This window comes from Pseudomonas farris (genome assembly GCF_019145235.1).
Taxonomy (GTDB): domain Bacteria; phylum Pseudomonadota; class Gammaproteobacteria; order Pseudomonadales; family Pseudomonadaceae; genus Aquipseudomonas; species Aquipseudomonas farris.
In genome coordinates, this window is the sequence record NZ_JAHSTV010000002.1 from 281,064 (window position 1) to 510,950 (window position 229,887).

Consider the following 229,887-nt stretch of genomic DNA (forward strand, 5'->3'; position numbering starts at 1 on the left):
CCTTCGCCAACACCGCTCTGAAGGAACGACTGTGCTCGTGACGCTTTGAAAACAGCTTCTAACGGACATTGGCGCCTTAAAAGGCTGGCTGATTCTACGGCAAAAAAAAAATTTAGGTAAGTTAGGCCCTGAACTTTGAGGGGTGATGAATGTTAGACAAAGGGCTAACATGCCGACCTGTTCTGCTTTCCCGTGTTTTGCCTACCTATGCCCAATCAGACCATCAAGACCCCCTGCATCGGCCTCTGCTCCACTGTTTACGGTGATCTGGTGTGCCGTGGCTGCAAGCGTTTCCACCATGAAGTGATTCACTGGAACGGTTACAACGAGGAAGAAAAGCGCGCGGTATGGCTGCGTCTTGAGCAACTGCTGTCGCAGGTGATGGCCAGCAAGATAGAGATTTTCGATCCTGCGTTGCTGCGACTGCAGCTGGAACAGCGCAAGATCCGCTTTGTGCCGCATCAGTCGGAGTATTGCTGGGCATACCAGTTGATCGCCCGGGGGGCGCGGGTCATCAACAATCTGGAAGCCTACGGGATGGTGCTGCTGCCGGAATTCCGCGACTGGAACCTGCCGGAACTGCGCGATGCCATTGATCGGGAATTTTTCCTGCTGTCTGAGGCGCATTACCAGCGCTACATTGCGCCGGGGTTTCTCAAGGATGCCTTTGGCGGTTAAATCTTAAAAACTTCGCGAGCAAGCCCGCTCCCACATTGGATCTGTGTCGTTCACAAATTTCATGACCAATGGAGATCCCATGTGGGAGCGGGCTTGCTCGCGAAGGCTATTTATCTGACGCCGAAAATCTCAATGCTGGGTCACGATCTCCTCCAGATGATCCATGACCGTATCCGGCTTGAGCACCAGCACATCGCTTTCCAGCGTATCCAGCACCGCTTCCGCCGTATTACCGATCAATGCCCCGGACAACCCGGTCCGCGCCACGGTGCCGATCACCGTCACCGATGCTCCCAATTTATGAGCCATATACGGAATCAACACATCCGCCGGACCTTCCTCGATGTGCAGATGGTCATCATCAATGTCGAACTCGGCCTGGAACGCCTTGCACTGCTCGCGGTAACTGGCCTCGATGGTTTCTTTTAGCTGAAATGTAGGGTCGGCCGCCGACAGCATCGGCGATGGGTGAGCGCTGATCACGTGTAAATGAGCTTTGGCCAGGCTGGAGATGTCGTAGCCATGATCAATGATGCTGGCGTGCAAGGTGCGGTGTTCGCCGTCGATGTTGCCGACATCGATGGCCGCCAGGATCACGCCGCCGGTCCAGGGTTTGGCGGTTTTCACCAGCAGCACCGGAGTAGGGCAGTAGCGCAGCAGTTTCCAGTCCGCGGGGGTCAGCAGGGCTTTTTTCAGCGGGCTGTCAGCGAAATGCTGCTTGATCACCAGCCCGCAGCCTTCGGCTTGCTGCACATCGACAATGGTTTCGTGCAGGCTGTCGTTCCACGCCTGTTCAGTGGTGACGCTATAACCGTCCTCCAGAAGGGCCGCCTTGAGCACACCCAGCATGCCAGCGTGGTCATGCTTTTTATCGCAGACCAACAGGTGCAAATGGGCCTGGGTCACGCCAGCGATCAGTTTGGCCCGTTTGAGCGCCAGGCTCTCCGAGTGCTCGGGTTCGATGACCACCAGAATGCTGCGAATGGCTTGCATGATCGGAATCTCCCTGGAAGGTAAAAAACACTGCGTTGGACAACTATAGTTGCTGGTCGGCATTCGGCGACTTGATGCATATCAACGGTTGGCGGCTGGTGGTCTGTCGGCAGGCCGGTATAATCGGCGCCCTTCGTTCTGTACCTTTTATCCGTGAGCCCCATGATCCTTCCCGAAATTCACGAATTCCTTGGCTGCCGCACGCCCGATGGCTGGGTCCAGGCCGCGCTGGCCGATCAGGAAACCCTACTGATCGACCACAAAAACTGCGAATTCAAGGCGGCCAGCACGGCGTTGAGCCTGATTGCCAAATACCACTCCCACGTTGATCTGATCAACCTGATGTCGCGTCTGGCCCGGGAAGAACTGGTGCACCACGAGCAGGTCATGCGCCTGATGAAAAAGCGCAAGATCGGGCTGCGTCAGCTGTCCGCGGGGCGTTACGCCTCGGGCCTGCGCAAAGTGGTGCGCAGCCACGAACCGGTGAAGCTGGTAGACACGCTGGTGGTCGGCGCCTTCATCGAAGCCCGCAGCTGCGAGCGTTTCGAGGCGTTGGTGCCGCATCTGGATGAAGAACTGGGCAAGTTCTACTTCGGTCTGCTGAAAAGTGAGGCGCGGCATTTCCAGGGTTACCTGAAACTGGCCTATCAGTACGGTGACGCCAAGGACATCGCCCAGGTGATCGACAAGGTTCGTGACGCCGAGCAGGCGTTGATCGAGTCGCCAGATGTGGAGTTTCGCTTTCACAGTGGTGTGCCGGTAGCGGCCTAACGGCTCAAACCCAGGCGCTCATGCCACTGGGCGATGGACTCTTCGGGCCACACATCGCACTGTCGATCAGCGGGCTGCGTCTGGACTTCCACCCATGGTGCTTTCGAACCGAGCATCACGTGCGTGTACTCGGGTGGCACCGGCAGCGCCGTGTCGATGGCCGAGGCAAACGGATGAATCAACTCCGGCCATTCAGGACTGAACACCCATAATCCCGAGCCGCAAAGGGAACAGAAATGCCGCTCGGCAGTGCTGCGGTGGGCGCGTTTGTCACCTTCCTCCTTGAGCCGCGCATGGTAAATCGAGATGTGCTTGCGACCGCGCACCTTGAGGCTGGCGGCATCGCCAGCGATGTTGATCGCATAACCGCCACCGCCCTGGGTCTTGAGACAGATCGAGCAATAGCAGCGTTGATAAGGGTAGGGGTGGGCGCTGGTCAGGCTGAACGACACTGCGCCGCAATGGCAGGAGCCTTCGAGCTGCATGGGAACCTCCGACGGGTCTTGGGATGGCTCAAGACAGCCTAGACCGTCAGGGTTTCCGGGCAGTTGAATTTGTGCTGGATGTGCGGGCCTCTTCGCGAGCAAGCCCGCTCCCACACTTGATCGTTGTCGTACACAAAATCTGTGTTCACTGAAGATCTAATGTGGGAGCGGGCTTGCTCGCGAAGAACGATAACGCGGTCTACCGGTTGGGCACCCGCCACAAGTACCACGCCGCCACCGTTCGATACGGGCTCCACGTTAGCCCGATTTCAATCATCTGCTTACGAGTCGGCTGTACCTCCAACCCCTTCAGCCGCCGATAGCCCTCGCGCACCCCAAAGTCATCGGCCGGCAAAATGTCCGGCCGCTCCAGGCTGTAGATCAGCAGCATTTCCACCGTCCAGCGACCCACTCCACGCAAGGTAATCAAGCGCTCAATCAACGCTTCATCGTCCATGGCCAGGGCCGTGGCGTAATCAGGGACGACGCCGTCCAGAGCCGCTTGAGCGATGCCCTGAATAGTCGTGATCTTGCTGGCGGAAAAACCGCACCCGCGCATCTGCTCGAAGTCTGTCGCCAGAATCTGCTCAGGTCTTGGGAAGGTGTTTGAAGGAAATAGCGCCAGCAGCCGGCCGACAATCGCATCGCCGGCCTTGGCATGCAGTTGTTGATAGGCAATCGCCCGCACCAACGACTCATAAGGATCGCGAGCCGCATGGGGCTGATGCAGGCAGGGGCCGATGGCGCTGATGTGGCGTTGCCAGTCGGCATCGAGGGCTGAGAGAAATTCGCTGGCCAGTTGATAGGTGTCGGGCATGGAGCATCCTGAAGTGCGGGGGACTGCGGGAAGATTAGTCGTCGCCCCGTAGCGCCGCACTCCATTGCTTGCGGTCAAACTTTGCCGGTGGGGGCCAGCAGGGCGTTCACTTGGCCATACGTGAAGGCCTTGAGGTCGCTGCTATCGAGTTTTCCGGTTTCCAGAAAGCTTTTGGCTACCGACGCCATGGCGCCGTAGAGGAACTCGGCGATGCTCGAGCCGGCGCTCAAACGGCGCACGCCGAGGGCTTGCAGTTCTTCAGGCGAAGGCAGGCCCGCGAAACCTAGCACGTTTACCGGCAGCGTCGTGCCACGGCACAGCGCTTCGATCTCATACGCCGCCGTGACGCCCGCCGCGAACAGTCCGTCGGCACCGGCGGCCTGATACAACGCGGCACGCTTGAGTGTCTCTGCGACGCGATCTTCGGCCGGCACCAGGCCCCTGAGGTACACGTCGGTCCGGGCGTTGATAAATAGCTTTACGTCCCGGCGATTGGCGACCTGGCGAGCGATTTCGATCTTGCGGGCCAGCAGTTCGGGTGGCGAAGCACCGTCCTCGATATTGATCCCCACGGCACCGGCAGCGATGACGGCGTCGATCACTTCTGCGACCCGACCCAGGTCATCGGAATAACCGGCCTCAATGTCCACGGTCAACGGCACCGTGATGACTCGGGCAATGGATTCGACGGTGGAAACGAGACGTTCAAGCGGCAAGGTGTTGCCATCCGGGTAGCCGTGAACCCAAGCCACCGCCGCGCTACTGGTGGCGACGGCCTTGCTGCCCAGCTGTTCCACCAATCGCGCCCCTGTGGCATCGGCGACGTTGGTCAGAATCAGCAGGCCGCTTTGGTGCAGTTGGTGGAATTGGTTGTCGAGTGTGTCCATCGAGTGTCCTTCCTTATGACTTTCTGAAAAGAAACGGTGGAGTGATCAGAATGCGAGTTGTTGGGTGATTTGCACCGCGGCGCTTTCCAGCCTGAGCAGAAACGCCTTGCGCGGCTGTCCTCCACCATAGCCGGTCAACGAGCCGTCTGCACCGATCACCCGGTGACAGGGCAGGATAATCGCCAAGCGGTTTTGTCCGTTGGCCAGACCCACGGCGCGACTGGCGCCGGGCTTGCCCAGTAGCGCGGCGATCGCGCCATAAGTAGTGGTCTGGCCGTAGGGGATTTTCATCAGTTCAGCCCACACCTGCCGGGTGAAAGCGCTGCCGGGCAGGTGCAGTGGCACGTTGAATTCGGTTCGTTTACCAGCGAAGTATTGCGCCAGTTCTTCTTCGATCTGCTGCAAATGCCCGTTGTGCCCGGGGGCCACGGCGTAGCCATAACGGTTCTGCAGTTCTTCGATTTCCTTGGTCAGTGCCGGTCGGTCGAGAAACTCCAGCAGCACTAGCCCACGCTGTTCGGCCATGGCGATCATCGGCCCCAGCGGCGTGGTCAGTCGCGTGAACAGCAGTGGCTCGCTGTGGGCGGCGCGGCCGGGAGTGATGTGGAACGACTTTTGAAACGCATCGCGAAAACCGCTCAGGGATTCGTAGCCGGAGTCGAACGCGGCGTTGTCGATGGATTCGCCCTGTTTGATGCCACCGAGGGCGATGCCCAGGCGCCGGCTGCGCAGCCAGGCGTGAAAGGTCATGCCGAAATGCTGCTTGAACCAGCGACGCAGTTTCAACGGCTCGATGCCCTCGGCGAGCAACTGGGCATCGGTCCAGCGCAGGTCGGGGTCGGCGTCCACGGATTTGAGCAGTCCCTGCACCCAGTCCGGCGCGATGGCCGCGGCATCCAGCGGCTTGCAACGCAGGCAGGCCCGATAACCCGCCGACATCGCCTCATCGGCATGGGCGAAGAACTCGACGTTTTCCGGCTTCGGTTTGCGCGCCGTACAGCCGGGGCGGCAGAAAATGCCAGTGGTTTTCACCGCAGTAAAGAACACCCCCTCGTAGGCGGTGTCGCGTTCGAGCATGGCGCGAACCATCTCGGCGTGGGGCGGAAGCACAGCGTTTTGTAGGTTCATGGGCTGAGCATATGCCGCTTCGCCCGGCGCCTCCACCGGAAAATCGACAGTGAATTTTTGTCGCCCTGAGCTACAGTCATCGGGTCACCGATAATCCTGTAAACAATATTTTCAGGAATCTTCCTAATGCAACCGTTCACGATCAAACACATCGATCACATCGTCCTGCGCGTCAAGGATCTCGAACGAAGCATCACGTTTTACGGCGAAGTATTCGGCGCCGAACTGGTCAAGCGCCGTGACGATCTGGGCCTGGTGCATTTGCGTGCGGGCTCCTCGATGATCGACCTCGTCGACATCCAGGGCGAACTCGGTCGAAAGGGCGGTGCTGCCGCTGGCCAGGAACGGCGCAATGTCGATCACTTCTGCCTGCGCATTGAACCGTTCGACGAGGACGCACTGGTCAGTCACTTGCAGTCCTTCGGCCTGACACCCGAGAAAGCCGCCGTTCGTTTCGGCGCTGAAGGCCACGGGCTGTCGATCTATTGCTTCGATCCGGACGGCAATCAGGTCGAACTGAAAGGGCCGTCCCAAGGGTAAAGATCAGGCCCGTTTCGCCATCAACAACACCGAAGCCGCTGCCGACAACAATCCCGCGCAGCAACGGTTGAATATCCGCTTGCCCCGTGGTTCGGCGAACCAGCGGCGCATGTGCAGGCCCATGTAGGCGTAGGCGCTGATGGCGATCCATTCCAGCATCAGGAACAACGCGCCGAGCACGACGAATTGCGCGGCAATCGGTCGAGTCGGGTCGACGAACTGCGGCAGGAATGCGGTGAACAGCAAGATAGCCTTGGGATTACCCGCTGCCACCAGAAACTCCTGCCGCGCCAGAGCGACAATGCCAATTGGCGCGCCGGTCACAACCTGCTCGGCCTCTGGATTGGCGCGCCACAGTTGCCAGGCCAGGCACAACAAGTAAGCGGCGCCGACGATCTTGATCGCATAGAACAGCCATTCCGAGGTTTGCAGCACCACCGACAACCCGGCGGCGGCCAGGGTGATCATTCCGGCAAACGCCAGCAAGCGTCCGACGCCGGCCACGCAGGCGCGACGAAAGCCATAGCGAGTGGCGTTGCTGACCGACAGTAGATTGTTCGGGCCGGGGGCCATGTTCAGGGCGAAGCAGGCCGGGAGAAACAGGGTGAGGGTGGCGAGGTCCATGACGACGGCTCCAGTATCGAGAGCCGTATTTTTATCATGAGCGACGAGTGGGCCGGCCCATACAGCGGTGAGCGCAAATCGCCGTACACTTGCGTTGGCTTGATTAGCGCTAATGCCAGTCAGGCAGCGCAGTCCATGTGGGAGCGGGCTTGCTCGCGAAAGCGGTGTGTCAGGCAACATTAATGTTGGTAGATACTCCCTCTTCGCGAGCAAGCCCACTCCCACAGGGATCTCCTTCGTGATTCAGGTTGAGAGAAAAACAGGGGACAGACCACGATTGCCCGGCATTCGCCTTAAATCGCGGTCTGTCCCTTCTAACGTAAGATCAACTGGAAAGGCACGCTATTTGATCTGCACAATCACCGGACCTTCCGTCACGATCGGCGGGTTCGCGTGGATATTCGAGGCATTTTTCTGAATCCAGTCGCGCGCGACTTTCAAGCTCGCATCGCTGCCGGCCTTGTCCGTGCAAACAGTCACCGCCGTACCGCCATCACCCGTATTCAGCAGTGTGTAACTTACGAGGCCCGGCACTGTCCGCAGGGTAGCTTCGACGTCGGCCTTGCGCTGTTCTAAAAGATCGAACAGCTGCTTTGCTCCAGCACCCAAGTAGGTTCTTATAACCGCATACATGGTCGTCTCCTTTAGGAGTTACCGTCTTGACGCCAATACTGATCCGCTAATGGCCGCTATCACTCAGGTTTCAGTTCGTCCCGATTTAATCAGCTTAGCCAAACGCCCGGCGGCGAGCGAAATGTAACGACCACCGGCCACTTTTGGCCGAGAGCGAATCTGGAAACAAGGGACAGATCACGATTGCTCGGCATATGCCTGAAATCGTGTCTGTCCCTTTTTATGTTCCCGCAGGAGGATCTCCTTATCAAGCGGGACGTGGTGCTTCAACAGGCGGGGTGCCGTCGTGAAACATTGTCTTCAGTTGAGCACGCAGTTCCGGTGAGTCGGTGTGCTTGTGAACGCTGACCGCATGCTGTGCGGCGGCCTCGAGCAGTTCGTTTTCAGAGTCCGCGGACAGCGCGACCGAGCATTTGGAATCGCTTGGAAACTCGCGGCAATCGATGTATTTACGCGCCATGATCTTTTCCTCCCTACGATGAAGGCAGGCCGCGGCCTGCGTGAACGATCACTCGACGCGCCACCCCATATATCAAACACGATTGCATGTCGCTTCGAGTGTGCCCTTAGAGTATAGGCCCGCCTCAGGGCGCATCGTGGCAGGCTTGCGACGACTAAATGCGGCTGGCGGTGTTTTGCGTCTCGATTACGACGAGGGCTTCCAATGACTGGATGTGATCTGTCGATTCTTTACCGTACCTTGTATCGACGTAAGACATGCGGCTGTTGCTCATGTAGGTTCGCAACAGCTCACTCAGCCCCTCTTTACCGATCAAGACGTTCAGATCCTTGGCCCCGTCAAGTTCGATGGTGGTTTCAATTACCGCAGTGCTGTAGAGCTCTTCCAGTATTTTGTCAGGCACGTTGGGTAATTTGGTTGTCGTGTCGATGAACAGGTTCACAACTTGCCTGGCCGTACTGATCGTGGCGTCGTTGAACAGTGCGCGGCCCTGATTCACTGCGGATACGGTCTTGGCGATTTCGATTGCGGAGCCGCTGTTTTGTACGGCCTTGACCAGGTCGTAAGCCCCGGCGGCACCGGTCAATCGGCGCAACTGGAAGACCCCCAGACGTGTGGCGGACTGGCCAAAGTGGCCGAGTCTCAGCGCTCCTTTGCCGATCAGTTTGGCGCCGCCGTAGGCCAGTTGCGGGATGCCATCCAGAGGATTGAACAGCGACAGGACAAAACTCCCGCCGACTTTGCCCAGATTCAGCAATTTGGAACTACTCGCGGCTGCTTTAAAGAAGACGCCGGCCGCTCCCACGAAGGAGAACAGCAATGTGGTTGCATCCATCACACAGCTGAACAATGCGCCGCTGCGCCGATCCGGATTGCCCGAGGCGAGTCCTTCAATACATTCTTTGAACGGGATGATGATGTTGAGAATAGTGTCGAAAATCTTCTCAAAATTTTCCCCGCTTTGTTCGATGTCGGTTTTGTCGTAGCCCATCGCGTAAAAATGATCATAAGTCATCGGAGGATTGTGTTGTGCAATCAGTTCACTGATGTCACGGAACCGCCCGGAGTTGAAACTTTGCATCGGGCTTCGCAGGGAAGTTGCTGAGTCGCGCATGTCGTTGAATTGGCCAAAGCGTTCCAGAAGGACGCCCTCAGTGTTCAGTACCGAGTCGTTGGTGAGTTCCGAGCCTTTGTAATAAGTCCGATAGTCAATGTGCGCACCGTACACATAGGTCCGCGTCTTGAAACCTTCATCAGCATCATCTGGGGATTTCCCGAGCCAGATCCAGTTGTCATTAAGCTGCTGGGTCAGCGCTTCATTTTTCCGACACTGACCTTGCAGTGGGAACAGTTCATAGGCACGGACTTCGCTGTTGAACCTGGAAACAATCAAAATGCCAAACGGCGCTCTGATGTTGTGCTCGGCCCAGTAGATCTGTCCGTGATTATCGGGAGGGGTGGATTGGGTCACATGATAAAGCGCCAGTTGGCCATATTCGATGGCAACCCGGTCCTCTACCTTTAATCGCGACATGGCCAGACGCAGGATTGTCGCGATCCCCGTTTTATAGGGGGCGTACTGCTTTTCGAGTTGGCGGGTATACAGATCGTTGGCAGGCCCCAGATCCAGAACCGCCGTCGCGACCGAATGGTTATAGGCGGTCAATTGGCGTGCCAAATACAGGTCAAGCAGGGAGTTTTCTATGCCAGAGTACGCGGTGGCAAGCTTGGTTGCGGGATTGATGCCCAACTCCAATATTGCGGATTTCGCCAGTGCCCTGCGGCTCACAGGTGGGGTGGTAATGCTGTTAAGGGCTTCACTCATAGTGTCAATGAATGCGTTGTATTGGGTCGTGGCGTGTTTGACGATTTGTTCCGTTGGCAGGTCGTCAGCGCCTTCCAGTTCAAGCTCGTTGATCATCGCCCAGTCCAGCACGCACTTCACCAGGATCACGCCTTGCAGCGTGCGTTGTTCGGTGCTGGTTGGCGAAATAGCCCCCAGTTCCATCAACATCTCGTATGACAAGGCGCGGGATAACCCGGGAGCGATGCTTTCAGCGAGAAGAACCGATTTGCGCAACATCACCCAGCCAGGGGAACCAATTTGCAAGGCCTGCGGTGTTTGCACCAGAAACTCCGGTGCCAGCCCGGCGAGTATCAGTTGCAGCGCCAAGGGCACGGCCGCCGGGTTAACGCGCTGAAATCCGCTGAAATGCGCAGTCAAATGCTGTCGTACATCGTAGGTATTCGCCTGTACGTTGTGGGAGGCATAGAGATTGGAGGAGCAGAAACTGTGGTTTCTGTCGGCTGTACCCAAAGCAAAGTCCAGCATGATGGCTGCCACCAGCAAACCGCTGCGTTGTTCAGGGGGCAAGGGGGCGGTAGAAACACTTTGCGGGTGTAATGCATCGAAGCAGGATTGGGCGAAGGTTTTTGCGACGGGCGTCTCGATCAGCAGTTCCCAACTCAGACTCGGCTCTTCCTGCAAGAATGCAGCGGATCTACCGCCGAGAATGGCATCGGTCAGGTAATTGATCAGCGGTTCAACGGGTTTTCCTGCATCGTGAAATAGTTTGGATGTTTCATGAAGAATAATGTGGCGCTGGTCTTCAGTGATGACCAGGGTGGTTTCATTGGTTTCGCTGGAAATGCCGCCCCAATAGTTGCCATGCTTTGGTGGTTCAGGCAGCGATAGTTTCAGTAAGGTGATCAGGTTTTCAACATGCTCGGCGGTCTTCGGCACATCCAGTTGATGGAAGCGAAGCCAGTTAACGAGAGGGACATGTTTTATCGAAGAAACAATGCCGCCGGTAAGTTTTGCCGCTTTAACCAGAAGCTCAATGTTGGATTTGAGTGTGGAAATGGCAGTGACTACATCAGTGACATCGACGTGTGAAATATAAACGTCAGAGACGGGTGAGGTGTCTGGCACCTGAAGAATAACGCCGCTGTCCGTGACCAGAATCCACTCTTCATCGCTCGGGCCAAAAGGGCCGGAGAGCCCTGCAAAAGCGGGCTGCATGATCAGCCGCTGGAGTAGCGTGCTTGCCGCTCGGTGGTTTTTTTCGAAGTGACTGTCTTCGACAATTTCGACGATCACTTGCGAGATGTCGACAAAATTGTCTGTGGAGTTCTGGGAGAAAAATGCTGGCTGCCCGATCTGCGAGTCAAGTATTGACTTCAATGTTTCAGCAATGGTCTGACGCTCTTTCATATTGCCGGAAGCGGGTAGGGAGGCGAATAAGTTCAGCGGGTTGTTCATGAGGTTTTCATCCATCCTTGGTGTTGACTTGTTAAGGCTCTGTTAAATAAGTCACTGGGCAGTCAGCCTGTTTGCTGAGGCGGCGAAACTATATATCGAGTTTTTATTTTAGTGGAATGTGTTTGTTATCAAGTTATGTAAGAGGTGTTTTTTATGGATGCTAAAGTTGCTATGAAAGTTGGCGGGTTGTGTTCTTTCGCTGGGCAGTGACTGTTCATGGAAGGGGCGAGGGCAGTTTTCTTCAATACCGGGGGCCGGGCGCTGGTTACCGTGAGCGCTGTATTCCTTGATTTGAAGCAGGTGTGCGATGAGTCTGATTCTTTCCATGGCCGCGTTTGCGCTGGTCGCCTCTATAACGCCGGGGCCGGTGAATATTGTGGCGTTGAGCTCGGGGGCACAGTTCGGTTTCCTCGCGAGTCAGCGGCATGTGGCTGGGGCGACCTTGGGGTTTGTTCTGCTGTTGGTACTGATGGGGTTGGGTTTGCATGAGGTGTTGCAGCGTTGGCCGGCGTTGACGCGGGTGGTGCAATGGGCGGGGGTGGCGTTTCTGTTGTTCATGGCTTTCAAATTGGCCACTGACAACGGTCAACTCGATGCCAAGGAGTCGGGGCGGGTGCCGTCGATGCTGTATGGCGCGGTGATGCAATGGCTCAACCCGAAAGCCTGGCTGGCCTGCGTGGCGGGGATGGGCGCGTTTGTCGCCGACGGTGAGGCGCGGCTGGTTTGGCAGTTTGCGGCGGTGTATCTGGTGATCTGCTACTTGTCGGTGGGTTGCTGGGCGTATGCCGGGACGTTTTTGCGCGGCTATCTGAGCAATCCGGCGGGGATGCGCCTGTTCAATCGGGTCATGGCGTTGCTGCTGGCGGTGAGTGCGGGGTATTTGCTGTTGCCGTAGGTCTGGAGAGTGTTCCTCTAATGTGGGGCAGTTCCACCTATCAAGGCTTGTGGCGAGGGAGGATGAGTTAGCCGCGGTACTGCCCCGGTGTCGCCGCCAGATGCTGTTTGAACGCGCGCTGAAAATGCGCCTGATCAGCAAACCCGGCTTCCAGCGCCACATCGGCGATCAACTTGCCGCTGCGCAACCGATCCCGGGCGAACTGGATGCGCCGGTTAACCAGAAACGCATGGGGCGTCATGCCGTAATGCTGTTTGAAGGCACGGATCAGGTACGACGGCGACAGTTGCGCCGCCTCGCAAATGTCCTCGAGCTTGAGCATCTGCGTGCAGTTGTCGCGGATATAGTCGGCGGCCCGTTCCAGCTTGAAATTGGGTTCGCGCAGCGGTTGATCGATGGGGTTGAGCCGCTGTTGCACCTCGGTGAAAAACTCCACCGCCGCGCTGTGCTTGCGCAGCACGTCTTGCTGCTGATCGACCAATACCTCGTACAAATTCTTCAGGCCGGCAAACAGCTCGACGTCACGATTGTGGGTGATGGAAAACCGGCGAAACGCCAAGTCCTGGCTGAAGCCGAGCTGATGCTGCAAATCGGTCAGCCAAGGCGTCTCGACGTACAGCATCAGGTACGACCAAGGCTGGTCGTCGATCGGGTTGCAGGCATGCACATCGCCCGGATTCATCAGCACCACCGTGCCGGCACTGACCTGAAACTCCGATTGCTCGTGGATATAGGTGCTGCGCCCGGCGGTGATTGCGCCAATGGAAAAATGCGCGTGGGAATGCCGGCTGTAGCAGACCTCGCGACCGTCGGCGATGGAGCGGGCTTCAATGAAGGGCAGGGCGTCGTCGCGCCAGAAGCGCGGGGCTTTGTCTGCATCTTTGGCGACGGTGTGCTTCATCCTGGCATCCTCGGCGGTTCAGCTTTGGAGTGTATTAGCTCTCGCCGTCAAAGGCTCGTTGCAGCGTGGCGATGTCGAGTTTTTTCATCTGCAGCATCGCCGCCATGGCGCGCTGGGATTTGGCTGCGTCGGGGTCTTTCATCATGTCCATCAGAACGACCGGCACGACCTGCCACGACACGCCGAATTTATCCTTGAGCCAGCCGCATTGCTGGGCTTCAACGGGACCGCCTGCAGACAGGCGCCCCCAGAAGTGGTCGACTTCTTCCTGAGTGTGACAATTGACCTGGAATGAGATCGCCTCATTGAACTTGAAAACCGGGCCACCGTTAAGGCCTGTGAAACTCTGCCCATCGAGCTCGAAACTGACGGTCATCACCGAGCCTTCCGGCCGGCCATGGATTTCCTGACCCGCCTTGCCGTAATGGGTGATGCCGGCGATTTTGGAATGATCGAAGATCGCGCAGTAAAACTTCGCGGCGTCCTCGGCCTGATCGTCGAACCACAGGCAGGGCGTGAGTTTTTGAACGCGGTGCATGGCGGTGCTCCTCTGCGGGTTGATCACTCTGGATTATCAGCGTAGTCAGCCTGTGATGGTCCGGTTGTGCCATAGATCGACAAGTCGTGAGAATTCCCCTCAACCCGTTTAGAGCGAATGGGCAGCGACCGGTGGTCGATGAACATGGCTTGTGGGTCAAATTGCGCTTAGCTGTATGGATAACCCATGGCGCGCGTAACCGCCGACCTTGAGCGAAGAGAGGCGCCCCTTCAGAACACCGTGAGTCTGAGGAAATCCGCAATGCTGACCCTTAATATCAATGGCAAGGACCAGGAACTGGATGTCCCCGCGGACATGCCGTTGCTCTGGGTGCTGCGCGATGTCGCGCACCTGACGGGCACCAAATTCGGTTGCGGCATGGCCCAGTGTGGCGCTTGCACCGTACACGTCGACGGCGCGCCGCTGCGCTCCTGCATCACGCCCGCCACGGCGGTGGCCCACGGGCAGAAAATTCTCACCATCGAAGGTTTATCCGCCGATGGCTCGCACCCGGTCCAGCAAGCCTGGGCCGAACTCGACGTGGTCCAGTGCGGTTATTGCCAATCGGGGCAAATCATGTCGGCGGCCGCGTTGCTGGCGAAGATCCCCAAACCCACCGACAGCGACATCGACCAGGCGCTGTCCGGCAACATCTGCCGCTGCGGCACCTACCCAAGAATCCGCGCCGCGGTCAAACGCGCCGCCGAGATCGGTTGATACCACGTTGAAGGGAGCTGACCCATGAACAGAATCAACCCTGTCTCGCGTCGCAGTTTTCTCAAGGGCAGTGCGGTGTTGGGCGGCGGTCTGGTGGTGGCGTTTGTCATCCCGGGTGCCAATCGCTTTGCCCTCGGCGCCGAGAATCAAGGAAACGTCTTCGCCCCCAACGCTTTTTTACGCATTGGCAACGACAACAGCATCACCGTGCTGCTCGGTCATTCGGAAATGGGCCAGGGCATCTGGACCGGCCTGACCATGTTGATCGCCGAAGAGCTGGACGCCGACTGGTCGAAAATCCGTGTTGAACACGCGCCAGCCTCGGCGGCCGATTATGGCCTGCCAGGGTTTGGCGGGATGCAGATCACCGGCGGTTCGACGTCGACCTGGATGGAGTTCGACCGCTATCGCCAGGCCGGAGCGGCGGCCCGCTTGATGCTGATCGAGGCGGCGGCCAAGCGATTCGACGTGGCGCCTTCGCAGATTCGCACCGAATCGGGCGTGGTCATTGCCGGCGACAAACGCGCCACTTACGGCGAACTGGCGGATGACGCCGCCAAGTTGCCAGTGCCGGATCCGGCCTCGATCAAATTCAAAGACGCCAAGGACTGGAAGGTCATTGGCAAACCCACCAAGCGCCTCGACACTCCGGAGAAAATCACCGGGCAGGCGAAGTTCGGCATGGACGTGCAATTCGATGGACTCATGACGGCGATGGTCGCTCGCCCACCGGTGTTCGGCGGCAGCGTCAAATCCTTCGAAGGCGCCGAGGCACTGGCGGTGCCGGGCGTGCACAAAGTGGTGCAGGTGCCCACGGGTGTCGCGGTGATTGCCGATCATTATTGGGCGGCGAAGCTGGGGCGTGATGCGCTGAAGGTCGAATGGGACCTGGGGCCGAACGCCGGGCTGGATAGCCAACAGCTGCTGGAGAGCTTTCGTAAACTCGCCGCCACGCCCGGCACTTCCGCCAGTAAGGCCGGGGATGCGACGGCGACGCTAGGCAAATCGGTGAAGACGATTGAGGCTGAGTACAGCGTGCCGTACCTGGCTCATGCGCCGATGGAGCCGCTCAATTGCACGGTAAAAATCTCCAAGGACAAATGCGAAATCTGGACCGGCACGCAGTTTCAGACGCTGGATCAGATGATCGCGGGGAAGATCACCGGACTCAAACCTGAACAGGTCGAGATCCACACCCAATTCCTCGGTGGCGGCTTCGGGCGTCGGGCCAACCCGACCTCGGATTTTGTCAGCGAAGCCGTGTACGTCGCCAAGGCAGCGGGCGGGCCGGTGAAAACCGTCTGGGCCCGAGAGGATGACATTCGCGGCGGTTACTATCGCTCGGCGTTCCTGCATCAGGCGCGCATCGGGTTGGGTGCCGACGGCATGCCGATGGCCTGGAAGCATGTGCTGGTCGGGCAGTCGATTCTGACGGGCACGTCGTTCGCGGCGACGATGGTCAAGGACGGCGTCGACAAAACCTCCGTCGAAGGCGTGGCCGACAGTCCTTATCTTGTGGGGCTGGCCAATCATCAGGTCGAACTGCATTCACCGCAAACCGGCATCAGCGTGCTGTGGCTGAGGTCGGTGGGGCACACCCACACGGCATTCGTCATGGAGTCGTTGATCGATGAGCTGGCAGACGCCGCCGGCAAGGATCCGGTGGAATACCGACGCGCCTTGCTCAAGGCGCATCCACGGCATTTGGGCGTGCTGAATCTGGCGGTGGAGAAAGCCAACTGGAAAGCACCCTTGCCAGACGGTCACGCATTGGGCGTGGCGGTGCATGAGTCCTTCGGCAGTTACGTCGCCCAGGTGGCCGAGGTGTCCCAGGACAATCTGGCGATTCGCGTGCATCGGGTGGTGTGTGCGGTGGATTGCGGCATTGCGGTCAACCCGCAGGGCATCGCCGCGCAGATGGAATCGGGCATCACCTTCGGTCTCGGATTTACCTTGCACAGCAAGCTGACGTTCAAGAACGGTCAGGTGGAGCAATCCAATTATCACGACTATCAGGTCCTGCGCCTGAACGAGATGCCGGTGGTCGAGGTGCACATCGTTCCCAGCAGCGACAAGCCCGGTGGTATTGGCGAGGTCGGTGTGCCTCCGGTAGCGCCGGCAGTGGCGAACGCGGTGTTTGCCCTGACCGGGCAGCGTCTGCGGGAACTGCCGTTGCAACTGTCGGGGGTGTGAGATGAGACGACATGCGTTTCTTGGCGCGGTGATGCTGATCGGTCTGGGTGGCTATGCCTCGGACCTGTTCGCTGATGATAAAGAGGCGGTGAAGGCGTTCGACACGGTGCAGAAAGTGTTCCAGAGCCCGCGTTGTCAGAACTGTCATATCCCTGGCGATTCGCCGCTGCAGTTCGACGCCGGTGTTCCTCACGCAATGAATGTGGTTCGCGGCCTGGACGGCAAGGGCGCCGCCGGTTTGCCGTGTGCCAGTTGCCATGCCGAACGCAATCCGCCGGCCAGTTATGGCCCCAATTCGCCACCCGGAGCACCGCATTGGAGCCTGCCGCCGGCTGCGCACAAAATGGCCTGGATCGGCCTGCCGGCCGACAAGTTGTGCGCGATGATCAAGGACCGTTCCAGCAATGGCGATCGTGATTTTGCGGCGCTGATCAAGCACGTCAGCGAGGATAAGCTGGTGCTTTGGGGCTGGAATCCGGGCGAGGGGCGGGCGCCGGTGCCGGTACCCCACGACATCTTCGTCACCCAGTTCAAGCTCTGGGCCGATGCTGGAGGGCCGTGTCCGGTGGCGGGTAGCTGACCAGCGGCGCGTTTATAGGGAGTCATATCGGGTGTGAACGACTCTAACGTTCATATCCATCAAGGAGTGAGTGATGTTAACCCCAGGCAAACCGCTCAAACCCGGCGCTGGCGCAGACATGCGTGCGCCGAATGCACTCGACAGCGCAATTCAGGATCGCGATGTATTGCGCGACCTGGCGCGTAAGGCTGAGCAAGCGCTGATGGGCGTGCAGATGGCGAGCATGGATGAATTGACCCTGCTCTCCAATCGTCATGGCTTCGAGGCTTTGGCTCAGTTAGGACTGGAGGCCTGTCAGCAGTTGGGCAAACCCGCGACCCTGCTGTTTTTCGACCTTGATGACTTCAAGCGCATCAACCAGCTGTACGGTCGCGCCGAGGGTGACGATGCCCTGAAAACCTTCGCCGATGTGCTACGCATCGCCTTTCGTGAAAGCGATGTGATCGGCCGGCTCGGCAGCGATGAGTTTGCTGCCTTGTTGACCGGCGCCGACGCCGTGGAAATCGCCGCGATCAGAGCGCGCCTCGAAGAAATACTCGAAGAACGCAATGCCACAGCGCATCGTGGCTATGACATTCGCTTCAGTATTGGGCAGATCGAGTTTGATTCTCGGCTGCACCAGACGGCGGAAGACTTGCTGGCTTTGGCCGATAAGGCGCTGCGCGCCCGGCAGTTCGATGCTCGTCATTGTTGAATGGCATCTTGCAAGTCCGCTGCAATGTGCTCGGCTGTTCGCAACTGCCGGTCGGGCAGATCATTTGGCGAACAACTGATCGATATCCTTGAACGCCTTGAATTCCAGAGCGTTGCCGCAGGGATCGAAGAGAAACATTGTCGCTTGTTCGCCCACCAATCCCTGAAAGCGGATACCCGGTTCGATCACGAAGCGGGTGCCAAGGGCTTTCAAGCGCTCGGCCAGGGTTTCCCATTCCTCCATCCCCAATACCACACCGAAATGCGGCACCGGTACGTCGTGGCCATCGACGGCGTTGGTATGGGCGGCTTCCTGAGAAGCATTTTTCGGTGCCAGATGAATCACCAGTTGATGGCCGAAAAAGTTGAAATCGACCCAATGGTCGCTGGAGCGACCTTCTTCCAGGCCGAACACTTCACCATAGAAGCGCCGGGCAGCGGCCAAGTCGTAAACCGGGATAGCCAAGTGAAAAGGGGACAGTTGCATCGGACGTGCCTCGACGGGTTGAGAGTTAAGAGCCGAGTTTAGTCCTGTGCTTTTTGATTGAAAGACGATAATTTTTGCGACGAGCTCAAATTATTTCGATCAATCGGAGAGCCGCATGCTGCGGGAACTGAAAACCTTCATTGCCGTGACACGTCATGGCACGTTCGCTGCGGCAGGCATGCACATTGGCCTGACCCAGTCGGCAGTCAGCGCACAGATCCGAAACCTCGAACAGGCGTTGGGCATTCGCCTGTTCGATCGCACCGGACGTCAGGCTATTCTCAACGCCGCGGGGCAGCGGGCGTTACCGATGGCTCGGGAAATCCTTGAGACCTTCAACCGCATGGCCGTCAGTGATAGCGTCGGCGAGTTTCGTGGCGAATTGAAGATCGGCGCGGTGGCCACCGTCCAGACCGGGTTGTTGCCGCGCGCGCTGTTACGCCTCAGGCAACAGGCACCATTGCTGGAGGCGAAACTGGTGCCGGGGGTATCCCTGAGCCTGTTGAGCCAGGTGGACACCGGCGAAGTGGACCTGGCGATTCTGATCAAGCCGCCGTTTGAATTACCCAAGGAATTGTCGGTGCACGTCATTCGCCGGGAGCCGTTTGTGCTGATCGTGCCGGCAGATCTTGAGGGCGACGACCCGCTGCAGTTGCTCGCCAACCATCCCCACGTACGCTACGACCGCAATTCTTTCGGTGGGCGCCTGGTGACTCGCTTTTTACGCGAGCAGCAGATCGATGTGCAGGTGGCTCTGGAGCTGGATGAGCTGGAGGCTATCGTCAAAATGGTCGAATGCGGGCTGGGTGTTTCGCTATTGCCGGAGGCGGGGCTGTGGCTTGAGCATGGGGCGAAGGTGCGGATCATCCCGTTGGGTGAGCTGACGTTCTACCGGGAGATCGTGCTGTTGCAGCGTTATAGCCAGCGCACACAACCGATCCAGCAGTTGTTTGCCCGGTGTTTGACGAAAATCGACGACTAAACGCTAACCCCTGTGGGAGCGGGCTTGCTCGCGAAGGCGGTGTTCGGCATACAGAAAGTGTCGACTGGCACACCGCTTTCGCGAGCAAGCCCGCTCCCACATTTGACCGCATCAAGCCTGGAATTTAGGGCATAAAAAAACCCGCCAATCGGCGGGTTTCTTCATGGCTAATCGAAGATCACTCTTCGATGTTGCCCATGGCGGTGGTGTTGAAGCCGCCGTCTACGTACATGATTTCGCCGCTGATGCCGGACGCCAGGTCCGAGCACAGGAAGGCGCCGGCGTTGCCGACTTCGTCGATGGTGACGTTACGACGCAGCGGGGTTTGCGCTTCGTTGGCGGCCAGCATTTTGCGGAAGTTCTTGATGCCGGAAGCGGCGAGAGTGCGGATCGGGCCAGCCGATACGCAGTTCACGCGGGTGCCATCCGGGCCCAGGGAGCCGGCCAGGTAACGCACGCCAGCTTCCAAAGAAGCCTTGGCCATGCCCATTACGTTGTAGTTCGGCATGGTGCGCTCGGCGCCCAGGTACGACAGGGTCAGCAGGCTGCCATTGCGGCCTTTCATCATTTCGCGACCAGCTTTGGCCAAGGCCACGAAGCTGTAGGCGCTGATGTCGTGAGCAATGCGGAAACCTTCACGGGTGGTGGCTTCGGTGAAGTCGCCGTCCAGTTGGTCGCCCGGGGCGAAGCCGACGGAGTGCACGATGCAGTCCAGGCCGTCCCACTTCTTGCTCAGTGCTTCGAAGACCTTGGCGATTTCTTCATCGCTGGCCACGTCGCACGGGAAGCACAGCTCAGGGCTCGAGCCCCAGCCTTGTGCGAATTCTTCGACACGACCCTTGAGTTTGTCGTTCTGATAAGTGAAGGCAAGCTCAGCGCCCTCGCGATGCATGGCGGCAGCGATGCCGGATGCGATGGACAGCTTGCTGGCGACACCGACGATCAGTACGCGCTTACCGGCGAGAAAACCCATGTGTTGCTCCTCTTTTCAGGTTTATTGCGCAGTGGCTGGTGCCAGAAAAGCGGCTTCCAGCAACTGCTGTGTATACGGATGTTTGGGGGCGGCAAAGATACTTTGCGCGTCTCCCTGTTCGACCACTTGGCCATGCTTGACCACCATCAGCTGGTGGCTCAGCGCTTTGACGACAGCCAGGTCATGGCTGATAAACAAATACGTCAGGTTGTACTTGGTTTGCAGTGAACGTAGCAGCTCCACCACTTGGCGTTGCACGGTGCGGTCGAGGGCCGAAGTCGGCTCGTCCAGCAAAATCAACGCCGGTTTTAGCACTAATGCCCGGGCAATGGCGATTCTTTGCCGTTGCCCACCGGAAAATTCGTGGGGGTAGCGGTGCCGGGTTTCCGGGTCCAGACCTACCTCCTTGAGTGCTGCAATAATCGCTTGTTCCTGTTCTGCCTCGGTGCCCATCTTGTGGATCCGCAGGCCTTCGCCGACGATCTGGCTCACGCACATCCGTGGGCTCAGGCTGCCGAACGGGTCTTGGAACACCACCTGCATCTCCCGCCGCAGCGGTCGAATCTGATGCTGCGTCAGGCAGTCTAGCTGCTTGCCTTCAAAACGGATGGCGCCTTTGCTACCGATCAGCCGCAATATTGCCAGGCCGAGCGTCGACTTGCCGGAACCGCTTTCTCCCACAATCCCCAGAGTCTGGCCCTGGGGCAGGCTGAAATTGATCCCGTCTACCGCTTTGATATGGTCCACGGTCTTTTTCAGAAAGCCTTTCTTGATCGGGAACCAGACTTTCAGGTCCTCGACCTGCAGCAATGGCGGGCCAATCACGTTGGTCGCCGGTTTGCCGCTGGGCTCCGCTGCCAGCAGTTCCCGCGTGTACGGATGCTGCGGTGCGCGGAACAATTCTTCGCACGATGCCTGTTCGACGATGCAACCGCGCTGCATGACACATACGCGATGCGCAATTCTTCGCACAAGGTTCAAATCGTGACTGATCAGTAACAACGCCATGCCTAGGCGGGCCTGTAATTCCTTGAGCAGTTCGAGAATTTTCAGTTGAACGGTCACGTCCAGCGCCGTGGTCGGTTCGTCGGCTATCAGCAATTCCGGCTCATTGGCCAGGGCCATCGCGATCATTACTCGCTGACGCTGGCCTCCGGACAATTCGTGGGGCAGGGCCTTGAGACGCTTCTCCGGTTCGGGGATGCCGACCATTTCCAGCAGTTCCAGCGTGCGCTTGGTCGCGACTTTGCCGGTCAGGCCTTTGTGGATGCCCAAGATTTCGTTGATTTGTTTTTCGATCGAATGCAGCGGATTGAGCGAGGTCATCGGCTCCTGGAAGATCATCGCAATCCGGTTGCCACGGATGTGGCGGATGGTTTTCTCTTTCAGATCCAGCAGATTCCGATCGGAATAAGTGATGGTGCCGGACGGATGCCGAGCCAGCGGGTAGGGCAGCAGCCGCAGGATCGAGTGGGCGGTCACCGATTTGCCGGAGCCGCTTTCACCCACCAGCGCCAGGGTTTCGCCGCGCTTGATGTCGAAGCTCACGCCTTCGACCACCCGCTGAACGCGTTCGCCGACGACAAATTCGACGGCCAAGTCGCGCACTTCGATCAGATTGTCCTGATTCATTTCACTTCCTCGGGTCGAAGGCATCGCGAGCGGACTCGCCGATGAACACCAGCAGACTCAACATCAGCGCCAGCACCGCAAACGCACTCATACCGAGCCACGGCGCTTGCAGGTTGGATTTGCCCTGAGCCACCAGTTCACCCAGGGACGGCGCGCCCGGCGGCAGGCCGAAGCCGAGGAAATCCAGGGCGGTCAGGGTGCCGATGGCGCCGGTCAGGATGAACGGCATAAAGGTCATGGTCGAGACCATGGCGTTGGGCAGAATATGGCGGAACATGATCGCACCATTCTGCATGCCCAGCGCCCGGGCCGCGCGCACGTATTCCAGATTCCGACCGCGCAGGAACTCGGCGCGCACCACATCAACCAGGCTCATCCACGAGAACAGCAGCATGATCCCCAGCAGCCACCAGAAGTTTGGCTGCACGAAACTGGCCAGAATGATCAACAGGTACAGCACCGGCAACCCGGACCAGATCTCCAGAAAACGCTGCCCCGCCAGATCGACCCAACCGCCATAAAAACCCTGCAAGGCCCCGGCGATAACGCCGATGATCGAGCTGAGAATGGTCAGCGTCAAAGCAAACAGCACCGAAATCCGGAAGCCATAAATCACCCGGGCCAGCACATCGCGGCCCTGATCGTCGGTGCCCAGCAGGTTGTCGGCCGAGGGCGGCGCGGGGGCCGGGACTTTCAGGTCGTAGTTGATGCTCTGGTAGCTGTAGGGGATCGGTGCCCACAAGACCCAAGCGTCCTTGGCCTTGAGCAGTTCGCGGATGTACGGGCTCTTGTAGTTGGCTTCCAGCGGGAATTCGCCGCCGAACGCGGTTTCCGGGTAACGCTTGAGTGCCGGGAAATACCAGGCGTTGTCGTAATGCACCACCAGCGGTTTGTCGTTGGCGATCAGCTCGGCACCGAGGCTTGCGCCGAACAGAATCAGAAACAGCCACAGCGACCACCAGCCACGCTTGTTGGCCTTGAACAGTTCGAAACGTCGGCGATTGAGAGGGGACAGGTTCATCTCAATGCTCCCGGCTTTCGAAGTCGATGCGCGGATCGACAAAGGTGTAAGTGAGGTCGCCGATCAGCTTCACCACCAACCCCAGCAGGGTGAAGATGAACAGCGTGCCGAAAACCACCGGGTAATCGCGGTTGATCGCTGCTTCAAAACTCATCAGACCGAGGCCGTCGAGGGAGAAAATCACTTCCACCAGCAACGAGCCGGTGAAAAAGATCCCGATGAATGCCGATGGGAAGCCAGCAATCACCAACAGCATGGCGTTGCGAAACACATGGCCGTAGAGCACGCGGTGGCGGGTCAGGCCCTTGGCCTTGGCAGTGACCACGTACTGCTTGTTGATTTCATCGAGGAAGCTGTTCTTGGTCAGCAAGGTCATGGTTGCGAAGTTGCCGATTACCAGTGCGGTCACCGGCAGTGCCAGGTGCCAGAAATAATCGAGGATCTTGCCGCCAGTGCTCAGCTCGTCGAAATTGTTCGAGGTCAGGCCCCGTAGCGGGAACCAGTCGAAATAGCTGCCGCCGGCGAACACCACAATCAGCAGGATGGCGAACAGGAACGCCGGAATCGCGTAACCGACGATGATGGCCGAACTGGTCCAGACGTCGAAGTGGCTGCCGTGTCGCGTCGCCTTGGCGATCCCCAGCGGGATCGACACCAGGTACATGATCAGCGTGCTCCATAGCCCCAGGGAGATCGATACCGGCATCTTTTCCTTGATCAGGTCGATGACCTTGGCGTCGCGGAAGAAGCTGTCGCCGAAATCCAGGGTGGCGTAGTTCTTGATCATGATCCACAAACGTTCCGGCGCCGATTTGTCGAAGCCGTACATGTGCTCGATTTCCTTGACCAGCGCCGGGTCCAGGCCTTGGGCGCCGCGATAGGCAGAACCGGCCACCGACACCTCGGCACCGCCGCCGGCGATGCGGCTGGTGGCGCCTTCGAAGCCTTCGAGCTTGGCGATCATCTGTTCTACCGGCCCACCGGGGGCGGCCTGGATGATCACGAAGTTGATCAGCAAAATGCCAAGCAGGGTCGGGATGATCAGCAGCAGTCGCCGAAAAATATACGCCAGCATCTGATTACTCCGTGCCCGCAGGGTCGGCTTGCAGTTTGGTTTCGACTTCTATCGGCAGTGACGCGTCGGGCTTGACCCACCAGGTACTGATGCCGATGTCATATTTGGGCGAAACCTTTGGGTGGCCGATGTGGTTCCAGTACGCTACGCGCCAGGTCTTGATGTGCCAGTTGGGGATCACGTAATAGCCCCATTGCAGCACCCGGTCCAGCGCCCGGGCGTGGGCCACCAGGCTTTGCCGCGAATCGGCATTGATCAGTTGCTCGACCAGTTGGTCCACCACCGGGTCTTTCAGGCCCATGGAGTTGCGGCTGCCGGGTTTGTCGGCTGCGTCGGTCATCCAGAACTCACGCTGTTCGTTACCGGGCGAGTTGGACTGCGGGAAGCTGCCGACAATCATGTCGAAGTCCCGGGAGCGCACGCGGTTGATGTATTGCGAGACGTCGACCCGACGGATCACCAGATCGATGCCCAGGTCGCTGAGGTTGCGCTTGAACGGCAACAGTACCCGCTCGAACTCGGTCTGGGCCAGCAGGAACTCGATGGTCACCGGTTTGCCGGTGGCGTCGACCATCTTGTCGTCGACGATCCGCCAGCCGGCCTCTTGCAGCAGTTGATAGGCCTTGCGCTGCTGAGTGCGGATCATGCCGCTGGCGTCGGTCACCGGGTTCTGGAACGCTTCGCTGAACACTTGCTCGGGAATCTTGCCGCGGAACGGATCGAGGATCGCCAGTTGATCGGCGTCCGGCAGGCCAGTGGCAGCCATTTCCGAGTTTTCGAAGTAACTGCGGGTGCGCGCGTAGGCGCCGTTGAACAGTTGCTTGTTGGTCCATTCGAAGTCCAGCAACAGGGTCAGTGCCTGACGCACGCGCACGTCCTGAAACACCGGGCGGCGCAGGTTGAATACGAAGCCTTGCATGCCAGTGGGGTTGCCGTTCGGGATTTCTTCCTTGATCAGCCGACCTTCGGTCACCGCCGGAATGTTGTAGGCCTTGGCCCAGTTTTTCGCGGCCGATTCCAGCCAGTAGTCGAACTGACCGGCCTTGAGCGCTTCCAGCGCGACAGTGTTGTCGCGGTAGTAGTCGGTGGTCAGTACGTCGAAGTTGTAGAAGCCGCGATTGACCGGCAGGTCCTTGCCCCAGTAATCCTTGACCCGCTCATAGCGCACCGAACGTCCGGCCTTCACTTCGCTGACTTTGTACGGGCCGCTGCCCAGCGGCAGTTCCAGATTGCCCTTGTTGAAGTCGCGGGTCGCCCACCAATGCTTGGGCAGCACCGGCAACTGGCCGAGGATCAGCGGCAACTCACGGTTGTTTTTATGCTTGAACTTGAACAGCACTTTGAGCGGGTCTTCGGCGACCACTTCTTCCACGTCGCTGTAATAGCCGCGGAAGAGCGGGGCGCCGTCCTTGATCAGGGTCTGGAAGCTGAACACCACATCTTCGGCACGTATCGGGTGACCGTCGTGGAAGCGTGCTTCGGGACGCAGGTAGAAACGCACCCAGCTGTTGTCCGGGGCTTTTTCGATTTTGCCGGCGATCAGGCCGTATTCGGTAAACGGCTCATCCAGACCCTGTTTGGCCAGGGTGTCGTAGATCATGCTGATGTCGTCGGCCGGCACGCCTTTGTTGATGAACGGGTTGAGGCTGTCGAAGCCACCGAACCCGGCCTGGCGAAAGATCCCGCCCTTGGGCGCGTCAGGGTTTACGTAATCGAAATGTTTGAAATCGGCCGGGTATTTCGGCGGCTCGTTGTACAGGGTCAGGGCATGTTGCGGGGCGGCACAGGCCAGCCCGGCGAACAACAGACCGCTGGCCTGCAAGAGCAGGGCGCGTACGGGTTTCATCGATCTTTCTCCGAAGATTTCAACCACCACGCGCTCAGGCCCAGGGTGTAGGGCGGCGTGGTGACGAAGGCGAACCGGTTGCGGTAGGCCAGGCGGTGATAATTGAGGTACCAGTTGGGAATGATGTAGTGCTGCCACAGCAGCACCCGGTCGAGCGCCTTGCCGGCGGCGACTTGTGCATCGCGGGTCTGGGCGGCGAGCAGTTGTTCGAGCAAATGGTCGACTATGGGGTTGGCGATACCGGCGTAGTTCTTGCTGCCCTTGACCCCGACCTGGCTGGAGTGGAAGTACTGCCATTGTTCCAGACCCGGGCTGAGGGTCTGGTTGAGGGTCATCAGGATCATGTCGAAATCGAACTGATCGAGGCGCTGTTTGTACTGAGCGCGATCGACCGTGCGCAGCCGTGCGTCGATACCGATGCTGGCGAGGTTCTCGACGTAAGGCTGAAGGATGCGTTCCAGGTTCGGGTTGACCAGCAGGATCTCGAAGCGCAACGGTTGGCCGATGGTGTTCTGTAGCCGCTGACCGCTGAGCTTCCAGCCGGCCTCGGCGAGTAGCTCCAGGGCCTTGCGCATGGTTTCCCGCGGAATGCCGCGGCCTTCGGTCTGCGGCAGGCTGAACGGCTCGGTGAGCAGCTTGGCGGGCAACTGATCGCGATAGGGCTTGAGCAATAGCCACTCGTGACCCACCGGTAGCCCGGTGGCGGAGAACTCGCTGTTGGGGTAATAGCTCATGGCGCGCTTGTAGGCGCCGCTGAACAGCGTGCGGTTGGTCCACTCGAAGTCGAACATCAGCCCCAGCGCTTCGCGGACCTTGGCCTCGGCGAAAGCTGGTCGCCGGGTATTCATGAACAGGCCCTGGCTCTGGGTCGGGATCTGATGCGCGATTTGCGCCTTGATCACATCGCCGCGGCGCACAGCCGGGAAGTTGTAACCGTTGGCCCAATTCTTCGCCTGGTGTTCGATGTAGATGTCGAACTCACCGGCCTTGAACGCTTCGAAAGCCACGTCGCTGTCACGGTAGAACTCGACTTCCATGCGATTGACGTTGTACTTGCCGCGATTGACCGGCAGGTCTTTGCCCCAATAATCCTTAACCCGTTCGAAGACGATCTGCCGCCCGGGCGTTACCGAGGTGATGCGATACGGCCCGCTGCCCAATGGCGGCTCGAAGGTGGTGGCCTTGAAGTCGCGACCTTCCCAGTAATGCTGAGACAACACCGGCAACTCGCCCAGGCGCAGGATCAGCAGCGGATTGCCGGCGCGCTTGAAGACGAAGCGGATACGCCGTGGGTTGAGGATATCCACCCGCGACACTTCCTGAAGGTTGGTGCGGTATTGCGGATGACCTTCCTTGAGCAGCAGACGGTAAGAGAACGCCACGTCGTAAGCGGTAATCGGCGTGCCATCGTGGAAACGCGCTTCGGGGCGCAGGTTGAACACCACCCAGCTGCGGTCTTCGCTGTATTCCACCGATTGGGCTATCAGGCCGTAACTGGAGGTCGGCTCATCGCCGGACGGCGCGTATTGGCCGGTGCCGACCATCAACGGTTCATTGAGTTCGTTGATGCCGTATTGCAGGAAGTTGCCGGTGGAAACCGGGCTTGAGCCTTTGAATGTGTAAGGGTTGAGCGTATCGAAGGTGCCAAACGCCATCACCCGCAACGTACCGCCCTTGGGCGCTTGCGGGTTGACCCAGTCGAAGTGGGTAAATCTGGCCGGGTACTTGAGCGTGCCGAACTGCGCATAACCATGGCTTTCGCTGATCGTCGCGCTTGCGGGGGAGCTCAAGGCCAGGCTGATCAGGAGCAGAAGGAGGGGACGCTTCAAGTCAGAGATCCGATCCAGGCGGCTTGGGCTTTGTGGGCCGTACAGTAACAGCTTGTATCGACAGGAAAAAGACGGGGGGGTAATGCGTTGTTAATTGTCGAGAGGATTGGCCTGCAAGCGCAAAACCTGTGGCGAGGGGGCTTGCCCCCGTTCGGCTGCGAAGCAGGCGCGATGGCGGCTGACGCGGTGTGTCTGTTGAAATGCAATTACAGGTTTTGGGACCGCTTCGCGGTCCAACGGGGCAAGCCCCCTCGCCACAAAAAGCCCCCATTGCCTGAACCAGCTTAATTCGGCGAAGCAACCGTCAGCATTTGCCCCGGCTTCAGCGCCTGGCCAACCCGAGGGTTCCAGCGCTTGAGGTGCTGCATTTCAACGTTGAAGCGTTTGGCGACCATGTACAGCGAGTCGCCTTGCTTGACCTTGTATTGGGTCTTTTGCGTCTTGTTGGTTACCTTGCCGTTCGCCTTGCCGTTCGCCTTGCTGTTCGCCGCGACCACGGTGTTGACGCGCCCGGATTTGCGCTTGGTGGTGTCCTGCATCACCAGGGTCTGGCCGACCTTGAGGTTCTTGCCGGTCAGTTTGTTCCAGCGTTGCAGGTCCTTGATGTCGACCTTGTTGGCCTTGGCGATGGTGCCCAGATTGTCGCCGCGTTTGACCCGGTAGGCGCGCTTGAGGCTGGCGACTTCGCGGTCGTCTGCGCCTTCGAACACTGGTTTGAGCGATCGCTGACTGATCAGCTCGTCAGGGCGCATGGTCGACAGGCTGGCGGTCAGCAGTTGCGCCTTGGACGTTGGCACCAGCAGATGCTGGGGGCCGTCGATGGTGGTGCGCTGCTTGAAGGCCGGGTTGAGCTGGAACAGTTCGTCTTCGTCGATGTTGGCCACCGCGGCAACCTTGGACAGGTCCATACGCTGGTTGATTTCGACGACCTGGAAGTACGGTTCGTTGGCGATCGGGTTGAGGTTCACGCCATAGGCTTCGGGCGCCAATACCACTTGCGACAGGGCCAGCAACTTAGGCACATAGGCCTGGGTTTCCGCTGGCAGCGGCAGGTTCCAGTAGTCGGTCGGCAGGCCGAGTCGTTCGTTGCGCTCGATGGCCCGGCTGACCGTACCTTCGCCAGCGTTGTAGGCTGCCAGGGCCAGCAGCCAGTCACCGTTGAACATGTCGTGCAGGCGGGTCAGGTAATCCATGGCCGCGGTGGTCGAGGCGGTGATGTCGCGACGGCCATCATAGAAGCGGGTTTGACGCAGGTTGAAGTAACGCCCGGTGGAAGGAATGAATTGCCAAAGACCCACCGCGTCGGCCCGGGAATAGGCCATCGGGTTGTAGGCGCTTTCAATCACCGGCAACAGCGCCAGTTCCAGCGGCATGTTGCGTTCTTCAAGGCGTTCGACGATGTAATGAATGTAGAGGCTGCCGCGTTCGCCGGCATTTTCGAGGAAGGACGGGTTACTGGCGAACCACAGGCGCTGTTGCTCGATGCGCGGGTTGACGCCCAGATTGTCCTGCAACTGGAAGCCCTGGCGCATGCGCTCCCAGACGTCCTGCGGTATTTGCGGTGTTGGTTTTTCGCTGAGCCAGATGGGTTTTTGCTTGGCTCGAGCGGCAATATTCGGAGTGTGTGTCGCTTCGGTCTGCGGCACATGGCTGGAACAGCCCGCCAAAGTGGCGGACACAGCCACCGCGATGGCTTGAGCCAAGCGGGTCAATGCGTCTGAATTGATGGCTTTACGAATAGGTGACGACATTGGCTGGAAGTAAGTTCCGGGCAAAAATGTCGGGCGATTCTAGAAAGCGCACCCCCTGCGGTCAACCATTCAGAATTTTCGTATCATCAAGCAGCCTCCCTAGAACGTATCTTTCCAAGCTCGAAGAGCCGCAAAAACCGCACTCGGAGCCCGGTTGTCGGGTCCGTTCCGTTCGTCCACTTTTTCTTGAACGGATGTTTCGCCGGTACGCAAAAACGGATTGGTGAGCTTTTCCAGTGCCAGCGTCGAAGGCAGCGTCATGATTCCGGCTTCGCGTTGACGGGCGACTTTGGCCAGTCGTTCGAGGGTATCGGGGTTGTTCGGTTCGACTGCTGCGGCGAACTTCAGATTGCTCAGGGTGTACTCGTGAGTGCAGTAGACCAGCGTGTCTTCGGGCAGCGCTGCGAGGCGGCTCAGCGAGTGATGCATTTGCTCGGGCGTGCCTTCGAATAACCGTCCGCAACCGGCAGCGAACAGGGTGTCGCCGCAAAACAAATGGCCCTGGTGATAAAAGGCGATGTGCCCGAGGGTATGGCCCGGCACCTGGATGACGTCGAAGTCCCAGCCCAGCACGTTGATGCGGTCATTGTCCTTGAGCGCCACGTCCCGCGCCGGGATGCTTTCGCTGGCCGGGCCGTAGACTGTCGCGTCTGTCGCTTTTTTCAGCCGCTCGACGCCGCCGACATGGTCATGATGGTGATGAGTGATCAAAATATCGCTTAACACCCAACCCGGGTGCGCCGCGAGCCAGGCTTGTACTGGCGCGGCATCGCCCGGATCGACCACGGCGCAGCGCTGGGTGTTGTGGTCTTGTAACAACCAGATGTAGTTGTCGGTGAAGGCGGGCAGGGCACTGATCTGTATCATCGTCGGATTCGCCAAGCAGAAAACATTGGCGCATCTTAGAACTTCCTGGCGCGTTGGAGAATGCAATGACCGATAAAGCGTTCGCTCAGGCCGATCCTGAGTGGCTGACATTGATCAGCGCGGCCCGTGAATGGCTGTCCGGGCCCATCGGGCAATTTCTGCTGGACGAAGAACGACGCATGCTCGAAGACGAGTTGGGGCGCTTCTTCGGCGGCTATCTGGTGCATTACGGCCCCTCGGCGCAGACACCGCCATCGGCGCCGCAGGTCCAGCGCAATGTGCGGCTCGGTGCGCCGTTACCGGGGGTCGAGATCGTCTGCGAAGAGCAAGCCTGGCCTTTGAGCGAGCACGCCGCCGATGTGGTGGTGTTGCAGCACGGGCTGGATTTCTGCCTGTCGCCCCACGGTTTGCTGCGCGAAGCGGCAAGCAGCGTGCGCCCCGGCGGGCATCTGCTGATTGTCGGGATCAATCCCTGGAGCAGCTGGGGGCTGCGTCATGTGTTCGCCCATGACGCCTTGCGCAAGGCCCGTTGCATTTCGCCGTCGCGGGTTGGCGATTGGCTGAACCTGCTGGGCTTCGCGCTGGAGAAACGCCGCTTCGGGTGCTATCGTCCGCCGCTTGCGTCGCCTGCCTGGCAAGCCCGTCTGGCCGGTTGGGAGCGCAAGGCCGGTGACTGGCAGTTGTCGGGTGGTGGCTTCTATTTATTGGTCGCGCGCAAGATCGTGGTGGGCCTGCGGCCGGTGCGTCAGGAACGACGCGAACCGATGGGCAAGCTGATTCCGTTGCCGATGGCCAAGGTCAACCGTCGTCACCTCGAACCGTAATACATATTTTATTTTCCCGGCCGGGTTCGCCCCGGCCTCGGGCATCGTCGGTCACCGATCGGCGAGCCACCGCATTTTCTGGATAGATTGGCATGAGCGATAGCGTAGAACTCTTCACCGATGGCGCCTGTAAGGGCAACCCAGGTCCGGGCGGCTGGGGCGCGTTGCTGGTGTGCAAGGGCGTTGAAAAAGAACTCTGGGGCGGCGAAGCCAACACCACCAACAACCGCATGGAGTTGATGGGCGCGATTCGCGGCCTGGAAGAACTCAAGCGCTCCTGCGATGTGCTGCTGGTGACCGACTCCCAATACGTGATGAAAGGCATCAACGAGTGGATGGCCAACTGGAAGAAGCGCGGTTGGAAAACTGCGGCCAAGGAACCGGTGAAAAACGCCGATCTGTGGAAGCTGCTCGACGAGCAGGTTAACCGCCACAACGTCACCTGGAAATGGGTGCGCGGGCACATCGGCCATCACGGCAACGAACGGGCCGACCAACTGGCCAACCGTGGCGTGGATGAAGTGCGTGGGTACAAGCAGGCTTGATTCCGGTTCTACCGATGCACCGCGTCATCGTTCTTCGCGAGCAAGCCCGCTCCCACATTCGACCGAGTTCTCTCACGGGAATGCGATCAAATGTGGGAGCGGGCTTGCTCGCGAAGGCCACGACTCGGTGTTCCTGGCAGGGCGCATCGCGGGCAAACCCGGCCCCTCAAGGAATCACAGCATCAAATCACGGCGGTCAGTTGCTGGTCTGAATACCGGTCGTTGACGATCCTGCGAGCGTGTTAACATCGCCGCTTTTGCACGATTGACCCGTTGAGAGCTGAGCACTGATGGCCACCAGATCCGTTGTACTCGATACCGAAACCACCGGCATGCCGGTGACCGACGGCCACCGGATTATCGAAATCGGTTGTGTCGAGTTGATCGGTCGGCGCCTGACCGGCCGGCATTTCCACGTTTACCTGCAACCGGATCGCGAAAGTGATGAGGGCGCCATCGGCGTCCACGGCATCACTAACGAATTCCTGGTGGGCAAGCCGCGTTTCACTGAAGTCGCCGATGAGTTCTTCGAGTTCATCAAGGGCGCGCAGCTGATCATCCATAACGCGGCGTTCGACGTTGGCTTCATCAACAACGAATTCGCCCTGATGGGCCACCACGATCGCGCGGACATCACGCAACACTGCTCGATCCTCGACACCCTGATGATGGCCCGGGAGCGTCACCCGGGGCAGCGCAACAGCCTCGACGCCTTGTGCAAACGCTATGGCGTCGACAACTCCGGCCGTGAGCTGCACGGCGCCTTGCTCGACTCCGAGATTCTCGCCGACGTTTACCTGACCATGACGGGTGGCCAGACCAGCCTGTCGCTGGCTGGCAATGCGTCCGATGGCAATGGTTCAGGCGAAGGCGCGGACAACTCCGCCACCGAAATCCGTCGTCTGCCGGCCGATCGTCAGCCGATCCGGATCATCCGTGCCAGTGAAGAAGATCTGGCCCAGCACATTGCGCGCCTGGAAGCCATCGCCAAATCCGCCGGCGCTCCGTCGCTGTGGCAGCAATTGGCTGAGGCCAAGGCTCAGGCCTAAAGGCCTTAAAAGATCGCAGCCTGCGGCAGCTCCTACGCCAACCGTGTCGAGCATCAAATCAACGGTGGCCCCGATCCTGTAGGAGCTGCCGCAGGCTGCGATCTTTTGATCTTCGCAAACGCAACCAATGCCCCACTTCAGGGCATCCCGCTCGCCACATGCGCTTCAACCCTCTACCCTGAGGTTATTGGCAGGCCACGGTCTGCCGCCTCAGGACACCGAGCCCCATGTATAAAGATTTGAAATTCCCGGTCCTGATCGTCCACCGCGACATCAAAGCCGACACCGTTGCCGGTGATCGCGTGCGTGGCATCGCCCGGGAGCTTGAGCAGGAAGGCTTCAGCATCGTCTCGGCGGTCGATTACAACGAAGGGCGTCTGGTCGCCTCGACTCATCACGGCCTCTCTTGCATGTTGATTGCCGCCGAAGATGCCAGCACCAATGCTCATCTTCTACATAACATGGCCGAGCTGATCCGCCTGGCACGGGTTCGGGCACCGGACCTGCCGATCTTTGCCCTCGGTGAGCAGGTGACCCTGGAAAATGCCCCGGCCGACGCCATGGCCGAGCTCAATCAGCTGCGCGGCATTCTTTATTTGTTTGAAGACACCGTGCCCTTCCTCGCCCGTCAGGTCGCCCGTGCGGCGCGCAAATATCTGGACGGTCTGTTGCCGCCGTTCTTCAAGGCGCTGGTGCAGCACACCGCCGACTCCAATTATTCCTGGCACACCCCCGGCCATGGCGGTGGCGTGGCGTATCACAAGAGCCCGGTAGGGCAGGCGTTTCACCAGTTTTTCGGGGAAAACACCCTGCGTTCGGATTTATCGGTGTCGGTACCGGAACTCGGTTCGCTACTCGATCACACCGGCCCGCTGGCCGAGGCGGAAGCGAGAGCAGCGCGCAATTTCGGCGCTGATCACACCTTTTTCGTGATCAATGGCACCTCGACCGCCAACAAGATCGTCTGGCATTCCATGGTGGCCCGCGATGATCTGGTGCTGGTAGATCGCAACTGCCACAAGTCGGTGCTGCACTCGATCATCATGACTGGCGCGATCCCGCTGTACCTGTGCCCGGAGCGCAATGAGCTGGGGATTATCGGGCCGATTCCGTTGAGCGAATTCAGCCGCGAATCGATCCAGGCCAAGATCGACGCCAGCCCGCTGACCCAGGGCCGCGAGCCCAAGGTCAAGTTGGCGGTGGTGACCAACTCGACTTACGACGGCCTCTGTTACAACGCCGAGCTGATCAAGCAAAGTTTGGGCAACAGCGTCGAGGTGCTGCATTTCGACGAGGCCTGGTACGCCTACGCGGCGTTCCACGAGTTCTTCGCCGGCCGTTACGGCATGGGCACCTCTCGTAGCGAAGACAGCCCGCTGGTGTTCACAACGCACTCAACGCACAAACTACTGGCGGCGTTCAGCCAGGCGTCGATGATTCATGTTCAGGACGGCGGCGCGCGGCAGCTGGATCGCGACCGTTTCAACGAAGCGTTCATGATGTACATCTCGACCTCGCCGCAATACAGCATCATCGCCTCGCTGGACGTGGCCTCGGCGATGATGGAAGGACCAGCCGGGCGTTCGCTGTTGCAGGAAATGTTCGACGAGGCCCTGAGTTTTCGCCGGGCCCTGGCCAATCTGCGTCAGCATATCGCCGCCGATGACTGGTGGTTTTCCATCTGGCAACCACCTTCGGCCGAAGGTATCGAGCAGGTGGTCACCGAAGACTGGTTGCTGCAACCCGACGCCGATTGGCACGGCTTTGGCGGCGTGACCGACGACTACGTGTTGCTCGATCCGATCAAGGTCACGCTGGTGATGCCGGGTTTGACGGCAGGTGGTGCCCTGAGCGCGCGCGGGATTCCGGCGGCGGTGGTCAGCAAATTCCTCTGGGAACGCGGGCTGGTCGTGGAAAAGACCGGGCTATATTCCTTCCTGGTGCTGTTCTCCATGGGCATTACCAAGGGCAAATGGAGCACGTTGCTAACCGAGTTGCTGGAGTTCAAGCGCAGTTACGACGCCAACGTCAGCCTGGCCAACTGCCTGCCGTGCGTGGCGCAACACAATATTGCCCGTTATCAAGGCATGGGTTTGCGTGATCTGTGTGATCAATTGCACGCCTGTTATCGCAGCAACGCCACGGCCAAACACCTCAAACGCATGTACACCGTACTGCCGGAAGTCGCGATGAAGCCGGCGGACGCCTATGATCAATTGGTACGCGGGGAGGTTGAGGCTGTTTCGATCGATGCTCTGGACGGGCGGATCGCAGCGGTAATGCTGGTGCCATACCCGCCGGGGATCCCGTTGATCATGCCCGGCGAGCGTTTCACCGAGTCGACCCGTTCGATCATCGATTACCTGAAGTTTGCCCGTACGTTCGACAGTAGTTTCCCCGGATTTGTCGCCGATGTGCATGGCTTGCAACACGAAGACGAGGGCAATGGACGGCACTACACCGTCGATTGCATCAAGGAATGAGGACCTTTCCGAGTATGCAACCAGTCATGAATCCCAAATACCCAGGCCTCTCGGTGCGTGTCGCCGATGAGGGGTTTGCGGCTTATATCTGGGGCAGTGATTTCAGTTTTGAAGTCGCCGCCTATGGTGCCGCGCAAATAGGTAAGCCGGTGGCGCAGTGGCCGGTGACGCCAATCACCCCGTATCGCAAGTGTTATGGCATCGATCCCGAGGAATTCAGCAGTTTTCACGATGCCACTGACAGCGCGATTTTCATGGCCTATCTGGATGACGAGCCGGTGGGTCATTTGGTGGTCAGCACCAACTGGAACGGCTTCGCCCATATCGACGAATTGGCGGTGCATGCTCCGGCGCGCCGTCATGGCGTGGCCAAGTCGCTGCTGGATGTGGCGCAGTTCTGGAGTCGCAAGAAAAAACTGCCGGGCATCATGCTGGAAACCCAGAACAACAACCTGGGCGCCTGTCGGCTTTATGAGCGCTGTGGCTATGTGGTCGGCGGGATCGATCATCTGCGCTACCGCGGGATCGATCCGAACACCGCTGAGGTGGCGCTGTTCTGGTATCGGTTGTTCGATAATCCGCTGGAAAACCCGCTCAGCTCGCCAGCATCGCCACGGCTTGTTCCGTGATGATGTCCAGCAGCGCCTGAGCGGCCGGTGAGGGCTCGGCGCTCTTGAGGCTCAAGGCATAGACGTTGATCGGTACGGCAGGCGCCAGTGGGCAGGCATCGAGCCCGGCCGATTTGGCGCCGAGGGCGGTAAACGGGTCGACGATCGCCAGGCCTTCACCGGCCTCGACCATGCTGCGCATCATTTGATGAGTCTGTACCCGGGTCTGGATGACCGGGGCAGGGCGCAGCGCATGCAGCTTGTTGTCCAGCGCCGGGCTTAACGGATCGTGACCTTCCAGGCCTACCATCGACTGGCCGGCCAGGTCCTGCAGCGAGATGTACTTCTGTTTCGGTTGCAGCCAGCCATGGGGCGCCAGCAGCTGGAGCTTGCCTTGAGCGATGACCTGGCAATGGATATCGGCGTGCTCCGGGTCATGCAGGCTCAGGCCCAGATCGCTTTCACGCAGCAGCAGGCTTCTGACAATTTCGCGGGTCGGCTGGCTCAGGAGGGTGCAAGGTGCGTCGGGGAGGCGTCGGCGCAGGGCCGCAATGCTGTGTGGCAACAGTTGTTGTGCCAACGGCGGGGTGCAGATGATTCGCAGGGGCGGGGCCAAATATTGCTTGAGGCTGCTGGCCAGTCGCTGGACCGGCTCGAGGGCTTCGTAGACGTGGGCGATCTCGACCTGCAACTCCCGCGCCTCGCGCGTGGCTTGCAGGCGACCACGCACGCTGGCGAACAGCATGAAGCCCAACTGATCCTCGGCATCACGCAGGGTGCGTTCAACCTCGGCCACCGGCAGCTGCAGCCATTCGGCGGCGGTGCCCAGGTGACCGGTCTGCAGGAGCGCCTGGATCACTTCGATATGACGTAAACGCATGCGTGAAGTCCATGTTCAGCAGGTGAGGGAGTCAGTCACTGAATCCTAACTCAAGTGCGCGCATATGACTTCTGCTCATAACAGCGGGTTATGAGGCCACGTTCGTTTCAGGTTCGCGAGTGAGGGTGACGCCTGATTGCACCAGCACAAATTCGTTGTCGTCGAGTTTGTTGAGCCGGTCGCCAATGGCCAGCTTATAGGTGGTGACAGGCACCGAGCCGGCGAGGCCGTCGTGCGACGGGGTGGATTCCTGGAACTCATGCACGGAATAAACGCGGCCTTCCGCGTCTCTTGCATGGAACTGACCGACGAGTACTGCTGCCATCTGCTTAGAACCTCTGGAGATAAATCACTCAATTTGCGGTTCTGTAGACCGTGGTTGGGCGAGGTAAGTTTTCCTACAGGAAAAAAATAGTCAGGGGCGGTGTTTTTCCGTCGCCCACTGGTTGAATCGTCATTTGATCATCTATAACTAGAAGCTCTTCCCATCGGACAGTCGAGAATCCTCCATGAGCAACGTCTACGAGATCGCCGTTCTGGTCGGCAGCCTGAGAAAAGCGTCGATCAACCGCAAGGTCGCGCTGGCGCTGGCCGAGCTGGCGCCTGCCAATCTGAAGCTGAATATCGTCGAAATCGGCGATTTGCCGCTCTACAACGAAGACATCGATGGCGAATCACCGCCGGCAGCCTACAGCACTTTCCGACAACAAGTGAGTTCATCCGACGCGGTGCTGTTCGTGACCCCGGAATATAACCGTTCGGTGCCGGCGCCGTTGAAGAATGCGATCGACGTGGGTTCGCGCCCCTATGGCAAGAGCGCCTGGAACGGCAAGCCGGGTGCGGTGATCAGCGCTTCACCGGGCGCCGTTGGCGGATTTGGCGCCAACCACAACGTGCGCCAGTCCATGGTGTTTCTCAATGTGCCGTGTATGCAACAGCCTGAAGCCTATCTGGGCGGTGCCGGTTCAGCGTTCGACGAGGCGGGCAATTTGTCGGAGTCGGTCAGGCCGTTCTTGCAGAAATTCATCGATGCGTATGCGCAGTGGGTTGAGCAGCATAAAAAGCAATGACCCGTTATGTGGCGCTGATTAGTTGTTGTGTCAGCCACAATCCCTGTGGGAGCGGGCTTGCTCGCGAATGCAGTTTAACATTCAACGTTTATGTCGATTGACACACCGTCTTCGCGAGCAAGCCCGCTCCCACATTGGATCTCCTTATGGCGAAGGTCCTTGTAGGAGCGAGGCTTGCCCGCGAAAACGCCCGCCCAGACGCTACAAAACTCAACCATTACCCGGCACATTCGGCCAAAGATCGGATACCAGAAACAGCCGCTCGGCTTCTTCCCAATCCCCTTTGCCATTCTCTGTCAGCCGCACCATCAATTGCGCCGGTGCCAGCGGGTCCAGATCGCTCAGCCATGCACTCAGTTGTTCAGCGTTCCAGGTCTGCTCTTCGGGATAGTGCGCCGGCGCCAGCCAGGCATGGCGGGGCAGGGGTTGCCAGCGACCGAATGGGCGCTGCAGGACAAAGTCCGCCCAATCCTTCTGATGCAGCCAGCTACCACGCAAATGCTGAGGGTGCGCGCCGCTGGGTGATTCGGCCTGCCCCGGCCACGGATAGAGCAGATAGCCGCCCAGCCACAGATGCGCGCTGAACTGCTGGATATCCAGCGACGCCAGCACTGCACGGCTCTCCGCCCGCGCGGAAATCGGTAATTGATGCTGGCTCAGGTGCTTCAGTTTACGGTCGAGCCGATCATGACAACCCGGTCCGAGCCACTGCGCGGTGTCGTGGCCGTCACCGTTCTGTGGCCCAAGGTAGAGCTTGATCGCCAGTTCCAGGTGATGCACGCCATCGCGATCACGCAGCAGCATGTCCAGTTCACCCAAGGTGTGGCCTTCACGGCGGATCGGCATGTTGGCGGCAATCAGTTCGATACCCGGCGCGTGTCGCACGGCGTATTGCCACAGCCGCTCGTAGTACAGACCCAGGCGCCGGGTTCTGGCCTGGGCCAGCCAGTGCAGCAAGTCGTAGCTGTCGCGATCCAGTTGCCTGAGCCAGTGTTCCAGGCGCTCCGGTGCCTGCACCCAGTCGCTGCCCGCCAGCGGATGACGCTGTGGCCACGGGGTGACGCTGAGCATCGGCGGCGCGAGGATGACCCAAGCCAGGTCGCGCACTTCAGGGTGGCGCAACTGGTGAGGTAACTGGAGCAAATCTGGAAATAGGATCATCTTGCGAGCATAGCCCGAAACGCGAGCGCACCGTCGTGGCTGAAAGGGTTTTGTCTACGCCGCGCTTTCGCCCATAATCGTGTTTTTCGCCGTCGCAGGCCCTCCACGTCCCAATAGGAGCCCCATGGAGCAATTTCGTAATATCGGCATCATCGGTCGCCTGGGCAGTTCTCAGGTGCTGGATACCGTCCGCCGACTGAAACGGTTTCTGCTCGATCGTCACCTGCACGTGATCCTCGAAGACACCATCGCCGAAGTCCTGCCGGGTCATGGCCTGCAAACTTCGTCGCGCAAGATGCTTGGCGAAGTCTGTGACATGGTGATTGTGGTCGGTGGTGACGGCAGCCTGCTGGGCGCCGCCCGGGCGTTGGCCCGACACAATATTCCGGTGCTCGGCATCAACCGGGGCAGCCTGGGATTCCTGACCGATATTCGTCCCGATGAGCTGGAAGTCAAAGTCGCCGAAGTGCTCGACGGCCACTATCTGGTGGAAAACCGCTTCCTGCTGCAAGCCGAAGTCCGTCGCCACGCCGAGGCCATCGGCCAGGGCGATGCGCTGAACGACGTGGTGCTGCACCCCGGCAAATCGACGCGGATGATCGAGTTCGAGTTGTACATCGACGGCCAATTCGTCTGCAGTCAGAAGGCCGACGGCCTGATCGTTGCCACGCCGACCGGTTCGACCGCTTACGCGCTGTCGGCGGGCGGCCCGATCATGCATCCCAAGCTCGACGCTATTGTGATTGTGCCGATGTACCCCCATACCTTGTCAGGTAGACCGATCGTGGTCGATGGCAATAGTGAGCTGAAAATCGTCGTGTCCAAAGATATGCAGATTTACCCGCAAGTCTCCTGTGACGGGCAGAATCACTTCACCTGCGCGCCCGGTGACACCATCACTATCAGCAAGAAAGCGCAGAAACTGCGGCTGATTCATCCGCTCGATCACAACTACTATGAAGTCTGCCGGACCAAGCTCGGCTGGGGCAGCAAGTTGGGTGGTGGAGGCGACTGATGCTCGATCCCGCGCGTAGCTACGACCTGATCGGTGACGTGCACGGTTGCGCTCTGACCCTTGAGCACTTGCTCGACCGGCTCGGTTACCACAAGCAGGCTGGCGTCTGGCGGCATCCGTCGCGCATGGCGGTGTTTCTCGGCGACATCATTGACCGCGGCCCGCGAATTCGCGAGGCGCTACATATCGTCCACGACATGGTCGAGGCCGGCCAGGCGCTGTGCATCATGGGCAACCATGAATTCAACGCCCTCGGCTGGAGCACTCCGGCGTTACCGGGCAGCGGCCAGCAGTTCGTGCGTGAACATACGCCGCGCCACGGTCGCCTGCTCAAGGAAACCCTGACCCAGTTTGAAGATCACCCCGAAGATTGGCATGACTTCCTGCAATGGTTCTATGAATTGCCATTGTTCGTCGATGCCGGGCGCTTTCGCGTAGTGCATGCCTGCTGGGACGCCAGCCTGATCGAGCCTTTACGCGGGTTGTTCCCCGACGGTTGCATCGATGAGCACTTCCTCCAGGCCTCCGCGGTGCCGGGCAGTTTTGCCTGCACCGTGTTCGATCGCCTGTTGCGCGGCACCGACATGCGTTTGCCCCATGGGTTGACCATGACCAGTGGCGACGGCCTGACGCGCTCGTTTTTCCGCACCAAGTTCTGGGAAGACGACCCGCAAACCTACGGAGATATCGTGTTCCAGCCCGACGCCTTGCCTGAGCCGGTGGCCCGGACGCCACTGTCCTCCACCGAAAAAGACAACTTGCTGCGCTACGGCGTCGATGAGCCGTTGTTGTTCGTCGGCCACTACTGGCGCAGCGGCAAACCGGCGCCGATCCGTCCGAACCTGGCGTGCCTGGATTACAGCGCGGTGCTCTACGGCAAACTGGTCGCTTATCGTCTGGATCAGGAAACCCGTCTCGACCCGCATAAATTTGTCTGGGTCGATGTCGAGCGCCCGGAGGTGTTGCGATGACGGCGGTGGCGGTATTGCGTCTGCCTCTGGCGGTGGATTTGAGCGGGTTCGTCAAACTGCTGCAGCGCATGCAAGTGCCCCATCGGGTCAGCGAAGAGGCGGGCGAACAGGTGCTGTGGGTGCCGGCCAACATCAGCGAAGACGTGCGCTCATTGTACGAACGCTTTCCGGCAGGCGACCCCGATCAGCAACTGGATATCCCGATCACGCAGACGCGGCAGCGTCCAGGCTTCGTCGAGCAATTGCGCCACAGCAAGGCTACGGCGTTGGTGCTGTTGCTGAGCCTGATCGTCGCCATGGTGACGCTGCTTGGCGAGAATCTCGAAACGATACGCTGGCTGACCTTCCTCGATTTCCGCGTGGTCGGCGAGTACATCCATTTCACGCCATTGGCCGACAGCTTGGCGGCGGGGCAGTGGTGGCGTCTGGTGACGCCGATGCTGATCCACTTCGGCATCCTGCACCTGGCCATGAATGGCATGTGGTACTGGGAATTGGGGCGGCGCATCGAGTCGCGTCAGGGCAGCATCAATTTGATCGGCCTGACGTTGTTGTTCAGCCTGGTGTCCAACTATACCCAATACCTTTTCAGCGGCCCGAGCCTGTTTGGCGGGTTGTCCGGGGTGCTGTACGGCCTGCTCGGGCATTGCTGGATCTTCCAGGTCCTGTCGCCGAATCCGGCGTATCGCCTACCTCGAGGGGTGTTGGTGATGATGCTGGTGTGGTTGCTGGTGTGTCTGTCGGGGCTGGTCTCGATGATCGGCTTCGGCCAGATTGCCAACGCGGCCCACGTCAGCGGGTTACTCATCGGATGCTTCACCGGTTTGTTGGGCGGTTTGTACAACCGCCGTAAACTGACCTCCAAATAAGCTATGTGATTAAAGAGCGCGGAGCCCTTGATGTCCTCTTTTAACGAAATGATCAAAAACATCACCCCGGATATCTACCAGAGCCTGAAACTGGCGGTGGAAATCGGCAAATGGTCCGACGGTGGCAAACTCACCGCCGAGCAGCGTGAACTGTCCCTGCAAGCGATGATCGCCTGGGAAATCCAGAACCTGCCCGAGGAAGAGCGCACCGGCTACATGGGCCCGCAGGAATGCGAGTCGAAGTCGATTGAAGTGCCAAACATTCTGTTCAAATCGGATGCCATCCATTGATCGAGATTGGCCGCGGTGCAATCAGCAAAATGTCGGCGCGCCTTGAGGGGCCGAACGTTCAGTACGCCTTTCGTCTGGGCGACGCCGAGGTACCGGTCAATCCGTTGATCGGCAGCACGGTACGCCTGGAATACCTGGGGGCGATCCACTGCACCCATTGCGGACGCAAGACCAAAACCAGTTTCAGCCAGGGTTACTGCTACCCGTGCATGACCAAACTGGCGCAGTGCGACATTTGCATCATGAGTCCGGAACGTTGCCACTACGATGCCGGCACGTGCCGTGAGCCTGCGTGGGGCGAAAAATTCTGCATGACCGATCATGTGGTGTATCTGGCCAATTCGTCGGGGATCAAAGTCGGCATAACCCGTGCTACGCAGCTGCCCACTCGTTGGCTCGATCAGGGCGCCAGCCAGGCATTGCCGATCATGCGCGTCGCGACCCGTCAGCAGTCGGGCTTCGTCGAAGACCTGTTCCGCAGCCAGGTAGCCGACAAGACCAACTGGCGTGCTTTACTCAAGGGCGATGCCGTATCTGTGGACTTGGCGCAGGTTCGCGATCAGCTGTTTGAAAGTTGTGCGCAAGGTTTGCAAGGTTTGCAGGAACGATTTGGCCTACAAGCAATCCAGACCATTACCGATGTCGAACCGCTCGAGATCCGCTATCCGGTCGAGCAATACCCGGCCAAGATTGTCAGCTTCAACCTGGACAAGAACCCGATTGCCGAAGGCACGCTGCTGGGGATCAAGGGCCAGTACCTGATTTTCGACACCGGCGTGATCAATATTCGTAAATACACGGCCTACCAGCTCGCCGTGCATCAGTAAGGATTCCAGTATGCGCACCGAACAACCGAAGATGATCTACCTGAAGGACTATCAGGCGCCTGAGTACCTGATCGACGAGACGCACCTGACCTTCGAGTTGTTCGAGGACCACAGCCTGGTCCATGCGCAACTGGTGATGCGCCGCAATCCTGAACGTGGCCCGGGCCTGCCGCCGCTGGTGCTGGACGGTCAGCAACTCGAGCTGCTGTCGGTGACATTGGCCGACCGTGAGCTGAGCGCCGCCGACTACCAGTTGACCGAGAATCACCTGACCCTGCAACCGACCGATACAAGCTTCACGGTCGACACCAGCGTCAAGATCCACCCGGAAACCAACACGGCCCTGGAAGGCCTGTACAAATCCGGCACCATGTTCTGCACCCAGTGTGAAGCCGAAGGTTTCCGCAAGATCACCTATTACCTCGACCGCCCGGACGTGATGAGCACGTTCACCACCACGGTGGTTGCTGAGCAGCACAGCTATCCGGTGCTGCTGTCCAACGGCAACCCGATTGCCTCAGGTCCTGGCGAAGACGGCCGGCACTGGGCAACCTGGGAAGACCCGTTCAAGAAACCGGCTTACCTGTTTGCGCTGGTGGCCGGTGACCTGTGGTGCGTCGAAGACACCTTCACCACCATGACCGAGCGCTCCGTGGCGCTGCGCATCTATGTCGAGCCGGAAAACATCGACAAGTGCCAGCACGCCATGAACAGCCTGAAGAAGTCGATGCGCTGGGACGAAGAGGTTTACGGTCGCGAGTACGACCTGGACATCTTCATGATCGTCGCGGTCAACGACTTCAACATGGGCGCCATGGAGAACAAGGGCCTCAACATCTTCAACTCCAGCGCCGTACTGGCCCGCGCCGAAACCGCTACCGACGCCGCGCACCAACGGGTGGAAGCGATCGTTGCCCACGAATACTTCCACAACTGGTCGGGCAACCGCGTGACCTGCCGCGACTGGTTCCAGTTGTCGCTGAAGGAAGGCTTCACCGTGTTCCGCGATTCCGGCTTCTCCGCCGACATGAACTCGGCCACGGTCAAGCGCATCCAGGACGTGGCTTACCTGCGTACCCACCAGTTTGCCGAAGACGCCGGCCCGATGGCTCATGCCGTGCGTCCGGACAGCTTCATCGAGATTTCCAACTTCTACACCCTGACCGTGTACGAAAAGGGCTCGGAAGTGGTCGGCATGATCCACACCTTGCTTGGCGCTGACGGTTTCCGCAAAGGCAGCGACCTGTACTTCGAACGCCATGACGGCCAGGCCGTGACCTGCGACGACTTCATCAAGGCCATGGAAGACGCCAACGGCGTTGACCTGACCCAATTCAAACGCTGGTACAGCCAGGCCGGCACACCACGCTTGGCGGTGAGCGAGTCCTACGACGCCGCAGCGAAAACCTACAGCCTGACCTTCCGCCAGAGCTGCCCGGAAACCCCGGACAAGGTGGAAAAACTGCCGTTCGTGATTCCGGTGGAATTGGGTCTGCTGGACAGCAAGGGCGGCGAAATTGCCCTGCGTCTTGCCGGTGAAACCAGTGCTCAAGGCACCTCGCGGGTTATTTCGGTGACTGAGGCCGAGCAGACCTTCACCTTCATCGACATTGCTGAAAAGCCGCTGCCTTCGTTGCTGCGTGGCTTCTCGGCGCCAGTGAAACTGAGCTTCCCGTACGACCGCGATCAGCTGATGTTCCTGATGCAGCACGACAGCGACGGTTTCAACCGCTGGGATGCCGGTCAGCAATTGTCGGTGCAGGTGCTGCAAGAGTTGATCGAACAGCAACAGAAGGGTGAAACGCTGGTGCTGGATCAGCGTTTGGTTTCTGCGCTGCGTACTGTGCTGTCCGACGATACGCTTGATCAGGCGATGGTCGCCGAGATGCTTTCGCTGCCGGGCGAGGCGTATCTGACCGAGATCAGTGAAGTGGCTGACGTAGACGCCATTCACACGGCCCGCGAGTTTGCCCGTAAGCAATTGGCTGAAGGCTTGTTCGAGGCATTGTGGCTGCGTTATCAGGCCAATCGCGATCTTTCGAAGAAAACGCCGTATGTGGCCGAGGCCGAGCATTTCGCCCGCCGCGCGCTGCAAAACATTGCGCTGTCGTACCTGATGCTCAGCGGCAAGCCGGAAGTCTTGGCGGCGACCCTTGAGCAGTTCGACACCAGCGACAACATGACCGAGCGTCTAACGGCGCTGGCGGTGTTGGTCAACTCGCCGTTCGAAGAACAGAAAGCCACGGCGTTGGCGACCTTCGCCGAACACTTCAAGGACAATCCGCTGGTCATGGATCAGTGGTTCAGCGTTCAGGCCGGCAGCACATTGCCAGGCGGTCTGGAGCGGGTCAAAGCCTTGATGCAACACCCGGCGTTCACGATCAAGAATCCGAACAAGGTGCGGGCACTGATCGGCGCGTTTGCCGGGCAGAACCTGATCAACTTCCACGCGGCCGACGGTTCCGGGTATCGGTTCCTGGCGGATCTGGTGATCGAGTTGAACGGGTTTAACCCGCAGATCGCCTCTCGCCAACTGGCGCCGCTGACTCGCTGGCGCAAATACGACAGCGCTCGTCAGGCGTTGATGAAAGGTGAGCTGGAGCGGATTCGCGCTTCGGGGCAGCTGTCCAGCGATGTGTTTGAAGTGGTCAGCAAAAGCCTGGCCTGAGTTTGGGTTTGCTCCCGCAGGGTTCACTCTGCCCCCTGTCGGAGCGGGCTTGCTCGCGAAGGCGGCCTGATAGCCGACCGGGATTTTTGATGGTGTACATATCCGTTTCTGCGGTCACGGCGGCTGGCGGTTTCGCTCTTACAGCGAGTCCCTTTTCCAAACGCCGAAAAGGAACCAAAAGGCTTTGCCCCTCCATTCGGTGCCTCGCTTAGGCTCGGCATGCCCTCACTCCGGCATTGCTTCGGCGGCGGGCCCACGGAGCAGGACCGGAGCGAGGGCATGCCGAGCCTGGGCGAGGCACCGAACGAAAGGGGCAAAAGCGCTTTGGTTACTTTGGCGCTTTTCCAAAGTGACCCGCTGTAAGAGCGGAACCAATAGCCGCCGTAACCGCAGAAACGGATATGTACACAAAAAAACCAATCACCCCACCTGATACCCAATCATTCACCCCCCACCCCATACCCCTCAGGTTAACAAAACATAACGTGCTGTCGATTGTCAGACCTTTCCAAACCCCGATAGGATAAGCCAGCTTCCGAAGGGGCTCTGGATTGCGGGTTTCAGGACTATGCTCCTGAATAGGTCAATCCCGATGCGCATCCCTTACGGCGCCCTGAAGGGTTGAACGACCTAACAATAATAATGTGGGGGAAGGTCTATGAGTGAGCCTGTCATGGGTGTGAGTATTGGCCGCCCGCCGGCGTTACGCAGGTTCGCGTTGCTGGCTACAGCGCTCTCGCTGTTGGGCTGTACCGTGCTGTCGGCGCCTGCGCTGGCCGCTGCCGCGTCGGCCTCCGACGTGGTTTATTCCGTTGAGTCCGCCAAGGCCAGCAAAGGCCTGATGCTTGATGTCGTACACGCTGGCAAACGCCTGGTGGCGGTCGGCGATCGCGGGCACATTCTGTATTCCGATGACCAGGGCGCGACCTGGACCCAGGCCAAAGTACCGACCCGGCAACTGCTGACGGCGGTGTTTTTTGTCGATGACAAACACGGCTGGGCCGTTGGCCATGACGCGCAGATCCTCGCCAGCGAAGACGGTGGCATCACCTGGACCAAACAATTCGAAGACCTGACACGCGAATCGCCGCTGCTCGACGTCTGGTTCAAGGACGTTAACAGCGGCTTTGCCGTGGGCGCTTACGGTGCCTTGCTGGAAACCACCGATGGCGGTAAAAACTGGGAAAACGTCAGCGATCGCCTCGACAACGAAGACCAGTACCACCTCAATGCCATTGCTGCGGTCAAGGATTTCGGCATTTTCATCGTCGGCGAGCAGGGCAGCATGTTCCGCTCCACCGATGAAGGGCAGACCTGGGAAAGGCTTGAAGGCCCCTATGAAGGCTCGCTGTTCGGTGTGATCGGCACCGCGCAACCGGCCACACTGCTGGCCTATGGGTTGCGCGGCAATCTCTACCGTTCCACGGATTTCGGCAGTACTTGGGAGCAGGTCGAGCTCAAGGCTGCACGCGGCGCACTGGAGTTCGGTCTGTCCGGCGCGACATTGCTCGATGACGGTTCCATCGTGATCGTCGGCAACGGCGGCAGCATTATTCGCAGCACAGACGACGGCGAAACCTTCAGCGTGTTCAACCGTCCGGATCGCATCTCCGTCTCGGCGGTGACTGCGGCAGGCAACGGCAATCTGATTCTGGCTGGGCAGGGTGGCGTTCGCGTCACTTCGCCCACCGGTGCAGAGAATGGAAAAAACGGGTCGTCCAAATGAGCCGGGCAAATAATAAGAAGGCGGGTCTATGACATCCTTAAGCACTCCTCATCAGGACAAGGCGACGTTTCTTGAGCGCCTGATTTTCAACAACCGCCCGGCAGTTATCGTCATCTGCCTGCTGGTCAGTGTTTTCCTGTTCTGGCAGGCGACGTTGATCCGGCCGTCCACCAGTTTCGAAAAAATGATCCCGCTCGAGCATCCGTTCATTGAAAAAATGATGGAGCACCGCAACGATCTGGCGAACCTGGGCAACACGGTGCGGATTTCCGTGGAAGCCACCGACGGCGACATCTTCTCCAAGGAATACATGGAGACCCTGCGTCAGATCAACGACGAGGTGTTTTACATTTCCGGTGTCGACCGTTCCGGCCTCAAATCGTTGTGGAGCCCGAGCGTGCGCTGGACCGAGGTGACGGAGGAGGGCTTCGCCGGTGGTGAAGTGATTCCCCAGAGCTATAACGGCTCCCAGCAAAGCCTCGACCTGCTGCGTAACAACGTGCTCAAGTCCGGGCAAGTCGGGCGTCTGGTGGCCAACGACTTCAAGTCGAGCATCGTCGACATCCCGCTGCTGGAGTCCTACCCGGACCCGCAGGACCAGGGCAAGTTGCTGGCGCTGGATTACCGCAAGTTCTCTCACGAACTTGAAGACAAGATCCGCAACAAGTTCGAAGCCCAGAACCCCAACGTGAAGATCCACATTGTCGGGTTCGCCAAGAAAGTCGGCGACCTGATCGATGGGCTGGTCATGGTGGTAATGTTCTTCGGCGTCGCCTTCGTCATTACCCTGATCCTGCTGTACTGGTTCACTAACTGCATGCGCAGTACCGTGGCGGTTTTGAGCACCACGCTGGTGGCAGTGGTCTGGCAGTTGGGCCTGATGCACTTCTTCGGTTTCGGGCTTGATCCGTATTCGATGCTGGTGCCGTTTCTGATCTTCGCCATCGGGATTTCCCACGGCGTGCAGAAAATCAACGGTATCGCCCTGCAGTCCAGCGAGGCGGAGAACGCGCTGACTGCGGCACGCCGCACATTCCGTCAGCTGTTTCTGCCGGGGATGATCGCAATCCTCGCGGATGCGGTGGGCTTCATCACGCTGTTGATCATCGACATTGGCGTGATTCGTGAGCTGGCCATCGGCGCGTCCATCGGCGTGGCGGTGATCGTGTTCACCAACCTGATCCTGCTGCCGGTGGCGATTTCCTACGTCGGTATCAGCAAACGCGCGGTCGAACGCAGCAAGAAAGATGCGCACCGCGAACATCCGTTCTGGCGTCTGCTGTCGAACTTTGCCAGCCCGAAAGTCGCACCGATTTCCATTGCCCTGGCGCTGATCGCTTTCGGTGGTGGCCTCTGGTACAGCCAGAACCTGAAAATCGGCGACCTCGACCAAGGCGCGCCGGAGCTGCGTCCGGACTCGCGATACAACAAGGACAACAGCTTCATCATCAACAACTACTCCACCAGCTCTGATGTATTGGTGGTGATGGTCAAGACCAAGTCCGAAGGTTGCTCGCGTTATGAGGCTATGGCGCCGATCGACGAGCTGATGTGGAAAATGCAGAACACCGAGGGCGTGCAGTCGGCGATCTCGCTGGTGACCGTGTCCAAGCAGATGATCAAGGGCATGAACGAGGGCAACCTGAAATGGGAAACCCTGTCGCGCAACCCGGACGTGCTGAACAACTCCATCGCCCGCGCCGATGGCCTGTACAACAACAATTGCTCCCTGGCGCCGGTGCTGGTGTTCCTCAACGACCACAAGGCCGAAACCCTGGATCGCGCCGTGCATGCGGTGCAGGACTTCGCCAAGGAGAACAACAAGGAAGGCCTGGAATTCATCCTCGCCGCCGGTAATGCCGGGATCGAGGCGGCCACCAACGAGGTGATCAAACGCTCCGAACTGACCATTCTGATTCTGGTGTACATCTGCGTCGCGACCATGTGCATGATCACCTTCCGTTCCTGGGCGGCGACCTTGTGCATCGTGCTGCCGCTGGTACTGACCTCGGTCCTCGGCAACGCGTTGATGGCCTTCATGGGCATCGGCGTGAAAGTGGCGACCTTGCCGGTGGTGGCGCTTGGGGTGGGGATTGGCGTGGACTACGGGATCTACATCTACAGCCGTCTGGAAAGCTTCCTGCGTGCAGGTCTGCCGCTGCAAGAGGCGTACTACCAGACGCTGAAATCCACCGGTAAGGCCGTGCTGTTCACCGGTCTGTGCCTGGCGATCGGCGTGTGCACCTGGATCTTCTCGGCGATCAAGTTCCAGGCTGACATGGGCCTGATGCTGACCTTCATGCTGCTCTGGAACATGTTCGGCGCGTTGTGGCTGCTGCCAGCGCTGGCACGGTTCCTGATCAAGCCGGAAAAGCTGGCAGGGCAGAAGGGCAACTCGCTGTTTGCTCACTGACCGGTTGCTGAAACAACAAAGCCGCAACCAAGGTTGCGGCTTTTTTATACCTCAAGTTCGACACAGACCCCCTGTGGGAGCGTGCTTGCTCGCGAATGCGGTTGTACATTCAGCATTGATGTCGACTGATACTCCGCCTTCGCGAGCAAGCCCGCTCCCACATTGGATTTGTGGCGGTTATGAGGGATCGGTTCCCAGCACCACATTCAGCGCACTACGCGCATCATCCAGCTGCACCAGCGTCGCATGCCGCGCGCCCAGCGCATCACGATTCTCGATAGCGGTCAGGATCGCCTTGTGCCGTGGCATCGCCAATTCATGCAGATTCGGCCGTTGATTTGAATGCTTCAAGGCTTCGGCAATCGCCACCGACAGCATGTTGCACAGGTTCGCCAGCAAGTCGTTATGAGTCGCGTCGGCGATGCGGCTGTGGAAATCCAGGTCCGGTTGCAATAAGGCTTCAGGCGTCGGTGCCGCTTCCATGCGCTGGTAGGCTTCACCGATGGAGGCGATGTCTTCATCTGTGGCGAACTGCGCGGCCAACGCGGCGGCGGCCGGCTCGATGATGCTGCGCACGCTGGTCAGCAGATCAAAGAATTCATTTTGCGGGCTGCTTTGCATCAGCCAGTGCAGCACGTCCGGGTCGAGCATGTGCCATTCCTTGCGCTGCTTGACCACCGTGCCGACCCGCGGACGGGAATACACCAGGCCCTTGGCGACCAATACGCGAGTGGCTTCGCGCAGCACCGGCCGGCTGACCGCGTATTCCTCGCACAGCAGGGCTTCGGCGGGCAGTTTGTCGTCCGGTTTGAAACGTCCCGAGACGATCTGCATGCCCAGTTCCTGGACGATGCGCGAGTGCATGCTTTTGCGGTCGGAGGGTTTGCGGTAATCCATGGGGAACGGCGCGATCCTGTGCAATGGGGTGCCGCGCATGATAGCAGGCGCGGCGAGGACGGTCGCCAGAGCAAGCGCAGTCCTGAAGCATACGGGGATTAAATGTGGGAGCGGGCTTGCTCGCGAAGGCGGACTATCAGTCAACATCAATGTTGAATGTGATGGCCTCTTCGCGAGCAAGTCGAATCGTCGCACCGCCGCTCCCACATTAGATTGATGGTGTCAGTGAGAATGGCGCGGCACTTCGGACCCTCGGCAACCAACCAGGAAGTCGAAGTCGCAACCCTGATCCGCCTGCAGCACATGGTCGATGTACAGCTGACGATAACCGCCCACGATTAACTGTTGCGGTGGTTGCAGATCCGCCATGCGCGCTGCCAGCTCTGCATCCGGAATGTCCAGGTGCAAACGCCCGTTGGCGCAATCCAGCTCGATCCAGTCGCCTTCCTTCACTGTCGCCAAAGGCCCACCAGCCGCCGCTTCCGGTGCCACATGCAGAACAACAGTGCCGTAAGCGGTGCCGCTCATGCGTGCATCGGAAATCCGCACCATGTCGGTCACGCCCTGGGCCAGCAGCTTGGCCGGTAATCCCATGTTGCCGACTTCGGCCATGCCCGGATAACCCTTCGGCCCGCAGTTTTTCATCACCAGAATCGAATTGGCATCCACGTCCAATTCCGGGTCGTTGATCCGCGCCTTGTACATGTCAAAGTTCTCGAACACCACCGCACGGCCACGATGTTGCATCAATTCGGCACTCGCGGCGGAAGGTTTGAGCACCGCACCGAGTGGCGCCAGATTGCCGCGCAACACACAAATACCGCCGTCGGCGCGGATTGGGTTGTCGAGGGTGCGGATCACTTCGTCCTCGCCGTAGATCGGCGCGTCCTTGGTGTTTTCGCCGATGGTTTTGCCGTTGACGGTGAGGGCATTCGGATTCGGAATCAGGTTGGCTTCGCCGAGGCGACGCAGCACCGCGGGCAAGCCGCCGGCGTAGTAGAACTCTTCCATCAGGAAGCGCCCGGAGGGTTGCAGGTCGACGATGGTTGGCATGCCGCGACCGATGCGGGTCCAGTCATCCAGGTCCAGCTCGACGCCGATGCGCCCGGCGATAGCCTTCAAGTGGATCACCGCGTTGGTTGAACCGCCGATGGCGGCGTTCACCCGAATGGCGTTTTCGAAGGCTTCCTTGGTGAGGATTTTCGACAGTTTCAAATCTTCGCGAACCATCTCCACCGCGCGCATGCCGGACATGTGTGCCAACACATAGCGGCGCGCATCGACCGCCGGAATCGCCGCGTTGTGGGGCAGGGAAGTGCCGAGGGCTTCGGCCATGCAGGCCATGGTCGAGGCCGTGCCCATGGTGTTGCAGGTGCCGGCCGAGCGTGACATGCCGCCCTCGGCCGCGAGGAAATCGTCAATGGTGATGGTGCCCGCCTTGACCTGTTCGCTGAGCTGCCAGACCACCGTGCCCGAGCCGATATCCTTGCCCTTGTGCTTGCCGTTGAGCATCGGCCCACCGGTGACGACGATTGCTGGCACGTCGCAACTGGCCGCGCCCATCAGCAGCGCCGGGGTGGTTTTGTCGCAGCCGGTGAGCAGCACCACGCCATCGATCGGGTTACCGCGAATAGCTTCCTCGACGTCCATGCTCGCCAGGTTGCGGGTGAGCATCGCGGTGGGGCGCAGGTTCGATTCGCCGTTGGAGAACACCGGGAATTCCACTGGGAAGCCGCCGGCTTCGATCACCCCACGCTTGACGTGCTCGGCGATTTGCCGGAAATGCGCGTTGCACGGGGTCAGTTCCGACCAGGTGTTGCAAATGCCGATGATCGGCTTGCCGTGGAACTGATGGTCGGCGATGCCCTGATTCTTCATCCAGCTGCGGTACATGAAGCCGTTCTTGTCGGCGGTGCCAAACCATTGGGCGGAGCGCAGGGTGGGTTTCTTATCAGACATGATCGGTTCTCTTATTGTATGACTATATTGTTCGAGCTACGGCGTAACATAAGCTCAATTTCGGCTGTTTGGAAGTGTTGTTGGTTAAATAGTATTACTATATAGTCGTTTTCAACGGAGGGATGGCCCTGGCGGTTTTCTGCGAGAGGCGTCCCCCGAGGTTCAATAACAACAACAATCGGAGACCGAACTCATGAGCCAGGAACTGCGGCTTATTCGTCGCATCACGCTGAAACTGATTCCCTTCCTGATCCTGCTGTACCTGATCGCCTATGTGGATCGCTCCGCGGTAGGTTTCGCCAAGCTGCACATGGGCGCCGACATCGGCCTGGGTGACGCGGCTTATGGCCTGGGTGCCGGGCTGTTCTTCATTGGTTATTTCCTGCTGGAAATCCCCAGCAACCTGATGCTCGACCGCTTCGGCGCCCGGCGCTGGTTCGCGCGGATCATGGTCACCTGGGGCGCTATCACCATCGGCATGGCGTTCGTCCAGGGACCGAACAGCTTCTATGTGATGCGCTTTCTGCTCGGCGCGGCCGAAGCCGGGTTCTTCCCGGGCGTTCTGTACTACATCACCCAATGGTTCCCGATCCGCCATCGCGGCAAGATCCTCGGGTTGTTCATCCTTTCCCAACCCATCGCGATGATGATCACCGGCCCGGTGTCCGGCGGCTTGCTTGGCATGGATGGCATTCTTGGGCTGCACGGCTGGCAGTGGCTGTTCATCGTCATCGGTACTCCCGCGATCCTGCTGACCTGGCCAGTGCTGCGTTACCTGCCGGACGGCCCGCAACAGGTGAAATGGATGGATCAGTCTGAGAAAGACTGGCTGACCGGCGAGCTGAAAAAGGACCTGGAGGTGTACGGCCAGACCCGCCACGGCAATCCACTGCACGCGCTGAAGGACAAACGCGTGTTGCTGCTGGCGCTGTTCTATCTGCCGGTGACCCTGAGCATCTACGGTCTCGGTTTGTGGTTGCCGACGTTGATCAAGCAGTTCGGTGGCACTGATCTGGTGACCGGTTTCGTGTCATCGGTGCCGTACATCTTCGGGATCATCGGTTTGCTGATTATTCCGCGCAGTTCTGATCGCTTGAATGATCGCTACGGTCATTTGGCGGTGCTGTATGTGTTGGGCGCCATCGGTCTGTTCCTCAGCGCCTGGCTGACGGTGCCGGTGCTGCAATTGGCGGCACTGTGCCTGGTGGCGTTCGCGCTGTTTTCCTGCACCGCGGTGTTCTGGACCTTGCCGGGTCGCTTCTTCGCCGGCGCCAGTGCGGCGGCGGGGATCGCGTTGATCAACTCGGTGGGCAACCTCGGCGGCTACATCGGTCCGTTCGTGATCGGTGCGTTGAAGGAATACACCGGCAATCTGGCGTCGGGGTTGTACTTCCTGTCCTGCGTGATGGTGTTCGGCCTGGTGCTGACGGGTGTGGTTTATCGGTTGCTGGAGCGTAAGCATGTGCTGCCGGCCGATGAGTTTGCGGCCAGTGCGCGTGGGGCTACCCGTATCTGAGGTCAACACAATTCAAATGTGGGAGCGGGCTTGCTCGCGAAGGCGTCGTGTCAGTCACCAGTGATGTTGAATGTGATGGCCTCTTCGCGAGCAAGCCCGCTCCCACATGGGTCCTGCGTTGTTTTGAAGTTTTGCGTCAACAGGAGAAAATCATGCGTTTAGTTCAGTTCGAATTGAGTAACGGCGAACGCCGTGTCGGCGTGGTCGAGGACGGCCTGGTGCGCGAGGTGCAGGATGCGCGCTCGGTGCGGGATCTGGCGCTGGCGGCGATCGAGGCGGGGGGCAATCTTGAGCAACAGGTTCAAACCCTGGGGTTGGGCATCAGCCACGACTATTCAACGCTGCTGGCCAATCTGCAAATCCTCCCGCCGCTGGATCACCCGGACCCGGCGCACATGCTGGTCAGCGGCACCGGCCTGACCCATTTGGGCAGCGCTTCGGCCCGGGACAAAATGCATCAGCAGGTCGGTGACGAAACCGCGATGACCGACACCATGCGCATCTTCAAGTGGGGCGTGGAGGGCGGTAAACCCGCGACTGGCCAGGCCGGCGTGCAACCGGAGTGGTTCTACAAGGGCGATGGCAGTATCGTCGTGCGACCGGGCAAGCCGTTCCCGCTGCCGCCGTTTGCCGAAGATGCCGGGGAGGAACCCGAGCTCAGCGGTCTCTATGTAATCGGCCACGACGGCAAACCGTATCGCCTCGGTTTCGCGGTAGGTAACGAGTTCTCCGACCATGTGATGGAGCGCAAGAATTACCTCTACCTGGCCCATTCGAAATTGCGCAGTTGCAGCTATGGCCCGGAGCTTCGGGTCGGCGAATTGCCCCAGCATCTGGCCGGTACCAGCCGCATCCTGCGCGATGGTGAAGTGCTGTGGCAGAACGAGTTCCTCAGCGGCGAAGCGAACATGTGCCACAGCCTGGAAAACCTCGAGTACCACCATTTCAAATACAGCCAGTTCCTGCGCCCCGGTGACGTGCACATTCACTTCTTCGGCACCGCGACCCTGTCTTTCGCTGACGGCATCCGCACCCAACCGGGTGATGTGTTCGAGATCAGTCAGGCCGAGTTCGGCGCGCCCTTGATCAACGGCATTGAACCCGTTGAAGCGGCATTCGAACCCGGCACCGTCGGCACACTTTAAGGAGACACCCATGACCCGGATTCTTGGTCACAACTACATTGGCGGTCAGCGCAGCGCTACCGGTACCGTCAAACTCCAGAGCGTCGACGCCAGCACTGGCGAGGCTTTGCCTCACGATTTCTATCAGGCCACCCTTGAAGAAGTCGACGCCGCCGCGAAGGCTGCCGCCGCTGCTTACCCGGCCTATCGCAGCCTGAGCGCTGAGCGACGTGCGCAATTCCTCGATGCGATAGCCGATGAGCTGGACGCGCTGGGCGATGACTTTGTCGCCGTGGTCTGCCGCGAAACCGCGTTGCCGGCGGGCCGTATTCAAGGTGAGCGTGGTCGCACCAGCGGCCAGATGCGTCTGTTTGCCAAGGTCCTTCGTCGCGGTGATTTCTATGGGGCGCGGATTGATCGCGCGCTGCCTGAACGTACGCCATTGCCGCGTCCGGATCTGCGTCAGTACCGCATCGGCCTCGGGCCGGTCGCTGTGTTTGGCGCGAGTAACTTTCCGTTGGCGTTTTCCACGGCGGGCGGCGACACCGCTTCGGCATTGGCCGCCGGTTGCCCGGTAGTGTTCAAAGCCCACAGTGGCCACATGGCAACCGCCGAGTGGGTGGCCGACGCGGTGATCCGCGCCGCCGAGACAACGTCGATGCCGGCCGGTGTGTTCAACATGATTTACGGCGGCGGGGTGGGTGAAGCGCTGGTCAAGCACCCGGCGATTCAGGCGGTCGGTTTTACCGGCTCACTGAAGGGTGGTCGTGCGCTGTGCGACATGGCCGCGGCACGTGCGCAGCCGATTCCGGTGTTTGCCGAGATGTCGAGCATCAACCCGGTGATCGTGTTGCCTCAAGCGTTGGAAACTCGCGCTGAAAGCGTTGCCCGTGACCTTACGGCTTCGGTGGTGCAGGGTTGTGGTCAGTTCTGTACCAATCCGGGGTTAGTGATCGGCATTCGTTCGCCGCAGTTCAGTGCGTTCGTGCAGCAGGTGGCGGGGCTGATTGGCGATCAACCGGCGCAAACCATGCTCAATGCCGGTACGTTGAGCAGCTATGGCAAAGGCCTGCAGAAGCTCCTTGCGCATCCGAAAATTGAGCATTTGGCCGGCAACCCGCAACAAGGCAATCAGGCGCAGCCGCAATTGTTCAAGGCAGAGGTGAGCCTGTTGCTCGATGGCGATGAAGTGCTGCAAGAGGAAGTGTTCGGCCCGACCACGGTGTTCGTCGAAGTGGCGGATCAGGCGCAACTCAGTGCCGCGTTGAACGGCCTGCATGGGCAGCTGACGGCAACGATCATCGGTGAGCCAACGGACTTCGAACAGTTCGGCGAGCTGACGGCGTTGCTGGAGCAGAAGGTCGGGCGGATTCTGCTCAATGGCTATCCGACTGGCGTGGAAGTCTGCGACTCAATGGTCCATGGCGGGCCGTACCCGGCGACATCCGATGCGCGCGGCACCTCGGTGGGCACCCTGGCCATCGACCGTTTCCTGCGCCCGGTGTGCTTCCAGAACTACCCCGACAGCCTGCTGCCGGAAGTGCTGAAAAATGGCAATCCGCTGCGCATCCAGCGCCTGGTCGATGGCAAGTCATCGCGCGACGCGCTCTAACGGCTGATCACCATCCCTGTGGGAGCGAGCCTGCTCGCGATAGCAATCTGACAGTCACTGCGATGTTAGATGTGCCACCGTCTTCGCGAGCAGGCTCGCTCCCACATGTGTTCGGTGTCGTGTGCGAGTGTTGTGACCGACACGAGTCCGCTTCCACATTGAGCTATCATTGCCTCTTTCCCATTCAAAGATTGACTGCCATGACTGCCGTAAACGACACCTTGATCAACGCCCTCGAACACTGCGACATGCTGGAGATCGACGGCCTGCACGCGTTCGACTTCTCCCTCGATGAAGACGATAACCTGCACATCGAATGCATGGACGGTCGGGCGCTCAAGCGCTGGGAGTTCAGCGTGGCGCAGATCGCGGCGGCAACGTTTGATCCCGACTTGAAGAGCTGGATCATTACCGGCGATTCCGGCGAGCACCGGTTGGTGCCCATGGAAGCATTCGGCGGTGGTGACGACGAGGACGAAACGAATGAGGATGCGTAACTTCTGGCCACTGTTGATGGCCGGCAGCGTCGGCGCGATGGGCGTGCAGGCGGCACCGGCCGACAGTTACGAGTTGCTGGTGGGCTCCTACACCGCCGGCCAGAGCCAGGGGATTTATCGCCTGAGCTTCGACAGCCGTACCGGGCAGATCGACGCCAAACCCCTGCAAGTGGTGAAGAGCGCCAACCCGTCCTGGCTCGCCGTGTCCAAGGACCAACAGCGCCTGTTCGCGGTCAACGAAAACGGCCCGGGGCAGGCCGATCCGGTAGGGCGTGTCAGCAGTTATGCGATTGATCCAAAGACCCATGAATTGAGCCTGATCAGTCAGGCGCAAACCCTGGGCAACGAGCCGACGCACTCGAGCGTCAGCGGCGACGCCAGTCACGTGTTTGTCAGCAACTACTCGGTGGCTGAAGACCCGGGCGGCACCTTGGCGGTGTTGCCGGTGGGCACCGATGGCACACTCAAACCGGTGGTGCAGATGAGCAGTCATCAGGCCAGCCGGGTCAACCCCGAGCGACAGAAGTCGGCGCATGTGCATTCGGTGATTTCATCCCCGGATGGCCAATACGTGTTTTCCAACGACCTGGGGGCGGACAAGATCTTTGTCTATCGCTTCGATCCCAAGGCCAACCCGGAGCTGCCATTGACCGCCGCCAAACCTGCGTCCGTCCAGTTGCCACCCGGTAGCGGGCCGCGACACTTGCTGTTCAGCGCCGATGGCAAGCACGCCTGGCTGACCATGGAAATGAGCGCGCAGGTCGCGGTGTTCGAATACCGCGATGGCAAGCTTGAGCAAACGCAGTTGGTCGATCTGGCGGCGGGCCTGCCGACATCGGGCAAGGCTGCGGCTGCGCTTCACGCCTCGGCCGATGGCAAGTTCCTTTATGTCAGCAACCGTGGCACCGCCAATCAGTTGCTGGTGTTCGCCATCGACCCGGCGACCGGGCACCTCAAGGAGCTTCAGCGTCGCTCCGTGGACGGTGATCACCCGCGCGAGTTCAGCCTCGATCCGAGTGGCAAGTTCGTGCTGATTGCCAACCAGAAGAGCAACCAGATTGTCGTCGTCGAGCGCGATGCCAAGACCGGTCTGTTGGGTAAAACCGTGCAGAAACTGCCGATGGATGCCCCGAGCGATCTCAAGTTCCTGGTGCGTCAATAGACCGCAGGCCCCGGTTGATGGGGCCTGCAACCTTCTATTAATGAGACTGATATCGGCTAATGCTACAAAGCATTTCAAGGCGCCGACCCTTGGGAGTTAAGTTTGCTTCACGGCCCCACCGGGCAAGCAAGCCAACTTAATCGAGGAATACCGCCATGAACTTCAATCTCTTCTCTGTCATCGCCGCTTCCGCTATCTCCGCCACTGTTGCACTGCCTGCCAGCGCCAACGTTGAAATCAGCGACAAAAAATCCCACGCCCAAAGCTATACCCAGAAATACCTGCAACAGAGCGCCAACTTCTACGCCGCGCTGGATCACAAAACCCAACACTGAAATATAAAGCCCTGCACCTTTTATGCAGGAGCGAAGTCACTTGCCGATCGAGTTGTAAGTATCGAAAAGCGCCGAAGTGATGTCGCTCCTGCATAACGCGTTTACGACAGTATCATATTGCTATCAATGTATTGATTGATATCACATAGCCATTAGTTTAGATTTGACGCTGATTTTTTGACTCCTTCCCTAAAAGGATCGACAGCATGGCGATGCGTCTGGCAGTGGTTCTCCTGTTTCTCTATTCCACCCCGATTCTGTCGGCCGCCGAGCCCGTTCCCAACGAGCCGGATGCGGCCCGTGAGCGCTTGATGAGCTTTATCGAGGACTGAAACACGCTGGGTTCATGATCAATAAAACTGATAGCTACTATGTATAAAGGTCGCTAGTTATCTTCTGTTTTTTGATCGATTCTGTGGGCACTGAAACATGCCCACGGAGAACACCATGGCCAGCGCAATCATCACTTCTGCCAAATACGGCGCCTACCTGGCCATCGGTCTTTACGTGGCCATGGTGTTGGTCGTCAGCCTTTCGACTCAATCGCAACAAAGCCATCAAGCACCGATCCAGGTCGCTTATCCCGCCATTCAATTTGAACACCGCGCGCAAAACGTAACGGTCGATCACGTTGACGTCGCGGGAGTGGTGGGGGCATGAAAGGACGCAAACTCTGGGTCATCGCCTTCCTGGCGTTCATGACCAATGGAGCTTCTTTGTTGGGGATCGGGCAGGGCTCGGCGGGGTCGGTGGCGCGGGCCATCGAATGCAACCACAACATCGCCCACAACATTCAGATGGCCAAGGCCTTGGGGTTGCTGGTGGGCAATCCGCCGATCAAACCCAATGGCGGATTCTTCGGGCCGTTCCAGGTGGATTGCTCGGCGTTGGGGATGTGCTCGGTATTGGCATGAATCGCCGTAGGGGGCTCGGTTATTTCTTCATTATTGATGTGAACAGATCTGACTCGATGAAGCGCTGCAACCATGCCTGTAACCGCACATAAGGCGTCTGCCCGAACCACTCGCGATCCACGTGGGCGAATTGCCGCACGAACGGCATCAGGGCGATATCCGCCAGGCTCGGGTGCTCGGCCAACAGATAGTCGCGCCCCTCCAGTAATGTATCCAGCTTGCGCAAGAACACCTCGCCCTCTGACCGGTAAAACTCCATCGGCTGCTCGGGATAACGCTCGGCGTACTTGTAGCGATTCAGATGCACCTTGAACACTTGATCGTTCTCTTCAATCAACGCGGCGCTGTGTTCCTGTCCTTGGTGATCATCCTTGAGCAACCAGCCCTGCGGATCGTTCTGCGCCAATGCCCAGTGCATGATTTCCAGGCTTTCATCGATCACCCGCCCATCCACACTCAGCACAGGCACCGTGCCTTTGCTCGACAGCGCGAGCATTTCGGCAGGTTTGGCCTTGAGGCTGACCTCGACGATCTGCACCGCAACCCCCGAATAGCGCAGCGCCATGCGTGCGCGCATGGCGTAGGGGCAGCGGCGGAACGAATACAGCGTATTCATTTCACCTCCAGCGTACTCAGGCCGTTGCCTTGGCGGTGGACCTGAATCTGTACCGGAATCCGTTCATGCATTTCCTGCACGTGGGAAATTACCGCGACCTTGCGTCCCTGCGCTTGCAGACCGTCGAGGGCGTCCATGGCCAGTTGCAGGGATTCTGGATCGAGACTGCCGAAGCCTTCGTCGATGAACAACGATTCGATTTTCAGCGTGCTCGAAGCCATTGACGCCAAACCGAGCGCCAGGGCCAGCGACACTAGGAACGTCTCGCCGCCGGACAGCGAATGCACCGAGCGCAGTTCATCGCCCATCTCGGTGTCCATCACCAATAACCCGAGCATGCTGCCGCCACGTTTCAAACGATAGCGCCGCACCAGTTGCCGCAACTGGACGTTGGCGTGATGCACCAGCAAATCGAGATTGTAGGCCTGGGCGATTTTGCGGAAGGTGTCGCCGGTGGCCGAACCGATCAATGCATTAAGCCGCGCCCAGCGCTGATACTCGGTGTAGGCGTCGGCGATCTGCTGCGCCAGGGCCTGATTGGCATTCTGTCGACGCTGATCCTCGGCCTGTTCGGCGCGCAATTCGGCGCAGCGATGTTCGCTGGCGGCGAACAGGTTTTGCAGCTCGGCGAGCGTCGAGGCCAGTTGTTCGGCATCGAGATTGCCGTTGTGCTGCGCCTGATGATCGAGCAAGCGTTGATCGCGCTCCTGCAAAAGCACCTTGGCTTGCTCGATGGCTTTTTCGCTCTGCTGCAAGCGTTGACGTAGTTCGCTGACGTGTTGGTCGTCGACGCTCAACAGATCTTCCAGTCCACCGTCGTCCAGCTCCGGGTGCTGTGCGCGCCAGTCGGCGATCCTGCCGCTCAGCTCGCGATCTTCAGTTTCCAGGGCCTGCGAACGTTCCTGCTGCGCTTTGAGTTCAGCGGCCAGTTGCACCAACCGCGTGCGCACGGTTTGCAATTGCTGATTGGCCGTCGCTTCGGCAGTGCGCGCTTGCTCGACGGCCTGATCCAGTTGCTGCTGCCACTGTTCGGCGCTGGCATGTTCGCCCAGCAGTTGCGTCAGTTTTTCCTGGCAAGCCTGTTGCTGCCCGGCCAACGCCGTGAACTGTTGTTGCGCGGCGTCCAACTGCTGGGTGCGGGTCTGCTGTTGGTACTGTTCTTTCTCCAGCGTCTGCTGGCGTTGTTGCTGTTCGCCGAGTTCTTCGCGCTGCTGGTCAAGTTGTTGCAGGCGCTGGGCGATCTGCCGGTCGAGCTGTATGAAGGTCGCGGCGGGTTCGTTGCGCAAGGACTCGAGCGTGTCGGCCGGGAGCAGGGTGCTGAACGCCGCCAGTTCATCGTCCAGGCGTTTACTATCGCTGCTCAACTCGCGTTGCTGGTTGAGCAGGTGTTGTGTTGCCTGTTGGTTCGCCGCTTCGGCGCTGCGCAGTTGCTGTGCAAGACGTGCGGCATCCTGTTGCAGGGTGAGCAGGGCGGTTTGCCGTTGTTCGTCCTGCGTGATGCTCTGGTTCAACTGGCTGCTTTGTTGCGTTAGCCAGGTATCGCGTTTGCTTTCGTCCTGGGCCAACAGTTGCGCGGACAGCGGGTGCGCTTCCAGGCTTGGCGTCAGGCCTTGTTGCTGAGCCGCGAGCTGTTCTTGCTGTTGCAGCAATTCCTTTTGCTGAGCAATCAAACCGCCCACTTCGGCGCGCAGATCGGTGAGTTTTTCCTTGAGCAGGTCGACGGCTTTCTGGGCGTTGGCCTGTTCGCTTTCATCATGGCGACCGAGGCTTTGCAGCAGAGCTTCGGGCTGATGATAAGGATGGTCCGGGCTGCCACAAACCGGGCACGGCTGATCGTCCTGCAACTGCGCGCGCAGTTCTTCGACGCTGGCACTGCGCGCCAGGCGCTGACGCTCAAGCAGTTCGCGGGTGACGGTCAGGGTCTGTTCGGCGACGCTCAGTTCGGCCTTGGTCTTCACGCCGTCCTGGGTCAGACGATCGCGGTCTTGCTGAGCGGCGAGTTGCCGCTGCTGAAGCTCGGCACCGCGTTTGTCCAGTTCCTGCTGGCTGGCCCACAGTCGTGTCAGCTCTTCAAAGGCCCGCAGTTGCTTGCGGTTGTCCTGCAGCAGGCTGCCGAGAATCTGAATCTGCTCAGCCACCGCTTCAGGTTCGGCGCCGGCCTCTTTGTACAGCACCTCAAGACTCTGGCGCTGGGTGGCCAGTTCCTCGGCAGCGCGGGCGGCGCTTTGCTCCAGAGCGGCCAGTTCGGCCTGGCCCTTGTTCAGGCGATTACCGATCAGCATCAGTTGTTGCAGACGATCGCGGTAGGCGTTCCAGGCATCGCTCAACGGCGCCAGATGAGTGCTTTGCTCAAGCTCACCGGCAATCCGCTGCAACCGTTCGGCGACCTGTTTCTGTTGGTCGAGCAAACCCTGAATCGTGCCCTGACCCTGAGTGCAGGCTTGTTCCGCCTGCTGCTTGAGGTCGGCACTGAGGCTGGCATCCTTGACCAGGCGGGCGAGGGTGCTTTGCTCTTCGAAGGCCTGGCGCAGCAGTGGCGCGCTGGAGGTGTGTTGGCTTTGCGCGTGGGTCAGCGCCGTTTGGGCAGTGCTCAGGCTCTGTTCAAGTTGAGTCTGTCGCTCGGTCAGCTCGCTTTGCTGTTGCGTGTGTTGCTGAATCTGCGCCGCCAGCGGGGTGAGCTGGGCGGTGAGTTCGGTCTTGCGTGCAAACTGATGCCGTTGCGGCGCCAATTGTTCCAGACGGGTCAGCTTCAAGCGCTCGCCGGCCAGGCTGTTCCAGTGTTGCTGGGCGGAGTGCAGTTGCTCGGCGGCGCTCTGTTGCGCGTCCTGCAACTGGCGCAGGTCCTTGAGCCAGGTGTGTTGCAACTCCAACTGTTTGAGCTGCGCCTGTTGGGTCTTGAGTTGCTGCTGAGCGTCGTTGAAACGCTCATCGAGTTCGGCCCGGGCTTCCGGCGACAGCGGCGTAACTCCGGTAGCCTGATCCTGCAGCAACTTATGGGCTTCGCGAGCTTCTTTGGTCTTGTCGAAAGCCCGACGACCGAGGCGGGTGTAGAGCGCCGTATCGGTGAGCTTTTCCAGCAGTTCGCTGCGGTCGTTGTCGTCCGCCTTGAGGAAGGCGCTGAACTCGCTCTGAGCCAGCATGACGGCGCGGGTGAACTGTTCGAAGTTCAGGCCCAGCGCGGCTTCAAGCTGAGCTTTGTATTCGCCTTTCTGACTGGCCAGCAGTTGATCCTGATCGATGTCGCGCAGGCTCTGGCGACTGGCTTGCAGCTTGCCGCCGGCCTTCTCCCGGGCGCGATTGGCCTCCCAGCGCGCGCGATAGCGACGACCGTCGATGCCGACGAAATCCACTTCCGCATAACCTTCACCGGTGCCACGACGCAGCAGGGTGCGTGGGTCGCCGGTGCCGATTTCGCCATCGGCATCCGGGACCTTGGCGTCGCGGCCGGTGTTGTTCAGGCGCGGTACGGCGCCAAACAGCGCCAGGCACAGGGCGTCGAGCAGCGTGCTTTTGCCGGCACCGGTCGGCCCGGTGATCGCGAACAGACCGGCACTGGCCAAGGGCTCCGTGGTGAAGTCGATTTCAAACGGCCCGGCCAGGGAGGCGAGGTTTTTCAGGCGGATCGCGAGAATCTTCATGGCTGTTCGCTCTCCATCTGCACGTCTTGCAACAGCTCGGCGAAGTCCTTGAGCGTTTGCTCGTCGACCTCGCTGCCGTAGTTGTCCTGCCACGCGCGGCTGAACAGTTCCTGGGGCGAAAGCTGATCCAGTTCGATCAAGGTTGTGCCGTCATCGATGCCGTCGCGGCTGCCATTGCCGGCGTATTCGGCGGCAATCCGCACCAGCCGCACGGCTTTGCCTTGCAACTCCGTTTCCACTTGATGGCGCAGGTCCGGTTGCGGTTCGTCGAGACGGACCCGCACTTCCAGCCACGGCTGACGCTGGATATCGGCGAGCAGGTCGATGTTGGGCAGATCGGCCAGTTGCAGCAGGATCTCCGCCAACGGCGCGGAGCCGAGTCGTTGCAAGTGGACGGAACGCGGAATCAGACGCGGTTCGACGCTGACCAATGTTTCGCCATCGAGCTGAATGTCGAGGATCTGATGCTGGTAATTGATCTCGGAGAACGACAACGGAATCGGCGAGCCGCAATAGCGAATCCGCTCTTCACCATTGACCTTCTGCGGCTTGTGCAAATGCCCGAGAGCGACGTAGCTGATGCTCGGCCCGAACAGGCTGGCGGGCAGGGCTTCGGCGTTGCCAATGATCAGGCTGCGCTCGGAATCTTCCGAAACCGAACCGCCAGCCATGTGCGCATGGCTGATGGCGATCAGCGCCTGGCCCGGCTTGCGCTTGGCGTTGGCCGCTTCGATCAGCCATTCATGAACCTGGCCGATGCCGCGCAAATAGTTATCGCCTAAATGCGCGCCGGTCACTTCGGCGGGGCGCAGGAACGGCAGCGCCAGGCACCAGGCGGCAACTTCGCCGCTGGCATCAGGCAACGGCAACAACAGGCGCTCGGCATCCAGTTGACCGTCATCGAGCCACAGCACGCGACCGAGGGCGTGAGTGCGCAAGCGCCGCATCAACGGCGCGGGCAGTTCGATTCGCGAGCCGGAGTCATGGTTGCCGGCGATCATCACGATGGTCAGCAACGGCTGCTGCTCATGGGCGCTGACGATGAAATCGTAGAGGCGTTCCTGGGCTTTGACCGGCGGGTTGACCGTGTCAAAGATATCGCCGGCGATCAGCAGCACATCGGGCTGATCCAGCTTCAGCTGACGCAGCAGCCAGTCAAGAAAGCAGGCGTGCTCGAAATCGCGCTCCTGGCCGTGCAGGTTCTGCCCAAGGTGCCAGTCGGAGGTGTGAAACAGACGCAAGGCGTACTCCGTAGGAAATAAGGTGATGGCCGCGAGGAAAATGGTGGCGGCTAAAGGGAGGAGAGTTTACTGGCAAAACACTGGGGATGCTGAATACCCTGAAAGATTGCCTATCGATTGGATGGGGCCTCAGTATGGTAGATGGCGGGCCGAAGTGACGAGGCGGACGCTGTTGCGCAGTACCAGGGAGTTTTGAATATTTAAGGAGATGTCATGACCCAACGGTTACTTCAACTTGATCATGTGTCATTCAACCTGCCCGACGGGCGCGTTCTGTTAGATGACTTGAACCACACCTTCAGCGCCAGGGGCACCGGTATCGTGGGTGCCAATGGTTGTGGCAAGTCCTTGCTTGGCCGGCTTCTGACGGGGGAACAGCTGCCCACTACCGGAATCGTCCGTCGCGAAGGTCGGGTTTACGCCGTGGCGCAGTTACTGGAACCCGAGCGCTATCCCAGCGTTGCCGCGCTGGCCGGGGTCGACCATATTCTGGCGGCGCTGGATCGCATTGCCCAAGGCAGCGTCGAAGATCACGACCATTCGCTGGCGGTTGATCAGTGGGATTGCGCTACACGCCTTGAGGCGGAGCTGGAGCAGATCGGTCTGGGTCATTTGAATGCCGACGCGCGCACCGACGCCCTCAGTGGTGGCGAACGGCAACGGGTGGCGCTGCTGGGGGCGTGGTTATCCAGGGCAGACTGGCTCATTCTGGATGAGCCCAGCAACCACCTGGATATTGATCAGCAACACAAACTTGCGCAGCAGATCGCTCGCTGGCCCAACGGCCTGGTGTTGATCAGCCACGACCGGGGCCTTCTGGAGCACGTGAACGAAATTGTCGAGCTTTCACCCTTGGGGCTGGCGGTTTATGGCGGCAACTACAGTCAGTATGCGGCGGCACGCGAGCAAGAACAGCAGTCGTTCCAGTCGGCGTTGCAAGGGGAGCGGGCGCAGGCCAAGCGCGAGCAACGTGAGATGGCCGTGCAGATGGAGCGTCAGCAACGGCGTAATGCCCGCGGCGACCGTCAGGCCCGTGACGGCAATCAGACCAAGCTGATTACCAACGCCCAGAAAGAGCGTAGTGAAAACAGTCAGGGAAAATTGCGCCTCAATCAACAGGTGGCCCGGGAGCAGCAACAACAACGTATCGCCGAGGCCCGTGCGCGGTGCGCTCCGGACATTCAACGCATGATGTTGTCTCCGGAAAGCGTAGTGCCCAATGGCAAGCTGATTGTGCAGCTCAACGACGTCATTCTCCCGTTCGGTTACGCGGCGCCGGTCAATCTGACGCTGACCGGGCCTATGCGCATGGCAATCCTGGGAGCGAACGGCAGCGGCAAGTCGACCCTGCTGCGAGTGATCGCCGGCCAACTGCCGGTGCGCGAAGGCGAACTCATCCGCAGTTGCCATGTTGGCTGGCTGGATCAACACGCCGGATTACAGTACCCCGAACGCACCGCGGTGCAATGGCTCTACGAGAGTAATCCAGAGTTGCCCGAAGCCGAGGCGCGAACCCGGTTGGCGCAGATGGGCATTGATGCGGATCGTGCGACGCTCGAGACCTGCCAGTTGAGCGGCGGCGAACGCCTGAAAATAGCGCTGGCTGCGCAGTTATATGCACAGCGACCACCGCAATTGCTATTGCTGGACGAGCCGGACAACCATTTGGACTTGCCCAGTCGAATTGCGCTGGAGCAGATGCTGAATCAATACCAAGGGGCATTGATCGTAGTCTCCCACGACAGCGCTTTTTTACAGGCCATTCATCTGGACGCCGAGTTCCATCTCAAAAGCCAGGGTTGACCGTGTCAGGGCAGAAAGGATCGCAGCCTTCGGCAGCTCCACATTGGAATGGCGTACACCCGTAGGAGCTGCCGAAGGCTGCGATCTTTTGATCTATTTCGGATAAAGCGGCGGCAACCCGGTATCGCCAACCAGATCCTGAACCCCCTCGGCCGTCGGAATCGCGCGAATCGCGCGCCAGAGATCTTCACCCTGCCAGTACTGGCCGGTTTCGCTGTACAGCGCGCCGTTCAGGCCATCGAGTGCATCGGACAGCGGCACAAAACGCGCCGCCATGTCGGCCAGGGTTTCCGGTTGTTGCCGGGCCCAGGCGTCGAGGGCCTGGCGGGTGGCATGAGTGTCGTTGGCCTGACAGGAGCGTTTGAGGTCGTCGAGCAAGGTGCGTGGGCTCGGGCCGGTTTGCGCGGCACGCAGGATCGCCGGTTGCCAGCGAGCGCGCCACCAGAGGCCAAAGCCCAGCAGGGTGGTGCAGGCCAGAATCACAGTGCTGAGTTTCCACCACCAGAGGGCTTCGTTGCTGGCGCCGGACATCGCCTGCGGGCTGCCCGCCGGTGTATCGACGATCAGGCTTGGATTGCTCGCCACTTGTAGCGTGCGGGCCGGCAGGCTGCTGTGTTCCAGGTGGTCCTCGAAGGTGTTCCACCAGACCACTTCAACGCTCGGCAAGTCAATGTTGCCGGTGCGGGTCGGCACCAGGGCTTCACGGTCCTCGCGACTGCCGATCAAGCCGCGCTCGCTGCTCTGGTTGCCCAGCACCGGTTGATCCGGATAGCGCCGCAGGCCGTTGATTTCGGTGGCGGGCAACGGTGGCAATTGCGAACTGGCGAGGCCTTCGGCGTTCAGGGTCAGGCTGCGGGTCAGCGAGTCGCCGACCTGCGCATGATCCGGTTCCGGGCTCCAGCTTTCGCTCAGGCTCAGGCTGCGGGCTGGCAGCCAGGGCACATCAGCCGGATACGTGCCGGGTTTGGCCTTGACCGTCAGCGGGATCTCGGCGGATTTGACGCGCATCAGCTTGCCCGGTTTCGGCCCTTGAGGTGTTGCGTCCTGGGACGGCCGGGTATCGACCGGCGTGGCACTGAACATCTGCGCCGGAATGGTCAATTCACCGCTGTGTTGCGGGTAGATCGCGTAGCGCATTTCGATCACGCCATGGCGCAATCCGTTGATGACTTTTTCGTAGGTGCGCGACTCGCCCAGCTGTTCGATGCGCGCATCGGGAATCTGCAGCGGGGTCAGGCTGCTGTCGTCGTACAGCGACACCGAATGGTAGATGCGCAAGGTCAGGATTGCCTGCGCCTGCACATAGACGCTGCTCTGGTCGAGGCTGGCCTCTATGAACACCGGCGCCAGTGTGTTGCTGCTGTCCTGGGTTTCGCTCTCGATCACTTGCACGGTAATTGGCTGGCTCTGGACGTCACCCAGTTGCAGCGACGGAATCACCACGCTGCCGTTTTGCCGGGGCAGCAGGGTGATGATCCAGCGGGTGGTCGCTTGGGTGTCGCCGTTGAGGGTGTTCAGTTGGTTGACCTGACGGGTGCCGCGCACTTCGAACAGCGGCTCCAGCGGGGTCAGGTCGGGTTTGCCGAACTGGGTCACGTCGCTGGTTTCCAGGGTCAGTTCGACCGTCTCGCCGGAATTCAGGCGGCTGCGATCGACGCTGGCGACCAGCTCCGCAGCCTGGGCCTGAACGGTGCAGAGCAACAGGGCGGGCAACAGTGCGAGCAAGAAGGCGGTGAAGCGGGTCATCGAGTTTTTTCCTGATCCTGATGTTGTTGCTGTTCGTACCAGAATTTGCGTCTGAGCAGTTCGCCGGGGTCATCCGGGATCTTGCGCAGCCATTGCTCCAGCGCCTGGCGCTGTTCGCCTTCAATCATGTCGCTGGCCGGGCGTCGCGGTGGCGTGGTGCTTTGTTCATCCCCCAACTCGCTGCCCGGGACTTCATTGGCGCCCGGTTGCGGTGGCGTCGTGGGCGGCTGCTCGGCGTCCGGGGTGGTTTGCTCGGCGTCGGCTTTCGGCTCGCCATTGCTGGGTTGGGTGGCGCTGCCCGGCGGCGGTTCCTGGGCGATGGTTTCGGTTTTTCCATCGGCGGTTTTGTCCGGCTCGACAGGCGGCGCTGAGGTTTTCTGTTTGAGCAGGCTTTCCACCAGCGCCTTGTTGGTCAGGGCCGGACGCAGATCCGGTTGACGTTCAAGCGCTTGATCGTAAGCATCCAGCGCTGCTTCCAGCTCACCGCTTTTGGCCAGGGCGTTACCCCGATTGTAGTGGGCGTGGGCGTCGGTGCCTTGGGCAAACCGCTGGGCGGCGCCACTGTAGTCGCCGGCTTCATAGAGCGCCACGCCTTGCCACTGCGGATTTTCGAAATGCTGCGCGGCCTCGGCCGGGCGCTTTTGTTTGAGCAAATGCAGACCCTGCTGATCGGGACGCAGCCACAAGTCTTCGAAATCGAAGGCGTAACTCGGTTGCGGCAGCAGAAACAACAGCGGCAGGCAGAACAGCCAACCCCGGCGCCCGGCACAGGCTGCCAGCAATAACAGTGGCAGCAGCAGCCAGTAGCCCTGATCGGCCCAGGTGTCGAGGCGCAATGTCTGGCCGTCGTTGCGCAGATCCCGTGGCCCATCGAACAGGCCAAGGCCGCGCAGGTCGGCATCGTCCAGTCGCGCCTGGCGATAACGTCCGCCCAGGCTGTTGGCAAAGGCTTTCAGGCTGGGGCCGTCCAGACGGGGCACCAGAATTGCGCCCACGTCATCCTTGAGGAAACTGCCGTCGTCCTGGGCCACCGGCGCACCTTCGGCGGTGCCGATACCGAGCATCAGAAATTGCGTGGACGTGTCGTCCAGCGCCTGACGAATCCCTTGGCGTTCCTGTTCCGTCAGTGACGAACCGATCAGCAGGATCCGACCCTGGCCGAGGGCGCCCTGATCCAGCAGTGCAAGGGCCTTGGCCACCGCCAGATCGGCACGATGACCGGCCAGGGGCATCAGCGACGGCTTGAGTGCATCCACCAGGTTGCGGCTGGTCGACAGGTCATCCGACAGCGGCACCAAGGTGTGGGCACTGCCGGCGTAGACGATGATTGCCGTCTGCGCATCGCTGCGGTTTTGCAGCAGGTCGAACAACTTGCGCCGGGCGTGTTCCAGCCTGTTCGGCGCCATATCGGTGGCGAGCATTTCCGGGGTCAGCTCAAGCAACACCACCAGCGGGTCGGCGGGTTTCTGGCTGGTTTGTTCGACACGCTGCCAGCTCGGGCCCAGCAAGGCCAACACGGTCAATACCCAAGCCAGACCAAGGGCGATCCATGGCAGTTTGCTTTCGCGACCGCTGCCACCACTGAGCAACGCAGCATGGAAGGCCGGCGGTAGAATCATTTGCCAGCGGCCGGCGCGTTTCTGCCGGTGCCAGAGTTGCCAGAGCAGCCAGCCCAGCAACGGCAACAACAGCAGCCACCAGGGACGGAACCAGTGCGGCCAGAGCGCAATCATCGACGCCTCCGCAGACGCAGGCGTTTGAGTCGCTGACGCCAGTCGGGCAGTTGCGTTTGTAGGAACCGCTCCTTGCTAAACAGCCGTTGCAACGGGTTATCCGGCCAGCGCTCGCGGATCACCAGCAGCATGCTCAACAGCAGCGCCATCGCCAAAGGCCAGTGATACAACGCTTGGGCCGGGCGGGCTTGGGTGGGTTGTTGAGTCACGGGTTCCAGTTGGTCGAGGGTGCGTTTGATCGCCTGCAGTTCCTCGCCGTTGTGGGCGCGAAAGTACTGGCCGTCGGTGGCTTGGGCGATGGCTTTCAAGGCCGGTTCGTCGAGGTCCAGGCTCGGGTTGATGCCCAGGAATCCCAGGGTGCCGCTTTGTTCCGGGTCGGCGCCGATACCGATCGGGTAGATTTTCACGCCTTCGTTGGCCGCCAGTCGTGCGGCGGTCAGCGGGTCGATCTCGCCGCCATTGTTGGCGCCATCGGTGACCAGAATCAGCACACGGCTTTGTGCCGGGCGTTGGCGCAGGCGTTTGAGGGCCAGGCCGATGGCATCGCCGATGGCGGTGTTCTTGCCGGCGATGCCGATCCGCGCTTCGTCGAGCCACACGCGAACGGTGTGCCGGTCGAAGGTCAGTGGCGCTTGCAGATAGGCCTGACTGCCGAACAGGATCAACCCGACCCGGTCGCCGTCGCGACTTTCAAGAAAATCACCGAGCAAATGCTGCACCAACGACAGTCGGCTGACGTCTTCGTCCTGCCACTGCATGTCGGGGAAATCCATGGAGCCGGATACATCCACCGCCACCAGCAGATCGCGGCCACTGGCGGCAACCGGCAGGGGTTCGCCGAGCCATTGCGGGCGCGCGGCGGCGATCAGCAATAACAGCCACAGCAAAATGAACGGTGCTTGCTGACGCCACGCCGGCAGATTCGCCCGGGCACGGCGGCGAGCGAGGCCTTCGAGGTCGCTGAGGAAGCTGACGTTGAGCGCCGGTTCGCCACTGTCGGCGACTGGCAGCAGCACCCGCATCAGCCAGGGCAGTGGCAGCAGGGCGAAGATCCACGGCCAGGCGAACTCAAACATGTTTGCGAATCCAGGTGTCGACTGCTTGAGTCAGGCCGGCGATGGCCTTGTCGTCGAGTTTGCATTCGGGTTTGTAGGCGCCTTCCACCAGCACCATCCAGCGCGTAAGGCCTGCAGCCGGGCAGCGGTTATCGAGGAATGCCAGCCATTTGCGCCCATTAAGGGTGTGGCTCTGGCTATAGGGGTAATGGTTGCGGCACAGGCGTTTGAGCAAGCCATTGAGTTGCTGCAGCCAGGCACCGGCCGGGGCGCCGTCGTAGGGCTTGGGCATCCGGGCGAGTTCGGCCAGCGCCGCGAGACGCACCGGGTCCAGCGGTTGTTCGGCGCGGACGACAGGGCGCTTGTTCGGAATGAAACGACGCAACTGCCACAGGCCGAAACCGATCAATGGCAGCAATAACAGCAGCAGCCACCAGCCCGGCGCCGGCGGCCAGAAGCCGATCGGTGGCGGGGAAATCAGCGGTTGCAGTTGATCGAGGCTGCTCATCGACCTTTCCCCGGACGCTGCGGGTTCAGGTATTCGCGCAGTTGCTCGACCATTTCACTTTGGGTGCTCAAAGGCATCAGCAATACCCGCAACTTTTGCGCCAGCAGCTCCCAACGGGCGATACGCGCTTCCGCTTGTGCGCGATAGGCTTGGCGCAAGTCGAAATTCAACGTGTCGAGTTCCAGCTGCGCGCCCCGTTCCGCAAAGCGTAGAAGGCCGGCAGCGGGCAGGGCATGATCCAGCGGATCGGACACGGGCAGCAGCAACAGGTCGCAATGACGTGACAACAGGCTCAACTGCTGCTCGGCACCGTCGGACAAGGCGCGTTCGTCGCAGATCACGATCACCAGGCTGCCGGGGCGCAATACTTCCCGGGCGCGACGCAGGGCAATGCCGAAGGCGTCGCGGTCCGGCTCGCGTTCGGTGTGCAGCGACTGATTGACCCGCACCAGTCGGTTGAGCAATTGCAGCAGGCTCTGTTTGCTGCGTCGCGGTTTGATTTCGTAGTGCTCGTCGTCGCCGAACACCAGCCCACCGACCCGGTCGTTATGGCCCAAAGCGGCCCAGCCAATCAGGCTCGCTGCCTGGGCGGCAAGCACTGATTTGAACATCAGCCCCGAGCCGAAAAACAGCCGGCGGCTTTGTTCGACCATGATGAAAATCGGTCGCTCGCGTTCTTCGTGAAACAGCTTGGTATGAGGCTCCTGAGTCCGGGCGGTGACGCGCCAGTCGATGCTGCGCACGTCATCACCGGCCTGATAGACCCGCACCTGATCGAAGTCCACCCCGCGCCCGCGCAGTTTTGAGTGGTGCAGGCCGATCAACGGGCTGCGCTGGCTCGGTGTGGAAAACAGCTGCACTTCACGCACGCGATGGCGCATCTCGATCAGCTCGGCGAGGCTGACACGGATGCCCGGCTCGGGCGGCAGGTGGGCGTTCATCGGGGTCAAGCGACGGCTACGACGTCGAGAATCCGCTGGACCACCCGGTCCTGGTCGATGCCAGCGGCTTCGGCTTCAAAGGAAAGAATGATGCGGTGGCGCAACACATCGAACAGCACCGCCTGAATGTCTTCCGGACTGACGAAGTCGCGACCGGCGAGCCAGGCGTGGGCCCGGGCGCAACGGTCCAGGGCAATGGAGCCGCGCGGGCTGGCGCCGTAGGCGATCCATTCGGCCATTTCCGGGTCGAACTTGGCCGGCGTGCGCGTGGCCATGACCAGTTGCACCAGGTATTCCTCCACGGCGTCGGCCATGTACAACCCAAGGATTTCCTTGCGCGCGGCGAAGATCGCCTGCTGGCTGACTCGGCGTTCAGGTTTGGTTTCGCCGTGCAGCGCTTCGCCGCGAGCCTGTTGCAGAATCCGGCGCTCGACGGCGGCGTCAGGGAAGCCGATTTTTACGTGCATCAGGAAACGGTCGAGCTGGGCTTCGGGCAGCGGGTAGGTGCCTTCCTGCTCGATGGGGTTTTGCGTGGCCATGACCAAAAACAGCGGCGACAGGTCGTAGGTGCTGCGCCCGACACTGACCTGGCGTTCGCCCATGGCTTCAAGCAGGGCCGACTGAACCTTGGCCGGGGCACGATTGATTTCGTCCGCCAGCACCAGATTGTGGAAAATCGGACCTTGCTGGAACACGAAGCTGCCGGTTTCCGGGCGATAGATTTCCGTGCCGGTGATGTCGGCCGGTAGCAGGTCGGGGGTGAACTGGATGCGATGGAACTGTGCTTCGATGCCTTCGGCGAGCTCTTTGATGGCCTTGGTCTTGGCCAGCCCCGGGGCGCCCTCGACCAGCATGTGGCCGTCGGCGAGCAAGGCGATGAGCAAGCGCTCGATGAGTTTTTCCTGGCCGAGAATCTGCGTTGAAAGAAAGGTTCGCAGCGCGAGCAGCGCTTCACGATGTTCCATCGATGACTGTTCCTGGAAAGGGTGACCGAAGACGTTCGAATAACGCCAGGGCTGGGGGCGTTACTTTAATCCATCGCGGGGTGCGGCGACTAACGGCATTTTGTGCAAAGTGCGGGAATTGACGGGTGAAATTGTTGGAAATTTGTAGGCGAGGGACAGGGTGGTGATCTGGCTGGCCTCTTCGCGAGCAAGCCCGCTCCCACAGTTAACCGCGTTCTTCCAGGAAAAATGCAATCGAATGTGGGAGCGGGCTTGCTCGCGAAGGCGTCCGTTCAGAGACCCTAAAACTCAGAGCTGGCTTATATAAGTACCAGTCCCCTTGAGGATGTTCTGCAAAGTCTCTTCCACTTCAGCCAAATCCTGCGCATCGGTGCTATGCAGGATCTCCAGCGAATCTTCGCCATCGAGCACATCGGCGTCCGCGGCGGCGATTTCGATCAGCAGGCGGTCAGGGCTTAAGGTGACTTTCACACCGTTGAGGGCCGAAGGCTTGTCGTGGAAGATGATCTCCAGCTCATCCTCGTCCGGAAAGCGGCTCATCAGGAACATTTCGCCCTCGGCGCTGGTGCAGCAGAGCATGGCCAAGTTGTCTTCTTCTTCGTCGCACGGATTGACGATCAAGAGGTCAGTTGTCATTTGCATGGGAAAATCCTGGCTCGGCGAGCGTGGTGAACGTAACAAAAGGCAATTCTGCCAGCCTCGGGGAATTTCTGCTCGGCTGAGTGTCAGAAGATGTGTCGTGAACATTCGGGGTGTTACTGGTCATTTTTGGCACGCATGTACCGCAAAACCGGGCATAAAGCGCCCGTTTTGCTGCGCGGCTGCTAGTGTTGTTCAAGGCACATGCCGCGAGTTGCGTGCCGATGACCGAATATGTCGCAGCGCTGCAAGCACGGCCCTTGCCGCACTCGTTAAGCTGCGCAACGGATGAGCACCCGTAAAGGCATTGCCTGTTGCCCTGGCAGTCGTTTTTGCAGATGCCCATTCTTGGAAGGTGAATGTGACCTGAGTGTCTCGTCCAGCTTCACCCACCTGTCATCCTGTTTCCTCTGCCCGAGAATCAGGAACAGGGTGACGGGATTGCCCCGAAAGGGGTTTGCACGCGACGCTTCCATCAATAACAAGCCCAAGCGGAGTACCACAGATGGCGTTCTTCACCGCAGCCAGCAAAGCCGACTTCCAGCACCAACTGCAAGCGGCACTGGCGCAGCACATCAGTGAACAGGCACTGCCACAAGTGGCGCTGTTCGCTGAACAATTCTTCGGCATTATTTCCCTGGACGAGCTGACCCAGCGTCGGTTGTCCGACCTCGCCGGCTGCACCCTTTCTGCGTGGCGCCTGCTTGAGCGCTTCGATCACGCGCATCCGCAAGTGCGCGTCTACAACCCTGATTACGAACGCCACGGCTGGCAGTCGACCCACACCGCGGTCGAAGTGCTGCACCACGATCTGCCGTTTCTGGTGGACTCGGTGCGTACCGAGCTGAACCGTCGCGGCTACAGCATTCATACCCTGCAAACCACTGTGCTGAGCGTGCGTCGCGGCAGCAAGGGCGAGCTGCTGGAAATCTTGCCGAAAGGCACCCAGGGCGAAGGCATTCTGCAAGAATCGCTGATGTACCTGGAAATCGACCGTTGCGCCAACACGGCCGAACTGAACGTCCTGAGCAAAGAGCTGGAGCAGGTTCTCGGTGAAGTCCGCGTCGCGGTCGCTGATTTCGAACCGATGAAAGCCAAGGTCCAGGAGCTGATCGAAGGCATCGACAACAGCCAGTTCATCATCAACGCCGACGAAAAGTCCGAGATCAAGAGCTTCCTGGAATGGCTGGTGGGCAACCACTTCACCTTCCTGGGCTACGAAGAATTCGTAGTAGGCGAAGATCAGAACGGCGGTCACATTGAATATGACCAGAACTCGTTCCTCGGCCTGACCAAACTGCTGCGCGCCGGCCTGACCGTCGATGATCTGCGCATCGAAGACTACGCCGTGAACTACCTGCGCGAACCAACGCCACTGTCGTTCGCCAAGGCCGCACACCCAAGCCGTGTCCACCGTCCGGCGTACCCGGATTACGTGTCGATCCGCCAGATCGATGCCAATGGCAAAGTCGTCAAGGAATGCCGCTTCATGGGCCTGTACACCTCCTCGGTGTATGGCGAAAGCGTGCGGGTCATTCCTTACATCCGTCGCAAGGTCGAGATCATCGAACAGCGTTCGGGCTTCCAGGCCAAGGCTCACTTGGGCAAGGAACTGGCCCAGGTGCTTGAAGTGTTGCCGCGTGACGACTTGTTCCAGACCCCGGTGGACGAGCTGTTCACCACCGTGATGTCGATCGTGCAGATCCAGGAACGCAACAAGATCCGCGTGTTCCTGCGCAAAGACCCGTACGGCCGTTTCTGCTACTGCCTGGCCTACGTGCCGCGCGACATCTACTCCACCGAAGTGCGCCAGAAGATCCAGCAAGTGCTGATGGATCGCCTGAAAGCCTCGGACTGCGAGTTCTGGACCTTCTTCTCCGAGTCCGTGCTGGCCCGTGTGCAACTGATTCTGCGCGTCGATCCGAAGAACCGTCTGGACATCGACCCGGTTCTGCTGGAAAAAGAAGTGGTACAGGCCTGCCGCAGCTGGCAGGACGACTACGCGAGCCTGGTGGTCGAGAGCTTCGGCGAAGCCCAAGGCACCAACGTGCTGGCCGACTTCCCGAAAGGCTTCCCCGCCGGCTACCGCGAGCGTTTCGCCGCCCACTCGGCTGTGGTCGACATGCAGCACCTGCTGAGCCTGAGCGAAAAAAATCCGCTGGTCATGAGCTTCTATCAGCCGCTGGCCCAGGTCTCCGGTCAGCGCATGCTGCACTGCAAGCTGTATCACGCCGATACGCCGCTGGCGTTGTCCGACGTGTTGCCGATCCTGGAAAACCTCGGCCTGCGCGTGCTGGGTGAGTTCCCGTATCGCCTGCGTCACAACAATGGCCGCGAATTCTGGATTCACGATTTCGCGTTCACCGCCGCCGAAGGCCTGGAACTCGACATCCAGCAACTCAACGACACCTTGCAGGACGCTTTCGTCCACATCGTGCGTGGCGATGCCGAGAACGATGCATTCAACCGCCTGGTGCTGACCGCTGGCCTGCCATGGCGCGATGTGGCGCTGCTGCGTGCCTACGCCCGTTACATGAAGCAGATCCGCCTGGGCTTCGACCTGGGTTACATCGCCAGCACCCTGAACAACCACACCGACATCGCTCGCGAGTTGACCCGGTTGTTCAAGACCCGTTTCTACCTGGCGCGCAAGCTGACCAGCGATGATCTGGAAGACAAGCAGCAACGCCTGGAACACGCGATTCTGACAGCTCTGGACGATGTTCAGGTGCTGAACGAAGACCGCATCCTGCGTCGCTACCTGGACCTGATCAAAGCGACCCTGCGGACCAACTTCTACCAGACCGACGCGCATGGTCAGAACAAGTCCTACTTCAGCTTCAAGTTCAACCCGCACCAGATTCCAGAGCTGCCGAAGCCGGTACCGAAGTTCGAAATCTTCGTTTATTCGCCTCGCGTTGAAGGCGTGCACCTGCGCTTCGGCAACGTAGCTCGCGGTGGTCTGCGCTGGTCCGACCGTGAAGAAGACTTCCGTACCGAAGTCCTGGGCCTGGTAAAAGCCCAGCAAGTGAAGAACTCGGTCATCGTGCCGGTGGGTGCGAAGGGCGGCTTCCTGCCGCGTCGCCTGCCACTGGGCGGCAGCCGTGACGAGATCGCGGCCGAGGGCATCGCCTGCTACCGCATCTTCATCTCGGGCCTGTTGGACATCACCGACAACCTGAAAGACGGCGCGCTGGTACCGCCGGCCAACGTCGTGCGTCATGACGACGATGACCCGTACCTGGTGGTAGCGGCGGACAAGGGCACTGCGACCTTCTCCGACATCGCCAACGGCATCGCCATCGACTACGGCTTCTGGCTCGGCGACGCCTTTGCGTCCGGCGGCTCGGCCGGTTACGACCACAAGAAAATGGGCATTACCGCCAAGGGCGCGTGGGTCGGCGTACAACGCCACTTCCGCGAGCGTGGCATCAATGTTCAGGAAGACAGCATCACTGTGGTGGGCGTCGGCGACATGGCCGGTGACGTGTTCGGTAACGGCTTGCTGATGTCCGAGAAGCTGCAACTGGTCGCTGCATTCAACCACCTGCACATCTTCATCGACCCGAACCCGGAGCCTGCCAACAGCTTCGCCGAGCGTCAGCGTCTGTTCGATCTGCCGCGTTCGGCCTGGTCGGACTACGACACCAGCATCATGTCCGAAGGCGGCGGGATCTTCTCGCGCAGCGCAAAAAGCATCGCGATTTCCCCGCAGATGAAAGAGCGCTTCGACATTCAGGCTGACAAACTGACCCCGACCGAACTGCTGAACGCCTTGCTCAAGGCACCGGTGGATCTGTTGTGGAACGGCGGTATCGGTACCTACGTGAAAGCCAGCACCGAAAGCCACGCCGATGTCGGCGACAAGGCCAACGATGCACTGCGCGTGAACGGCAACGAACTGCGCTGCAAAGTCGTGGGCGAGGGCGGTAACCTCGGTATGACTCAGCTGGGTCGTGTCGAATTCGGCCTCAATGGCGGCGGTTCCAACACCGACTTCATCGACAACGCCGGTGGTGTGGACTGCTCCGACCACGAAGTGAACATCAAGATCCTGCTGAACGAAGTGGTACACGCCGGTGACATGACCGACAAGCAACGTAACCAGTTGCTGGCGAGCATGACCGACGAAGTGGGCAACCTGGTGCTTGGCAACAACTACAAGCAGACTCAGGCCCTGTCCCTGGCGGCACGCCGTGCCTTGCCGCGGATTGCCGAATACAAGCGTCTGATGAATGATCTGGAAGGCCGCGGCAAGCTGGATCGCGCCATCGAGTTCCTGCCGGCTGAAGAGGCAATCAACGAGCGCGTCGCGGCGGGCCATGGCCTGACCCGTGCCGAGCTGTCGGTGCTGATCTCCTACAGCAAGATCGACCTCAAGGAAGCGCTGCTCAACTCCTTGGTGCCGGACGACGACTACCTGACCCGCGACATGGAAACCGCTTTCCCGCCGACGCTGGTGAGCAAGTTCTCCGCTGCCATGCGCCGTCACCGTCTGAAGCGCGAAATCGTCAGCACCCAGATCGCCAACGATCTGGTAAACCACATGGGTATCACCTTCGTTCAACGACTCAAAGAGTCGACCGGCATGAGCCCGGCGAATGTTGCGGGGGCATATGTAATAGTTCGGGATATCTTCCACCTCCCGCACTGGTTCCGGCAGATAGAAGCCCTGGATTATCAGGTATCGGCCGACGTACAACTGGAGCTGATGGATGAGCTGATGCGTCTGGGCCGTCGCGCTACGCGCTGGTTCCTGCGCAGCCGTCGCAACGAGCAGAACGCTGCCCGTGACGTCGCACACTTCGGTCCGCACCTGGCGGCGTTGGGCCTCAAGCTCGACGAACTGCTGGAAGGCCCGACCCGCGAAGGTTGGCAGACCCGCTACCAGGCTTACGTCGCTGCTGGCGTGCCTGAGTTGCTGGCGCGCATGGTTGCAGGCACCACTCACCTGTACACCTTGCTGCCGATCATCGAAGCTTCGGATGTGACCGGCCAGAACGCAGCGGACGTGGCCAAGGCCTACTTCGCCGTGGGCAGCGCGCTGGACATCACCTGGTACCTGCAACAGATCAGCGCTCTGCCGGTTGAAAACAACTGGCAGGCCCTGGCCCGTGAAGCGTTCCGTGATGACGTCGACTGGCAACAACGTGCGATCACCATCTCCGTCCTGCAACAGGGCGACGGCACCCAGGACGTGGAAACACGCTTGGCGCTGTGGATGGAAGAGCACGAAGGCATGATCGAACGCTGGCGCGCCATGCTGGTGGAAATCCGTGCCGCCAGCGGCACCGACTACGCCATGTACGCGGTGGCCAACCGCGAACTGCTGGACCTGGCGTTGAGCGGTCAAGCGGTGGTGCCTACCACTGCCAATATGACTGCCAGCGCCGAGCTGGAACCGGCTGCCTGATAGGCGTTGAATGAAAAAGCCCCGTCTCGAAAGAGATGGGGCTTTTTTTTGTCTGAAGGTTTTGTGGTGTCTGGTCTGGCGCTTTCGCGAGCAAGCCCGCTCCCACAGTGGATTTCTGTTGTGCATATATTCCACATACACCCACGTTCAAATGTGGGAGCGGGCTTGCTCGCGAAGAGGCCATCAGCATCACCTCCGCGATCAGTTCTCCAAAGGAATCAACACTTGCTCATCCGGGGCCAACACCATGAACACCAACAGCTTGGCGGGTTGGGTGGCACTGGCGTTTTTCGAGACCAGATGTTCCGACCCGGCCGGTTCGTACCAGAACTCGCCGGCCTTGTAGGTAATCGCTTTTTCACCTTTGACTTGCGAAATGATCTCGCCCGAAAGCACATAGGCCATCGCCGTGCCTTGGTGTTTATGGGCGATGGACGATTGGCCCGGCTCGTAATCGACTTCAATCATCAAGGCTTTTTTACCGGGTGCATTCTTCAGCATTTGGTCCTGCAGGATGGTGACTTTTTCTGAAGGGGCAGTCTCATGGGCGAAGGCCGAGGCTGAGACGCTAAGCGTCAGGGCGGCGAAAGGGGCAGCAAAAAAACGGAGCGCATTCATGGTTGATTACCTGAGGTGGTGAGTCGTCAGGGACCACAGTAAGCCGCGCTATCGGGCAATCAAACGGCCAATTTTCGGGAAGGTGAGGGGACCAATCAAGCAAGTCAAAATCAAAAGATCGCAGCGTTCGGCAGCTCCTACAGAATTTGCGTCCGCCCGATGTTTCAAGGGTGTACGCGATTCCAATGTAGGAGCTGCGGAACGCTGCGATCTTTTGATCTTGTTTTAGACGATTGGAAAGCTGTTGAAGTCGACGGCATTGGCCAGTCGGCTGTCGATCAGGCCGATAAAGCCTTGCACTTCGGGGCAGTTGAAATGCGATTGCATGGCCGCTTCCGATTGCCAGCGGGCGCTGACTGTCCAGCGGGTGTCGTCCTCGGGGCAGCGGTCGACCATATAGGAGTCACAGCCCGGAAGTTCACGCAGGGTGTCGACAATCTTTTGCAGTTGCTTACCCAGTTCGTCCGAGCGGCCGGCGGCGGCCTGCACCTTTACGGTGTTGATCACTTCGTTGGACATTACTCACACTCCTGAATCAGGCCGGACGAATCCTGCTCATTGAGGGATAACGCCCAATCAGGATAGGCCTGCCCCCCCAGACCGCCAATAGCCAATCGCCAGATAAAGCCGCAGACCAATCCTTCAGCCGAGTTGCTGCAAAATGTCCCGCAAACGGTCCAGGGCGATGTCGATGTCCAGGGTTTCGATCGCGCCGAACCCCAGGAAAAGCCCGGTCCGCGGCGCTTGCTGGTAAAAAAAGCTGTCCAGTGCATAGAGCCCCACTTCGACTTTTTTTGCCAACTCGATCACCAATGGAATATCCACCGGCACCTTACACAGCACCGCCATGTGGAACCCGGCCGTGGTCGGCACCGCTTCAAACCACGGCGAAAGGTCACCCGCCATGCGCGCCAGGATCCGTTCACGGCGCCCGGCGTAAATCGTATGGCAGCGTCGGATGTGCTTGAGCAGACAGCCTTCGGCGATGAACTTGGCGAGCGCCCATTGGGGCAGGGTAGAGGTGTGCAAGTCGGTGAGCTGCTTGGCGCGGATCACCGCTTCGAGAATCGCCGGCGGCAAAATCGCGTAACCCAGCCGCAGCTCCGGCAACAGGGTCTTCGAGAAAGTGCCGACATAGGCGACGATGCCGCGCTCATCCAGGCTTTGCAGCGAGTCGGTGGGCCGGCCTTCGTAGCGGAATTCGCTGTCGTAATCGTCTTCGATAATGATCGCCCCCAGCTCATAGGCCCTTGCGAGCAGTGCTTCCCGGCGGGGCTGGCTCATGGGCATGCCCAAAGGGAACTGGTGGGACGGGGTGACGTAAATCAGCCGGGTGCCATCGGGAATGTGCTCGACCTGAATGCCTTGCGCATCCACCGGCACGCCAACCACCGTCGCGCCATGGCTCCCGAACAACAGACGCGCTGGCGGGTAGCCGGGGTCTTCCATGGCGACGAGACTGCCCGGTTGGGTCAACACCCGGGAAATCAGGTCCAGCGCCTGCTGCGCACCGTTGCACACCACCACGTCTTCGTCCTGACAATTGACCCCGCGCGAAAACGCGATGTGCCGTGCGATCGCATTGCGCAGCGCCGGCAGGCCTTCAGGCAGGCTGTAGAAACCTTTGGAACCGGCAATCTGGCGCAAGGCATGGGAGGTGCAGCGGCGCCAATCGTCCTGCGGAAACTGGCCTTTGCTGGTGGCACCACCGATGAACTCGTAACGCAGCGAGCCTTCCAGCGTCGGGTGGCGCAAGAACGTCGGCAGGCTGCGCCAGCGTTCGATGACATCAAAACTCGCCAGCTCCGAATGGCTCTGCTTGCGGACGATTTTTGCCGGCCGGGCATTGACGTAGGTGCCTTTGCCGATCACCCCGGTGAGGAAGTTTTCGTAGGTCAGTTGCGCATACGTGTCGGAAATGGTCTTGCGCGAAATCCCCAGTTGTTCGGCCAGCAAGCGGCTGGGCGGCAGCTGCGTCCCGGCTGTCAGGCGACCGGATTCAATGGCGTCGCGCAGTTGCCGGTACAACTGGCCTGCCAGGTCCTTGCGGCCGTTGATGACAACATGAAGTTCCATACCGGCGGGGCTCCTGGGGCGGTTGAGGCGACTGTGCGTCGCGCCAGATTACCCGCATGAACGGCTGCGCAGAAGTTGCGTGGTCGAAAAACCTGCGATTGGCCTGTTGCCGGGCGGTCAATGGTTTTTTCGCTGAATTGGGTCTGTAACACGGGTGCATCGGTGGCTAGTGTGGAGGCACTGATTCGATCCATGAGGTCGCCCATGAACGCCCGTCTTGATTACTACAGCGCATCGCCCAAAGCGATGAAAGCCATGATCGCCCTGGAGGCCTTGACCCGCGACCTGAGCATCGAACCGGCCTTGTTGCACCTGATCAAAATCCGCGCCTCGCAGCTCAATGGCTGCGCGTTCTGCACCGATATGCACTCGGTGGACGCGCGCCGCTTTGGCGAGAGCGATCGCCGGCTGTATGCAATTGTGGTCTGGCGCGACAGTAACTTCTTCAACCCTCGGGAGCGGGCGGCCCTGGCCTGGACCGAAGCGGTGACCCTGCTTTCGGAAAGCCACGTACCGGACGACGTTTACGCACTGGCCCGGGAGCAGTTCAGCGAAGGTGAACTGGTCGACCTGACGATGGCCGTCAGCACCATCAACAGCTGGAATCGGCTGGCGGTGAGCTTTCGGCAAACGCCCAGTGATTGATCAATGAGGAGTGTGGCGAGGAGGCTTGCCGCAATCCATGTGGGAGCGGGCTTGCTCGCGAAGAGGCCGGCCCATCCATCACAAGACCCACAGTGAGACCACTAAACAAGCACTGTTTAAACGACACTTCCAGATGCTCCATCTCTTCGAGCGACTCAAGTGCAATTCCCGCCAACAGTATCCCACCCTCAAAATCGCGCACGAAAACGAAACCCTGAGCCGCTCCCGATCGGCACAGCGATACTAAAATCGTCTATGCCTTGACGTCACAGATAGTTGATATTTGGCCGGTTTGTTTCTGAACAGAAAAGAATGCCCCTCATGCTGTAAATCTGTCTACTGTCAAGTTTGACAGTAGACAGATTTATTGCGGTGGGCGTATCACTCGCATCGACAACGTCATTCTTGAGGTTGCTAATTGAAAACTTTCAGATGGTGTCATGGATGCCTTTTATATTTTCAAATAAAAGGTGCGCGACTCTTCGATAGGATGAACGAAAGATGAATATTGAAACTAAGGTGAGTGTCAATACTGTCGGTACCTTCGAGGTGAAAACTGATGGTCGAGGAAATATAAGAGCAGATGTAGTTTCATTTGAAGAGACCCGTGTTGGCTTTCAGGTTTGGGTTGGGGAGGGGGTCGGCGGGGCAATGGAACCTAAAAAGCTCTTTAAGATTGTTTTTCCGCGAAAGACAACCGGGCATTATAGTGTTGATAAACTGAAGGCGGAGCTTCTTGACTATTCGGATGGACACCACTTTGAGTATATCCCTTTGACGGGCCAAGTGATGGTGTGGTTAACAAAATCACCTCGACGGGTCCGCGGGATATTTTACATGGACATGAAAAATATCGGGGAATCATTCGGGCCTCCAACGCTAAAAGTTACTGGGTCTTTCGATTTGAGTAACAGCTAGTGTCTATGAGGATGTGAGTTTTTTATTGTTAGCGTTATGCCGACAAGTTATTAAGTGTTTCGGTATAGCGCTAATTAAAAAATTAATTCCCCAGTCAATTGGCGTTTGCCCCGACGTCACCACATGTTCCAACCTTCTACACGAAGCTTTCATGACAAAAGTTCGGTAGCACATCGCCATTCCGGTCATGCCCATGTGATGCGCTTGAGGGGCCTTTTTTTCGCTTTTCACAAGCCGAGGGCGGGAAACCGGGAATGAGGGAATGCCTTGCTGCAAATGCCCGAGTGAACTTCGCGTTGCTGCACACCTGGCTGGGCAAACACGCAGCGACGTAGACAACAAGCAATTGAGTGGGCCGAACGCTGGTCGAGAAGCCGAACGTGCCCGGCTCGAGACGCAATTGGCTGAGCGTGACACACAAATGCAGCAATGTTCGGTCAAGAATCAACAGATATACGGCGCGGCCAAGGATGTCGGTGCAGGGCGAATTTCTGGTGATGAGAGCAAGCCCCTCGCCAGATGAGCCCGCATACAGGTTTCTCACTGGTTTAAAGAATTTCCATCGCGCTGGAAGCAATCAAAAACAAAGATCGACAAGGAGTCATCGATGTCATTCATAGAACCCACAGGACGTCGGGATGTTGTCGAATACCGATTCCCGCAGGGGCCATCCGAGTTCTGGCTGGCACAGGCCGCGGGGATTGATGCGGAGGTGGCGCAATACTTTCTGGTCAGCGCACGTTGCGGCTGTTTCATGCAAGCCGCGCGCAGCCTCAATGTGCGGGCGACCCAGTTGCGTAAGCACCTGGCGCAGCTGGAAGATCAGCTGCAACGTTCGCTGTTCAAGTCCCAGGGCAGCGCGTTGACCTTGAGTCGTGACGGACAGCAGTTGCAGGCGCAGTTGATTGCATTGGTGCACGAGCGCAAGTTGCCGGTGATTGAACAGCCCTTGATTCGCCTGGCCGTCGCCGAATCGATCCTGCACGACATCCTAGGCCGTGATCTGGTCTCGCTGCTGCGGCGTAACGCCAGTGTGCGTCTGGACATCATTTCCCTGGACAGCGAGCTGTCGCTGCGAGCGATCAGTGCCGATGTGGTGGTGTGGCTGGCGGGCACCGATTCGCCATTGCCGGGCCCCAGTTTCGCCATCAGCGAACCCCAGCGTCTGGCACGGCTGGATTATCTGCCGCATATCGCCAAACGGTATTCACGGGTCGCGGCGCGGCCGGACAGCCTGGGTGACCTGGCCGATTTCATGCTGGTGCAATGGCAGCACGATCGCCAAGTCACCGCTTTTTGCCCATGGAACAGTCTGGTGGAGCAGCGACTGGCGGGGGTGGTGCAACTGCATTCCTATGAGCTGATGCTGGAGATGATCCGTTGCAGCGCCTGCATCGGTTTGTTGCCGCACTACATGAGCCAATTCGACCGGGGACTGGTGGCATTGCCCGGGCTCTTCAAGCAACCGATGCAGCGTCAGGTGTGGATGGCGGTCAATGCCGACTCCCGGAATGAGGCCGAGGTGCAGGGGATCGTCGAGTTGATCTACAACACGTTCAGCGAGCGGCGGGAGTGGTTCGAAGGCTAGCCACTGTTCAAATGTGGGAAGGAGCCTGCTCGCGATAGCGATCTAGCGATCTAGCAGTCAACATCAACGTTGAATGTGATGGTCCCTTGGCGAGCCAGTGCCTTCCGAAATCAGCTTTTTTTCAGCGGAAGAAAGTAGGCGGCCCATCTGATTGCCATCAACGCCAGGTTGGCGCCATCGCGAAACACCAAGCTGCCCGCGGCACGCCGTACTTGCTTCGAGCTGACGCGGCCGCGGGCGATGTCGAGGCGGGCAAAACTGTGCATGTGGCGAATGACATCGAATGCCATGAGCCCCGATGCTGCCAGGAAAAAGAAAATCCGCTGCCAATAGGGTATGCCCAGCGACCGCACCAGGTCCGTGGTGACGTGCTGGTGCGCCACTTCTTCAGCGCAATGCCATCGCCACAGGCGGGTCTGTGGTGACTCCTTGACCGAGAGCAAACCGTTCTTACGCAAGGCGGCAGCGGACATGACGGCCGTCACGTGCTCGAACGCGGCAGCCAATGCCAGTTGCGCATTGAGTGACAATTTCGACTGAAGAGCCTCGAGATCTTTTTCGATCATGTGCTCGAACTTCTTGACTTCAAACCCCTGGGTTTCCAGTTGCTGGTTGTACCGCCGGTGCGCTCGTTGGTGGGCACGTTCCTCGGCCACGAAGCTGCGCGAATGTTCGGCAAGCGCCGACGTTTGCTGTAATCGCAACGCGGATGACTCCACCACCGAAATCACGAATTGCTCACCCGCAGGAAGCAGTACCGAACAAGCATCGAACAGATAGGTCTTGATCGATGTGTCGTTCCAGAATGGATTGAAGATAGTGGCCTCTTCACTATTGTCGGATACAGGCTGCTCGAGGTAATCCATGGGTCAATGGCTCACACATGAGCGCGGGGTGTCGGCGGCAGCGATCTCGCGAATCAATCCCGAGAAATAACCTCGCGTGATTTGCGCCTGCCGGGCATGTGCCTCGTCTTTCGCGAGCGCTTCATGCACCTGCCTGAGGCGAAAGCACGGCACGGCAGGATACAGGTGGTGTTCGGCATGAAAGCCGACGCCGTGGGGGGCGATCAACAAGCGTTCCCACCAGGTTGCAATCACCGTTCGGGATGCTCCGGGACCGGGGTTGGGCATGGCGAAGTGTTCTGCCACATCGCGCCAATACAGCAGGGCCATCAACACGGTAAACAGAGGCAGGAGCCAATACACCAAGGCCGCCAGCCAGAGGTGGAACCAGGTGAGAACTCCCGCGAGCAAAACGGCAAAAATCCATTGGCGATACCGCGTGGAAGGTGGGCATTGCGACGCCATTTTTGACGTCACCAAGGCCGTTTTCAACTCGTGGAAGCCGTAAAGCCCTGCGCAGTGTTTCAGCAACAGGATGGCAATGTTGAACGCGGATTTTGGAAACGTGAATCGGTCCTGTCCCTTGCATGAAACCCAGTTGGGATCGTGGTCGGTTGCGGTATGCCGATGGTGGGCGGTGTGGTCGCGACGAAACCCGAAAATGGTGATGGTGAATGGGATTGCCGTCAAGAAATCGCCAAGCGTGTCGTTGAGTACAGGGCGAGTCCGGCTGAACTGCCGATGTGAAAACTCGTGCATCAGAATGAGTAATGCATGCTGCCTTGTGCCGATGAACACCACGGCCAACACCGAGGCCCAAATCGTGCCTGCGTACATTGCCAGACCTGCTGTACACAGGATAAGCACCCACTCGAGAACCGTGGCGGCGAGTAAACGCAATGGGGCGGGTTTGCCCCACTCCAATAGCTGGGCGCGCTCTACAGTGCGGATGGGGTGTTGGGTCTCGGCAGTCTTTGTGTGCCGTGGTTCGATAGCTGCGTCTGTCATGGCTTACTTCCAGAGTCGGGGACCGAGTCGCATCCAGGTCGCAAAGAAGGTGGGGAGGTCCGTCACGCCGCCTGGCTTGCATTCGGCCAGAGCCCTCGATCGAGCGTGAGCATGGAACCAGCGCGTCGCCGGCGCCTCATGGTGAATGCGGTGCAACGAGCGATGCAGGACGAGCCAGGACAGTGGCGTTGGCAGATATAAATCGGTCGTGATGTCAGAGGGCGCGCGGCGCAGATCCTGAGCCGAGATAGGTACTCCATAGTGCTCGGCCTGGGTCAGCCAGAAATCCAGCCAGGCAAAAATGCAATACGGAAGCAGGTAGGCGCATACGATTTGTCGAGGCACCTCATGGATGCCCAAAGCCAGCGCTGCGACGAAAACGGCGAGAAAGGCATTGTTCCAGCGCCAGCGCCGGAGCGCATGAGGAGGTGTGTAGCGTCGGGAAAAAATATTGATGGAAACGGCAACCCACAGTTGCTCAACGGCGCCAAACAGGCTGATCAGGCGTGTTCGCCATGTCTGTTGGTACAGCAAACCTTCGGGATCATCGGTCTGGCACGTTTTGCGATGGTGTTCGAGGTGAAAGCAGCGGTAGCCCACGAAGTTGACGCCGAAAATGGCAGCCGTGAACACACCCACTGCATCGTTCAGACGCGTGCCAACGAGGAACTGGCGATGCACACATTGATGTTTGGCCTCCTGAACCCCGATCATCAGAATCGCCTGAAATACTATCAGCGGAGCAATGGCCAGCCAGCCGAGCGCCTCGTGCGCAGCCAGCCAGACAATCGCGGCCGTATTCAAGACGCACAGGGCCATGAACAGATAGCTGGGCATGTTGGAGCGCAATGAATGAAAGGCCGCCAAGCTGGTATCTACATGACGGGCAGACCTCGTGGCACTGTTCAAAGGCTCTATTCGCTTAAACATCCGACAGCCTCCCAAGGCCCGAGCCAACGTAAAAAAACGCCACAGTCGTCAATAGCAGCACACCGGAGGCTACGAACACGGCTTCGATGGAGATGAATTGCAAAACCCAGCCTGAAATCGCTGCCGAGACCGGCGCGAGTCCGGCAAACACGAGCATGAACAGGCTCATGCCGCGACCGAGCAATGCAGGCGGTAATGCTCGCTGCAGCCAGGTGTATGCCATGACCTGTACAAAGCCGCCGAAGATACCGATGGCGAACAGCAGTGCCACGCCTTGCCAGAGGGCATATACCCATCCCAGCGGCATCATCAGCAAGGCGATGGCGGCATCCACTGCGAGCAGGGTGGTGCCTAAATTGATAATCCGCAGTTTCGAGTGGGTCGTGAACATCAGCATGCCGACCAAGGTACCCGCGCCTTGGGCACCGAATAACCAGCCCAGAGCTTGCGCCTCGGGGGTGAAGCGCATGTGAACCAGTAGCGGCACGGCGATCTGTACCGGTCCGCTCATCAACATCGTCATCGCCGCCATATAGGCCAGATACGTGCGCAACGGTCGATTCTGAAAGAAATAACGCAGGCCTTCTGCCGAGGCCGTGGGGCCGGAATCAGGGGAAGTCGCTCTGCGGATACGCAGAGTGCTCAGGCCGAACGCGGACAGGGCAAAGGTCAGCGCATCGAGTGCAAACGCGATGGCATAGCCGTCCAGCGCGCCGTTTGCGTCTGGGCGCACACCAGGGAGCCAAAACGCGCTGGCGATGAGCGCACCGGCCGCGACCGGGCCCAAGGCCATGGTGACCTGTCTGAGCGCAAGAAAGATGCCGTTGGCCTGCTCCAGATCGCGCGGGTTCACAATGCCGGGCACCAGGGCACTGCCAGCCGGTAAAGTGAGCGCGCTGAACAGTCCCAATAATGCGGCGCATCCATAGATCACGGGCAACGTGGCGTGGCCTTGAAAAACCGCCCAGGACAAGCCGCATAGCGCCATTGCACTCGAACAGCAGCCGAACATCCATACCGAGCGGGCGCCAAAACGGTCGACCAGCGAGCCGCCCGCCAACAGGAACAAGGCGCGCGGTAATGCGAGCGCGGCAAAAGCCCAGCCGAGCACCATCGGGTCTGGCGTTATCGCCATGACCAGCAGAGGAAAGGCGACCAAGCTGAACTGGTCTCCCATCATGGACGCCGCAGCGCAGGCCAGCAGCCGCCAAAAACGTCTGTCGCGCGCGAGTGGACGTGCTGCGCTTTCTGCTGCCAGGGAAGCGTTCACAAGCATACGAAGAACAGTTTTTTCATACGCTGCAGCCAAGGCAGCGGAACTCGCTTCCATATAAAGGAAAGGCTGGAGAGTGGCACTTTTCCTAAGATCAGCACGCCGAAATCCAGAGAGCGTTCATGGGGGAAATAGTTGTCTTTGATGGCGACGATCTTGCGAAAGCCTTTTTTGAAGTAATACCGCAGTTGCGGATCCAGCGGCAGGCCCTTGTGCTCGCTTCGCACATACTGTGCCACCGGAATGTCAGGGTTTTTCGAGATCCAGTTACGAAGGCCCGGGACTGGCGAGCCAAGATAGACCTCTGACCATCCCGCCTTCAGCGCATGGGGCCAAAAGAATTCGAAAATGGCTTGCGCCGCTTTCGGATCAACGCTGCTCAGGCTGATGCCAAACAGCACGCCGGTTTTTGCGGACTCGTCGCCGTGCTGTTTTCTTGCACAGTCTGCCCACGTTGGGCACTTGCGTATGATGTCGTGCCGGGCAGGCTTCATAAACACTGACGCCAGTGCAGTCCCCGTGCGAGTGCAAAAAGCCCCGATACTCAATGCAGGGAAGGAGGCGATCCGTGACGCCAGCATCGAGGCATCGGCGCGCTGATCGTCTTCCCATTTCCTTTGCTCAAGTTCAAGCACCGAAGGAATGTCGGCTGGCGACAGAAATCGAACCTCGATCTCAAGATCATCAGAGGGGCTGTAAGCCCCCACTTCATGTCTACCAGCGCAACGATCAGGGACCTTTGCAATCCCGTTTTTTAAGGCAGCTTCCATCTCGGCAACAGGCAACATTACGTATACGGCTCACAGATTGAAGGGGCGAGAAATCAATCCGCGCTAATGTATTGCGCCTTTGTGAACGTCTGATGATGGGGTCGCAAAAGATCGCAGCCTTCGGCAGCTCCTACAAAGGTTGCGTACACCCGCGCAATGACGGGTTCACATGGTCCCTGTAGGCGCTGCCGAAGGCTGCGATCTTTTGACTTTGCTTTTCGTCAGATCCGAGTCCGAATCTGCCGCCCCAGTACATCCATCACATCACAGCCATCGCGCAGCAACACCGCCGCCGCATGTGCCAGTTGCTGCACATCGGTGCCTTTGGCCCCAGTGATATCAAGGCTGGCCAGACTTTCCATCATCTGCGTCACCGCCAGAAAACGGCTGGCTGCACTGCTATGCAGTACATCCAATGGCGCTTGGGTGGCCACCAGCAACACTGGAATGTTGTCTTCGTTATGCGTCATCGGCATGTGCGGATTCATGCATCACCTCCCGCCTGAGCGGCGTGTAAACCGTCGACCGAAGCTTGCACCAGCGAGCGTGCGGTGCCGAGCATCTGCTGGCTGGCCCAACGCAACGAAGCGCTGTGTTCCGGGCGGGTGGCGGTGGGGGCTTGATGGGCGAGGGCTTCGGCGCAGCTGAGGTAGACCGAGGCGTGCTCCAGGGCGTCGAGTAACGGGATGCCGGGTTGTACAGCGAAGAGGTGGTGGTCGACGTGGTCGCAGCGGACGAAGGGGGTGGATTTTGTGGTTGGTTCCGTCATGGTTGTAGCTCCGTGAGATTCAAAAGAGCCGCCACAAAAAAACGCCGTCAAACGAAATTGGGTGGCAACTGTGCGTGGGTTGACGGACCGGCTCTCACGAACACCGGCGCACCCGAAGGTGCCCCGCGCACAGTCGCCATAAAGGAAATGCAGCGGGCACAAAAGTGCTCGAGCAGAGAAAGGCTATGCGCGTCGTAAGAAAAATACAGGCCGTCAAACCCGATCACGAATGAGTCGTGACAGGCGCGAGGATAGGGAGTGAGGGCAGGGCCGTCAACCGGCGAAGCGCTTCTTCGCGTGTAGGTCTGTGCCGGTATGAATTCCACGCGCCCTGCCTTCAACAAGCGGCAGACGCGGTCCCAGAATTGACACAGATCCATGTGGGAGCGGGCTTGCTCGCGAAAGCGGTTATTCAGTTGACATGGATGTTGAATGACACACCGCATTCGCGAGCAAGCCCGCTCCCACATTTTGATCTCGCCACTCATGGGGATCGCGGTTTAGAGTGGTCGGCCACACACCGATCAAGGACGAACACCGCCATGCCTGACCACGACCCCGCCATTCACCTCGAACGCTTCAGCGAGCAGCACATCGAGGGCGTCACCGCGCTCTACAACGATCCGGCCGTGGCCCGGCAGGTGCTGCAAATGCCGTTTCAGTCCACCGAAGTCTGGCGCCAACGCCTGATGGCGGACAACGAGCGGGCGGTGAAACTGGTGGCGCTGCACCAGGGATCGGTCATCGGCAACATTGGACTTGAGCAGTTTTCGCGGATCCGCCGCAGCCACGCCGGCAGCCTCGGCATGTGTGTGGCCGTGGCTTGGCAGGGCAAGGGCGTCGGCTCGAAACTGCTGGCAGCAGCGCTGGACGTCGCCGACAACTGGATGAACCTGCAACGGGTCGAACTAACGGTGTACGCCGACAACGAAGCGGCCATCGGTCTGTACCAGAAATTCGGTTTCGAGACCGAAGGCCTGTTTCGCGATTACGCCGTGCGTGACGGCCGGCTGGTCGATACCCTGAGCATGGCGCGCCTGCGTCGCGCTAGTAAGTGAAGAAATTTGAGCGACGAAAGTCCTGTAGGAGCGAGCGGTGCGGCGATCCGACTTGCCCGCGAAGAACGATGACGCGTAATACCTGAAAAACCGCGGTGCATTCTTCGCGGGCAAGGCTCGCTCCTACAGGTTCTGCGCGAGTCAGTCGCCCAACGCGAACGCCACCGCCGCCTGCGCATGCAGTTCGGTGGTGTCGAGCAAGGGCAGGGCGCTGTGCTCGGGTTTGATCAGCAGGCCGATTTCGGTACAGCCGAGAATAATCGCCTGGGCGCCGCGTTCGGTCAGCGATTCGATCACCCGTTGATAGACCTGGCGTGAGGCTTCGCTGATCACCCCGACGCACAACTCGTCATAGATGATCCGGTGCACGGCCTGGCGCTCCTCGGCCTCCGGCACTAGCACCGTCAGGCCTTTGGCCGTCAGACGCTCCTTGAGAAAGTCTTGCTCCATGGTGAACGCGGTGCCCAGCAAACCCACTCGCAGCGCGCTGGCGTCCAGTGCCGCTTGGCCGGCCGGATCGGCAATGTGCAGGAACGGAATATCGATGGAGGCCTGAATCTGCCCGGCCACCTTGTGCATTGTGTTGGTACACAGCACCACGCACTCGGCGCCGCCCGCTTCCAGACGCTGGGCCGCATCCACCAGAATCACCGCTGCATCGTCCCAGCGCCCGGCATGCTGGGCCTGTTCGACAGGGCCGAAGTCGACGCTGTACATCAACAGTTTTGCCGAGCGCAACGGCCCGAGGCGATCACGTACCTGCTGGTTGATGAGTCGGTAATACTCGGCGCTGGACTCCCAGCTCATGCCGCCGATAAGGCCGATGGTGCGCATTGGATTTCCTCAGGCTATGGCCTGTGTTGAGAGGCCAGGCCTGAAGGGAGTTTCCATTTGTTCATTGGCGAGCACCAGCGATAAATCAACTGTAATGCTCATGTTTTGGTGAAGTGTCATGGTGCCTTTTCAGGCAAGGGGACGACATGATTGCAGCCAGCCTCCAAGGTTTTTGCATACCCCACATCAGGTCGCCACGGTTCCAGGTTCCACTGTGGTTTATCTCGTGCAATCGCCAAATGACAGATCAGTTGATGGCGCATCCCATGAGTATTTTTCCAGTAGCGGCTATTGGAATAGTCACGGGTGAGCTCATCCCACAGCCTGGGTCCCTTCCGGTAGTGTCCGTCGCGCACAAGTCGTGGGCGTAATAGAGAACGACCACCGATAGTCCCGATAAACCCATTGCGCACTTTCGACGTATTTCACACAGCGCTCCACAGTGAGGATGTAGCTGTCAGGAGCATCTTTTGCTGTTTGCGCATAAAGGGGCGAGTTGATACTCAACATCAAACCCACGCCCATTAGCGAATGAAAGAGAATGCGCGGAGCGTTGCCGAGCGTGCGCGACAGTAGGGTGTTCATTGAGTCACCACCTGATCCGCCTGAGCGTAGGCAAAACTGGAGTTTCCATCGGCACTAGCGGCCGGCGTTAGCCGCACAATCGGTACAACGATTCTCGGGTTGGTCGAGTTATAGAAGTCCTGTTGGTTGTATCGAGCTTCGGCAAGGCCGGCGTTGGTACCACCGTAAATATAGAAAAACGCCATGATCGGGAACTTGTTGGGGTCGCGAAAGCTCCAGGTCTTGATCTGAATTTCGTTATGCTCGTTGTACCCCGTCACACCAGCAAGGCCTCTGGCGCGTATGGATTGATAGAAGGCCGGGCCTGCTAATGTGTTGCGGTCGTCCGATACATCGAACCCGCATTGGCGCTGGTTGGGGTTTCCTCCAGGAGTCTTCCAGACGGTGAGCCATTGTTCTGCACTGGTTACCCCAGCGTTATGGCAGATCTGACTTTGAGCCGGATAAGTGGGGTGGGCGACGCAGACGGCATTGGCATTACGGGTCCAGGTCCATGCGTCATAGGGATAGGAACATAGGTAGTCCAAGTCATACTTGTCTGTCGGCGCTTCGAAGATCGGATACAGGATATAGCCGTTACCATGACCCCAGGCGAGTCGGCCAAAATTGGAATCCGCCCGCAGATAAGAGAATGAAACCCCGCCACTTTTCACTGAGGTAGGGCTGGGGTCCCATACTTTATAGGCGGGGTTTTGTACCGTGACCCTAAGGGTCACGCCAGAACACAGGAACGCGGGTTGCGAGTCTGACTTGTTGCAGTTGGGAAATTTGCGGTTGTACAGCGTGTTCAGTTGGGTGGCGATGGCAGGACCATTCAGGGTCTGGACATTATTAAGCGTCCCTACTTCACTCGGTGGTTTTATATCGACCTGAGTGCAACCCACCATTAACGCGACTAACAGAACACCTATTATTTTTTGCATGACAAATCCCTCGTCTACATTCAAGTCAAGCCGCTAAATCAGAAACTTCACAAAGTGCGTTGCAACGTGCTTTTGTCAAAGGCGCAGGCGCAATACCCACGAAAATCTCAACTTCTCACCACTCCCGGTACGAAGAATCGTGTAGTTGATTTGCACAGGTAACCCTGCACTTTCGGTGATCCATGAGGGTTCGATAGGCAAGCGCATTTCTGAGGTGTTGGTGATGTTGAATTCGGCACCGTAACGCTTGTATCTACCGTGCCAGGCAATACGCACGCTGTAACCGGTGCTCATGCCGACGTAGCTGACCATTGCCGTTCGTTTGTCTGACGACAACCTGGGCTCGGTGAGTACCAGGTTTCCCACTTGCGTGACGCTGAGGTGGAGCGGGCGAGATTCCAGCGGCATCGGGTCGATGGAGCGTTGAACCGTGTAATACACCTTGGCGACTTTCCCGATGCAATCGATGACATCGATCCGCTTCACTTTGAATGTCAGGGTTTGACCTGAATACTCGATGGTTTGTATTTCACTGCCATAGGTGCTGTTGCGACCGACCCAATAGACTTTTACGGTTTGTCTCGGCGCCGAGCCGGTGAAAGCGACTTGTACAGTGGCGAACTCGGCGTCATAAAAGTCTTCTTGAATGTTCAGCAGGGTACCGTTGGCCTCCAATACGCTGGGCGGCCTCAGATCCAGAGCCGGTTGTTGGAGATGCACATCGATCTCAAGGATCGCGGATTGGCCGGAAGAATTGCCGAGCTGATCAGTGACCGAAAACCGGAAAGGGGTACGTGGGTTATCGCCAATTCTTTCGAAAACCGGAGTAAAGAGTGTTTCGGTTACCACCGGGCTGCCTGGAGCCGCCTCTGCAGGGGTTACTTTGTGATCGACATAGGTCGTGCCAATGCTCAGGCGAATGTCGTCATAGGCGCGTCTATTGGAGTAGTCCATTCCGGTCACGACACCGCGATCCGCCTGTGCCCTGTCCACCCCCTTGGTCTGCACATCGGCGGAAACCTGTACCTTGCGGGCCGAATGGCCAGGCTCTCCGGGTGCCAGGGTATGGAAGAGCACTTTTAATGTGAGGGACTCTTCGGGTGTTGTCTGACCTACCCTCCTTACCTTGTAGTAGATCTCGTTGATACCCTCTTGGAGAATGCCTTTGGGGATGAACAGCCTGACACGATCATTCTCCTCGCCGGGATTGATGGTTTTGCCAGCCACGGGGGGGGCTCTGCCGACGACGAACAGATCAACGCGGTCGTCTACAGCCATGACAACAGACCTGGACGCCGCATTGATCCAAGGGTCAATCAAGCATAAGAGTCCTTCAGGATATTCGTCGAAGAGGGATAAGGGGATGCCTCCTTCCGGATTGGCATCGTGAATGACCGGCTTTTTCAACCCCTGAATGATCACGGGGTAGAGGACTAGAACATTGTTGTTGATTTGATTACCCATTACCCGTCTCCTTGAGACTGATTCGCACCATCCGTTATTTGGGTCGCGGGTCTATCAAACACCCGCTCAAGTGAGCTGGCTACTGTCAGATCTGACAGGTAAAGCCGTGTAAATTGGGTTTTTCGATACCGTCTGTCGTAAATTTCTCCATTGATCATTCATCAGTCGCTGTTTTAAATGAACAGTTCTGTACTCAATCTGCCATGCTCAAAAACCGCAGCACCGCTTCAACCAAAGGAACACCGCAATGGACGACGTACAGCAACTGGGCGAGATGCTTCGCCACTATGCAGATAGCGAAGCGCACAAGAAGCAACTGTTTGAGTCGCAATCGGCCGTGTGGGCGACGCGCATTGGTGAGTTGTTCGATCAGATCCAGCAGTGGCTGGCGCCGGTCCTGACGCCGAATCTGTTGGAAGTGAGCCGCGAGGCGTATGTCGCGTCCGGGCCGAGCGTTCCAGCGGAGACGTCGACGTTCAAGACCGAGAAGCTGAGCATCGTCATCGCCGGAAAACCGGTGGAGTTTGTGCCCGACGTGATGGGCGTAGGTGGGCAGATTTCCCTCGCAGTAATGGGCTTGACCGCCGCGCGTTATGGCAGCATTTCGCTGGTGTGCCTGCCGCCCTCCAGCAGTTGGCAGTGGCGCAAGACCAATGGCTTGAAAGACCCGGACACTTTTGCCTTCGATGCGAACTTTTTGGCGCAGCAGCTGCAGAGCCTGATTCCCCGCGAGCGCGGCTGAAGCGTGTTATTTGTGACGAACACATAACCACTGTGGGAGCGGGCTTGCTCGCGAAGGCGGACTAACATTCAACATTGATGCTGAATGTTATGGCCTCTTCGCGAGCAAGCCCGCTCCCACATTGATTTGCGGCGTTCGCAACAGATGGATTCGCTGCAGCTCCCTCAGTAGGTTGGGTGTATCAGATTTCGAGGTTGCCCCAACCCGGCTTCACTTCTTCCGGCGCTACTGCTTTCACGGTCTTGCCCGTCGCCAACTCCACCCGCCGCGCCACTTCGGGGTCATCGGCAAACGGAATCAGGCTGGCATCGTCCAGGCTCTCGGCCGTCTGGTGTTTCAGGCAGTACTCAACCGCCAACCAAAGCCCCAAAACACCCAATAGATTCAACCCCATCTCGATCATGTCCGGCTCCTTGCCTCAGGCAATTTGCGCTTCAAGTTCGGCCATTTTCACGTCCGCCACACGCACCGTGCGCCAGGTGTTGTAGGCCATCAGCAACATGCCGCTGAGGAAGAACACCCCGCCGACAAAGCGCACCACGAACCCCGGATGACTGGCTTGCAAGGCTTCGACGAAGGAGTAGGTCAGCGTGCCGTCGTCGTTGATCGCGCGCCACATTAACCCCTGGGTGATGCCGTTGACCCACATCGAGGCGATGTAGAGTACGGTGCCGATGGTCGCTAGCCAGAAGTGTGTGTTGATCAGGCCGATGCTGTGCATCTGCGGGCGACCGAAGACTTTCGGGACCATGTGGTAGATGGCACCAAACGTGATCATCGCCACCCAACCGAGGGCCCCGGCGTGAACGTGGCCGATGGTCCAGTCGGTATAGTGGGAGAGGGCGTTGACCGTCTTGATCGCCATCATCGGCCCTTCAAACGTCGACATGCCGTAGAAGGCCAATGACAGCACCAGAAAGCGCAGGATCGGGTCGGTGCGCAACTTATGCCAGGCCCCCGACAACGTCATCATCCCATTGATCATCCCGCCCCAGCTCGGCGCCAGCAGAATCAGCGACATCGCCATGCCCAGCGACTGCGCCCAGTCTGGCAGTGCGGTGTAGTGCAGGTGGTGCGGGCCGGCCCAGATGTACAGGGTGATCAGCGCCCAGAAATGCACGATGGACAAGCGATAGGAATACACCGGCCGATTGACCTGTTTCGGCACGAAGTAATACATCATCCCGAGGAAGCCGGTGGTCAGGAAAAACCCCACGGCGTTGTGCCCGTACCACCACTGGACCATGGCGTCGGTGGCTCCGGAATACACCGGATACGACTTGAACCAGTCCACCGGAATCGACAGGTGATTGACCACGTGCAGCATGGCGATCACCACGATGAACGCGCCGAAAAACCAGTTGCCGACGTAGATGTGCTTGGTCTTGCGTTGCACCACGGTGGTGAAGAACACGATGGCGTAAGCGACCCAGACCACCGTCATCCACACCGCACCGGAGAATTCGATCTCGGCATATTCCTTGGTGGTGGTGTAGCCCAGCGGCAGGGTAATCAGCATCACCACGATTACCGATTGCCAGCCCCAGAAGGTGAAGGCGGCGAGCTTGTCGGAGTACAGCCGAATCTGGCAGGTGCGTTGCACCGCGTAGTAACTGGCGGCGAATTGCGCGCTGCCGGCAAAGCCGAAAATCACCAGGCTGGTGTGCAGCGGGCGCAAGCGGCCGAAGGTGGTCCACGGCAGGTCGAGGTTCATCTCGGGCCATACCAGTTGCGAGGCGATCCATACCCCCATCGCCATCCCGACGACACCCCAGACGATGGTTGCCACGACGAATTGGCGAACGACCTTGTAGTTATAGGCCTGTCCGATTGTTGCTGTGCTCATGGTCAGTTCTTCCACGGTTGCAAAGACTTGCCAGGCCACCCGGTCTGGCATGCCATGAACTGTAGAAACCCTGCCGCCAACAAAACAGACTCAGAAAAACCGAGTTTGTGCGGATCAGATGGGATGCGGGCCTGAGGCCATAGGCTGCGCTCTGATACGGTTTTTTAGTGTGTAGCTGAATCTGTAACGTGCTGCGCTGCCGGTGCATAGTCGCCACCTCAAGAACGAGCCGCAGAGCCTGATGCAGACCAGTTAAGGAATTGAACACCGCAATCCTTGTGGGAGCGGGCTTGCTCGCGAAGACGGAGTGTCAGTCACCCGGTAATGTTGAATGTGACGGCCTCTTCGCGAGCAAGCCCGCTCCCACAGGTTCTGCACCTGACTGACTGGCATTAGCCACAGAGCCCGATAATCCTGATGAGGTGGCAGCCACATGTATCAGTACGACGACTATGACCGTGCCCTGGTGTTCGAGCGTGTTGCGCAGTTTCGCGATCAGGTCGAACGTTTCATGGCAGGCGATTTGAGCGAAGAAGAGTTCCTGCCCCTGCGTTTGCAGAATGGCCTGTACATGCAAAAGCATGCCTACATGCTGCGCGTGGCGATTCCTTACGGCACGCTGAGCGCGAAGCAAATGCGCATGCTGGCGAGCATTGCGCGGGACTACGATCGTGGTTACGGCCACTTCACCACCCGGCAGAACATGCAGTTCAACTGGATCGAGCTGGCTCAGGTGCCGGACATCCTCGAACGCCTGGCCCAAGTAGAAATGCATGCGATCCAGACCTCCGGTAACTGCGTGCGCAACATCACCACCGAAGCCTTCGCCGGCGTCGCGGCGGACGAGTTGATGGACCCGCGCCCACTGGCAGAGATCCTGCGGCAATGGTCGACCATCAACCCGGAATTCCTGTTCCTGCCGCGCAAGTTCAAGATCGCCATCTGCTCGGCGAAGCAGGACCGCGCGGCGATCATGATGCATGACATCGGCCTTTATCTTTATCGCGATGACAGCGGACAAATGCTCTTGCGGGTGATTGTTGGCGGCGGGTTAGGTCGCACGCCGATCCTCGGTTTGCAGATTCGCGAAGGCTTGCCGTGGCAGCACCTGCTGTCCTATGTCGAGGCGGTGTTGCGGGTCTATAACCGTCACGGGCGGCGCGATAACAAGTACAAGGCGCGGATCAAGATTCTGGTCAAGGCCTTGGGTATCGAAGCCTTTGCCAAAGAAGTGGAGGAGGAGTGGCAGCACATCAAGGACGGTCCGGCGCAGTTGACCGACGTCGAGTATGAGCGTGTCGCCAGTGCCTTCGTGCCGCCCGATTACCGTTCACTGGCCGGCACCGACCTGGATTTCGGCACACGCTTGGCCGAGAACCCGGCGTTCGCCCGTTGGGTGACGCGCAACGTTCAGCCGCACAAGGTGGCGGGTTACGCCAGCGTAGTGTTGTCGACCAAGCCGGGCGCCGCCGCGCCGCCGGGGGATGTCACCGCCGAGCAAATGGACGCGGTGGCCCAGTGGTCCGAGCAGTTTGGTTTTGGCGAAATCCGCATCGCCCATGAACAGAACATCGTCCTGCCGGATGTGCCTAAGGCTGACCTTTACCCGCTGTGGTGCGTGGCCTGCGAGCAAGGCCTGGGATGCGCCAACATCGGCTTGCTGACTGACATCATCGCTTGCCCCGGCGGCGACTTTTGCGCGCTGGCCAACGCCAAATCAATCCCCATCGCGCAAGCGATTCAGGCGCGCTTCGAGGACCTGGATTACCTGCATGACCTGGGCGACATCAGCTTGAACATTTCTGGCTGCATGAACGCCTGCGGTCACCACCATATCGGCAACATCGGCATTCTTGGCGTCGATAAGAACGGCAGTGAGTGGTACCAAATCACTCTCGGCGGCGCCCAGGGCAAGAACAGCGCGTTGGGCAAAGTCATCGGCCCGTCCTTCAGCGCCGCCGAAGTGCCTGCGGTGATCGAGCGGATCATCGGTACATTCGTTCGCTACCGGGAGAGCGAGGAGTTGTTCGTCGATACCTTTGCGCGCATCGGTCTGGAGCCGTTCAAGGAGCGGGTGTACCCGAAAATGCTGGAGGTGTCGGCATGAACAATCTCATTCGTTTGCAAGACAGCGGCGCCGAGTGGGTGCGCGATGATCCGTGGCAGTTGATTCGTGACGTAACGGATGAATTGCCGGCTGGACCGCTGATACTGCCGTTACCCCAGTGGCTGGCCCTGAATGCCGATAGGACATCAGCGCTCGAAGGTGTCTGGCTGGGGCCCAACGACGAAGTGATAAACCTGGCCCCATGGTTTCCCGACCTGCCGCTGATTGCCCTGGACTTCCCGAGTTTTCGCGACGGACGCGCCTACAGCCAAGCCTATTTGTTGCGTACGCGTTTCGGTTGGCAAGGCGAATTGCGCGCGATTGGCGATGTGCTACGCGATCAACTCAGCCACATGCGCCAATGCGGTTTCGACAGCTTTGCCGTGCGCGAAGACAAATCCGCCGAAGATGCGCTGAAGGGATTGGCGGGGATGAGCGTGCTTTATGGGCGCTCGGTGATTGAGCCGCGGCCGTTGTTCAGACGGCGCTGAAGCCTGTGGCGAGGAGGCCTGTCCCAATGCTGGTAAGTCAAGAGTTTTGAGCGACGAAAATCCTGTGGGAGCGAGGCTTGCCCGCGAAGAGGTCTTTGATATCAACGATGTGCTGCAGCAATAGATGAATATTGTGTGTTTTGATAACAAAACGCCGAGTATTGGCTATACCTGTAATTCCCATATGCAATATTGTTGCCCGGCCTTCTGACAGGAGTTACAGCATGAAGCTTGCGTTAATGATGAGCACACTGTGCATCGCCTCTATCGGGGTGGTGGGGTGCTCCAGCAAAGTGGTCGAGCCAGACCAGTACTCCGGTTTTCTCAAGGACTACAGTCAGCTGAAGGAAGCCAAGTCGCCATCGGGCGCCGTGGTGATGCGCTGGATGGACCCCAAGCTCGATATCAACAAATTCACCAGTGTCTACGTCGAACCGACTCAGCTCTATCCGAAGCCGGAACCGACGGTGAAAATCCCTCAGACCACACTGAACGGCATCACCAGCTACTACGATCAAGCACTTAAACGCGAAATAGGCAGATCCCTGCCACTGGCCTCCGGCCCCGGCCCTGGCGTTATGGTGGTGCGTGCGGCGATCACCGCCGTCAGCAGCAAGACCCAAGGTCTCAAGCCTTATGAAGTCATCCCGATCGCCCTGGTGGCGGCGGCCGTCAGCACGGCCACCGGCATTCGCGACCAGGAAACCGATCTGGCCACCGAAGCAGTGTTTCTCGATGGCGGCAACAACAAAGTCCTCGCCCAGGTCGTGCGCAAGGGCACCGGCAAACCGCTGGAAAACTCAGATCAGGTGATGAAGCCCAATGACGTGAAAAACGTGATCGATGGCTGGGCGTCGGACCTGCATCAGTCGTATCTGAAGCTCAAGTCCAAATAGTGCGGCGGGGCTGAGGGCCTATATCGCGAGCAGGCTCGCTCCCACACTGGATCTGCTGTGAGCACACTATTTGCGAACACCAGAGATCAAATGTGGGTGCGAGCCTGCTCGCGAAAAGCGGTCCTTCAGGCGTATCAAGTGAGTTTCAGTGCTTCTTCGCCTGCGCACGCACTCGCTCTTCCTGCTCGCGCAATTGCGGTGTGAACTCGGCACCGAAGTCTTCGGCCTCGTACACCTGGCGAATCTCGATCTCGGCCTCCGTCCCCGGCATCGGATTGGGGCAGCGCTTGACCCACTCGATCGCTTCCTCTTTCGACTTCACCTGCCATATCCAATAGCCGGCGATCAGCTCCTTGGTTGCGGCGAACGGGCCGTCGATCACCGTGCGCTGGTCACCCGAAAAACGTACGCGGGCGCCTTTGCTGCTGGGCTGCAGGCCGTCGCAATCGATAAGAATGCCGGCCTTGGCCAGTTCCTCGTTAAAATTGCCCATCGCGGTCATCAGTTCTTCGCTGGGCATCACACCGGCCTCGGAATCCGGGCTGGCTTTCACAATGATCATGAATCGCATGGTCTTGTCTCCGCTGGATTTGAGTGACTCGCTGTCTAGTCGAATAGCGACGGGCCAAATCGACAACGCGGCCAATGGAAAATCGCCTCGCTCCCACAAGCTTATGCAGTGTTAGTAAGTTTTGTTGAAACGCGTGTATCCAGTTTTGTGCGACGACATATCACAATTTGTATCTGGGCATAGGTCGCCAGACCATTTCGTGGTTAACTTCGGCCTCGTCAAAATTCTCTACATCAACGTTCAGAAGGACTCCGTTCATGGCTCAAGTCACTCTTAAAGGCAACCCGGTTCAAGTCAACGGCCAGTTGCCACAAGCCGGTTCCCAGGCGCCAGCCTTTTCCCTGGTTGCCGGCAATCTGTCCGACGTGACCCTGGCGAGCTTCGCCGGCAAGCGCAAAGTGTTGAACATCTTCCCAAGCATCGACACCCCGACCTGCGCTACCTCCGTGCGCAAGTTCAACGCCCAGGCCAATGACATCGCCAACACCGTAGTGCTGTGCATCTCCGCTGACCTGCCGTTCGCCCAAGCTCGTTTCTGCGGCGCCGAAGGCCTGGAAAACGTCCAGAACCTGTCGACCCTGCGCGGTGCCGAGTTCATCGAGAACTACGGCGTGGCGATTGCCGATGGCCCGCTCAAAGGCCTGACCGCCCGTGCCGTCGTGGTGCTGGACGAAAACGACAAGGTCCTGCACAGCGAACTGGTCAAGGAAATCGCTGAAGAGCCGAACTACGACGCAGCACTTGCCGTTCTGAAGTAAGCGAAGTTTACAATTGTTAACGGCCTGGCCCTGTCCAGGCCGTTTTCATTTGTGCTTCAGTGTCTTAGATAAATCTTCTGTTACGTAAGCCAAAGGTAAATTGCCGGTAAAGGCGCTTTGCTTAATACCCGCCAGTGCTTATCGTTCAGCCTCCTGTAGAAAGAAGCTTCACGCGCCCAATGGTTGATCATTCCATGCAATCCTCCGCTTCCCGCAATCCTCGTCGCTGGCTGTTCGGCCTGCTTGTCCTGTTGGTCATCGCTGGCCTGTGCTGGAAATTCTGGCCCGCAGGTAGCAGCCCGAAGGAGGGCGCAGGGCAGAAAGCCGTTGCCGGGCATACAGGCCGGTCGGGGGGGATGCGTCCGGGGTTCGGCGGGGCGAGCGGGCCGGTGCCGGTGCGCGTGGCGCCGGCGGTCAAAGGCGATTTCCCGCTGTATTACAAGGCGCTGGGCACCGTGACCGCGCTGAACACCATTAACGTGCGCAGTCGTGTTGGCGGTGAATTGATCAAGATTTCGTTCGAAGAAGGGCAAATGGTCAAGGCGGGCGACCTGCTGGCCGAGATCGATCCGCGTCCTTACCAGAACGCCTTGCTCCAGGCCGAAGGCACCTTGCTGCAGAATCAGGCACAACTGAAGAATGCTCAGGTCGATGTCGAGCGCTATCGCGGCTTGTACCGCGAAGACAGTATCGCCAAGCAAACCCTCGATACTGCCGAAGCATTGGTCGGCCAGTACCTGGGCACGGTAAAGACCAATCAGGCGGCGGTCAACGATGCCAAGCTCAACCTTGAATTCACCAAAATCCGCGCACCGATCGCCGGGCGTGTGGGCCTGCGTCAGCTGGACGTCGGCAACCTTGTGGCGGCGAACGACACCACGGCGCTGGTGATCATCACCCAGACTCAACCGATCAGCGTGGCGTTCACCTTGCCGGAAAACAGCCTGGACACCGTGCTGGCGCGCTATCGCACCGGCGCCAAACTGCCCGCTGAAGCCTGGGATCGTGGTGACACCAAACTGCAGGCCACTGGCGTGTTGCAGAGCCTGGACAACCAGATCGACGTCACCACCGGCACCCTGAAATTCAAGGCTCGCTACGAGAACCGCGATCAAGCGCTGTTCCCTAATCAATTCGTCAATGTCCACTTGCTGGCCGACACCCTCAAAGGCGTGGTGCTTGCGCCCTCGGCGGCGATCCAGTTCGGCACCAACGGCACGTTCGTCTATGCCATGGACGGTGACAAGAAGGTCACCATCCGCCAGTTGAAAGTCGGCGCCAGTGACGGTGACAACACGGTGATCACCGAAGGCCTGGCCGCTGGTGATCGGGTGGTGCTGGAAGGCACCGACCGCCTGAAAGAAGGCAGCGAAGTGGAGGTCGTCAACGACAGCAAGGATGTACCGACCACCCCGACCGAACACCTGCAAGGCAAGTCGGCCGCCACTGCGCCTGAGGCGACAGTCACTGACAAGGCGAAAAAGGGCGGCGCATGAACATCTCGCGGCTGTTTATCCTTCGCCCAGTCGCCACGACCCTGAGCATGCTGGCGATTATTCTGGCTGGCGTGATCGCTTATCGGCTGCTGCCGGTGTCGGCATTGCCGCAGGTCGACTACCCGACCATTCGCGTTATGACGCTCTATCCCGGCGCCAGCCCGGATGTCATGACCAGCGCCGTGACTGCGCCGCTGGAGCGTCAGTTCGGGCAGATGCCCGGCCTGACCCAGATGGCGTCCACCAGTTCTGGCGGCGCTTCGGTGCTGACCCTGCGTTTCAGCCTCGACATCAACATGGACGTCGCCGAGCAGCAGGTGCAGGCCGCGATCAACGCCGCGACCAATTTGCTGCCCAAAGACCTGCCGGCACCGCCGGTATACAACAAGGTCAACCCGGCGGACACCCCGGTGCTGACCCTGGCTATCACCTCCAAGACTATGCTGTTGCCCAAACTCAATGATTTGGTCGACACGCGCATGGCGCAGAAAATCGCCCAAATCAGCGGCGTCGGCATGGTCAGCATTGCCGGCGGCCAGCGTCAGGCAGTGCGGATCAAGGTCAACCCGGAGGCCCTGGCGGCCAATGGCCTGAACCTGTCGGACGTGCGCACCCTGATTGGCGCCTCCAACGTCAATCAACCCAAGGGCAACTTTGACGGCCCGACCCGGGTGTCGATGCTCGACGCCAACGACCAACTGACGTCACCCAAGGACTACGCCAACCTGATCCTCGCCTACGCTAACGGCGCGCCGTTGCGACTCAAGGACGTGGCGGAGATCGTCGATGGTGCCGAGAACGAACGTCTGGCAGCGTGGGCCAATGAAAATCAGGCGGTGCTGCTGAACATCCAGCGCCAGCCCGGCGCCAACGTCATTGAAGTGGTCGACCGGATCAAGGCCTTGCTGCCAAGCATCACCGACAACCTGCCGGCCGGTCTCGACGTCACGGTACTCACCGACCGCACCCAGACCATCCGCGCCTCGGTCACCGACGTGCAACACGAACTGCTGATCGCCATCGCGCTGGTGGTGATGGTCACATTCCTGTTCCTGCGGCGGGCCAGCGCCACGATCATTCCCTCGGTGGCCGTGCCGCTGTCGTTGATCGGCACCTTCGGCGTGATGTACCTCGCAGGCTTTTCGGTCAACAACCTGACCCTGATGGCGCTGACCATCGCCACCGGTTTCGTGGTGGACGATGCGATCGTCATGCTGGAGAACATTTCCCGATTTATTGAAGAGGGCGACAGCCCGCTGCAAGCGGCGCTCAAGGGCGCGAAGCAGATTGGCTTCACCCTGATTTCCCTGACGCTGTCGCTGATCGCGGTGTTGATTCCGCTGTTGTTCATGGCCGACGTAGTGGGGCGCTTGTTCCGCGAGTTTGCGATCACCCTGGCGGTGGCGATCCTGATTTCCCTTGTCGTCTCCCTGACCCTGACGCCAATGATGTGCGCGCGGCTGCTCAAGCGTGAGCCCAAGGAAGCAGAACAGGGCCGGTTTTACCGCTCCAGTGGCGCCGCAATTGATTGGATGATCGCGGCTTACGGACGTAAGTTAACGTGGGTTCTCAAGCACCAGCCGCTAACCCTGATGGTGGCCATCGGCACGCTGGCGTTGACCGTGTTCCTGTACATGGTGGTGCCCAAGGGCTTCTTCCCGGTGCAGGACACCGGGGTGATCCAGGGGATTTCCGAGGCACCGCAGTCGATTTCCTTCGCGGCGATGAGCGAGCGGCAGCAGGAACTGGCCAAGGTAATCCTCGCCGATCCGGCGGTTGAGAGCCTGTCGTCTTACATCGGGGTCGATGGCGACAATTCGACGTTGAACAGCGGCCGGCTGCTGATCAACCTCAAGTCCCACGGCAAGCGCGACCTGAGCGCCACCGAAGTGATCGCGCGGCTGCAACCGGAGCTGGACAAGCTGATCGGCATTCGCCTGTTCATGCAGCCGGTGCAGGACCTGACCATCGAAGATCGGGTCAGCCGTACGCAGTACCAGTTCAGCATGTCGTCGCCGGATTCCGAGTTGCTCAGCCTGTGGAGCGGGCGTCTGGTGGAAGCGCTGGCGCAACGGCCGGAGCTGACCGACGTCGCCAGCGATTTGCAGGACAAGGGCTTGCAGGTTTATCTGGTGATCGACCGCGATGCGGCGTCGCGGGTCGGCGTATCGGTGTCGAACATCACCGATGCGCTGTACGACGCCTTTGGTCAGCGGCAGATTTCCACTATTTACACCCAGGCCAGCCAATACCGCGTGGTGCTGCAATCGCAGTCCGGCGAGAAGATCGGCCCGGATGCGCTGAACCAGATTCACGTCAAGACCACCGATGGCGGTCAGGTGCGCCTGTCCAGCCTGGCGCATGTCGAGGAACGCCAGGCGCAACTGGCGATCACCCACATCGGCCAGTTCCCGGCGGTGATGATGTCCTTCAACCTGGCGCCCGGCGTGGCACTGGGGCATGCGGTGGAGATCATCGATCAGGTGCAGAAAGACATCGGCATGCCGATTGGCGTGCAGACCCAGTTCCAGGGCGCGGCCGAAGCGTTCCAGGCGTCGCTGTCGAGCACCTTGCTGCTGATTCTGGCGGCGGTGGTGACCATGTACATCGTGCTCGGCGTGCTCTACGAGAGTTACATTCACCCGATCACCATTCTCTCGACCTTGCCCTCGGCGGCGGTCGGCGCCTTGCTGGCGTTGCTGTTGAGCGGCAATGACCTGGGGATGATCGCGATCATCGGCATCATCCTGCTGATCGGTATCGTGAAAAAGAACGCGATCATGATGATCGACTTCGCCCTCGAGGCGGAACGTAACCAAGGCATGGACCCGCAAACCGCGATCTATCAGGCCGCGCTGCTGCGCTTTCGGCCGATTCTGATGACCACCCTGGCGGCGTTGTTCGGCGCGGTGCCGCTGATGCTGGCCACCGGTTCCGGCGCGGAACTGCGCCAGCCTTTGGGTCTGGTGATGGTCGGTGGCTTGCTGGTGAGTCAGGTGCTGACGCTGTTTACCACGCCCGTCATCTACTTGTACTTCGACCGCCTCGGGCGGCGCTGGGGCCGTAAGTCCGAGTCTGTGGAACCGGTAGAACAGCCATGAACCTGTCCGGACCTTTCATCAAGCGCCCGGTCGCAACGATGTTGTTGAGCCTGGCAATCATATTGCTGGGCGGCGTGAGCTTCGGCCTGTTGCCGGTATCGCCGTTGCCGCAGATGGATTTCCCGGTGATCGTGGTTCAGGCCAGCTTGCCCGGCGCGAGCCCTGAGGTCATGGCCTCGACCGTGGCCACGCCGCTTGAGCGTTCCTTCGGCGCCATCGCCGGGGTCAACACCATGAGCAGCCGTTCCAGCCAGGGCTCGACGCGGGTGATTCTGCAGTTCGACCTGGACCGCGACATCAACGGCGCGGCACGGGAAGTGCAGGCGGCGATCAACGCCTCGCGCAATTTGCTGCCGAGCGGCATGCGCAGCATGCCCACCTACAAGAAGGTCAACCCGTCCCAGGCGCCGATCATGGTGCTGTCGCTGACCTCGGATGTGCTGGAGAAAGGCCAGCTCTATGATTTGGCCTCGACCATTTTGTCCCAGAGCCTGTCGCAGGTGCAGGGCGTCGGTGAAGTGCAGATCGGCGGCAGTTCGTTGCCGGCGGTACGCATCGAACTCGAACCCCAGGCGCTGAACCAGTACGGCGTGGCGCTGGACGACGTGCGCAACACCATCGCCAACGCCAACGTGCGCCGGCCCAAGGGCTCGGTCGAAGACGGCCAGCGGCTGTGGCAGGTTCAGGCCAACGATCAACTGGAAAAAGCCAAGGATTACGAGTCGCTGATCATTCACTACGCGGACGGCGCGGCCCTGCGCCTGAAGGATGTGGCCAAGGTCAGTGACGGCGTCGAGGACCGCTACAACAGCGGATTCTTCAACGACGACGCGGCGGTGTTGCTGGTGATCAACCGCCAGGCCGGTGCCAACATCATCGAGACGGTCAACGAGATCAAGGCGCAGTTGCCTGCGTTGCAGGCCGTGTTGCCGGCCAGCGTCAAACTGAACCTGGCGATGGACCGTTCGCCGGTGATCAAGGCCACTCTGCACGAAGCGGAAATGACCCTGCTGATTGCCGTGGCGCTGGTGATTCTGGTGGTGTTCCTGTTCCTCGGTAACTTCCGTGCCTCGCTGATTCCGACCCTGGCGGTACCGGTATCGCTGGTGGGCACGTTTGCGGTGATGTACCTCTACGGGTTCTCCCTGAACAACCTGTCGCTGATGGCGCTGATCCTGGCCACCGGGCTGGTGGTGGACGATGCCATCGTGGTGCTGGAGAACATTTCCCGGCACATCGACAAGGGCGTGCCACCGATGAAGGCCGCGTACCTCGGGGCCGAGGAAGTCGGCTTCACGCTGCTGTCGATGAACGTCTCGCTGGTGGCGGTGTTCCTGTCGATCCTGTTCATGGGCGGGATCATCGAAAGCCTGTTCCGCGAGTTTTCCATCACCTTGGCGGCGGCCATTGTGGTGTCGTTGCTGGTGTCGCTGACATTGACGCCGATGCTCTGCGCGCGCTGGCTCAAGCCGCATACACCGGGGCAGGAAAACCGCCTGCAACGCTGGAGCCAGCGGACCAACGAGTGGATGGTCGGCAAATACGCCAGCAGCCTCGACTGGGTGCTGCGTCACCGTCGACTGACCTTGCTCAGCCTGATCGTGACGATTGGCGTGAATATCGCGTTGTATGTCGTTGTTCCTAAAACATTTTTACCTCAGCAGGATACCGGCCAGTTGATCGGTTTTGTGCGCGGTGACGACGGTCTGTCGTTCAGTGTGATGCAGCCGAAGATGGAGATCTTCCGCCGCGCCGTGCTCAAGGACGAGGCGGTGCAAAGCGTCGCCGGGTTCATCGGTGGCAATAACGGCACCAACAACGCCTTCATGCTGGTGCGGCTGAAGCCGATCAAGGAACGCAACCTGTCCGCCCAGAAAGTCATCGAACGCCTGCGCAAGGAAATGCCCAAGGTGCCCGGTGCGCAATTGATGCTGATGGCGGATCAGGACCTGCAATTTGGCGGCGGCCGCGAGCAGACCACCTCGCAATATTCCTACATCCTGCAAAGCGGCGATCTCGGCGCGTTGCGCGAGTGGTATCCGAAAGTCGTCACCGCCCTCAAGGCGCTGCCGGAGTTGACGGCGATTGACGCACGCGAAGGCCGTGGTGCCCAGCAAGTGACCCTTATCGTCGATCGCGATCAGGCCAAGCGTCTGGGCGTGGACATGGACATGGTCACCGCGGTGCTGAACAACGCCTACAGCCAGCGGCAGATTTCGACGATCTACGACAGCCTCAACCAGTATCAGGTGGTGATGGAGGTCAACCCGAAATACGCCCAGGACCCGATCACGCTCAAGCAAGTCCAGGTGATCACTGCCGACGGTGCGCGGATTCCGCTGTCGACCATCGCTCACTACGAAAACAGCCTGGAAGACGACCGGGTCAGCCACGAAGGCCAGTTCGCTTCGGAAAGCATCGCTTTCGACATGGCCGAAGGCGTGACGGTGGAGCAGGGCTCGGCGGCCATTGAGCGGGCGATTGCCAAGGTCGGTCTGCCGGAAGACGTGATCGCGAAAATGGCCGGTACCACCGATGCGTTCGCCGCCACCCAGAAGAGCCAGCCGTGGATGATTCTCGGCGCGCTGGTGGCGGTGTATCTGGTGCTGGGTGTGTTGTATGAAAGCTACATCCACCCGCTGACGATTCTTTCGACCTTGCCGTCCGCCGGGGTCGGGGCGTTGCTGTCGATTTATGTGCTGGGCGGCGAGTTCAGCCTGATCTCCTTGCTCGGGCTGTTCTTGCTGATCGGCGTTGTGAAGAAGAATGCGATTCTGATGATCGACCTGGCGCTGCAACTGGAACGGCACCAGGGCCTGGAGCCGCTGGAATCGATCCGCAGTGCTTGTCTGCAACGGCTTCGACCGATTCTGATGACCACCCTGGCGGCAATCCTCGGTGCCTTGCCGTTGCTGCTGAGCCGGGCCGAAGGGGCGGAAATGCGCCAGCCACTGGGCCTGACCATCATCGGCGGGCTGGTCTTCAGCCAAGTGCTGACCCTTTACACCACCCCGGTGGTTTACCTCTATCTCGACAATCTGCGCCATCGTTTCAACCGTTGGCGTGGGGTGCGTACCGATGCTGCTCTGGAAACTCCGCTATGACTGACCGTTCGCTTATCAATCTGGTTGCACCGCTGATCACGGCCCGAGGCTCGCGTTTGCTGAGCCTGTCGCTGTGCATGGCGATGCTCAGTGCCTGCGCCATCGGCCCGGATTACCAGCGCCCGCAAGCCGCCGCGCCGGCACAGTACAAGGAAGCGGCTGGCTGGCGTCAGGCCAATCCCAGCGACTCTCTGGCGCGTGGTGCCTGGTGGGAGCTGTATGGCGATCGGCAGCTTAATGGGCTGATCGAAAAACTCAACAGCGCCAACCAGACCGTCGCCCAGTCCGAAGCCCAGTACCGCCAGGCCCAGGCCTTGGTGCGCAGTGCCCGGGGGGCGTTTTTCCCGACGGTGGACCTGACGGTCGGGAAAACCCGTTCCAGCCAGGGCACCGGTAGCAGCAGTTCGAGCCTGAGCAGTTCCTCCAGCGGTATTCGCGACACGTACACCGCGCAGGCCGGGGTCAGTTGGGAAGCGGACGTCTGGGGCAAATTGCGCCGAGGCCTGGAAGCCGACACGGCCAACGCCGAGGCGAGTTTTGCCGATCTGGCGGCGATGCGCCTGAGCCAGCAATCGGAGCTGCTGCAGAACTACCTGCAACTGCGGGTGATCGACGAACAGAAACGCCTGCTGGAAGCGACGGTCGAGGCCTATCAACGTTCGCTGACCATGACCGAAAACCAATACCGCGCCGGTGTCTCCGGCAAGGACGCAGTGGCCCAGGCCACCACTCAGCTTAAAAGCACCCAGGCGGAGATGGTCGACCTGATCTGGCAGCGCGCGCAGTTCGAGAACGCCATCGCTGTGCTGATTGGTCTGCCGCCGGCCGAATTCAGCCTGGCTGAAACCAAAGACATCCCGGCATTGCCGCAGGTACCGCTGAGCCTGCCTTCGCAATTGCTGGAACGCCGCCCGGACATCGCCTCCGCCGAGCGCTCGGTGATGGCCGCCAACGCCAACATCGGCGTGGCCAAAGCCGCTTACTACCCAGACCTGACCCTGAGCCTGAACGGCGGCTATAGCAGCAGCACCTCTAACAACTGGATCAGTGTGCCGAACCGCTTCTGGTCGGTCGGGCCGCAACTGGCCATGACCCTGTTCGACGGTGGGCAGCGCTCGGCGGAAGTCGATCGCAGCGAAGCGGCCTATGACGAAACCGTCGCCAAGTACCGCCAGACCGTGCTCGACGGCTTCCGTGAAGTGGAAAACTATCTGGTGCAACTCAAGGTGCTGGAAGACGAAGCCAAGGTGCGCCAGGAAGCCCTGGATGCGGCGCGAGAATCCTTGCGATTGACCCAGAATCAGTACAAGGCCGGGGTGATTGCTTATCTGGATGTGGTGGTGGTTCAAGCCACGGCGTTGAGCAACGAACGCAACGTGCTGAGTTTGCTGCAGAGCCGCTTGATCGCCAGCGTGCAATTGATTGCCGCACTGGGCGGCGGGTGGGACGGGCAGCTTCAGGTGAGCGACAAAAAGTAGCGCATGATCGTTCCCACGCAGAGCGGGGGAACGATCAGTTGAGCGGCGATCACACGTTTCATCGCCTTGATGGCCTTTTGATGACTTTGTGAGTGCGTTCGTCCGCGGAATCAGTACAATCGCCGGCTTTGCTCCCCATGCACGAACGCAGCACGGCGGGAGCGGTCGCGAGAAGTCCCATGCTCATCGGTAGTTATTCCCTTACGCTGGTTTTCATATCGCTCTGTGTGGCGATACTTGCCTCTTATACCGCGCTCGACCTCACCGGTCGCATCGCCACGGCCAAGGGTCGGGCGGTGCATCTATGGACGGCGGGCGGCGCTTTCGCGATGGGTATCGGCGTGTGGTCGATGCATTTCATCGGCATGCTCGCGTTCACATTGCCGATCGATCTGGGCTACGACGTTACTCTCACGGCGCTCTCCCTGTTGATTGCGGTCCTGTCCTGCGGTTTTGCTCTGTGGCTGGTCAGCCAGCCACAACTGCCAGCCTGGCAACTGGCGTTCGGCGCGCTGGTGATGGGCGCTGGCATCAGTGCCATGCATTACACCGGCATGGCCGCCATGCGCATGCAGCCGGGCATCGATTACGACCCTGCACTGTTTAGCGCGTCGTTGCTCATCGCCGTTGGCGCGTCGGGTGCAGCGTTATGGATCGCTTTTCGTCTGCGCCGGCACGCACCTTATGTCCGCCTGATCCGCGGCGGTGCAGCAGTGATCATGGGCATTGCCATCGTCGGCATGCACTACACCGGCATGGCCGCGGCCCGTTTTGCCGATGGCAGTTTCTGTGGCGCGGCGGCCGATGGCCTGAACGGTGAGGGCCTGGACAATCTTGTGCTGATCACCACCCTCGCGGTGTTGAGTATCGCCTTGCTGACCTCGATCCTCGATGCACGCCTGGAGGCTCGCACCGCGGACCTCGCTCAATCGCTGACCGAAGCCAATCGCGAACTCACCCAACTGGCGCTGCACGACACCCTCACCGGGCTGCCGAACCGAGTATTGCTGTCCGACCGTATCGATCAGGCGATGTCGAGGGTGAAGGAGCAGGGCGGCTGTTTTGCGTTGATGTTCATTGATCTGGACGGCTTCAAACCGGTCAACGATGCCTTTGGACACCACATGGGCGACCAGTTGCTGCGTGAGGTCGGCCTGCGCCTGCGTGAAGATTTGCGCAGCCAGGACACCCTGGCGCGAATCGGTGGCGATGAATTTGTGCTGCTGGTGCAGCTCGCCGAGCCGAATGACGCGCTGAATCTGGCGGCGCGACAGGTGGGGCTGATCGCGCGCTCGTTCCGGGTCGCGGAGCATGACTTGCAGATTTCCGCCAGCGTCGGCATCGCGCTCTATCCCGGTAACGGTGAGACTGCCGAGGAATTGCTGATGAACGCCGACGCCGCGATGTACCACGCCAAGGGTGCCGGCAAAAACGGTCATCGCTTCTTTGATGCCTCGATGAACAGCAACGCGCGCAAACAGCTGCAATTGCTGCAAGACCTGCGCAACGCTGTCGATCAGCAGCAGTTCAGTCTCTATTACCAACCCAAGTTCGACGCTGGCAATGGTCGACCGGTGGGCGCCGAGGCATTGCTGCGCTGGGAGCACCCGACCCAGGGCATGCTGCAGCCGGACAGCTTCATCGATCTTGCGGAGAAGACCGGGCTGATCATTCCGATCGGCGAATGGGTGCTCAACGAAGCCTGCCGTCAGATGCGCGAGTGGTATGTGCTCGGTTACACCGACTGGCGCATCGCGGTGAACCTCTCGGCCTTGCAGTTCTGCCACGCCGGGTTGGTCCAGAGCGTCGCCAAGGCCTTGGCCACTCATCATTTGCCGGCCAACAGCCTGACCCTGGAAATCACCGAAACCACTGCCATGAGCGACGCCGATGCGAGCATGACGGTGCTGCAGGAACTCTCGGAAATGGGCGTCGACCTGTCCATCGATGATTTTGGCACCGGTTATTCGAGTTTGATGTACCTCAAGCGCCTGCCGGCCAATGAATTGAAGATTGATCGGGGATTCGTCCGCGATCTGGAACACGACAGCGACGACGCAGCCATCGTCTCGGCCATCGTCGTCCTCGGCCAGGCGCTTGGCTTGCGGATCGTCGCCGAAGGTGTGGAAACCGATGTCCAGCAAGACTTCCTGACCCAACTGGGCTGCGACTCGTTGCAGGGTTACCTGCTGGGGCATCCGCTGCCTGCTGATCGATTCATGGCCGATATTCATCGTGGGGAGCAATTGGCTACTGGCTGATGGACCCCTGTGGCAAGCCCCCTCGCCACAGGTTTGTGTCATTGGAATTGACGCAGGTTCATGCAAAACCGCGCAATGGCGGTTATTCTTGGCCCCGACTGCATACGCTTGTAACGGGGGAAATGCCAGCATGGACAAAGTCATCGTCATCACCGGCGGCAGCCGTGGAATTGGCGCCGCTACGGCCCTGTTGGCCGCTGAGCTTGGCTATCGGATCTGTATCAACTATCAGTCCGACGAACAGGCGGCGCACAGTGTGCTGGAACAAGTCCGCGCACTCGGCGCCCAGGCCATTGCCGTGCGTGCCGATGTCAGCATCGAAGACGAAGTGATCGGTCTGTTCCACCGCGTAGACACCGAACTGGGTCGGGTCACGGCGCTGGTGAACAACGCCGGCACTGTCGGGCAAAAGTCGCGGATCGACGAAATGTCCGAATTCCGTATTCTGAAAATCCTCAAGACCAACGTCCTGGCACCGATCCTTTGCGCCAAACACGCGATCCTGCGCATGTCGCCCAAACATGGCGGGCAGGGTGGCAGCATCGTCAACGTGTCGTCGGTCGCAGCCCGCTTGGGCGCCCCCAGCGAATATGTCGACTACGCAGCGTCCAAAGGCGCGCTGGACACCTTCACCATCGGCCTGTCGAAGGAAGTGGCGGGCGAGGGTATTCGCGTCAACGCCGTGCGACCGGGTTACATCTACACCGATTTCCATGCATTGAGCGGTGATCCGGACCGGGTCAGCAAGCTGGAGTCGGCGATCCCGATGGCTCGGGGTGGGCGGCCGGATGAAGTGGCGGAGGCGATTGTTTGGTTGTTGTCGGATAAGGCTTCTTATGCGACGGGGACTTTCGTCGACCTGGGGGGCGGGCGTTAATCCCGGGATTTGCTTTGTCTGTTCTGGCCTCTTCGCGAGCAAGCCCGCTCCCACAGGGGGACGGTAATGTTCACAAATGTTGTGTTCACATCCGTCCACTGTGGGAGCGGGCTTGCTCGCGAAGGCGATAGCCCAGACAACATCAAACCTTCAGAACGACCGCACAATCCGCCCCAACGTCTCCATCGCCTTCTCCGAATCTTCAGTCCAAGGGCTGCCATAATTCAGCCGAATACAATTCCTGAACCGCTGGGTCGGTGAAAAGATCGGCCCCGGCGCAATGCTGATCCCTTGCGCCAATGCCATCTGAAACAACTTTAATGAATCCATCTGCGGCGGCAGTTCCAGCCACAAAAAGTAGCCCCCTGCCGGCTGACTGACGCGCGTCTGCGCCGGGAAGTAACGGGCGATGGCGGCGAGCATGGCGCTTTGCTGTTCTTCCAGGGCATAACGCAGTTTGCGCAGATGCCGGTCGTAGCCGCCGTGTTGCAGGTAATCGGCGATGGCGGCCTGGGCGGGCATCGAGGCGCAGAGCGAGGTCATCAGCTTCAGGCGTTCGATTTTCTGCGCATACCGCCCAGCGGCGACCCAGCCGATGCGGTAACCGGGGGCCAGGCTCTTGGCGAACGAACCGCAATGCATCACCAACCCTTCGGTATCGAAAGCCTTGGCCGGTTTTGGCGCCTGTTGGCCGTAATAGAGCTCGGCGTAGACGTCGTCTTCGATCAGCGGCACCTGATGGTTGCGCAACAGCTCCACCAGCTCCTGCTTCTTCGCTTCGGGCATGGTCGAGCCCATGGGGTTCTGGAAACTGGTCATGCACCAGCAGGCTTTGATCGGGTGCCGTTCCAGGGTCTGGGCGAGAACGCCGAGGTCGATGCCGTCTCGCGGGTGGACGGGAATTTCCACTGCTTTGAGCTTCAGCCGCTCCAGCACTTGCAGGCTGGCGTAGAACGCCGGGGCTTCGATGGCCACCAGATCGCCGGGTTCGGTGACCGCTTGCAGGCACAGGTTCAGGGCTTCGAGGGCGCCGTTGGTGATCAGCAACTCTTCCATGGGCAACATCAGCCCGCCGACCATGTAGCGCAGGGCTATTTGTCGACGCAGTTGCGGGTTACCCGGCGACATGTCGGTGACCACCATGCGCGGGTCCATCTCGCGGGCGGCACTGGCCAGCGAGCGGGACAGGCGTTGCAGCGGGAACAGCGTGGGGCTGGGGAACGCCGAACCGAAGGGCACGGTGTTCGGATCCTTGATCGAGTCCAGCACCGAGAACACCAGTTCGCTGACGTCGACTTCGGTGGACTCGTTGACCTGGCTGCTGATCACCGGCTCCGAGAACGGGCTCGGTGCATGCGCATTGACGAAGTAGCCGGAACGCGGCCGGGCGCGGATCAGGCCCCGGCGTTCGAGCAGGTAATAGGCCTGGAACACGGTGGACGGGCTGACGCCGTAGGTCTGACTGGCGTAGCGCACCGATGGCACCCGCTGGCCGGGACCGAGGACGCCGGAGCGGATCAGTTCAGCGATGTCGTCGGCGAATTTTTCGTAGCGTTTCATTTAAGTCCCGGTTTGGAGCGCTATTGGGCAAATGGAGCTTATGTGGCGAGGGGGCTGCATCTTAAAGGCTCAACGGTTCATCGGCGCAACAAACCGGCTCTTGGCCACGCTGTAGATGTCCGGCTCATCGCTGTCGACAATCTTGAAACTGATGGTCTGCGAGCTGCTGCTCGGGCGATCCGTGGTCATGGCCACCGACACCGGTACGTCGACGATCTCACCGGGGGCCAGGCTCAGTTCGGTCTTGCCTTGCAACTGGAAGCCGTCGCCATCGACCAGTGTCAATTGATAATCCTGACGTTGCTGGGTCTTGTTGATGACCTTCAGGCTGTAGATGTTTTCGATCTGGCCTTCACTGTTCTCGCGGAACAGGCCACGGTCCTTGCTCACGTCCAGCGACACCATCGGCCGTTCCACCAGCGCCAGGGCAAGGGCGCCGATCATCACCAGCAGCACCGCGCTGTAGCCGATCAGTCGCGGGCGCAGTAGGTGGGTCTTGCCACCCTGCAACTCATGCTCCGAGGTGTAGCTGATCAACCCACGGGCATAACCCATTTTGTCCATGATCGAATCACAGGCGTCGATGCACGCGGCGCAACCGATGCATTCCATCTGCAAACCGTCGCGAATATCGATGCCGGTTGGGCAGACCTGCACGCACAATTGGCAATCAATGCAATCCCCCAGCCCGACATCGGTGGGTTTGACGTCACGTTTGCGCGGGCCACGGTTTTCGCCGCGGGCCACGTCATAGGAAATGGTCAGGGTGTCCTTGTCGAACATCACGCTCTGGAACCGCGCATACGGGCACATGTGCATGCACACCGCTTCGCGCAGCCAACCGGCATTGATGTAAGTGGCCCCGGTGAAGAACAGCACCCAGAACAGGCTGACACCGCCGATTTGCAAAGTCAGCAGTTCTTCAGCCAGGGGGCGGATCGGCGTGAAGTAGCCGACAAACGTCAGGCCGGTGAGCAGGCTGATCGCCAGCCACAGGGTGTGTTTGGCCGAGCGGCGGATCAGTTTGTTCAGGCCCCAGGGTGCAGCTTGCAGCTTGATCCGTTGGTTGCGCTCGCCTTCGGTGAGCTTCTCGCACCACATGAAGATCCACGTCCAGGAACTCTGCGGGCAGGTGTAACCGCACCAGACCCGGCCTGCGAACACGGTGATCGCAAACAGGCCGAACGCGGCAATGATCAGCAGCGCCGAAAGCAGAATGAAGTCCTGTGGCCAGAAGGTGGCGCCGAAGATGTGGAATTTGCTTTCGCAAAGGTCCCAGAGCACTGCCTGGCGGCCACCCCAGTTCAGCCACACCGTGCCGAAGAACAGCAGAAACAGAAACCCCGCGCCGCTCATGCGCAGGGTGCGGAACAAACCCGTGAAGCTGCGGGTATGGATCAGGTTGTCGCTGGACTTTGCCTTTATCTTTGGACGCAAAGGCTCGAACGTTTCAACGGTTCGGACGGGGATTCTATCGCTCATGGTCTTTCGCTCATCAGCCTCCATCAGGCCTGAGCACTATGACCAGCGATCTGTTTGCATAACAGACTCAGCTATAGCAATAAAAAGCGGATCAGATGAGTTTCTGGCACTCGCCTGCGACAACTTGATGCACCCGCAACGGCAGGCCGCAAACGCCTATGCCAGGTGTTTGCGGCGTGTGTTGATGCGGGTCAGTCAAATCACCGAATCACTGTCCGTGGCCTTCAAATGCCGGCGTTCATCCACTGCGCCTGCTACGGTCAATGCATCGGCTTCTGCTTCGGTGATGTAGATACGCTGGTCGTCGAGGTCGACCGCCGACATGGATTTTTCCCCGTCGGTGATGATGGTCACGTCGGAGCAAAGACGGATTTCTTCGCCGTTTTGGGTGATGAAGAAACAGGTCTGGTTTTCGATGCGCACGGTCATGGAGGCGTCCTTTTTTCGGCGGATTCTGAAGTGTTAGGGCGTATCCGCCGGTCATCGTTCTGTGCAACCGATTAATGGTGGGTGCGGTCCATCCTCTATCGAGTCATTAAATCATCATAAGGACTGCGCCATGGACGCTTGGTGGCATGAGGTTTGGGTGACGCTGCAAGCGGAGTTCGCCGACATTGGCGATGCTTCACAACTGACACGCATTACGGTGCGCTTGCTGATGGCCGCCTTGCTGGGCGGCATTTTGGGTTTCGAGCGTGAGCAAAAGGGCAAGGCCGCCGGGGTTCGCACCCATATGCTGGTGGCGCTGGGCGCGGCGCTGTTTGTGCTGGTGCCGCAGATGTCAGGATCCCAGGCCGATGCCATGAGCCGAGTGGTGCAGGGCGTGATCGCCGGCATCGGGTTTCTTGGCGCCGGGACTATCCTGAAAAACACTGATGGTGATGAGGGCCATGTCAAAGGCCTGACCACCGCCGCCGGTTTGTGGATGACGGCGGCCATTGGTGTTTCGGCCGGAATGGGCCGCGAGGCGACAGCCGTGCTCAGTACGTTGCTGGCATTGGTGATTCTCGGTGTAATGCCTATCGTCGTGCGCCAGTTTGAAAAGGATCGACACCCATAATTTGAGTCTTCATGCAGTTTACGGACTCACGATCTCCGGCGGCTGGGTGCTCGGCGGCTCTTCCCGCGGTGGCGGGCTGGTGCCTGGCGGTTCCTGCTCCGGGATGGGGCCGGGTTCGGTCGGCGGGGTTGGCGGTGTGGGCGGAATCGTCGGCTCATCAATGTTCGGATCGGGTGTCTCGGCGGGGATATGAATACTCATCGAAACAGTCTCCAGTGGCAGATGGCGTGAGTCGTGCTTAAGTTGATTGACCCGTACTCAGGGAATTTGATTCCCCGAAAGACTTGGCAAATCCCTCTGAACTTTTACCGGCGCCTGCTGTTCGGAACTTAAGTGAGTTCATGCCGGGGCAGATCGCTTCGTGTGAACGACGACCAGGCACAAGAGCGTCCTTGGGGCGTTAAGGAGAGATGCTCGATGACCGCTGAGAAACCCACAGAGTTGAGCTACAACCCGCATATACCGCTGTCGCAGGCGTTACTGCTACCGCGGATCGTGATCGAAAACACCATGCCGACCCTCGATGGCGGGCAATTCGCCGTTAAAGCCGTGATTGATCAGGACGTGGTGGTGACCAGCAAAGTGTTTGCCGACGGTCACGACAAAATGGCCGTGCGCATCCGCTGGCGTGCCGACGGCGACGAAGCCTGGCAGAGCGAGGTGATGGCTGAGCTGGGCAATAACGGCTGGCAGGGCCAGTTTCGTGTCAAGAAGCAGGGGCGTTATGTGTTCTGCCTCGAAGCCTGGATCGATCAGTACGCCAGTTTTTGTTATGAACTTGAGAAAAAACACGCCGTCGGCGTTTCGGTCAGCCTGGAATTGCAGGAAGGGCGCTCCCACGTCCAGCAGGCAGCCGAACGTTCCGAGGGCCCGCTCAGTGAACAACTGGCGGCGTTGCACCATGAGTTGTCCGGTCTGCTCGAAACCGAGCAAGTCGCCTTGTTTCTGCACCAACGCAGCGCGGACTTGATGGCCCAGGCCGACCATCGTCCCTTCCTGAGCCTGAGCCCGGAATACCCGGTAGACGTGGAACGCACGCTGGCGCAGTTCGCCAGTTGGTATGAATTGTTTCCGCGCTCGATCACCGATGATCCGGCCCGTCACGGCACTTTTAACGACGTGCATTCGCGGCTGCCGATGATTCAGGACATGGGCTTCGACGTGCTGTATTTCACGCCGATCCACCCGATCGGCCGCAGCTACCGCAAAGGCCCGAACAACTCGCTTATCGCTGGCCCCGACGATCCGGGCAGCCCTTACGCCATCGGCAGCGAAGAGGGTGGGCATGAGGCGATTCACTCGGAACTGGGCACGCGCGAGGACTTTCGCCGACTCGTTGTGGCGGCCGCCGAGCATGGGCTGGAAATCGCTCTCGATTTTGCGATTCAGTGCTCCCAGGATCACCCGTGGCTCAAACAGCACCCGGGCTGGTTCAACTGGCGGCCGGACGGCACGATCAAATACGCCGAGAACCCGCCGAAGAAATACCAGGACATCGTCAACGTCGATTTCTATGCCGTGGACGCGATTCCCAGTCTGTGGATCGAGTTGCGTGACATCGTTGTGGGTTGGGTCAAGGAGGGCGTGAAGCTGTTTCGCGTCGACAATCCTCACACCAAACCATTGCCGTTCTGGCAGTGGCTGATCGCTGATGTGCGGGCGCTGTACCCCGAGGTGATCTTCCTGGCCGAGGCCTTTACCACGCCGGCGATGATGGCGCGCCTGGGCAAGGTCGGTTACTCCCAGAGCTACACCTATTTCACTTGGCGCAACACCAAGAGCGAGCTGGCGACCTATTTAACCGAACTCAACGAATCGCCGTGGCGTGAATGCTACCGGCCGAATTTTTTCGTCAACACGCCGGACATCAACCCGGCGTTCCTGCATGAATCCGGGCGCGCCGGTTTTCTGATTCGTGCCGCACTGGCGACCATGGGCTCTGGCCTATGGGGTATGTACTCGGGTTTTGAACTGTGTGAAGCGGCACCGGTGCCGGGCCGGGAGGAATACCTCAATTCCGAGAAGTACGAGATCCGTCCGCGGGACTTCAATGCACCGGGCAACATCATTGCCGAAATCGCCCAGTTGAACCGCATCCGCCGGCAGAACCCGGCGCTGCACACGCACCTGGGCCTGAAGGTCTATAACGCCTGGAACGACAACATTCTGTACTTCGGCAAACGCAGCGTCGACGGCAGCAATTTCATTTTGGTGGCGGTCAGCCTCGATCCGCATCACGCCCAGGAGGCGAATTTCGAATTGCCGCTGTGGGAAATGGGCCTGCCCGACGATGCTGTCACTCAGGGCGAGGACTTGATGAACGGCCACCGCTGGACCTGGCACGGCAAGTACCAGTTCATGCGGATCGAGCCGTGGCATCTGCCGTTCGGGATTTGGCGGATTACCGTGTAGACGCAGTACCTGTGGGAGCGAGCCTGCTCGCGATGGCTCCTTCAAATTCAACAGACATGTCGACTGATAGAAAGCTATCGCGAGCAGGCTCGCTCCCACAAGGTTGGTGATCGGCTCAGCGGCTTTTTCGAATTCAACAGGAGTTACAAATGGCGAAGAAACCCAGGTCAGCCACCTTTATCAAAGACCCGCTCTGGTACAAGGATGCGGTGATCTACCAAGTTCACGTTAAGTCTTTTTTCGACTCCAACAATGACGGGATCGGCGACTTTCCCGGCCTTATCGCCAAACTCGATTACATTGCCGATCTGGGCGTCAACACCATCTGGCTGTTGCCGTTCTACCCCTCGCCACGACGCGACGATGGCTATGACATCGCCGAATACCGTGGCGTGCACCCTGACTACGGCACCATGGCCGATGCCAAGCGGTTCATTTCCGAGGCCCATAAACGCGGCCTGCGGGTGATTACCGAACTGGTCATCAACCACACCTCGGACCAGCACGCGTGGTTCCAGCGCGCGCGCAAGGCCAAGCCTGGTTCGGCGGCCCGTGACTTCTATGTCTGGTCTGATAACGATCAGAAATACGATGGCACTCGCATCATCTTTCTCGACACCGAAAAATCCAACTGGACCTGGGACCCGGTGGCCGGTCAGTACTTCTGGCACCGTTTCTATTCGCACCAACCGGACCTGAACTTCGACAACCCGCAGGTAATGAAAGCAGTGCTGTCGGTGATGCGTTACTGGCTCGACATGGGCATCGACGGTCTGCGTCTGGACGCGATCCCGTACCTGATCGAGCGCGACGGCACCAACAACGAAAACCTGCCCGAGACCCACGACGTCCTCAAGCAGATCCGTGCCGAGATCGACGCAAACTATCCCGACCGCATGTTGCTGGCCGAGGCCAATCAATGGCCGGAAGACACTCAGCTGTACTTTGGCAACACCGACGCCACTGGCCAGAACGGCGATGAATGCCACATGGCCTTTCACTTCCCGTTGATGCCGCGCATGTACATGGCGCTGGCCCAGGAAGATCGCTTCCCGATCACCGATATCCTGCGCCAGACCCCGGAAATTCCGGCCAACTGCCAGTGGGCGATTTTCCTGCGCAACCACGATGAGCTGACCCTGGAAATGGTCACCGACCGGGAGCGCGATTACCTGTGGAATTACTATGCCGCCGACCGTCGGGCGCGGATCAACCTGGGGATTCGCCGGCGGCTGGCGCCATTGATGGAACGTGATCGTCGTCGCGTGGAATTGCTCAACAGTTTGCTGCTGTCGATGCCCGGTACGCCGACCCTGTATTACGGCGATGAAATCGGCATGGGCGACAACATCTACCTCGGCGATCGCGACGGTGTGCGCACGCCGATGCAGTGGTCGATCGACCGCAACGGCGGTTTTTCCCGCGCCGACCCGGCCAGCCTGGTGCTGCCGCCGATCATGGACCCGCTCTACGGCTATCTGTCGGTCAACGTCGAAACCCAGGCCGGCGACCCTCATTCATTGTTGAACTGGAACCGGCGCCTGCTCGCGGTGCGCAAGCAGTCCAAGGCCTTCGGTCGCGGGACGCTGAAGATGCTCTCGCCGAGCAATCGACGGATTCTGGCTTATACCCGCGAATTCACCGGCCCGGACGGCAAGCACGAAATTATTCTGTGCGTGGCCAACGTATCCCGTAGCGCGCAAGCGGCGGAACTGGATCTGTCGGCTTATGTCGGCATGGTTCCGGTGGAGATGCTTGGCGGCAATGCGTTCCCGCCCATCGGCCAGTTGAATTTCCTGCTGACGCTGGCACCTTACGGTTTCTATTGGTTCGGGCTGGCGGCGGAAAACCAAATGCCCAGCTGGCACGTGGAGCCGGCACAAAGCCTGCCGGACTTCACCACCCTGGTGCTGAAAAAACGCATGGAAGAGCTGCTCGAAGCGCCGTCCCGCCACACCCTGGAACAGGGCATCCTGCCGAGCTGGTTGCAAAACCGCCGCTGGTACGCCGGCAAGGACGGCATCATCGACAACGTCAACCTCGCTTACGGCGTGCGCTTTGGCGACCCGCAGCATCCCGTGCTATTGGGTGAAATCGACGTCACCAGCGGCGGTCAGACCAGCCGCTATCAGTTGCCATTCGGTTTTATCTCCGAGGAGCAAGTCGGCGCGGCGTTGCCGCAGCAATTGGCGCTGGCCAGGGTCCGGCGCGGGCGTCAGGTCGGTTTGATCACCGATGCCTTCAGCCTCGACAGCTTTGTTCATGCCGTGTTGCAGGGCATGCAGGCCGGCACGGTGTTGTCATCCGACGGTGGCGAGATCCGCTTCGAGCCGACCGACGAACTGACCAGGCTTGGCCTGACAGCCGAGTCGGAGGTGCGCTACCTGTCCGCCGAGCAATCCAACAGTTCGGTAGTGATCGGCAGCAGCCTGGTGCTGAAACTGATCCGCAAGGTCGCGACAGGGGTACACCCGGAACTGGAAATGAGTGCGTACCTGACCCATGCCGGTTTCCAGAATATTTCGCCGCTGCTGGGCGCGGTCATTCGCCGTAACGCGGCAGGCGAGGACACGCTGTTGATGATCGCCCAAGGCTACTTGAGCAATCAGGGCGACGCGTGGGAGTGGACCCAGAACAACCTCGAACGGGCTCTTCGCGACGAACTTGCGGATGCTGTCTCGGAACAGGAGCAGCACTACAACGCCCTTGGCGAGCTAAAGGATTTTGCCGGCATGCTCGGCCAGCGTCTGGGGGAAATGCATCAGGTGCTGGCGGCCCCGAGCGCCAACCCGGATTTCGCTCCACAGGTCACCACCCAGAAAGATGCCCTGGCCTCGGCCAAGGACGTGGCGGCGCAACTGGAACATGCCCTGAAGTTACTCAAGCAGCATCAGACTGAACTGAACGCCGAGGATCAGGCATTGGTCAGTCGCTTGCTGGACAACAAAAAATCCATCCTCAGCCATGTCCAGGAACTGGGTAAAAAGGCTGCTGGCGGTTTGCGTATCCGCGTCCATGGTGACTTGCACCTGGGGCAGGTGCTGGTGATCAAGGGCGATGCCTACCTGATCGATTTCGAGGGCGAGCCGGCGCGGCCGCTGCATGAGCGCCGCGGTAAACACAGCCCTTATAAAGATGTCAGCGGCGTATTGCGCTCCTTCGATTACGCCGCGGCGATGACAATCAACGTGCATAACGTCGATAACACCGCCGAGGCCCAAGCCGCGCGTCAACGGGTCGCCGATCGTTATCTGAGGGAAGCGCGGCAAGCATTTGTCGACGCTTATCGGCTGGCGGCAGCTAGTCTTGCTCATGCATGGCAAGATCCCGAAGGCGAAGACGCCGCGCTGGCGTTGTTCGGTCTGGAGAAGGCGGCTTATGAAGTGGCCTATGAGGCTGAAAATCGCCCCACTTGGCTGCCCGTGCCGTTGCACGGTCTGTACGGGTTATTGAGTGGGCTCAAACCCTTTTCCGATCTTGGTGGAGAGTAGTCATGAGTATCTCGAACAAGGAACAGGGGCATGTGGGACAGGCGCTGCTACCCAGGGCGCGGGATATCGATGCGTTGGTACGCGCCGAGCACCAAGACCCCTTTGCAATTCTCGGCCCGCATGGCGATGGCGCCGGCGGGCAGTTCATTCGAGCCTATCTACCGGACGCCTTGAGCGTGCAGGTGGTGGACAAAGAGTCCGGGGAGGAACTCGGCAGCCTTGAGACCACCCAAACCCCGGGGCTGTTCGTCGGGCACTTCGAGGGGGCCCGGCCCTATCTGTTGCGAACCCGTTGGGCCGGTGGCGAGCAACTCGCCGAGGACCCTTACAGCTTTGGCCCGTTACTCGGCGAGATGGATTTGTACCTGTTCGCCGAGGGCAATCACCGCGACCTGAGCAGTTGCCTCGGCGCGCAGCTGAAGACGGTCGATGGCGTGGATGGCGTGCGCTTCGCCGTGTGGGCGCCGAATGCCAGAAGGGTTTCGGTGGTCGGTGATTTCAACGTCTGGGACGGTCGTCGGCATCCAATGCGTCTGCGCCACCCTACCGGGGTCTGGGAGTTGTTCATTCCGCGCCTGCAAGCGGGGGAGGCCTACAAATACGAAATCCTCGGTGCCCACGGCATTCTGCCGCTCAAGGCCGACCCGATGGCCCTTGCCACCGCTTTGCCACCGGACACGGCATCGAAAGTCGCCTCACCGCTGAAAATCGACTGGCAGGACCACGCCTGGATGCAGTCGCGGGGCGAGCGTCAGCGAACCAGCGCACCGTTGTCGATCTACGAGTTGCACGCCGGTTCCTGGCAATGCGAGCTGGATGACCTGGGCGAGGTCGCCCGTCAGTACACCTGGCCCGAGTTGGCCGAGCGGCTGATTCCTTATGTGAAGGAGCTGGGTTTCACCCACATCGAACTGATGCCGATCATGGAGCATCCGTTCGGTGGCTCCTGGGGTTATCAACTGTTGTCGCAATTCGCCCCGAGCGCCCGTTACGGCACGCCGGATGACTTCGCCGCGTTCGTCAATGCCTGTCACCAGGCCGAGATCGGCGTGATCCTCGATTGGGTGCCGGCGCATTTCCCCACCGATACCCACGGCCTGGCGCAGTTCGACGGCACCGCGTTGTATGAGTACGGCAACCCGCAGGAAGGTTTTCACCAGGATTGGGACACGCTGATCTACAACCTGGGCCGCACCGAGGTGCATGGCTACATGCTGGCGTCGGCGTTGCACTGGCTCAGGCATTTCCACGTCGATGGCCTGCGCGTGGATGCAGTGGCGTCGATGCTGTATCGCGATTACTCGCGCAAGGCCGGCGAATGGGTACCCAACCGTCACGGCGGTCGGGAGAATCTGGAAGCCATTGATTTCGTCCGCCATCTCAACGATGTGGTGGCCCTGGAAACGCCGGGCGCGTTGGTGATTGCCGAAGAATCCACGGCGTGGCCGGGTGTCAGCCAGAGCACGCAACAGGGTGGGCTGGGTTTTGCCTATAAATGGAACATGGGCTGGATGCACGATTCACTGCATTACATTCAGCAGGATCCGGTGTACCGCGCCCATCATCACAACGAGCTGAGTTTCGGCCTGGTGTATGCCTGGTCCGAGCGCTTCATCCTGCCGATTTCTCACGATGAAGTGGTGCATGGCAAGCATTCGCTGATCGACAAGATGCCCGGCGATCGCTGGCAGAAGTTTGCCAACCTGCGGGCTTATCTGAGTTTCATGTGGACGCATCCCGGCAAGAAACTGTTGTTCATGGGCTGCGAATTCGGCCAGTGGCGAGAGTGGAATCACGATCAGCAACTGGACTGGTATTTGCTGCAGTACCCGGAACACCAAGGGGTGCGCAAACTGGTCGGTGACCTGAATCGGTTGTATCGCGAAGAGCCGGCACTGCATGATCAGGACGATGCCCCACAAGGCTTCCAGTGGTTGATTGGCGACGATGCGGTCAACAGCGTCTACGCCTGGCTGCGCTGGAGCAAGGACGGGCGGCCGGTGTTGGTGGTGGCCAACTTTACCCCGGTGCCGCGACAGGCCTACCGCGTCGGCGTACCGTTTGCCGGGCGTTGGGTCGAGTTGATCAACAGCGATGCGGACACCTATGCCGGGTCCAACTACGGTAACGGCGGCGGGGTGTTCACCGACGAAGAACCGAGCCATGGCCAGGCGCTCTCACTGGAGTTGAACCTGCCGCCGTTGGCAGTGTTGATTTTGCGTCCGGAGGGTTGATCTAAAACCGCGTCGCTCCATTCGCGAGCAAGCCCGCTCCCACATTGGTTTTGTGTACGACGACAATCCAATGTGGGAGCGGGCTTGCTCGCGAAGGGGCCAGACCGAACAAAGCGCTTCTTGAATCATGCACTCACCAACGCATCCGCACCCCAAGGCTGCCAATCAGCCCGTTCAAATCATTGTCATCCACATCACTGCTGTAATCGGCACTGACATAAAAGCTGACCAAAGGCGTCACTCTGGCCACCAAACCCAGACCCACATCCACCGTCGAGGATTTGCGACTGCTGCTGATTTTGTCGACCTGATCCAGGCTCACGGTATTGCCGGTGTACACCGTGTGCCACACATTGGTGCGCACATACGGTTCGACGGGCAGGCCGTTAATATCGTAACTGCCTTTCAAGCGTGCACCGACACGACCACTCCAGGACGTCAAGTCGCTGGATGACGCATTACCAGAACCGGCATAGGGCGTATCCAGCGTAATGCGTTGATTGATCAATTGTGCCTGGGGTTCGATCACCCAGTTATTACCCAGACCAATCGGGAAACCACCTTCCACCGACAACGTCACCGCGCTGCCTTCGGCGGCTTGTCGCGCGCCTTGGTCATTGCGGCTGTAACCGTTGACCCGGCCACCGCTGGCCGACAAGTCCACGTGCCAGCCTTGCGGGCCGGTCAGGCTCCAGTAGGCGCCGAGACTTTGGCCTTGAAGGTTGAGCGTGTCATGGCCGGGGTCGGCAAGGGCGCGACTGGTCAGCAGGCCGTTGTCATTGCCCTGGAATTGGGTGGTGCCGCCGATCAGTCCAACCCGTTGGGTATGGCCGCTGTTGCTTTCTACGGTCAGCACCGCCGGGCCTTTGAATTCGCTGGCGCCGGGGATAGAAGAACCCTGGGCCAGAGAGTCGGTTTGGGCCTGCCGTGAGGTCTTTCCGTAGACGTGGTCCCAGGCTGAAGGCGAGGCATCTTCAACCGTCAGGCGTGAATTTTGTAAGTCTGGATTGACGCGTGAACGGCCGGGATAGGGGGGGGCGCCGGCAGGTAAGGTGAGGCCAGGTAACTCCTGGTTATACAAAGGGGTTGTTTCGTCCTCGGCAGACGCGGCCTGCACCTCCATGGATGAGCACAGCAGTAATGAACTCGTGACCGTGCAAAAAGTGACTCTGATCTCTTGTGGGGTGAACGAAGTTTTCATGGGGGTCTACCTTGCAATCGCATGCGTATCTCGCTTTGGCGTCTCTCCTACCCCGAATGAGGGGCGACCGAATGGATTGAGGCAAGGTCAGACCCGCCCGTTTTTACAGGAGTCTGGAGGCTTGCCCCTGATGGATTTCCGGGGGTAGTAAGCACTAGCTAAGAAGACTGCTGACGCTGCGTCAAGAAAGTGGCCGATAAGCGGTAAGTCTATTTTAGGCTTTGTAAGTGACTGATTTTTGGCGCGTATATAAGTTGTTGTTTGTGCAAAAAATCATCCAGAAAGGCGCGAGCCAGACGCGTTGGGTAGGGGGCTATCGGTTGTTTGGCGGATGATCCAGTGCAGGATAAACAAACGGCGTCGGCGCGCCATTGCTGTCATTTTTTCTGTCAGAGTTGGCAGTCCTTGGCGACTGCCATTTGACGGTGTTACAGGCGCACTTCCACCGCCAGCGGTAAATGGTCCGACAGATGCGTCCAGGGTTTGTGGCCGAGTATTCGCGGCTCATGACTGCTGGCATTACGCAGGTAGATCCGGTCCAGGCGCAGCAGGGGAAAACGCGCCGGGTAAGTTTTCGCCGGCCGGCCATGATGGCGTTCAAAGGCTTCATGCAGGTAGTCGCGTCGGGCGAGGGCGGCATTGCCTTGCAACTGCCAGTCGTTGAAGTCGCCGGCAATAATCACCGGGGCGTCATCGGGCAACGACTCAAGCAAGAGGCAGAGCAACTGCAACTGGAGTTGTCGATGGCTTTCCAACAGGCTCAGGTGCACGCAGATGGCATGCACTTCGGCATGCCCCGGCACATCCAGCACACAGTGCAACAACCCACGCCGCTCGGGGCCGGTGATCGAGACGTCGAGGTTGCGAAATTCGCGGATCGGGTATTTCGACAGCAGGGCATTGCCGTGGTGGCCGTCGGGGTAGACCGCGTTGCGACCGTAAGCGAAATCACTCCACATGCTGTCGGCCAGGAACTCGTATTGCGAGGTCTGTGGCCAATCGTTGTAACGGGAAGAATGCCGGTCGTGCTCACCGACTACTTCCTGCAGAAACACCAGGTCTGCCGACGTGCTGCGTACCGCTTCACGCAGTTCCGGGAGGATGAAACGCCGGTTGAGGGCAGTGAAGCCTTTGTGGGTGTTGACCGTCAGCACTCTCAGTCGATGAATCGCCGGAGGCGTGTTCGGTGGCATTGATTCGACGGCCTGTCGTTCGGCATCGCTGGTCACGTTCACTCCTCTGAATCAGGGCTGCTGTTTCCATGCGACTGATACACGGACGAGCAGTTCAGTTTGAGCGACGCCAATCCAATGTGGGAGCGGACTACTGTGGCGAGGGGGCTTTTGTGGCGAGGGGGCTTGCCCCCGTTGGGTCGCGAAGCGGCCCCAAAAGCTTTGCGACTGCTTCGCAGCCGAACGGGGCGATGCGGCGTTCCGACAAGCCCCCTCGCCTAAGGCACTCCCCGAATGATTCATACAAACACAATTTCATACGGCAATCGCATGCGCTCCAGTATCACCGGGGGCAGCATTGGGGCGATGCCGATTGCCGGCTCGCCGGCGAGTTGGCTGGCGTAGGCGTAGGTGGCGTGGCTTTTGCGCGCGACGGTCCAGTTGTCGAGGCGTACCTTGCGTGCGCGATGCCAAGGGATCAGCCCGTGATCGCGTGTCGGCCAATGCCAGGCCCAGACCGGTATTTCGTTGAGCGTCGCGCCGACCAGCGCCGCGGCCCTGGCGCAGGCCCGGCCGACGGCATCGTGGTCGAGGTTGCCGTCTTCGCGCCAGGTGCTGAACACCACATCGCCAGGGCGCAGGTAGCGGACGATGAATTGGATCAATTCAGACTCCCGCTCACCCAACCCGCTGTCGGTGAAGCCGCCGCGAATCCATTTCAGGCTGTGCATCGGCAACCCGAGCCGGCGCAAGGCTTCGACGCTTTCCTGGACGCGGAACACGCTCAGGCGTTTTTCCGACCACTGCCGTGACCCCGGATGACTGGCGCTACCGTCGGTGATCGAGATCAATTGCAGAGGATGACCAAGGGCGCACAGCAATTGCAGCAGGCCACCGCAGGTCACCACTTCATCGCCGGGATGCGGCGCGATGACTACCGCGCGCGCGCCGGCCGGGACCAGCGTTTCGGTGTTGATGACAGGGATATTGTCCAGTTGCGGGGCGCTGTTCCAGATCTGCGCTGGCAAACTGTTTTCAGTGATGGAAACCGATTTCATAGGCGCTACTTCCTTGTTCTGTCTTGCCCTCAGTCATGCGCATTACTTGCAGGGAGCAAGCCCGGCAGACCCGTGAAGGCGGGGTAAATAGCAGTTGCAGCGCTCCGAACCCTGGATTGCTGCGGGCAGAGTATTGCTCATGGAACGCTATTCGTCGCCCCAGCCTTTGGTCGGATACGGTTTTTTTAATCCAAGCTGTGTCAGGTGTCGCAAATAGTCAGCAAAAACCTGTGGGAGCGAACCTGCTCGCGATAGCGGTCTGTCAGTCACATTGATGCTGCATGTGCCACCGCTATCGCGAGCAGGCTCGCTCCCACATGGATTGCTTCCTTTTTTACTCGTCTTCTTCGCGCTGCAGTTCGAACAGCAGCAGCGAACGGCCGGTGACTGAATATTCGTGACCGAGCTCGAAACGTTCCTGGCCACGAATCGAGGGTTGATTGGTATCGATCATGCAGGTCCAGAATCCGCCGTCAGGCACTTCCGGTAGCAAGAAGTTGACGATGTCATGGTGGGCGTTGACCACCAGTAGCAGGGTCGCGTCGGCCCCCTTGCGGCGAATGCCGGTTTCCTGGGCGCGGCCATCAAGCAGCATGCCCAGGCAACGACCGTGGCCTTCCTCCCATTGTTCGGTGGACATTTCGCTGCCATCCGGGGCCAGCCAGGTCACGTCCTTGACGCCGATGTCTTCGTTGTAATTGCCTACCAGAAAACGCCCGCGCCGCAGGATCGGATAGGCCAGGCGCAATTTGATCAGGCGTTTGACGAACTTGAGCAGGGCCTTGCCGTCTTCGCTCAGGTCCCAATTGACCCAACCGATCTCGCTGTCCTGGCAATAGGCGTTGTTATTCCCTTCCTGGGTACGGGCGAACTCATCGCCGGCCACCAGCATCGGCGTGCCCTGGGACAGCAGCAACGTGGCGAAGAAGTTGCGCATTTGCCGCTGGCGCAGCTCGTTGATCTCGGGGTCGTCAGTGGGGCCTTCGACTCCGTGGTTCCAGGACAGGTTGTTGTTGCTGCCGTCCTGATTGTTCTCGTCGTTGGCTTCGTTGTGTTTGTCGTTGTACGACACCAGGTCGTTCAGGGTGAAACCGTCGTGGGCGGTGACGAAGTTCACCGAGGCATACGGCCGCCGGCCACGCTGATTGAACATCTCGCCGGAGGCGGTCATGCGACTGGCGAAGTCCGCCAGTTGGCCGTCGTCGCCTTTCCAGAACGCGCGCACGGTGTCGCGGAATTTGTCATTCCACTCAACCCAACCCGGCGGAAAGTTCCCGACTTGATAGCCCCCGGGGCCGCAATCCCAGGCTTCTGCAATCATCTTCACCTGACGCAGCACCGGGTCTTGACGGCAGGCCACGAGAAAGCTGTGACGCTCATCGAAACCGTCGTGGTAGCGGCCAAGAATGGTCGCCAGGTCAAAGCGGAAACCGTCCACATGCATTTCCGTGGCCCAGTAACGCAGGGAGTCGGTGACCATTTGCAGCACGCACGGGTGACTCAAGTCCAGGGTGTTGCCGGTCCCGGAGTCGTTGATGTAGTAGCGCTTGTCGTCGGGCATCAAGCGGTAGTAAGAGGCGTTGTCGATGCCGCGCATCGACAGGGTCGGGCCTTGTTCGTTGCCCTCGGCGGTGTGGTTGTAGACCACGTCGAGGATCACTTCCAGATTGGCCTCGTGCAGGTGCGCGACCATCTCCTTGAATTCGGCGATCTTGCCGCTGGCCAGGTAGCGTGGGTCCGGGGCAAAGAACGCGATGCTGTTGTAACCCCAGTAATTGGTCATGCCTTTGTGTAGCAGATGCTGGTCATTGACGAAGGCATGAATGGGTAGCAATTCCACGGTCGACACGCCGAGCTTGCGGATGTGTTCCAGCACGTCATCGACCATCAACCCGGCGAAAGTGCCGCGCAGATTCTCGGGGACGGAGGGGTGACGCATGCTGATACCGCGTACGTGTGTTTCATAAATGATCGTCTTGTCCCATGGCACACTGACCCGATGGTCATGGCCCCAGGTGTGAGCCGGGTCGATCACTTTGCATTTGGGCACGAAGGGCGCGCTGTCCCGTTCATCGAAACTGAGATCGGCGTCAGGGTGGCCGATGGTGTAGCCAAACAACGCTTCGGACCATTTCAATCGGCCGACCAATTGCTTGGCGTAGGGATCGATCAGCAGCTTGTTGGGGTTGAAGCGATGACCGTTGGCCGGGTCATAAGGACCGTACACGCGATAACCGTAGATCAACCCCGGGTGGGCGTCGGGCAAGTAGCCGTGGTAGATCTCGTCGGTGTATTCCGGTAACTCGATACGCTCGAGTTCCACCTCGCCGGAATCGTCGAAGATGCACAGTTCGACCTTGGTCGCGTTAGCCGAAAACAGCGCGAAATTGACCCCCAGGCCATCCCAGGTCGCGCCTAGCGGGAAGGGCAAGCCTTCACGGATTCGCGAAGCCTCGGCACGAGGTTCGGGCGCGGTTTTCTTTGGACTGCTCATAGTTGCTCCTGCATGGGGTGACGGTACTCGACTGCGATGAACCGTGGCTCTGGTTTTTTTCGAGGGCGAGCGCGCCCTCGGTGGCGAGAGACACGCCACAAATCAAGCGAGGCAAGGCGATAAACGCGTCAGGTCGTTGGCGGTTTGCGCGCAGCGCGTGGCTTTTTCTCGACGTTTTTTTCGCCAAGCGGGGTCACTGTCGAAGCAGAGGATTTGGCTTTGGCCTTGGTTTTGGGTTCGACGCTTTTGGCATTGAGCTTGCCGTCGGGCTTGCCGACCGCGGACTTGGCTCCGAGGCTTTTGCTGCCAGCTTTCGATGACTTGCCAGGTGCCAGCGCTTTGGCTTGGGCTTCAGCGTCGGCCAGTTTGCGGGCCATCTCCCAATGGCGCTCTTCCTGGCCTTCGGGTTTTCCTTCGGATTCCCAGATTTGATAGGCAAATTCGCGGATGCGTTTATCGTCGGTACTCATCGCAATGCTCCTGAACTGAACTCAAGCTTGGGTAGTTTGGATAAAGAGATTGACCGGGAAATCCCCCAGCGCGGCGCTGACCATCAGCTCCCTGTGTTTTGTGACTATGACGCTCGCAAAAAGTCCCTTCATATTTTCTTCAGGGACGGCGAACGGCAATTTGACCCGTGTATCGCCCCAGAGCGGCCCGTCAATCTTTGGTTCGGTACTGTTTTTCAGCAGTTCGGCACAGCGTATCGGTACTATCACGATAGCCCGTTTTCCCTGCCATTCGCGAGCAAACGCCAGTACCCGGTGAGCCTGGCTGCCGAGGACTTCAAGGGCTTGATAAATCCCTTTTTGAAACAGCCCGGCATGCTCGGCACGCTGGTGTAACGTCTGGGCGATCAGGCTTTGCTTGATGCGCCCGTCACGCCAGTTCACCAACAGATCGGGCAGGTCCAACCGTACGTGCATGGCCTGCTGACGACTGACGTAATCCACCGGTCGGCGGTTGTCCGGATCGACCAGCGTGAAGTCCCAGAACTCGTTGCCCTGATAGAGATCCGGTATCCCCGGCACGGTCATTCGCAGCAAGGTTTGCGCCAAGCCATTCAACGCGCCCGGGGCGGCGATGCTCTGCGCCGCCGCACCGATGGCCGTGCGCAGTGGCAGGCCTTCGGGGCTGAGTAGCAAGCGTTCGAGAAACCCATGGGTCGCCTGTTCATAGCCCTCGTTTGGTGCGCTCCAGCTGCTTTGCAACTTGGCTTCGCGCAGAGCTTTCTGTTGCCACTGCCAGAGGCGTTTGGCGTAGTCATCGAGCGCCACCCGATCATCGCTGCGCAACTCCAGCGGCCAACTGCCGAGGATCGCTTGATAGAGAATCAGCTCATCGCCCGCCGAGGGTGCACCGGGTTCAGTGCGCAATTCGGCGGCCAGGGTTCGCCAGTGTTCGACCTGTTCGGCGTACCAGGCGCTGCGCTCGCTCAACACCGCCAACCGCGCGCGGGTGTCTTCGCCGCGTTTGTGGTCGTGGGTCGCGGTGGCGAGCAGGTTGTCGGGGAATTCGGCGAGGCGATTGACGCAGGCAGCATGGAAGTCGGAAACCGGCGCACTGAACTGCTCGGTGTTGTAGCCGACATCGTTGCGCGACAGCAGCACCGCCGAGCGATAAAGCGCGGTGTCTTCCACTGCCTTGGCCGCCGCCGGTGAGGTCAGTTGCTGGAAGCGCACGCAGGCATGCTTGAGCAGTTTGCGTGGGCGGCCCACCGGGTGTTTACGCCAGGGTTGACCGCCGAGCCAGCGGGACAGGCAATCGAGCACGGGCCAGTCGGCTTCGCCAAGGGTTTGCCTTGCACCGTCCATGGCCTGCTGGAAAAACACCTCGTCCTGGGCGCAGTTTCGGCCCAGCGGGCTGATGTAAGTGCGATACACCGGGAAGTGCACGATCAGTTCCTGCAGGGCCCGACGGATCGCGCCGAGGGTCAGGTCCCGGGTCATCAGATCGTCCCGGGCCACTTGCAACAGGGCGTGGGCGACGCTTTCGAAATCCCCGGCGAGGGAGCCATTGAGAATCTGCTGGCGCGCCAGTTGTGCTTCCTGACGGAAATCGGCGGGCCGTTCGCTGTGCCGGCTCCAGAGTTCATCCAAGGTCTGGGCGCCTTCGGGGTCGTGTTGCAGCAACGACAACTGGTTCATGAATTCGTAACCAGTGCTGCCATCGATGGACCAGTCGCGGCGCAGGGTTTCGCCTTCGCCGAGGATCTTCTCGATGTAGATCGGCAGGTGTCGGTCCGGGACCAGGCGATCGACTCGGCGGCGCAATTTGCGGCAGTAACCCCTCGGGTCGGCGAGGCCATCGATGTGATCGATGCGCAGCCCATCGACAAGACCTTCGGCCACCAGTTCGAAGATTTTTGCATGGGTCGCCTCGAACACCGCCGGGCGTTCGACCCGCAGGCCGCCCAGTTCATTGATATCGAAAAAGCGCCGCCAATTGATGTCGTCCGCCGCGGTGCGCCAGCTGGCCAGGCGATAACTCTGGCGCTCGAGCAGGTTATGCAGGCGCTGGAAACCCTCGGGGGTGAGCGAGTCGTAGGTGCCGAGGGTGTGTTGGATGGCGTGAAGAATGGCCAGATCGCTGGCGAGTTCATGCAGCTCGGCTTTGAGCGGAATCGCCAAGCTGTGTGCGTCGGTCTGATAACTCAAAGTGCTGAAGCGGTCTGCCAGGGATTTGAGCTGCTCGACTTGCTCGGCATTCAATTGATCATCGGCTTTGAGCAGTTCGCCGTAGTTCGTGGGGCAAATCGGGAAGTGATGTTCGTAGTGCTCGACATAAAAGGCGCCGCGCCGGGCATCGAAACGCAAGGGCAGGGTGCCGTCCTGCAAGGCGATGCCGTAATCACTGCCCAAAAACGGCAGCAGCAATTGGCCCTCCATCAACGGGTCGGGCGAGTGCCATTGAATGTCGAAGAACTCGCCGTAAGGGCTCAGGCGCCCCCATTCCAGCAAGTCGAGCCACCAAGGGTTGTCGCCACCGCCAACGGCCATGTGATTGGACACGATATCGAGGATCAGCCCCATGTTCTGTTCGCGCAACGCATCGACCAAACGGCGCAATGCCGCTTCGCCGCCCAGTTCAGGGTTGACGGTGGTCGGATCCACCACGTCGTAGCCATGCATGGACCCCGCGCGGGCGGCGAGCAGTGGCGAGGCATAGACGTGGCTGATGCCCAGGCTGGCGAAGTACGGCACCAGCGGCACCGCCTGATCCAGAGTGAAACCTTTATGAAATTGCAGCCGCAGAGTCGCCTGCAGAGGTTGGTTGAACGGTTGATTCATTGGTCACGCTCGGCCGCCTGAAGTCGCGCACAGGCGAGCAGTTCCAGGCGCCGGGCGGCGTCCGGATCATCGAGCAGGGCTTCGCTGTCGCCGGGCAGCCTGCGCGACCAGTTGGGATGGGTGTCGGTGGTGCCGGGCAGGTTGGCCTGCTGTTCGATACCCAGCGCATCTTCCATTGGCAGCAATACCAGCGGCGCGCGGGTATGACCAAGGAAGCGGACGGCGGCGTCGAGCACCTGATCGGTTTCGTGGGACTCTTCGCGAAAATTCTGCGGGTCCTCGCTCAGCACCCGGCGCAAACCTTCGCGCTCGCGTTCACGGTGTTGGCGCCATTCGATTTCACCCGGGGCGTCGACCAGATTCAAGCGAGCGCTCCAATCGATATCGCGGCCATGCCACCAGCCATTGAGCGTCGGCAGGTCATGGGTGCTGGTGGTTGCCAAGGCGTTGTCCGGCCAGTCGAGAATCGACTTGAAGTGAGTATTGTCCTGTTCGAACAGCAGCACGCGCATGCCGAGAATCGAGCGCGCGATGAGTTTCTCGCGCAGACCCTCGGGCACGGTGCCGAGGTCTTCGCCGAGGACGATGGCCTGATGCCGATGGGATTCGAGGGTCAGCAAGCGCAGCAGGTCATCCACCGGGTAATAGAGGTAGGCACCGTCGCTGGGCGGCGCGTCGTTGGGGATCACCCACAGTCGTTGCAGGCCCATGACGTGATCGATACGCAGGCCGCCGGCATGGGCGAAGTTGGCCCGCAGCATTTCGATAAACGCGCGAAAGCCGTTGCGCACCAGACCTTCGGGAGAGAACGCGGAAATGCCCCAGCCCTGGCCGGAACGGTTGAGGATGTCCGGTGGCGCACCCACGGTCAGTGAGGCGAGCAATTCGTCCTGACGACTCCAGGCCTGGCTGCCACCGCCGTCAGCGCCAACGGCCAGATCCGCGATCAGGCCGATGCCCATGCCGGCACCGCGGGCGGCGGCCTGGGCGCGTTCCAGGCTGCGCGCAATCAGCCATTGGCAGAATGCGTAGTAACCGATGCGGGACGAGTTTTCTTCGGCAAAATGCGCCAGGGCGGTGCTGCGCGGATCACGCCATTGCTCGGGCCACTCGCGCCAATCGAGGCTTTCACCGCACCGCGCACGGGCTTCCTGGATCGCTTCGAAGCGGCAATGATTTTCCAGTGCTTCGCCACCGGCATGGCGGAAACTGCTGAAGTCCGGGTGCAAAGGGTGTTCGCCGTGGGTGAACCCTTCGTACAAGGCTTCGAGCAAGCGGTGCTTGGCTTCGGCGGCGGTGGGCCAGTCGATCAGCGGCAGTTTTTCCAGGTGCTTGAGCTCAGTGGCAAGGCCGGTGGCATCGATCGCGGTGCGCAAGGCACGCTCACCGAGAATCGCACCGGGCGCCGCGTACAGGCTATTGAGAAACAAACGGCTGGACGGCGAGTAAGGGCTGTAACGTTGGGTGTCGCCGCTGAACATCGCGTGCAGCGGGCTGATCGCCAACGCTTCGGCGCCTCGTTCGCCGGCCACCCGGGCCAGATCTTCGAGGGCTTGGGTATCGCCGAAACCGCCATCACCGGGACGGCGCAGTGAGTACAACTGCACGCTCAGGCCCCAGGCGCGCGGGTTTTGACTGTCAACCGCGTCGCCCACGCTGTAGCAGCGCTGGGGCGCCACCGCCAGGGTGAAGGACTGATCGTCGATGCTGACGTGCTGATAACCCACCGGCACCAGGCCGGGCAACACAGCGTTGTCATCGAGATTCAAGTTAATCCGTGAGCCGTCTTCGAGATGGATTTCACACGGGGTTTGCGGTTCGAAGTAGTGGGCCAAATCAAGGCCAACACCCACGTCGCAGGTCAATAGCGGTGGCAGGTGCCGGGTTTGTTGCACTTCCTGCAATTGCAGCAGGCTGGCGTCGATCTCCTGGGCAGTGTTGGCGGGATGGCCAAGTCCGCTGAGCACCGAGCGCAACACCGCCGGAGTCACTTTCTGTGGGCGACCATTGGCGTCGATCCAGTCGACGGCCAAGCCTGCTCGGCTGGCCAGTATTTCCAGTTGCGCATTGCTCATGGGCGCTCTCCATCCGGGGGTAGCAAAGGGGCTGCGGCCGTGAGGCTGACTAGCGCGCAATACGGGGCAAGCATGCCCTGATTCAACAGACCGGCCGATTGTGGCGGGTGTTCGAACAGCAATGTCGCGTCGGCCTGTGGGGTGTGGACCACGGGTGCATCGCTGAGGTTCAGGTCAATGCGCAACTGACTGCCATCGCCCAGCCGCCAGCGCGCCGTCACCGCGCCCTCGGCCAGTACCTGCGCCCCCAGCGCCTGGGCGCCGGGCAGGTGCGGGATGATGTGTCGGTGGCGGATCTGCAGCAGTTGGCGATACAGAGCGTAAATCGGCGATTGGCGGCTAGTGGTCAGTGTCGGCCGTGACGCTTCGAAGGTTTGCGTCGCGTTCGGGTCGGGAATCTGCTCGCGTTTGTGCGGGTCAGCAAAGGCGCTGAACGCCGCGAACTCATTGCGTCGTCCTTCGCGCACCAGTTCCGCCAATTCACCGTGGTGGCTGGTGAAGAACAGGAACGGTTGCTCGGCGGCAAATTCGTCGCCCATGAACATCAGCGGGATCATCGGCGACAACAGCAACAACGCGGTGGCGGCGTAGAGGGCATCAGGATGGGTCAGTTGATGCAGGCGCTCGCCAAAGGCGCGATTGCCGATCTGGTCGTGGTTCTGCAGAAAAAGCACGAAGGCCGTGGGCGGCAAGTGACCGCTCGGCTCACCGCGCGCCGTACCGAGACGGGTGATATGGCCTTGAAACACGAAGCCCTGGCTCAGGCAGCGGGCGAGTTGTTCGGTGGGCTGCTCGGCATAATCGGCGTAATAGGCATCGGTTTCACCCGTGAGCAGAACGTGCAGGGCGTTATGGCCGTCGTCGTTCCACTGCGCGTCGAAACCTTGCTCCAGCAGGCTGGCCTGGTTGTGCTCGTTTTCCGCCATGAGCCACACGTGTCGCGCCGGATCGGTTTGCCGCCGCACCCGTTGCGCCAGCTCTTGAAGAAAGTCCGGGTCTTCGATGGCATGCACCGCGTCCAGGCGCAGGCCGTCGAAGCGGTACTCCAGCAACCACATCAGCGCGTTGTCGATAAAGAAGTCGCGCACCTCGCGCCGCCGGAAGTCGATCGCCGCGCCCCACGGCGTGTGTTGGTCTTCGCGGAAAAAGCTCTTTGCGTAGCGGTGCAGGTAATTGCCGTCGGGACCGAAGTGGTTGTAGACCACGTCGAGAATCACCGCCAAACCATGGCCGTGGGCCGTGTCGATCAGGTGTTTGAGTTGTTCGGGCGAGCCGTAGGAGGCTTGAGGCGCGTAAAGCAAAACCCCGTCATAGCCCCAGTTACGCTCGCCGGGGAACTGCGCCAGCGGCATCAGTTCGATAGCGGTAATACCCAGCTCGACCAGGTGTTCCAAATGCTGCTCAACCTGGCTGAAACCACCGAGTGCACCAACGTGCAATTCGTAGATAACCGCCTCATTCCAGGGCCGACCCTGCCAGGCGCTGTGTTGCCATTGATAGGCGAGGGGATCGACCACCACGCTGGGACTGTCGATATCGCCCGCCTGAGCGCGGGAGGCCGGGTCCGGCACCTCCAGTTCGCCATCGATGTTGTAGCGGTAGCGGGTACCCGCGGGGCAGCGGGTGTTGATCACAAACCAGCCATCGGCCTGAGGCAGCAGCGGCAGGGATTGTCCATCTTCCAGTTCGAGACTGACGAAAAACGCATCTGGCGCCCACAAGGCAAAACGCGTGTGTTCTGCGTCCAGCATGATTGCGCCGTGGGGCCAGGTCTCAAGGGTCCGTAACGGCATCGTTGAAAGCCTCTTACTGTTTGCCCGATTTTCCCAGCGCTTTAGTCACCAGTTTTTCGTAGAGTTCGGCGTAGGGTTCGACTGCCTGGCACCAGTTGAAAGGCGCCGCCATGGCCCGGCAACGCATCGCGTTGAGCAGACCCGGGAAGGCGAACACCTTGAACGCGCGGCTCAGGGCTTCGCGATAACTCTCCACCGTGGATTCGTCGAAGAGGAAACCGGTCACGCCGTTTTCAATGGTGTCGGCCAAGCCACCGGTATTGCGCGCCACCGGCAATGAACCGAAGCGCTGGGCGTACATCTGGCTCAGGCCGCAGGGTTCGTAACGCGAAGGCATCAGCAGGAAATCGCTGCCGGCGAACATCCGTCGGGCGTCGGTTTCATTGAACCCGATGTGCACGCCGACTTGCCCGGGGAAGCGCAATGCCAATTCACGCATGGCTTGTTCTTCTTCCGGTTCGCCACGGCCGATGATCGCGATTTGCCCGCCGTTGTCGACAATGTATTCGGCCACTGCTTCGGTCAGGTCCAGGCCTTTCTGGTAGACCAGCCGCGAGACCACGGCGAACAGTGGACCTTCAGAATCTTCGAGGTCAAACAGCCTGCGAACGTGCGCGGCATTCACGGCTTTACCGTCCCAATCGCCGATGCCGAACGGGTGGAACAGGTGCGGATCGGTGGCTGCGTCCCAGCTCTCATCAATGCCATTGGGAATTCCGCTGAGCAAACCTTGCTGGGTCTTGGCGGCGAGAAAACCGTCGAGGCCGCAGCCGAAGGCAGGCGTGGTGATTTCCTGGGCATAGGTGGCGCTGACGGTGGTGATGTGGCTCGAGTAGGCCATGCCGGCCTTGAGGAACGACATCTTGCCGTAGAACTCCATGCCTTCCTGTTGCAAGGCATGCATGGGGATACCGAGTTCCGGGCACGAGCCGAGGCTGGTGACGCCCTGGTATGCCAGGTTGTGAATGGTGAACAGGGTCGGGGTGCGTTGACCGCGCCAGTGCATATAGGCGGGGGCCAGGCCAGCCGGCCAGTCGTGAGCGTGCACCAGATCCGGGCACCAGTGAATTTGGGCGAGGTTGGCGGCGATATCGGCCGCTGCGAGGCCTAGCCGGGCGAAGCGAATATGGTTATCCGGCCAGTCGCGGCCGTTGTTGGCGCCGTAGGGTGAACCCTCGCGCTCGTACAATTCAGGGCAGATCAACACGTAAATGACCAGGCCGTCGGGCATGTCCATGCGCCCGATCTTGCAGGGCGGCAATGCTGCGTGCCCGCCCAGTTCCCCAATGATATGAATCGGGTTTTCGCTGTTCATCACTTGCGGATAACCGGGGATCAGCACACGCACATCGTGCAGATGCGCCATGGCCCGGGGCAGTGCGGCGGAAACGTCGCCAAGACCTCCGGTCTTTACCAGGTCGGCAATCTCCGAGGTGACGAACAGGACTCTCTTCTTGTTGGGATTCTGACTGGCTACCGGTGCCAGCGTCTTGGGGGTCGGCGCTTTGACCGATTTGGCATTGAGGACACCGACGGTGCTCGTTTCCCCGACTTGCTGATGAGCACGTTCTCCCTGGATATCTAAAGCCGCACTGATCATATGAATCTCCCGTGTTGTTGATCTAATTCTAGGTCTGGCACAAACGGTGTTCGTGGCCAAATCCTGTGGCCGGGCGCAAACGCGCTACGCATCGGTGAGCAAGTGCTGCCCATGCGCTGAAGCAGAATGGGTGAAGTGGCTGTTGCAAGGAATGCACCAGTCGCTGTGGCCCTACCTTTAACCTGACACGAGGCCAGTACCAAAAGTTTCGATTATTTTCACCGAATGACCAGCCGGTTTTACTCCGCGAAAATCAGTCTAGGCCAGAACTTAGAGCGGGGGCGGCCAATGGGTGAAATTGTTCGACAATCGGTCAAAAGAGGGTACAGGCATAGAGCTTTGCGGGGAGACGCACCGACGAAGAGCAGGTTTATTTTCTGGTGCGGGTCAAATCGGGACCAGGAAGTCACGATAATCGGGCGTGATGGGAGGTTATGTGCGCCATTGTGGTGCGCAGAATTTGGGGAGGTATGGTGAGTTTTAGGGCCTCATCGCGAGCAGGCTCGCTCCCACATTGGATCTCGGGTGTACACAGGATGCGTGACGAAGCAAAGCCAAATGTGGGAGCGAGCCTGCTCGCGATGAACGATAACGCGGTCTCAGCCCAGCAGCCGAACCGGCTCCCCAGCCGCCCAAGCCTGTATGTCCTCGATCATTTGCGAAAAGAACAATTGGTAGTTCTGCCGGCTGACATACCCGACATGAGGCGTGGCCAGTACATTGTCCAGCGTTCTGAAAGGATGGTGGCGGGGCAACGGCTCGTGCTCGAATACATCCAGCGCAGCACCCGCCAGGCGTTTTTTCTGAAGTGCCTTGATCAACGCCGGCTCATCGACAATCGGCCCGCGGGCAGTGTTGATCAGCCATGCCGTGGGTTTCATCCAGTCCAGTGCCTGTGCATCCACCAGCCCTCGGCTGCGCTCGCTGAGCACCAGATGGACCGACAACACATCGGCCTGCTCGAACAGTTCCTGTTTGCTGACATAGGTGACGTCGACCTCGGCAGCCCGTTCGGCGGTCAGGTTTTCGCCCCACGCGATGACCCGCATGCCGAACACCTGCCCGAACCGGGCGACCCGTTGACCGATGCTGCCCAGACCAAGGATCGCCAGAGTCTTGCCCTGCAGATCGCCGCCCAACCCTTGTTGCCAAAAGCCTGCGCGTAAAGCGTTGGCTTCGGCCACCAGGTTGCGGGTCGCGGCCATGATCAGCGCCCAGGTCAGTTCGGGGGCGGCATGTTTGTAGCTGTCGGTGCCGCACACCTGAATGCCCAGTGCAGCGGTGGCTTTCAGGTCCAGGGCGGCGTTGCGCATGCCGCCGGTGACCAGCAGTTTGAGTGCGGGCAAGCGGCGCAGCAGGTCTTCGTCGAACCGGGTGCGCTCGCGCATCACGCAGATCACCTCGAATGCGCCGAGCCGCTCGGCCAGGGTTTCGTTGTCGGCCGGGTAGTCATGGATAAAACTCACCTGGCCGATGCTGTCCAGCACCGACCAGTCCACCACGTCGCGAGCCACGTCCTGCCAGTCATCGATCACCGCAATCTGCACCGCCATCAGCCTTACCTCATCAACGAACGGGATTGGTTTTGTTCAGCCAGTCGAGCAACGCCTGATGGAATTTGGCCGGTTCCTCCATTTGCGGCGCGTGGCCAAGGCCCGGGAATTCAATCAGCGTCGACTGTGGAATCAGTTTCGCCACTTGCTTGCCGAGTACGTCGTAATGACCGATTTTCGCCTTGACCTCCGGTGGTGCGATGTCCTTGTTGATGGCCGTGGTATCGGAGGTGCCGATCAGCAGCAGGGTCGGCACTTTCAGGTCCTTGAACTCGTAGTACACCGGTTGGGTGAAGATCATGTCGTAGATCAGCGCCGAGTTCCACGCCACCGCTGTTTTGCCCGGCCCTTTGGCCAGGCCTGCGTACATGTTCACCCAACGATCAAACTCCGGCTTCCAGCGGCCATCGTAATAGGTGCTGCGTTGGTAGTCGTGGATACCTTGCGCCGTAACGTTCAGCTCGCGTTCGTACCATTGATCAACCGTGCGATACGGCACGCCGAGGGCTTTCCAGTCTTCCAGGCCGATGGGATTGACCAGCGCCAGTTGTTCGACTTGATCGGGGTATTGCAACGCATAGCGGGTGGCGAGCATGCCGCCGGTAGAGTGACCGAGCAGGGCGGCGGTCTGGATGCCCAAGGCCTTGAGCAGTAGCTGGGTGTTGGTCGCCAGTTGCTGGAAACTGTATTGATAGTGCTCCGGCTTGCTGGAGGTGCAGAAGCCGATCTGGTCCGGGGCGATGACCCGGTAACCGGCCTCGCTTAGCGCCTTGATCGAGCTGTCCCAGGTCGCGCCGCAGAAATTTTTGCCGTGCATCAGCACCACGCTGCGGCCGTTAACCTTGCCTTGGGCGGCAATGTCCATGTAACCCATCTGCAGGGATTTGCCCTGGGACTCAAAGGCGAAGTGCTTGACCGTGTAGGGATACTCGAAGCCCTGAAGTTCCGGACCGTATTCCGGTGTTTCGGCCTGGTTCTGGTCCTGGGTTTGGGCGAGAACCGGTAGTGCCGCCGTCAGCAGCAGACCCGGTAACCAGCGGGAGAAAATGCGCGACATGGGGGAGCTCCACAGGAAATCTGCCGATACTGGATCGGCATGATCAGGGTGATATTAAACATAGGTCACGGCCGTAATGCCGAGCGCAATCCATGTGGGAGCGGGCTTGCTCGCGAAGGCGGTGTGCCAGGCAACATTAATGTCGACTCCCCCTTCGCGAGCAAGCCCGCTCCCACAGGTTTCGCACCTTAACTGACGGGCATTGGGCAATGGCCCTGCATGATCGTTCAACCCATCCACCCTAGCGTAGCCAGGGCCAACACACCGTAGCGGGCGCCCTTGGCGAGCGTCACGATCATCAGGAAACGCCCCAACGGCTCGCGCATGACGCCAGCCACCAGCGTCAGTGGATCGCCGATGATCGGCACCCAGCTTAGTAGCAACGACCAATGGCCGTAACGCTGATAGTGCTTTTGGGCTCGCTCGAGATGGCGAGGGCTGACCGGAAACCAGCGCCGGTCGTGAAACCGCTCGATGCCGCGCCCCAGCCACCAGTTCAGCAGCGAGCCCAGCACATTGCCCAGCGTTGCGACCGCCAGCAGCGACCAGAGCCAATACTGGTTGCTGAGCAACAGCCCCACCAGCACCGCTTCGGATTGCAGTGGCAGCAGCGTCGCGGCACCGAACGCCGCGAGAAACAGCCCGATGTATGCGCCGAACATCAATGGGCGGGGTAGTCCGCCACCACCACGTCAGTGCCGTCCTGTTTCAGGCCGATCACTTGGTAGGCATCGCTCTTGCCGTCCATTTCCATCCCGGGCGAGCCCATGGGCATGCCAGGCGCGGCAACACCCAACAGGTCGTCACGCTTACTCAAGGCCAGCACTTGATCGGCCGGCACGTGGCCTTCGACGAATTTGCCATTGATCAGGGCAGTGTGGCAGGACGCGAGGCGAGGTGGCACGCCGTGTTGTTGCTTGAATTGGCTCATGTCGGCTTCGACGTGGTCTTCAACTTTGAAACCGTTGGCTTCCAGATGGCTGACCCATTTTTTGCAGCAGCCGCAGTTGGCGTCGCGGTGAACTTCGATAGGGATCAGGTCGGCGGCCTGGGCCAGGGAAGAGATGAAGAGGGCGCTCAGGGCGGCCAGACGCAGGTGGGTTCGCATGGGGATCTCGTCTCGGGTTGTGGCCAAAAAGATGCATTTTGACCCGTTTACCCAACAAAGAGACAGGGGATTGTTTCGAAGTAATACAGCGTTGGTAATCATTGTGGCGAGGGAGCTTGCTCCCGCTCGGCTGCGAAGCAGTCGCAAAACAGACGTTCGTATTTGATCTGGCTCCCCAATGGCAGACTCGGGGCCGCTGCGCGCCCCAACGGGAGCAAGCTCCCTCGCCACAGGGGGCATGCCAGCTTGTTGCAATCAACGAACTTTTAGCGCCAGTAAGTTAGTTTGCCCGGCACCACCGATACAAACAAACTAACCAAGGCGTACATAAAGGCTTGATTAGTTATCTGCACCCATATCGAAAAGTTCGTGTAGACCCATAAAACAAAGCGTTTTTTTGGGTATGTATCGTAAATGTACAAGAATTGTAAAAAACGGAAATATTTGTTGGTGACGTTAGAGCGCGCATCGATACTCGCCCGCACTTAACTCGGTTAAACAAGGAACTTTTATGGTCGCCTCACAAGGACGTCTGTGTGTTTTGGATGATCGGCATCCCGTCACACAGTCGGGAGCCCGGTCATGACAATCGGCTATACAGGTGCCTGGACAAGCAAGGCAGGTTTGTTGGTCAGGGATACCGGCAGCGGCAAGCCTGTCACCCACAGCGCCAGGGTCAAGCAGATGCTGGCGCTGGTGGGAAGCAATCCCAATGCGCTGAACACGGCGAAAATGGATGAGCAGAAACTGCACAGGAACATCAAGGGTTTCGATCCGGAAAATGTCTCCGCCAGGCAACTGGGCAATCTCAGTGCCTTCTTGAGAGGCAAAGGCCTGATTTCCGATATTACTTCGATGACCTTGCTTAATGCCGGTGACAAATTTGACCGGTTTGGCGTACAGAAAGACCCGGATGCGAAGTTCAATGCGCTGGAGTATTTCGCCACGCAACTGGACACCATTCAGAACAACAGCATCAAGGGTGACAAGTACGCCGTTGGCCTGATCCCGGAATACAAGACGGCGATCTACGTACTGCAGAACTTGCAAGCCTATGGCAAGGGCAACGGTACGACGGTACCTAATGACAAGGGTGTTAACGCCAAGGCGTGATCTTTGGCAGCGCTGGCCCGCTCGAACTATCGAACGGGCCGGGCACCTGTTATCGGTCAAGCAACTTCATGACTTCTTCCGGATAACGCAGGCCTGCCGTGGCATTGGCCGGGAATATCGCTTCCAGGGCCTGCAATTCTTCATGGCTCAACTTCACGTCCAGCGCAGCCACATTTTCTTCCAGGTATTTACGCTGTTTGGTGCCTGGAATCGGGATCAGGTAATCCCCTTGGGCCAAGACCCACGCCAACGCCAGTTGACCCGCCGTCACACCCTTGTCTGCGGCCAGGGCCTGCACCTGCTGCACCAGCAACAGGTTTTTTGCGAAGTTTTCTCCTTGAAAACGTGGACTGAAGCGACGGTAATCGTCGGCGGCGAAATCATCCGGACTTTTCAGAGCACCGGTCAAAAACCCCCGGCCCAACGGACTGTAAGGCACAAAGGCAACGCCCAGGCGCTGGCACGCGGCCAGGCAACTGTTCTCCTCCTGATCGCGGCTCCATAGCGAGTATTCACTTTGCAGTGCGCTGATCGGATGAACCTTGTTCGCTCGCTCCAGCGTGGCAACCGAGGCTTCACTCAATCCCAGGTAACGTACCTTGCCGGCCTTCACCAGTTCTGCCATGGCGCCGACGGTTTCCTCGATGGCCACCTGCGGATCGATGCGGTGCTGGTAATACAAATCCAGGGTTTCCACGCCAAGGCGTTTGAGGGTGCCGTCGATAGCGTCGCGAATGTATTCCGGTCGCCCGTTAACGCCCCGTGCGCCGGGGTTGGATGGGTCGCGGACAATGCCGAACTTGCTGGCCAGAAACACTTGGTCGCGCTTGCCGACAATGGCCCTGCCGATCAACTCTTCATTGGTATGTGGACCGTACATGTCTGCCGTGTCCAGCAAATTGATCCCCAGTTCCAGCGCCCGGTGCAAAGTGGCCGTGGCTTCGCGAGTGTCCACGCCCGTGGTGTAGAAATCGGTCATGCCCATGCAGCCCAGACCGATCGCGCTAACTTGCGGACCGTTTTTACCCAATTGTCGTGTTTGCATGAATCAGCTCCCTTGTGAATTGAAATCCTATTGTTGACCTCGACAGAAACGAGATAAACCGGCTAAAACTGCTATGACTATTCGTAATTTCTAAATAATCAGCCGGTAAACCAAAGCAATGGACCGTTTCAACGCCATGCGCGTGTTCACCCGAATTGTCGAATTGGGCGGCTTCGCCAAAGCGGCGGACAGCCTGCATTTGCCCCGGGCTTCGGTGACCACTCTGATCAAGCAACTTGAAGCACATCTGGGCGTGCAACTGCTGCAACGCACCACCCGGCAGATCAGCCTGACACTCGATGGCGCTGCCTATTACCCGCGTTGCGTGCGGTTGCTGGCGGATCTGGAGGAAACCGAAGCCGTGTTTTCCGCAGCTCGCCAAAACCCCAAAGGTCTGCTGCGAGTGGATATGCCGGCGGGAGTGGGGCGTTTGATCGTGATCCCGGCATTGCCGCAGTTCACTGCCCGGTATCCATTGATCGAACTGGAAATCGGTTTGAATGACCGGCCGGTGGATTTGATTCGCGAAGGTATCGATTGCGTGTTGCGCGGTGGCTCGACTCTGGACGACTCACTGGTGGCACGGCCGTTGTGCGTGATGGACCAAGTCACCTGTGCGAGCCCGGAATACTTGCAGCGTTGCGGGACTCCGCTGTGTCTGGAGGATCTGCAGGGGCACCAGATGGTGGAGTACTTTTCCAATGACACCGGCAAACGCTTTGGACTGGAATTTGTACTCGATGATCAGCTGCGGTTGATCGACCTGCCCAAGCACGTTTCGGTCAATAGCGCCGATGGCTATCTGGCGGCGTGCGAGGCGGGATATGGCTTGGTCCAGACCCCGTATTATCACGTTGCCCGCCAACTGAAGGAGGGGCGTTTGATCGAGGTCCTGAGGGACGTGCCGCCACCGGGTATGCCGCTGACGGCGCTCTATCCTCCTCATCGCCAATTGTCCCGACGAGTGCGGGTGTTCGTCGACTGGATGGTGGAACTCTGTGCGCAGCCGACTAATGGTTTTTACAAAAAAGACTCACGCGGCTGAGCGGTTACCCATAGGGCGTTGGCGTTTTGCTGTAACTCGTCGTGCAACTGTTGCATGTGCGCGCAGTGCAGGTTGAGGGATCTAGACTGGACGCCCCGATGAAACAGTGCGAACCAGCCATGGTCACCTGGCATGGGCATCAGGCCTGTGAAGGTGAAGCCCAGAGCCGAAAAACTGCGCAAATTCCGGGCGAAGTGCCGGGACAATTCGAGTCTGGCCGAAATCAGCCAGTGCCTGGGCAGTTGCCAGAGCTGCTCATGCAAGTGTTTGTTCAAGCGCTGAATGACAATGTCGAACCGATGCTGATGTTGCTTGATCTGTAAGGGGATCGCGGGCCGTGACGCCTTGTCCTGGTGGGTTCCAAACACCGAGCACAGGTGTTGCATAAACGCCCTGCAGCTTGCGGGCCAAGGGATATCGGGAAGCGGGCGCGCGTATCCGTCGATCATGTGATAGCCCATCACGATGGTCTCCGGAAGTGGTTCAGCGAATGGCGAAGGAACGTAGTCGGGAAGCAGTCCAGTGCTGTAGAAGCCGATTCTTTCTGCCATGCGTTGAGTATAGGGATGGTGGGTCACTTGCTTGATCGAGACGCTCTTGAGCCCCAGAGCGTCTGATTGCGTCAGTAATTCCTGGCCCAGACGGGTCGCGATGTTCTGCCCTTGCGCGGCGGGATGTACCACGCTGAGGGCCAGTTCCGCGGTATTCGACGGGATATCGCGGCACAACGCGGCGTGCCCGACAACGCGCGCGTCGTCCACTGCGAGCATTGATTGCCAGCGCCCCTCGGTGTTGTGCTGACTGATCATGTTCGGCAGATAGACATCCGGCTGAACGTAATGATCGCCGTAGACCTCTCGAAACAACCGGCTCACGGCATGTGCGTCGGAAGGGCGGCAGGGTCGAAAAATCAACCGGTTCATCACACGGGCTCCAGCGGGGGAGCGTCATACACCCGCAAATCCAGCACCCGCAGTTGTTTGCCTGAACGAGGGTGAAGCTTCAGGTCTGTGGTTGCGCAGGCCAGCACCTGCAACTCCAGCAGACCCTCACGGCTCAGGTCGTCGATGGCGGGGTAATGGGCAAGTAGCGCTTCACGCAATGCGCGGCGCGCCGGCTCGACGCTTTGTAACTGAGGTTCAGGCACCCACTTCAGGCTCAACAGATCCTTGTGTCCGACCTGTTCGATCAGCAATTGCCATTGCTCGCTGTGTGCTGCGCGTTGAACGATCTCGTGTATTTCTTCGGTGAACAGCGACAGCACACCTACTCGTATTCGTTGACTGTGGGCGCTGCGCCCCTTGAGGGCGAATTTACGCATCGGGGTTGCAGCCGGTTCACGCCAACAAGCACGGTCGCCTACCGGGTAACGCAGCAGCGGCATGAGCCGGCGTGTCAGGTTGGTCAGTACCAACAGCCCGGTGCGATCGCATTCTTCAATCACTTCACCGGTGTATTCATCGACGATTTCCAGCAAAGTTTGCGGTTCGAATACTCGATGCTCGCCCAATGCACAGTCGCGATCGCTGGCGCCTATGAGTCCGGCGTCTACGCTGGCATAGCCAATGGAGGCAATACGGGCGCTGGGGAACACTTCGCCGAGGATCGCCAACTGCGGGGCAAACAGGCTTTCGCCGCCATACAGCAGCGTCTCGACCCCGCACAACACACGCCGATGCTGTGCCAGGTAGGCCGCGAATCGCAGTAACTGTGCTGGCACTCCGGCCAGAACGTTGATCCGATGCCGTGCGATGGCATCCGCCAGTACGTCCAGCTCGACGTCTCCGGTAAACGGAAACTCACAGATGGATGGCCCGACATGGGCCAGGGAATCGTGGATAAACAGAAAGCTGGCATAAAGATCTCCTGAAAAGAACAGATTGGCGACGCGGTCGCTATTGTTCAGTTGAGCAGAGAGACTGTTTCCGAATGTACCGACCAGTGTTTTCCATTCCTCGCAGGAGTAAACGGCAAGTTTGCCCTGACTCGTCGAACCTCCGGTTTTAAACACCAGCGCATCGTCGACGTTTCCGGTCAGGACCGGCCAATGACTCAAATCGTTGCTGCCCGCCCAATAGTCGGATACATCGGTTAACGGTAGGTCTTTTAAAGTAATACCCTTCGAGGGCAAATGTTTCAGGTGTTTGCTGTAAAAATTTGAGTGCCGTCTTATGTAAGGTACTAGTTGTTCAAGCGAATAAGTTGGATTCACAGGGTTCTCTTTCTTATCAGGCATTTTTGTCAGGAAGCAGCATCAATGAGGTGTCTGCTTTTATTTTCTTTGATCGATAATTAACGGTGTTTTGCCACTGTGTTTGTTTCGGGTGAAGGCTTGTTCGGCGCACAGGGAAACTTCCACTATTAAAAGTGCGGCACTCACCGCATTTGCCACTGCTTCATGGGTCAGCAGTTTTTGGCGTACCCGGTTGGCATCCGCATCTGCTCGAACTTGCATGCGTTCGACTCCGCTGGCGGTGTGGTCCAGAACAATTTGAATGGGTACGCCTACGCTGCATTCCAGCGCCGACGGTGAAATGAATTCCGTGCCAATCCGTACCAGCTTGCCGTGCCGCTGTAGCAGTTCGAATCGCGGTGTCTCCAGTCCGCAAGGGCAGGCACCGGGTATCCAGCGACCGGTATCGCCGATGTCATATCGGTGCACGCGCTGACCTTGTCGGGAGCGGGACGTAAATAGCAGACGGCCGATCTCATTGGTCTGCACCGGCTCATCCTGTTCGAGCTGAACGATTTCCAGATGCTGGGTTTCGCTCATCAAGTGAAATATGCCGTTCGCGGTTGCCGGGCAGGCATGCCCCAGGGGACCTGCATCGACGGAGCCATAGATGGCAGAGCGAATCGTCGACACTCCACAGCGTTCCATCAGGCGCTGACTGGCCTCTGCCGGATGTTCGCCACCCAGGAACACTTTGCCGATGCCGGCATAGGCGCGAAGTCGGGCCTGCTCCTTTAGAAACAGGCGATGCAGCGTACTGGGCATGCCGATCAGCACGGTGACTCGCTGCTCCACGATCAGTCGGGCGATTTCGCTGAAGTCGTCGTCCTGGGGAGCCCCCATGGGCAAATGCACAACATCCATCTGTTCAAGAATGTTCGAGAAACTGAAAAATCCGCCGTACAGGTTGCCGCCGTAGAACAGGTTCATTACCCGGTCCTGTGAGGGATCGAGCCCAACGCAGAACAAGCCATCAGCCGCCGCGCGCATCTGTCGTTGAAAGTCGCGATAGCTGAAACCGGCCAGGGCCGGGATCCCGCTGCTGCCGCCAGAGCGGAAGTACAACTGCGCTGCGGAGCCGATTGGCTGGGTCATGAACGTGTCTTTGTCCATGATCGGGCCATGGGCGGTGTCGGGGGCGGGTGGAAGCGAGTCGAGCGTTGCACGGCCAGTCGAGGCATCCGGAGGCAGAGTCACCGAGAGGCGGCGACTCAGACGTGACAGCGCATAGACGCCATCGTGGGGTTCACCGCAGTAGCCATCATGAATCGACCTGCAAGGTGCAATACGAGTGACGCCGGCATTGATCAATGTTCGAACGAGCTCGGGTGTTTCTCCCGAGAGGCACATCAGCGCGCAACTTTGCAGTACGGTTCGCCAGGGCAACAACGTCTCGGCGATCAGGTGCCGCGGCACTGGCTTTAGCACAATCGTACGAAACAGCGGCGACGGCCCGAGCGTCTGATCGTGTTCCCAAATGACACGCCATCCAGGGCCGGTCCACACTTGGCCGGTCTGGTTCTTGAAGCTCTGATCCAGCTGCGCCATGGCGGTGCGGGTAGTGATTTCCGACGCTTCCTGATCTGTCGGCACTAACGCCGGCCATTGTGGGGCGCGACGGTTGAGGGCTTCGGCCAGTCGGTTACCCAACTCCTGCACAACAACTGGATCGTCGCTGTCCACCAACACCCATTGAGGGCTGGAGCAGGCCTGTTGATCCAGTCGACAGACTTCATCTGCCAACGCATCGAGCGCCGAAGAATTCGCTGCTTCAGGTGACAGATAGGCGAAGCTGACCTTGTGTCCCCAATCGATCCAGCGACAGCCGGCCGGGATCTGCTGACGGATTGCTTTGAGTGCTGTTTCGCCGCCCCAGGCGGATACTCCATCGGCCTTGGCGCAGAGTTGCGCAATGCGAGAAGTGTTCACCGGCAGCACCGCTACGAATTCGGCCAGTCTGCCGCTGATGTCGCAGCTCACAAGGGCGGCGAGCAACTGCGCGGTCAAACCCTGATCGCTGGAGCTGGGGCGAAGCCAGTTGATGTTGCCGGCCAACAGGCTTTCGAGTACCGCGCAAAACGCCAGCATCGGCGCGTTGCCCGGAGTGATATGTACCACCAGCCCCAACGGATGCCAGCTTTCGAAGCACGACTGCCGATAGTCGATACGCCGCAGCGAACGCGGTTGCAGGCCCAGTTCCCGATCAAGCTTGGTGCTCAGGTTGCTCTGCTGGCAAAAATCGATCAGTCCCTGGTATTGATCGTCGTCGAGGGGCAGATCCAGACTACGGGCTTGCAACTGCGTGGCAAAGCGAGCGGCGGACTCGATGACGGTGTCGCTATCGATCGGCGCAGCCAGCAGGCGGGGCAATTGTTTTTGAAGGAGGTCGAGTGCGCTTTCAGGAGTGATGTCGTCACGCAATTGGCCATTAATCAGGTACATATCAAGCGCCTCCGATCAGTTCTGAAGCGGCCATGGCACAGCTGCGACTGGCGCTGGTGCCGGCACGTCCATGCAGCTCGAACCAATCGGTCGCCAGGCCGCATCCGCAACTGGCGCCGGGGTGCAATATCGCTAGATCGCCCATGACCACGGCATGGGCGGGGCTGGATGAAATGTAGGGAGAGACGAATTCCAGCAAGCCGCGCCGGCCGTAGGGCTGGACAGTGAAATTGGATGGGTTGCGCACGAAAACCTTCGAATAAATCGGTACATGAAAATGATGGTGGGCACACTGGATATAGGGCACGGCATGCTCTACGGCACCGTAGCCGTCCCGGCATCGGGACAGGTCGATGCCCAATTGCCGGTTGATTCGGGCATACAACTGATGGAGCGGGATCTCCTGTGCTGCCTGGGTTTTCCAGCCGCCTCCCAGAAACACCAATGACTGGGCAGGCAACTGCAACTCGGCCTCGCAGGTGTCTTCCATGTGCTGCAGTGCGTGCGAAAGGAACGCCGGAAAACCCAGGATGCGAACGGGCAGTCCTTCCTCGGCAAACTCCTGCAAGGCTCGAATTACCCCAAAAAGATCGAACTTGTGACCTTTGCCGGTGAGGCGCAAGCCGTAAACAACACGGTTGACGGGGGCATAGCTGCAAAGAAATTGATCGGTATAGGCCGTGCCCAAGGTGATAGCCGCCTCGGGCTCATAGCTCAGGAGCAGGTAATTGCAGGGACTGTCCGGGGTATCCCAGCCGTAGTGCCGGAAAATATGGCTCACCATGCCTTGTGCCGCGGCCATACTGCGCTGGTCGTACCGCATGCGACTCTTCTGGCCGCCGGTACCGGAGGAGGTCAGCTCCAGCGCGCCTTCGCCTGTGGGGCTGAAGACCAAATGACGTTTGAAGTAATTGGCGAAAATCGGCGGCAGCCTGGACCAGTCATCCAGTGTCTCCAGGGCATGGGCATCAAGATCATTGGCGTTCAGCCAGCGTTCGTAGCCAGGCGTATGGTGACAATGAAACAGGCTGACTTCACCCATGGCCCGGTCGAACAGGCCTTCCGGCACGGAATCAGGGCAATAGGGTTGCCTCAACGCGCAAAGCGCATCGGTGTGGGGGAGATGGATCATCAAAAGACCTATGGTTTGGTGTCAGACAGTAAGCGCGATGTGGGAGCGCCGCAAAAACAGTCGCAAGGGCAGCAGGCACAGGAGCCCCGCGAGACCGGCCATCAGGGCAAAGGCTTCAAGCCTGTCACCGGCACCCAAGGCCGCGATAATCGAGCCGCCAACACCCATTACGGCGATGGAAATCATGCCAACCATGGCCGACACCAAGCCTTTGCTGTCGTCGCTGGAAAACAGTGCAAGCCGGTACAGTGCGGCATTGCTCATGCCAAGGCCGATGGCATAAACCGACAGACAACTGACCAGCAAAACCGTTGAAGCACCGATGAAAGAGAGGGTGATCAATGCAACGAGCCCGCCGCAAAATGGCCAGAGCGCGTATCGAATCAGTTGGGTCAGTTCTGTGTTGGCAATCAGTCGGTTGAGTATCAGGTTACCGAGAATGACTGCCGCAAATACCGGGATTTGCCACAGGCCATAGTGCAGGGTAGAAAGTCCCTGGCTCTGGACCAGCAAGAGTGGCGCGAGTCCGATCCAGGCAATCAACGGCAGACTCATCAGGCCCAAGGCGATGGTGGCGCTCAGGAATGGCGGGTTGCCGAGCAATGCCGCGTAGCGGCGCACCGTGCCACCCCACTCAAAAGGCACCGCGGCCAGTCGTTGCCCGTCCTGGCGCAAGGTGCCCACGGTTTCCGGCATGAACCAGTAAAGTCCCAGCCAGACCATCGCCCCGCCGACACCCAACAGTAAAAACAGCTCCCGCCAGGAGAGCCATTCCAGCGCCAGACTGCCGAGCAATGGACCGAGCAGCGGGGAGAGCAGCGCAACGTTGCCCAGCAACGCCATGATTTTTACCGCATCGGCTTCGCAGAAGACTTCTTGCAGGGCTGGATAACTGACGGCGATGACAAATCCCAATCCCATGCCCTGAATCAGACGCAAGCCGTTGAAGGCGAGGATGTTTTGTACGTAGAACGCTGTGGCACAGGCTAGAGCGAACCCCGCACAACCGATGAGTAACAGCCTGCGGCGACCGAAGTGATCAGACAGCGGGCCGATAAGCCATTGCAGAAGAATGCCGCCAATCAAGTAAAGGTTGAAGGCATAAGGAACGTGGCTCGGACTGGCATCCAGTTGACGGGTTACAGTCAACATGGCGGGCATGATCATGTCGCTGCCCATATAAGTCAGCAGTTCGAAAAGAGTGATTGCAAGGCAAAAACCAAACAAACAATGGGGGCTGATATTGATTAAAGGCTTGAGCATGGCATCCCTGTTTTACTCGTGGCTTGAGGGGCTGATTTGTTTGTGATGTATCGAGAATAGACATCGATAGCGAACAGCTCAAACACACGATTGAGACTTAAAGCTTCAATGGTTTTCGCTATATTTCGATGTGTGGGAGGAAGTTGGAAAGCGATAATTACGGTGGATTAAACTGACAGATTGATGAGAATAGTCATGTACGAAAAATGCCCGCTAGAGAGCGGGCATTTTCTTCAGTGGAGCAAAGAATGATTGTTTTCTTACAAGTGAACGGCTGAATAGTCGTTGTTTGCGTCAGTCAGTTGAATTATCGATGTTGATAATAACCAGGTCCGCCTCGGTCATAGTGGTGGCCGCCATGCCAGCCGCCGTGGGGGAAAACGATGCAGCCACTCAGGGTCAGGAGCGCGAGCAGGGGAATCAGCTGCGTGATTCGACGGAACATTTCAAAATCCTCATGGTTATCGCCGCAATGAAGTCAAAACTCTTCATCGGCTGTAACATGAGACCCCGTTTGCAGCCCCTCATTCCCGCAGTACGGTAGGGGCTTGGTATGCTATCGGATACAAACCGGATACATTTTTTTGGTTCAGGAACCCGCAATGACTCAGTCGCAACGTTTGAAATACTCGATTCTGATCTCCCTGGTGGTACTGGGGATCATGTTCGGCCTTTCCTGGCTGCAAAATGCAGGGATCATCACAGAGCAGCTGTTCCAGTACATCGCTATTGGCGTGGCGGTGCTGGTGGTGGTGATCAATGGCGTAATGCGTCGCAAGGTCAAGCCTTGAGTGACGCCCCCTGGCCGGATTGCTCGCTGTAAAGGACAGCCGCGGCCTGTGGATGCAGGCTGTAGCTTTTGTCCGGATTGAGAGTGATCACGCCTTCACCGCACAAGCGTTTCAACACTTCACGGACACTGAGAAAGGACAGGGGAATGTCCAGGTCCAGCAAGTGGCTGTGCACGCCACGCACTCCCAGGCTGCGGTCGCTTTCGGCGGCGGTCAGCAAGGCGTCGATGACTTTCAGACGAATCAGGCTGGTACGCAGGCCAAAACTCTTGAGCAGAAACCTGATCCGTTCGTTGCCGTGGCGTTCGGCTTGTTGATTGAAAACGCCTGAGCCCAGGGTGCTGGTCTTTGGCGCATGGCTACCGTCCGTTGGCAGTTGCGGGTTGTACATGCAAAAACTCCTTTTCAGAGCCTGATCCGGAAAAATGTGATGGGTGCTCTCAATCAATATGACGAACGAGCCAGGCAAATAATGAAGACGCACATGTAGAAAATTTGTCGCGGTTACGTCAGCGGCCCGTGAGCTGGGCGTGGGGACGTCCTAAATTTTTGCTGTTTGCTTCGTTTTAAGGGGAGGCGCATTGCGTGTCATACGTCTTTTCGATCAGGAGCGAGCGTGATTATTTCCAGGCAGTTAACCAGGTTGAGCCTTGCGGGTGTGTTTCTGGGGCTGAGTCTTGCAGCAAATGCGCGCAGCCAGCCAGAGCAGGCGACGGCCGAGATTCGTCGAACCAGTTTCGGCGTGCCGCATATTCGTGCCGACAACGAGCGCGGGCTCGGCTATGGCATTGGCTATGCCTACGCTCAGGACAATCTGTGCTTGCTGGCCAATGAGATCGTCACAGTCAATGGCGAGCGCTCACGGTATTTCGGCCCGGACCAGTTTACCGTCGAAGAGCGCGGGAACCTGGCCAGCGATGTGTTTTTCAACTGGCTGAACACCCCCCAGGCCGTCGCCGCTTTCTGGCAGGCGCAAACACCGGAAGTCCGCGAGCTCATCGATGGTTACGTGGCGGGTTACAACCGTTCGCTGACAGAGCGTCGAGCGCAGGGTTTGCCGCAGCAATGCCAGGGTGAATGGGTGCGCGCGATTACCGCGCAGGACCTGGTCAAGTTGACCCGGCGTCTATTGGTCGAAGGCGGCGTAGGGCAGTTTGCCGAAGCATTGGCCGGCGCTACCCCGCCGAAAACCGTTGCCCATGTGGCGGGCGAACCGGTGTCGTTCCAACTGGCGGCTTCGCGCATGCAACGCTTCGCTCTGGATCGCGGCAGCAATGCCGTGGCGGTCGGCAGCGAGCGTTCGTTCAACGGTCGCGGGATGCTGCTGGCCAATCCGCACTTTCCGTGGGGCGGTGGGATGCGTTTCTATCAGATGCACCTGACCATTCCCGGCAAACTGGATGTGATGGGCGCCGCATTGCCCGGCTTGCCCATGATCAATATTGGTTTCAACCAGCACCTGGCATGGACCCACACGGTGGATTCGTCCAAGCACTTCACACTGTATCGCCTGCAACTCGATCCCAAGAATCCGACCCGTTACCTGCTGGATGGTCAGTCCTTGCCGATGAAAAAGCAGACGCTGGCAGTGAACGTGAAGCAAGCCGATGGCCAGACCCGGCAGATCTCCCATGTGGTCTACAGCTCGCAATTTGGCCCGATTGTGCAATGGCCCGGCAAGCTGGACTGGAACAACCAGTTCGCCTACAGCCTGCGCGATGCCAACCTGGAGAACGACCGGGTCTTGCAGCAGTGGTATGCGATGAACCGTGCCGTCAGCCTCAAGGATTTGCAGGCATCGGTGCACAAGATTCAGGGGATCCCGTGGGTCAATACCCTGGCGGTGGACGATCAGGGGCAGACGCTTTACATGAACCTGTCGGTGGTGCCGAACGTCAATGCCGACAAGCTGGCCAAGTGCAGCGATCCGCGGGCCGGATTACAGATGATCCTGCTCGACGGTTCCAACAGCGCCTGTGCCTGGGACATCGACCCGCACGCTGCGCAAAAAGGTATTTATGCGGCAGACAAGTTGCCGCAACTATTGCGCAAAGACTTTGTGCAACATTCCAATGACTCGGCCTGGATGGCCAACCCGGCACAACCGCTTACCGGTTTCTCGCCGTTGATCAGTCAGGACAATCAGCCGTTGGGGCTGCGTTCGCGTTTTGCACTGGAGCGTCTGGGCACCTTGAGCAAGGCCGGCCTTGTCGCTGCGGCCGATCTGCAACACATGGTGATGGACGATCAGGTGTATCAGGCGGCCCAAGTGATGCCGGATCTGCTGCAATTCTGTGCCGCGGATCTCGGCGCCGATGCGCCAACGCTTACGCCGCTGTGTGCCAGCCTCAAGGCCTGGGATCGCCGGGTGAATCTGGACAGTGGACTGGGCTTTGTGCATTTTCAGAATGTCATGGTGCCGTTACAGCAAATCCCTGGCATCTGGCGTGTGAAGTTCGATCCGAAGGATCCGCAACACACACCACGTGGCCTGGCAATTGAACAGCCAGATGTCGCCAAAGCGATTCGGGCGGCGATGCTGGCTTCGGTTGAACAGGTAAAAACCCTTGGCCTGAAAGCCGATAGCCGCTGGGGCGATATCCAGGTGGTCAGCAGCGGCGGGCAGCAAACGCCGATCCACGGCGGGCCGGGCACGCTGGGTGTGTATAACGCGATCCAGAGCGTGCCGAGAACCGACGGCAAGCGCGAAGTCGTCAGTGGCACCAGCTATTTACAGGTGGTGACTTTCGATGACAAGGGGCCACAGGCTCAGGGCTTATTGGCATTCTCGTTGTCCAGTGACCCGGCGTCGAAGTACTCCCGGGATCAGACACTGGCCTTTTCGAAGAAACAGTTGAGTGTGCTGCCGTTCACCGAGCAGCAGATCACGTCCGATCCGCAGTACCAGGCTCAGACGATTCGCGAGCAGGATGAAAAAGCAGGGAAGATCGCCGCGCAGTAATCGCGATAGCGTTTGAGTCAAAAGTGAAGGCCGCACCCCGCAAGGGTCGCGGCCTTCAGCTTTTTGGGGTTTGTTGCGGGATCGAATTGAGGACCGGATTGCCGTCCTTGTTGCGGGTCAGATAGACCGGCAGCACCTTGGGCAACGAAGCGACCAGGTTATTGAGCTCTTTGATGTTGTAGATACCACCGAGGCGAATCGAGCCGGTACTGTGGTCGGCGATCATGACGGGCTTGTTCAAATAACGATTGATCAAGGGCAGGGCGTCGGTCAGCGCCAGATCATCGAGCACCAGTTTGCCGCTGCGCCAGGCCAGCGAGTGGTCGTTGGCGGAAGTCTGGGTGATTTGCGGCGTGAAATCGCCGTGCCGGTAACGCGCCTGCATGGCAGGTTCGAGGCGCAGACCCTCGCCGGGCAGGGCGTCATTGCTGGTCACCAGCACGGAACCTTCAATCAGGTTCACGCGTACCTGATCCTCATACATCCAGACGTTGAAACGGGTGCCGGTGACGCGAATCCTGCCGTCGGCTGCCCTGACGATGAATGGGTGCTGCATGTCGTGACTGACGTCGAAGAAGGCTTCGCCTTTTTTCAGCGTGACACGACGCTGGTCCTTGTAATTGCTGAACGTCAGCTCACTGCCCAGGTTCAGCTCCACCTGACTGCCGTCGCTCAGCGTGACCTGACGAACATTGTCGGTCGCCTCGAAATGCTGATAGGCATTGGGCAGCCAACCCAGGTTCCATCCGGTATAGGCCGCCAGTGGCAACGCCAAGGCGCAGACGGTGGCTGCAATGCCGAAAGTGCGCCAAGGCATTGTCGGCTTGTCGCGAACAGTCGGCGCGGGAGATTCGGGACGAGGCAAGTCCCCAGCCACATCCCAGATCTCTAGCATGGCTTCGTATTCGAAGGCATGCAGAGGATGAGCATTACGCCATTGCTCGAATGCCTGGCGTTCTTCGGCCGTGCAGTCAACGGCGTGCAGACGCATGCACCAGTGCGCAGCGGCATCGGTGATGGCGTCGTATTGAGCTTGCGAGAGAGAGTGGTCTGTCATTGACTCATCCTGATTTCCTGCATTCTAACCTTGAGGGGAAGTCTGCGAGAACAACCGTCATGGCATTTGCCCATCAAAGTGCGACTTATTTTTCACCCGCACACCCTGCAAACAGGGCGTCGCCGGGAAGTATCCATAGTTGGAGTGAAAAAATGGTCAAGGTCAGCAGGAGTGATCCCTGTCCAGGACGAGAAAAGCAGGTGCAGATCGGGGTGACCTGCGCCTGATTTTATGTGCTTCAAGTCAAACCGTTTATGGGGCTGGCACCGGATCCAGCTGTCGACCCATTTCACATATCAAGCGAGCGACCGAGTCGGCGTTGCGCAAAATGGTGTCGATGCGCTGGCTCGCATTCCGTGGATCGAGGAAGGCGTTGCGAGCTTCTTCCATCGTCGTGCAGCCCGTCGTTTTGAGGATGTCCTTAGCCACATGCTCCAACCCATCAATCGAGTCCAGGCTGATCCATGACTGCAATGGTTCGTTCCAGCGCGTAAACAGTTCTTCTCTCGGGGTGGCCAGGGACAATGCTCGTCGCTGGAAATCCTGCTGCGTCTGTTTGGTTACCACACCGAAACCGGTGACGGTGGCGATGAGGTCGGTGAACGGGCGCCTTGCCTCAACCGTCGCAATATCCACGGTTTTTGAAAAAAGATGGGAGAACTCATGAATCAGGGTCGCGGCCCGGGAATGGTCGTCAACGTCGAAAGGCTCAGTCAAACAGTACTTGTACCAATCGAGTTTCGGGTCAAAAAACCTCTCAGTGAAATGCACACGCCTCTGCGCATCGTCATTCACAACAAAAGCGATCGTACTGTCGAACCAGTCTTTGTTTGAACCGACCACAAAATGCTCGGTATTCATCAAGTCCTCGTTTGGGTCTACCAGTGCCTTGCAAATTGGAACGATGACTTTTTTGATCTTGTCGAGAACACTGGCGTCGATGCTGCCAGTATCAAAAAAGGCTTTAAGAAAGGTATCCAGCCGTGTTCCCGGGTTCAGGAGTCTGAGTTGCACCAGGTTATGCAGACTGTTAAACGCGTAGTAGCGAGCCAGATCGATGGCTTGCACGAGCATGCGTGCTTTTTCCGGGTGCTTTGTCCGTATGTCTTCCATTCCCCGCGCTTCGATATTCAGTACGCTGTTGACTACGCGACTGGAAACATATTGGTTGTGCATTTTCGACAAGGCTTTGCCGTAGTGAATCGTATGTGAGTCCGGATCGATCACCAGTTGTTTTCCAGGCGTTGTCAGCAACGCGGGGCCCTGTTGTTGGTCGTTGATCATTCGCCAGATCGCCCCGGTTTTCGAGACGCGGTATGCCTTTCCGCCGACCGGGGCGTAGGTTCGTTTGCTGGTTGCTTCCAGATAAGTGCCATCAGTCGTGCGTCTGGTCAGATCCTTCAACGCGACAGTAGTGGTCTCGAAAGGCTGCAATGCCGTGCGCGTCGGTGCTGTCGGTTTTACTTGTGACCATTGCGGGACAACCAACGGCTGGGTAACAGGTGGGGAGGTGGCCGTTGCTGGCGCCGACTCGATAGAAGACTCCAGCGACAACCGTCCCAGCGACACCATTTGCGCGGCACCGGCAATAAATGTCTGCAATGCCTGTTTCCAATGATGATCCTGCAGCGCTTCGGCGGAGTCTTTGAAGTCTTTGTAGCTTTGCCACAGAAACTGCACATAGGAGAGTTTGCCCGGCAACAGGCCCGAAATCAGTCTGATGCCAGAGCTGAACAGGTTTTTGGCGGCTTCCCATTCTGCCTGGCCGGTGATTTCGGAGTGGCTGCCGAGCATCTTCGAAAGAAGGCTGACGTTATCGTTGAACAACTGTGCAAGCAGGTTGCCGCTGATAGGGGGGGAGGCGAGGGTGATTTCGCTCTGTTGCCCTACGGTGGATTTGAACAAGTTGCCGAACAAAGACTGTTCAGCCTCGGGAAGCCTGCGAAGGATCAGTTCCTGAAGTGGCCCTGGGGTATTGATCGCTGAGATAACGCTGGCCTCGTTCACGAACTCGGTGAATATGGAGCCTGCGTGATAAGGCGCATAGAGGATTTGCGGCCCGTCATGTCCGGCACCTGGGCCGATCAGGTACAGGCCCAGGGTTTTCACCGCTGCGGCACCTGCGGTCTTGATCATTTCCAGCGGCCTGACGATGGCGTGGGCACCTGTTACAGCCGCGCGGGCGATTGTGTCCGGCATATCGAGAACCTGCCAGATCAAATCAAAGGCGCTGCCGGAAAGACGTTGCTGCAGTTTCAGCGCATGAGCGTGTTGCAGCAGCTGCCATGGTAGTTGCTGAATAAAACGCTGCATTCGACTGTCGGCATCGGTACCGGCCTTGGTCAATGCATCGGTCACTCGCTTTGCATAATCGCTCTGGATATTCAGCGACCGCACAAGCTGGCGCACGGTGTCCTGATTCAGGCCTGCGGGAAGGGCCTGAGAGGTGGTCGAGGCAATCTTGAACCCGGTGCCTTGAGCCGCGTTGACAGGGTTCAGGGCAAATTCGGTCAAGCTACGCGACGGCCCGGCCAGGGCCAGATTGGGCGTGATTTTGATCTGGTCGGGATCAAGTTGCGTTCCAGGAAACCGGCTGCCAATCAATGATACTAATCGCTCATGCACATAGGACGTCAGGGTCTGGATCCCGTGCAAGTAGTCCTTGTCGTCGGTGACGCTGTTGCGGTATTGCTCCAGCAATTCGATGTGCAGCTGCTGTTCTTCGACTGGGGCCATTCCAAGCCATGCAGGCAGAGACTGCTGTCGGGTGATGGCTTGCGAGATCAACGTGGCTCTTTGCAAGTTGGTGTCGATGACCCTTTGGGTCATTTTTTTCAACGCTTTGATCTGTTGCGCATCGTCCAGCTTCTGGCTGCGCAGGTGTTCACAACAGGCCAGGAAGTGCTCGATGGAGGATTGCGCAAGGCGCTGCAACACATGGCCTTCAATCAGTCGCAACGAGTTGAGCTTATAGCTCTGGTGGAATGTGCGTTGGGCAGGGCTGAGGTTTTCCAGCAACTCCAGGCGTTTGTTGTCGTCGAGCAGGCGCCGGTTCAGTTCCGTCGTTGCGCTGCTGACTGTCGCGAAAACTTCGAGCCCGGCCGCAGGCGTCCACAGAATCGCCCGGCCCGAATGCTGAACATCGAGCCCGCCACGTTCGGTCAACAACACGCAATTGGCCAGAGGCAGCACATTTTTCTGCCCGGAACACTCAAGGATCAGTGAATAAGCGTCAGGCCTGAAACCTTTGAGGGCGAGGCGCGTTCCTCGATCCGGTTTGTCCGGATCGAACACTGTATCGACAATGGCCCGATCGGCTTCCCGTAGTGTTGTGTTAAGCACCCGCAGGCTGGCTTCCCCGCGCAAACCTAGGGAAAATGCGTGAGCTATCTTGGGTTTCAGTTTCTCCAGATAAACGCTTTGTAGCGCCAGGGAGGTAATCGGCTGGGAGGCAAATTTCGAGCTGAGCAGCGATTTGACATCGCTGAAGGATTTTACGAAAACCGCTGCCTTGTCTGCCAGCACCTGGGACGGCAGTTGGTTGCCAGACAACACCGGCCGGGTACTCCAGCGTCCCTGTGCATCCAGCGTCAGCAATTGTTCGCTGATCATTGAGCGTATATCCAGTGCCTTGTCGAACAAGGCATGGACGTTCACGGCCCCATCGCTGTGGCGGTAAACCTGCAGAACGTATTCAATGTTTTGCAGTTGCTTGGTAATGATCGCTTCAAACATTTTTTTGAATATTGACCCTGAAATCACCTCGCCGGAAACCTGCGGGCGCTTGAAGCCGATGAACCGGTTACGTTCATCCAGATTCAGGAGACCGTAGAGCTCGTCTTCATGACCGGCCGCGCTGAATTTGCTCAGCAAGGTGTCTTTGAGGTCTTGATGGTCTTTCAGAACCTGTAACCCCTGAGCGGGCGTGTAAAGAAAGGCATTGGACGAGGAATGACTGATCATCAGTGAGCCTGCCAGCTCTACAAAGTTGGCCTCGTATTCCCAAAGACGCACGGTTTCAAGGCTGAGTGTCGAGGGTGTGCCGGCGCTCAGCTGAATCAGTTGGTGCAGGGCCTGGCTCTGTTCAGGGTTGATGATGTCGGCTTCGCGCTTGATCAGGAACTCTGCACGCGCCTTTTCCCGGATGGCCCGACTGAAAAAGTCGCGACGGGAAGCACCGTCGGCAGCTGCAGTGTCCCAGTAGTGCTGCAGTTTTGCGGACAGCAGGCTTATCAGTTTGCTGGAGGCGGTCTTTACAGCGGTTTCCCAGTGGCCCTGGTCGATGCTCGTCGACTTTTTTTCCGGATGGAAAAATTCGTGAGACTGCCCGCTCGGCCATCGCTGATGGCGGTAGTACGACAGCACGGCGTCACTCAAGGACATGGAGTTGATCCAGCGGCGGGTCGAGGCACTTTCCTGGTTGCCATCATCGGTCGGTCTAACGGAATAAAAGTTGAGTCGGGTCTGGCTTTGATCAAGGCCCGGGAATCCCGGCTGCAACAACTCATCAAGCAGCGTAGTGAGCAGCGAGGTGAGCGTTGGCAACTTGATCAACTCGTCCAGCATGGCCTGCTCGTTCACTCGCTGGTACGCGGTGATGACGTTGCGCTGGTCTTCGAATATTTCACCTTCGATGGCCTGAAAACTCACTTGAATAGAGGTCGCGGCTGCCAGCGTTTTGCGCGCAGACAACGACATGAAGGCCAGCAGATCGTCGTCCTCGGTTACGCTGTTCAGCTGACGATTAAGCTGTTCGGTCAAGGCTGCGCGGCTGTCGAACTTCTTTATGCCGGCGTACGGGGTGTAGAGAATCTCGCCCTTGTCAGCCGGGGTGAGGCTCAATACGAAGCTGCCCGCCAAAGGGATGGGGTCCAGAGCGTCCGACTTCAGCAAAATTTTTTCGGCGAACATGGATGGGGTCTGTTGAAGGCGTAACGTTTGGCTGGCCAGTTCCAGATGACTGAGCCATTCGAAATCCTTGCGCGTCAGCCCATGGATTTTACCCAGATCATTCCAGTGGCCGGGTGCGTGCAGGGCCTCGGGGAATAACAGCGGAGCGGCAGGTGTGGGCATCGTCGAGTCTCGTTCAGGGCGCGGTTGAATGCGCCAATGGATTGAGGCTCAAGACTAAAAGTCGCGGGTGAGTCGAAGGTGGTAGATAGTTACCGCATGGCCGCCCGATGTTTGTGCAAAGATGCGCCAAAGCGTCTTTTCGGCTTAATCGGTTCTGATCAGATGCACCGGTTCAAGCGAAGGGTTGACAGGCTACTCGTCGCACGTTGTTAATCGGTTGGTTTTCATACGCTGTTGCCCCCTCCAATAATTACTCTGGAGCTTCAGATGTCTGCGCCACACGATCATGTGTCTACTGCGGTTTCGCAAAACCTGTCCTTCGAAGCGCTTACTGCGTTGCTCGAGCAGATCTTCCTGCGCCACGGCACCTCAGCCGATGTCGCCAAAACCCTGGCCCTCAACTGCGCCAGCGCCGAGCGCGACGGGGCTCACAGTCACGGTGTATTCCGCATTCCCGGTTATGTGTCGACGTTGCAAAGCGGCTGGGTCAATGGTCAGGCGGTGCCGGTGGTCGAGGACGTGGCCTCGGGGTTCGTCCGGGTCGACGCCGGTAATGGTTTTGCCCAACCGGCCCTCGCGGCGGCGCGGTCATTGCTGGTGGAGAAAGCCCGCAGTGCCGGCATTGCGGTGCTGGCCATCCGTAATTCCCACCATTTCGCCGCCTTGTGGCCAGACGTCGAGCCGTTTGCCGATGAAGGGCTGGTGGCACTGAGCGTGGTCAACAGCATGACCTGCGTGGTGCCGCACGGTGCCGATCGTCCACTGTTCGGGACCAACCCGATTGCCTTCGCCGCCCCTCGGGCCAACGGTGATCCGATCGTTTTCGACCTGGCGACCAGCGCCATTGCTCATGGCGACGTACAGATCGCTGCCCGTAAAGGCGAGCGTTTGCCGGCGGGCATGGGTGTGGACAGCCTCGGCCAGCCGACCCAGGACCCGAAAGCGATCCTTGAGGGCGGCGCCTTGCTGCCGTTTGGCGGGCACAAGGGCTCGGCGCTGTCGATGATGGTGGAGCTGTTGGCGGCGGCGTTGACCGGGGGCAATTTTTCTTTCGAGTTCGACTGGTCGAACCATCCAGGGGCGAAAACACCCTGGACCGGTCAACTGCTGATCGTGATCGATCCAAGCAAGTCGGCGGGGCAGAACTTTGCCGAGCGCAGTCAAGAACTGGTCCGGCAGATGCACGGTGTGGGACTCAAGCGGTTACCGGGTGATCGACGTCACCGGCAGCGCGCCAAAGCCAAGGTCGAAGGCATTGCGCTGGATGCTCAGACGCTGGCGAGTCTGCGGGAATTGGCCGGGCTCTGAACTCAAACGCAATCCCTAATGTGGGAGCGGGCTTGCTCGCGAAGGCGGCGGTACAGTCAACATTGATGTCGCCTGATACACCGCTTTCGCGAGCAAGCCCGCTCCCACAGGTTCCGTACTGACGCTCAATGACTTAACGCCGTCCCAACAACAGCCCCACCACCAAACCGAATCCGGCGGAGATGGCCACGGTTTGCCAAGGATGGCCGCCGATGTAGATTTCGCTGGCCTCGACCGCGGGCCTGGTCCGGTCACGCACGCTGGAGACTGAAGTCCGGGCCTGCTGGAGCTTCTGGGCGATTTGCCCACGAAGGGTATCCGCTTCCTCACCGACCAGTGAAGCACTGCTCTTGAGCAGTTTTTCCGACTCTTCGATCAGGGCCTGAAGTTCGCTGAAGACCTGATCCTTGATTTGATCCTCGGCGACTTGATCGATGATTTTGCGGGCCATTGGAGTACTCCTTGCAGGTAAATGGGCAGTGAACAATGGAGTCTGGCGCCATGGCAAAAGTTGCAGCCATTTTGCGTGACGACTCCACCCTGAAGAAAAATCCAGGGCAGGACATTTCCTCCTACAGTGTAAGATGTCGCCTATTTTACGCAGCAGGTATCTTCCATGAGCTTCAATCTGGCCGACAAACCCCTTGCCGAGCGCGCGGCGCTTGAAGATGAAAAATCCCGTCTGTTCGAACTCTGGCAAAACAACCTGGGTAAATCCAAGGGTGAAGCTGCACGGTTGTTCGGTGAGCGTGCCAAGCGCAAAGGCAAATGGGCCGAGTGGGTCCGCGCCGAACTCGACGGCATGTCGCCCCCGGAATTCGCGAACATGGTGCGCAGTGAAGTCAATCGTTTGATGGCGGCTAAATAAGCCACCAGACACTATTCCCGTGCAGGACTTCGGCAGCCCCTACAGGCGGGAAAAGGTCGCGATAATCGCCTCGCGCACTTTCAGCACCACCGGATCGAGTTGCGTGCTGGTACGCCAGCCCAGCTCGATCGGATAGCGTGGCAGCGCCAGAGGGCAGGGCAGCAGCGCCAGTCCGCTGAGCGCGGCGATACTTCGAGCCGCATGGGCTGGAATAGTCGCCACTGCCTGACTGCCCTTGAGCAAGTGCGGCAACGCGGCAAAGTGTGTGGTCGACGCGCATACCCGCCGACTCAGGCCCAACGCCGCCAGGCCTTCATCGGTAATCCCGATAAAACCGCCCGATGACACCAGAATGTGCTCGCGGGCGACGAACGCTTCAAGGCTGAGAGTTTCCTGTCCCTCGGCCAGACTGAGGGGGTCCACCAGGCACAGATAATCGCCTTCACCCAGCACCTGACGACTGAGCAGACGCTCGGCAAACCCGCCGGCCGTGATCGCCAGATCGATACTGCGCTCCATCAAGGCCCCGGCGACAATCTGGCTGTGGGTCTGGCGAAAGATCAGCCGCAGCTTCGGCGCACGATCAGCGATCTCGTCAATCAATCGTCGCCCGTAGGCGATTTCGAAATCATCCGACAAACCCACCGTCACCGAGCGTCCGTCGTAATGATTCGCCGCCGGATCGACCATCGCCAGGCTTTGGCGGCATTTATTCAGCGCATCGCTGACCACCGGTTTCAACTGGTTGGCCTTGAGCGTCGGCGCAAGACCTCGACCCGTGCGCACGAACAACTGATCGCCATACACTTCTCGCAATCGGCGCAATGCCGCGCTGACCGCCGATTGCGTCACGCCCAGACGCAGCGCGGCACGGCTAGCGCTGGATTCCTCATGCAGGGCTTCGAAGACTTTGAGCAAGTTGAGATCGACGGTCGCGATATTCATTTGGTTCATATCATTCAGCAGTGAGTCGGGCTTTGTTCATGATCCTGTGGCGCCGGAGAATGAGCAACACCTCATTACTGACGGAGTCACCGCGATGCCCAAGTCCATCGTTGCTGCCCTGCAAATCGGCGCCTTGCCCGGCGGCAAGGCCGACACCCTCGATCAAATCCTCTCCTGGGAAACCGCCATTATCGAATCCGGCGCCGCACTGGTGGTCATGCCGGAGGCGTTGCTCGGCGGCTACCCCAAGGGCGAGGGTTTTGGCACGCAACTCGGCTATCGACTGCCGGAGGGGCGGGAAGCGTTTGCGCGGTATTTCGACAACGCCATCGACGTGCCCGGCGCCGAGACTGAAGCCTTGGCCGGGTTGTCCTCACGCACTGGCGCCAACCTGGTGATCGGCGTGATCGAGCGCGCGGGCAGCACCTTATATTGCACCGCGTTGTATTTCGATCCGCAGGCCGGGCTGGTCGCCAAGCACCGCAAACTGATGCCCACCGGTACCGAGCGACTGATCTGGGGTAAGGGCGATGGCTCGACCTTGCCGGTGATCGACAGCCAGGTCGGGCGGATCGGCGCGGTGGTGTGCTGGGAAAACATGATGCCGCTGCTGCGCACCGCGATGTACGCCAAAGGCGTGGAGGTCTGGTGCGCGCCGACCGTGGACGAGCGGGAAATGTGGCAGGTCAGCATGCGCCACATCGCCCATGAAGGACGCTGCTTTGTGGTCAGCGCCTGTCAGGTCCAGGCCTCACCGCAAGCCTTGGGTGTGGAAATCGCCAACTGGCCGGCGGAGCGCCCGTTGATTGCCGGCGGCAGCGTGATTGTCGGGCCCATGGGCGACATTCTCGCCGGGCCGCTGCGTGGCGAGGCGGGTTTGCTCACCGCTGAAATCAACACCGACGACCTGATCCGCGCCCGTTACGACTACGACGTGGTCGGGCACTACGCGCGCCCGGACGTGTTTGAGTTGACGGTGGATGAGCGGGCCAAACCGGGCGTGAGTTTTATCTGAGGCGCAGCCACTCTTCGCGGGTGATCTCCCAGACTTCCTTCGGGAATCGCCCGCTGACAAAATCACCCTCTTCGGTGTGTATCAAACGCATGCCGGTACGTTCCGAGAGTTTGCACGAGCCGATATTCGGCGCCGCTTTCGGCACGCGCAGCAACGACCGGCCGAGTGTTTCGAACCAGTACTCGGTCACCGCCGCACTGGCTTCACCCATCAACCCCTGGCCTTGCCATTGCGGGGCCAGCCAGAAGCCTCGGTTGTTGTCCTGTTCATTCATCAGGCTGACATTGCCGATCAGTTGATCGGGGGCCGACTTCAAGCGGATTGACCAGTGCCATTCCTCGCCACGGGCCATCGCCGGCAGGGCAATATCACGCAGATAAGTCAACGCGCCGTCGGCGGGATAAGGCCACGGCACCAAGACGTTCAGATAACGCACCACGTCCCAGTGAGGGAACTGTTGCTGAATGGCCTCGGCATCAGCCAGTTCCAGCGGGCGCAAAATCAGTCGTTCGGTGTAGAGCGTTGGAGCGGCGTGCATCGTGGGTGACCTCCTTGTAGGGACGGGCGCTGCGCATCATGCGCAGCGTCGATTGTCCGTCTAGTCTCTAGGCGTTAACACCCCTGTCAACGGATGGACTGTCCATGAGTTTGTTACTCGGCCCGATTCTGCAGTTTCGTGGCATCAACAGTAATGTCTATAACGTGTCGGCTCTAGTGGTTTTACCCTTGGGCGCGACATCACCCAGCGTAAAAGTACCCGGTGGTGTCACTGCCGGCAAACCGTTGGCCACCGCCGATATCCCGTTGCTCAATCCTCAGTACCGCGTCTGGCGCATCGATTTAAAAGCGCTGCAAGACCAGGCTGTCGCCACTACTTACACGATCAAGATAGAGGGCGCGGCGGCCAACTTCGTGGTTCCGGCCGAGGGCCAGTCGCCGCGCATGGCCTATGTGTCGTGCAATGGCTTTTCGGACCCCAAGGACATGGAGAAGGTGGACCGGAACAACGAGCGCTGGGAACACATGTGGGGCGCTCATCAAAGCAAGCCCTATCACCTGTTGTTGATGGGGGGCGATCAGGTTTACAGCGACGATATGCGCAGCAATGTGTCGTCGATGAAAACATGGTTTGCCAAACCCTTTGCCGAGCGTCGAAAGGCGGTCTACAGCAAGGTGATCGAAGCCGATCTGGACAAGTTCTTCGCCAGACTCTACCTGGAGCGCTGGAAGCAGCCTGAGGTCGCGAAGCTGCTCAGCGCCGTTCCGACGGTGATGATGTGGGATGACCATGACATCATCGATGGCTGGGGTTCCTACGACGAGATTCTGCATTCAAGCCCGGTGTTCCAGGGGCTGTTTGCCACGGCCAAGCGCTATTTCAGGATTTTCCAGCAGCAACTGATCCAGACTCATCCGCACCTCAAACCGTCCGCCGATACTCATCCCTGTGCGATTCCCGACACCGCTGATGGCTTTCACCTGGGGTTTACCGGCCTGGGTGAATTGGCATTGCTGGTTCCCGACTTGCGCAGTGAGCGTGCACCGGATTTGACGACTCCGCCGGCTCGGCCGACCCGGATCATTTCGCCCGTCAGTTGGGATGCGATTTATGCCTGGCTGAGCAAGGTCAAGGGGCATAAGCACTTGCTGCTAATGTCGAGTATTCCCGTGGGTTACCTTGATTTGCAGGCGGCCGAAAAGGCACTGGACCTGATCTCGGGGCAACAGGAGCTCGAGGACGATTTGCGCGACCATTGGCGAAGCCTGCCCCATCGAGACGAACGCAAGCGGCTGATCATGCGGTTACTGGATTTCGCCCATGCTGAGTCATGCAAGGTCACGCTGGTGTCCGGTGATGTTCATGTGGCCGGCGCCTGCGTGATCGAATCGACGTTGTCCCGGCATCGCAACGATGGTTCAGGATTGATTTACCAATTGATTTCGACCGGGGTCGTGCATCCTGCACCGCCAGTGCTGGCAGTGCAGTTTCTGGAGTCCATTGGCAAGCAACAGGAACAGATCGACTACGGCATCACCGGGACCATGTTGCCCATCGGTGCCCGAGGACGTTACCTGATCGCTGCTCGAAACTGGCTGGCGATAGAGCCGGATGAAGACAGCACCGGCAAAAGTCGGCTGTGGGCCAACTGGCACGTAGAAGGCCTCAAACATTGTGTGACCCAGGTGATCGATCCGGTTAAGCCACGGGCCGAGCCTTGAGCGTTACCACGTGCCGGTAGTCGCCTCCGGTAGGCTGAGTTTGCCGCGATCAACGAAACGCATCGTGCCGAACACGCCACCGGCCAATTTGCCCCGAAGCACGTACGGCAGATTGTTCAGTGTCTGCGTCTGACCCAGCCCGAAAGTCTGACGCAGCACCGAGAAGGCTGAAACACTCACCGGCACCACAATCACCGCTTCGGAAAAGCGCGGGATCGAGCCCGTTTGGTCGCTGACACCGGAGGCGAGTGATTGCCCGTTCACCTCCAGATCCAGGGCCACGCCGTTGTAGTCGATCGCCGTTTCATTGGGGTTTTGCACGCGCAGCTTTACCGCAAAACGCACTTCCAGTTCCTGGCTTGGCAGCGGCTCGATACCGACCACGTTGATGTTCAGCGGATCGCGATGAGGGAACAGGGCGCAGGCGCTCAGCGAGAGCAACAGGAGGGACAGAGGCAGGTATAGAGAAAGTGCGAACAATCTGCGCATGGACAGGTTCTCGTAAAGAAAAAGGCCGAGCCGCTCGAGGCTCGGCTCTTGAGCATTACGCACGGTTCAACTGTGCGACAGCCGCAGGTGAAGCGGGTTCACCCTTGGCCGCAGCATCCGGGTTCTGCATCACCTGAAGCACCGAGGCTTCCGGGTCGAACTCGTCTTCTTCCAGCTCGATGAATTCTTCGGGCAGGAAGATATTCAGCACGATAGCGCACAACGCACCGACGGTGATCGGTGATTCGAAGATGTTGTGCAGCGCCTTCGGCAACTCGCGCAACACTTCAGGCACTGCCGCGACGCCCAAGCCCATGCCGAGGGAAATCGCCACGATCAGCATGTTGCGCCGATGCAGGCCAGCCTCGGCGAGAATCTTGATCCCGGCCACTGCCACGGTACCGAACATCACCAGTTCAGCGCCGCCAAGCACCGGTTTTGGCATCAATTGCAGTACCGCGCCGATCATCGGGAACAACCCCAATACCACCAACAGGCCGGCAATGAAAAACGCCACATAGCGGCTGGCCACGCCCGTGAGCTGAATCACGCCGTTGTTCTGCGCGAAGGTCACCATCGGCATGCTGTTGAACACCGCAGCCATCGCCGAATTGAGACCGTCGGCCAGCAACCCGGATTTGATCCGGCGAATATAGACCGGGCCTTTGACTGGCTGCCGGGAAATCATCGAATTGGCGGTCAAGTCACCGGCAGCCTCCAAGGGCGACACCAGGAAAATCACCGCCACCGGCACAAACGCCACCCAGTCGAATGAGAAACCGTACTTGAACGGTACGGGCACACTCATCAGCGGCACGGTGGGCAGGCTGGTGAAATCGACCTGGCCCATGAACCAGGCGACCGCATAACCGAGGGCCAGGCCGATGACGATCGCGCCCAGGCGCAGGAACGGCACATCCACCCGGTTCAACACCACGATGGTCCCCAGCACCAGTGCCGCCAGCGCCAGATGGCTGGCCGCGCCGAGATCCGCCGCACCGAAACCGCCGGCAATGTCGGTCATGGCGACCTTGATCAGCGACAGGCCCATGAGGGTAATGATGGTGCCGGTCACCACCGGGGTGATCAGCATCCGCAGCTTGCCGATGAACTGGCTCAGTACCACTTCGATGAACGCGGCGAAAAAGCACACGCCGAAAATCGTCGAGAGGATTTCATCGGTGCCGCCGCCCCGCGCCTTGACCATGAAACCGGCGCTGAGAATGACGCTGATAAACGAGAAGCTGGTGCCTTGCAGGCACAACAGGCCGGAACCGACCGGGCCGAACCGCCGCGCCTGGACAAACGTGCCCAGCCCCGAAACGAACAGCGCCATGCTGATCAGATAAGGCACTTCACTTTGCAGGCCAAGGGCGCTGCCCATGATCAGCGTCGGCGTGATAATGCCAACGAAACTCGCCAGTACATGTTGCAGGGCGGCGAAGACCGTGGCGGTCAGGTGAGGGCGATCGTCGAGGCCGTAAATCAGATCGTTGTTGCGTGGGGCAAGGGCTTTTTCAGAGGCGGTCATGGTGGTTTGCGTGCCGAAAGGCGGGGCCGGGTCAGAAAATGGAGGCGCAGGATGCCAGCCGCGGGCAGTGAGGGCAACGTACAACGTGATCGCTTGCCACACTGCCCGTCAGTCAAGCGCAATCCATGTGGGAGCGGGCTTGCTCGCGAAGAGGCCGTGTCAGTCGACATTAATGTTGCCGGGTATACCGCCTTCGCGAGTAGGCCCGCTCCCACAGGTTCCGCTTCTGACTGACGGGCAATGTGGCAAGCCCCCTGCTATTCAAGCAAACGCCGCGAGCAAATCCTCTTCAAAGGCTTTTTGCGCATCCCCCGGCACCTGAGCGCGATGGCGGGCCAGATGGAACGCCACCTCAAAACTCATATCGCCCTGGCGCACGGCGCGCAGCAACCCTTTGTCTTCCCAGCTGCGGGCGAAGTGATCGGGCAAGTAGCCCACATGCTTGCCGGAAAGAATGAAGGCGAGGGTGCCTTCGACCTGCTCGGAACGCGCCGAACACATCTTCCCCTGAAACGGCTCGTCGCTGCGCAAGAAGCGGTAGGGGTGATCGACCCGGTCGCAGGCCTGAAGCGCTTGATCGTCAGGCGCCTCATCGGTGAACAGCGGATGCCCCGGGGCGCAATACAGGTGCTGGGTTTCAGTGAACAGTTCGCGGTAGTCAAAAGCACTCTGCGCCTGTGAGAAATAGCCGATCGCCAGATCCAGCCGTTGTTGCAGCAACAGCCGCTCCATTTCGCCGGGCATGGCGCTGATCAACTCGATACGCACCGATTCATCCCGTTCGCGAAAGCGCCGGATCGCCTCGGCAACCCGTTGCAGCACCGACTGATCAAGTGCTTCGGACAAGCCCAGGCGCACTTCGCCGATCAAGCGTCCGGCCACGCCGTTGGATTGATGACGGAACGCTTCGATGGATTCGAACAAGGCGCGAATGGCAAGAAGCAACTGCTCGCCTTTGGGGGTGATTTTGAACCCGCCCTTGCCGCGACTGCACAGGCGATAGCCGAGTCGGGTTTCGAGCCTGGCCATCTGCTGGCTGATGCTCGATTGGCTCAACCCCAATTCACCCTGAGCCGCACTGAAACCACCACATTCCACCACGCTGACAAACAGGCGCAGCAAGTGCAGGTCGAGGTCATGAAGTTGACCGAGCATCAAACATTACTCCGCAATAAAGTCAGGATAACTAACTTGGTATTTTTCCAATGTAACCGACGACGCATCCTGCAACCACTTCCTCCGGTCAGTGTTTGTCATGGCTCACTTTCCGTAGCCGCCAATCAGCCAACAATAAGGAACACACCATGGACGCCCCTGCACAAAACGATCAGGCCATGACCCGCGACAGTCTTTACGGGACTGCCGCCGAAAGCACCTACGCCGGTATCACCAGTTTCATGCGTCGCCGGTACAGTCGCGATTTGCGCGGTGTCGACGTGGTGGTCAGCGGCGTGCCGTTCGATACGGCTACCAGCCACCGTCCCGGCGCGCGTTTCGGACCGCGCGGCATTCGGACGGCGTCCACCGGGATTGCCTGGGAACGTCATTGGCCGTGGACGTTCGACCCGTTCGATCACTTGGCGGTGATTGACTACGGCGATTGCGCCTTCGATTACGGCACGCCGCAGTCGGTGCCGGACAGCATCGAAGCCCATGCCGAGCACATCCTGAGCGGTGGTTGCGCGATGCTGACGTTTGGCGGCGATCACTTCATCAGTTATCCGCTGCTCAAGGCCCATGCCCGTCAGCATGGCCCGTTGTCATTGATTCACTTCGACGCCCACAGCGACACTTGGCCGGATGAGGAGGGCAAGCGTGTCGACCACGGCACGATGTTCTGGCATGCGGCCGAAGAAGGGTTGGTGGATCCGTCGCGTTCGGTACAGATCGGGTTGCGCACCACCAATGACGATCATCAGGGCTTTCAAGTGCTGGATGCGCGGCAGGTGCATCGACAAGGGTGTGAAGCGATCGTCGCGGCGATTCGTGCGCGGGTCGGTGATCACCCGGTGTATCTGACCTTCGACATCGATTGCCTCGACCCGGCCTTCGCACCGGGCACCGGAACGCCGGTGTGCGGCGGCTTGAGCACGGTGCAGGCGCTTGAGATTCTCGGCGGTTTGCGCGGGATCAACCTGGTGGGGATGGACGTGGTGGAGGTGGCGCCGGCCTACGACAGCGCGGACATTACCTCACTGGCAGCGGCGACATTGGCGATGGAGATGCTGTGTTTGTATGCGGCCAGGCATAAGGTCGATCGGTAACACACAAACCAATGTGGGAGCGGGCTTGCTCGCGAAAGCGGCTTAACATTCAACATTTCTGTTGGCTGATACTCCGCTTTCGCGAGCAAGCCCGCTCCCACATTTGATCTATGTCCGGCCATTGGAGCGAGGTGTTATCGCTCCTGCCAGTTTCTGACAACAGCCTCTGCTAAGCTCCGGCGACTTTTCAGGAAAGAGCCTGCCGACCGTGTCGCGAACCAGCCGTTTACTGACTTTGTTACAAGTGCTGCGGGGCAAAAGTCGTCCGGTGACTGCCGCGACATTGGCCAGCGAACTGGAGATTTCCGAGCGCACGTTGTACCGCGACATCGCTGAACTCACCGCCCTCGGCGCGCCGATCTTTGGCGAGGCGGGGATCGGCTATGTGTTGCGCAGCGGTCTGTTTCTGCCGCCCTTGATGCTCAATGCCGATGAAACCGAAGCCATCGTGCTCGGATTGCGCTACGTAGATCAGCGTGGCGATGAGGTCTTGAGCAAAGCAGCGGCCGATGCCTTGGCAAAAATCGCCGCGGTACTCGACCCCGCCGCCCAGGAGGCCTTGCGCAATCCCACAGTACTGCCGGGCCCTCCGGGTTATGGCTATCCGCAAAATGCCGTGCCCTTGAATGTATTTCGCCAAGCCATCCGCGATCAGGCCAAGCTGCACATCGATTATGCGGACGCCAATCAGGTGCCGAGTCAGCGGCTGATCTGGCCACTGGCCCTGGGTTTTCTCAACGAGGTGCGGATCATCGTTGCCTGGTGTGAATTGCGCAGTGCCTATCGCACCTTTCGCACCGACCGGATCTCGGCTGCCAGTGAGCAGGGCGAACGTTATCCGGGGCGGCGCAGCGACCTGTTGCGCACTTGGCGCAAGCAGATGCAACTCGACGAAGCAGGGCGTTTCACTCCTGACAAGAACTGACACAGGCATGTTTTAGCATGGCTCCAGAATCAACTCACAAGGAGCCGTAAACATGTCCAATCCAGCCTCTTCACTGGCCCCCGCCATCGCCGCCTACATTGCTGCCGCCAATGCTCGCGATACGTCTAGGGTTGCCAGTTTTTTCGCTGAGGATGCCAACGTGTTCGATGAAGGGCAGCATCAAGTCGGCACGCAAGCCATCGCCCAATGGATGCAAGACACCGCACAACGTTATCAGCCCCGGGTCGAAGTGCTCGACGTTCAGCTGCGCACCGGTAAAGTGCTGGTGCACAACCTGATCTCCGGCACGTTTCCCGGCAGCCCGCTGGAACTGCGCTACATGTTCCGCCTCAATGAACAGGGCAAGATTGCCAGGCTGGATATCTCGCTGTAACCCGGTGCTGTGTCGCTGCGCGGAACCTGTGGGAGCGGGCTTGCTCGCGAAGGCATCGGGTCAGCCAACATCAATGTTGAATGACACACCGCTTTCGCGAGCAAGCCCGCTCCCACAGGGGTTGAGCTTCGCCAGCTGCTATATACTGCCGCGCATGAATGTCGACTCTCCCTTAAGCGCTTGGCAACACGCCATCGAACACAAGGGCTTCGTCCAGGACGAAGCTCAGGAGCACGCCGTGTGGGCGCTGCAAAAATGCCACGAAGCCTTGCATGAAGACCGCATACCGGTCACCGGCGTGTACCTCTGGGGCCCGGTTGGGCGGGGCAAGACCTGGTTGATGGATCAGTTCTACCAAAACCTGCGCGTTCCCGCCCGGCGTCAGCACTTTCATCATTTCATGGGCTGGGTGCATCAGCGCTCCTTTCAATTGACTGGCACCGCCGACCCGTTGAAAGCCTTGGCCCGCGAACTGAGCCAGGAAGTGCGCGTGCTGTGTTTCGATGAACTGTTCGTCAACGACATCGGTGACGCGATCATTCTCGGGCGTTTGTTTCAGGTGATGTTCGAGCAGGGCGTGGTGGTGGTCTGCACCTCCAATCAGCCGCCGGATCAGCTGTACGCGGATGGCTTCAACCGTGACCGGTTCGTGCCGGCCATTATCGCAATCAAGCAACACATGCAGGTGATTGCAGTGGATGGCGGGGAAGATCATCGCCTGCACCCTGGCGCCGGTCTGCAGCGTTATTGGGTGAACGTACCGGGTCAACCCGGCGCCTTGAGCGAAGTGTTTAAAGCCTTGACCGTCGGCCGGTCGCTGTCCAGCGATCCGGTCAAGATCGGCTACCGTTCGGTCAATGTGATGCAGGCCAGTCAAACCGTGCTCTGGTGCCGTTACGCCGAGCTCTGCGAGCAGCCGTTTGCCGCCATGGACTTCATGGCCCTGTGCGACAAATTCAGCGCTATTCTGTTGAGCGACGTGCCCAACCTCAGCGCGCAAAAACGCGAAGGGCGCATCGCCCGCGGCACTGAAGACGGTGTCGAGCGGGTAGTGGCGGGCGATCGCGAGTTGCCGCAGTTGTCGGTGCATGACGACGGCGTGCGCCGGTTCATCGCCCTGGTGGACGAATGCTACGACCGCAAAGTGCCGCTGTACCTCGAAGCGCAGGTGCCGATGGAAGCGTTGTACACCGAGGGCTATCTGGAGTTTCCGTTTCGTCGCACCCTTAGTCGTCTGCAGGAAATGCAGCTACAACGTTTCGCCGAGGCTTGATATCCGGGAGGAGCGAACATGAATCAGCCCTTGTCCCACCATTTGCTGACCATGGCCTATCAGAACGCCTGGGCCAATCACCGACTGGCCAAGGCCTGGCTTCAGCTAAGCCCGGCCGAACTGGCGGCGCCGCGAGTCAGTTTCTTTCCCAGCCTCAGCGCGACCCTCAATCACATCCTGACCTGCGACTGGTTTTATGTGGATGCCCTGGAGCGGGAGTTGCGCGGTGACGAACCGCATCCCGATTGCTACGTGTTTTTCAACGAAGACGAGCCATTCACCCACGGCGTCGATCTCAAACGCGAGCAAGCCGTGGTGGACCGTCGACTGATCGCCTACTGCGAGCAACTGCGCGACGCAGACCTCGGACGGCTCGTGACCATCGCGCGCGACACCCCGCAACATGACAGCCGTTTGCGCATGCTGTCCCATTTGTTCGAGCATCAGATTCATCATCGCGGGCAGGTCCACGCGATGCTCAGTGGCACCTCGGTCAAGCCGCCGCAACTGGACGAGTTTTTCTGTGCTGGTGAGTCGGCGTTGAGGGCTGAGGACTTTGCGGAGTTGGGATGGACCGAGTCATTGATCTGGGGTGTTTGAGGGAGAACGATCACAACAGGATCCGGTTGTCGGCACCCCGGCACTCGCGATAAGGTCACTGGACCTTTCAGTGCGCAAGAGGCGAACTGGGGCAACTTGTGTGATTGAGGGTGGAAATGGAATCCGCAGAAATTCTTGTGCTTCAGGCCAGCTACACCAACCCGGTGCATGCCGAGGCGATTTGTCTTGTATTGAACCACTACGCCGAAGACCCGATGGGCGGCGGTCACCCGTTACCTGCCGATAGGTTGCAACAACTGCCGGGGGAACTGGCCAAACGTCCCCATGCGTTCAGCGTACTGGCGTTTGTTGGCGGCGAGCCGGCAGGGCTGGTCAACTGCTTTGAAGGTTTTTCGACCTTCGCTTGCCGGCCGCTAGTCAACGTGCACGACGTGGCAGTGGTGTCGAAGTTTCGCGGGTTGGGGCTTAGTCAGAAGATGCTGCACAAAGTCGAAGACATCGCGCGCCAGCGCGGCTGCTGCAAAATCACCCTGGAAGTACTGGAAGGCAATGCGGTGGCTCAGGGGGCCTACGGCAAATTCGGTTTTTCGCCAGGCATGTTCGACCCGGCGCACGGGCGGATGCTGTTCTGGATCAAGGCACTTTAATTCGCAATCCACAATCTTGTGGGAGCGGGCTTGGGTGGCGAGGGGGCTTGCCCCCGTTCGGCTGCGAAGCAGTCGTAAATCCTTTACATGCGGTTTAACTTTGAAATGCCGGGGGGCGCTTCGCACCCCAACGGGGGCAAGCCCCCTCGCCACAGTACTCCTCGCCACACAAGCCCGCTCCGCAGGATCCGCGCCAAAACTACTGCTGAACAACTGCCGGCGTGATAGGCGCTCCTTTGGGTTTCATCAAGCTGAAGTCGATCAACGGCCGCTGCTGACGCTCATAAGGGTTACCGATCATCAATGGCCGAGGCTTGAAGCTGTCGCTGACCAGGCTTTTACTGCGGTCCAGCTCATCGAAACTCAGGCCTGCCAGGTCCGCCCAGGTGTGAATCAGCTGAGAACTGCTATACGGCCGGCTCAGATCGCCGGCAAAACTCCAGTCATGGGTTTCGCGCCATTTCGGCGAAGCCCAGGCCATGAACGGAATGGTGTACATCGGCGCTGTCGGTTTGCTCTCGTTGCGGCCCAGGGTTTTATGGCCAGCGGAGTCGAAGACGTCTTCGCCATGGTCGGAGAGGTACAGCAGGAAGCCGTTCGGATCAGACTTGGCGTAGTCCTTGATCAGGCTCGACACCACGAAGTCGTTGTACAGCACTGCGTTGTCGTAGCTGTTGTATGTCGGCACCTGATCGTCACGCACGCCGTCCGGAACGCCTTTGCGGTCGGTGAATTTGTTGAACGTTTGTGGGTAACGGTACTGGTAGCTCATGTGCGTGCCGAGCAAATGCACAACGATCAGCTTGCGCGGCGCCGCGTCAGCCAAAGCCTTGTTGAACGGCTCAATCACATCGCCATCGTACTGGGCGGCGTTCTGGTTGCGGTTGTTGTTCAGATACACCTGCTCGTCGGCCTGCTCGGAGAAGGTCGTGAGCATGGTGTTGCGCTTGGTCATGGTCTGCTGGTTGGTGATCCAGAAGGTCTTGTAACCCGCCTGTTTCATCATGCTGACCACTGACGGTGTCGACAGGTAGAGGTCGGGGTTTTCTTCGTCGGCGAATGTCAGTACCTGCTGCAACGCTTCGATGGTGTAGGGGCGCGGGGTAATGACGTTATCGAAAACCGCCAGTTGGTCCTTGAGCTTGTCCAGTTCCGGGGTGGTTTCCCGAGGGTAGCCGTACAGGCTCATGCGCTGACGGTTGGTGGACTCGCCGATCACCAGCACCAAAGTCGCTGGCTGATTGGCCATCGAATCGGAGAGGTTCTTGAGCGGTGCAATCTTGCTGGCGCTGTGAAGCATGTCTTGCATGCCGGCCAGGGTATCGAGGTAACGGTGATAGGCCACGGCCATCTGCCACGGCACCGCGGGCTCGATGCGGGTTTCGAATTTCTCGAAGCCGCCCGCCAGGCTGCCGGTGCGCACGGTCTGCTTGATCATCGGGTAACCGATCACCGCCACCAGAATGGCTGTCGCTGCTATCAGTGCCTGACCGCGTGGCAGGTACACCGGACGCAAGCGGGTCCAAAGGAAATACGCGAACACGGTATGGGCGAGGAACGCCGCCACCATCCACCAGGCAAAATACTGGGTCATGTACTCGCCGGCTTCAGACACGTTCGATTCGAACATGATGAAGATGACGCTCTGGGAAAATTCCTGCTGATAGATGAAGAAATAACCGAGGCTGGCCATCGAGCAGGCCCACAGCACCACGCCGATCAGCGCGGCCATCACACGTGTTTGCTTGGGAAACAGCAGCATCGGCGCGAGCCAGATGGCGCTCATCACAAAGGCCTGACGGAACCCGGTAAAACCGGAAGTGCCTGTCAGTTGAATCAGCAGTTGGGTGATGCCGGAAAAATACCAGAAGAACAGAAATAACCAGAGAAATCCTGCCCAATCAAAACCTTTCGCAGACGTTTTGCTGCGTTTAAACAAAGCCATTCAGAACTCCAGCCTGATAATTACTTCGGCCGTCGGCACTTTCCTTGTCGCAGACGAACAAGCGCCGCGCGGATACCGAGCGGCCACAATGAGCCGGAGTATCGACAAGAAGGTGTGAAAACTTTGTGAGTTGCCGGAGCAGGCAGGGTGCAGCGAGTCGGAAACAGCGGTGGCTGCTTCCGAGTCAAACGAGGGGTCAGGCGTGGGGAACACGTTGGGTAACAGGCCAGGGCTGAACCTGATTGCCTTGGGTCAGCAGGCGCAATTGCGCGACTTCCTGCTTCAACTGGTCACGCTCGTCTTTCAACTGGCGCAGTTCATCGCGACGGATTGTGACGTAAAGGGTTTGTGCTGGCAGTGCTGTGTGTATGGTGCCCATTGCTCACCTCGCAAATGGCTGTCTCAACTGTAAGTACGCTCCCTGAAATCAGGTGCTTACTTACTATCGGCGCCAATATTGATTTCTTTTGCCCTCGAAGGGAACTTTTTTATTTTTCATGGTCGTTGTGTCTTCGGGACGATTCCCGACGTTATCAGTCTGGATCGGGCACAATGCCCGGAAACTATGTGCCAGCGCTCTGGACTAACCCTCATTAGTCGCGTTGGGCTATAACCTTTGACACACTTTATTTGTAGTAGGGAGCATCAGTACATGCAACTCGGGATTATTGGACTGGGCCGCATGGGCGGCAATATTGCGCGGCGCCTGATGCTCAACGGACATACCACCGTTGTTTACGACCGCAATACCGCCTTTGTCGACACCCTGGCTGAAGAAGGCGCCACTGGTGTTGCCGACTTGCCAGCCCTGGTCGCTGGCCTGGCCAAACCACGCGCGGTGTGGGTCATGCTGCCCGCCGGCGCACCGACCGAAGACACCATCGACACCCTGAGCAACTTGCTTGACGCTGGCGATACCATCATCGACGGCGGCAACACCTTCTATAAAGACGACATCCGCCGGGCCAAAACCTTGTCGGAAAAAGGCCTGCACTACATCGACGTTGGAACCTCCGGCGGCGTCTGGGGCCTGGAACGTGGCTACTGCATGATGATCGGCGGCGATACCGAGACCGTTAAGCGTCTCGACCCGCTGTTCGAAAGCCTGGCCCCGGGCATGGGCGACATCCCACGCACCAAGGATCGCAAGTCCGATGACGATCGCGCCGAGCGCGGTTACATCCACGCAGGCCCCGCTGGTGCCGGGCATTTCGTGAAGATGATTCACAACGGCATCGAATACGGAATGATGCAGGCCTTCGCCGAAGGCTTCGACATTCTCAAGACCAAGGCCAGCACCAATCTGCCGGAAGATCAGCGCTTCGACCTGAACGTCGCCGACATCGCCGAAGTCTGGCGTCGTGGCAGCGTGGTGTCGTCCTGGCTGCTCGACCTGACCGCCGACGCCCTGGCCAGCGATCCGAAACTCGAGGGTTACTCAGGCTCGGTGGCTGACAGCGGTGAAGGTCGCTGGACCATCGAAGCGGCCATGGAGCAATCGGTACCGGTACCGGTGCTGTCGAACTCGCTGTTCTCCCGCTACCGTTCACGCGGGCAAGGCACCTTTGGCGATAAAATTCTCTCGGCCCAGCGCTTCGGCTTCGGCGGCCATGTGGAGACTTCGAAAAAATGACTCATGTGATCCGCAGGAAATCCAAGGCAGAACCCGCACCGCCTACCACGCTGTTTCTGTTCGGTGCCCATGGTGATCTGGTCAAGCGCCTGCTGATGCCGGCGCTGTACAACCTGAGTCGCGACGGTTTGCTGGGGAATGGACTGCGGATCATCGGCGTTGATCACAACGCCATCAGCGACGAAGCCTTTGCCAAAAAACTCGAAGACTTCATTCGGGCGGAAGTGGCGGCCAAGGTCGGCAAGGGCGATCACGCCCTTGACCCGGCATTGTGGGCCAAACTGGCCAAGCACATCAGCTACGTCCAGGGCGACTTCCTTGACGAACGCACCTACGAAGCACTGGCGGCGAAGATCATCGCCAGCGGTACCGGCAATGCGATTTTCTACCTCGCCACCGCGCCGCGCTTTTTCAGCGAAGTGGTGCGGCGTCTCGGCGCTGCCGGATTGCTGCAGGAAACCCCTGAAGCGTTCAGAAGGGTGGTGATCGAAAAACCTTTCGGCTCCGACTTGCACACCGCCGAAGCCTTGAATGCGTGCTTGCTCAAAGTGATGACGGAAAAGCAGATCTACCGGATCGATCACTATCTGGGCAAGGAAACCGTGCAAAACATTCTGGTCAGCCGGTTTTCCAACAGCCTGTTCGAAGCCTTCTGGAACAACCATTACATCGACCACGTGCAAATCACCGCCGCCGAAACCGTCGGCGTGGAAACCCGTGGCAGTTTTTATGAGGTCACCGGCGCCCTGCGGGACATGGTGCCCAATCACCTGTTCCAATTATTGGCGATGGTGGCCATGGAACCACCGGCCGCTTTTGGCGCCGATGCAGTACGCGGCGAAAAAGCCAAAGTCGTCGGCGCGATCCGCCCCTGGACGACCGAGGAAGCGCGAGCCAACTCGGTGCGCGGCCAATACACCGCCGGCGAGATTGGTGGCGAGCCGCTGCCCGGTTATCGCCAGGAAGCCAACGTGGCGCCCGACAGCACGACCGAAACCTATGTCGCGCTCAAAGTCATGATCGACAACTGGCGCTGGGTCGGCGTACCGTTCTACCTGCGCACCGGCAAGCGCATGAGCGCGCGCGATACCGAGATTGTCATTTGCTTCAAACCGGCTCCGTACGCGCAGTTCCGCGACACCGAGGTCGATGAGTTGCAGCCGACCTACCTGCGAATCCAGATTCAACCCAACGAAGGCATGTGGTTCGACCTGCTGGCCAAGCGGCCGGGACCGGCGTTGAACATGGCCAATATCGAGTTGGGTTTTGCCTACAAGGACTTCTTTGAAATGCAGCCATCGACCGGCTATGAAACCTTGATCTACGACTGCCTGACCGGCGATCAGACGCTGTTCCAGCGTGCCGACAACATCGAGAACGGCTGGCGCGCCGTGCAGCCATTCCTCGACGCTTGGGAGCAGGATGCAACAGTGCAGAGCTATGTGGCTGGCGAAGATGGGCCACAGACCGCTGACGAGCTGCTGACCCGCGACGGCCGCGTTTGGCACAGCGTCGGTGAGTGACGTAACGCAACAACCCATCCGTTTTCTGCTCAGTGACATGGACGGCACTTTACTGCTCCCTGATCACAGCCTCAGTCAGCGCACGATCGAAGCAGTCCGCGCGTTGCGCGAGGCCGGCGTGCTGTTCAGCCTGGCCACCGGGCGTCCGCCCAAAGCCATGTTGCAGCAGATCGAAGCCCTGGGTGTCGATCTGCCGACGGCGGCCTTCAATGGCGGCACAATCGTCAACCCGGACGGCAGTTTGCTGGTTGCGCATTATTTGCCGGCGACGTCAGCGTTGACGGCGCTGACGCTGTTTGCCGATCAGCCGGACATTGAGGTTTGGGTGTTCAGTGGCGGCGACTGGCTGTTGAAGGATCCGTACGGCCCGATGGTTCCTCGAGAACAGCATGGCCTCGGCTATCCGCCGGTGGTGGTCGAGAGTTTTGAGCCTTACATGGCGCGTATCGACAAAATTGTCGCCGCCAGCAATAACGCCGAACTGTTGATCGAACTGGAAGCGCAGTTGCTGCCCAAGGTCGAAGGGCAGGCGCAGGTCTCGCGCTCACAACCGATCTATCTGGACGTGACGGCGATGCTGGCTAACAAGGGCGAGGCATTGGCGACACTGGCCGAGTTTCTCGGGGTGCCGTTGGAACAGACCGCCGCCCTCGGTGATGGCGGCAACGACCCGGCGATGTTTCACCGGGCCGGATTGTCGATCGCCATGGGTCAGGCGGAAGAGGCGGTGAAGCGTCAGGCCGACGTGGTGACCGGGGCCAATACCGAAGACGGTGCGGCCCAGGCGATCGAGAAGTACATCCTTCCTCGATAACGACACAAAACCAATGTGGGAGCGGGCTTGCTCGCGAAGAGGCCGTCACATTCAACATCGTTGTTGAATGACACTTCCCCTTCGCGAGCAAGCCCGCTCCCACATTTTGTTCAGCGTTACAGCCAGTAACTCACCGCATACCAGCCCAGCACGCCCATCACCACGGTGTAAGGCACCGCCATCCACACCATCCTCCCGTACGACAGACGAATCAGCGGGGCAATCGCCGAGGTCAGCAGGAACAGGAACGCCGCCTGACCATTGGGCGTTGCCACGCTCGGCAGGTTGGTGCCGGTATTGATCGCAATGGCCAGGGTTTCAAAGTGCTCGCGGCTCATGTGGCCGGAGATGAACGCCTGTTTCACTTCGGTGATGTAAATGGTCGCAACGAATACGTTGTCGCTGATGGCCGACAACAAGCCATTGGCAATAAACAGCATGCCCGGTTGTTGATCTGCCGGTAGTGCCAGCACCCACTGGATCAGCGGCGTGAACAGTTGCTGATCATGAATCACCGCCACCACTGCGAAAAACACCACCAGCAGCGCGGTGAACGGCATCGCATCCCTGAACGCGTTGCCAATACGGTGCTCATCGGTAATGCCGGTGAACGCAGTGATCAGCACGATCACCATCAAACCGATCAGGCCGACTTCAGCAATGTGAAACGCCAGCCCGGCAATCAGAATCAGTGCCGCCACTCCTTGAACCAGCAACGCAGCGCGCTGACGTGCAGTGCGTTCGGCGTTGTCTTCGGCGGCGTAGTTGGCCAGCACCGCACGCACGTTGTCCGGCAGCAGCGTGCCATAGCCGAACCAGCGCAGTTTCTCCAGCAGCACGCAAGTCACCAGGCCGGCTGCCAGCACTGGCAACGACACCGGGGCGATCTTCAGAAAGAACTCGGCGAAGTGCCACCCCATCTCATGGCCGATCAGCAGGTTCTGCGGCTCGCCAACCAGCGTGCACACGCCACCCAACGCGGTGCCGACAGCACCGTGCATCAGCAGGCTGCGCAGGAAGGCGCGGAACTGTTCGAGGTCGGCATGATGAAGGCTGGGTAAATGCCGGTCGTCGCTGAACTCGGCATCCTCGCGCGGATCGTGGCCTGAGGCGACGCGGTGATACACCGAATAAAACCCCACGGAGGCACTGATGATTACTGCCGTCACGGTCAGCGCATCGAGAAACGCTGACAGAAACGCGGACAGGAAACAGAACATCAATGCCAGCAGGGCCTTGGAGCGAACCCCCAACAGCAGGCGCGAAAACAGAAACAGCAGCAGGTCTTTCATGAAGTAGATGCCTGCCACCATGAACATCAGCAGCAGGATCACCGGAAAGTTGTGCACCAGCTCATCATAGAGTGCCTGGGGCGTGGTCATTTTCAGCAGCAGCGCTTCGACCAGTAGCAAGCCACCGGGCATCAGCGGGTAACACTTGAGCGCCATGGCCAGGGTGAAGATGAACTCCAGCACCAACAGCCAGCCGGCCGCCACCGGACCGACCGTCCACAACACCAGGGCGTTGAGAATCAGAAAGCCGACAATGCTCGCCTTGTACCAACGAGGTGAGTGCCCGAGAAAGTTGTGCGCGAAGGCCTGGGCCATTGAACCGGACATCGGCTACTCCTTGTATTAAGAAGCGCGCAACTTGCCGTAAGAAGAACAGAAGATCAAGTGCAGGCAAATGGCGTTGGCCTAACACTGATAACGCGCGACGATCGCGCGGCAGTTTCCGTCCAGTGAATAGCCGCCTATGACAATGCAGCCGTCGGCCTGAATGGCCAATGAAGTAGCGGTATGCGAACCGCGACCCAGGCGTGTGCGACACCAGCCAATGCCCTTGGCAAAACTGCGATCCAGCTGCCCACTGGGTAAATATCGGGCAAAAATGAAATCGGCTTCGATCCCGCCGACCATCGATCCAACTGTCAGCACACGTCCATCCGGTTGAGTCTCGGCGGCGGTCCAGCGGCAACTGCTGCGGCCGACGCCTAAAAGCTTTGGCTTGCCACCGTTGCAATGAATATCGGGTCGGCCATTACTGTGAACTTTCAGAGACAGGCAGAGCATCGGGTCGCGACTGCTGCCAAAACAATGCAAGTCACCATTTTCATGCTGGACGATCTGGTTGATCTGAGCGCTGTGCTCCCGTGCCTTGAAGGTCATGAAACCATCCACGGCGAAGCTGTCATCCAGTCGGCCGTCCGGGTGATAGCGCGCCAGCAGACCTTCCTCGGGAAAATTGATTGATCCACTCACCAGGATTCGACCATCGCGTTGCACCATCAGACTGCTGAGCCAGGTGTTCATCAACAAGTGCCGAACCATGACGAAGCCGCGACCGTTGAAGCTGTCGTCCAGCGAGCCGTCGGCGTTGAGTCGTATCAGCATGCCGACGTGATCGGTCGGTTCGAAGTAATGATTGGTCAGCAGCAGGATTCGACCGTCGTCCTGCACACAGACATCACAGGCTTCGGCGCTCGGCACGCCGGGCGGTAACCAGGCGTCGCGAGCACCCCAGGAAAGATTACCCGGAAGGTGCACCACGCAACGTCCATTGTCGCCGAAGCCCTGGACCGGGCAGCCTTGCTGATCAAACATCGCCAGGGCGGGCAGCGTACGGTGAGCATTCTCGTAGTGCAGGCCGGCCACCAGAATGTGCCCGTTGGGCAATGCCCGTGCTTTGCCAGCCATGGCCTCGAAGCCGAGTGCGAACTGGCCGCTGATGCTGCCTTTTATGCCGAATGCCAGATCCGCCGAACCATCTGCAAGCAGGCGGGCCAGGCCAAAGCGTTGGCCGCCCGGCGTACCGACCTTTGCCGCCACCAACAACCGGCCAACGTGGTCAATCGCAACCCCATTGGTCATGCTGGAGAGACTGCCGGCGAAATACACTTGAGTCTTGCCGGTGCCAGCGAAATTCGTATCGAGCCGTTCGGCGCCATTCACGGTTGCAGGTAAGGCAAAAGCAGTCTGGGGTGACATGCATGCATCTCCTTGCCAGTCGTCCTTATCCGGGTGCCCGGAGGGTGACTACATGAGCAAAACATTCAATCCCTGAATGACTCGGCGCACAACTGTTTTCATGAGCCGGAAGAGGGGCATTTTGTGCCAGAACAGTGTCTTTTCGAACCACTGAAAAGCCTGCCAAGTAATCCGGCGGTTAGAAGTTGAAACAGGGGGAGGGTATTGCGCAGCTGACTGTAGAAAATCGTCAACTAAAAAGAAGGGGGCGCGGATTGCCAGGCGGGCAATCCGCGAAAACGCTTAGTGCGGCATGGACCACGATTGCAGTGTGTAACCTTCCTGGCTCAACTCGGCACGGGCTTCTTCCAGCAAGTGTTCGAGTTGCTCTGGATCGGAATAGGCACTGCTTGGAATTTGTTTACGGCCGATACGAGTACTAGTGCGATCGATGATAGTCAGGCTGAGCTCGCCATTACCGTCTTGTGGTGCCCAGGCCACGCATTGAAAGGGTTGGAATGCGCGGTCGGCAATCAAAAGTGCTTCGTTGATACGGAGCGGGGCGTTCATGGGATCTTCTCTCTGTATGCCCAATCAAGTGATCTGCCGTCGGTTGGGCTTACCGTTCGGCTGGTTACTTGTACTGATGCCCGCAACCGGGGTTTAGGTCACACACAATCAAAAGAAATTTCAACTTTCTTTGATTGATTCGATATTCAGGCCGTTTCTGAAAGCTGAATGAAAGGTTCAACTCGTTAGGCAACTAACCAAGTGATTTCTTATAACTAATAAGCAAACAGCCCTATAAGCAATCGATACAAGCCTGCGTCAAAATCTTGCTAGTGTTACAACGAAGCCCGCCAAATGACTGTTTTTAATAATATTTCCTAAAATTTGGCGTCAAGGAACAGTCATGATCGAAGCGCCTGCCTTACGACGTCTTTTAGTAGTGGATCCTTGCGACGACTGTCACCGTTTGTTGCCGGGTTTACGCGCCGTGGGTTGGGATGTTGACAGCTGTACCCTGGAAAACGCCACCGAACGAACCTGCGATGTCGGCCTGTTCCGATTGCAGCCCTTTCATCTGGAGCGCCCGGAAGCCGTCAAGGAATTGATCAGCCGTAGCGGTACCGAGTGGATTGCGGTGCTGAATCAAGAAGTCCTGCGATTGCAAAATGTCGGGGACTTCGTCTGCGAATGGTTTTTTGACTTCCATACCCTGCCGTTCGATGTCTCACGGGTTCAGGTCACCCTGGGCCGCGCGTTCGGCATGGCGCGCCTGCGCGGCCAGGGCACGGTTCATATCGATCAGCCTGAACACGAACTGCTCGGCGACAGCAAACCGATTCGCGAACTGCGCAAACTGCTGAGCAAACTGGCACCCACCGAATCCCCGGTGCTGATCCGCGGCGAAAGCGGGACCGGCAAGGAATTGGTCGCCCGCACCCTGCATCGACAATCCCAGCGTCACAGCAAACCGTTCGTGGCGATCAACTGCGGCGCGATTCCCGAACACTTGATCCAGTCCGAACTGTTTGGCCACGAGAAGGGGGCCTTTACCGGCGCTCATCAGCGCAAGGTCGGGCGGATCGAGGCGGCCAACGGCGGAACGCTGTTTCTCGATGAAATCGGTGATCTCCCCCTGGAACTGCAAGCCAATCTGCTGCGCTTCCTGCAGGAAAAACACATTGAGCGTGTAGGGGGGCACCAGCCTATTCCGGTGGATGTGCGGGTATTGGCGGCGACGCACGTCGACCTTGAAGCGGCCATTGAGAAGAAACTCTTTCGCGAAGATCTGTATTACCGTTTGAATGTCTTGCAAGTCATTACCGTGCCGTTGCGTGAACGCCATGGCGATCTCTCGATGCTGGCCAACCACTTTTCCCATTTCTACAGCCAGGAAACCGGGCGTCGTCCTCGCAGCTTCAGCGAGGACGCGCTGATCGCCATGGGCAAGCACGACTGGCCGGGCAATGTCCGTGAGTTAGCCAACCGGGTACGGCGCGGGCTGGTTCTGGCCGAAGGACGGCAGATCGAGGCGCGAGACCTGGGGTTGATCAGTCAACACATCACCGCTACGCCGATGGGTACCCTTGAAGACTACAAGACCCGCGCCGAGCGTCAGGCGCTGTGCGATGTGTTGAACCGGCACAGCGACAACCTGAGCGTCGCCGCCAGAGTCCTTGGCGTGTCGCGGCCGACTTTTTACCGATTGCTGCATAAGCACCAAATCCGCTAGGGCGCGGTGAAACGAAGAGGCCCGCTGCGACATTCATCGCAGCGGGCCTTTTCCATTGGGATGAAACGGTTAGAAGTAGTACGGGAATTTCAGGCTGAAGGAAAAGTCTGGCGAGTCGTCGGTCAGCCCGATGGCCAGGTTGGGAACGATCGTCAGGTTATCGGTTGCTGCCAGGGTCATGCCGATGTTGAAGTTGGCCGAGTTGTAATCGCTGTTGGAAATCGATTGCCAATCGCCACCGTCCGGCTTGATCTTGCTCTTGCGGGCGAATTGATCGGTGAACGAGAACGACATACTCATCTTCTCGTTCAAGGCGAATGCAATGCCGGCGCCGACCTGCCAGGAATCGCCCAGTTTCACGTCCCCGGGCACCTTGGAGTTGACCTGAGGGCTGATGTCGCTGAAAGAGTCTTCCATGTTGTAGGTGTAGGCCAGGCTGCCGAACAGCACGGCCGGGTCGAAGCTCTTGACTAGCGAAAGGCCCGGGGTGATCGACCAGACACCATTGCCGGTAGGCAAGTCCTCGGGTACCGAGAGGTTATCGTTGTTCGGGTCATTGACCAGCTTGATGCCGTAAGGGTCCTTACCGGTCGGCGCCTTGACGCGCAGTGTAAAGACCGCGTCGGGAAGATTGGCCGACTCATCCAGAAACTTGTAGGCAACGCCAAAGTTCACATCGCCGATGGTCGGGTCGCGGGTTACGGTTGCGTCCGACGTCACCGGGCCTGCGCCCCCGGCGCCACCGGAGGAATACGTTGATTCGCGATAAACCACGGGGACGTTAATGTCGAACTGCCAACGTTGTGCCACGTTGTAGCGGGCGGTCAGGTCCAGGGTCCAGTTATCCGCCTTGATACGGTCGAGGTTGATGTTGCCGAGGAAAATCGCGTCCAGTGCCAGGAAGCCATTGAGTACCAATGCACGGGTATCGTAGTGCGTATAGGTCAGGCCGGTTTCGACGCTGAACTTGCCGCCACCGAAGAAGCCGCTGGCTTCGTCATACAGGTTGGAAACGCTTTGCGCAGGCTCCGAATCCTCTTGGAGCGATTGGCCGTATGAACTGCCCGTGGTTCCTGGCGCACCGGCGGCCACCGTCTGGCCACTCCTGGGCGTTTCCGCGGGGGATTTGGTCAGGCGTTTGGGAGCAGGTGTCGCAGGTGCTTCTTCGACTTGGCGAACGCGTTGCTCGAGTACCATCAGCGCGTTCTGTTGTACTTCGTAACGCTGTTTCAACTCCATGAGTTCTTGTTTTAGTGCTTCGACCTGGGGGTCCGTTGCTGCGTGCAGCAGTGTTGTCGGGGCCAGGCTAGTCAAACAAACGATAGCTCTGAACGTCAACGATCGGTGCATGGGTTAGCCGTCCATTTCTGACTACATCGGATGAGACTGAGCGTAGATCAGAATCCTTGGGTGCGAAGACCTTTGAGCTGGTCCAGGTTGCCGTTCAGCGACCCGGTTGTCGCGTTGTCACGCAGCACGACATTGAAGGATGTGAGGTTGTTGACCTGGTTACCACCGCCGAGCAAAGTCGTGTTCTGCATCAGCCCACCCTGGGCCAGGCGTTGTACGGTACTGCCTTGGTTGTTGTTGGCCACGATATTGAGTTGCACACCCGTACCGGTCGAGGCAACGCTCAACGAGCCTGCGCCATTGGCGCCGACCAACGTCGAGCCTGCGGCCAACGCTTGGCCCTGCTGTTGCGTTGCTGGCGCTTGGCTAGCCTTTGTGACGTTGATGTAAACGTTGTTGTAGGCAGAGTTATGGTCCCCGGCAGCACGCACGACTTGAGTGACGCCTTCGGTGCTGTTGAGGCCGCTGCCGCCAGTGACGGTACCGGTGCCTTGCGAACGCGCTGAGCCATTACCTTTTTCGTCGATCATCGACACATAGAACTGAGGCTTGATGGTCGATTGTTGAATTTGCATCGAGGAAGTTGCCCCGATCACTTCACCGTTGGCATTTTGCCAAGTGCTGGTCATGACAATGCCGAAACTGATGATCCGCCCCGGCATGACATAGCGGCCGCGCAGGGTCGCCAACTCCTGATCCTTCAGTTCAATGGGTTTGAACGTCTGTGCCTGGGTCGGCAGGCTGGCGGCCAGGCAAACCACGACCAGCCAGATTGGAGTCTTCATTGGATGCTCCCGGAGCGTCGTGCTCCTTGTTATTAGAAGAAGTCGCTTTGGATGAATCCGAAATCCATCAACTCTGCGTCTCGCACCGGAGTGAAGGTATTGATGCGGTTCTTGGCGGTCAGTGGCAGGGGTGGGTCGAGCAACGCATTGGTTTTGTCGTAGCCCTGGCCGATGACGGCAAAGATGATGCCGTTCCAGCCTTTTACAAAGTCGTCGACTTTGTAGCGTTTATGACCGAGTACCGGATCTCCGATATAGACCCAGCCCTTATGGACTTTTTGCATGACCACAAAATGTTTGTAGCCGCGGATATCAAGGAGTACCACAACCGGAATTCTGATTTCGCTCAACGTTTCCGGGGCTACCCGATAGCCACGGGCCCGCATGCCGATACTTTCCACGTAACGCTTCATGTCGAGCATTGAGAAGCCTTGGACGCGGACAAGATCTTGATCAGAGTGCGCCAGCATGCCTTCGATGATCTGTTCTTCATTCACGTCCAGCCAATAGGCTTGGCGCAAGATGGTCGCCAGCGCAGCTGCGCCGCAACTGAAGTCGGTTTTCTGTTGCACCAGGTCGGCAAATTTACGCTCGCGTACGCTCTGGATCGGCTTGTACACCACCGCGCCACCGGGCAGGACGGAAAGCGGCATTTGCGCAGCCTCAATCACACTGGCCACGCAAAGCAAAAATGCCAAGACGATAATGCGCATGAAAAGACGCCTTCTGGTGGTGTTGAAACAGGCCCCCGTCAGGGGGCCTCCAGAGACAGCAATTAGAACGAGTTGTTGGAAATGGCCAGCGAGTTACTTTGTTGGTTACCCACGCCAGCAGCCACGTTGACGCCCAGGTTGCCACTGCCACCATTCACCGAACCGTTCAGGGTTGCAGTGTTGGTCACAGGGTTGGCCCAGCCAGTTGGAGTCAGCACTTGATAGGAGTAGGTGTTGCTCAAATCATATGAGCTGCTTTCACTGTAGCTTTTCGCTTTGTCGTACGCAGACTCGGACGATTTACTGCCCGATTTTTCGTACGAGGATGCGGACGATTTCTCATATGATTTATCGTACGAGGAATCGTACGAGGAATCGCGCGATCTGTCGTACGAGGAGTCGCGTGATCTGTCGTACGAAGAGTCGCGCGATCTGTCGTACGAGCTGTCTCTCGATGCGTCAAGCGTTGCGTCAATCGATGCGTTAAGCGATGCGTCGGCAGTCCTGCTGCGGGTGCGATCGCCATTGCCATTATTGAAGGTACGGGAACTGGAAGCCGCCGCAGTAGCGTCTAAAGTAGCGCTCAAGGAAGCACTCAAAGAAGCACTCGAAGAACCGCTCGCATTACTGCTGCTTGAACCGCTCGCATCACTGCTGTTAGAGCCGCTCGCATTACTACTGCGAGAACCACTTATATCAACGCTTTTGGAACCGCTGGCATCAAAGCTCCTGGAACCGCTCGCGTCCCAGCTTGAAGAAGCGCTTTTACTGCCGCTAGCCTCGGATGACTTATCGCGAGAGAAACTACCGCTGGCCGAGTTGGTAACTGTCATTGTATCCAGGCGGTACGTCCGATCGGCGTTGTTATTCACTACCAGGCCAGGACCTTGTTGATCGGCAGAGGCGGTGGCTGTTGCGTTGCCGAGCGGGGCATTGGTGTTGGCAATTGCCATGGTGTTTTTCTGCTGGTTAAGGTCGCCGCCAGCAATGTTGATACCCATGTTACCGCTGCCGCCATTACCCGATCCGTTCATCACGGCAGAGGCTGTGCTGCCGAAGTTGTTGACCCTGTTATTGTCGCTGTATTGCGTGACGTCGGCGGTGGCTGTGGCAGTGCCGAACACGAAGCTGTTGTCCTGACTGGAGTTTGAGGCAGCATTGGCGATGGCGGACGCGTTGTCTTGTTGGTTGCCGCTACCTGCTGCCACGTTGACGCCGACGTTGCCGCTGGCACCTGTGGCAGAGCTGTTCATTTCAGCTTCGTTAATCGTCCCTTCGTTACGGATGCGGTTGTCGGTACTGCTCTGGTTATCCCACGCATTGGCCGTCGCATAGACAGGGATCTTTGTTGGAGGAGGGGTGTGATGGCCATTGTGGTGGTTGTTACGCCAATCGTTCTGCCCAGCTTGTACAGCAACAGCCATGACCGCAGCAATTGCGAAAACCAGAGGCTTGAGTGCCATCGAAGGTTTCATGGTGATTCTCCGTACTTATTTAGGTTAAGTGTTGTTTCTACCTGTTTGGGTCAATCATGACCCGTACGCTCAGGGTGTTGGCCGTTCGGTTTCCCACCCCGGAGCTCTGATTCAACTGGATCACCCCACGGCTACCGGTGAAGGCCTGATCGCTGGTAGCGACCTGGCGATTGCCTGGTGCAGAGTCAGTTGGATCGGAGTTGTTGATCAGCGCCACGTTCTGCTGCATGAGGACGCTGTCGTCGATACTTTGCGGCTGTGTACTGATGCTTATCCGCAGGGCATTGGCTTGCTGGTTGCTGGCGCCCGCGCTCTGGTTGACGCCCAGAGCGCCACTGCCGTTGCTGAAGGAGTCGCCTTGAATGCTGGATCGAGCATCGATCCTGGGGTCGACCTGCGTACGCAGCCGTTGGCGAATCTGCGTGGTCGCGCTGGCTCCATGGCCAACGGCGATGGCTCGGGCGTTGGCCTGTTGCTGCAAATCGCCGGCAGCCTGGTTGACGGTGAGGTTGCCCTGGTACTGCATGCCCGAAGCGTCGATTTCAGCGTTATTGATGACGGGAGGTTGGGCAAAGGTCGATGCACTGCAAAACATGGCAATCATCAGCAGCGTACGATTCATCTTAACGGTCTCCCGTTACGACTTTCAGAGCACCCAGGCCTTGCTGGATGTTGGAATTGACCATGTTGGCAATACCGTTGCCCGAATTGCCCGAACGCCCAGCGGGGAGGTTGGAAAGCTGGGTCTGATTGGTGAGGTTGCCGCCCAGGTTGTTGGTGTTTTGAGTGACCAGGCGGGAGATGCCTGCACCACTGGCGACGTTGGCAAAGTCGCCATCGCTCAACTCGTTCGTTTGCCTGAGGACTTGTTTGGACGGGTTGGCATTGGCGGTCGTGGGGCTAGGGTCGGGCATCACCGGCGCACGCGTTGCCATGCGCGGTTGGACATCACGTTTGATAATAATGATGCCATTGTCGGCCTGTACGGGCAGGCTGACACTTGAGCCCAGTGCGCATCCGATCAATAGGAGGCTGTAGATGCGGTTATCAAATGTCCCCACGGCGGCAATTCCTTCTTTGTTGTGGGCTGGTCCTGAATCAGCGTTGTGAAGGAGTGAGCGAAAGCTGTGCCGGTTTTTGATTATTGTTTTGATTCAGAGGGTTATCGATCAAGGTTAGTGGATCGATGGAGGGTGCTGTTTCAGGCCTGAGACAACCGCCGGGTCGCAAAGTGATAAAGGGATCGCAAACACTCTGGATCCAAGCTTTGTGCGGGGATGTATCGACGCCTTAACACATCGCATGACAAGACGATGACCAGCGTTGAAACGGGCTGTTTGAGAGGGGATGCGTGTTTCAGAAACGGACGTATTTGCAAAAATTCTGCAACAAATACTGGGGTATCTGACCAGTGCCCGTCAGCTCAACGCAATCCAATGTGGGAGCGGGCTTGCTCGCGAAAGCGGTGTGTCAGGCGACATCAATATTGACTGTGCCGCCGTCTTCGCGAGCAAGCCCGCTCCCACATGGATTGGGGGGGGTAATAAGGAAGATCAGCGCTCGAGCAGTAACGCGACGGCTCGCAATGCCTGAATCCGGCGTTCGGCCCAATCGCCCTGAAGCACTTGAACAGGCTGTCGATGTTGCTCCAGCCATGCCTGAGTGGCGTTGAAAAAAGCCCGGCGTTCATCCAGCTCGGGCTGACAACGCTGACCGTCATCGGTCCAGTCAACCTGTTCGGGCGACAGCAGCAAGTGCAAGTCATAGTGCCGCGCCAGCAGCGCCTCCTCGAGCCAGGTCGGGCAATCGCCAAACAGGGTCTGGCTCCAGAGCATGTTGCTCAGCAAGTGAGTGTCGAGAATCAGCAATGGCGGCCCAAGGGCGCGGGCTTCATCTTCCCATTGCAGCTGACCGCGAGCGATTTCGGGAATATCGGCCGGGCAAGTATCCCGCGCCTCCCGCTCAATGAACCAGCGCACGTATTCACCCACCAGAGCACCGCCGAATTGCTGTTGCAGTTCGGCGGCCAGCCAGCTCTTGCCACTGGATTCAGGTCCTGTGAGCACCAGCACTTTCATGTGCGCAACGCCGGATCGGTACGCCATGTCCGCCAGCCATGCACCGCCAGCAGGGCGAACGCCCCATAGAGGCCCGCAGTCAGGTACAGCTCTTTGTAGATGAAGAGGCCAACAAAGATGATGTCGAGCGCGATCCACAGCGCCCAGCATTGCAGACGTTTTTGCGCCATCCATAATTGCGCCACCAGGCTGAACCCGGTCAGCGCCGCATCGAGCCAAGGCTGGGCAGCATCGGTCCAGTGGGCCATCGCGGCGCCGAGCAGCAAACTGCCGACTGCGCCGACGGCCAGCCCGAGCGCAATGGATTTTCCATCGAGCAAGCTGACATGCCGCTTGCCATGAGTCGCGCTCCCCTGCGTCCACTGCCACCAGCCGTAGATCTGCAAACCGGCGTAGATCACTTGCAGCAGCATGTCCGAATACAGCTTCACCTCAAAAAAAATCCAGCTATACAGCAGCACCATGACCAGGCCGATCGGCCAGCACCAAGGGTTCTGTCTGACCGTCAACCAGACGGCAATCACGCCGAGGGCGGCGGCAAACAGTTCAAGCCCGGACATGGAGGTTCCTTGGTGTCGTAAAAATGAGGGGGGCGAATTGTACCCGGATTGTGGGGAATGGGCTTGTAGTGGGGAAGGGGGCTTGCCAATGCGAGTCAGGTCACACGCAATCCCTGTGGGGGCGGGCTTGCTCGCGAAGGCGACGGCACAATCAATATTGATGTTGGCTGATACACCGCTTTCGCGAGCAAGCCCGCTCCCACAGGGGGCAGCGGGGCTGCTGGGACGGAGTTACACCCGAAACTGCTTCAGCAACCCGTTCAACTGCTCGCTCAGTTCCTTGAGGTGAACGCTGGCCACGCTCGACTGTTCGGCCGCCAGTGCCGTGCTGTGGGACAACCCGGCTGCTTGGGTGACGTTCTGGTTGATGTCTTCCACCACGTGGGCCTGTTGCAAGGTCGCGCTGGCAATCGAAGCGTTCAACCCGTTGAGATTGCGCAAGGCCTGGCCGATGGCATTCAGGCTGGCGCCCGCCAGCCCGGCCTGTTCGATAGTCAGTTGCGACGCACGGCTGCTGTCGCCAATCACCTTGACCGCCGCTTCGGAATGGCTTTGCAGGCGTTCGATCATCGACTGGATTTCTGCCGTGGACTTCTGGGTGCGCTGGGCCAACAGGCGCACTTCATCGGCGACCACCGCAAATCCACGACCTTGCTCGCCGGCCCGGGCAGCTTCAATGGCGGCGTTAAGGGCCAGCAGGTTGGTTTGCTCGGCGATGGAGCGAATCACTTCCAGAACGCTGCCGATTTGCGTGCTTTCGGCGGCCAGGGTACGAATCACTTCGACGGCTTGATCGATGGTCGAAGACAGCTTGTCGATCTGCTGCAGGCTGCCATCGATATTGACTTGGCCCTGTTGCGCCTGAGACTCGGCATTGCGCATTTCGCTGGCCGCGTGCTCGGCGTTTTTGGCCACATCCTGCACGCCGTAGGTCACTTCGTTGATCGCGGTCGCCACCAGTTCCATTTGTTGGGATTGCTGCTGGCTGCGTTGCTGGGCTTGCGCGGCATCGTTGCCCAGTTCGCTGGAGGACTGGCCCAGCGCGCCGGCGGACACCTGCAGCTGACTGATCACCAGGCGCAGTTTGGCGGTAAAGGCGTTGAAGTGCCGGGCCAGTTGCGTGACTTCGTCCTGACCGTGGGTATCGAGGCTGCGGGTCAGGTCGCTTTCACCGCTGGCGATGTTGGCCATGGCGTTCACGGTTTCCTGGAGCGGGCGCACGATGCTGCGGGCAATCATGATCACCAGCAACGCCATGATCAGGGCAATCACCAGGCCCACGAAAGAGGCCTTCCAGACTTGAGCATAAAACTCGGCCTGCATGTCATCGATGTATACGCCCGAACCGATCACCCAACCCCAAGGCTCGAACAGTTTCACGTAGGAGGTTTTTTCCACCGGCGCGCTGGCGCCCGGTTTCGGCCAGCGGTAATCGACCATGCCGGCACCCTTGGCCTTGGCGATGGCGACCATCTCGTTGAACAGCGCGAAACCGTCGGGGTCGCGGATCGCCGAGAGATTCTGGCCATCAAGTTTCGGATTGGTCGGGTGCATGATCATGACCGGCGTCAGATCGTTGATCCAGAAATAGTCATTCTGGTCGTAGCGCAAACCGCGCACGGCATTCAGTGCCTGCTTTTGCGCGGCGTCGCGGGTGAGGGTGCCGGCAGTTTCCAGGCCGTGATAGTAGGTGAGGATGCCACTGGCGGTCTGTACCACGTGCTGGGTCTTTTGGGCCTTGGCCTGATAGAGGTCGTCGTGAATCTGCTTGAGCATCAACACGCCCAACGTCAATAGCATCACCACGGCCACGATCAAGATGAGCCACAAGCGTCGGCTGATCGACACACTGCGCAAGCTGTTCATAACGCTGTTACTCCGGTTTCTTGTTCTTGTAATAAACGATCGCCAGCATCCAACCACACTTTGCCGATCGGGCCTATGCGACTCAGGACCTATGACGCGGCAGCGTAAATGAGGCGTCTCTGATAGGATTTCGGCCCCGCACGGAAAAACCTGAGCCCAAGTCTTTTTTCCCGCAATTTTTACGGTTCTGCGTGGATCTTGTGCGCGCAGGGATTCAGCTAAGGTTGATTGCGGTTAACGCTCTACAAATTATTAACGGAGCATGCCTGGGGGTATTGCTTCTTGGGGGATTGATGGATCTTTGGACGGCCTTTCAGGCATTGATTTTAGGCGTTGTAGAAGGGCTGACGGAGTTCTTGCCCATTTCCAGTACCGGGCACCAGATTATTGTGGCGGACTTGCTCAACTTTGGGGGCGAGCGGGCCATGGCCTTCAATATCATCATTCAGCTCGGGGCAATCCTGGCGGTGGTCTGGGAGTTTCGCCGCAAGATCTTCGACGTGGTCATCGGTTTGCCGACACAACCCAGCGCTCGACGCTTTACCGCGAACCTGTTGATTGCCTTCCTGCCGGCCGTGGTATTGGGGGTGATTTTCGCTGACTTGATTCACGAGTACCTGTTCAACCCGATTACCGTAGCCACCGCATTGGTCGTGGGCGGTATCGTCATGTTGTGGGCCGAACGCCGTCAGCATGAAGTGCATGCTGAAAGCGTCGACGACATCACCTGGAAAGACGCCTTGAAAGTCGGCTTTGCCCAGTGCCTGGCGATGATTCCGGGGACCTCGCGTTCCGGCTCGACGATCATTGGCGGTCTGCTGTTCGGGTTGTCGCGCAAGACGGCCACCGAGTTCTCGTTCTTCCTCGCCATGCCAACCATGGTCGGCGCGGCGGTGTACTCGGGCTACAAATACCGCAATCTGTTTGTGCCGGCTGATTTTCCGGTGTTCGCCATTGGCTTCGTCACTGCGTTTATCTTTGCGATGATTGCTGTTCGGGCCTTGCTCATATTCATTGCCAGTCACAGCTACGCGACATTCGCCTGGTATCGCATTGCGTTCGGTCTGGTCATTCTGGCCACCTGGCAATTCGGTTGGGTCGACTGGACAGCGGTCAAGCCATGAACGATTCCAGGGCGCGCAACAACGCCGGACGCAAGTCCGGGGGAGCAATTCAGAACCTGCGGCTGAAACTGCTGGTATTCGTTGTGCTGTGCGCAGTGCCGTTGTTTGGCTCGGTGTCGCTATGGCTGCGCGGGGTGTCGGTGATTCCCCTGGCGGCCTACAGCATCGTCAGCGTGCTGGCGTTTTTCCTGTACTGGAGCGACAAGCACAAGGCCCGCGCCGACAGCTGGCGCACGCCGGAGAATGTCTTGCACGCGGTGGAACTGGCGGGTGGTTGGCCGGGTGCCTTGCTGGCCCAGCAAGCGTTTCGGCACAAGACCCGCAAAGTCTCGTTTCAGTTGGTGTTCTGGCTCATCGTGCTAATGCACCAGGTGTTCTGGATCGATCAGCTGTTTCTGGGCGCTAACCTGTTTGCGTTGCTTTAAAGCCCTTTAAAGCAGCAGGCCGACCTGCGTGCGCTTGGGCAATTTGCTCACCACCAATTGATGGGAACGTTGCAGCAAGCCTTGCAGTTCTTCTGTGCCCAGCGGGTAGGGCGTTTCCATGATGATCCACTGGGCCCGGGCCAGATACGGCGCCGGGTGAATGCCTGGCCGGTCGCAATGGCCCAGGAACAGGTCTTTGTCGACCTTGAACGCCAGGGACTGTCCCCGCAGGTTCTGCAAGGCGAACATCTTGTTCCCGGCAATCGAAAACACCCGCACGCCACCCCACTTGTAATCCTCCCGCGCGCCGGGCAACGCCAGGCAGTATTGCGCGACGTCCTCTTCGCTCATTCGTCCCGCTTTCATAACAGTCTGTCCCCGCAAACATTGAATGATTCGATCAAATGGTCGATCCAGGCCCGCACCGCCGGCATCACCCCGCGTCGATGAGGGTAGACGGCTTGCAGCCAGCCGCCCGGCAATGACCAGTCGGGCAACAGTTGCACCAGCGAACCGTTTTCCAGCTCTTGCTCGCAATACATCATGGGCAGCATGGTAAAGCCCTGGCCGTTGAGGGTGCAGGCTTTGCGCACGATGAAATCTTCGCAGCCCAATCGCGCTTCGAGGCTCAGGTCGTAGCTTTTGTCCTGTTGATCAAGCATGCGAATGTGCACCATGCGATCGGCTTCCAGAGCGCCGAGCACGGGCAAATTTTTCAGATCTTCGGGATGATTGATGTCACGGCCGAGCAAAAAAGCCGGGCTGGCAACCATCAGCATTTGGGCCTGACGCAGGCGGCGGGTAACCAGCAATGGATCTTCATCACCCAGATCCCGCACCCTCAAGGCGACATCGACGCCTTCGTTGATCAGGTCAACCCGACGGTTGAGCAGCATCACCTCCAGCTGAACCTGAGGGAATTTCTCCAGGAAGCTACTGATTACCCCAGGCAGCATTTGGTGAGCCAACCCCACGGGGCAGGACACTCGCAAGCGCCCTCGGGGCTCGCTGGACATGCTGGCCACCGCTTCGTCGGCCATCTCGGCCTCCAGCAGCATCGCCTGACAATGGCGCAAGTAACGCTCGCCCACGGCGGTCAGGTTGAGTTGGCGGGTGGTGCGTTGCAGCAGACGCGCGCCCAGGCGTTCTTCCAGCTCGGCGATGCGTCGCGACAACCGCGACTTGGGAATCCCCAACAACCGCCCGGCCGCTGCGAAACCACCGGCTTCGACCACCTTGGCGAAGTAGTAGAGGTCGTTGAGATCTTGCATGGTTTAAGCTCGACTGTTCTATCAGTGGGACAAACTATCGCATTGTTGCCGACTAATCATCTATTGGTTTCGTCGGTAGGATTGTCTCCATCAGATCGCCCGGTAGCGATCCTCACCTTGGAGATCTCCACATGAAATTACTGCATATCGATTCGAGCATTCTGGGTGACAACTCGGCTTCCCGTCAGCTGAGCGGCGAAGTCGTCAAAACCTGGCAAGCCGCCGAGCCTGGCGTTGTGGTGACTTACCGCGACCTGGCCGCCGATGCCATCAGCCATTTCTCCGCCACCACCCTGGTCGCTGCCGGCACCGCCGCAGAGCTGCGCAACGCCGCGCAACAGCACGAAGCGGACCTGAGTGCCTCGACTCTGGCCGAATTCCTCGCCGCCGATGCCATCGTGATTGCCGCGCCGATGTACAACTTCACCATCCCGACTCAACTCAAAGCCTGGATCGACCGCATCGCCGTGGCCGGCCAGACTTTCCGCTACACCGAAGCCGGCCCTGAAGGCCTGTGCGGCGGCAAGAAAGTCGTGATCGTCTCGACAGCCGGTGGTCTGCATGCCGGTCAAGCGACCGGTGTTGCGCACGAAGATTATTTGAAAGTGCTGTTCGGCTTCCTCGGCATCACCGACATCGAGTTCGTCCGCGCCCATGGCCTGGCCTACGGTGACGAAGTGCGCACCAAAGCCATGAGCGACGCTCAGGCGCACATCAGCGAGCAATTGTTCGCTGCCGCGTAAGGCTTGCGTAAAGTCGTAAACAGCTCGGGCAATACCCCTGAAACTCTGTATTCTGGTCATCGTGATGGCCAGGTACGGAGTTTTTTGTTTCTGGCGGTTATCAGTTTCTGGCCCAGGTTATGCAGTCGAGGGTTAACATCTGCGGTCAGGTAATAAGGTGGGGCATCCCATGGTGCGTCTTTGTGCAACGCTACTGATTTGCCTGCTCGGCAGTCTGGGTTTGGTGCACGCCGCGTCTGCGCCACATCCTCACTGGAGCGTCGGTTTTCATGAGATGACCTTCCTTGATCCGCTGGACTTGCAGCCGATGCGCGCCATCGCCTTTTACCCGTCCAGTGAAAAGGAACATTCCAGCACGCTCGAGGGCTACACGGTCGAAGCGGGTGAAAACACCAAAGTCGCCATCGGACGTTTTCCGATGCTGATGCTGTCCCACGGCAACACCGGAACCCCGCTGGCCCTGCACGACCTCGCCACCTCATTGGCACGCAAGGGCTTTGTGGTGGTGGCGGTGATCCATCCCGGCGACAACTCCAAAGACCACAGCCGTCTCGGCACCTTGAGCAACCTTTATGGGCGGCCGATCCAGATTTCCGAAGCCATTACCGCAACACTCAGCGACCGGATGCTCGCGCCCTTCGTCAATGCCGAGCAGGTCGGGGTGATTGGCTATTCGGCGGGCGGTGAGACGGCGTTGATCCTGTCCGGTGCCACTCCGGATCTGGATCGTCTGCGTCGTTATTGCCATGAGCGCCCGGATGATCACGATGCCTGCAACACGCAAGGCGAACTGATCGTTGATCGTGATGACTTGCAGCCAGTGGCGGACCCGCGCGTGCATGCCTTGTTGCTGATGGCACCGCTGAGCCTGAAGTTCGGCCGCCATACCCTGGCCGATGTGCATGTGCCGGTGCTGCTGTACAGCGGTGATGGCGACAAGCTGGTGGCGTTCGACAAAAACGCCGCAGCGCTTGCGCGCAAACTGCCGACCGCACCGGACTTCAAATTGCTGGCCGGGGCAGGGCACTTCGTGTTCCTGGCGCCGTGCAACGAAGAACAGATCGCCGCCATGCCGGCGCTGTGCACCGATGCCGACGGCGTCGACCGCAAGGACATTCATCGCAACATGATTTCCGAAGCAGGACGGTTCTTCGCCCATGCCTTGGGCAAACCCACCCGTGCCGGCATGCAGACCGCGGATCAATAATGTCCCCGGAACCCTTGTGGGAGCGGGCTTGCTCGCGAAGAGGGCGTGTCAGTCGACATTAATGTGTCTGACCCACCGCATTCGCGAGCAAGCCCGCTCCCACAGGGGATATGCGGCAGGCTTAGACCATTGCGCGGCGTTTCAGCAGCAGGGTCAAACCGAGCCCGGTTATCGACAACAACGCCGCACTAAAGAAAATCCACGAATACCCCAGGTTCAACGCCACCGCGCCCATCAGCGGCCCGGCAATCGCCAGCGCCAGATCGAAAAACACAGCATAGGCACTCAAACCTGCTCCGCGACTGGAATTGGGCACTTGCTTGATCGCTTCCACTCCCAGCGCCGGATACACCAGCGACAGGCCGAACCCGGTCAGCCCCGCGCCGATCAAGGCATAACCCGTCGAGGGCGCCAGCCACAGCAGGACCAGCCCGACGGTTTCAATGGTCATGCAGGCAATGGCGGAGGTGAAGCCGCCGAAACGGCTGATGCTGGAGATGAACAGCAGTCGCGCCAGAATGAAACAGACCCCGAATACCGTCAGGCAATAAGCCGCGCCGGTCCAGCCAAGGCTGACGTAATACAGGGTAATAAAAGTGGTGAGTGTGCCGTAACCGATGGACGCCAGGCTCAGGCTTGCACCGAAAGGAGCTATGCGCCCGAACACCGCCCAGAACGGCAGGCGCTCGCCGCGAATCACCGGTACCGAAGGTTTGTTTCGGATCAACAGCAGCGCCAGCAGGGCCAGTAACGACAGCGCGATCCCGAGGCTGGCGAACCCCAGTTCAGCGACCATCACCACGCCCAGCGGCGCGCCGATGGCGATGGCGCCGTATGAGGCGATGCCGTTCCAGGAAATCGAACGCGCCGTATGCTCGGCACCGACCTGGCCCATGCACCAACTGATCGTGCCGACCCCGATCAACCCTTGAGCGATGCCCAGCAACAAGCGGCCAGCGATCAGGATGATCAGGCTCAACAACGGCACACTTTGCAGCAGGGTCGACAGCAATGTCAGCACGCCGCTCAATGCAATCCCCGACAACCCGTAAACAATCGCCCGTTTGGTGCCGATGCTGTCCGACATGCGCCCGGCCATGGGCCGACTGAGCAGGGTGGCCAAGTACTGAGAACCAATGGTCAGCCCCGCCACGATGGCGCTGAACCCCAACTGTTCATGGACATACCCCGGCAACACCGCAATCGGCAGGCCAATACAGAGGAAGGCAATAAAGGTATAGAAAACGATGGAGACGATCTGCAGGGTGATCGCCATTGAGCTTTGCGGGGGCAGTTGCTGCACAGACATGAAGAGCTCGTTCGCGGGCGGCGGTAGGAGAACTGCATCATGGCGTGGGTGGGGAATAAAAGGAAGCAGGCTAACTATGTGGATTGAAAATCAGGCTGGAACCTCACTTTTGCGGTGTCAGCGATGGCCTCTTCGCGAGCAAGCCCGCTCCCACACTGGATCGGTTGCGTGCAGAAGAGTGATAGCCACTGGAGATCCACTGTGGGAGCGGGCTTGCTCGCGAAGGTTTCAGCACCACAAACTTCCTCGACCCTGAAATGCAAAAAGCCCCGTCACCAGGACAGGGCTTTTCACTTGAAGCTTGCTGCTGTCTTACATCAAAACACCCTGACTACGCAGGTAGTCGTCATAGGTGCCGCTGAAGTCGATCACGCCATCGGCGCTCAACTCGATGATGCGGGTGGCCAGGGACGATACGAACTCACGGTCGTGGCTGACGAAGATCAGCGTGCCCGGGTAGTTCTCCAGCGCCAGGTTCAGCGCCTCGATGGATTCCATGTCCAAGTGGTTGGTCGGTTCGTCCATGATCAGCACGTTCGGCTTTTGCAGGATCAGCTTGCCGAACAGCATGCGACCTTGCTCACCACCGGAGATGACCTTGACCGACTTGAGGATCTCGTCGTTGGAGAACAGCATGCGACCGAGGGTGCCGCGAACGATTTGCTCGCCACCTTGGGTCCATTGGCCCATCCAGTCGAACAGGTTGCAGTCGTCTTCGAAGTCGTGAGCGTGGTCCTGGGCGTAGTAGCCCAATTCCGCGGCATCGGTCCACTTCACAGTACCGGCATCCGGGGTCAGTTCGTTGACCAGGGTGCGCAGCAGGGTGGTTTTACCAATACCGTTCGGGCCGATGATCGCCACGCGCTCGCCGGCTTCAACCTGGAAGCTGAAGTCCTTGAACAGCGGCTTGCCGTCGAAGCCTTTGGCCATGCGCTCGACGATGACCGCCTGACGATGCAGCTTCTTGGTTTGTTCGAAACGGATGAACGGGCTCACACGGCTAGAAGGCTTGACTTCGGCCAGCTGGATCTTGTCGATCGCCTTGGCACGGGAGGTCGCTTGCTTGGCTTTCGAGGCGTTGGCCGAGAAGCGGCTGACGAACGATTGCAGCTCGGAAATCTGCGCTTTCTTCTTGGCGTTGTCCGACAGCAGTTGCTCGCGGGACTGGGTCGCCACGGTCATGTACTCGTCGTAGTTGCCCGGGAACAGGCGCAGCTCGCCGTAGTCCAGGTCAGCCATGTGGGTGCACACGCTGTTCAGGAAGTGACGGTCGTGGGAGATGATGATCATCAGGCTGGAGCGCTGGGTCAGAATGTTTTCCAGCCAGCGGATGGTGTTGATGTCCAGGTGGTTGGTCGGTTCGTCAAGCAACAGCACTTCAGGATCGGAGAACAGTGCCTGCGCCAGCAATACGCGCAGCTTCCAGCCTGGGGACACTTCGCTCATCGGGCCGAAGTGCTGCTCGATGCCGATACCCAGGCCCAGCAACAGCTCGCCGGCACGGGATTCGGCGGTGTAGCCGTCCATTTCGGCGAATTCGGTTTCCAGCTCGGCCACGGCCATGCCGTCTTCTTCGGTCATTTCCGGCAGCGAGTAGATGCGGTCGCGCTCGGCCTTTACCTTCCACAGCTCTTCGTGACCCATGATCACGGTGTCGATCACGGTAAATTCTTCGTAGGCGAACTGGTCCTGGCGGAGTTTACCCAGACGCACGTTCGGCTCGAGCATGACCTGGCCGCCGGACGGCTCGAGGTCACCACCGAGGATTTTCATGAAGGTCGACTTGCCGCAACCATTGGCGCCGATCAGGCCGTAACGGTTACCGGCGCCGAATTTGACCGAAACGTTTTCGAATAGCGGCTTGGCGCCGAACTGCATCGTGATGTTAGCTGTGGAGATCAATTACTTTACCTATCAATGGGTTGCGAGCTGCGCATTTGGCGCTTGGGCCATACCTGGGACGTTCTGGAGTTTCTCTCCATCTCTTCCCAGTCACCGCTAGAGTTCAACCAGCGCGCATAAGTCGAGAGCAGCATCTGGACGCTGTGTCCAAGCTGTTGGGCAAAAAGGCGGGATTCATGCCAGACATTGTGCATATTGTCGCATAAGTGTGACGGCAGTTGTACGGTGGGCGATAACGTGTCGCTCGCTTCTTCACGGCTGGGCCCTGGTTTGTGTAGAACCGGCGTCTGTCTGACGGGTTGGCTCATCCTGAGGGCGGGCAAACGTAGGGGAGCTCCTTGGTGGCACCTCAATGTTATTTTTGTTCAGTGTTGTGTTCGGGACACTTGGCGTGGCTCTGGGTAAAGTCAGCACCGCTTGCCCGGCCTCGTGTGTTTCAGATGGATTACTGAATGGCCAGCACTTGGTCAGGGTGGGCACCCATTCAGACTCGTCTCTCCATGCCATGCGTAACAGCAGAAGGTGGGGAAGGGTCTGTTCTTCTTCGTCAGGGGCCGGATTTCCGGGCGCGCTGGCGTTTAGTTGTCATCACCGCTGACCATCACCTGATCGATAGCGGCTCGCAGATACTCTCCCTGGTTTCTCACCCAAGACGTTCCTCGCCCGCCATTCCCCCCGGCAGGCTATGGTGGATTAATGGGTTACGCTGGAAAGCAGGCAATGTGAGAACGCAAACAGTCTCTCATCATGGATGGGATCAAAATGAAACTGATTTTGGTGATGCTTGTTGTTGGTCTGTTGGCTTGGAAGCTTTCCCCTGAACTACAGTCCTGGGCTGCAGCTCAACTATCGAATCCCAAAGAAGTCTCTAAAAAAGAAGTCTCAAAAAAAGTCTCTATAGTCGTGACTGCGCCGAAGCCTGTTTCAGCGCCATTCAAATGTGATGGGCGAAAATATTGTTCGCAGATGACCTCGTGCGCAGAGGCCAAAAACTTTCTGCAACATTGCCCAGGAATGAAAATGGACGGGGACAACGACGCAATCCCCTGTGAGTCGCAGTGGTGCCAATGACTATTTGCCGCTCAGCAACAGGCTTAGTGGTTTAATGAGAGAAATTCTTAAAGGAGAGAGTGCTATGGATAAGGCGTTTCGAAACCCGATTTTTCTGACTGGGCTCCCAATGGCTATCTGCGGTCTCGCTATCACTGCGCCTGGTCTATGGATTCCCGGCCTGGGTTTAATGGTGGTCGGCTGGGCAAAGGGGAATAAACGAGTTTGATCAAGAATCACGACATGGTTTTTGCGCAAGGCGGGACCGTGCAGATCACCTCTCCAGGCAGTGACTATAAAGTTGTCGCTATCTGCCCACTGTAAACAACTTACTGGCAGCGGTTGAAAGTCTGGCTTTGCCGCACGTTGAAAGGCGTGCGACAAGCCGGCGACTGACCAGGTCGAGACTCAGAGCAAGTACCCAGCGGCTTGACCGAGATGGTTGTCCTGCCCTCCAGTAATGAGGTGCAGTGGCATGTGTTGTTGTTCATCGATAGATGGGATTTCGAAACTTCCCACTATTTGAAGGTGTCGCTCATTCAGTCCGGTCGACGCTTCTTCCTTTGCCTTAGCCATTCTCGCGTGGTTCGCTGCGATTTCATTGAGAGTTGACACGTTACATCTCCCGGTGACTGACCAAGCGTATCGCTGGAGTCCTAAGCGTTAATTTAATTGCCGCCGCGTCAGAATTACGTCGCTCTGGGGCTGCTAGGTCCGGGCTTTGCAAAGCCTAAGCCAGACAGGGCCCCGTATTGAGTGTCGTGTTTACATAGGCGACGGATGGTGGTATGGCAGGAGGCTACTATCGGGAGAGCGGTTCGCATTAAGGCCGTACCGCGCTAACAATAACGTGGACACATTTTCACAGTTGAAGGTTAACTATTAATTACAAAGTGTGGCTAAAATGCCATCTTTCGACCCCATGCGGACCGCCGGTATGGCTCAAGAACGCGCCATCGGGACGCAGTTTGTTCATCTCTGACGTGTGACGATTTTCGTGAAACTTATCATTGCCGCTATTTATGTCATCTCCATCGCGTATGTTCACTTGCGCGGTAAGGTGCGCCACAAATTAGGCCGTCAACTGAGCGACCACTCGACGTTTCTGGCGCCGATCAATTGCTTCCTTTATCTGTTTTCGAAAACGCCCAATAAGCCTTATCTCAATCCCGCAGACTTTCCCGACTTGAGCCCTTTGCAGGCTCATTGGGAAGAGATTCGAGCCGAAGGCCAGAATCTGCTCAAGGCCGGGGAGATCAAGCGTTCGAATCAGTACGACGACGTTGGTTTCAACTCGTTCTTCAAAAGTGGCTGGAAACGTTTCTATCTCAAATGGTACGGCGACAGTCACCCGTCGGCCGCAAAGCTCTGTCCGCGCACGACTGAACTGGTGCAAAGCATCGGCTCGATCAAGGCCGCGATGTTCGCCGAACTGCCACCGGGTTCGAAACTGGTCCGTCACCGCGATCCGTATGCCGGTTCGTACCGTTATCACTTGGGGCTTGAAACGCCGAACGATGCCGGTTGCTACATTAACGTCGACGGTGAGAACTACCATTGGCGCGACGGCGAAGCGGTGATGTTCGATGAGACCTTCATTCATTACGCCGAAAACACCACTGCGCAAAACCGCATCATCCTGTTCTGTGACATTGAGCGGCCGATGAAGTATCGCTGGGCGACGGCGTTCAACCGCTGGTTCAGCCGAACGGTGATGGCGGCGGCGGGCGCGCCGAACGATGCCGGCGACAAGGTCGGTGGTATCAACCGCTTGTTCGCCAAAATCTACAAGATTCGCCTGCGCGGCAAAGCGCTCAAGAAGCGGAACCGCACTCGCTACTACCTGGAGAAGTGGGCGATTTTTGGTGGGTTGTTGGCGATTTTTGTTTTGATCTGAGTTTTGGTATTGAGGCGTAAGACGCCTTCGCGAGCAAGCCCGCTCCCACATTGGATCTGTGTCGTTCACAGGACCAATGTGGGAGCGGGCTTGCTCGCGAAGAGGCCAGTATTTTCACTGCAAAACTTGTGGGTGTCCCAGGAGGTCAGCCGCTCGACCGTTTCGTGGGTTTTTTCTCCACAGTAGATTTGGTTTTGCTAGCCGGTTTACTGGCCGCTTTACCGCCACCCTTGCCACCAAGACTACGTTTGAGCAGTTCGGTCAGATCGATAACATCCGCCGTCTTGCGCTCCTCTTCACCAGTAACGGTTTCGACATCTTCGATCTTGCCTTCATTCGCTTTCTTCTCGACCAGCGCCATGATCTTGTCTTCGAAGCTGTCGCGGTACTCCTCGGGTGTCCAGTCGGCACTCATGTCCTCCACCAGCCGTTTGGCCATCTCCAGCTCACCTTTGGCCAAATCCGGCTTGGTCACTTCACTGCCCAGTTCCAGTTGATCAAGGCTGCGCACTTCGGCGGGCCAGCGCAGCATCACCAGCACCATGGCTGATTCCAGCGGCATGAGGGCCGCCAAGTGCTGGCGCGAATGCAACACCACGCGGGCCAGGGCGACCTTGTCGGTTTTGCTCAGGGTTTCGCGCAACAGCGCATAGACCTTGCCGCCGCGTTTGTCCGGCGCCAGGTAGTAGGGCGTGTCGATGTTTTGCAGGGGGATTTGCTCGCTGCCGACAAAGGCAAAAATGTCGATGGTTTGGGTCGACAGTGGGTGAGCCGAGCGAATCTCCTCTTCACTGAGCACCACGTAACGTCCCTTTTCGTACTCGATCCCTTTGACGATGTGCTCTTGGGTGACTTCCTTGCCGGTGACCTTGTTGATGCGCTTATAGCCGACCGGGTCCATGCTGCGGCGGTCGAGCCAGTTGAAATCGATCCCGCGCGAAGACGTCGCCGAAACCAGCGCCACGGGGATGTGCACCAGACCGAAACTGATTGCGCCTTTCCAGATTGCCCGTGCCATCGTCGTGATCTCGTCGATTGATGTTCTGGTGACCTGTGGCCAAGGGCAAAAGTTTCAGTTGGCGGCGGCCCGGTCCTGCGGGCGGATCGGCGGTGCGGTTAACTCGTGTTACATCTTGTGGAGGAGGTTTTAGTTAACAAATCCGAACCCTGGGCGTAGCGTGGCGTTATTCATCCATGAAGCGTGGCACGCTCATTTAGAGAGGTCCTCATGAACCGATGTGTGCTCGGCGCTATCGCGATGGCATTGAGTGGCGTGCTAAGCCCTGTGGCGCTGGCAGACGCCGCATCGCCGTCCTCGCCCTTGCTGCTGGCGCAGAACCTGCCGGGTAGCACCAACAACAATCCCTACAACAGCCCGATTCGCCGGGCCAATCCCAACAGCATGCAAGGCACCCAGCCGAGCATCCCGGTGATTCGCGGCCCAAACACGGTGCCTGTGCCACGACCGCCAACGCTGGATAACGGTGGGATCGGCAACCGCTATCCGCTAGATCGACCGGCTCCCACCAGCCAACCGAAGTTCATTCCCAATCCACCACCCCGGGACTCGAACCGCAACTACCGTTGAACGGCAGGACAGAGGTCTTGCCAGCCATTTTGACGACAAAAGGAATCGTGCATGTTGCGTAAAACCCTCTTGGCCACCTTCTGCGCCAGCGCGTTATTGACAGCCACTGCGCCCGTTTTCGCGGCGCCGACACAGGATATAAAAAGCGAGCAGGGCACCCTTGAGCTCACGCCGATCGTTAAAGGCCTGGAACATCCCTGGGCGCTGGCGTTTCTGCCCGACCGCCAAGGGATGCTGGTGACCGAGCGGCCTGGCAACCTGCGGCTGGTCAGCGCAGACGGCAAACTCTCGGGTCCGCTCAATGGCGTGCCTCAGGTCTGGGCCAAGGGGCAGGGCGGATTGCTCGACGTGGTGTTGTCGCCCGATTTCAAGCAAGACCGCATGGTCTATCTGTCTTACGCCGAAGGGGGCGGTGAAGGCGGCAAGGCCGGCACGGCGGTTGGCCGCGGACGGTTGTCGGAAGACCTGACGGCGATCAAGGATTTCCGGGTGATCTTCCGTCAGGAGCCCAAGCTCTCGGTCGGCAATCACTTCGGCTCGCGACTGGTGTTCGACCGCGACGGTTATCTGTTCATCACCCTGGGCGAGAACAACGACCGGCCCACGGCGCAGGATCTCGACAAACTGCAAGGCAAGATCGTGCGGCTCTACCCGGACGGCAAAGTGCCGAAGGACAATCCTTTTGTCGGGCAAAAAGGCGTTCGCCCGGAAATCTGGTCCTACGGCCAACGCAACCCGCAAGGCGCGGCCCTCAACCCCTGGAGCGGCACACTCTGGGAAAACGAGCACGGCCCTCGGGGCGGCGACGAGATCAACATCATTGAACGAGGCAAAAATTACGGCTGGCCGATGGCAACCCACGGCATCAACTATTCCGGCCTGCCGATCCCGGAAGCCAAAGGCGAAACCGCCGAAGGCACCGTAGGCCCGCACCATGTCTGGGAAAATTCCCCCGGCCTGAGCGGCATGGCCTTCTATGACGGCGATCGCTTCAAGGCCTGGCAGCACAACGTGTTTATCGGAGCGCTAGTGAGTCAGGAGTTGATCCGCCTGCAGTTCGAAGGCGACAAAGTTGTTCACGAAGAGCGGCTGCTTGGTGAACTCAATAAACGAATTCGCGATGTGCGGCAGGGGCCGGATGGTTATTTGTATGTACTGACCGATGAAGATGACGGGGGGCTGTACAAGCTTGGCCTGAAGTAAAACGCATAACCTGTGGCGAGGGAGCTTGCTCCCGCCGGGGTGCGAAGCACCCCATGCAATCGACTGCTTCGCACTCGAACGGGAGCAGGCGCCCTCGCCACAGGTTTACTCACGCCGGTAGAGAATCACCGCCGCCCGCAGCTTGCCTCGCCCAAAACTGCACATTTTGTCGAATTCGCCATGGCTGACCGGCAAGTGTTGGCAATCCATCGGCTGACGATGCTGGCTGTGATCCACATCCGGATCGTGCAGGTAGACGAACTCTTCATCGCAATCGGTGACGATCACCCAGTGCGGTGCCTTGGAACGGGTCAGGCGATAGCTGCTGATCAATACCAGCGGCTGTCCGCCATCGTGCAATAACCGTGGCAGATCCAGTGGCCCGCCGACCATTCGCTCCACGTCGGTGGCTTGCAACTGCGCCGTGAACTCCTCGTGTACCAGGCGCATTACGTCTTTTTTATGCGCATCGCGCACGCCGTCGAGAAACAGCGGCCCGGCCATGCTCAGTTGCAGCTGCACCCGAAAGCCACGCCGCCACGCTGCCAGCGCCAGGCCTTGAGGGCTGCAGCCACCGTGGCCAGACGTCATGAACACCGTGGTCGCCTCGCGCCAGATTTGCAGCTCTTCGCCACGCTCCAGCGCTCGATCTTCTTGCAGCGCGCCCATGGCCATCAGCAGGCAGGCCGGGCCACAGGTGAACTCGGTGGTCTGCGGGTAGTAAGGCACCTTGATGTTGCGTGAATCGCGGTGCTGGAGGATACGTTTTTCTAATCGCAGCGCGTCGGCATGGTCCTGGTAATAGTCGTGAATCAGCGCGAAACGCCGGTAGCCGTTGCGCTCATACAGCGCAATCGCCGTTGGATTGTCGATACGCACTTCCAGCCGCAGGTAGGCGCAGTCATGCTCAATGGCGCAGGCCTCGACACGTTCGAGCAATTGCTTGCCCAGTCCACTGCCGCGAGCATCAAGGGCTATCGCAATCGAGTACAGGCGCGCCAATGAAGTGCCCCGGTGAAAGAGCACCACCGCATAGCCCACTAATTGCTCGCCACGTTGGGCCACCAGCAGTTGCCCGTGAGCCCGAGTGATCATCCATTGAAAACTGCGACTGTTGAGCCGGTCCGTGGTGAAACATTGCTGTTCAAGTGCCAGCAGTGCCGGTATGTCTTCAACTATCGCCAAGCGAAAAACAGGATTCATTTGACCGCCGTAAAAGTTGCGTAACGAAACGGGACTTTCGAAAAAGTTCGTGCTTAATAGGAAAGGTCTTGTTCTTCAAATGGATCAATCACTATGTCAGCGGTACAAGGTCATTGGCGCGAAGTATCTGAGCAAACGTTACCCGCAGCAATAACTTCTGCAAACTATTTAAATGGCGCGATCAGAACTTCCAGCCAGTTGATGATCATCGTCGAACGCAAGGAAGACTGGGCCTCTTACTTTCCCAGTGAAGACATCGTCACCGCCCAGGAATACCTCGAACAGACCCGCGACAACGAGCAGGGCAAGCGGGTTCAGGTGATCAACCTGTGCCGCAGCTACAAGTACCTCGGGCACGGTTATTACTGCTCGCTGCTGGCCGAAGCGCGGGGGCACAAGGTTATTCCGTCGGTGCGGACCATCAGCGAACTGACCCGTAAATCCCTGTATGGCCTGGCCCTGGATGATCTGGATAAAACCCTGGAAAAGGCCCTCAGCAATCACCTTTACAGCGATACCGAAGGATTTACCCTGACACTGTACTTCGGCAAAACCTCTATCGAGCCATTACAGGATCTGGCTCGACAATTGTTCGAGGTCTTTCCTTGTCCGATATTGCTAGTTGAGTTTCGTCGAACTAACGGTTGGCACATCGAAGGTGTAAAGTTTGGCACCTTGCATAAGTTGCGTGACGATCAGGAAGATCAGTTCGCTAATGCACTCGACAGTTTCAGTCGCAAGATCTGGCGCATGCCGCGCTCCAGGCGATTGGCCCGTTATGACCTGGCCATTCTGCACGATCCGCAAGAAGCATTGCCGCCCTCCAATCCCAAGGCTTTGGACAACTTCGTCAGGGTCGGCAAGACACTAGGCATCGACGTCGAGCTGATTGAACGCAAGGACTACGCCCGAATCGCCGAATACGACGGGCTCCTGATCCGCGAGACAACGAGCGTCGACAACCACACCTACCGCTTCGCCAAAAAAGCCGAGAGCGAAGGTTTGGTGGTGATGGATGACCCGGCGTCGATCCTGCGCTGCACCAACAAGGTTTATCTGACTGATTTGCTCAAGAGCCATCAGCTGGGCATGCCCATCACTGAAATCCTCTACAAGGAACGACCGGAAGATTTCGAGCGGGTAGGCGAGCGTCTGGGGTTTCCACTGGTGCTGAAGATACCCGACGGTTGTTTCTCAAAGGGCGTCATCAAGGTCGAAAGCCAGCAAGCCTTGCTCGAGGCGACTGCCGAACTGTTCGAGCACTCGGTGTTGCTGCTCGCCCAGGAATTTTTCTACACCGAATACGACTGGCGCATTGGCGTGCTCAACCGCAAACCGATCTTTGCCTGCCAGTACTTCATGTCCAAGGGCCATTGGCAGATCTACAACCATAAGGCAAAAGGCCAGGACATCAACGGCGAATGCCGCACCCTGGCGGTTCACGAAGCACCGCGAGCGGTGGTTGAACTGGCGGTGAAAACCGCGAATCTCATTGGCGACGGCCTCTACGGCGTCGACCTCAAACAGTCCGGCGACAAAGTGGTGGTGATCGAAGTCAACGACAACCCGAACATGGACGCCGGCATCGAAGACGCCTACTTGCAGGACGATTTGTATTCCTTGGTGCTGGAAGAGTTTGTCCGTCGGCTGGAGCTCAAGCGCCGCGGCCAGGCCTGGTGAGCGGCCGATGATCAAGAGCTTTGATCTGAGCCACGGCGGCTTGCAAGCGGTCGAACGGCTAGACGCCGAGGTGATGCTATTCAGTAACCCCGATGCGGCCGAACGGGATCTGTTGCACAGCCATTTCAAGCTCGATGAACACGCTCTGGCCTCGGCCCTGGACCCCGATGAGGTGTCGCGCATCGAGTTTCACCCCGACAACCTGTTCCTGATCTGGAAGCGCCCGGAGAACTACTCCGGCGGCGGCAGCCTGGCCTTCGAAGTGTCGTGCTGCGGCTTGCTGTTTTCCCCGGGGCGTCTGCTGGTGATTGCCACCGACGACTCGCCGCTCAGCGGCCTCGGCACGCGGCAGTCACTGAAGACGCCACTGGATGCGTTGCTCGACCTGTTGTTCAACAACATTCACCACTATCTGGGGCACCTCAAGGTGATCAAGATGGTTGCCCGGGAGTTGCAGCAGAAATTCAATGCCTCGATGCAGAACCAGCATCTGATCCAGATGTTCAACCTCAGCGAAAGCCTGATCTATTACATCAACGCCATTCACAGCAATGGCGCGGTCCTGACCCGGCTGCGTAATCATGCGGCAAAGGAACACTTCAGCGTTGAAGCCATTGGTTTGATCGACGATCTGATCATCGAAAACAACCAGTGCTACAAACAGGCGGAAATCTACTCCACGGTGTTCTCCGGGCTGATCGATGCGCGGGGCAATCTGATGAACAACAGCATGAATAACCTGCTGCGCAAGCTGACGTTGATCAACGTGGTGTTTCTGCCGTTGAACCTGATTGCGAGCATTGGCGGCATGTCCGAGTTCAGCATGATGACCGCCGGCACGCCGTGGTGGGTTTCCTATCCGTTGTTTCTGACGGCGATGATGCTCGGGGCGGGGGGGATGGTGATTGGCCTCAAGCGCTTGGCGAAGTGATTCCGGTGGCGATCAGATCGCCTTCGCGAGCAAGCCCGCTCCCACATTTAATCTCGGGTGTTCACAAATTTTGTGTTCGCAGAAGAGCTAATGTGGGAGCGGGCTTGCTCGCGAAAGCAATCACATCAACTCCACAAATCCCGGATCAGACCTCTTGAGCCGCGCTAACGGAGTTTTTCCGCTCCTGAAGACCCCGCACCACCAGATACAACAACGGCCCGATAGACACAAAAATCGCCGTCACCAACAAATAAGGAACCACCGACAACCCCGACTGCCCACGCTTGCGCGCATCCTGATACATCCAGATACCGGCAAGCGTCGCCAACAGGTACAAATCGATCACCACCTGCGCGGTATCGGGCTGCGACATCAGGCTGATGCCGAAGTCGAGCAACGATTGCTCGGCCTGCAGCATCACCGAGATGGTGTAGCCGGCGAAAGCAATCAGGGCAATGAGGGGCAGGGCGACAGACTTCATGGTTTCCTTCCTTGGGACAATGAGCAGAATCGCCAGCCTACAGCGGCCCTTGAAAATTGGCCATTGACTTGCCATCAGCGTCCGGCTAATTTCCAGCCATGACTTCCGCCGTATTGCGCTGCCAGCCAAGCATTATTACCGCCATTCCTTATTTGGCGGGCTAGCTCACGACTGCAGCACCCAACCCGCCCTAGAGGCGGGTTTTTACTTTCTGTCTCTTGGGCTTCGATCAAAGTCAGGAGACGACCATGAGCAGCACCCCCGCCCAGCAGCGTTTGCTTGAGCACTACGTGAAAAAAATCCTCGCCGCGCCGGTTTATGAACTCGCCGTGCGCACGCCGTTGCAAGCGGCACCAGCCTTGTCCGAGGCATTGGGCAATCAGATCCTGCTCAAGCGCGAAGACTTGCAACCGACGTTTTCCTTCAAGATCCGCGGTGCCTACAACAAACTGGTGAACCTGAGCGACGAACAGAAAGCCCGCGGCGTGATCACGGCCTCGGCAGGCAATCATGCCCAAGGCGTGGCGCTGGCGGCCCGCGAGCTGGGGATCGCCGCAACCATTGTCATGCCCTGCACGACACCGGAATTGAAGGTGCACGGGGTTCGCAGCCGGGGTGCCGATGCGGTGCTGCATGGCGAGAGTTTTCCGTTTGCCCTGGAGTACGCGCTTAGCTTGGCACGGCAAACCGGCCGCACCTTTGTCTCGCCCTTCGACGATCCGGACGTGATCGCGGGGCAGGGCACCGTCGCCATGGAAATCCTGCGCCAACACCAGGGGCCGCTGGACGCGATCTTCGTTCCGGTGGGCGGAGGTGGCTTGATCGCCGGCATCGCCGCGTACGTCAAATATCTGCGCCCTGAAATCCGCATCATCGGCGTTGAGTCGGAACATTCCGCTTGCTTGCAGGCTGCATTACAGGCCGGCGAACGGGTTGTGCTGCCAACCGTCGGAGCCTTCGCCGATGGCGTGGCCGTCGCTGAGATCGGGGCTCATGGTTTTGAGGTCTGCCGATTTTGCGTCGATGAGGTAATGACCGTCAGCAACGACGAACTCTGCGCCGCCATCAAGAACATCTACGACGATACCCGCTCGATCACCGAACCTTCCGGCGCCCTGGCCGTGGCCGGGATCAAGCAGTACGTCGCACTAACCGGTGCCCGGGGTCAGACCTTGGTGGCTATCGATTCCGGAGCGAACATCAATTTCGACAGTTTGCGGCATGTGGCCGAGCGCGCCGCGTTGAGCGGCGTGTCGGCTGGAGCGGTTTATTCCTGAACGGCTTTCTCGACGTGACTCGACGCCGACCAGATCCGGTAGCGCACTTCGACGTCCTTGGGCACGTAAAGCACGATCGGCAACTTGCTGTTGTAGCGCAGCCTGAAACCGTCACCGACCACCGGCACGAAGTCCTTTTTGCTCTTGCCATCCGGGCAGGCCATGAGCGTGCTCATCGGGCCGGTGACTTTTTCCAGCCGGTAATACGGGTAACCCCAGCCCTCAAGGTTCTTTTCCTCAAGCATGCCGCCCAGGCGCTGACGGTTGCAGTCGACGGTGAGGGTCTTGCCGGCCAGGATTTCGACCTGATAGCCGTCTTCCTGTTGTTGCGGGGCGAGGTGAATGACCTGGCGGGTAAAACCGCGCTCAGGCTTGGGATACGGCGCGACGTTTTCGAGGGTTGCGGCGTGGGCTACGGACGACAAAACGGCAATTATCAGCCCGACGGTCGTGTTAAGCGGCAAAGCACCCATGATGCCTCCTTGCGTGTGTGTGGGGTCAGCGGATACTAAATGGATGGGCCGCATTCTCACTGCCGTCCTCACCCAATGCAAACCCGCCATCGGGGGTGTTTGCAAAATGCGGGTCTTGAAACAGACCTTTCTTGCATTTTGCATGACGCGATGTGTTGCCATTTCCTCCAAACCTTTGATTTGCCGACGAGGCGCAGAGCGAAATCTCAGGCATGTTTTATGCTGAAGCTGTCTTGAGCTGATCACGATCCTTACTGAGTCAGTGCTGAAACAAGAAGACGGTTGGGACGTTGGAACAATGAGGTTCCCCAAGGAAGAAAAACAACGGGCGATTTGAGCTCCGACCGACATTGATTTTTGATTGGCAATCTCACAAACCGAGAGGGTGGCCATGTTTCTTTCTGCCTTGGAACTACGCAATATCGTTGAAAGCAGTTTTCTCCCGAAACGCTGCCAATGCACGCTGTCACCGGACCTGTCGATGACCGTCAAGGTGTATTCGGACGTCGAGACGGACCATCTCGACCTGTTCGTCACCGGCATAGATGCTCAACGCCTCAATGGATGTAGGGAGATCAACAATCTGATCGCCGAGTTACGCACCGACCTTGAGCACAACAGGCATAGCCATCTGTTTCACCCGGCGTCAAAAGCCCATTAGCCGGCTGTTTCACCGAGTTCGAGCGACACGCGCCGGGTCTGGATAAACCCCAGACCCAGAGCCAGCTCCACCACAATCGCCAGCAAAATACCCGGCCCGGCATGACCATTGAGCCATTCGCCGAAGCCCAGCGCTGCCAAACCGAAACACCCCACCATAAAGCCGCTGCACATCGCGCTTCGCGCCGCCGAGGGCGGTGCCTGCCGTGCGAGATAGAACATCACCCCTAATGCGCCGAACAGCACCGCACTTCGCCTGGCGATAACACCCGACGCGGACGAATACTCGATACTCCAGATCGCCAGCAACCATTGCGGCATCAAACCCCAGACCAGCGCCAGCAGAAAACAAAGGGCAGCGGTGAATGTCGACAGCGTGCGAAACGAGAACTGCATGGCGAATCCTTTCGGCAGTGAGGAAGACGCCAAAGCATAGCGTCAGAATCCTCACTGGCCTACCGCCAAGCTCCGAATCAGAATCTTCTGTCAGTTCTGATAACTGCACGCGTCAGAAAGTTTTCGGTACGTAATTTCCGCAGGCTTACCCGACTTGTCGATGTACTTCATCTCAGCCGTCACCACTTGGCATTCCAGGGTCTGCGGCTCAGTCAGGGAAATGACCTTGCCCACATGAAGCGGCATGCCGTAGTGATAGGGCACGGCCTGTGAGGACGATGTCTCGTTGGCTTGAGCGAAACCTGCGAACGCGGTGCCGGCGAGGGCGGTGGTCATCAGTAGTATTCGCATGTTCATGATGGGTCTCCAGTGCAGAGGGGAAGTCAGTTCGACTGAAGAACGTCGAACCTGCCGCACTGGGCGTCAGAGGGTGCTGAGGGAGTGCGGTCCAGTAAAGTTTTGGACCGTGGGGTTAAGCGATGGTTAACCGGGTTGCATGCCGCCTGTCGTGAGGAAGTTTCTGACAGAGGTTTCATGTAGGTAAAAAAACTGAGGGAGCTTCGGCTCGTTCCTACAACCTTGGGCGCTTTGTCGTCTTTCGCCGGCCGGCAACCAGCGATTACTGTTTGGCATCGCTGCAAAATCAGCGAACAGGTTTGGTCACCTGATAACGTCGCACATATTTGTGCCCTCATTCGCACTGTGGACTTCTACGTCTCGTATTGCGTTGTAATGGCGGCTGTGTGCGGGACGCCTTCGGGCGAGCCGATTTGGCGTTATCGGTTGACCAAGCCTGTGCACAGCCGCCACCCATCGTTTGGTCACGGTGCTGGCGATTACTAATAAATGCCGAGTAATTACTATGCCAACGATAAATCCGTTCCCCAAACGCTACCGTTCAATCAAAAGCAGCGTCACCGACTCAAATCCCTTGGTGATCGACACAGAAGCCAATCCCCAGGACATCCTCGAATCCGCCCTCCAGCGTATCCGAGCCTCCAGCCAGTTACTTGAAACGCTCCATTGCCAATGCTTTAAGCATGGCGATGTTCAGGACATTCCGCACATTACCCATGCGCTTTATCTGCTGACTCAGGATGGTTGTGATCTGTTGACGGTTGCACAGCAAAGGATGATGGGCTGGAAAGCGCCGATCTGAAGCTGCACCTTCAAAAACAAGCCTGCCTCCTGTGGGCAGGCTTTGAAGCTAGATGTCCGACGGTGAGGTATTCAATAGGATGAAGCGCTCATTTCAGGCGTAAAACTTATCTTTTTAAAAGTTGACCCGCGCTCGCGATTGCAGCTGCTAACGGGATCAATGGACCTAATGCCTGGGTACCTGAACCTGCTCCCGGCCCACCACCAGAATTCACCTTCACCTCAGCCCCGCTAATCGTCACCCCACCCGCATCAATCTTCACAAAGCTCCCCCCAGCCTTGGCCGTGAGTTCCATGCCACCCTCGACCACCACCTTCTCCCCGGCGTGGTAGTGAATCTCCTGACCCGCCTCAACAAACTGCGCCGTGCCGACCTTCACATGCTGGGTCACGCCGACGGTGAGGTGATCGTCCGCCCGCGCTTCGGTCTTGCGGTCCAGGTGGGTGAGGCGATGCTCTTCCACTTTGAACTCACTAAAGACATTCGCTTCAACGGTGTCATGCCGTTCATTACCGACGCGAATTTTCTGGTCGTGCTCGATGTTTTCATCCCAGTCGCGCTGGGCGTGCAGGTAGATCTGTTCCGCGCCTTTCTTGTCTTCGATGCGGAACTCGTTGTAGCCCTTGCCGCCCGGTGAACTCAGGGTTTTGAAGGTGCTGCGGGTTTTGTTCGCCGGTAGGTCGTAGGGGACGACGTTTCCCTTGTGGTACAGACAGCCGGTGATCAGCGGTTGATCCGGGTCGCCTTCGAGGAAGGTGACGAGCACTTCCATGCCGACTCTCGGGATGGCGATGCCGCCGTAGGCGTTGCCGGCCCATCTGGTGGCGACGCGCAGCCAGCAGCTGCTGGTGTCGTCGCCCTGGCCGTCGCGGTCCCAGTGGAACTGCACTTTGACGCGGCCGTATTGGTCGCAGTGGATTTCTTCCCCCGGCGGGCCGGTGACGATGGCAGTCTGGCTGCCCAATACTTTGGGTTTCGGGTGTTCCAGGGTCGGGCGGAAATGCGCGTCCCACGGGGTGGCGAGGAAGCGGTTGCGGTAACCCTGCTGGAAGTCATCCTTATTGTCGGTGACGTCGCTGGTGATGTTCTCGCCGAGCACTTGTGGCTGCTTGCCTTCGTGGACGATTTCCAGCAGCAGCCAAAGGTCGTTCCACTCGGCGCGCGGGTGATCACTCAGGACCATGAAGTGGCCGCTGACCAGGGTCGGTTCGTCGCCTTTGCCTTCGGCCAACTGGTAGTCGCTGCGATGGCGTTCCAGGGCGCGGGTCGCCAGTTGCTTGCCGCGCGCGCGGTCGGTGAAGCGGCCGGGGTAGTCGTAGTCTTCGAGGTCCGGGGCGAATCCGCTTTTGGCGGTGCCTTCAGGCAGCCGTCGTGGTTTTTCGAAGTCGTAGTCGCGACGGCTGACGCGGGTGGTACGGGTTTCCAGGCGCAGGTTGAAGCGCTTGATCACCGGTTTTTTGGCGGCCATGCCGGAGTCTTGCTGGTAGCTCACCGGCGCGAGTTTGCGGAACACCGTCTGGTCATCACCGAACACCAGTTTGTGGCCGCTGGTCGAGTGCTGGAAGTGGAAGTGAATGCCTTCCTCTTCGCACAGGCGCTGGATGAAGTGCAGGTCGGATTCGTCGTATTGCACGCAGTACACGCGCTCGGGGTAGATCGCGCCGAGCTGGAAGCTGTAGGCGTCGGCCAGAATGCCTCGCGCCTCAAGCACCTGGGCGATGATCTTCGGTACAGTTAAATGCTGGAAAATCTGCTGGTCGTGGTTGTGCCGCAAATAGGCCAGTTGCGGCACCAAGCTGATGCTGTAGCGGGTCAGACTTTTGCCGGAATCGCCTTGCTCGATGCGGTAGACCAAACCATGGATCTTGCCCTGGCCAGTGGCGCCGAAGGTCAGGCAACCGGGCTTGTGCAGCAGCTCTTCGAGTTTCAGGTCGGGGCGGGCGCTGACCAGTTCGATGTCGAAACAGAACGGCTGGTTGAGGGCTTCGCGGCCGACGAAGCTGAGGACCTGCAGGTCGACGGAAACGCCTTCGAGCGTGAGGGAGATATGGGTTGCGTTTGCGTCCAGCATGCCTTGAGTTCCGTCCTTTGAAAAAGCAGGGGCGGATGGTGTAGCATTAAAGTGCCATGATCAAGGTTGAAATGCCGTAGGCGGGGAGGGTAAAAAGTATAGGGAAAACCCCTAGTTACAGGTTTCTAGTCAATGAATCCTGGCCTTTAACCGTTAGATCGTCTTCGCGGGCAAATCGGATCGCCGCACCGCTCGTTCCTACGGGATTTGCGCAGATCCCGTAGACGCGAGGCTTGCCCGCGAAGAGGCCATCACATTCAACGCAACTCTAGCTGCCGCCGATACGGCAAATCAGGCCCGGTCTTGCTGCAGGTCAACGCCGCAGCACTCACTGCAAACCTGAGCATGGCGTCAATTTGCTCGCGACTCAGCTGTTGCAGACCTTCAACCGAATCCAGCTGCTGCTCGGTCAACCAGGTAATCAACGCTGCCTGAAACGTATCGCCAGCCCCCACGGTGTCGGCAATTTTCACCGAGCAGGCCGGTACCGACCATGAACCGTGGGCACGGCTGAACACCGTTGCGCCTTCGCCGCCTCGGGTCAGGAACACCAACTGACAGCGATGCTCCAGCCAGCCTTCGATGACGCGCTGAGGATCTTGCTCGGGATACAGCAGGCTCAAGTCTTCGTCGCTGACCTTGATCAGATCCGCCAGCTCCACCAGCGTAGCAATCCGCGAGCGCCACAACTCGATGTTCGGCTCGGGATTCAGGCGCACGTTCGGGTCGAGGCTGATCAGGCGTTTGCCGCTTTCCCGTTGCACCAATGCCAATAACGTATCGGCAATCGGTTGCACCACCAGCGAGAACGAGCCGACGTGCAACCCGCGCACTTCAGGCCCCAGCTCTGGCAGATGCGCCAGGCTCAACTGCCGATCAGCGCAGCCTTCGCCACGAAAGCTGTAATGGGGCGAGCCATTGGCACCGACCGCGACCATCGCCAAGGTGGTTGGCGCGGCAAAGTCCACGAGGTAGTCCGGGCACACACCTTCATCCTGCAGCACTCGCTGCAAACGGCGGCCGAGGTAATCGGTCGACAGCCCGCCGAACAGCGCGGCGTCCACGCCCAAACGGCGCAAACCTACGGCCACGTTGAACGGCGAGCCGCCGGCAATTGCCTTGAAATTCACTTTGGATGCCAGGCCACTGGCATCATCTTCGCTGAAGAAATCGAACAGCGCTTCGCCACACACCAAATACATAATTGCTCGCTCTTTAAAGGGTTGCGACATGCTGTTGATAGCGTTCGTAGGCCTGCTGACAGGCCACCACATTTTCTGCAATCGGCAATGTTTCACTGGCCAGATCGAGCTTCACGCAGCGCTCGCACAAATCCGCCAGGCTGTCTTCGTGACCGTTTGCCCAGGATTTGCACCACGCCGCCTGAATCGCTGCGCCGAGGGCCGCTGCCTCGCTTTGTTCGGTACAAATCACTGGCGTATTCATGATGTCAGCGACGATCTGTCGCCACACCGGGCTCTTTGAGCCGCCGCCGATCAGGCAGATGCTGCGGCTTTGTAAGCCATTCTGGCGCAACAAGTCTAGCCCGTAACGTAAACCGAAGGTGGTGCCTTCCACCACGGCGCGGCACAGGTTGGCCCGGGTCAGGTTGGTCATGGTCAGCCCCAGCAGGCTGCCGCTGGCATGGGGCAGGGCGGGGACGCGTTCGCCATTGAGGAACGGCAGCATGCACACACCGTCGGCACCGATCGGCGCTTGCGCGACCAAGGCGTTGAACGCTTCGATATCCAATTCGAACAACTCGCGAATCGCGCCGGTTGCGTTGGTCAGGTTCATCGTGCAGATCAATGGCAGCCAGCCGCCGCTGGAGGAGCAGAACGTCGCGACCGAGGCATCCGGGCTGACGTTCGCTTGTTCGGCATAGGCGTAAACCGTTCCCGAGGAGCCGAGGCTCATGGTGATCGCGCCGGGCTTTATATTGCCGGTGCCGATGGCGCCCATCATGTTGTCGCCGCCACCGCTGGAGACCAGCGCCTTGGGGTTGATGCCGAGGTGCTCGGCGATACTCGGCAGGATTGTGCCAACCGGTTGGTGGGCATCGATCAGCTCCGGAAGTGCGGCTTGCAGGCGTCCGGTGGGGTCGATGTCGCGCAGCAGTTGCAAGTCCCACTGGCGGGTGCGCACGTTGAAATAACCGGTGCCCGAGGCATCACCATACTCGCTGCAACTACGGCCGGTGAGCCAGTAGTTGAGATAGTCATGGGGCAGCAGAATGCGGGCGATTCGGGCGAATACCTCCGGGTGTTGTTCTTTGGTCCAGAGCAGTTTGGACACGGTGTAACCCGGCGCGATGACGATGCCGAGGCGTTCCAGTGAGCCTTTTTCGCCGCCCAGATGGGCGAGCAAACGGTCGTTCTCCGGCGTGGACTCGGTGTCGCACCAAAGCTTGGCCGGTCGCAGCACCTGGCCGTGATCGTCGAGCATTACCAGGCCATGCTGCTGGCCGGAAACACCGATGCCGAGGATCGCCTGACCGTCTACCTCCGCAGCGAGCAGTGCGCGGCGGGTGGCCAGGGTAAAGGCTTCCAGCCATTGGGCGGTGTCTTGCTCGCGACGACCGTTGGCGCCGCTGATGAGGCTGTGGGCGGCGGCGCCCTGACCGAGGACCTGACCGCTGTGCGCGTCGAGGACAACGGCTTTGGTGCCTTGGGTGCCGCAGTCGATGCCGAGGAAAAGTTGTTGGTTTGCCATGGAAGATCCTTGGTGTGTCAGGTCGATCTCGGTGAACCCATTCGCGAGCAAGCCCGCTCCCACATTGGATTGTTGTCGAACACAAAATCTGTGTTCGCTGAAGATCTACTGTGGGAGCGGGCTTGCTCGCGAAGACGGCAGCAGGTTAGCCACCATTCTTACGCCAGAACCCGCTCCAGCGTCCGCGTCACCCCAACATCCCGCAAGCTGTTACAGCACCACTCAAACGCCGCCACAAACTCGGCTGAACGCGGGATCGCCGTCCCGAAAATCTCCTCAACCTCCAACATTCGTTGAGTGATCAACACATCATCGGCCACCAGCGCCTGACAGAACGCCGCCCGTGGATCCGGAATTGCGTAGGTCTGGCCATTCTCATCCACGCCTTTGAGGTACAGCGCCCACGCCGCCACCACCAGCGCCGCACGCTTGGTCTCCTGCCCATCGGCAATCAAGCGGTTGATGGTCGGCACGGTGAACTTCGGAAACTTCGACGAGCCATCCGAACACACTCGCTCCAACTGATCGGCAATCGCTTGGTTGGAGAAGCGCGCCACCAGGGTGTTTTTGTACTCGGTCAGGTCGATCCCCGGCACCGGCGCCAGTTGCGGCGTCACGTCCAGGTCCATGTAGGCGCGCATGTAGCGCACGAACAGCGGGTCGTTCATGGTTTCGTGAACGAAGCGATAACCTTTCAAAAAGCCCAGATAGGTCAGAGCCAGATGGCTGCCGTTGAGCAGTTTGATCTTCATCTCTTCGTAAGGCGTGACGTCGTCGGTGAACTGCACGCCGACCTTTTCCCAGGCCGGGCGGCCGTTGACGAATTTGTCTTCCAGCACCCACTGCACAAACGGTTCGCAGACCACCGGCCAAGCGTCATCGACCGCATGTTTGTCGGCCAGTTGCAGGCGATGCTCGGTGCTGGTCATCGGCGTGATGCGGTCGACCATGGCGTTGGGGAAGCTGACATGGCGCTCGATCCAGTCGCGCAGATCGGCGTCGCGCAGGGCGGCGAATGCCAGCAGGGCTTTACGGGTCACGGCGCCGTTGTGCGGCAAGTTATCGCAAGACATCAGCGTGAACGCGGGCGTACCGGCTGCGCGCCGTTTGGCCAGTGCGGCGCAGAGGAAACCGAACACGGTTTTCGGCGCGTTCGGGTGAGCCAGATCATGCTGGATCTGCGGCAGGTGCGCCATGAACTCGCCGTTGCTGTCGTCGATGCAATAGCCGCCTTCGGTGATGGTCAGCGAGACGATGCGGATGTCTGGATCGGCGAGTTTGTCGATCAGCGCCTCGGCACTGTCTTCGGCCAGCAGCATGTCGCGGATGGCCCCGATGACCCGCACTTCGGCGTCATCGGCATCGCCGAGTTCGAACAGGGTAAACAGATAATCCTGCTCTTTGAGGTCGTCCCGGGCGCGGCGGTCCTCGGCGCGCAGGCCGACCCCGCAAATCGCCCAGTCCAGCGCTTCGCCGGTATTCATCAAGGCATCGGTGTAGTACGCCTGATGCGCGCGGTGGAAACCGCCGACGCCAATGTGCGCGATGCCTTGGCGTGTATCGCTCAGGCTGTAGGCGGGCAGGGCCACCTCGGGGGCGAGGCGGTTGAGGTTCTGTTTATTCAGTTTCATCGCATGCTCTCGAATCAGGCTGCGGCGCGCAGTGGGCGGGTCAGCGCCACGCCGTCGGCATCGAATAAATGGCAGTGTTCAGCATCCAGGTGCAGGCTCAGGGATTCGCCATAACGGCTGGCCAGATCGCCGCGAACGCGCATGGTCAGCGCCTCGCCGGAAGACGTCAGGACATGGCAGAAAGTGTCGCTGCCCAGACGTTCGCTGACATCGGCAGTGACTTGCAGGGTGCAGTCGCCGGGTTGCGCCAGTTCAAGATGTTCCGGACGAATGCCCAAGGTCACCGCACCGCCGACACTCAGGTTCG

198 protein-coding genes and 3 pseudogenes (1 of these 201 cut by a window edge) are annotated in these 229,887 nt (G+C 59.1%); 85 read left to right on the plus strand and 116 right to left on the minus strand.

Features of this window, described 5'->3' with window-relative positions; all coding sequences use genetic code 11:
* Positions 1-207 precede the first annotated feature (207 nt).
* Complete coding sequence (locus KVG95_RS04575) at positions 208-678, plus strand: DUF1289 domain-containing protein (protein ID WP_038984137.1); 471 nt, start codon at positions 208-210, stop codon at positions 676-678.
* A gap of 129 nt (positions 679-807) precedes the next feature.
* Here the strand turns inward: KVG95_RS04575 and KVG95_RS04580 are convergent, their stop codons facing one another.
* Positions 808-1,671, minus strand: a complete 864-nt coding sequence (locus tag KVG95_RS04580) for a universal stress protein (protein ID WP_038984136.1) — start codon at positions 1,669-1,671, stop codon at positions 808-810.
* Between the two features lie 162 nt (positions 1,672-1,833).
* Here KVG95_RS04580 and KVG95_RS04585 point away from each other — a divergent pair, with 162 nt between their 5' ends.
* Positions 1,834-2,442, plus strand: coding sequence for a MiaE family protein (locus tag KVG95_RS04585; protein ID WP_205889308.1), 609 nt, complete (start codon positions 1,834-1,836; stop codon positions 2,440-2,442).
* Here KVG95_RS04585 and KVG95_RS04590 read toward each other — a convergent pair.
* The 4 genes from KVG95_RS04590 to KVG95_RS04605 form a co-directional block, all read right to left on the minus strand.
* The gene (locus tag KVG95_RS04590; protein ID WP_217854689.1) at positions 2,439-2,927 is read right to left on the minus strand and encodes a GFA family protein; all 489 of its coding nucleotides are present in this window, start codon (positions 2,925-2,927) and stop codon (positions 2,439-2,441) included. The two genes, KVG95_RS04585 and KVG95_RS04590, sit on opposite strands and share 4 nt — an antisense overlap.
* Before the next feature lie 199 nt (positions 2,928-3,126).
* The gene (locus KVG95_RS04595) at positions 3,127-3,744 is read right to left on the minus strand and encodes a DNA-3-methyladenine glycosylase family protein (RefSeq protein ID WP_217854690.1); all 618 of its coding nucleotides are present in this window, start codon (positions 3,742-3,744) and stop codon (positions 3,127-3,129) included.
* A gap of 74 nt (positions 3,745-3,818) precedes the next feature.
* Positions 3,819-4,631 carry an isocitrate lyase/PEP mutase family protein gene (locus KVG95_RS04600; protein WP_217854691.1) on the minus strand — a complete coding sequence of 271 codons (813 nt, stop codon included), beginning with the start codon at positions 4,629-4,631 and terminating at the stop codon, positions 3,819-3,821.
* Positions 4,632-4,676: 45 nt separating this feature from the next.
* The gene (locus KVG95_RS04605; protein ID WP_217854692.1) at positions 4,677-5,759 is read right to left on the minus strand and encodes a bifunctional transcriptional activator/DNA repair enzyme AdaA; all 1,083 of its coding nucleotides are present in this window, start codon (positions 5,757-5,759) and stop codon (positions 4,677-4,679) included.
* A gap of 126 nt (positions 5,760-5,885) precedes the next feature.
* On the opposite strand from KVG95_RS04605, the gene KVG95_RS04610 reads away from it, so the two are divergent.
* Positions 5,886-6,299, plus strand: coding sequence for a VOC family protein (locus tag KVG95_RS04610; protein WP_217854693.1), 414 nt, complete (start codon positions 5,886-5,888; stop codon positions 6,297-6,299).
* 3 nt (positions 6,300-6,302) lie between these two features.
* On the opposite strand, the gene KVG95_RS04615 is transcribed toward KVG95_RS04610, so the two are convergent.
* From KVG95_RS04615 to KVG95_RS04630, 4 genes are all read right to left on the minus strand, one after another.
* Positions 6,303-6,923 carry a LysE family translocator gene (locus tag KVG95_RS04615; RefSeq protein ID WP_217854694.1) on the minus strand — a complete coding sequence of 207 codons (621 nt, stop codon included), beginning with the start codon at positions 6,921-6,923 and terminating at the stop codon, positions 6,303-6,305.
* 342 nt (positions 6,924-7,265) lie between these two features.
* A complete protein-coding gene (locus KVG95_RS04620; protein ID WP_052964247.1) occupies positions 7,266-7,556 on the minus strand; it encodes a hypothetical protein in 291 nt (96 codons plus the stop codon).
* 247 nt (positions 7,557-7,803) lie between these two features.
* Entirely contained in the window at positions 7,804-8,016 is a 213-nt protein-coding gene (locus KVG95_RS04625; RefSeq protein ID WP_008074349.1) for a DUF1059 domain-containing protein, read from the minus strand.
* A gap of 154 nt (positions 8,017-8,170) precedes the next feature.
* Entirely contained in the window at positions 8,171-11,278 is a 3,108-nt protein-coding gene (locus tag KVG95_RS04630) for a hypothetical protein (RefSeq protein ID WP_217854695.1), read from the minus strand.
* A gap of 307 nt (positions 11,279-11,585) precedes the next feature.
* Between KVG95_RS04630 and KVG95_RS04635 the strand changes: the two genes are divergently transcribed.
* Positions 11,586-12,173 (plus strand): LysE family translocator, encoded by a 588-nt coding sequence (locus KVG95_RS04635; RefSeq protein WP_217854696.1) that lies wholly within the window; start codon positions 11,586-11,588, stop codon positions 12,171-12,173.
* A 67-nt stretch (positions 12,174-12,240) separates the two neighbouring features.
* Here KVG95_RS04635 and KVG95_RS04640 read toward each other — a convergent pair whose 3' ends face one another.
* Positions 12,241-13,074, minus strand: coding sequence for an AraC family transcriptional regulator (locus KVG95_RS04640; protein ID WP_217854697.1), 834 nt, complete (start codon positions 13,072-13,074; stop codon positions 12,241-12,243).
* Between the two features lie 34 nt (positions 13,075-13,108).
* Positions 13,109-13,612, minus strand: a complete 504-nt coding sequence (locus KVG95_RS04645) for a VOC family protein (protein WP_217854698.1) — start codon at positions 13,610-13,612, stop codon at positions 13,109-13,111.
* Between the two features lie 261 nt (positions 13,613-13,873).
* On the opposite strand from KVG95_RS04645, the gene KVG95_RS04650 reads away from it, so the two are divergent.
* From KVG95_RS04650 to KVG95_RS04665, 4 genes are all read left to right on the plus strand, one after another.
* A complete protein-coding gene (locus KVG95_RS04650; RefSeq protein ID WP_007906916.1) occupies positions 13,874-14,329 on the plus strand; it encodes a (2Fe-2S)-binding protein in 456 nt (151 codons plus the stop codon).
* A 24-nt stretch (positions 14,330-14,353) separates the two neighbouring features.
* Positions 14,354-16,522, plus strand: coding sequence for a xanthine dehydrogenase family protein molybdopterin-binding subunit (locus KVG95_RS04655; RefSeq protein WP_217854699.1), 2,169 nt, complete (start codon positions 14,354-14,356; stop codon positions 16,520-16,522).
* Between the two features lies 1 nt (position 16,523).
* Complete coding sequence (locus KVG95_RS04660) at positions 16,524-17,102, plus strand: hypothetical protein (protein WP_217854700.1); 579 nt, start codon at positions 16,524-16,526, stop codon at positions 17,100-17,102.
* Positions 17,103-17,175: 73 nt separating this feature from the next.
* Positions 17,176-17,796, plus strand: a complete 621-nt coding sequence (locus KVG95_RS04665; protein WP_217854701.1) for a GGDEF domain-containing protein — start codon at positions 17,176-17,178, stop codon at positions 17,794-17,796.
* A 60-nt stretch (positions 17,797-17,856) separates the two neighbouring features.
* Here KVG95_RS04665 and KVG95_RS04670 read toward each other — a convergent pair whose 3' ends face one another.
* A complete protein-coding gene (locus tag KVG95_RS04670) occupies positions 17,857-18,282 on the minus strand; it encodes a VOC family protein (protein WP_217854702.1) in 426 nt (141 codons plus the stop codon).
* A 115-nt stretch (positions 18,283-18,397) separates the two neighbouring features.
* Here KVG95_RS04670 and KVG95_RS04675 point away from each other — a divergent pair, with 115 nt between their 5' ends.
* Positions 18,398-19,264 carry a LysR family transcriptional regulator gene (locus KVG95_RS04675; protein ID WP_217854703.1) on the plus strand — a complete coding sequence of 289 codons (867 nt, stop codon included), beginning with the start codon at positions 18,398-18,400 and terminating at the stop codon, positions 19,262-19,264.
* A 178-nt stretch (positions 19,265-19,442) separates the two neighbouring features.
* Here the strand turns inward: KVG95_RS04675 and fabI are convergent, their stop codons facing one another.
* From fabI to gloB, 8 genes are all read right to left on the minus strand, one after another.
* Entirely contained in the window at positions 19,443-20,237 is a 795-nt protein-coding gene (gene fabI / locus KVG95_RS04680) for an enoyl-ACP reductase FabI (RefSeq protein WP_007906751.1), read from the minus strand.
* Positions 20,238-20,258: 21 nt separating this feature from the next.
* The gene (locus KVG95_RS04685; protein ID WP_217854704.1) at positions 20,259-21,869 is read right to left on the minus strand and encodes an ABC transporter ATP-binding protein; all 1,611 of its coding nucleotides are present in this window, start codon (positions 21,867-21,869) and stop codon (positions 20,259-20,261) included.
* A 1-nt stretch (position 21,870) separates the two neighbouring features.
* Positions 21,871-22,890, minus strand: coding sequence for an ABC transporter permease (locus KVG95_RS04690; RefSeq protein WP_008074378.1), 1,020 nt, complete (start codon positions 22,888-22,890; stop codon positions 21,871-21,873).
* 1 nt (position 22,891) lies between these two features.
* On the minus strand, positions 22,892-23,965 hold the full coding sequence (locus KVG95_RS04695; RefSeq protein WP_007906757.1) for a microcin C ABC transporter permease YejB: 1,074 nt from the start codon (positions 23,963-23,965) through the stop codon (positions 22,892-22,894).
* Positions 23,966-23,969: 4 nt separating this feature from the next.
* On the minus strand, positions 23,970-25,811 hold the full coding sequence (locus KVG95_RS04700) for an extracellular solute-binding protein (RefSeq protein WP_217854705.1): 1,842 nt from the start codon (positions 25,809-25,811) through the stop codon (positions 23,970-23,972).
* On the minus strand, positions 25,808-27,640 hold the full coding sequence (locus KVG95_RS04705) for an extracellular solute-binding protein (RefSeq protein WP_217854706.1): 1,833 nt from the start codon (positions 27,638-27,640) through the stop codon (positions 25,808-25,810). The genes KVG95_RS04700 and KVG95_RS04705 overlap by 4 nt, the downstream gene beginning before the upstream one ends.
* A 284-nt stretch (positions 27,641-27,924) precedes the next feature.
* Positions 27,925-29,391, minus strand: coding sequence for a transglycosylase SLT domain-containing protein (locus tag KVG95_RS04710; RefSeq protein WP_217854707.1), 1,467 nt, complete (start codon positions 29,389-29,391; stop codon positions 27,925-27,927).
* Positions 29,392-29,490: 99 nt separating this feature from the next.
* Positions 29,491-30,258, minus strand: a complete 768-nt coding sequence (gene gloB, locus KVG95_RS04715; protein WP_217854708.1) for a hydroxyacylglutathione hydrolase — start codon at positions 30,256-30,258, stop codon at positions 29,491-29,493.
* Positions 30,259-30,323: 65 nt separating this feature from the next.
* Between gloB and KVG95_RS04720 the strand changes: the two genes are divergently transcribed.
* The 5 genes from KVG95_RS04720 (at position 30,324) to KVG95_RS04740 (ending at position 35,788) form a co-directional block, all read left to right on the plus strand.
* Complete coding sequence (locus KVG95_RS04720) at positions 30,324-31,082, plus strand: methyltransferase domain-containing protein (protein ID WP_052964263.1); 759 nt, start codon at positions 30,324-30,326, stop codon at positions 31,080-31,082.
* A 92-nt stretch (positions 31,083-31,174) separates the two neighbouring features.
* Complete coding sequence (gene rnhA / locus KVG95_RS04725; RefSeq protein ID WP_003180633.1) at positions 31,175-31,627, plus strand: ribonuclease HI; 453 nt, start codon at positions 31,175-31,177, stop codon at positions 31,625-31,627.
* 290 nt (positions 31,628-31,917) lie between these two features.
* The gene (dnaQ, locus tag KVG95_RS04730; RefSeq protein ID WP_052964264.1) at positions 31,918-32,676 is read left to right on the plus strand and encodes a DNA polymerase III subunit epsilon; all 759 of its coding nucleotides are present in this window, start codon (positions 31,918-31,920) and stop codon (positions 32,674-32,676) included.
* A gap of 227 nt (positions 32,677-32,903) precedes the next feature.
* Positions 32,904-35,159, plus strand: a complete 2,256-nt coding sequence (locus tag KVG95_RS04735; RefSeq protein WP_217854709.1) for an Orn/Lys/Arg family decarboxylase — start codon at positions 32,904-32,906, stop codon at positions 35,157-35,159.
* 14 nt (positions 35,160-35,173) lie between these two features.
* Positions 35,174-35,788: a GNAT family N-acetyltransferase gene (locus KVG95_RS04740; protein WP_052964266.1), complete on the plus strand. Its 615-nt coding sequence runs from the start codon at positions 35,174-35,176 to the stop codon at positions 35,786-35,788.
* Here the strand turns inward: KVG95_RS04740 and KVG95_RS04745 are convergent.
* Complete coding sequence (locus tag KVG95_RS04745; RefSeq protein ID WP_217854710.1) at positions 35,754-36,647, minus strand: LysR substrate-binding domain-containing protein; 894 nt, start codon at positions 36,645-36,647, stop codon at positions 35,754-35,756. The two genes, KVG95_RS04740 and KVG95_RS04745, sit on opposite strands and share 35 nt — an antisense overlap.
* 88 nt (positions 36,648-36,735) lie before the next feature.
* The gene (locus KVG95_RS04750; protein WP_052964268.1) at positions 36,736-36,972 is read right to left on the minus strand and encodes a hypothetical protein; all 237 of its coding nucleotides are present in this window, start codon (positions 36,970-36,972) and stop codon (positions 36,736-36,738) included.
* A gap of 184 nt (positions 36,973-37,156) precedes the next feature.
* Between KVG95_RS04750 and KVG95_RS04755 the strand changes: the two genes are divergently transcribed.
* Entirely contained in the window at positions 37,157-37,717 is a 561-nt protein-coding gene (locus KVG95_RS04755) for an NADPH-dependent FMN reductase (protein ID WP_052964269.1), read from the plus strand.
* A gap of 210 nt (positions 37,718-37,927) precedes the next feature.
* Here the strand turns inward: KVG95_RS04755 and KVG95_RS04760 are convergent, their stop codons facing one another.
* The gene (locus tag KVG95_RS04760) at positions 37,928-38,878 is read right to left on the minus strand and encodes a DUF1853 family protein (protein WP_217854711.1); all 951 of its coding nucleotides are present in this window, start codon (positions 38,876-38,878) and stop codon (positions 37,928-37,930) included.
* A gap of 124 nt (positions 38,879-39,002) precedes the next feature.
* Between KVG95_RS04760 and KVG95_RS04765 the strand changes: the two genes are divergently transcribed.
* The 8 genes from KVG95_RS04765 (at position 39,003) to KVG95_RS04800 (ending at position 49,658) form a co-directional block, all read left to right on the plus strand.
* The gene (locus tag KVG95_RS04765; protein ID WP_007906781.1) at positions 39,003-39,893 is read left to right on the plus strand and encodes an NAD(+) kinase; all 891 of its coding nucleotides are present in this window, start codon (positions 39,003-39,005) and stop codon (positions 39,891-39,893) included.
* Complete coding sequence (locus tag KVG95_RS04770) at positions 39,890-40,864, plus strand: metallophosphoesterase (RefSeq protein WP_195840098.1); 975 nt, start codon at positions 39,890-39,892, stop codon at positions 40,862-40,864. Before KVG95_RS04765 ends, KVG95_RS04770 begins: the two co-directional genes overlap by 4 nt.
* On the plus strand, positions 40,861-41,733 hold the full coding sequence (locus tag KVG95_RS04775) for a rhomboid family intramembrane serine protease (RefSeq protein ID WP_217854712.1): 873 nt from the start codon (positions 40,861-40,863) through the stop codon (positions 41,731-41,733). The genes KVG95_RS04770 and KVG95_RS04775 overlap by 4 nt, the downstream gene beginning before the upstream one ends.
* A 30-nt stretch (positions 41,734-41,763) precedes the next feature.
* Positions 41,764-42,024 (plus strand): YeaC family protein, encoded by a 261-nt coding sequence (locus KVG95_RS04780; protein WP_038984092.1) that lies wholly within the window; start codon positions 41,764-41,766, stop codon positions 42,022-42,024.
* Positions 42,021-42,851 (plus strand): DUF2797 domain-containing protein, encoded by an 831-nt coding sequence (locus KVG95_RS04785; RefSeq protein ID WP_217854713.1) that lies wholly within the window; start codon positions 42,021-42,023, stop codon positions 42,849-42,851. The genes KVG95_RS04780 and KVG95_RS04785 overlap by 4 nt, the downstream gene beginning before the upstream one ends.
* 10 nt (positions 42,852-42,861) lie before the next feature.
* Positions 42,862-45,519, plus strand: coding sequence for an aminopeptidase N (pepN, locus tag KVG95_RS04790; RefSeq protein ID WP_217854714.1), 2,658 nt, complete (start codon positions 42,862-42,864; stop codon positions 45,517-45,519).
* 658 nt (positions 45,520-46,177) lie between these two features.
* Positions 46,178-47,245 (plus strand): WD40/YVTN/BNR-like repeat-containing protein, encoded by a 1,068-nt coding sequence (locus KVG95_RS04795; RefSeq protein WP_217854715.1) that lies wholly within the window; start codon positions 46,178-46,180, stop codon positions 47,243-47,245.
* Between the two features lie 28 nt (positions 47,246-47,273).
* On the plus strand, positions 47,274-49,658 hold the full coding sequence (locus tag KVG95_RS04800) for an efflux RND transporter permease subunit (protein ID WP_048394525.1): 2,385 nt from the start codon (positions 47,274-47,276) through the stop codon (positions 49,656-49,658).
* A gap of 177 nt (positions 49,659-49,835) precedes the next feature.
* Here KVG95_RS04800 and KVG95_RS04805 read toward each other — a convergent pair whose 3' ends face one another.
* Both KVG95_RS04805 and KVG95_RS04810 read right to left on the minus strand, forming a co-directional pair.
* Positions 49,836-50,555 carry a FadR/GntR family transcriptional regulator gene (locus tag KVG95_RS04805; RefSeq protein ID WP_032835696.1) on the minus strand — a complete coding sequence of 240 codons (720 nt, stop codon included), beginning with the start codon at positions 50,553-50,555 and terminating at the stop codon, positions 49,836-49,838.
* A 222-nt stretch (positions 50,556-50,777) separates the two neighbouring features.
* Positions 50,778-52,514 carry an IlvD/Edd family dehydratase gene (locus tag KVG95_RS04810; protein WP_217854716.1) on the minus strand — a complete coding sequence of 579 codons (1,737 nt, stop codon included), beginning with the start codon at positions 52,512-52,514 and terminating at the stop codon, positions 50,778-50,780.
* A gap of 193 nt (positions 52,515-52,707) precedes the next feature.
* Here KVG95_RS04810 and KVG95_RS04815 point away from each other — a divergent pair, with 193 nt between their 5' ends.
* The 9 genes from KVG95_RS04815 to KVG95_RS04850 all read left to right on the plus strand — a co-directional run bounded on the left by KVG95_RS04815 (position 52,708) and on the right by KVG95_RS04850 (position 59,674).
* Positions 52,708-54,030 (plus strand): MFS transporter, encoded by a 1,323-nt coding sequence (locus tag KVG95_RS04815; RefSeq protein WP_217854717.1) that lies wholly within the window; start codon positions 52,708-52,710, stop codon positions 54,028-54,030.
* A 152-nt stretch (positions 54,031-54,182) separates the two neighbouring features.
* Positions 54,183-55,175, plus strand: coding sequence for an AraD1 family protein (gene araD1, locus KVG95_RS04820; protein WP_048394521.1), 993 nt, complete (start codon positions 54,183-54,185; stop codon positions 55,173-55,175).
* Positions 55,176-55,185: 10 nt separating this feature from the next.
* Positions 55,186-56,766: an aldehyde dehydrogenase (NADP(+)) gene (locus KVG95_RS04825; protein ID WP_217854718.1), complete on the plus strand. Its 1,581-nt coding sequence runs from the start codon at positions 55,186-55,188 to the stop codon at positions 56,764-56,766.
* A 200-nt stretch (positions 56,767-56,966) separates the two neighbouring features.
* Complete coding sequence (locus KVG95_RS04830) at positions 56,967-57,263, plus strand: DUF5629 family protein (protein ID WP_038984082.1); 297 nt, start codon at positions 56,967-56,969, stop codon at positions 57,261-57,263.
* Entirely contained in the window at positions 57,256-58,425 is a 1,170-nt protein-coding gene (locus KVG95_RS04835; RefSeq protein ID WP_048394515.1) for a lactonase family protein, read from the plus strand. Before KVG95_RS04830 ends, KVG95_RS04835 begins: the two co-directional genes overlap by 8 nt.
* Before the next feature lie 155 nt (positions 58,426-58,580).
* Positions 58,581-58,760: a hypothetical protein gene (locus tag KVG95_RS04840; protein WP_007901164.1), complete on the plus strand. Its 180-nt coding sequence runs from the start codon at positions 58,581-58,583 to the stop codon at positions 58,758-58,760.
* A 206-nt stretch (positions 58,761-58,966) separates the two neighbouring features.
* Positions 58,967-59,092, plus strand: coding sequence for a hypothetical protein (locus KVG95_RS30005; RefSeq protein WP_264082243.1), 126 nt, complete (start codon positions 58,967-58,969; stop codon positions 59,090-59,092).
* A 115-nt stretch (positions 59,093-59,207) separates the two neighbouring features.
* Entirely contained in the window at positions 59,208-59,420 is a 213-nt protein-coding gene (locus tag KVG95_RS04845) for a hypothetical protein (protein WP_048394513.1), read from the plus strand.
* Complete coding sequence (locus KVG95_RS04850) at positions 59,417-59,674, plus strand: hypothetical protein (protein WP_217854719.1); 258 nt, start codon at positions 59,417-59,419, stop codon at positions 59,672-59,674. The genes KVG95_RS04845 and KVG95_RS04850 overlap by 4 nt, the downstream gene beginning before the upstream one ends.
* Before the next feature lie 19 nt (positions 59,675-59,693).
* Here the strand turns inward: KVG95_RS04850 and KVG95_RS04855 are convergent, their stop codons facing one another.
* The 3 genes from KVG95_RS04855 to KVG95_RS04865 are packed head-to-tail and all read right to left on the minus strand — an operon-like array spanning position 59,694 to position 65,169.
* A complete protein-coding gene (locus KVG95_RS04855) occupies positions 59,694-60,290 on the minus strand; it encodes a glutathione S-transferase (protein WP_217854720.1) in 597 nt (198 codons plus the stop codon).
* Positions 60,287-63,928, minus strand: coding sequence for an AAA family ATPase (locus KVG95_RS04860; RefSeq protein WP_217854721.1), 3,642 nt, complete (start codon positions 63,926-63,928; stop codon positions 60,287-60,289). The genes KVG95_RS04855 and KVG95_RS04860 overlap by 4 nt, the downstream gene beginning before the upstream one ends.
* Positions 63,925-65,169: an exonuclease SbcCD subunit D C-terminal domain-containing protein gene (locus tag KVG95_RS04865; RefSeq protein WP_217854722.1), complete on the minus strand. Its 1,245-nt coding sequence runs from the start codon at positions 65,167-65,169 to the stop codon at positions 63,925-63,927. Before KVG95_RS04865 ends, KVG95_RS04860 begins: the two co-directional genes overlap by 4 nt.
* Positions 65,170-65,382: 213 nt before the next feature.
* Here KVG95_RS04865 and KVG95_RS04870 point away from each other — a divergent pair, with 213 nt between their 5' ends.
* Positions 65,383-66,972: an ABC-F family ATP-binding cassette domain-containing protein gene (locus tag KVG95_RS04870; RefSeq protein WP_217854723.1), complete on the plus strand. Its 1,590-nt coding sequence runs from the start codon at positions 65,383-65,385 to the stop codon at positions 66,970-66,972.
* 93 nt (positions 66,973-67,065) lie between these two features.
* On the opposite strand, the gene KVG95_RS04875 is transcribed toward KVG95_RS04870, so the two are convergent.
* The 7 genes from KVG95_RS04875 to KVG95_RS04905 all read right to left on the minus strand — a co-directional run bounded on the left by KVG95_RS04875 (position 67,066) and on the right by KVG95_RS04905 (position 74,562).
* Positions 67,066-68,718, minus strand: a complete 1,653-nt coding sequence (locus KVG95_RS04875; RefSeq protein ID WP_217854724.1) for a BatD family protein — start codon at positions 68,716-68,718, stop codon at positions 67,066-67,068.
* A complete protein-coding gene (locus KVG95_RS04880) occupies positions 68,715-70,451 on the minus strand; it encodes a tetratricopeptide repeat protein (protein ID WP_217854725.1) in 1,737 nt (578 codons plus the stop codon). The genes KVG95_RS04875 and KVG95_RS04880 overlap by 4 nt, the downstream gene beginning before the upstream one ends.
* Positions 70,448-71,527, minus strand: a complete 1,080-nt coding sequence (locus KVG95_RS04885) for a vWA domain-containing protein (RefSeq protein WP_217854726.1) — start codon at positions 71,525-71,527, stop codon at positions 70,448-70,450. Before KVG95_RS04885 ends, KVG95_RS04880 begins: the two co-directional genes overlap by 4 nt.
* Complete coding sequence (locus KVG95_RS04890) at positions 71,520-72,014, minus strand: DUF4381 domain-containing protein (protein ID WP_038984065.1); 495 nt, start codon at positions 72,012-72,014, stop codon at positions 71,520-71,522. The genes KVG95_RS04885 and KVG95_RS04890 overlap by 8 nt, the downstream gene beginning before the upstream one ends.
* Entirely contained in the window at positions 72,011-72,955 is a 945-nt protein-coding gene (locus KVG95_RS04895) for a DUF58 domain-containing protein (protein WP_052967568.1), read from the minus strand. Before KVG95_RS04895 ends, KVG95_RS04890 begins: the two co-directional genes overlap by 4 nt.
* A gap of 5 nt (positions 72,956-72,960) precedes the next feature.
* Positions 72,961-73,920, minus strand: a complete 960-nt coding sequence (locus KVG95_RS04900) for an AAA family ATPase (RefSeq protein ID WP_007901181.1) — start codon at positions 73,918-73,920, stop codon at positions 72,961-72,963.
* Positions 73,921-74,208: 288 nt separating this feature from the next.
* Entirely contained in the window at positions 74,209-74,562 is a 354-nt protein-coding gene (locus KVG95_RS04905) for a hypothetical protein (RefSeq protein ID WP_123494334.1), read from the minus strand.
* Positions 74,563-75,064: 502 nt separating this feature from the next.
* On the opposite strand from KVG95_RS04905, the gene KVG95_RS04910 reads away from it, so the two are divergent.
* Positions 75,065-79,972, plus strand: coding sequence for an NAD-glutamate dehydrogenase (locus tag KVG95_RS04910; RefSeq protein ID WP_217854727.1), 4,908 nt, complete (start codon positions 75,065-75,067; stop codon positions 79,970-79,972).
* A gap of 201 nt (positions 79,973-80,173) precedes the next feature.
* Here KVG95_RS04910 and KVG95_RS04915 read toward each other — a convergent pair whose 3' ends face one another.
* From KVG95_RS04915 to pdxR, 3 genes are all read right to left on the minus strand, one after another.
* Entirely contained in the window at positions 80,174-80,590 is a 417-nt protein-coding gene (locus KVG95_RS04915; RefSeq protein ID WP_217854728.1) for a cupin domain-containing protein, read from the minus strand.
* Between the two features lie 225 nt (positions 80,591-80,815).
* Entirely contained in the window at positions 80,816-81,109 is a 294-nt protein-coding gene (locus KVG95_RS04920; RefSeq protein WP_008010413.1) for an antibiotic biosynthesis monooxygenase family protein, read from the minus strand.
* Between the two features lie 123 nt (positions 81,110-81,232).
* Entirely contained in the window at positions 81,233-82,666 is a 1,434-nt protein-coding gene (gene pdxR, locus KVG95_RS04925; protein WP_217854729.1) for a MocR-like pyridoxine biosynthesis transcription factor PdxR, read from the minus strand.
* Positions 82,667-82,870: 204 nt separating this feature from the next.
* Here pdxR and KVG95_RS04930 point away from each other — a divergent pair, with 204 nt between their 5' ends.
* The 4 genes and pseudogenes from KVG95_RS04930 (at position 82,871) to KVG95_RS04940 (ending at position 85,817) form a co-directional block, all read left to right on the plus strand.
* Complete coding sequence (locus tag KVG95_RS04930; RefSeq protein WP_217854730.1) at positions 82,871-83,311, plus strand: carboxymuconolactone decarboxylase family protein; 441 nt, start codon at positions 82,871-82,873, stop codon at positions 83,309-83,311.
* A 501-nt stretch (positions 83,312-83,812) separates the two neighbouring features.
* On the plus strand, positions 83,813-84,229 hold the full coding sequence (locus KVG95_RS04935; protein WP_217854731.1) for a hypothetical protein: 417 nt from the start codon (positions 83,813-83,815) through the stop codon (positions 84,227-84,229).
* Positions 84,230-84,593: 364 nt separating this feature from the next.
* A pseudogene (locus tag KVG95_RS29695) lies at positions 84,594-84,704 on the plus strand (DNA repair protein); the annotation flags it as partial.
* A gap of 132 nt (positions 84,705-84,836) precedes the next feature.
* The gene (locus KVG95_RS04940; protein ID WP_217854732.1) at positions 84,837-85,817 is read left to right on the plus strand and encodes a LysR substrate-binding domain-containing protein; all 981 of its coding nucleotides are present in this window, start codon (positions 84,837-84,839) and stop codon (positions 85,815-85,817) included.
* Positions 85,818-85,927: 110 nt separating this feature from the next.
* Here the strand turns inward: KVG95_RS04940 and KVG95_RS04945 are convergent, their stop codons facing one another.
* From KVG95_RS04945 to KVG95_RS04975, 7 genes are all read right to left on the minus strand, one after another.
* Positions 85,928-86,683 carry a metal-dependent hydrolase gene (locus KVG95_RS04945; protein ID WP_217854733.1) on the minus strand — a complete coding sequence of 252 codons (756 nt, stop codon included), beginning with the start codon at positions 86,681-86,683 and terminating at the stop codon, positions 85,928-85,930.
* Between the two features lie 3 nt (positions 86,684-86,686).
* Complete coding sequence (locus KVG95_RS04950) at positions 86,687-87,670, minus strand: fatty acid desaturase family protein (protein WP_217854734.1); 984 nt, start codon at positions 87,668-87,670, stop codon at positions 86,687-86,689.
* A gap of 3 nt (positions 87,671-87,673) precedes the next feature.
* Positions 87,674-88,507: a fatty acid desaturase family protein gene (locus KVG95_RS04955; RefSeq protein WP_225922905.1), complete on the minus strand. Its 834-nt coding sequence runs from the start codon at positions 88,505-88,507 to the stop codon at positions 87,674-87,676.
* Between the two features lie 85 nt (positions 88,508-88,592).
* Entirely contained in the window at positions 88,593-89,876 is a 1,284-nt protein-coding gene (locus KVG95_RS04960; RefSeq protein WP_217854736.1) for an MFS transporter, read from the minus strand.
* Positions 89,867-90,661 (minus strand): hypothetical protein, encoded by a 795-nt coding sequence (locus tag KVG95_RS04965; RefSeq protein WP_225922906.1) that lies wholly within the window; start codon positions 90,659-90,661, stop codon positions 89,867-89,869. Before KVG95_RS04965 ends, KVG95_RS04960 begins: the two co-directional genes overlap by 10 nt.
* Positions 90,662-90,864: 203 nt before the next feature.
* Complete coding sequence (locus KVG95_RS04970; protein WP_217854737.1) at positions 90,865-91,131, minus strand: short-chain dehydrogenase; 267 nt, start codon at positions 91,129-91,131, stop codon at positions 90,865-90,867.
* Complete coding sequence (locus tag KVG95_RS04975; RefSeq protein WP_217854738.1) at positions 91,128-91,412, minus strand: DUF3077 domain-containing protein; 285 nt, start codon at positions 91,410-91,412, stop codon at positions 91,128-91,130. Before KVG95_RS04975 ends, KVG95_RS04970 begins: the two co-directional genes overlap by 4 nt.
* A 542-nt stretch (positions 91,413-91,954) precedes the next feature.
* On the opposite strand from KVG95_RS04975, the gene KVG95_RS04980 reads away from it, so the two are divergent.
* Positions 91,955-92,470: a GNAT family N-acetyltransferase gene (locus KVG95_RS04980; RefSeq protein WP_217854739.1), complete on the plus strand. Its 516-nt coding sequence runs from the start codon at positions 91,955-91,957 to the stop codon at positions 92,468-92,470.
* A 141-nt stretch (positions 92,471-92,611) separates the two neighbouring features.
* On the opposite strand, the gene KVG95_RS04985 is transcribed toward KVG95_RS04980, so the two are convergent.
* The 5 genes from KVG95_RS04985 to KVG95_RS05005 all read right to left on the minus strand — a co-directional run bounded on the left by KVG95_RS04985 (position 92,612) and on the right by KVG95_RS05005 (position 96,276).
* A complete protein-coding gene (locus KVG95_RS04985) occupies positions 92,612-93,304 on the minus strand; it encodes an aspartate/glutamate racemase family protein (protein WP_217854740.1) in 693 nt (230 codons plus the stop codon).
* Between the two features lie 116 nt (positions 93,305-93,420).
* Positions 93,421-93,717: a DUF2599 domain-containing protein gene (locus tag KVG95_RS30105; RefSeq protein ID WP_367616714.1), complete on the minus strand. Its 297-nt coding sequence runs from the start codon at positions 93,715-93,717 to the stop codon at positions 93,421-93,423.
* Positions 93,617-93,889 carry a hypothetical protein gene (locus KVG95_RS04995; RefSeq protein WP_217854982.1) on the minus strand — a complete coding sequence of 91 codons (273 nt, stop codon included), beginning with the start codon at positions 93,887-93,889 and terminating at the stop codon, positions 93,617-93,619. The genes KVG95_RS30105 and KVG95_RS04995 overlap by 101 nt, the downstream gene beginning before the upstream one ends.
* Entirely contained in the window at positions 93,886-94,812 is a 927-nt protein-coding gene (locus KVG95_RS05000) for a halovibrin HvnC (protein ID WP_217854742.1), read from the minus strand. Before KVG95_RS05000 ends, KVG95_RS04995 begins: the two co-directional genes overlap by 4 nt.
* 75 nt (positions 94,813-94,887) lie before the next feature.
* Positions 94,888-96,276 (minus strand): hypothetical protein, encoded by a 1,389-nt coding sequence (locus KVG95_RS05005; protein ID WP_217854743.1) that lies wholly within the window; start codon positions 96,274-96,276, stop codon positions 94,888-94,890.
* A 247-nt stretch (positions 96,277-96,523) separates the two neighbouring features.
* On the opposite strand from KVG95_RS05005, the gene KVG95_RS05010 reads away from it, so the two are divergent.
* Positions 96,524-97,018: a hypothetical protein gene (locus tag KVG95_RS05010; protein WP_217854744.1), complete on the plus strand. Its 495-nt coding sequence runs from the start codon at positions 96,524-96,526 to the stop codon at positions 97,016-97,018.
* 181 nt (positions 97,019-97,199) lie between these two features.
* On the opposite strand, the gene KVG95_RS05015 is transcribed toward KVG95_RS05010, so the two are convergent.
* Positions 97,200-97,421 (minus strand): hypothetical protein, encoded by a 222-nt coding sequence (locus KVG95_RS05015; protein ID WP_052963449.1) that lies wholly within the window; start codon positions 97,419-97,421, stop codon positions 97,200-97,202.
* 15 nt (positions 97,422-97,436) lie between these two features.
* Positions 97,437-98,864, minus strand: a complete 1,428-nt coding sequence (ccoN, locus tag KVG95_RS05020; RefSeq protein ID WP_217854745.1) for a cytochrome-c oxidase, cbb3-type subunit I — start codon at positions 98,862-98,864, stop codon at positions 97,437-97,439.
* 433 nt (positions 98,865-99,297) lie between these two features.
* Between ccoN and KVG95_RS05025 the strand changes: the two genes are divergently transcribed.
* The 3 genes from KVG95_RS05025 to KVG95_RS05035 all read left to right on the plus strand — a co-directional run bounded on the left by KVG95_RS05025 (position 99,298) and on the right by KVG95_RS05035 (position 102,358).
* Entirely contained in the window at positions 99,298-100,971 is a 1,674-nt protein-coding gene (locus KVG95_RS05025) for a nitrite/sulfite reductase (protein WP_217854746.1), read from the plus strand.
* Positions 100,968-101,462 carry a DUF934 domain-containing protein gene (locus tag KVG95_RS05030; RefSeq protein WP_217854747.1) on the plus strand — a complete coding sequence of 165 codons (495 nt, stop codon included), beginning with the start codon at positions 100,968-100,970 and terminating at the stop codon, positions 101,460-101,462. The genes KVG95_RS05025 and KVG95_RS05030 overlap by 4 nt, the downstream gene beginning before the upstream one ends.
* Positions 101,463-101,686: 224 nt before the next feature.
* Entirely contained in the window at positions 101,687-102,358 is a 672-nt protein-coding gene (locus KVG95_RS05035; protein WP_217854748.1) for a DUF3313 domain-containing protein, read from the plus strand.
* 145 nt (positions 102,359-102,503) lie between these two features.
* Here KVG95_RS05035 and KVG95_RS05040 read toward each other — a convergent pair whose 3' ends face one another.
* Positions 102,504-102,929, minus strand: a complete 426-nt coding sequence (locus KVG95_RS05040) for a YciI family protein (protein WP_217854749.1) — start codon at positions 102,927-102,929, stop codon at positions 102,504-102,506.
* Positions 102,930-103,186: 257 nt separating this feature from the next.
* Between KVG95_RS05040 and tpx the strand changes: the two genes are divergently transcribed.
* The 7 genes from tpx to KVG95_RS05075 all read left to right on the plus strand — a co-directional run bounded on the left by tpx (position 103,187) and on the right by KVG95_RS05075 (position 116,004).
* Complete coding sequence (tpx, locus tag KVG95_RS05045) at positions 103,187-103,687, plus strand: thiol peroxidase (protein ID WP_048397645.1); 501 nt, start codon at positions 103,187-103,189, stop codon at positions 103,685-103,687.
* Positions 103,688-103,866: 179 nt separating this feature from the next.
* Positions 103,867-105,183, plus strand: coding sequence for an MdtA/MuxA family multidrug efflux RND transporter periplasmic adaptor subunit (locus KVG95_RS05050; protein ID WP_052963444.1), 1,317 nt, complete (start codon positions 103,867-103,869; stop codon positions 105,181-105,183).
* Positions 105,180-108,284 carry an MdtB/MuxB family multidrug efflux RND transporter permease subunit gene (locus tag KVG95_RS05055; protein WP_217854750.1) on the plus strand — a complete coding sequence of 1,035 codons (3,105 nt, stop codon included), beginning with the start codon at positions 105,180-105,182 and terminating at the stop codon, positions 108,282-108,284. Before KVG95_RS05050 ends, KVG95_RS05055 begins: the two co-directional genes overlap by 4 nt.
* The gene (locus tag KVG95_RS05060; protein ID WP_217854751.1) at positions 108,281-111,388 is read left to right on the plus strand and encodes an efflux RND transporter permease subunit; all 3,108 of its coding nucleotides are present in this window, start codon (positions 108,281-108,283) and stop codon (positions 111,386-111,388) included. Before KVG95_RS05055 ends, KVG95_RS05060 begins: the two co-directional genes overlap by 4 nt.
* On the plus strand, positions 111,385-112,866 hold the full coding sequence (locus tag KVG95_RS05065; RefSeq protein ID WP_217854752.1) for an efflux transporter outer membrane subunit: 1,482 nt from the start codon (positions 111,385-111,387) through the stop codon (positions 112,864-112,866). The genes KVG95_RS05060 and KVG95_RS05065 overlap by 4 nt, the downstream gene beginning before the upstream one ends.
* A gap of 179 nt (positions 112,867-113,045) precedes the next feature.
* Positions 113,046-115,127, plus strand: a complete 2,082-nt coding sequence (locus tag KVG95_RS05070) for a putative bifunctional diguanylate cyclase/phosphodiesterase (protein WP_217854753.1) — start codon at positions 113,046-113,048, stop codon at positions 115,125-115,127.
* Positions 115,128-115,257: 130 nt separating this feature from the next.
* Positions 115,258-116,004 carry an SDR family oxidoreductase gene (locus KVG95_RS05075; RefSeq protein ID WP_052963439.1) on the plus strand — a complete coding sequence of 249 codons (747 nt, stop codon included), beginning with the start codon at positions 115,258-115,260 and terminating at the stop codon, positions 116,002-116,004.
* A 150-nt stretch (positions 116,005-116,154) separates the two neighbouring features.
* Here KVG95_RS05075 and mapR read toward each other — a convergent pair whose 3' ends face one another.
* The 3 genes from mapR to KVG95_RS05090 all read right to left on the minus strand — a co-directional run bounded on the left by mapR (position 116,155) and on the right by KVG95_RS05090 (position 119,475).
* Positions 116,155-117,564 carry a GntR family transcriptional regulator MpaR gene (mapR, locus tag KVG95_RS05080; RefSeq protein ID WP_217854754.1) on the minus strand — a complete coding sequence of 470 codons (1,410 nt, stop codon included), beginning with the start codon at positions 117,562-117,564 and terminating at the stop codon, positions 116,155-116,157.
* A 69-nt stretch (positions 117,565-117,633) separates the two neighbouring features.
* Entirely contained in the window at positions 117,634-119,046 is a 1,413-nt protein-coding gene (gene ccoG, locus KVG95_RS05085; RefSeq protein WP_217854755.1) for a cytochrome c oxidase accessory protein CcoG, read from the minus strand.
* A 195-nt stretch (positions 119,047-119,241) separates the two neighbouring features.
* On the minus strand, positions 119,242-119,475 hold the full coding sequence (locus KVG95_RS05090) for a DUF3203 family protein (protein ID WP_217854756.1): 234 nt from the start codon (positions 119,473-119,475) through the stop codon (positions 119,242-119,244).
* A 130-nt stretch (positions 119,476-119,605) separates the two neighbouring features.
* On the opposite strand from KVG95_RS05090, the gene KVG95_RS05095 reads away from it, so the two are divergent.
* Positions 119,606-120,106, plus strand: a complete 501-nt coding sequence (locus tag KVG95_RS05095) for an MgtC/SapB family protein (RefSeq protein ID WP_217854757.1) — start codon at positions 119,606-119,608, stop codon at positions 120,104-120,106.
* Positions 120,107-120,124: 18 nt separating this feature from the next.
* Here the strand turns inward: KVG95_RS05095 and KVG95_RS05100 are convergent, their stop codons facing one another.
* Positions 120,125-120,307 (minus strand): hypothetical protein, encoded by a 183-nt coding sequence (locus tag KVG95_RS05100; protein ID WP_217854758.1) that lies wholly within the window; start codon positions 120,305-120,307, stop codon positions 120,125-120,127.
* Between the two features lie 216 nt (positions 120,308-120,523).
* Here KVG95_RS05100 and KVG95_RS05105 point away from each other — a divergent pair, with 216 nt between their 5' ends.
* The 3 genes from KVG95_RS05105 to glgB all read left to right on the plus strand — a co-directional run bounded on the left by KVG95_RS05105 (position 120,524) and on the right by glgB (position 128,243).
* The gene (locus tag KVG95_RS05105; protein ID WP_217854759.1) at positions 120,524-122,518 is read left to right on the plus strand and encodes an alpha-1,4-glucan--maltose-1-phosphate maltosyltransferase; all 1,995 of its coding nucleotides are present in this window, start codon (positions 120,524-120,526) and stop codon (positions 122,516-122,518) included.
* Positions 122,519-122,667: 149 nt separating this feature from the next.
* A complete protein-coding gene (treS, locus tag KVG95_RS05110) occupies positions 122,668-126,009 on the plus strand; it encodes a maltose alpha-D-glucosyltransferase (RefSeq protein ID WP_217854760.1) in 3,342 nt (1,113 codons plus the stop codon).
* 2 nt (positions 126,010-126,011) lie between these two features.
* Positions 126,012-128,243 (plus strand): 1,4-alpha-glucan branching protein GlgB, encoded by a 2,232-nt coding sequence (gene glgB, locus KVG95_RS05115; RefSeq protein WP_217854761.1) that lies wholly within the window; start codon positions 126,012-126,014, stop codon positions 128,241-128,243.
* Positions 128,244-128,376: 133 nt separating this feature from the next.
* Here glgB and KVG95_RS05120 read toward each other — a convergent pair whose 3' ends face one another.
* The 13 genes from KVG95_RS05120 to KVG95_RS05180 all read right to left on the minus strand — a co-directional run bounded on the left by KVG95_RS05120 (position 128,377) and on the right by KVG95_RS05180 (position 146,644).
* Complete coding sequence (locus tag KVG95_RS05120; protein ID WP_217854762.1) at positions 128,377-129,444, minus strand: autotransporter domain-containing protein; 1,068 nt, start codon at positions 129,442-129,444, stop codon at positions 128,377-128,379.
* Positions 129,445-129,872: 428 nt separating this feature from the next.
* Positions 129,873-130,673: an endonuclease/exonuclease/phosphatase family protein gene (locus KVG95_RS05125; RefSeq protein ID WP_052963430.1), complete on the minus strand. Its 801-nt coding sequence runs from the start codon at positions 130,671-130,673 to the stop codon at positions 129,873-129,875.
* A gap of 242 nt (positions 130,674-130,915) precedes the next feature.
* Positions 130,916-131,674: a PIG-L deacetylase family protein gene (locus KVG95_RS05130; protein WP_217854763.1), complete on the minus strand. Its 759-nt coding sequence runs from the start codon at positions 131,672-131,674 to the stop codon at positions 130,916-130,918.
* A 334-nt stretch (positions 131,675-132,008) separates the two neighbouring features.
* Entirely contained in the window at positions 132,009-134,168 is a 2,160-nt protein-coding gene (gene glgX, locus KVG95_RS05135) for a glycogen debranching protein GlgX (protein WP_217854764.1), read from the minus strand.
* A gap of 128 nt (positions 134,169-134,296) precedes the next feature.
* On the minus strand, positions 134,297-134,638 hold the full coding sequence (locus KVG95_RS05140; protein WP_217854765.1) for a DUF2934 domain-containing protein: 342 nt from the start codon (positions 134,636-134,638) through the stop codon (positions 134,297-134,299).
* A gap of 21 nt (positions 134,639-134,659) precedes the next feature.
* Complete coding sequence (locus KVG95_RS05145; RefSeq protein WP_217854766.1) at positions 134,660-137,458, minus strand: malto-oligosyltrehalose synthase; 2,799 nt, start codon at positions 137,456-137,458, stop codon at positions 134,660-134,662.
* The gene (gene malQ, locus KVG95_RS05150) at positions 137,455-139,533 is read right to left on the minus strand and encodes a 4-alpha-glucanotransferase (RefSeq protein WP_217854767.1); all 2,079 of its coding nucleotides are present in this window, start codon (positions 139,531-139,533) and stop codon (positions 137,455-137,457) included. The genes KVG95_RS05145 and malQ overlap by 4 nt, the downstream gene beginning before the upstream one ends.
* Positions 139,530-141,326: a malto-oligosyltrehalose trehalohydrolase gene (gene treZ, locus KVG95_RS05155; protein WP_217854768.1), complete on the minus strand. Its 1,797-nt coding sequence runs from the start codon at positions 141,324-141,326 to the stop codon at positions 139,530-139,532. The genes malQ and treZ overlap by 4 nt, the downstream gene beginning before the upstream one ends.
* A gap of 13 nt (positions 141,327-141,339) precedes the next feature.
* On the minus strand, positions 141,340-142,926 hold the full coding sequence (gene glgA, locus KVG95_RS05160) for a glycogen synthase GlgA (RefSeq protein WP_217854769.1): 1,587 nt from the start codon (positions 142,924-142,926) through the stop codon (positions 141,340-141,342).
* Between the two features lie 599 nt (positions 142,927-143,525).
* A complete protein-coding gene (locus KVG95_RS05165; RefSeq protein WP_217854770.1) occupies positions 143,526-144,479 on the minus strand; it encodes a D-2-hydroxyacid dehydrogenase family protein in 954 nt (317 codons plus the stop codon).
* A 13-nt stretch (positions 144,480-144,492) separates the two neighbouring features.
* Positions 144,493-145,536 (minus strand): alpha/beta fold hydrolase, encoded by a 1,044-nt coding sequence (locus KVG95_RS05170; protein WP_217854771.1) that lies wholly within the window; start codon positions 145,534-145,536, stop codon positions 144,493-144,495.
* A gap of 227 nt (positions 145,537-145,763) precedes the next feature.
* On the minus strand, positions 145,764-146,198 hold the full coding sequence (locus KVG95_RS05175; RefSeq protein WP_217854772.1) for a YqaA family protein: 435 nt from the start codon (positions 146,196-146,198) through the stop codon (positions 145,764-145,766).
* Positions 146,198-146,644, minus strand: coding sequence for a DUF411 domain-containing protein (locus tag KVG95_RS05180; RefSeq protein ID WP_217854773.1), 447 nt, complete (start codon positions 146,642-146,644; stop codon positions 146,198-146,200). The genes KVG95_RS05175 and KVG95_RS05180 overlap by 1 nt, the downstream gene beginning before the upstream one ends.
* 582 nt (positions 146,645-147,226) lie before the next feature.
* Between KVG95_RS05180 and KVG95_RS05185 the strand changes: the two genes are divergently transcribed.
* Positions 147,227-147,757, plus strand: coding sequence for a hypothetical protein (locus KVG95_RS05185; protein WP_217854774.1), 531 nt, complete (start codon positions 147,227-147,229; stop codon positions 147,755-147,757).
* Between the two features lie 49 nt (positions 147,758-147,806).
* On the opposite strand, the gene KVG95_RS05190 is transcribed toward KVG95_RS05185, so the two are convergent.
* Positions 147,807-148,802 (minus strand): aldo/keto reductase, encoded by a 996-nt coding sequence (locus KVG95_RS05190; protein WP_217854775.1) that lies wholly within the window; start codon positions 148,800-148,802, stop codon positions 147,807-147,809.
* Between the two features lie 118 nt (positions 148,803-148,920).
* On the opposite strand from KVG95_RS05190, the gene KVG95_RS05195 reads away from it, so the two are divergent.
* Positions 148,921-149,847, plus strand: a complete 927-nt coding sequence (locus KVG95_RS05195) for a LysR family transcriptional regulator (RefSeq protein ID WP_217854776.1) — start codon at positions 148,921-148,923, stop codon at positions 149,845-149,847.
* Here the strand turns inward: KVG95_RS05195 and KVG95_RS05200 are convergent.
* From KVG95_RS05200 to KVG95_RS05220, 5 genes are read right to left on the minus strand one after another with little or no spacing between them, the layout of a single operon-like run.
* Positions 149,823-150,770, minus strand: coding sequence for a GNAT family N-acetyltransferase (locus KVG95_RS05200; RefSeq protein WP_217854777.1), 948 nt, complete (start codon positions 150,768-150,770; stop codon positions 149,823-149,825). The two genes, KVG95_RS05195 and KVG95_RS05200, sit on opposite strands and share 25 nt — an antisense overlap.
* Positions 150,770-152,083: a phenylacetate--CoA ligase family protein gene (locus KVG95_RS05205; protein WP_225922907.1), complete on the minus strand. Its 1,314-nt coding sequence runs from the start codon at positions 152,081-152,083 to the stop codon at positions 150,770-150,772. Before KVG95_RS05205 ends, KVG95_RS05200 begins: the two co-directional genes overlap by 1 nt.
* Positions 152,084-152,119: 36 nt before the next feature.
* Positions 152,120-154,522 carry an aldehyde dehydrogenase family protein gene (locus KVG95_RS05210; protein WP_217854779.1) on the minus strand — a complete coding sequence of 801 codons (2,403 nt, stop codon included), beginning with the start codon at positions 154,520-154,522 and terminating at the stop codon, positions 152,120-152,122.
* A 1-nt stretch (position 154,523) separates the two neighbouring features.
* Positions 154,524-155,654, minus strand: a complete 1,131-nt coding sequence (locus KVG95_RS05215; protein WP_217854780.1) for a LuxE/PaaK family acyltransferase — start codon at positions 155,652-155,654, stop codon at positions 154,524-154,526.
* A 21-nt stretch (positions 155,655-155,675) separates the two neighbouring features.
* Complete coding sequence (locus KVG95_RS05220) at positions 155,676-156,917, minus strand: MFS transporter (RefSeq protein WP_217854781.1); 1,242 nt, start codon at positions 156,915-156,917, stop codon at positions 155,676-155,678.
* Positions 156,918-157,519: 602 nt separating this feature from the next.
* Between KVG95_RS05220 and KVG95_RS05225 the strand changes: the two genes are divergently transcribed.
* Positions 157,520-157,708: a hypothetical protein gene (locus KVG95_RS05225; protein WP_007901365.1), complete on the plus strand. Its 189-nt coding sequence runs from the start codon at positions 157,520-157,522 to the stop codon at positions 157,706-157,708.
* On the opposite strand, the gene KVG95_RS05230 is transcribed toward KVG95_RS05225, so the two are convergent.
* Positions 157,698-158,099: a fe2+ zn2+ uptake regulation protein gene (locus tag KVG95_RS05230; RefSeq protein WP_052963409.1), complete on the minus strand. Its 402-nt coding sequence runs from the start codon at positions 158,097-158,099 to the stop codon at positions 157,698-157,700. The two genes, KVG95_RS05225 and KVG95_RS05230, sit on opposite strands and share 11 nt — an antisense overlap.
* A gap of 225 nt (positions 158,100-158,324) precedes the next feature.
* Here KVG95_RS05230 and pvdQ point away from each other — a divergent pair, with 225 nt between their 5' ends.
* Positions 158,325-160,670: a bifunctional acylase PvdQ gene (gene pvdQ, locus KVG95_RS05235; RefSeq protein ID WP_217854782.1), complete on the plus strand. Its 2,346-nt coding sequence runs from the start codon at positions 158,325-158,327 to the stop codon at positions 160,668-160,670.
* 55 nt (positions 160,671-160,725) lie between these two features.
* Here the strand turns inward: pvdQ and KVG95_RS05240 are convergent, their stop codons facing one another.
* Together KVG95_RS05240 and KVG95_RS05245 are read right to left on the minus strand one after the other, a co-directional pair.
* Positions 160,726-161,727, minus strand: coding sequence for a FecR family protein (locus tag KVG95_RS05240; protein ID WP_217854783.1), 1,002 nt, complete (start codon positions 161,725-161,727; stop codon positions 160,726-160,728).
* Positions 161,728-161,979: 252 nt separating this feature from the next.
* Entirely contained in the window at positions 161,980-166,800 is a 4,821-nt protein-coding gene (locus tag KVG95_RS05245) for a dermonecrotic toxin domain-containing protein (protein WP_217854784.1), read from the minus strand.
* A gap of 267 nt (positions 166,801-167,067) precedes the next feature.
* Between KVG95_RS05245 and KVG95_RS05250 the strand changes: the two genes are divergently transcribed.
* A complete protein-coding gene (locus KVG95_RS05250; protein ID WP_217854785.1) occupies positions 167,068-168,108 on the plus strand; it encodes an Ldh family oxidoreductase in 1,041 nt (346 codons plus the stop codon).
* 133 nt (positions 168,109-168,241) lie between these two features.
* Here the strand turns inward: KVG95_RS05250 and KVG95_RS05255 are convergent, their stop codons facing one another.
* Positions 168,242-168,559, minus strand: coding sequence for an ElaB/YgaM/YqjD family protein (locus KVG95_RS05255; RefSeq protein WP_217854786.1), 318 nt, complete (start codon positions 168,557-168,559; stop codon positions 168,242-168,244).
* A gap of 165 nt (positions 168,560-168,724) precedes the next feature.
* Between KVG95_RS05255 and KVG95_RS05260 the strand changes: the two genes are divergently transcribed.
* The gene (locus KVG95_RS05260; protein ID WP_007897387.1) at positions 168,725-168,976 is read left to right on the plus strand and encodes a hypothetical protein; all 252 of its coding nucleotides are present in this window, start codon (positions 168,725-168,727) and stop codon (positions 168,974-168,976) included.
* 39 nt (positions 168,977-169,015) lie between these two features.
* Here KVG95_RS05260 and KVG95_RS05265 read toward each other — a convergent pair whose 3' ends face one another.
* A complete protein-coding gene (locus KVG95_RS05265; protein ID WP_217854787.1) occupies positions 169,016-169,930 on the minus strand; it encodes a LysR family transcriptional regulator in 915 nt (304 codons plus the stop codon).
* Positions 169,931-170,015: 85 nt separating this feature from the next.
* Here KVG95_RS05265 and KVG95_RS05270 point away from each other — a divergent pair, with 85 nt between their 5' ends.
* Positions 170,016-170,936, plus strand: a complete 921-nt coding sequence (locus KVG95_RS05270; protein ID WP_217854788.1) for a carbon-nitrogen hydrolase family protein — start codon at positions 170,016-170,018, stop codon at positions 170,934-170,936.
* Here the strand turns inward: KVG95_RS05270 and KVG95_RS05275 are convergent.
* A complete protein-coding gene (locus KVG95_RS05275) occupies positions 170,929-171,474 on the minus strand; it encodes a GNAT family N-acetyltransferase (RefSeq protein ID WP_217854789.1) in 546 nt (181 codons plus the stop codon). The genes KVG95_RS05270 and KVG95_RS05275 overlap by 8 nt on opposite strands.
* 104 nt (positions 171,475-171,578) lie before the next feature.
* Between KVG95_RS05275 and KVG95_RS05280 the strand changes: the two genes are divergently transcribed.
* A complete protein-coding gene (locus tag KVG95_RS05280) occupies positions 171,579-173,156 on the plus strand; it encodes an alkaline phosphatase D family protein (protein ID WP_217854790.1) in 1,578 nt (525 codons plus the stop codon).
* A gap of 3 nt (positions 173,157-173,159) precedes the next feature.
* Here KVG95_RS05280 and KVG95_RS05285 read toward each other — a convergent pair whose 3' ends face one another.
* The 3 genes from KVG95_RS05285 to KVG95_RS05295 all read right to left on the minus strand — a co-directional run bounded on the left by KVG95_RS05285 (position 173,160) and on the right by KVG95_RS05295 (position 176,331).
* Positions 173,160-173,645, minus strand: coding sequence for an LEA/WHy family protein (locus tag KVG95_RS05285; RefSeq protein ID WP_217854791.1), 486 nt, complete (start codon positions 173,643-173,645; stop codon positions 173,160-173,162).
* 55 nt (positions 173,646-173,700) lie between these two features.
* Positions 173,701-175,176 (minus strand): nucleobase:cation symporter-2 family protein, encoded by a 1,476-nt coding sequence (locus tag KVG95_RS05290; protein ID WP_217854792.1) that lies wholly within the window; start codon positions 175,174-175,176, stop codon positions 173,701-173,703.
* 261 nt (positions 175,177-175,437) lie between these two features.
* Complete coding sequence (locus KVG95_RS05295; protein WP_217854793.1) at positions 175,438-176,331, minus strand: LysR family transcriptional regulator; 894 nt, start codon at positions 176,329-176,331, stop codon at positions 175,438-175,440.
* Positions 176,332-176,480: 149 nt separating this feature from the next.
* On the opposite strand from KVG95_RS05295, the gene speB reads away from it, so the two are divergent.
* From speB to KVG95_RS05325, 6 genes are all read left to right on the plus strand, one after another.
* A complete protein-coding gene (gene speB, locus KVG95_RS05300) occupies positions 176,481-177,440 on the plus strand; it encodes an agmatinase (protein WP_217854794.1) in 960 nt (319 codons plus the stop codon).
* Between the two features lie 208 nt (positions 177,441-177,648).
* Positions 177,649-178,365, plus strand: a complete 717-nt coding sequence (locus KVG95_RS05305) for a helix-turn-helix transcriptional regulator (RefSeq protein WP_217854795.1) — start codon at positions 177,649-177,651, stop codon at positions 178,363-178,365.
* 52 nt (positions 178,366-178,417) lie between these two features.
* Positions 178,418-178,759, plus strand: a complete 342-nt coding sequence (locus tag KVG95_RS05310; protein ID WP_007897370.1) for a nuclear transport factor 2 family protein — start codon at positions 178,418-178,420, stop codon at positions 178,757-178,759.
* 154 nt (positions 178,760-178,913) lie between these two features.
* Positions 178,914-180,032, plus strand: a complete 1,119-nt coding sequence (gene zapE, locus KVG95_RS05315) for a cell division protein ZapE (RefSeq protein ID WP_217854796.1) — start codon at positions 178,914-178,916, stop codon at positions 180,030-180,032.
* An 18-nt stretch (positions 180,033-180,050) separates the two neighbouring features.
* Positions 180,051-180,632, plus strand: a complete 582-nt coding sequence (locus KVG95_RS05320; protein ID WP_217854797.1) for a DinB family protein — start codon at positions 180,051-180,053, stop codon at positions 180,630-180,632.
* A gap of 116 nt (positions 180,633-180,748) precedes the next feature.
* Positions 180,749-181,240 carry a GNAT family N-acetyltransferase gene (locus tag KVG95_RS05325; RefSeq protein ID WP_052963393.1) on the plus strand — a complete coding sequence of 164 codons (492 nt, stop codon included), beginning with the start codon at positions 180,749-180,751 and terminating at the stop codon, positions 181,238-181,240.
* 199 nt (positions 181,241-181,439) lie between these two features.
* Here the strand turns inward: KVG95_RS05325 and KVG95_RS05330 are convergent, their stop codons facing one another.
* Together KVG95_RS05330 and KVG95_RS05335 are read right to left on the minus strand one after the other, a co-directional pair.
* Positions 181,440-183,185, minus strand: coding sequence for a phosphoethanolamine transferase CptA (locus KVG95_RS05330; RefSeq protein ID WP_217854798.1), 1,746 nt, complete (start codon positions 183,183-183,185; stop codon positions 181,440-181,442).
* A gap of 196 nt (positions 183,186-183,381) precedes the next feature.
* The gene (locus KVG95_RS05335) at positions 183,382-183,564 is read right to left on the minus strand and encodes a DUF6026 family protein (protein WP_123722889.1); all 183 of its coding nucleotides are present in this window, start codon (positions 183,562-183,564) and stop codon (positions 183,382-183,384) included.
* A gap of 273 nt (positions 183,565-183,837) precedes the next feature.
* Between KVG95_RS05335 and gnd the strand changes: the two genes are divergently transcribed.
* The 3 genes from gnd to KVG95_RS05350 are packed head-to-tail and all read left to right on the plus strand — an operon-like array spanning position 183,838 to position 187,155.
* Positions 183,838-184,818, plus strand: a complete 981-nt coding sequence (gene gnd, locus KVG95_RS05340; protein WP_217854799.1) for a phosphogluconate dehydrogenase (NAD(+)-dependent, decarboxylating) — start codon at positions 183,838-183,840, stop codon at positions 184,816-184,818.
* Entirely contained in the window at positions 184,815-186,341 is a 1,527-nt protein-coding gene (zwf, locus tag KVG95_RS05345; RefSeq protein ID WP_217854800.1) for a glucose-6-phosphate dehydrogenase, read from the plus strand. Before gnd ends, zwf begins: the two co-directional genes overlap by 4 nt.
* Positions 186,334-187,155: an HAD family hydrolase gene (locus tag KVG95_RS05350; RefSeq protein WP_217854801.1), complete on the plus strand. Its 822-nt coding sequence runs from the start codon at positions 186,334-186,336 to the stop codon at positions 187,153-187,155. The genes zwf and KVG95_RS05350 overlap by 8 nt, the downstream gene beginning before the upstream one ends.
* 116 nt (positions 187,156-187,271) lie before the next feature.
* On the opposite strand, the gene nhaB is transcribed toward KVG95_RS05350, so the two are convergent.
* The 3 genes from nhaB to KVG95_RS05365 all read right to left on the minus strand — a co-directional run bounded on the left by nhaB (position 187,272) and on the right by KVG95_RS05365 (position 190,691).
* Entirely contained in the window at positions 187,272-188,774 is a 1,503-nt protein-coding gene (nhaB, locus tag KVG95_RS05355; RefSeq protein WP_217854802.1) for a sodium/proton antiporter NhaB, read from the minus strand.
* A gap of 78 nt (positions 188,775-188,852) precedes the next feature.
* Positions 188,853-190,142, minus strand: a complete 1,290-nt coding sequence (locus KVG95_RS05360; RefSeq protein WP_217854803.1) for an NHL repeat-containing protein — start codon at positions 190,140-190,142, stop codon at positions 188,853-188,855.
* 282 nt (positions 190,143-190,424) lie between these two features.
* Complete coding sequence (locus KVG95_RS05365) at positions 190,425-190,691, minus strand: hypothetical protein (RefSeq protein ID WP_217854804.1); 267 nt, start codon at positions 190,689-190,691, stop codon at positions 190,425-190,427.
* A 343-nt stretch (positions 190,692-191,034) separates the two neighbouring features.
* On the opposite strand from KVG95_RS05365, the gene KVG95_RS05370 reads away from it, so the two are divergent.
* Positions 191,035-192,360: a sigma-54 dependent transcriptional regulator gene (locus KVG95_RS05370; protein ID WP_123359592.1), complete on the plus strand. Its 1,326-nt coding sequence runs from the start codon at positions 191,035-191,037 to the stop codon at positions 192,358-192,360.
* A 69-nt stretch (positions 192,361-192,429) separates the two neighbouring features.
* Here KVG95_RS05370 and fapF read toward each other — a convergent pair whose 3' ends face one another.
* From fapF to KVG95_RS05415, 9 genes are all read right to left on the minus strand, one after another.
* Positions 192,430-193,710 (minus strand): fibril amyloid transporter FapF, encoded by a 1,281-nt coding sequence (gene fapF, locus KVG95_RS05375; RefSeq protein WP_217854805.1) that lies wholly within the window; start codon positions 193,708-193,710, stop codon positions 192,430-192,432.
* A gap of 47 nt (positions 193,711-193,757) precedes the next feature.
* The gene (gene fapE / locus KVG95_RS05380; RefSeq protein ID WP_048397715.1) at positions 193,758-194,495 is read right to left on the minus strand and encodes a fibril amyloid subunit FapE; all 738 of its coding nucleotides are present in this window, start codon (positions 194,493-194,495) and stop codon (positions 193,758-193,760) included.
* A 32-nt stretch (positions 194,496-194,527) separates the two neighbouring features.
* Positions 194,528-195,208 (minus strand): fibril amyloid maturation endopeptidase FapD, encoded by a 681-nt coding sequence (gene fapD, locus KVG95_RS05385; RefSeq protein ID WP_052963381.1) that lies wholly within the window; start codon positions 195,206-195,208, stop codon positions 194,528-194,530.
* A gap of 62 nt (positions 195,209-195,270) precedes the next feature.
* Positions 195,271-196,683, minus strand: a complete 1,413-nt coding sequence (gene fapC, locus KVG95_RS05390) for an amyloid-like fimbrin subunit FapC (protein ID WP_217854806.1) — start codon at positions 196,681-196,683, stop codon at positions 195,271-195,273.
* 37 nt (positions 196,684-196,720) lie between these two features.
* Positions 196,721-197,305, minus strand: a complete 585-nt coding sequence (gene fapB, locus KVG95_RS05395; RefSeq protein WP_217854807.1) for a fibril amyloid subunit FapB — start codon at positions 197,303-197,305, stop codon at positions 196,721-196,723.
* 1 nt (position 197,306) lies between these two features.
* The gene (gene fapA, locus KVG95_RS05400) at positions 197,307-197,744 is read right to left on the minus strand and encodes a functional amyloid chaperone FapA (RefSeq protein ID WP_217854808.1); all 438 of its coding nucleotides are present in this window, start codon (positions 197,742-197,744) and stop codon (positions 197,307-197,309) included.
* Between the two features lie 492 nt (positions 197,745-198,236).
* Positions 198,237-198,761, minus strand: a complete 525-nt coding sequence (locus tag KVG95_RS05405; protein WP_217854958.1) for an AAA family ATPase — start codon at positions 198,759-198,761, stop codon at positions 198,237-198,239.
* Complete coding sequence (gene pnuC / locus KVG95_RS05410) at positions 198,758-199,321, minus strand: nicotinamide riboside transporter PnuC (protein WP_217854809.1); 564 nt, start codon at positions 199,319-199,321, stop codon at positions 198,758-198,760. The genes KVG95_RS05405 and pnuC overlap by 4 nt, the downstream gene beginning before the upstream one ends.
* A 231-nt stretch (positions 199,322-199,552) precedes the next feature.
* Complete coding sequence (locus KVG95_RS05415) at positions 199,553-201,187, minus strand: methyl-accepting chemotaxis protein (protein WP_201060364.1); 1,635 nt, start codon at positions 201,185-201,187, stop codon at positions 199,553-199,555.
* Between the two features lie 293 nt (positions 201,188-201,480).
* Here KVG95_RS05415 and KVG95_RS05420 point away from each other — a divergent pair, with 293 nt between their 5' ends.
* Both KVG95_RS05420 and KVG95_RS05425 read left to right on the plus strand, forming a co-directional pair.
* Entirely contained in the window at positions 201,481-202,311 is an 831-nt protein-coding gene (locus KVG95_RS05420) for an undecaprenyl-diphosphate phosphatase (protein ID WP_030130296.1), read from the plus strand.
* Positions 202,308-202,736 carry a DUF1294 domain-containing protein gene (locus tag KVG95_RS05425; protein ID WP_217854810.1) on the plus strand — a complete coding sequence of 143 codons (429 nt, stop codon included), beginning with the start codon at positions 202,308-202,310 and terminating at the stop codon, positions 202,734-202,736. The genes KVG95_RS05420 and KVG95_RS05425 overlap by 4 nt, the downstream gene beginning before the upstream one ends.
* A 6-nt stretch (positions 202,737-202,742) precedes the next feature.
* Here KVG95_RS05425 and KVG95_RS05430 read toward each other — a convergent pair whose 3' ends face one another.
* Complete coding sequence (locus tag KVG95_RS05430) at positions 202,743-203,102, minus strand: MmcQ/YjbR family DNA-binding protein (protein ID WP_095630514.1); 360 nt, start codon at positions 203,100-203,102, stop codon at positions 202,743-202,745.
* Positions 203,099-204,007: a LysR substrate-binding domain-containing protein gene (locus KVG95_RS05435; protein WP_217854811.1), complete on the minus strand. Its 909-nt coding sequence runs from the start codon at positions 204,005-204,007 to the stop codon at positions 203,099-203,101. Before KVG95_RS05435 ends, KVG95_RS05430 begins: the two co-directional genes overlap by 4 nt.
* Before the next feature lie 131 nt (positions 204,008-204,138).
* Between KVG95_RS05435 and KVG95_RS05440 the strand changes: the two genes are divergently transcribed.
* The gene (locus tag KVG95_RS05440) at positions 204,139-204,750 is read left to right on the plus strand and encodes an FMN-dependent NADH-azoreductase (RefSeq protein ID WP_217854812.1); all 612 of its coding nucleotides are present in this window, start codon (positions 204,139-204,141) and stop codon (positions 204,748-204,750) included.
* A 169-nt stretch (positions 204,751-204,919) separates the two neighbouring features.
* Entirely contained in the window at positions 204,920-205,957 is a 1,038-nt protein-coding gene (locus tag KVG95_RS05445) for an alpha/beta hydrolase family protein (RefSeq protein ID WP_217854813.1), read from the plus strand.
* Positions 205,958-206,078: 121 nt separating this feature from the next.
* On the opposite strand, the gene KVG95_RS05450 is transcribed toward KVG95_RS05445, so the two are convergent.
* From KVG95_RS05450 to KVG95_RS29700, 3 genes and pseudogenes are all read right to left on the minus strand, one after another.
* Positions 206,079-207,266 (minus strand): MFS transporter, encoded by a 1,188-nt coding sequence (locus KVG95_RS05450; protein WP_217854814.1) that lies wholly within the window; start codon positions 207,264-207,266, stop codon positions 206,079-206,081.
* Positions 207,267-207,578: 312 nt separating this feature from the next.
* Positions 207,579-209,168, minus strand: a complete 1,590-nt coding sequence (locus KVG95_RS05455) for an ABC-F family ATPase (protein ID WP_123359576.1) — start codon at positions 209,166-209,168, stop codon at positions 207,579-207,581.
* 5 nt (positions 209,169-209,173) lie between these two features.
* Positions 209,174-209,517: pseudogene (locus tag KVG95_RS29700) on the minus strand (hypothetical protein); the annotation flags it as partial.
* Between the two features lie 413 nt (positions 209,518-209,930).
* Between KVG95_RS29700 and KVG95_RS05460 the strand changes: the two are divergent.
* Positions 209,931-210,239 (plus strand): excalibur calcium-binding domain-containing protein, encoded by a 309-nt coding sequence (locus KVG95_RS05460; RefSeq protein WP_217854815.1) that lies wholly within the window; start codon positions 209,931-209,933, stop codon positions 210,237-210,239.
* 387 nt (positions 210,240-210,626) lie between these two features.
* Here the strand turns inward: KVG95_RS05460 and KVG95_RS30110 are convergent, their stop codons facing one another.
* Positions 210,627-210,833 (minus strand): hypothetical protein, encoded by a 207-nt coding sequence (locus tag KVG95_RS30110; RefSeq protein WP_367616715.1) that lies wholly within the window; start codon positions 210,831-210,833, stop codon positions 210,627-210,629.
* A gap of 382 nt (positions 210,834-211,215) precedes the next feature.
* Between KVG95_RS30110 and lpxO the strand changes: the two genes are divergently transcribed.
* Positions 211,216-212,115 (plus strand): lipid A hydroxylase LpxO, encoded by a 900-nt coding sequence (gene lpxO, locus KVG95_RS05465; RefSeq protein WP_217854816.1) that lies wholly within the window; start codon positions 211,216-211,218, stop codon positions 212,113-212,115.
* 145 nt (positions 212,116-212,260) lie between these two features.
* On the opposite strand, the gene ku is transcribed toward lpxO, so the two are convergent.
* The gene (gene ku / locus KVG95_RS05470; RefSeq protein ID WP_217854817.1) at positions 212,261-213,133 is read right to left on the minus strand and encodes a non-homologous end joining protein Ku; all 873 of its coding nucleotides are present in this window, start codon (positions 213,131-213,133) and stop codon (positions 212,261-212,263) included.
* A gap of 210 nt (positions 213,134-213,343) precedes the next feature.
* Here ku and KVG95_RS05475 point away from each other — a divergent pair, with 210 nt between their 5' ends.
* Together KVG95_RS05475 and KVG95_RS05480 are read left to right on the plus strand one after the other, a co-directional pair.
* Complete coding sequence (locus KVG95_RS05475; RefSeq protein WP_217854818.1) at positions 213,344-213,703, plus strand: hypothetical protein; 360 nt, start codon at positions 213,344-213,346, stop codon at positions 213,701-213,703.
* Between the two features lie 51 nt (positions 213,704-213,754).
* Positions 213,755-214,906 carry a PQQ-dependent sugar dehydrogenase gene (locus KVG95_RS05480; protein ID WP_217854819.1) on the plus strand — a complete coding sequence of 384 codons (1,152 nt, stop codon included), beginning with the start codon at positions 213,755-213,757 and terminating at the stop codon, positions 214,904-214,906.
* 105 nt (positions 214,907-215,011) lie between these two features.
* Here KVG95_RS05480 and rimI read toward each other — a convergent pair whose 3' ends face one another.
* On the minus strand, positions 215,012-216,109 hold the full coding sequence (gene rimI, locus KVG95_RS05485) for a ribosomal protein S18-alanine N-acetyltransferase (protein ID WP_217854820.1): 1,098 nt from the start codon (positions 216,107-216,109) through the stop codon (positions 215,012-215,014).
* A 201-nt stretch (positions 216,110-216,310) separates the two neighbouring features.
* Here rimI and KVG95_RS05490 point away from each other — a divergent pair, with 201 nt between their 5' ends.
* Together KVG95_RS05490 and KVG95_RS05495 are read left to right on the plus strand one after the other, a co-directional pair.
* The gene (locus KVG95_RS05490; RefSeq protein WP_217854960.1) at positions 216,311-217,789 is read left to right on the plus strand and encodes a RimK family ATP-grasp domain-containing protein; all 1,479 of its coding nucleotides are present in this window, start codon (positions 216,311-216,313) and stop codon (positions 217,787-217,789) included.
* Between the two features lie 7 nt (positions 217,790-217,796).
* On the plus strand, positions 217,797-218,720 hold the full coding sequence (locus KVG95_RS05495; RefSeq protein WP_217854821.1) for a magnesium transporter CorA family protein: 924 nt from the start codon (positions 217,797-217,799) through the stop codon (positions 218,718-218,720).
* Between the two features lie 145 nt (positions 218,721-218,865).
* Here KVG95_RS05495 and KVG95_RS05500 read toward each other — a convergent pair whose 3' ends face one another.
* On the minus strand, positions 218,866-219,201 hold the full coding sequence (locus tag KVG95_RS05500) for a DUF2834 domain-containing protein (protein WP_217854822.1): 336 nt from the start codon (positions 219,199-219,201) through the stop codon (positions 218,866-218,868).
* 248 nt (positions 219,202-219,449) lie between these two features.
* Between KVG95_RS05500 and ilvA the strand changes: the two are divergent.
* A pseudogene (ilvA, locus tag KVG95_RS05505) lies at positions 219,450-220,445 on the plus strand (threonine ammonia-lyase, biosynthetic); the annotation flags it as partial.
* Positions 220,446-220,468: 23 nt separating this feature from the next.
* Here the strand turns inward: ilvA and eco are convergent.
* A complete protein-coding gene (eco, locus tag KVG95_RS05510) occupies positions 220,469-220,951 on the minus strand; it encodes a serine protease inhibitor ecotin (RefSeq protein ID WP_217854824.1) in 483 nt (160 codons plus the stop codon).
* A gap of 391 nt (positions 220,952-221,342) precedes the next feature.
* Here eco and KVG95_RS05515 point away from each other — a divergent pair, with 391 nt between their 5' ends.
* Positions 221,343-221,612 carry a DUF1652 domain-containing protein gene (locus KVG95_RS05515; protein ID WP_052963360.1) on the plus strand — a complete coding sequence of 90 codons (270 nt, stop codon included), beginning with the start codon at positions 221,343-221,345 and terminating at the stop codon, positions 221,610-221,612.
* Here KVG95_RS05515 and KVG95_RS05520 read toward each other — a convergent pair.
* Together KVG95_RS05520 and KVG95_RS05525 are read right to left on the minus strand one after the other, a co-directional pair.
* Positions 221,609-222,007, minus strand: a complete 399-nt coding sequence (locus tag KVG95_RS05520) for a hypothetical protein (RefSeq protein ID WP_217854825.1) — start codon at positions 222,005-222,007, stop codon at positions 221,609-221,611. The genes KVG95_RS05515 and KVG95_RS05520 overlap by 4 nt on opposite strands.
* A gap of 90 nt (positions 222,008-222,097) precedes the next feature.
* The gene (locus KVG95_RS05525; RefSeq protein ID WP_217854826.1) at positions 222,098-222,364 is read right to left on the minus strand and encodes a DUF2790 domain-containing protein; all 267 of its coding nucleotides are present in this window, start codon (positions 222,362-222,364) and stop codon (positions 222,098-222,100) included.
* Between the two features lie 505 nt (positions 222,365-222,869).
* Here KVG95_RS05525 and KVG95_RS05530 point away from each other — a divergent pair.
* Positions 222,870-223,166, plus strand: a complete 297-nt coding sequence (locus KVG95_RS05530) for a hypothetical protein (RefSeq protein WP_217854827.1) — start codon at positions 222,870-222,872, stop codon at positions 223,164-223,166.
* Between the two features lie 106 nt (positions 223,167-223,272).
* Here the strand turns inward: KVG95_RS05530 and KVG95_RS05535 are convergent, their stop codons facing one another.
* From KVG95_RS05535 to KVG95_RS05555, 5 genes are all read right to left on the minus strand, one after another.
* Positions 223,273-225,237: a type VI secretion system Vgr family protein gene (locus KVG95_RS05535; RefSeq protein ID WP_217854828.1), complete on the minus strand. Its 1,965-nt coding sequence runs from the start codon at positions 225,235-225,237 to the stop codon at positions 223,273-223,275.
* 257 nt (positions 225,238-225,494) lie between these two features.
* Positions 225,495-226,439 (minus strand): carbohydrate kinase family protein, encoded by a 945-nt coding sequence (locus KVG95_RS05540; RefSeq protein WP_217854829.1) that lies wholly within the window; start codon positions 226,437-226,439, stop codon positions 225,495-225,497.
* Between the two features lie 13 nt (positions 226,440-226,452).
* Positions 226,453-227,949, minus strand: a complete 1,497-nt coding sequence (gene xylB, locus KVG95_RS05545) for a xylulokinase (RefSeq protein WP_217854830.1) — start codon at positions 227,947-227,949, stop codon at positions 226,453-226,455.
* A 158-nt stretch (positions 227,950-228,107) separates the two neighbouring features.
* Positions 228,108-229,580 (minus strand): mannitol dehydrogenase family protein, encoded by a 1,473-nt coding sequence (locus KVG95_RS05550; protein ID WP_217854831.1) that lies wholly within the window; start codon positions 229,578-229,580, stop codon positions 228,108-228,110.
* Between the two features lie 14 nt (positions 229,581-229,594).
* On the minus strand, positions 229,595-229,887 hold the 3' portion of the coding sequence (locus KVG95_RS05555) for an ABC transporter ATP-binding protein (protein WP_217854832.1). The gene runs 811 nt beyond the window's last position; the window shows 293 of its 1,104 coding nt (coding positions 812-1,104); its start codon lies off the right edge, out of view — the gene reads right to left on this strand; its stop codon occupies positions 229,595-229,597.

What these genes read in the sequence shown, in the direction of transcription:
- KVG95_RS04980 (WP_217854739.1), top strand. Translation starts at nt 91,955, where the DNA reads ATGCCTGACCACGACCCCGCCATTCACCTCGAACGCTTCAGCGAGCAG.
- KVG95_RS05025 (WP_217854746.1), top strand. Translation starts at nt 99,298, where the DNA reads ATGTATCAGTACGACGACTATGACCGTGCCCTGGTGTTCGAGCGTGTT.
- KVG95_RS05190 (WP_217854775.1), bottom strand. Translation starts at nt 148,802, where the DNA reads ATGCAAACACGACAATTGGGTAAAAACGGTCCGCAAGTTAGCGCGATC.
- KVG95_RS05250 (WP_217854785.1), top strand. Translation starts at nt 167,068, where the DNA reads ATGTCTGCGCCACACGATCATGTGTCTACTGCGGTTTCGCAAAACCTG.
- KVG95_RS05425 (WP_217854810.1), top strand. Translation starts at nt 202,308, where the DNA reads ATGAACGATTCCAGGGCGCGCAACAACGCCGGACGCAAGTCCGGGGGA.
- KVG95_RS05255 (WP_217854786.1), bottom strand. Translation starts at nt 168,559, where the DNA reads ATGGCCCGCAAAATCATCGATCAAGTCGCCGAGGATCAAATCAAGGAT.
- xylB (WP_217854830.1), bottom strand. Translation starts at nt 227,949, where the DNA reads ATGGCAAACCAACAACTTTTCCTCGGCATCGACTGCGGCACCCAAGGC.
- ku (WP_217854817.1), bottom strand. Translation starts at nt 213,133, where the DNA reads ATGGCACGGGCAATCTGGAAAGGCGCAATCAGTTTCGGTCTGGTGCAC.
- KVG95_RS04745 (WP_217854710.1), bottom strand. Translation starts at nt 36,647, where the DNA reads ATGCGTTTACGTCATATCGAAGTGATCCAGGCGCTCCTGCAGACCGGT.
- KVG95_RS04840 (WP_007901164.1), top strand. Translation starts at nt 58,581, where the DNA reads ATGAACTTCAATCTCTTCTCTGTCATCGCCGCTTCCGCTATCTCCGCC.
- KVG95_RS05040 (WP_217854749.1), bottom strand. Translation starts at nt 102,929, where the DNA reads ATGCGATTCATGATCATTGTGAAAGCCAGCCCGGATTCCGAGGCCGGT.
- KVG95_RS05450 (WP_217854814.1), bottom strand. Translation starts at nt 207,266, where the DNA reads ATGTCTGTGCAGCAACTGCCCCCGCAAAGCTCAATGGCGATCACCCTG.
- KVG95_RS05415 (WP_201060364.1), bottom strand. Translation starts at nt 201,187, where the DNA reads ATGAACAGCTTGCGCAGTGTGTCGATCAGCCGACGCTTGTGGCTCATC.
- KVG95_RS05520 (WP_217854825.1), bottom strand. Translation starts at nt 222,007, where the DNA reads ATGCAGTTCTCGTTTCGCACGCTGTCGACATTCACCGCTGCCCTTTGT.
- KVG95_RS04695 (WP_007906757.1), bottom strand. Translation starts at nt 23,965, where the DNA reads ATGCTGGCGTATATTTTTCGGCGACTGCTGCTGATCATCCCGACCCTG.
- KVG95_RS05295 (WP_217854793.1), bottom strand. Translation starts at nt 176,331, where the DNA reads ATGCTCGGTCAACTTCATGACCTCGACCTGCACTTGCTGCGCCTGTTT.
- pnuC (WP_217854809.1), bottom strand. Translation starts at nt 199,321, where the DNA reads ATGTCCGGGCTTGAACTGTTTGCCGCCGCCCTCGGCGTGATTGCCGTC.
- treS (WP_217854760.1), top strand. Translation starts at nt 122,668, where the DNA reads ATGGCGAAGAAACCCAGGTCAGCCACCTTTATCAAAGACCCGCTCTGG.
- KVG95_RS04825 (WP_217854718.1), top strand. Translation starts at nt 55,186, where the DNA reads ATGACCCGGATTCTTGGTCACAACTACATTGGCGGTCAGCGCAGCGCT.
- KVG95_RS04605 (WP_217854692.1), bottom strand. Translation starts at nt 5,759, where the DNA reads ATGAACCTACAAAACGCTGTGCTTCCGCCCCACGCCGAGATGGTTCGC.
- treZ (WP_217854768.1), bottom strand. Translation starts at nt 141,326, where the DNA reads ATGCCGTTACGGACCCTTGAGACCTGGCCCCACGGCGCAATCATGCTG.
- KVG95_RS04830 (WP_038984082.1), top strand. Translation starts at nt 56,967, where the DNA reads ATGACTGCCGTAAACGACACCTTGATCAACGCCCTCGAACACTGCGAC.
- KVG95_RS05460 (WP_217854815.1), top strand. Translation starts at nt 209,931, where the DNA reads ATGAAACTGATTTTGGTGATGCTTGTTGTTGGTCTGTTGGCTTGGAAG.
- KVG95_RS05270 (WP_217854788.1), top strand. Translation starts at nt 170,016, where the DNA reads ATGCCCAAGTCCATCGTTGCTGCCCTGCAAATCGGCGCCTTGCCCGGC.
- KVG95_RS05200 (WP_217854777.1), bottom strand. Translation starts at nt 150,770, where the DNA reads ATGAACCGGTTGATTTTTCGACCCTGCCGCCCTTCCGACGCACATGCC.
- KVG95_RS04575 (WP_038984137.1), top strand. Translation starts at nt 208, where the DNA reads ATGCCCAATCAGACCATCAAGACCCCCTGCATCGGCCTCTGCTCCACT.
- KVG95_RS05365 (WP_217854804.1), bottom strand. Translation starts at nt 190,691, where the DNA reads ATGAACGCCCCGCTCCGTATCAACGAAGCACTTTTGATTGCCGACCGC.
- KVG95_RS05405 (WP_217854958.1), bottom strand. Translation starts at nt 198,761, where the DNA reads ATGAAAGTGCTGGTGCTCACAGGACCTGAATCCAGTGGCAAGAGCTGG.
- KVG95_RS05475 (WP_217854818.1), top strand. Translation starts at nt 213,344, where the DNA reads ATGAACCGATGTGTGCTCGGCGCTATCGCGATGGCATTGAGTGGCGTG.
- fapB (WP_217854807.1), bottom strand. Translation starts at nt 197,305, where the DNA reads ATGAATCGTACGCTGCTGATGATTGCCATGTTTTGCAGTGCATCGACC.
- KVG95_RS04985 (WP_217854740.1), bottom strand. Translation starts at nt 93,304, where the DNA reads ATGCGCACCATCGGCCTTATCGGCGGCATGAGCTGGGAGTCCAGCGCC.
- gnd (WP_217854799.1), top strand. Translation starts at nt 183,838, where the DNA reads ATGCAACTCGGGATTATTGGACTGGGCCGCATGGGCGGCAATATTGCG.
- KVG95_RS04910 (WP_217854727.1), top strand. Translation starts at nt 75,065, where the DNA reads ATGGCGTTCTTCACCGCAGCCAGCAAAGCCGACTTCCAGCACCAACTG.
- araD1 (WP_048394521.1), top strand. Translation starts at nt 54,183, where the DNA reads ATGCGTTTAGTTCAGTTCGAATTGAGTAACGGCGAACGCCGTGTCGGC.
- KVG95_RS04920 (WP_008010413.1), bottom strand. Translation starts at nt 81,109, where the DNA reads ATGTCCAACGAAGTGATCAACACCGTAAAGGTGCAGGCCGCCGCCGGC.
- KVG95_RS04975 (WP_217854738.1), bottom strand. Translation starts at nt 91,412, where the DNA reads ATGACGGAACCAACCACAAAATCCACCCCCTTCGTCCGCTGCGACCAC.
- KVG95_RS05495 (WP_217854821.1), top strand. Translation starts at nt 217,797, where the DNA reads ATGATCAAGAGCTTTGATCTGAGCCACGGCGGCTTGCAAGCGGTCGAA.
- pdxR (WP_217854729.1), bottom strand. Translation starts at nt 82,666, where the DNA reads ATGGAACTTCATGTTGTCATCAACGGCCGCAAGGACCTGGCAGGCCAG.
- KVG95_RS04835 (WP_048394515.1), top strand. Translation starts at nt 57,256, where the DNA reads ATGCGTAACTTCTGGCCACTGTTGATGGCCGGCAGCGTCGGCGCGATG.
- KVG95_RS05440 (WP_217854812.1), top strand. Translation starts at nt 204,139, where the DNA reads ATGAAATTACTGCATATCGATTCGAGCATTCTGGGTGACAACTCGGCT.
- KVG95_RS04905 (WP_123494334.1), bottom strand. Translation starts at nt 74,562, where the DNA reads ATGCAAATGACAACTGACCTCTTGATCGTCAATCCGTGCGACGAAGAA.
- KVG95_RS04585 (WP_205889308.1), top strand. Translation starts at nt 1,834, where the DNA reads ATGATCCTTCCCGAAATTCACGAATTCCTTGGCTGCCGCACGCCCGAT.
- rimI (WP_217854820.1), bottom strand. Translation starts at nt 216,109, where the DNA reads ATGAATCCTGTTTTTCGCTTGGCGATAGTTGAAGACATACCGGCACTG.
- KVG95_RS05480 (WP_217854819.1), top strand. Translation starts at nt 213,755, where the DNA reads ATGTTGCGTAAAACCCTCTTGGCCACCTTCTGCGCCAGCGCGTTATTG.
- KVG95_RS04965 (WP_225922906.1), bottom strand. Translation starts at nt 90,661, where the DNA reads ATGTTGCCTGTTGCCGAGATGGAAGCTGCCTTAAAAAACGGGATTGCA.
- KVG95_RS05210 (WP_217854779.1), bottom strand. Translation starts at nt 154,522, where the DNA reads ATGTACCTGATTAATGGCCAATTGCGTGACGACATCACTCCTGAAAGC.
- pepN (WP_217854714.1), top strand. Translation starts at nt 42,862, where the DNA reads ATGCGCACCGAACAACCGAAGATGATCTACCTGAAGGACTATCAGGCG.
- KVG95_RS04880 (WP_217854725.1), bottom strand. Translation starts at nt 70,451, where the DNA reads ATGATTGCGCTCTGGCCGCACTGGTTCCGTCCCTGGTGGCTGCTGTTG.
- KVG95_RS04675 (WP_217854703.1), top strand. Translation starts at nt 18,398, where the DNA reads ATGCTGCGGGAACTGAAAACCTTCATTGCCGTGACACGTCATGGCACG.
- KVG95_RS04885 (WP_217854726.1), bottom strand. Translation starts at nt 71,527, where the DNA reads ATGTTTGAGTTCGCCTGGCCGTGGATCTTCGCCCTGCTGCCACTGCCC.
- KVG95_RS05225 (WP_007901365.1), top strand. Translation starts at nt 157,520, where the DNA reads ATGACTCAGTCGCAACGTTTGAAATACTCGATTCTGATCTCCCTGGTG.
- KVG95_RS05145 (WP_217854766.1), bottom strand. Translation starts at nt 137,458, where the DNA reads ATGAATCAACCGTTCAACCAACCTCTGCAGGCGACTCTGCGGCTGCAA.
- eco (WP_217854824.1), bottom strand. Translation starts at nt 220,951, where the DNA reads ATGGGTGCTTTGCCGCTTAACACGACCGTCGGGCTGATAATTGCCGTT.
- KVG95_RS05285 (WP_217854791.1), bottom strand. Translation starts at nt 173,645, where the DNA reads ATGCGCAGATTGTTCGCACTTTCTCTATACCTGCCTCTGTCCCTCCTG.
- KVG95_RS05360 (WP_217854803.1), bottom strand. Translation starts at nt 190,142, where the DNA reads ATGTCACCCCAGACTGCTTTTGCCTTACCTGCAACCGTGAATGGCGCC.
- KVG95_RS05140 (WP_217854765.1), bottom strand. Translation starts at nt 134,638, where the DNA reads ATGAGTACCGACGATAAACGCATCCGCGAATTTGCCTATCAAATCTGG.
- zwf (WP_217854800.1), top strand. Translation starts at nt 184,815, where the DNA reads ATGACTCATGTGATCCGCAGGAAATCCAAGGCAGAACCCGCACCGCCT.
- KVG95_RS04930 (WP_217854730.1), top strand. Translation starts at nt 82,871, where the DNA reads ATGAACGCCCGTCTTGATTACTACAGCGCATCGCCCAAAGCGATGAAA.
- KVG95_RS04845 (WP_048394513.1), top strand. Translation starts at nt 59,208, where the DNA reads ATGGCCAGCGCAATCATCACTTCTGCCAAATACGGCGCCTACCTGGCC.
- KVG95_RS05095 (WP_217854757.1), top strand. Translation starts at nt 119,606, where the DNA reads ATGGACGCTTGGTGGCATGAGGTTTGGGTGACGCTGCAAGCGGAGTTC.
- KVG95_RS04630 (WP_217854695.1), bottom strand. Translation starts at nt 11,278, where the DNA reads ATGAACAACCCGCTGAACTTATTCGCCTCCCTACCCGCTTCCGGCAAT.
- KVG95_RS05065 (WP_217854752.1), top strand. Translation starts at nt 111,385, where the DNA reads ATGACTGACCGTTCGCTTATCAATCTGGTTGCACCGCTGATCACGGCC.
- KVG95_RS05325 (WP_052963393.1), top strand. Translation starts at nt 180,749, where the DNA reads ATGGAATCCGCAGAAATTCTTGTGCTTCAGGCCAGCTACACCAACCCG.
- KVG95_RS30005 (WP_264082243.1), top strand. Translation starts at nt 58,967, where the DNA reads ATGGCGATGCGTCTGGCAGTGGTTCTCCTGTTTCTCTATTCCACCCCG.
- dnaQ (WP_052964264.1), top strand. Translation starts at nt 31,918, where the DNA reads ATGGCCACCAGATCCGTTGTACTCGATACCGAAACCACCGGCATGCCG.
- KVG95_RS05000 (WP_217854742.1), bottom strand. Translation starts at nt 94,812, where the DNA reads ATGCAAAAAATAATAGGTGTTCTGTTAGTCGCGTTAATGGTGGGTTGC.
- KVG95_RS04740 (WP_052964266.1), top strand. Translation starts at nt 35,174, where the DNA reads ATGCAACCAGTCATGAATCCCAAATACCCAGGCCTCTCGGTGCGTGTC.
- KVG95_RS04900 (WP_007901181.1), bottom strand. Translation starts at nt 73,920, where the DNA reads ATGGAACATCGTGAAGCGCTGCTCGCGCTGCGAACCTTTCTTTCAACG.
- KVG95_RS05435 (WP_217854811.1), bottom strand. Translation starts at nt 204,007, where the DNA reads ATGCAAGATCTCAACGACCTCTACTACTTCGCCAAGGTGGTCGAAGCC.
- KVG95_RS05195 (WP_217854776.1), top strand. Translation starts at nt 148,921, where the DNA reads ATGGACCGTTTCAACGCCATGCGCGTGTTCACCCGAATTGTCGAATTG.
- KVG95_RS05310 (WP_007897370.1), top strand. Translation starts at nt 178,418, where the DNA reads ATGTCCAATCCAGCCTCTTCACTGGCCCCCGCCATCGCCGCCTACATT.
- KVG95_RS04615 (WP_217854694.1), bottom strand. Translation starts at nt 6,923, where the DNA reads ATGGACCTCGCCACCCTCACCCTGTTTCTCCCGGCCTGCTTCGCCCTG.
- KVG95_RS05275 (WP_217854789.1), bottom strand. Translation starts at nt 171,474, where the DNA reads ATGCACGCCGCTCCAACGCTCTACACCGAACGACTGATTTTGCGCCCG.
- KVG95_RS05515 (WP_052963360.1), top strand. Translation starts at nt 221,343, where the DNA reads ATGTTTCTTTCTGCCTTGGAACTACGCAATATCGTTGAAAGCAGTTTT.
- KVG95_RS05100 (WP_217854758.1), bottom strand. Translation starts at nt 120,307, where the DNA reads ATGAGTATTCATATCCCCGCCGAGACACCCGATCCGAACATTGATGAG.
- KVG95_RS04640 (WP_217854697.1), bottom strand. Translation starts at nt 13,074, where the DNA reads ATGAAGCACACCGTCGCCAAAGATGCAGACAAAGCCCCGCGCTTCTGG.
- gloB (WP_217854708.1), bottom strand. Translation starts at nt 30,258, where the DNA reads ATGATACAGATCAGTGCCCTGCCCGCCTTCACCGACAACTACATCTGG.
- fabI (WP_007906751.1), bottom strand. Translation starts at nt 20,237, where the DNA reads ATGGGTTTTCTCGCCGGTAAGCGCGTACTGATCGTCGGTGTCGCCAGC.
- KVG95_RS05130 (WP_217854763.1), bottom strand. Translation starts at nt 131,674, where the DNA reads ATGAAATCGGTTTCCATCACTGAAAACAGTTTGCCAGCGCAGATCTGG.
- KVG95_RS04700 (WP_217854705.1), bottom strand. Translation starts at nt 25,811, where the DNA reads ATGAAACCCGTACGCGCCCTGCTCTTGCAGGCCAGCGGTCTGTTGTTC.
- KVG95_RS05075 (WP_052963439.1), top strand. Translation starts at nt 115,258, where the DNA reads ATGGACAAAGTCATCGTCATCACCGGCGGCAGCCGTGGAATTGGCGCC.
- fapF (WP_217854805.1), bottom strand. Translation starts at nt 193,710, where the DNA reads ATGCACCGATCGTTGACGTTCAGAGCTATCGTTTGTTTGACTAGCCTG.
- KVG95_RS05500 (WP_217854822.1), bottom strand. Translation starts at nt 219,201, where the DNA reads ATGAAGTCTGTCGCCCTGCCCCTCATTGCCCTGATTGCTTTCGCCGGC.
- KVG95_RS04670 (WP_217854702.1), bottom strand. Translation starts at nt 18,282, where the DNA reads ATGCAACTGTCCCCTTTTCACTTGGCTATCCCGGTTTACGACTTGGCC.
- KVG95_RS05055 (WP_217854750.1), top strand. Translation starts at nt 105,180, where the DNA reads ATGAACATCTCGCGGCTGTTTATCCTTCGCCCAGTCGCCACGACCCTG.
- ccoN (WP_217854745.1), bottom strand. Translation starts at nt 98,864, where the DNA reads ATGAGCACAGCAACAATCGGACAGGCCTATAACTACAAGGTCGTTCGC.
- KVG95_RS04815 (WP_217854717.1), top strand. Translation starts at nt 52,708, where the DNA reads ATGAGCCAGGAACTGCGGCTTATTCGTCGCATCACGCTGAAACTGATT.
- glgA (WP_217854769.1), bottom strand. Translation starts at nt 142,926, where the DNA reads ATGATCAGTGCGGCTTTAGATATCCAGGGAGAACGTGCTCATCAGCAA.
- KVG95_RS05370 (WP_123359592.1), top strand. Translation starts at nt 191,035, where the DNA reads ATGATCGAAGCGCCTGCCTTACGACGTCTTTTAGTAGTGGATCCTTGC.
- KVG95_RS05530 (WP_217854827.1), top strand. Translation starts at nt 222,870, where the DNA reads ATGCCAACGATAAATCCGTTCCCCAAACGCTACCGTTCAATCAAAAGC.
- KVG95_RS04660 (WP_217854700.1), top strand. Translation starts at nt 16,524, where the DNA reads ATGAGACGACATGCGTTTCTTGGCGCGGTGATGCTGATCGGTCTGGGT.
- KVG95_RS04685 (WP_217854704.1), bottom strand. Translation starts at nt 21,869, where the DNA reads ATGAATCAGGACAATCTGATCGAAGTGCGCGACTTGGCCGTCGAATTT.
- KVG95_RS04855 (WP_217854720.1), bottom strand. Translation starts at nt 60,290, where the DNA reads ATGAATACGCTGTATTCGTTCCGCCGCTGCCCCTACGCCATGCGCGCA.
- KVG95_RS04645 (WP_217854698.1), bottom strand. Translation starts at nt 13,612, where the DNA reads ATGCACCGCGTTCAAAAACTCACGCCCTGCCTGTGGTTCGACGATCAG.
- KVG95_RS05335 (WP_123722889.1), bottom strand. Translation starts at nt 183,564, where the DNA reads ATGGGCACCATACACACAGCACTGCCAGCACAAACCCTTTACGTCACA.
- fapD (WP_052963381.1), bottom strand. Translation starts at nt 195,208, where the DNA reads ATGCGCATTATCGTCTTGGCATTTTTGCTTTGCGTGGCCAGTGTGATT.
- KVG95_RS05060 (WP_217854751.1), top strand. Translation starts at nt 108,281, where the DNA reads ATGAACCTGTCCGGACCTTTCATCAAGCGCCCGGTCGCAACGATGTTG.
- KVG95_RS04655 (WP_217854699.1), top strand. Translation starts at nt 14,354, where the DNA reads ATGAACAGAATCAACCCTGTCTCGCGTCGCAGTTTTCTCAAGGGCAGT.
- KVG95_RS04755 (WP_052964269.1), top strand. Translation starts at nt 37,157, where the DNA reads ATGAGCAACGTCTACGAGATCGCCGTTCTGGTCGGCAGCCTGAGAAAA.
- KVG95_RS04600 (WP_217854691.1), bottom strand. Translation starts at nt 4,631, where the DNA reads ATGGACACACTCGACAACCAATTCCACCAACTGCACCAAAGCGGCCTG.
- KVG95_RS05265 (WP_217854787.1), bottom strand. Translation starts at nt 169,930, where the DNA reads ATGAACCAAATGAATATCGCGACCGTCGATCTCAACTTGCTCAAAGTC.
- KVG95_RS04780 (WP_038984092.1), top strand. Translation starts at nt 41,764, where the DNA reads ATGTCCTCTTTTAACGAAATGATCAAAAACATCACCCCGGATATCTAC.
- KVG95_RS05165 (WP_217854770.1), bottom strand. Translation starts at nt 144,479, where the DNA reads ATGGCGGTGCAGATTGCGGTGATCGATGACTGGCAGGACGTGGCTCGC.
- KVG95_RS05170 (WP_217854771.1), bottom strand. Translation starts at nt 145,536, where the DNA reads ATGTCGCGCATTTTCTCCCGCTGGTTACCGGGTCTGCTGCTGACGGCG.
- fapC (WP_217854806.1), bottom strand. Translation starts at nt 196,683, where the DNA reads ATGAAACCTTCGATGGCACTCAAGCCTCTGGTTTTCGCAATTGCTGCG.
- KVG95_RS04810 (WP_217854716.1), bottom strand. Translation starts at nt 52,514, where the DNA reads ATGTCTGATAAGAAACCCACCCTGCGCTCCGCCCAATGGTTTGGCACC.
- KVG95_RS04610 (WP_217854693.1), top strand. Translation starts at nt 5,886, where the DNA reads ATGCAACCGTTCACGATCAAACACATCGATCACATCGTCCTGCGCGTC.
- KVG95_RS04970 (WP_217854737.1), bottom strand. Translation starts at nt 91,131, where the DNA reads ATGAATCCGCACATGCCGATGACGCATAACGAAGACAACATTCCAGTG.
- tpx (WP_048397645.1), top strand. Translation starts at nt 103,187, where the DNA reads ATGGCTCAAGTCACTCTTAAAGGCAACCCGGTTCAAGTCAACGGCCAG.
- KVG95_RS05290 (WP_217854792.1), bottom strand. Translation starts at nt 175,176, where the DNA reads ATGACCGCCTCTGAAAAAGCCCTTGCCCCACGCAACAACGATCTGATT.
- KVG95_RS05220 (WP_217854781.1), bottom strand. Translation starts at nt 156,917, where the DNA reads ATGCTCAAGCCTTTAATCAATATCAGCCCCCATTGTTTGTTTGGTTTT.
- KVG95_RS04765 (WP_007906781.1), top strand. Translation starts at nt 39,003, where the DNA reads ATGGAGCAATTTCGTAATATCGGCATCATCGGTCGCCTGGGCAGTTCT.
- KVG95_RS05120 (WP_217854762.1), bottom strand. Translation starts at nt 129,444, where the DNA reads ATGAAAACTTCGTTCACCCCACAAGAGATCAGAGTCACTTTTTGCACG.
- KVG95_RS04760 (WP_217854711.1), bottom strand. Translation starts at nt 38,878, where the DNA reads ATGATCCTATTTCCAGATTTGCTCCAGTTACCTCACCAGTTGCGCCAC.
- malQ (WP_217854767.1), bottom strand. Translation starts at nt 139,533, where the DNA reads ATGAGCAATGCGCAACTGGAAATACTGGCCAGCCGAGCAGGCTTGGCC.
- rnhA (WP_003180633.1), top strand. Translation starts at nt 31,175, where the DNA reads ATGAGCGATAGCGTAGAACTCTTCACCGATGGCGCCTGTAAGGGCAAC.
- KVG95_RS04620 (WP_052964247.1), bottom strand. Translation starts at nt 7,556, where the DNA reads ATGTATGCGGTTATAAGAACCTACTTGGGTGCTGGAGCAAAGCAGCTG.
- KVG95_RS05535 (WP_217854828.1), bottom strand. Translation starts at nt 225,237, where the DNA reads ATGCTGGACGCAAACGCAACCCATATCTCCCTCACGCTCGAAGGCGTT.
- KVG95_RS05490 (WP_217854960.1), top strand. Translation starts at nt 216,311, where the DNA reads ATGATCATCGTCGAACGCAAGGAAGACTGGGCCTCTTACTTTCCCAGT.
- KVG95_RS04850 (WP_217854719.1), top strand. Translation starts at nt 59,417, where the DNA reads ATGAAAGGACGCAAACTCTGGGTCATCGCCTTCCTGGCGTTCATGACC.
- KVG95_RS05205 (WP_225922907.1), bottom strand. Translation starts at nt 152,083, where the DNA reads ATGCCTGATAAGAAAGAGAACCCTGTGAATCCAACTTATTCGCTTGAA.
- KVG95_RS05280 (WP_217854790.1), top strand. Translation starts at nt 171,579, where the DNA reads ATGAGTTTGTTACTCGGCCCGATTCTGCAGTTTCGTGGCATCAACAGT.
- mapR (WP_217854754.1), bottom strand. Translation starts at nt 117,564, where the DNA reads ATGAAACGCTACGAAAAATTCGCCGACGACATCGCTGAACTGATCCGC.
- KVG95_RS05005 (WP_217854743.1), bottom strand. Translation starts at nt 96,276, where the DNA reads ATGGGTAATCAAATCAACAACAATGTTCTAGTCCTCTACCCCGTGATC.
- KVG95_RS05420 (WP_030130296.1), top strand. Translation starts at nt 201,481, where the DNA reads ATGGATCTTTGGACGGCCTTTCAGGCATTGATTTTAGGCGTTGTAGAA.
- KVG95_RS05090 (WP_217854756.1), bottom strand. Translation starts at nt 119,475, where the DNA reads ATGACCGTGCGCATCGAAAACCAGACCTGTTTCTTCATCACCCAAAAC.
- KVG95_RS05540 (WP_217854829.1), bottom strand. Translation starts at nt 226,439, where the DNA reads ATGTATTTGGTGTGTGGCGAAGCGCTGTTCGATTTCTTCAGCGAAGAT.
- KVG95_RS05010 (WP_217854744.1), top strand. Translation starts at nt 96,524, where the DNA reads ATGGACGACGTACAGCAACTGGGCGAGATGCTTCGCCACTATGCAGAT.
- KVG95_RS04935 (WP_217854731.1), top strand. Translation starts at nt 83,813, where the DNA reads ATGAATATTGAAACTAAGGTGAGTGTCAATACTGTCGGTACCTTCGAG.
- KVG95_RS04710 (WP_217854707.1), bottom strand. Translation starts at nt 29,391, where the DNA reads ATGTCGTCACCTATTCGTAAAGCCATCAATTCAGACGCATTGACCCGC.
- fapE (WP_048397715.1), bottom strand. Translation starts at nt 194,495, where the DNA reads ATGAAGACTCCAATCTGGCTGGTCGTGGTTTGCCTGGCCGCCAGCCTG.
- KVG95_RS04875 (WP_217854724.1), bottom strand. Translation starts at nt 68,718, where the DNA reads ATGACCCGCTTCACCGCCTTCTTGCTCGCACTGTTGCCCGCCCTGTTG.
- KVG95_RS05035 (WP_217854748.1), top strand. Translation starts at nt 101,687, where the DNA reads ATGAAGCTTGCGTTAATGATGAGCACACTGTGCATCGCCTCTATCGGG.
- KVG95_RS05050 (WP_052963444.1), top strand. Translation starts at nt 103,867, where the DNA reads ATGGTTGATCATTCCATGCAATCCTCCGCTTCCCGCAATCCTCGTCGC.
- KVG95_RS05260 (WP_007897387.1), top strand. Translation starts at nt 168,725, where the DNA reads ATGAGCTTCAATCTGGCCGACAAACCCCTTGCCGAGCGCGCGGCGCTT.
- KVG95_RS04590 (WP_217854689.1), bottom strand. Translation starts at nt 2,927, where the DNA reads ATGCAGCTCGAAGGCTCCTGCCATTGCGGCGCAGTGTCGTTCAGCCTG.
- zapE (WP_217854796.1), top strand. Translation starts at nt 178,914, where the DNA reads ATGAATGTCGACTCTCCCTTAAGCGCTTGGCAACACGCCATCGAACAC.
- KVG95_RS04775 (WP_217854712.1), top strand. Translation starts at nt 40,861, where the DNA reads ATGACGGCGGTGGCGGTATTGCGTCTGCCTCTGGCGGTGGATTTGAGC.
- KVG95_RS05215 (WP_217854780.1), bottom strand. Translation starts at nt 155,654, where the DNA reads ATGATCCATCTCCCCCACACCGATGCGCTTTGCGCGTTGAGGCAACCC.
- KVG95_RS04940 (WP_217854732.1), top strand. Translation starts at nt 84,837, where the DNA reads ATGTCATTCATAGAACCCACAGGACGTCGGGATGTTGTCGAATACCGA.
- KVG95_RS04665 (WP_217854701.1), top strand. Translation starts at nt 17,176, where the DNA reads ATGTTAACCCCAGGCAAACCGCTCAAACCCGGCGCTGGCGCAGACATG.
- KVG95_RS04580 (WP_038984136.1), bottom strand. Translation starts at nt 1,671, where the DNA reads ATGCAAGCCATTCGCAGCATTCTGGTGGTCATCGAACCCGAGCACTCG.
- KVG95_RS04805 (WP_032835696.1), bottom strand. Translation starts at nt 50,555, where the DNA reads ATGGATTACCGCAAACCCTCCGACCGCAAAAGCATGCACTCGCGCATC.
- KVG95_RS05105 (WP_217854759.1), top strand. Translation starts at nt 120,524, where the DNA reads ATGACCGCTGAGAAACCCACAGAGTTGAGCTACAACCCGCATATACCG.
- KVG95_RS04690 (WP_008074378.1), bottom strand. Translation starts at nt 22,890, where the DNA reads ATGAACCTGTCCCCTCTCAATCGCCGACGTTTCGAACTGTTCAAGGCC.
- KVG95_RS04735 (WP_217854709.1), top strand. Translation starts at nt 32,904, where the DNA reads ATGTATAAAGATTTGAAATTCCCGGTCCTGATCGTCCACCGCGACATC.
- KVG95_RS04995 (WP_217854982.1), bottom strand. Translation starts at nt 93,889, where the DNA reads ATGAACACCCTACTGTCGCGCACGCTCGGCAACGCTCCGCGCATTCTC.
- KVG95_RS05245 (WP_217854784.1), bottom strand. Translation starts at nt 166,800, where the DNA reads ATGCCCACACCTGCCGCTCCGCTGTTATTCCCCGAGGCCCTGCACGCA.
- KVG95_RS05525 (WP_217854826.1), bottom strand. Translation starts at nt 222,364, where the DNA reads ATGAACATGCGAATACTACTGATGACCACCGCCCTCGCCGGCACCGCG.
- KVG95_RS04635 (WP_217854696.1), top strand. Translation starts at nt 11,586, where the DNA reads ATGAGTCTGATTCTTTCCATGGCCGCGTTTGCGCTGGTCGCCTCTATA.
- KVG95_RS04945 (WP_217854733.1), bottom strand. Translation starts at nt 86,683, where the DNA reads ATGGATTACCTCGAGCAGCCTGTATCCGACAATAGTGAAGAGGCCACT.
- KVG95_RS05185 (WP_217854774.1), top strand. Translation starts at nt 147,227, where the DNA reads ATGACAATCGGCTATACAGGTGCCTGGACAAGCAAGGCAGGTTTGTTG.
- KVG95_RS04895 (WP_052967568.1), bottom strand. Translation starts at nt 72,955, where the DNA reads ATGAACGCCCACCTGCCGCCCGAGCCGGGCATCCGTGTCAGCCTCGCC.
- KVG95_RS05230 (WP_052963409.1), bottom strand. Translation starts at nt 158,099, where the DNA reads ATGTACAACCCGCAACTGCCAACGGACGGTAGCCATGCGCCAAAGACC.
- KVG95_RS04800 (WP_048394525.1), top strand. Translation starts at nt 47,274, where the DNA reads ATGACATCCTTAAGCACTCCTCATCAGGACAAGGCGACGTTTCTTGAG.
- KVG95_RS05550 (WP_217854831.1), bottom strand. Translation starts at nt 229,580, where the DNA reads ATGAAACTGAATAAACAGAACCTCAACCGCCTCGCCCCCGAGGTGGCC.
- KVG95_RS04950 (WP_217854734.1), bottom strand. Translation starts at nt 87,670, where the DNA reads ATGACAGACGCAGCTATCGAACCACGGCACACAAAGACTGCCGAGACC.
- KVG95_RS04595 (WP_217854690.1), bottom strand. Translation starts at nt 3,744, where the DNA reads ATGCCCGACACCTATCAACTGGCCAGCGAATTTCTCTCAGCCCTCGAT.
- nhaB (WP_217854802.1), bottom strand. Translation starts at nt 188,774, where the DNA reads ATGTCCGGTTCAATGGCCCAGGCCTTCGCGCACAACTTTCTCGGGCAC.
- speB (WP_217854794.1), top strand. Translation starts at nt 176,481, where the DNA reads ATGGACGCCCCTGCACAAAACGATCAGGCCATGACCCGCGACAGTCTT.
- glgB (WP_217854761.1), top strand. Translation starts at nt 126,012, where the DNA reads ATGAGTATCTCGAACAAGGAACAGGGGCATGTGGGACAGGCGCTGCTA.
- KVG95_RS04750 (WP_052964268.1), bottom strand. Translation starts at nt 36,972, where the DNA reads ATGGCAGCAGTACTCGTCGGTCAGTTCCATGCAAGAGACGCGGAAGGC.
- KVG95_RS04625 (WP_008074349.1), bottom strand. Translation starts at nt 8,016, where the DNA reads ATGGCGCGTAAATACATCGATTGCCGCGAGTTTCCAAGCGATTCCAAA.
- KVG95_RS04870 (WP_217854723.1), top strand. Translation starts at nt 65,383, where the DNA reads ATGACCCAACGGTTACTTCAACTTGATCATGTGTCATTCAACCTGCCC.
- KVG95_RS04720 (WP_052964263.1), top strand. Translation starts at nt 30,324, where the DNA reads ATGACCGATAAAGCGTTCGCTCAGGCCGATCCTGAGTGGCTGACATTG.
- KVG95_RS04890 (WP_038984065.1), bottom strand. Translation starts at nt 72,014, where the DNA reads ATGAGCAGCCTCGATCAACTGCAACCGCTGATTTCCCCGCCACCGATC.
- KVG95_RS05445 (WP_217854813.1), top strand. Translation starts at nt 204,920, where the DNA reads ATGGTGCGTCTTTGTGCAACGCTACTGATTTGCCTGCTCGGCAGTCTG.
- KVG95_RS05180 (WP_217854773.1), bottom strand. Translation starts at nt 146,644, where the DNA reads ATGCGAACCCACCTGCGTCTGGCCGCCCTGAGCGCCCTCTTCATCTCT.
- ccoG (WP_217854755.1), bottom strand. Translation starts at nt 119,046, where the DNA reads ATGAGCGATAGAATCCCCGTCCGAACCGTTGAAACGTTCGAGCCTTTG.
- KVG95_RS05330 (WP_217854798.1), bottom strand. Translation starts at nt 183,185, where the DNA reads ATGGCTTTGTTTAAACGCAGCAAAACGTCTGCGAAAGGTTTTGATTGG.
- KVG95_RS05175 (WP_217854772.1), bottom strand. Translation starts at nt 146,198, where the DNA reads ATGTTCGGCGCATACATCGGGCTGTTTCTCGCGGCGTTCGGTGCCGCG.
- glgX (WP_217854764.1), bottom strand. Translation starts at nt 134,168, where the DNA reads ATGAGCAGTCCAAAGAAAACCGCGCCCGAACCTCGTGCCGAGGCTTCG.
- KVG95_RS05430 (WP_095630514.1), bottom strand. Translation starts at nt 203,102, where the DNA reads ATGAAAGCGGGACGAATGAGCGAAGAGGACGTCGCGCAATACTGCCTG.
- KVG95_RS05320 (WP_217854797.1), top strand. Translation starts at nt 180,051, where the DNA reads ATGAATCAGCCCTTGTCCCACCATTTGCTGACCATGGCCTATCAGAAC.
- KVG95_RS04795 (WP_217854715.1), top strand. Translation starts at nt 46,178, where the DNA reads ATGAGTGAGCCTGTCATGGGTGTGAGTATTGGCCGCCCGCCGGCGTTA.
- KVG95_RS04960 (WP_217854736.1), bottom strand. Translation starts at nt 89,876, where the DNA reads ATGCTTGTGAACGCTTCCCTGGCAGCAGAAAGCGCAGCACGTCCACTC.
- KVG95_RS04955 (WP_225922905.1), bottom strand. Translation starts at nt 88,507, where the DNA reads ATGCCCAGCTATCTGTTCATGGCCCTGTGCGTCTTGAATACGGCCGCG.
- KVG95_RS04650 (WP_007906916.1), top strand. Translation starts at nt 13,874, where the DNA reads ATGCTGACCCTTAATATCAATGGCAAGGACCAGGAACTGGATGTCCCC.
- KVG95_RS04915 (WP_217854728.1), bottom strand. Translation starts at nt 80,590, where the DNA reads ATGAATGCGCTCCGTTTTTTTGCTGCCCCTTTCGCCGCCCTGACGCTT.
- KVG95_RS05070 (WP_217854753.1), top strand. Translation starts at nt 113,046, where the DNA reads ATGCTCATCGGTAGTTATTCCCTTACGCTGGTTTTCATATCGCTCTGT.
- KVG95_RS05240 (WP_217854783.1), bottom strand. Translation starts at nt 161,727, where the DNA reads ATGACAGACCACTCTCTCTCGCAAGCTCAATACGACGCCATCACCGAT.
- KVG95_RS05015 (WP_052963449.1), bottom strand. Translation starts at nt 97,421, where the DNA reads ATGATCGAGATGGGGTTGAATCTATTGGGTGTTTTGGGGCTTTGGTTG.
- KVG95_RS05030 (WP_217854747.1), top strand. Translation starts at nt 100,968, where the DNA reads ATGAACAATCTCATTCGTTTGCAAGACAGCGGCGCCGAGTGGGTGCGC.
- KVG95_RS04860 (WP_217854721.1), bottom strand. Translation starts at nt 63,928, where the DNA reads ATGAAGATTCTCGCGATCCGCCTGAAAAACCTCGCCTCCCTGGCCGGG.